Raw genomic sequence first — 226,621 nt, 5'->3', positions numbered from 1 at the left:
AGGTCGAGGGTGCGGGTGCCGGTCGTGAGATCGGCGCATCCGCCCTTCTTCATGTCACCGACCGCCACGACCGCCTCCTCCGCGTCGAGCGTGCGCTCCGACGCGGCGGGCATGGCCGGTGCGGAAGCCCCGAATCCGCTCATCCTCAGGGCGGCGCGCAGTCCGGTCGTTCCGGCGAGGGCGCTGTCCTTCCTGTCGAGCAGGCCCGAGAGATCGGCCTCCGCCGCGATGACGCGCCCCTTGGCATCCGCGGTGATGCTGAGCGACACGGGCGTCGCCGTACCGTTCGGGTCGATGTCGGCCGTGAGTTCGGAGCCGAGATCCTTGGGGAACATCCGCAGGGCGTTGAAGGCGGTGAGCTGTGCCTCGTAGGTGCGACCGCCCTTCTTCCCCGGCGCCTGCTTCACCTTCTGGGCCCCGCTGAGGACTTCCAGGAGTGTGCCGCCGAACGCCGCCTCCGATCCGCGCAGCGCGTCGACCGCGGCGCCGGTTCCGAACGCGTCGAAGGAGCCTTCGTAACGCAGCCAGTAGCCCGCTTCGCCCGCGCGCAGCCGGATGGTGTCCGGCTCGACCGCCACCCGGGTCCGCGCGGGGGCACGCCCGGTTCCCAGCCTGACGCCCAGCAGTACGTCCTTGGCCTCCTCCGGCAGGTCGCCGGCCAGCACCCAGTCACTCGAACCGACGGCCCTGCCGCCGGGGAAGTCGATCCGTCCCGAGGACGTCCGCACGGTGTCGCCCGACTCCGAGGTGAAGGTGAGGGTCTGGGTGAAGCTCGCCGTACGCGCGGCCTGAGTCGTCAGCAGCGCCTGGCGGGGCTGCTGTTCGACCGGTACGCCGAAGACCGGGTGGGCGGGCTTGTCGTCGGCCGCGCCACCGCTGCAGGCGGTCAGCAGCAGGGTCGCGGAGGCGGTGACGGCGCAGAGGGGGAGGAGGTGGCTTCTGGTCACGTCGGTTCGACCATGGAAACGGGTGATCGGTTGCCCTCCACCGGGTAACGGAACGATTCCCGGGCCCCCTGGCCGCCGGGCGGGCCCCCGAGGAAACGGAAAGGGCCTCCGCCCCGCCCCTGAAGGACGGAGGCGGCAGACGAGTCGGGCTGTACGCCGGGTTCTGTCGCCCGGTCGCCTCGCGGCGGCCGGGGAGACGGCCATCCATCTAGGACCGGCATTGCTGCCGGTCTCGTGCGGTCTACCCGCGAACTCGGGCGGGCAGCCCTCGGACGTTCGCGCAGGAGCACCGGGGTGCTCCCTCTTGACCTTGCTCCGGGTGGGGTTTACCTAGCCGTCCGAGTCGCCTCGGACGCTGGTGGTCTCTTACACCACCGTTTCACCCTTACCCGGGACCGGAGTCCCGGGCGGTCTGTTTTCTGTGGCACTGTCCCGCGGGTCACCCCGGGTGGCCGTTAGCCATCACCCTGCCCTGTGGAGCCCGGACGTTCCTCGGGAGGATCCGGAGATCCTCACGCGGCCGTCCGCCCGGCTCGTCTGCCGTGGTGGCCATGCTACCCGGCGGACCGGACGGTGAAAGCCGCGATCCCCGCCTCCCAGGCCGCCGAGAGGTCGGCGCCCGGAGGGAAGCGGCCGTTCAGCTCCAGGACCACCATCCCGTGGGCGAAGGCCCAGGCGGCCCGCGCGCGGTCGATGTCGCCGCCCGACGCACGGAGCAGCGGGGCCGCCGCCGCGTCCGCCGCGCCGGTCGCGGGGAGGGCGCGGCCCATGGTGAGGAGGTAGAGGTGCGGGTGGGCCAGGGCGTAGGCGCGGTAGGCGGTGGCGAGCGCGGAGAAGGAGCCCGGGGCGGCGGCCTCGGCGGCTGCCAGCACACCGGCGGTCTCCCGGAGCGTCTCCGTGGCCAGGGCGGTCACCACGGACGACTTGTCGGGGAAGTGCTTGTAGAGGGACGACGCCTTGACGCCGACCCGGTCGGCCAGCCTGCGCATGGTGAGCGCCTCCGGGCCCTCCGACTCCAGAAGGACGCGTGCGGCGGCGACGATCTGCCGGGGCCTGCCGGCCACGGGGACGGCTGCGAGGTCAGTCACGCAGGAGACCTTCCCTGGTACGGAGTCGGTACGCGGTCCGTAGCCGAGGACGTGATCGTACGAGAGGGGGACAAGCCGGTCGCCGGGGGACCTTCCCCTGGCCTCACGCGGGGGTGAACAGCAGGTTCTGCGCGCCGGGGGCGGCCCGGGCGAGGCGCACCCGCAGCCGTTCGCCCAGGGGGAGGCGGGTGCCGGACTCGATACGGGCGACGATCGCCGGGTCCTCGATGTGGACGGTGCCGACGGCCGGATCGTTGTCCTTGACGTCGATCACGAAGCCGTCGAAGACCTCGCCCACCCGGTCCGCGACCAGTGCCGCCTCGACCAGGTCGACGCACTCGCGCTCCACGGTGTTGGCGCGGCGGGTGCCCCCGGCCATCTCCTCGGGCACGGCGGGCAGCGTCCGGAGCACCCATTCCGGCGGTTCGCGCCCCGCGGTCGCGGCGAGGCACAGCTCGGCGGCGTAACGGTCGACGAGGCGGCGCAGCGGCGCGGTGCAGTGCGTGTAGAGCTCGGCGACGGCGGCGTGCACGGCGGGGGTGGGGAGGTCGCCGTGCTCGAAGACGCTGTAGCCGGCGCCGCGCAGGAGCGTCGTGCACTCCTGGAGGAACGCGGCGTGGCTGCCCCGGGCCGGGTCGAGGGAGCGGACGACCTCGGCGTACGGGACGTGGTGCGGCCAGTCGATGCGCAGGGCCTCGGCGCAGAGCCTGAGCCGGGCGACGGCTCCGTCGGGGGCCACCGGCAGCGTACGGAGGATGCCGGTGCCCGAGTCCCGCATGATGCGGGCGGCGGACATGCCGGTGAGCAGGGAGAGCTGGGCGTTCCAGCCGTCGGCGGGCAGGGGCACGCGGTAGCCGAGGCCGTAGCTGCCGCCGTGGTCGACGATCTCCTGCTCGGGGACGTTGAGCGAGATGCCGCCCCGGGCGATCTCCTGCTGTTCGCGCAGCGTGCCGATGACCTTCAGCAGGGCGAGCGGCTCCTCCGCGGTGCCGGCGTCGATCTGCCGCTGGACGCCCGCGTAGTCGAGCTTCGCGCGACTGCGTACGAGGGCCCGGCGCACCTCGACGGCGACGGTGCGGCCCTCGGGGTCGAGGTCGATCCGCCAGAGCGCGGCGGGACGGGTCACGCCGGGAAGGAGGCTCGCCGCGCCTTCGGAGAGCACGGCGGGGTGCAGGGGGATCCTGCCGTCGGGGAAGTACAGGGTCGTCACCCGGCGGTGGGCCTCGGCGTCCAGCGCACCGCCCGGCCGGACGAAGGCCGCGACGTCGGCGATGGCGTAGTTCACCCGGAAGCCGTGCGGGCGCCGCTCCAGGTGTACGGCCTGGTCGAGGTCCGTGGACGCGGGCGGGTCGATGGTGAGGAACGGCAGATCCGTGGCGTCCTCGTGGGCGGAGAGGTCCGGGGACTTCGCGGCCTCCTCCGCCTCGGCCAGGACGGCGGGCGGGAAGTCGGCGGGCAGTTCGAGCCGGGTACGCAGGGCACGCAGAGCCGCCCGCAGCGGGGTGCCGTCCGCACCGGTCACATGAAGCTGGCGACGGGGCATGCACCGAGCGTAGGCCGGGGCGGGGGCGTCGGCATCCCGGTCTGCGGGGACCGCTCCGGGGGCCGTGGCGCCCGCTCCCGGCCGGGCCTCCGCGCACCGGCCCGTACCCTGGCCGGAGGGCTTTCGCAGGTGCGGGGCCTGTGCCGCGTATGAAGGAGAACGCCCGTGCTCGTGCTGTTGCCGCCCTCCGAAGGTAAGGCCGCATCGGGGCGCGGGGCACCGCTGAAGCCGGAGTCCCTCTCGCTGCCGGGCCTCGCCGACGCACGGGCGGCGATCCTCGACGAGCTGGTCGAGCTGTGCCTGGCGGACGAGGAGAAGGCCCGCGAGGTCCTCGGGCTGAGCGAGGGGCTGCGCGGCGAGATCGCCAAGAACACGGAGCTGCGCACGGCCGGGACCCGGCCCGCCGGGAAGATCTACACCGGGGTGCTCTACGACGCCCTCGGCCTGGCCACCCTGGACGCCGCGGCCAAGCGGCGGGCCGGGAAGTCGCTGCTGGTCTTCTCCGGGCTGTGGGGCGCGGTGCGGGTCGGCGACCGGATTCCGTCCTACCGCTGTTCGATGGGGGTCAAGCTGCCGGGCCTGGGGGCGCTGAACGCGCACTGGCGCGCCCCGATGGCGTCGGTCATGCCGGAGGCGGCCGGGGACGGGCTGGTCCTGGACCTGCGCTCATCGGCGTACGCCGGTGCGTGGAAGCCCGCCGGCGAGGTCGCGGAGCGCACGGCGAGCGTGCGGGTGCTGCAGTCCCAGCTGGTGAACGGCGTGGAGAAGCGGTCCGTGGTCAGCCACTTCAACAAGGCGACCAAGGGCCGGATGGTCCGCGATCTGCTGCTGGCGGGGGCCGGGCCCAAGGGCCCGGCGGAGCTCGTCGAGGTGCTGCGCGATCTGGGTTACGTCGTGGAGGCGCAGGCCCCGGGACGGGCGGGCCGGCCCTGGGCCCTCGACGTGGTGGTCACCGAGATCCACTGACCCATCCCACCAGGGCGTTGCAGCATGCGCAACGCTCGTTGCGTGCTGTGCGGTCCTCGCGGCAGGATGAGCCCATGACCTCCTCCGCGCCAGCCGCCGTGTCCGCATCCGTACTGGACCTCGCCCCCGTCGTCCCCGTCGTCGTCCTGGAGGACGCGGCCGACGCGGTGCCGCTGGCCCGCGCGCTCGTCGCGGGCGGGCTGCCCGCGATCGAGGTCACGCTGCGCACGGCCGCCGCCCTCGACGCGATCCGCGCGATCGCGGCGCAGGTGCCGGATGCCGTGGTGGGCGCGGGCACGGTGATCTCCCCGGAGCATGTGACCGCGACCGTCACGGCCGGGGCCCGTTTCCTGGTCAGCCCGGGCTGGACGGACGCGCTGCTGGACGCGATGAAGGCTTCGGGGGTGCCGTTCCTGCCGGGGGTGTCGACGACGTCGGAGGTGGTGGCGCTGCTGGAGCGCGGGGTCACCGAGATGAAGTTCTTCCCGGCCGAGGCGGCGGGCGGCACCGCCTATCTGAAGGCGCTGGCCTCCCCCCTTCCGCAGGCACGGTTCTGCCCGACGGGCGGCATCTCGCTCGCCTCCGCGCCCTCGTATCTCGCACTGCCCAACGTCGGTTGCGTGGGCGGCAGCTGGATGGTGCCCGGCGACGCCGTCGCGGCGAAGGACTGGGCCCGCGTGGAGCGGCTGGCGGCGGAGGCCTCGGGGCTCGGCCGCGGCTGAACGCGGGATCGCGGCGCGGGCATCCGGCCGTGGCCGGACCCTGGTCCGTACGCCCGGCCGCGGCTGAACCCCCGGTCCGTCCCCGGCTCAGCTCAGGGTCTGGACCGCGTACAGCAGACCGATGCCGAGCGCCAGTGCGCCCAGCAGGAGGCGGAGCGCCGTTTCGGGGAGGCGGGGCTGAAGACGGGCCCCCAGATAGCCGCCGCAGAGGCCGCCCAGACCGCAGAGCAGGCCGAGGGACCAGTCGGGCGCGATGTCGCCCGTCGCCGTCAGGGACAGCAGTGCGTAGGCGCCCGCCCCGGCCAGGGACGTCACGAACGTGCAGGCCAGCGCGGCGGGCGCGACCTTGGCGACGGGGACCCCGCGCCCCACGAGTATCGGGCCGAGCAGCGAGCCGCCGCCGATCCCGTAGACACCTCCGGCGACTCCCACGGCCAGGGCGAGTCCGGTGGTGGCACGGGGCGACGGCGGCGGGACGGGCGGCCCGTGCCGTGCGGGGCGCAGCGTGCGGGCGCACAGCCACAGCCCGAGCGGGAGCAGCAGGACGGCGATGAACGCGCGGAACACCGTGGGGCCCGGCACGGCGAAGACCCGGACGACGGCGCCGACGAGCACGCCCGGCACGGCGCCCGCCACGAGCAGCCGGGTCAGCGGGCCTCGCAGCCGGCCGCTTCTGCGGTAGCGCAGCAGGGCCCCGGGGCACGACACCACGTTGTACAGCAGGTTGGTGGGGGTCACGGCCGGGCTGGGCACGCCGAGGACGCTGACCTGGATCGGCAGCAGGAACACCGCGCCGGACACCCCCACGGGCGCGGTCGCCACCGATATGAGGAGTCCGGCGACGAAGCCGAGCAGACCCTGCGACCACGTCACCGGCGGCGCCCTTACCGCAGGTGCGAGGTGTCGTTGAGGAGTCTCAGCGAGGGGTTGCCGTCCGCGTAGTACGCCACCGTCGAGACGGAGGCGGCCGAGAGCTCCATGCGGAACAGCGCTTCCGGCGGGGCACCCAGCGCGAGCCTGACCAGGGTCTTGATCGGCGTGACATGGGTGACCAGGAGCACCGTGCGGCCCTTGTAGCGGGCGATCAGCCGGTCCCGGGTGACCGTGACCCGCTCGGCGACCTCGGCGAAACTCTCGCCGCCCGCGGGTGCCGCGTCGGGCGATGCCAGCCAGGCGGTCAGGTCGGCGCCGTGGCGCTCGCGCACCTCGGCGAAGGTGAGGCCCTCCCAGACGCCGAAGTCCGTCTCGCGCAGGCCCTCTTCGACGTGGACCTCCAGGCCGAGCCGGTCGGCCACCGCCTGTGCCGTCTCACGGCAGCGACGCAGCGGGGAGCTGACGATCTCCTGGACCGTGCCCCGCGCGGCGAACGCCTCGGCCGCGCAGGCGGCCTGGTGGCGCCCGGTGGCGGAGAGCTCGGGGTCGCTGCCGCCGCTGCCGGAGAACCGCTTCTCGGGGGTGAGGGCCGTCTCGCCGTGCCGGAGCAGGATGAAGGTCGCGGGCGCGCCCAGGTCGGGTGCGCCCCAGCCCACCTGCCCGGTCGCGGCCGGGGCCGCCTGCGGCGCCGGCCGGGCGGCGGCCATGGCGGCGCGCACCCTCGCCGCGCCGGCCGCCGCGTCACCGGGCGGACCGGCGGGGGGCGGCGGCTCGGAGAGCACGGAGGCGCGTGTGGTCTCCAGGTCGGCCGTGGAGGACGCCGGCTCCCACTGCCCGCCGCGCTTGCCCGCGTCCATGGCCTCGTTGGCGAGCCGGTCGGCGTGCTTGTTCTCGGCGCGCGGGATCCACTCGTACGTGACCGAGGAGGCGGGCAGGACGCGCGCGGCCTCCTCGGCGAGCGGCTTCATGTCGGGATGCTTGATCTTCCAGCGGCCCGACATCTGCTCGACCACCAGCTTGGAGTCCATCCGGACACGCACCTGCACGGGGGTGTCCGGGAAGAGCTCCCTCACGGCCTTCAGACCGGCGATCAGGCCCTTGTACTCCGCGACGTTGTTCGTGGCGACGCCGATGTACTCGGCTGCCTCGGCGAGCGTCGCGGAGTCGGCCGGGTCGAGGACGACCGCGCCGTAGCCGGCGGGCCCCGGGTTGCCCCGGGAACCCCCGTCGGCCTCGACGACCAGCTGGCGGGGAGCGGACACTACAGGCCCGAGTCCGCGGTGCGGACCAGGATGCGGTGGCAGTTCTCGCAGCGCAGGACGGTGTCGGGGGACGCCGCCTTCACGTCGTTGACCTCGGTGATGTTGAGCTCCAGGCGGCAGCCCTCGCAGCGACGCTGGTAGAGCCTGGCCGCGCCGACGCCGCCCTGCTGGGTGCGCAGCTTGTCGTAGAGCTTCAGCAGGTCGGCGGGGACGGAACCCGCGACGACCTCGCGGTCCTTGCCCACGGTGGCGGCCTCGGCGTCGAGCTCCTGGGTGGCCGCGTCGCGGCGGGCGGTCGCGTCGTCCACCTTGCCCTGCACCGCGCCGACGCGCTCGGTCAGCTCGGCGACGCGCTCCTGGGCGGACTCGCGGCGCTCCATGATCTCGAGGACGACGTCCTCCAGGTCGCCCTGGCGCTTGGCGAGCGAGGCGATCTCGCGCTGGAGGCTCTCCAGGTCCTTCGGCGAGGAGACCGCGCCGGAGTCGAGCCGCTGCTGGTCGCGGACCGCGCGCTGACGCACCTGGTCGACGTCCTGCTCCGCCTTGGTCTGCTCACGGGTGGTGTCGCTCTCCTCGGTCTGCGAGGCGACGAGCAGGTCGCGCAGCTGCGCGAGGTCGCTGTTGAGCGAGTCGATCTCGGCGTGCTCGGGCAGCGAGGTGCGCTTGTGGGAGAGCTGGGACAGACGTACGTCGAGTGCCTGGACTTCGAGGAGTCGGATCTGGTCGGCGGGCGCGGCGTTCAGTTGGGGGCTCCAGAAGAGTGGTGGGTGGTCCAGGGGTCGGTGACCTGCTTCGAGACATGGACCCGCAGGCCCCATCCGTGGCGGTCGGAAATCGCTTCGAGCTGCCCGGCGGCCTGCTCGCACCAGGGCCACTCGGTGGCCCAGTGTGCGGCATCGACCAGGCCGAGCGGCGAGTGCTGGACGGCCTCGGAGGCCGGGTGGTGGCGCAGGTCCGCGGTGAGGAAGGCGTCCACGCCCGACGCGCGTACGGCGTCGAAGAGGCTGTCGCCCGAGCCGCCGCTGACCGCGACCCGCCGCACGACGGCGTCCGGGTCGCCCGCCAGCCGGATGCCCTGCGCGGTGGCGGGCAGCCGGGCGGCGGCGCGGGCCGCGAACTCGCGGAGGGTCTCGGGGTGGTCGAGCTCGCAGATCCGTCCCAGTCCCCGGCGGCCCCCGGCGTCGGGCACGAGCGGGCCGGTGATCCGCAGGTCCAGGGCGGCGGCGAGGGCGTCGGAGACCCCGGGATCGGCGGTGTCGGCGTTGGTGTGCGCGACGTGCAGGGCGATGTCGTGCTTGATGAGCCCGTGCACGACCCGGCCCTTGAAGGTGGTGGCCGCGACCGTCGTCGTACCGCGCAGATAGAGCGGGTGGTGGGTGACGATCAGCTGGGCGCCGAGGGTGCGGGCCTCTTCGGCGATCCGCTCGACGGGGTCCACGGCGAAGAGGACGCGGTCGATCTCCGCTCCGGGGTCACCGCAGACCGTGCCGACGGCGTCCCATCCTTCGGCCCGCTCGGGGGGCCAGAGGGCGTCGAGCTCGGCGATGACTTCAGACAGACGGGGCACGGAGGAAAGGCTACCTGTCCGCCGTGCCCCGCCGCCCCTGGCCGCCGGAGCCCGTGAGGGCGGACCGGCGGCCGGTGCGAATCGTTACGTGGGACGGTCCGGGCCGCTACTCGACGAGGTCGGCGCGCAGGTCGTCCAGGACCAGGTTCGCGGAGGTGACACCGAGGCCCAGGTACCAGGTCTCGTCGGACACGTCCTTGGCCCGGCCCGCCTTCACCGCGTCGAGGTTCTTCCACAGCGGGTTGGCCCGCGCGGTGTCGCGCTTGGTGGCCTTGGCGTCGCCGTAGACACCGGTGAAGATCCAGTCGGCGTCGGCCTGGTCGATGTTCTCGGGGCTGATCTCCGCGGCGAGGTCGTCGATCTGCTGGTTCTCGGGCCTCGGCAGGCCGACGTCCTGGAGGATCGTGCCGATGAAGGAGGCCTTGGCGTAGAGGCGGATCTTGTCCGGCAGGTAGCGGACCATGGAGATGGTCGGCTTGTCCGGGCCGATGTCCTCGCCGAGCTTCTCCGCCTTCTCCTCGTAGGCGGCCAGCTCGGACGTCGCCTTCGCCGTCCTGTCGAGCGCGGCGGCGTTGAGGAGGTAGTTCTCCTTCCAGGTGAAGCCCGGCCGGATGGAGAAGACCGTCGGCGCGATGGCGGAGAGCTCGTCGTACAGGTCGGCGGCGCGCAGCTGGCTGCCGAGGATCAGGTCCGGCTTCAGGCCCGCGATCGCCTCCAGGTTGAGGCTGTTGATCGTGCCCACGCTCACCGGGCTCCCCGCGTCCTTCTTCAGGTACGACGGGATCGCCTCGTCCCCCTCGGAGGGGGCGTAGCCGACGGGCTTCACACCGAGCGACACGACGTTGTCGAACTCACCGACGTCCAGCACGACCACGCGCTCGGGCGCGGACTCCAGCTTCGTGGTGCCCATGGCGTGGGTGAGCGTCCGGGGGAACTCGCCCGCCCCGGCGTCCGTGCCGTACGTCGCCGTCTTCTTCGCAGCGTCGGCGAAGTCCTTGCCGCCGGTGGCCACGGCGGCCTTCTTGTCGCCGCCGGAGTCACCGGCGGCCGAGCCGTCCGAGGCGTCACCGCCGCACGCGGACAGGGAGAGGGCGGCGGCGATCGCGAGGCCCATCGCGGCGGTTCCGCGGCGTCCGAGGGACATGTCTTGCTCCAGTTCGGGGCGTACACAGGAAATTCTTAGGAATGCCTAACCTTATGCAGGCCGGAAGGCGGCAGCACAGTCACCCCCTCCCCCGCAGGCGAATCCGGACATCGGCACCCTTATGTGTGAAGAGGCGTGGCTCGTGTTGTCCGGTGGGGAGCGCGAACCTAGCTTCGGTTGCCGGAGGTGACCGCACCATGACTGCCTGTGTCATCGAGAACAAACCCGCCGGGGTCGCCGGAAGCACCGAGACCACGGAACCCGCCGCCGATTCGGCCGATCCCACGGAGGCGGACGAGCCCGCCGAGCCGGAGAGACGTCGCACCGTGGACGCGTCCGAGGATGCCGTGGAGCAGCAAGGCACGGCGGCCGTCGCCGACGGCGACGGCCGTGGCGAGCGCGGGCCGTGGGTCGCACCTGACGGCGGCCCCGACCGCGGGAAGCAGGTCGCGCCGGAGGGCGGCGCCGGCCGCTGGACGCGGGTGACGCCCGAGGCCGGCGCGGGTCTCCGGACACCGGTCACCCCCGGCAGCGGTCCCCGTACACCCGCGCCCGGAGCGGGCCGCGGGATGACCGCGCCGGGCGCCGGCGAGGGCCTTGTCATGCCCGCAACGCCCGGCGGCGGTACGGAGCGCGGCGCGGCGGCGGTTCGCAGGGCCGCGGCCGCGCCGCCCGCCCCCGGCGTGGACCGGACGGCGACGACGGCCGTACCGATGGCACCCGGCGAGGACGCGGACCGGCCGGCGGCGGCCCCCGGAAGCGCGACGGGCACCCCGGCAGCCCCCCGGTCGTCCCCGGGAACCGCCCAGGCCCCCCGGGGAATCGCCCTGACGCGCCCCGGAGCCGCCCCCGCGCCCCCGAGAGCGGCCCTGAGGCCGCCCGGAGCCGCGGTGACGCATCCCGGCACGCACGGCGCGGAACGGCGGACCGTCGTGTTCCACGGTGTCGTCCCGTCCGCGGGCGCCGCCGCCACGACCGTGCCGTTCATCCCGCCCATGCCGTCCACCCCACCCCTGGTGCCCGGTCGCCCCGTGGCGCTCGGTGGAACCGGGGCGCTCGGTGGAACCGGGGTGTCCGGAGCGCCCGTGACGTCCGCCGCGCCCCTGGTCCCCACCGCGGCGGCGGCGCCCGCCGAGCCGATGGTCCCCGCCGAGCCCGCGGCACCCGCCGCTCCGGTCCGTCCCGCGCCGCCGGCGCTGACGATCGCCGCCGATCATTCGTACGCCGCGCGTCTCACCGCCGCCGACCGGGAAGCCGCCGATCCGGCCTGGTTCCCCGAGCGCTGGACGCTCGACGGTCCTGAGCCGTACGCCGTACCCCTCCCCCTCGACCAGCCGGAGACGGCGGACTCCGATGTGCTGCCGCTGTCCGACGGGCGGGTCCTGATCCGGCGTCTGGTGGCCGACCGGCACGCCTTCTCGCTGCTCTACCCGACGGGGCCCGGCACCGGTGAACTCCCCCTGGGTTCCCTCGTGTGCACGGATCTCACCCTGCTCCCCCCGACGCCGGACGGCATGAGCGCGTACGCCCTCGTGCCCGGCGAACGCTCCACCGGCATCTGGCTGGTGGCGGGCGGAGCCTTCGGGCCCGAGCAGGTCGCGGACGTACCCGGGCACTGTTCGGGCGGGGCGTGGCTGGACCGTGAGGGCCGGCTCCTCGCGCTGGACCGGCAGTTGCCCGGCGGCGGACCGGTGAAGGCCGTCGCCGTCGACCTGGGGCGGTGCGGCGAGGTGACGCCGCTGCTCCAGATCGCGCCGGGGAGCGACGACCGGCTGCTGCTGGCCGACCCCGACAGCGGGCTGCTGCTGATCCGCTCCGACGCACCGGGCCACGAGCGCCTCGGCTGGGGTGTGCTCGGCAGCTGCCTGCCGGTGCGGTTCCCTGAGTGCCTGCGCCCCGCGGACGTGACCGTGACCCCCATCGCCGTACAGCCGGGCCAGATGCTGATGCCGGAGAGCTGCGCGGTCGCCCTGCGCCTCGACGGGGAGGCGGGCAGCTGGGTGGGGCTCTGGCGTCCGTCGGGACGGCGGCTGCACCAGTACGCCGCACCGCAGGGATGGCTGACCGGGGCCGCGTTCTGGAGCCGGGAGGGCACGCTGCACCTGCCGTACGCGCAGCCCGGCGCGCCCTGCGCCCTGGCGGTCCTGGAGGCTCCGCCGGAGGCCGGGACCGGGTCCGGGGCCTGGGCCGAGGCGGAGTGCGGGGAGGCGCACGACCCCGCCACGAATGGAACGCAACCGTCCGCGGCGCCCGGGGCTCCTGGTGTGTGCAGGCCCGTACCGCTCGGTCAGGCGCCCCTCACGGGCAGCGCGGCGGCCGGCTGAGGGCCGTGGGCGAGGTCGTACACTCTGCCCCCGGGCTGCACGGCCGTTCGCGTGGATGCCGACGGCGACCGTGCCGGGCGGTGGTGGGGCTTGCGACGTACATGTAAGCGATTTATACGGGGTGAACTTCCCAGATGTCTGAAGCCCGAACCGACACGACCCAGACGCGAACGCCGGGAGCGGACGCGGACCGGGCCGAGGCCGGCGGCTCCGGCAAACACCGAGGGGGCGCGTCGGCGGAGAACGCGGCCGTGCAGTCGCACGGCCGCCACCGCCGTCCCGCCGAGGGGGGTGGCAGCGCGGCAGCCTGAACCGCTCCCCACGACACGAGGGCCGTCGCAGCCGAGGCTGTGGCGGCCCTCCGTCCGCTCCACCGGCTGCCGCGCCCGGCCCCGGCAGCGCGCGCACCCATGACATTTGTCCTCCCGGATTCCGTACACACGCCCCCTGCCGCGAGGTGCGCCTGATCCGTAGCGTCGTCGCCATGACGCGGACGACGGGGAAGACAGGGACGGCAGGACCCACGAGGACCGGGCCCGCGGTGGAATTCACCGCGGCGGTCAAGACGTTCGGGCGGGCGGGACGCACCGTGCGGGCGGTCGACGGGATCGATCTCACCGTCGGACGGGGCGAGACCGTCGCCCTGCTGGGGCGCAACGGGGCGGGCAAGTCCACGGCGATCAGCCTGCTGCTGGGGCTGGACACCCCGGACGCCGGCACGGTGAGCCTCTTCGGGGGCGCGCCCGACCGGGCGGTCCGTGCCGGGCTGGCCGGGGCGATGCTCCAGGACGGCCGCCCGATCCCCCGGGTGACGGTGAATGAGCTGGTCCGCTTCGTGGCGTCCCTCTACCCGCACCCGCTGCCCGTGGCGGAGGCGCTGTCCCTCGCCGGGGTCGCGGAGTGCGCGGACCGGCGCGTCGACAAGCTGTCGGGCGGTCAGATCCAGCGCGTACGGTTCGCCGTCGCGCTGGCCGGGGATCCCGCGCTGATCGTGCTGGACGAGCCGACGGCCTCACTGGACGTGGAGGCGCGGCGCGCGTTCTGGGTGTCGATCAGGGCCGTCGCGGAGCGCGGCGCCACCGTCCTGTTCTCCACCCACCATCTGGAGGAGGCCGACGGTTACGCCGACCGGATCGTCGTCCTGGACCGGGGCCGGATCGTCGCGGACGGCAGCGGCGACATGATCAGGCGGTCGGCGGGCGGTGGCCTGGTCTCCTTCGACCCGGCGGGCCGCTCCGTCGCGGAGCTGGAGTCGCTGCCCGGTGTCGTGGGCGTCGAGCTGCGCGGGGGCAGGGCTCTCCTGCGCACGGACGACTCGGACGCGACCGTCGTCGCGCTGGCCGGGCTCGGAGCCGTACGCGACCTCCGGGTCGGCAGGGCCACCCTGGAGGACGCGTTCCTGTCGCTCACCGCGTCCCCGGACGCGGTGTCCGCTCGCGGGACGGGGGCCGCGTGATGTTTCCCTACGTGGCGCTGGAGATCCGCCGGACCCTGCGCGACCCCGCGTTCCTGATCTTCGGGACGGGCATGCCGGTGATGATGTACCTGCTCTTCACCAACCTCGGAGGGGGCGACGACTACGACGAGTGGAAGGCCGCGTCGATGGTCGGCATGGCTGCCTACGGAGCGCTCGGCTCGGCCATGGCGATCGGGACCGGCATCGCGTCGGACAAGTCGCTCGGCTGGCTGCGGCAGTTGAGGATCACCCCGCTCGATCCGCGCCGGGCGGTGGCGGGCCGCGCGATCAGCGGTTCGGTGACCGTCCTGCCCACCGTCGTCACCGTCCTGCTGGCCGGGGCACTCGTCAACGGGGTCCGGCTGGCGCTCTGGCAGTGGGTGGCGCTGGTGCTGCTGCTGTGGATCGGCGCGCTGCCCTTCACCCTGCTCGGGATCGGCAACGGATACCGGCTGACCCCGCAGGGCACCGGTGTGGTCAACACGGCCTTCCTGATGGGCTTCGCGGTCGTCGGCGGGCTGTGGTTCCCGATCGACACGTTCCCCGACTGGCTGCGCAGGATCGGCGAGTTCACCCCCGCGTACGAGGCAGCCGACCTGGGCTGGTCGGTACTCGCCGGACACGCCCCGGCCGCCGGGTCCTCGGCCGTACTGGGCGCGTGGATGCTGCTGTTCGGCGGCCATGCCGTGATCTCCTACCGCCGGTCGGCGAGGACGCTGTGAGCGGGGGAGCGGCCGTGCTCGGGAGGAAGATCGCCCTGCGCCGAAGGACGGGGAGGAACAGGCGGCCGGGTCCGCCGGGTCCGTACGCCCTGCTGCCCACCCTGTTGCTGGGGCTCGGCTCGTTCTCCAACCTCTGGCAGGGCGAGACACCGAACCCCTGGGTCGGCGGCGTGGGACTGCTGGCCTTCAACTCCCTCTACGTCTCGGTGGTGTTCCGGGGTTTCGACAGGAAGCGGCGCAAGAGCGCCACCTCCTACGCGCTGCTGGCCGCGATGGGCGTCATCACCTTCGGTCTCGCCATCGGCTACGGCGGCAACTGGCTGCTGTTCTTCCCTCTGTTCTCGCTGGCCTGCGGCACGATCCTGCGCGGCAGGCAGCTCGGCGTCGGCCTGACCGCCCTGGCCGGGTTCGCGTGCGCGGTGGCGGTGTGGCGCGGTGACCATGTCTCGGAGCCGTGGACGATCGGCTACGGGACGTTCATCTCCGGGGCGGTGACCGCGGCGATCCTCACCCTGTCCGAGACGGTGACGGAGCTGCGCGCGACCCGGCAGGAGCTGGCCCGCAGCGCCGTCGAGCAGGAGCGGCTGCGCTTCTCGCGCGATCTGCACGATCTGCTCGGGCACACCCTGTCGGTGGTGGTGGTCAAGTCGGAGGCGGCGCGCAGGCTCGCCCCGCACGACATGGACGCCGCGATCGAGCAGGTCACCGACATCGAGTCCGTGGGACGGCAGGCCCTCACCGAGATCCGGGAGGCGGTGACGGGGTACCGCGAGGGGAGCCTCGGCACCGAGCTGGACCGGGCGTGTCCGGTGCTGGCCGCCGCCGGGATCGAGGCGGTCGTCCACCGCTCCGGCCCGCCTCCGGCCCCGCAGGCGGACGCGCTGCTGGGCTGGGTCGCGCGGGAGGCCGTCACCAACGCCGTACGCCACAGCGGCGCGACCCGCTGCGAGTTCGTCCTCGACTCCACATCCGAACGGGTCCGGCTGACGGTGACGGACGACGGAGCCGGACCGTCACGGCCCGGGGACGGGGCCGGCGGCACGGGGCTGAAGGGGCTGTCCGAGCGGCTGGCCGCCGCGGGAGGCTCCCTGGAGTCGGGCCCCGGGACGGACGGGGGCTTCGTCGTCGCGGCACAGCTGCCCGCGGGCGTACGGGGCGGATCGGGGCTGCGGGACTGCGGCTAGGACCCCTCGTGCGGTGCCGGCCCCCGATCCGTCGACCGGCGCCAGAACTGCCGGGGCGGTGGCGGCGTCCTGGGCAGGGGTGGTGGCGGGGCTCCCGCCGGCGGGTGCCCCGGAGGGCCGGATGGCGGCATCGGAGCCTCCGCGAGGCCCCGGGCGGCCTACTGTGAGCCAGGTGAACGAGATGCCGCAGGACCACCGGCCCACCGGTTCGGTACGCATCCTGCTCGCCGAGGACCAGGGCATGATGCGCAGCGCGCTCGCCCTGCTGCTCGGGATGGAGCCGGACTTCGATGTGGTCGCGCAGGTGGCCGCCGGGGACGAGATCGTGGACGCGGCGCTCCTGTCCCGTCCGGATGTGGCGCTGCTGGACATCGAGCTCCCGCACCGCAGTGGCCTGGACGCGGCGGCCGATCTGCGTACGGAGGTGCCGGACTGCCGGGTTCTGATCCTGACGACCTTCGGCAGGCCGGGCTATCTCCGGCGCGCCATGGAGGCCGGGGCCGCGGGTTTCCTGGTGAAGGACGGCCCGGTCGGGGATCTGGCGAAGGCGATCCGGCAGGTGCTGGGCGGCGAGACGGTGATCGATCCGGCGCTGGCCGCAGCCGCGCTGGGTGCCGGCCCGAGCCCGCTGACCCAGCGGGAGCGGGACGCGCTGAACGCCTCGGTGGACGGGGCGACGGTCGCCGACATCGCGGTGAAGCTGAGCCTGTCGGAGTCCACGGTCCGCAACTACCTCTCCTCGGCCATCGGCAAGACGGGCACCCGCAACCGCATGGAGGCGATGCGGGCGGCCCGTCAGCAGGGCTGGCTCTGACACGCCCCTTCGGGGGCCAGGTCTACGCGTCCGGGGAGCGAAGCGCCGTCGCGGGCTCGTCGCCGGGCCGTTTCGCTCCGCTCCCGGCCCGGGTGCCGAGGCGGCCGTCCGTGCTCCTGGCGCGGCTGCCCGGCAGCCAGAGCAGCATCATCAGCGCCCCGCCGAGCAGGACCGCCGACGCGGTGCGGAACGCCAGGGCGTATCCGGCGGTGATCTCGGCCGCGTCGCCGGAGCCCGCGGTGCGGGCCGCCGCGACCGTGGAGAGCACGGCGAGGCCCAGCGCGCCGCCCATCGTGCGGGAGGTGTTGACCAGCCCGGAGACCAGCCCCGCGTCACCGGGCGCGGCACCGGAGGTGGCCAGCGCGGCGAGCGGGGTGGACGCCAGTCCCGCCCCGGCCATCATCAGGACGCCGGGGAGGCAGACCGCCGTGAGGTAGGAACCGTCCACGCCCATGGTGGACTGCCAGCCGAAGCCCGCGGCGGCGACCAGGACACCCGCCACGGCCAGGGGTTTGGCGCCGGTCCGCGCCATGATTCCGGGGGCGGCCTTCGAGCCGGCGAAGACGGCGACGGACGTCGGCAGCAGGGCGAGGCCCGCCTGCAGCGGTGTGTAGCCCAGCACGTTCTGGGCGTAGACGGTCACGAAGTACCACATGCCGAACGTCGCCGACCCCAGCAGCATCATCGAGACGTTCCCCGCCGAGACGGCACGCACCCCGAGCACCCGCAGCGGCATCAGCGGGGCGGCGGCCCTCGACTCCACCAGGACGAACACACCGAGCAGCGCAGGGCCGGCGAGCAGGGGCACCAGGGTCGAGGCGGTGGTCCACCCCTCGGCCTCGGTCTGCACGATGCCGTACGCCGTCGTCGCCAGGCCCGCCGTGACGAGCACGGCCCCCGGCAGGTCCACCCGGCGCCGGTCGCCCGCCCGGCCCTCCGCCAGCCACACCGCGGCGCCCGCCAGGACGAGCGCGCCGACCGGCACGTTGATGAGCAGGACCCACCGCCAGGACAGGAGGTCGGTGAGCACTCCCCCGATCAGTCCGCCGGCCGCGCCGCCGCCCGCGCCGACCGCCATCCAGGTGCCGATCGCCCGGGTCCGCGCGGGGCCTTCGGGGACGGCCGAGGTGAGGATCGTGAGCGTCGCGGGGGACAGCACCGCAGCGCCGAGGCCCTGCCCGGCGCGGGCGGCGAGGAGCTGCCAGCCCTCCTGGGCGAGCCCTCCGGCGAGCGAGGCCGCCGTGAAGAGGCCGAGCCCGGTGAGGAACATGCGCTTGCGGCCGTAGATGTCCGCGGCCCGTCCCCCGAGGAGCATGAACCCGGCGAAGGCTATGGAGTAGGCGTTGACGACCCACTGGAGTCCGGGTGCGCTCAGGCCCAGGTCCGTGCGCATGGACGGCAGCGCCACATTGACGACGGACACGTCGAGGACGACCAGGAACTGGCCGGTACAGGCAGCCGCGACCACCGCCCATGTGCGGGTTCTCGATCGGGAGGTCGGTCTCGTGGGCGCGGAGTCGTGAGCCATGCGTGTCATACTCGCAGGCCGCCCGTGCCCCGTACATCGGTTTCGGGGCCGTCGCTGTCCCGGTCCTGAGGCGTAGGACTTTTTGCGGACTGCCCTGTTTTTACCCCCCGTTCACCGGAATACAGCGGCGGTACGGAAACGTTCAGCATGCACACACTTCGTGGCCGCGCTGTGCGCCGGCCCGCCCGCTCCACCCGCTCGGCTCCTTCACCTTCCCCTGCCCGGAGGCCACACGTATGCGACGGACGACGAACGAACAGCAAGCCGGGGAGACACCTCCCGACCCGCGCGAGGGCCGGAGCGGCGTCGTCCCCGTACTCGCGTTCGCGGGGATCACCGTCGCGGTGATGCAGACCCTGCTCGTCCCCGTCATCAAGGATCTGCCGTCCCTGCTCGGCACCGACCCGGCCGACGCGACCTGGGTGATGACCGCCACCCTGCTCGCCGGGGCCGTCGCGACCCCGATCATGGGGCGGCTCGGTGATCTGTACGGCAAGCGGCGGATGCTGCTGGCCAGCCTCGCCGTGATGGTGGTGGGCTCGCTGATCTGCGCGTCCACCGACGATCTCGTGGTCATGATCGTCGGCCGGGCGCTCCAGGGCTTCGCCATGGGTGCCATCCCGCTGGGCATCGGCATCATGCGCGATGTCCTGCCGCCCCGGAAGCTCGGCTCGGCGATGGCCCTGATGAGCTCCTCCATAGGCGTGGGCGGCGGTCTCGCGCTGCCCGCCGCGGCCGTCATCGCCCAGCACGCCGACTGGCACGCGCTCTTCCTCAGCTCCGCCGCGCTGGGGGTGCTGGCGATGACGCTCACCTTCCTCGTCGTGCCGGAGCCCCCGCTGCGCGCGCCGGGCCGTTTCGACCTCGTGGGTGCGCTGGGTCTCTCGCTCGGTCTGGTCTGCCTGCTGCTGCCCGTCACCAAGGGCGGCGACTGGGGCTGGACCTCTCCCCCGACGCTCGGGCTGATCGCCGCGTCCCTCGTGATCCTGGTGCTGTGGGGCCTGTTCGAGCTCCGCTCGCCGGCGCCGCTGGTCGACCTGCGGACCAGCGCCCGCCGTGAGGTGCTGCTCACCAACCTGGTCTCGATCATGGTCGGGGTCGCCTTCTACGCCGTCTCGCTGGTCCTCCCCCAGCTGCTCCAGCTGCCGGAGTCGACCGGGTACGGCCTGGGGCAGTCCATGGTGATGGCCGGGCTCTGCGTGGCGCCACTGGGTGTGACGATGATGTTCGTCGCCCCGCTGTACGCCCGGATCTCCGCCCGCCGTGGGCCGAAGACCACCCTGATGCTCGGGATGCTGGTCATCGCCGTCGGGTACGGGGCGGGGCTCGGACTGATGTCCGCCGCGTGGCAGACCGTGGTGATCGCGGTGGTGCTGGGGGCGGGCATCGGGCTCGCGTACTCCTCGCTGCCCGCCCTGATCATCGGTGCCGTCGACGCGTCCGAGACCGGCGCCGCGAACGGGCTGAACACCCTGATGCGTTCGATCGGCACCTCGCTGTCGAGCGCGGTCATCGGCATGGTCCTCGCGAACACCTCGGTGCGGATGGGCTCCGTGGACGTTCCCACCATGGAGGGCTTCCGGACCTCGTTCATGATCGCCACAGGGGCGGTGCTGGTCGGCCTGGCACTGGCCGCGTTCCTGCCCGCCCAGCGGCCCCGCCCGGTGCTGCTGGCCAGCAGCGCGGGCGACGAGCTCGCCGCCGGTGAGCCCGTCCCCGCGACGGTGCCGGTCAGCGCGACGGAGCGTCGAACCTCGGCTCCGTAGCCAGCAGCCACGACACGTCGGAACCCACCGCGAGCTCCCGCGGCAGGTCCCCGCGGGTGAACAGACGGGCGGGGCGGGCTCCCTGGACGCTCGCCACCCCCTCCCGCACGCGGAGCCAGGAGCCCTCGCGCAGCCCGAGCACCGGCACGTCGTTCTCCTCCAGGAATTCGGTGAGCCGCTCCTCGCGGGTCTCGCCCTTGTGGGTGCTGGCCGGGTCCGGGTCCAGGTAGTGCGGGTTGATCTGGAAGGGGACCAGGCCCAGCGCCTCGAAGGACGGGGGCTGCACGATGGGCATGTCGTTGGAGGTCCGCAGGGTCGGCGCGGCCATGTTGGTTCCCGCGCTGGCACCCATGTACGGCAGTCCGTTCCGCGCGGCGTCGCGCACCGCCTCGCGCAGGCCGGTGCGGTACAGGGCGTCCAGCAGCCGGAAGGAGTTGCCCCCGCCGATGAACACGGCGTCGGAGGCGGCGAGTTCGGCGACGGGGTCGGCGTTCTCGTGGATGCCGCGCACCCTGATCCCGGCCGGCTCCAGGGCGCCCCGGACGCGCGCGGTGTACGCGTCGTGGTCGGCCAGCGCGTACGGCACGAAGGCGAGCCGGGCGTTCTCCGGGAGGAACGCGGTGACGGTGTCCAGCGCGTGTTCCAGATAACCGCGGCCGTACTGGGTGGAGTTGGAGAGCAGCAGCAGATTCACGGGGGTTCCTCGTGCGATGGGGCGGAGAGCCGGCCGGGCGGCTCGCGGGCTGGGGTCAGGCCGTACGGGGGCGGCCCGCCCGGGACTTGGGGCGCTGGGGCGGGTGGGTGAGCCGCTGCTCCAGCAGCTGGGCAGCGTGCCGCAGCGCTTCGAGCCGGTCGTCGGGCGCTCCCCCGAAGCGGTCCTCGCCGCCGCCGAGGCTGAGGCTGCCGTAGGGCTCGCGCCCCAGGAACACCGGCACGGCGACGGTCGCGATCCCGGTGTCGTACTCGCCCACGGTCCACGCGTACCCCTGGGCACGGACCTTGAGGAACTCCTGCTCCAGCAGGTCGGGATCGGTGACGGTGCGGTCGGTGAAGCGCGCCATGGGACGGCCCCGGAAGAGCCGGTGGCGCTGGTCGTCGGGCAGGAACGCGTAGTACGACTTGCTGGTCGCCCCGGCGTGCGCCGGATAGAGCTCACCGACCAGCGGGTAGTAGCGCAGGGGCCCCGTCTCGCCCTCCTCGGCCGCAACGCACCGCATGTGGAAGCTGTCCGGGAGGCAGAACAGGACGGTGTCGCCGGTGGTCCGGCGCAGCTCCTCCAGCACCGGCGCGGCCAGCAGCTCCAGTGATCCCGAGCGCTCCCAGAGCCGGCCGAGCCGCAGCACGGCGGGGCCGATGCGATAGCGGCGGGTGGCCGGGTCGGAGACCAGGAAGCCGCGTCCGGCGAGGGTGGCCAGCAGGCGCTGGGCGACCGACGTGTCCCAGCCGAACTCCTCGGCGACCTCGGTGACACCCCAGTCGGGACGGGTGCGCTCGAAGGCGAGCAGCACCAGGAGCGCCCGGTCGACGGTCTGGAGGGCACCGGTGGGGGTGCGGCGGTCCAGCGGGAAGTCGGCCATCAGCATCTCACCATTCAGACCTGAATTGCAGATAACGGGAAAGGGTTGCGTTCCACGGTAGCGGATCCCGAATGTTGCTCCAGCACCCCGCCCCGCGCTTCCCCGCAGGAGCGCCGGGCGGGTGTCCCGCTCCGAGAAAGGCCCCCCATGCTCAAGTACGTACTGGACATCGTCGAGCTCCTGGACGACCCGCAGGTCTCCGGAAAGTCGGTGGTCGAGCACCTCGACTCCCTCGCCGGGCCCGAGGGCTCGTCGGCCCGGGTCACGACGGTCACCGGCGACCGGGGGTCGACGGACTTCGTGCTCGTCCGCATCCCCGGCTCCCGGGGGCGCACGGCGGGCGGCGGCGCCCGGACCCTGGGTGTGGTCGGCCGCCTCGGCGGCGTCGGCGCCCGCCCCGAGGTGACCGGACTCGTCTCCGACGCCGACGGCGCGGCTGCGGCGCTCGCCACGGCGGCCAAGCTGCTGGACATGCGCCGCAGGGGTGACGTGCTGCCCGGCGACGTGATCGTCGCCACGCACATCTGCCCGAGCGCCCCGACCGAGCCGCACGACCCCGTGCCGTTCATGGGGTCGCCGGTGGACATCGCCACGATGAACCGGCACGAGGTCACGGGCGAGATGGAGGCCGTGCTCTCCATCGACACCACCAAGGGCAACCGGATCATCAACCACAAGGGCCTGGCCCTCTCGCCCACCGTCAAGGAGGGCTGGGTGCTCCGGGTCTCCGAGCAGCTCGGCGAGCTCCTCGCGGTGGTGACCGGTGAGCCGTTGGTCACGTACCCGGTGACCACGCAGGACATCACCCCGTACGGTAACGGGGCACACCACATCAATTCGATCCTGCAGCCCTCCACCGCGACCGCCGCCCCGGTCGTCGGTCTGGCGGTCACCTCGGCCGCCGCGGTGCCGGGCTGCCAGACGGGCGCGAGTCACGAGAGCGACATCGCCTCCGCCGCCCGGTACGCCGTCGAGGTCGCCAAGGCCTTCGGCGCCGGAATCCTGGACTTCCACGACGCGGTGGAGTTCGACAACCTCGTCAACCGCTACGGGTCGCTGGCTCACCTGCAGACCTTCGGCCGCACCCCCCAGGAGTCCTGATGGCTTCCGACAACCGGGCCGCCGCCCCGGCCCCCGAGGCCAAGAGCATCGGCAGCGACGACTACTCGCTCTCGCGGGTGCCCCGCGACAAGCGCTTCGGCTTCTGGTCGATGCTCCTGCAGTGGCTGGCCCAGTCCGGCTCGATCTCGCAGTTCACCCTCGGCGCCACCATCGGTGTGGGGATGACCTTCGGGGACGCGTTCCTCGCCTTCACGCTCGGCGCGGTGATCCTGGAGATCGTGATCTTCGCCATCGGTCTGGCCGGGATGCGCGAGGGCCTCGCGACCCCGATGCTCACCCGCTGGGTGGGCTTCGGCCGCAACGGCTCGGCGCTGGTCAGCTTCGTCATCGCGGTCAGCCTGGTCGGCTGGTTCGGCGTCCAGAACACGATCTTCGGCAACAGCGTCTCGGCGCTCGTCGGCGGCCCGTCCTGGATGTGGTGCGTGATCGCGGGCGTCGCCATCACCGCCCTGGTGATCTTCGGCTTCCGTTACATGGCGCTCTTCGCGAAGATCGTCACCCCGCTCTTCTTCGGCATGGTCGCCTGGTCGGTGATCACCACGCTGAACGACCACTCGCTCGGCGACCTGGTCGGCTCGCCGCCGCCCGGCGAGGCCATACCCCTGGCGGTCGCCGCGACCGCCATCGCGGGCGGCTACATGACGGGCGCGATCGTCTCCCCGGAGATGACCCGCTACAACAGGAAGGGCTCACACGTCTTCGTGCAGAGCGCCTCCTCGATGATTCTCTCCGAGTACATCGTCGGCATGACCGGCGTGCTCCTTGGCCACCTGGTGAAGTCCAGCGAGGTCTCGCACATCGTTCTCTCCACCTCGGGCGCCTTCGGCGTGATCGTGGTCCTGATGTCCACCGCCAAGATCAACGACTGGAACCTGTACGGCTCCTCGCTCGGCGTCGTCAACTTCTTCCAGGTCGTCTTCGGCAAGCGCCTGCACCGCGGTGTGGTCACCGTCGCCCTGGGCGTCGCGGGAACGCTCCTGTCCGCGGTCGGCATCATGACCCACTTCACGGAGTTCCTCTCCCTGCTGGGTGTGATGATCCCGCCGATCGGCGGCATCATCGTCGCGGAGTACTGGGTCGTGAAGCGGATGCGCCGCCCCCTCGACGAGACCCGTGCGAGCGAGACCCTCCCCAGGACCTCGCCCACCTGGGTGCCGATGTCCCTGGCCATCTGGATCGTCGCCTTCTGCGTCGGCAAGTTCTACGACGGCGGCATCCCGGCCCTCAACTCGCTGGCCACCGCCTTCGTGCTGTACTGCGCGCTCGGCCTGCTCGGCTGGGTCAGGCCGTACGGCACCTCCGCCCTGGACGACGACGCGCACACCCCCACGCCCGCCGCCCGGACCACCACCACGGCAGGAGCGGCATGAGCATCGTCCCCGCGTCCGAGCGGGCGCAGGAGGAGGCCGTCGGCCTCTGCGCCGAGCTGATCCGCTTCGACACCTCGAACCCCACCAGCGACGAACGCGCCGCTGCCGACTGGGTGGTGGCCCGCCTCGCCGAGGAGGGCATCGACTCCGTCCTGGTCGAGTCCGCCCCCGGCCGGGCCAACGTCGTCGCGCGCATCCCCGGCTCCGACCCGTCCCGGGGCGCCCTGCTGGTCCACGGCCACCTCGACGTCGTACCCGCCGACCCCTCCGAGTGGCAGGTGCCGCCGTTCTCCGGCGAGATCCGCGACGGCTATCTCTGGGGGCGCGGCGCGATCGACATGAAGGACACGGTCGCGGTCGTGCTGGCCACCGCCCGGCACTTCGCCAGGACCGGCACGCGGCCCGCCCGCGATCTGGTCCTCGCCTTCCTCGCCGACGAGGAGGCGGGCGGGAAGTTCGGCGCGCACTGGCTGGTCGAGCACCGCCCCGAGCTGTTCGCCGGGGTCACCGAGGCGATCGGCGAGGGCGGCGGTTTCTCCTTCGCCATCGACGGCACCCGGCGGCTGTACCCGATCGAGAACGCCCAGCGCGGCATGGCGTGGATGGAGCTCACCGCCACCGGCCGGGCCGGCCACGGCTCGTCGCCCAACGACGAGAACGCGGTCACCGACCTCGCCGAGTCCCTCACCCGCATCGGCCGCGAGACCTTCCCGGTCCGGCTGATCGAGCCGGTCCGAGCCCTGCTCCAGGAGGCGGCCCGCCTCTACGGCGTCGCGTTCGACGAGGACGACATCGAGGGCACCCTGTCCCGGCTGGGACCGGTCGCGGACTTCATGCAGGTGGTGCTGCGCAACTCCGCCAACCCCACGATGTTCACCGCGGGTTACCAGACCAACGTGATCCCGGGGAAGGCCACCGCCCGGGTCGACGGCCGCTTCCTGCCGGGCCACGAGCAGGAGCTGATCGACACGATCGACCGGCTGCTGCTGCCCTCGGTCAGCCGCGAGTGGGTCAACCACGACATCGCGATGGAGACGACGTTCGACGGTCCGCTGGTCGACGCCATGTGCGACGCGGTCCGTGCCGAGGACCCGGACGGCCACCCCGTCCCGTACTGCAACCCCGGCGGAACCGACGCCAAGGCCTTCACCCACCTGGGCATCCGCTGCTTCGGGTTCAAGGGGCTGAAGCTCCCGCACGACCTGGACTACGGACGGCTGTTCCACGGCGTGGACGAACGCGTCCCGCTGGAGGGCCTGCGCTTCGGCGTCCGGGTCATGACCCGGCTCTGGCAGAGCTGCTGACCCGACCCCGCAGTCCTGCCAGGGGCCCCTGCCCCGACCCGGGCCCACCCCACCCGTACGCCCCCGCCGATCGGTATCGCGGGGGCGTACGGCACGATGGGACGCCGTCCGATCCACCGTCCCACCAGGAGGAACCCCGTGGCCGCCGAGTCCGCCGCCCGTCCCGAGCCGCAGGTTCTCGCCGCCTTCGAGGCCGCCAAGGGCTTCATGCCGGTCCACGAAGGGCTCGCCCTGTACGCCGCCGCCGTCGAGGCCGGCGCGCTGGGGCTGCCGCTCCTGGAGGTCGGTACCTACTGCGGGCGCTCCGCGATCCTGCTGGCGGACGCCGCGCGGGCGGCCGGTGTGACGGCTCTCACCGTCGACCACCACCGGGGCAGCGAGGAGCAGCAGCCCGGCTGGGAGTACCACGACCCCTCGGTGGTCGATCCGGAGATCGGCCTGATGGACACGCTGCCGACCTTCCGCCGCACCCTGCACCGGGCGGGCCTGGAGGAGCACGTGGTGGCGCTCGTGGGACGGTCCCCGCAGGTCGCGGCCGTCTGGGGCGGTTCGCTCGGCCTGGTCTTCATCGACGGCGGCCACACCGACGAGCACGCGAACGGGGACTACGAGGGCTGGGCCCCGAAGGTCGCCGACGGCGGGCTGCTGGTCATCCACGACGTGTTCCCCGACCCGGCCGACGGCGGCCAGGCCCCGTACCGCGTCCACCAACGCGCCCTGGGATCAAGGGCGTTCACCGAGATCTCGGTGACGGACTCACTGCGCGTCCTGCGGCGCACGGGGCCGGGGATCTGAGGGGGCACGGATAGCATCGCGGCGTGCGCTACGACGATTTCGTTCCCCCCACCTCGCGCAGGGGCCCGCGGCGCGGGCCCGTGTCCTCCGCTGTGGCGCTGGTCTGTGTCTGCCTGACCGCGGCGGGATGCGGCATGGCCGACGGCGGGCCGGCCCCCGGCGACGCCAAGGCCGACGCGCCCCGCCCCGCGGCGTCCCGGACCCCGTCTCCGGGGCCGGCCTCGCCCTCGGCCCTGGAGCCCTCGGCCACGAGCCCCTCCGCCGCGGCCACGTCCGCGAAGCCGAAGCCGCCGTCCAGGGGGCCGCTCTCGGGCCGCACCGTGGTGATCGACCCCGGACACAATCCCGGCAACCGCGATCACACCCGGGAGATCAACAGCCAGGTGGACATCGGCACGGGGCACAAGGAGTGCGACACCACGGGCACCGCCACGAACGCGGGATACGCGGAGGCCCTGTTCACCCTCGACGTCTCCCGGCGGCTGCGCAGCCTGCTGGAGGAGCAGGGCGCGAAGGTCGTACTCACCCAGGACGGCGAGCGCCCCTTCGGCCCATGCGTGGACGAGCGCGCCCGGATCGGCAACAAGGCCGGGGCGGACGCGGTCGTCTCGGTGCATGCCGACGGCTCCGCGACCGGCAACCGGGGTTTCCACGTCATTCTTCCCGCGGCGGTGAGCGGCGGCGCCGCGGACACCTCGAAGATCGTCGCCCCTTCGCGTGAACTGGGGGTACGGATTGCGGGGAATTTCGTACGCACCACCGGAAGCGCCCCTTCCAATTACATCGGCGGGGATACGGGGCTCGACACCCGCGGCGATCTGGGCGGCCTGAATCTGTCGACCGTGCCCAAAGTGTTCATCGAATGCGGCAATATGCGTGATCCTGAGGATGCCGCTCTGCTCAGCAGTGCGAGCTGGCGTCAGAAGGCCGCGCTCGGCATCGCGGAAGGCATCGGCAGCTATCTGAAGAGGTAGTTCTGCGGTGATGGTGGCGACATTGGGGGGATAGCCGGTCCGAGTTCCGGGCGGCAGCACAACCCGCCCGGGCAGACGATAGATTCATCCGTACGATGGGGAGCCGCCCCCGAGCTTCGCGCCGTACCCGCCGTTCAGGCGGCATCGACGACCGCCCCGACGAGACGACCGACTAAGGACCTTCACGTGAATATCCGCTCCCTCACTCGAGGCGACGGCGTGGTGATCGGAGCAGCGGTCGTGCTGTTCATCGCCTCTTTCCTCGACCTCTCCGGCTACGACTGCCCCTCGGGCGTGGACTGCTCGGGCTACAGCGCGAACGCCTGGGACTCGCTCTCCGTCCTGATGGGCATCTACCTCGCCGGCATCATCGGCGCGGCGCTGCTGATCGTCAGCCGCGCGATGCCGGGCCGCAAGGTGGTCGGCTTCGAACTCGGCCAGTTCGGCGCCGCGTTCACCGTGTACTCCCTGTGGACGATGTTCTGGACGATCATCGACGCGGGTGACGCGGGCGCCGGCCTGATCCTCGGCCTGCTGGCCACGATGGTGCTGGCCGGCGGTGCCGTGGCCACCCCGCTGGTTCCCGCGCTCAAGGCCCCGCTCGTCGGCGCCCCGCGCCCGGCACAGGGCGCGCAGCCGCCGTACGGCCAGCAGCCCGGCCAGGGTTACGGCTACCCCGGTGCCCAGCAGACCTTCGGCGCCCAGCCGGGCCAGCCCCAGCCGTACGGCGCCCAGCCCGGTCAGCCGGACCACCAGCAGACGGCGCAGCAGGCGCCCCAGGGCGGCGGAGCACCGGCCGGTGACTTCACGCCTTTCTGGTTCGCGGTGCCGGTGGCGCGTCCGCTGTACGGCGAGGACGGCGCCCCCAACCCCATCGCCGAACTGGCGCCGGGCACGTGGTACCTCGCGGTCGAGCAGCGTGGTCCCGGGCTCATCGCCCAGACCCAGGACGGCCGTCGCGGTGTGCTCCAGGACACCACGGGCATCCAGCGCGGCTGATTCCCCCGCACGACGAGCGGCCCCTGCCCGGACGGGCGGGGGCCGCTGTCGTGTGTGCGGGGAGGCGGGGGATGCCGCCGCTCAGCCGAAGGACGACCTGTCCAGCCAGAAGTCCAGCAGCTCCCGGTCCCCCAGGACCTCCAGAGAACCCTCGTCCGGCTTCTGCCTGCGGTTGAACGCCAGCATCAGCTCGGTCACAGGACCGCGCAGTGCCACGGTCGCCTTCTCGTGCGCGTGACGCCAGGTGAAGCCGTCGTCGCCGAACTCGATCAGCCACTCCGCCCCGGGCGCGTCCGTGGCGTGCAGGTGCAACGACCGTCCCCCGCCGCGCAGTTCGGCCGCCTCGGGGTCACCCTCCTCCTGGGCGTACGCGACGATCTGGAGCCACTCCGTGACGGTGTCGGCGGCGAGGTCCGCCGCGACCGTGAAGTCCGTCCCCGCGGCGAGGGCGGCGTCCGCGCGGTGGACGGCGGTCTCGTGGGCCATCCGCCGGGCCCAGAACGCGGTCCGGCGCTCCCATGCCCAGGTCCAGACCTCGGTGTCGGGCCCTGCCTCGCGCAGGGCTTCCACCGTCGCGCCGGCCCCCGCGAGCAGCCAGGCGCGCAGGGCGCCGGTGTCGTCGCCCTCCGGGCCCCCGGCGTCCGGCACCTGGTCCTCGGGGACGTCCTCGGCGGCCCGGCGGCGGACGATCTCACCGACCCAGCGGTGCGCGCCGCCGACATGGACGACGAGCTCGCGCAGGGTCCAGTCGGGGCACGTGGGGACCCTGCGGGTCAGGTCGGCGCTCGTCAGGAGCTCCCCCAACTCGGCGGTCTGGGCGAGGATCTCGTCGCAGTAGCGGGTGTGCGCAAGGAGAGTCATCCCGGCACCCTATGCGGCCCCGGGAGGAATCCTCAGCCGGTTATCCGGTGAGCTGGGAGGTGGAGGGCACCTTGTTCGTCACCTCGGCGCCCGCGCTCTTCCCGGCCTCCTTGACGCTGTTGATGACGCTCTCGAACGCCCCCACGTCCCCGGCGGCCAGATCGCCCTTGCCCATTCTGGCCGCCACGTCCTTGAGCGACTCGATCCCGGCGGTCAGCGGCGCGACGGCCTTCGACAGCAGGGGGTCGCCCTTGGCGTTGACCGTCGCGGCCTTGAGGCGGTTGTACGCGAAGGCGCCCGCCGCCCCCGCCTTGACCATCGCGAACGTCCGCCCGTCCGCGCCCTTCTTGAACTTCCCCGCGCGGTAGGGCTTCACGATCCACTGGTACGCCGCGCCGGCCGCGAGGCCCGCGTTGGCCACGAAACGGGTCTTGGCCCACTTCTGCTTCTGCGCCGACGTCGTGGGGCTCGGGCTCGCGGAGCTGCTCGCCGTGGACCCGTCGTCGCCGCCGCAGGCGGTGCCCGCCAGCACGGTGCAGGACAGCAGCAGTGCCACCAGGAGCCGGCGGAGCGGTACGGAACGGGGCACGACGGGCCTCCCAGACCGGGTTTCACGGTGCGTGACATGACGGGACATTCGCCGCCAGACTCACCCGTGCGGGAGCGGCCCGCCACCCGGCGCGCGCCGTACGGGTTTCACTCCCGGTAAAGCGGCAACCCGGAGAGCATGTCTCCCAGAACAGGCTCAGGAAGCAGTACCGCCGCACGTGTCATAGCCGTCGTCGCGGACATCATGGCCTTCATCATCATCCTGTGGATCCTGATGTACCTGCTCGACGCCAACCGGGGCAACGACCTGGTCCAGTGGGTCCAGGACTCCGCGCACTGGCTCGCCGGATGGTCGTACGACCTGTTCACCTTCGACGAGGCGTGGGCACGCGTCGTCACCGGTTACGGTCTGGCCGCCGTCGTCTATCTGTTCATCGGTCACGCCATCGCGGGCCGGGTCCGCCGCCATTAGGACCTGCCCGCGCTAGCGGGCCGGTTCCTCCCGGCAGCAGTCCGGTTCCAGTCCCGCCGGCAGCCGTTCGCCGCTGAAGACCGCGGTGGTCGCCTCGTCCCCCCCGAGCGCGGCCACCGCGAGCAGCAGGGAACCCGCCGTCCAGGTGGTGAGTTCCTCGGGCCATACGGCCTTCTCGCCCTCGAAGACGTACCCCGTCCAGTACAGGCCGCCCTCGGCTCGCAGATGCTGGACGGACTGCAGGATCTCCAGGGCCCGGTCCGACTCCCCCGTCACCCAGAGCGCGAGGGCCAGTTCGCAGCTCTCGCCGCCCGTGACCCAGGGGTTGGGGAGCACGCAGCGCACGCCGAGGCCGGGGACCACGAAGCTGTCCCAGCCCTCCTCGATCCGGCGGGTCGCTTCCGCGCCGGTGACCGCGCCGCCGAGGACCGGGTAGTACCAGTCCATCGAGTAGCGGCTCTTGTCCAGGAAGCGTTCGGGGTGGCTGCGGATCGCGTGGCCGAGCGCACCGGCCGCCAGTTCCCAGTCGGGCTGCGGTTCCTCGCGCTGTTCCGCCAGGGCGAGCGCGCAGCGCAGCGCCTGGTGGATCGAGGAGGAGCCGGTCAGCAGGGCGTCGGTGACGGGGGTGCCGTCGGGGTCGCGCTTCCAGCCGATCTGGCCGCCGGGCTGCTGGAGCCGCAGCACGAACTCGATCGCGGCGTAGACCGTGGGCCACATCCGGTCGACGAAGGCGTCGTCGCCCGTGGCGAGGTAGTGGTGCCAGACGCCGACGGCGACATAGGCGCAGAAGTTGGTCTCGCGCCCCAGGTCGGTGGGCCGGTCCGGGTCGCCGTCGTGGTAGGCGGCGTACCAGGAGCCGTCCTCGTTCTGGTGGCGGGCCAGCCAGGCGTAGGCACGGGCGGCGGCCTCGTGCTCCCCGGCCGCGTCCAGTGCCATCGCGGCCTCGGTGTGGTCCCACGGGTCGAGGTGGTGGCCCCGGAACCAGGGCAGCGCCCCGTCCTCGCACTGCACGGCGAGGAGCGCGGCCACGGTCTCGGCGGCCTGCTCGGCGGTGAGGACGCCCGGCAGGACGAGGTGTTCGGTCCGCTCGGGCGTGCTCACGCCTCGGCCTTGGGCAGGTGCGGCTTGGTCGCGTAGGCCACGAAGCTCTTGCCGACGACCGGGTTGAGCAGCTGCTCGGCGACCCGGGTGGCCATGGGCTTCTTCATGATGTCCCAGACCAGCAGCTTGTGGTACGCCCGCACGGGCAGCGCCTTGTCGTTGTCGACGCCGAACGCGCACTTCAGCCACCAGTAGGGGCTGTGCAGCGCGTGCGCGTGGTGGGTGCCGTAGGGCTTGAGCCCGGCCTCGCGGATCTTACCGAGGAGCTCGTCGGCCTTGTAGATGCGGATGTGGCCGCCCTCGACCTCGTGGTACGCGTCGGAGAGCGTCCAGCAGACCTTCTCGGGACCGTAGCGGGGCACGGTGATCGCGATCCGGCCGCCGGGCTTCAGCACGCGGACCATCTCGGCGAGCACGCCCTTGTCGTCCGGGATGTGCTCCATGACCTCGGAGATGATCACGACGTCGAAGGAGGCGTCGGGGAAGGGCAGGTTGAGCGCGTCGCCCTCCATCGCGGTGGCGGTCGCGCCCGCGGGTGCCTCACCGGCCTCCTTCATCGCGGCGAACCACTTGGCGACCTCGCGGATCTCCTCGCCGTTCTGGTCGAGGGCCACCACCTGGGCACCGCGCCGGTAGCACTCGAAGGCGTGCCGGCCGGCGCCGCAGCCCAGATCGAGCACTCGGTCGCCGGCGGCGAGCGGGAAGCGGGTGAAGTCGACGGTCAGCACGGGGGCCTGCCTTCGAGGTCGGAGGTACGGGTTCCGGTGGCTATGGGGGCGGTCACCTGCGGGCTGCCCGGGCGGCGATCGACCGGCGGTAGAGCTCGACGGTGCCGAGGGCCGCCCTGGCCCAGGTGAAGTTCGCCAGTACCCGGGCGCGGCCTGCCTCGCCGAGGCGGGCGCGGAGTCCGGGGTCGCCGAGGAGCCGGCCGAGGGCGGCGGCCAGGGCGCCCGCGTCGCCGGGCGGCACGGCGAGGCAGGTCTCGCCGTCGGGCCCCGCGACCTCGGGGATCGCGCCGCCGGTGGTGGCCACCAGCGGTGTCCCGGTGGCCATGGCCTCGGCGGCGGGGAGCGAGAAGCCCTCGTACAGCGAGGGGACGCAGGAGACCTGGGCGCTGCGGACCAGGTCGACGAGCTCGGCGTCGCTGATGCCCTTGACGAACTCGACGGCGTCCTGGAGTCCGTACCGCTCGATGGCCTGGGCGACGGGGCCGCGCTCGGCCCGCTTGCCGACGACCACGAGGTGGGCGGCGGGGTTCTCGGTGCGGAGCTTGGCGAGTGCCTCCACCAGGTGGACGAGGCCCTTGAGCGGGACGTCCGCGCTGGAGGTGGTGACTATCCGGCCGGGGACCTCGGCGACCGAGGGGTCCGGCGACCAGAGGTCGGTGTCGGCCCCGATGTGCACGACCTGGATACGGTCGCGGCGCACCCCGAGGTGCTCGGTGATCTCCTGCTGCGAGGAGCCGGAGACGGTGAGGACGGACGGCAGCCGGCGGGCGACGCGCCTCTGCATGCGGGTGAAGCCGTACCAGCGGCGCACGGAGAGCCGGCGGCGCCTCGACTCCGCTGCGTCCAGGTCGAGTTGACGGTCCACGGTGATCGGGTGGTGGATCGTGGTGACGAGCGGCGCGCCGAGGTCCCCGAGCAGGCCGTAGCCGAGCGTCTGGTTGTCGTGCACGACGTCGAAGTCACCGCGCCTGGCCAGGAGATGACGCCGGGCCCGCATGCTGAAGGTGAAGGGCTCGGGGAAGCCGCCGGTCCACATGGTGGCGACCTCGGCGAGGTCGATCCAGTCGCGGTACTCGCCGCGCTTCGGGGTGCGGAACGGGTCGGGCTGGCGGTAGAGGTCCAGGCTCGGCAGCTCGGTGAGCGGGACGCCCTCGTCGAGCACCGGGTAGGGCTGGGCGCCGATGACCTCGACGCTGTGGCCCAGCCGGGCCAGCTCGCGGCCCAGGTGGCGGACGTAGACGCCCTGGCCGCCGCAGAAGGGGTTGCCCTTGTAGGTCAGGAGTGCGATGCGCAACGGCCGGTCACCGTCGGTGCCCGACGCACTGCCGCCCGCGAAGGGGCCCGTCTCTATGGCCTCAGCGGTCACACTCGGCCCCCTTCTCACTGCGTTTTCGCCGGAGCGTAACCGGTCGCGCTAATCTAGAACAAGTTTCAGACTCGTTCGTTCAACACGGACCGAATCTACCGGCAGGTAGCGTCGGCGTGACGGCCGGATCAGGTGATTCGCGCCACGACGGACGCCCTGGCATGCTGTGCGCGCCCTGAGCCGGGCGCCCGGCCGGACAGGGAACCGGTTCTCCCTTCTTGAATGGGGACAGATGACAGCGGAAGCCAGGCCCGCGGTGCAGCCCCTGACGGAACGCCAGGAGGCCCGCCGCCGCCGCATCCTCCAGGCCGGCGTCCAGCTCGCCGGGCGGGGCGGCTTCGAGGCCGTGCAGATGCGCGAGGTGGCGGAAGCCGCCGGGGTCGCCCTGGGCACGCTGTACCGCTACTTCCCCTCCAAGATCCATCTGCTGGTCGCGGTCATGCACGACCAGCTTCAGCGGCTGCACGTCACGCTCCGCAGGAACCCTCCCGCCGGGGACGACCCCGCCCAGCGGGTCGCCGAGACCCTGATGCGGGCCTTCCGGGCGCTCCAGCGCGACCCTCATCTGGCGGACGCCATGGTGCGGGCCCTGACCTTCGCCGACCGGGGGGTGAGCGCCGAGGTGGACGCCGTGTCACGGCTGACCACGACGATCGTCCTGGAGGCGATGGGGGTGGAGGAGCCCACCCGGGAGCAGTTGTCCGTGGTCCGCGTCATCGAGCACACCTGGCACTCCGCGCTGGTCACCTGGCTGTCGGGGCGTGAGTCGATCGCACAGGTGAAGCGGGACATCGAGACGGTGTGCGGGCTGATCCGCCTCCCCGCGGGCGAGGCCTGACCCGCTCGCGGCGGGCACCCCCCGGCGTGCCCATGTGCGGCGCCCACACCGGCATCCGTCCAGGTGGGGTTTCCTGCACCATATCGACGGCGCCACGGTGTTCGTACGGTTCGGCCGACATCACCCGAACCACGCCGAGGAGCCGGTCACCATGCGTCGCAGAGCCGTAGGCACCGCCCGAAGAAGAATCCTGACCTCGACCGCGCTCGGCGCCACCGCCCTCCTGCTGGCCGGGTGCACCGCCGCCGGACAGGCGGGCAGCGGCTCCGACTCCGCCGAGGCCGGCGACGAGGCGGTGAAGGTGGGCCTCGTCTACTCCCGTACGGGACTGCTCGCCGCGTACGGGAAGCAGTACCGCGACGGGTTCATGGCCGGCCTCGACTACGCCACGAAGGGCACCGGCAAGGCGGGTGGCCACCCCGTCGAGGTCACCGAGCAGGACGACGCGGGCGACCCCGGCAAGGCGGTCTCCGCCGCGAAGAACCTGATCGGCAAGGGCTACAAGGTGCTGGCCGGCACCACCGACTCCGGGGTCGCCCTCCAGATGGCCCCGCTGGCCGCCCAGAACAAGGTGCTGTACGTCAGCGGCCCGGCCGCCACGGACGCGGTGACCGGGATCAACCCGTACACCTTCCGCTCCGGCAGGCAGTCCTACCAGGACATCCTCACGGCGGGCACCATGCTCGGCGACCCGAAGGGCAAGAAGGTCACCGTCCTCGCGCAGGACTCCACCTTCGGCCAGGCCAACGTCGCGGCCGTCGAGGCGGTCCTCGGCGCCGAGGGGGCGAAGGTGGGTTCCGTGCTGGCCCCGCCGAGCGCCACGGACCTGACGCCCTTCGCCCGACAGGTCAAGGCGGGCGGTCCCGATCTGGTCTTCGTCGCCTGGGCCGGCGCGACCGCCCCCGCCCTGTGGACCGCGCTGGACCAGCAGGGGGTGCTGAGCGCGGGCAAGGTCGTCACCGGGCTGGCGGGGACGGCCTCGTACCCGGTGTTCGGAGCGGCGGGCGCGAAGGTCTCCTTCCTCGCCCACTACTTCCCCGGGGCGGGCGGCGGCAACGCCGTGGAGAAGGCCATGATCGACGGTGTCGGGAAGGCGGGCGGCACGCCCGACCTGTTCAGCACCGACGGCTTCACCGCGGCGCAGATGATCGTGCGGGCCGTCGAGGAGGGCGGTACCACCGACACCGCCGCCATGGCGAAGGCCCTGGAGGGCTGGAGCTTCGACGGGGTGAAGGGCCGGCAGCAGGTCCGCGCCGGGGACCACGCGCTGGTGCAGCCGATGTTCGTGGCCAAGCTCAACGGCGCGGGCGCCACCGCGGAGCCCGAGCTGGTGAGCACGGAGCCCGGCGACACGGTCGCACCGCCCGAGAAGCCCTCGGCGGGCTGAACCATGACCGCATCCGGCACCACGACGGCACGGGGCGAGGGGGCGCTCACCGGCACCCCCGTGCTCCGGCTGGACGGACTGGGGTGGCGCGTCGGCGGGGCGGCCATCGTCGAGGACGTCACCGTCGATGTCCGCGAGGGCGAGTTCCTCGCCTTCATCGGGCCCAACGGGGCGGGCAAGACCTCCCTGTTCAATCTGATCAGCGGGATCGTCCGGCCCACCTCGGGCACCCTCGCGCTGGACGGCGCGGAGCTGACCGGCCTGCCCGTGCACACCCGTGCGCGGCGCGGGATCGGCCGGACGTTCCAGACCTCCAGCCTCTGGCCGGCGATGACCGTCGCCGAGCACGTACGGCTGGCCGCCCAGGCGCGGCACGGCGGCTCGCACCGGCTCTGGCGGCGGGCTTCCCCGTACGCCGCCGAGGTGGACGGCGTACTGGAGCGCACCGGGCTCGGACATCGCGCCGGAACCTGTGCGGCGGAGCTCTCGCACGGCGAGAAGCGCAAGCTGGAGCTCGCGGTGCTGCTGGTGGGCGAGCCCCGGCTGATGCTGCTCGACGAGCCGATGGCCGGAGTGAGCGCCGAGGAGGTCCCGGCCCTGACCGAGCTGATCCGCACCCTGCACCGGGACGAGGGCCGCACCGTGCTGATGGTCGAGCACCACATGGACGTCCTGCTGGGCCTCGCCGACCGGCTGGCCGTGATGCACCACGGCCGTCTCCTCGCCCTGGACACCCCGGGCGCGGTGACCGCCGACCCCGTCGTCCAGCAGGCCTATCTCGGGGAGGGGCTGTGACCGCGCCCGCCCTGCTCGTCGTACGGGACCTGCGCGTCCTGATCGGCGGGCGGCACATCCTGCACGGCGTGGACCTCGACGTGGCCCACCACGGCGTGACCGCGCTCCTCGGCCGCAACGGCGCGGGCAAGACCACGACCGTACGCGGCGTGCTCGGCCTCGTCCCGCGCGCCGGGAGCGTGCTGCTCGACGGCGAGGAGACCGTGGGCCTGCCCACGCACACCCTGGTCCGCCGGGGCATCGGGTACGCCCCCGAGGACCGGGGGATCTTCGCGGGCCTCACCGTCGCGGAGAACCTGCGCCTGGCCGAGCGCCGTGGCGCGGAGGGGCCCGCGTACGGCCTGGTCCATGAGCTGTTCCCCGAACTCAAACGCCGCGAGCGGCAGTTGGCCGGGACCCTGTCCGGCGGCCAGCAGCAGATGGTGGCCATCGGGCGCACCCTGCTCAACGGCAACCGGCTGATCATCGCCGACGAGCCCACCAAGGGCCTGGCCCCCAAGGTGGTCACCGAGGTGGCCCAGGTGCTGGAGCGCGCCGCCGAGGCGGTGCCCGTCCTGCTCGTCGAGCAGAATCTCGCCGTCGTCCGCCGGCTCGCGGAGCACTGCGTGGTGCTCGCCGACGGACGGACGGCCCACCAGGGCGACGCGGCCGGGCTGCTGGGCGACGCCGAGGCCACCCGCAGGCTGCTCGGCGTGGGCCGGGGCCCGCTCGCCCCACACACCGCGGAGGCGGATTCCTGATGTCCACCATCGTGCTGCTCACCATGACCGGACTCGGTCTGGGGGCGCTCTACTTCCTCATCGCGTCGGGGCTCTCGCTGATCTTCGGCCTGATGGACGTGCTCAACTTCGCCCACGGGGCGCTGCTCTCCATCGGCGCGTACGGCACCTGGTGGGCGGCCTCCGGCCATCTGCCGGGCGCCGGGCCGGGCGGCTGGGGCTTCGCTCTGGCCGTCCTGTTCGGTACGGCGGTGGGCACGCTGGCCGCCGTGGTGCTGGAACTGGCCGTCGTACGGCCCCTGTACACCCGGCCGCGCGAGCAGGTGCTCGCCACGGTCGGGGTGGGGCTGGCCGTGCCCGCGCTGCTGTCCGGCGTCTGGGGCTCGGACGCCCGGACCTTCCCCGGACCCGAGGCGCTGTCCGGCACCTTCGGGCTGCTGGGCGCTCAGGTGCCGGTCAACCGGCTGGTGCTGATCGCGGCGGCAGCCGTCGTCCTCGTCGCGCTGCGCGTGTTCCTCGGCAGGACCCGGCACGGCCTGGTCGTGCGGGCCGGGGTCGAGGACCGGGCGATGGTGACGGCGCTGGGCATCGACGTCCGCACGGCGTTCACGCTGGTCTTCGCGATCGGAGGCTGCGCCGCCGCGCTGGGCGGGGCGCTCGGCGGGCTGTACTTCGGCTCCGTCGACCCCCGGCAGGGCACCTCGCTGCTGATCTTCGCGTTCGTCGTCGTGGTCACCGGGGGCATGGGGTCGGTGACCGGCGCCGCGGTGGCGGCCGTCGTGATCGGCCTCGTCCAGCAGTTCGCCAACTACTACACCGCAGCGGGCCTCGGCGACCTGGCCGTCGTCGTCCTGCTCGCCGCGCTGCTGCTCGTCCGGCCGCGCGGACTGACCGGGAGGCTCGCGTGAGCACCGCCACCACACCCGCACCCACCGCGGTCACCACCCCGCCCGGGCCGGGCGGGCCCCGGCTGCTGCGCTGGTGGCCCGCCGCCGTCCTGCTGCTCCTGGTCGTCGCGCCGTTCAGCGCGCTGCCGGTTCCGGGGCTGCTCGACGGCCCGGTCGGGAGCCCGGGGAGCCTGCAACTGCTGGCCACCTGCCTGCTGTTCGGCGCGCTGGCCACCGGCTACGACCTGCTCCTGGGCCGTACGGGACTGCTCTCCTTCGGCCACGCCCTGTACTTCGCGGCGGGCAGCTACGCCACCAACACGCTCCTGCTGGAGGCGGGCCTGCCCTTCGCCGTGGCCGCGGTCCTCGGGCTGTGCTTCGGCACCGCGCTCGCCCTGGTGCTCGGCTCGGTGAGCCTGCGCGTCACCGGCATCGGCTTCTCCATGGTGACGCTGGCCTTCGCTCAGGCCGGCTCGATCCTGGTCTCCCGCAACCCGGGCGGCCTCACCGGCGGCGAGGAGGGCCGTGCGGCCCCCGCGGAACTGCTGCCCTCGTGGCTCGTGGGCATCGACCACACCGCCAACCTGTACTGGATCGCGCTCGCCTATCTGGTCCTCACCCTCGGCGTCGTCCACTGGGCGGTGCGCTCCCCCACCGGCCGGGTCTGGGAGGGCATCAAGGAGAACGAGCGCAGGGTCGAGGTGCTCGGCCTGAAGCCGTACGGGTTCAAGCTGACGGCCTTCGTCCTCGCCGGGGCGCTGGCGGCGGTCGGCGGCCTCGTCCATCTGCTGCTCACCGGCGGCTCGACCCCCCAGACGACCACCTCGGACTTCACCCTGTCGCTGCTGGTGATGGTGGTGCTCGGCGGATCGGGCACCCGCTGGGGCCCGATGGTCGGCGGCATCCTCTACACCTGGGCCGACCACCGGCTCGGCGACCTCGCCGGGTCGGGGGCGGTGGCCGATCTGCCCGCGGTGCTGCGCGTCCCGCTCTCGCAGCCGCTGTTCCTGCTCGGGGTGCTGTTCGTGGCCGTGGTCCACCTGCTGCCCGGCGGCCTGGCCCGGCTGCCGTCCCGACTGCGCGGCACCCGTGAGGAGAAGCGATGAACCCGTACGAGGAGATACGAGTCCCGGTCGCGGGAGGCGAGCTGGCGGCGCTGCGCTGGCCCGCCCGGGAGCCCGGCGCGCCGGTGGTCGTCGCCCTGCACGGCATCACGGCCAATGCGCTCTCCTGGGGCGCGGTGGCCCGGCTGCTGGACGGCCGGGTCACCCTGGTCGCCCCGGATCTGCGCGGCCGGGCCGGGAGTTCGGGGCTGCCCGGCCCGTACGGCATCGGTGTCCACGCCGACGACACGGCCGCGCTCGCCGAGGCGCTCGGCCAGGAGCGGGTGGTGCTGGCGGGCCACTCGATGGGCGCCTTCGTGGCGGCGCTCGCGGCCGTGCGCCGCCCGGGGCTCTTCGGCCCGCTGGTGCTGGTCGACGGCGGGTTCGGTTTCCCCGCTCCCACGCATCTGGCGGCCGACGAGCTGATCACCGCCGTGATCGGCCCGGCGATGGACCGGCTCTCGATGACCTTCACCGACCGGGACGCCTACCGCTCCTTCTGGCAGGCCCATCCCGCGTTCGGGGGCGACGCCTGGTCCCCGGAGGTGGACGCGTACATCCAGCGCGATCTGACGGGCGAGGAACCCCGGCTGCGCTCCGGCTGCCGGCTGGAGGCGGTCCGCACGGACGGAGTGGGCCTCTTCCAGGAGGAGGTGATCGGGGCCGTACGCGAACTCCCCGGTCCGGCGACGCTGTTGTGGGCGCCGCGGGGGCTGATGAACGAGGAGCAGGGGCTGTACGACGACGCCCGGCTCGCGGCGGCGGGGCAGCCCGGCACGAAGGTCCGGGCGGTCCGCGTCGATGACGTCAACCACTACACGGTGCTGACGGGCGAGAAGGGGGCCGGCGAGGTCGTCCGGGCGATGCTGGCGGCCGTGGACGAACGCTGAGGGCGGCGGGCGTCCGGCGGGCTCAGCCCTCCCGGCCGCCCGCCAGCAGGTGCAGGCGCAGGGCGAGCTGGAGTTCGAGGGCGCGGTCCGGCTCGTTCCAGTCGCGGCCCAGCAGCACCTGGATGCGGTCGAGCCGCTGCACGACGGTGTTGACATGGACGTGCAGCTCGTCCTTGGCCCGTATCAGGCTGCCGCCCGCGCCGAAGTACGCCCGCAGGGTCCGTACGAGATGGGTGCCGCGCCGCTCGTCGTAGCGGAGCAGCGGTCCCAGCGCGGCCGTCACGAAACCGTCCACGTCCTTGGCGTTGCCCAGGACGACGCCGAGGAAGCCCAGTTCGTCGACGCACGCCCCCTCGCCCTCGCGTCCCAGCACCCGCATGGCGCGCAGACAGCGCGCGGCCTCCGTGTAGGCGGCGGCCAGTTCGCGGGCGCCTCGCGCCGGCCCCGTACCGGCGACGGTGACGGGCGCCTGGACGAGGTGGCCGAGCTGCGCCGCCGCGGCGCGGGCGGCGTCCCCGGCCGAGGAGGCCGGGCCCGGGGCGCCGCAGTCGATCAGCAGCACGACGGTGCCCGCGTGTTCGGCGCTCACCCCGTGGATGTCGCCGCCGAAGAGATAGCGCAGGGCGGCGCCGCCGAGCTTCTCGCGGGCCGCCGCCTCCGCCACCAGCAGCAGATGCGGCCGGTCCAGGTCGATGCCGAGTCTGCGGCCCCGCTCGGCGAGCCCCGCCGGGTCGCGTTCCGGGTCGCCGAGGAGGTCGCTGATCAGCTCGCCCCGTATCCGGTTCTCGGTCTCGGCGACCGTGCGGCGCAGCAGCAGGAGCAGTCCGGTGACGACGGCGGCGCGTTCGAAGAGCCTGCGGTCGGAGTCGTCGAGCCGGTCCGGCCGGTGCAGGACGAGACTGGCGAGGAGCTCCTGACCGGCGAGGACGGCGCAGATCCACCGCCCGTCGCGGTGCACCGCGCGCGCCCCGTGCCGGGACTCCTCGGCGGTCCCCACGAGCCACCCGGCGTCCATGCTGTCGGCGGCGAAGGCGGAGCCGTCGGGCCGTACGGCGGCCAGCGGGCGCCCGCCGGGGTCGTGGATGGTCAGGGGGCTGTCGAGCAGCCCGGCGACGGACACGGCGACGTCCTTCACGTCGCCGCCGCGCAGCACCAGGTCGGTGAGCCGGTCGTGGGCCTCCTCCGCGCGCTGCATGGCGGCCGAGTGCGCGCGCACGGCTGCGTTGGCCTCGGCGAGTTCGGCGTTGGCACCGGCGAGTCCCGCGAGGGCGGTCCGGGTGTCGTCCAGGGCGCGGGCGGTGTCGATCGCGATGGCGGCGTGCGCGGCGAGGGAGCAGAGCAGGGCCACCTCGTCGGGGCTGAAGACCCGCGCGGCGCGGTCGGCGGCGAAGAGGACGCCGATGACCTTTCCGGCCCCGCCCCGGCTGGAGCCGAGCAGCAGGGGGACGCCCAGGATGGCGACGAGCCCCTCGTCCAGCACACCGGCGTTGATGTTGCGGGTGTGGTGGAAGCGTTCGTCGGTGCGGTAGTCGGGGGTCGCGTACGGGCTGGCGGTCTGCGCGACGAGTCCGCCGAGCCCTTCGCCCAGTTCGAGCCGGAGCCGCTGGAAGAGCACGGACACCGATCCGTCGGTGACCCGCATGTAGGTGTCCCCGGCCTCCTCGTCGGGGAGCGTCAGATAGGCGGTGTCGGTGCCCAGCAGCATTCTGGCCCGCCGCACGATCGCCTTCAGCACGTCGTCCAGGTCCCTGGAGGCCGCGAGGTCGCCCGCCGTGTCGAAGAGGGCGGTCAGCTGGAGTTCCCTGCGCCGGTGCTGGCGCAGGGCGCCCCTGATCCGCAGCGCGGTCGCGGTCGCCCGCTCCACCTCGGCCAGTTCGCCGGCGGGCACGCCCGCGGCCCTGGCCTCGGAGGTGACCGCGCCCAGCTCCTCGGCGGGGGCGTCGTCGGCCAGCAGGTCGAGGAGGCGGGCCAGGAGGGGCGCGGCGGAGGGGCACGGTTCAGACATGGGCGGCCATCGTTCTTCCAGGGGCGGTCGGTGGTCAGTTGGCGGTCCAGCCGCCGTCCATCGTGAGGGAGCTTCCGGTGATGTGCGCCGTGCCGGGCCCGCACAGCCACAGGACGGCACCGGCCACGTCACCGGGCTCGATCAGCGACTTCAGCGCGCTGCGCTCCAGCAGCACCCGGCCCACCACCTCCTGCTCGGAGATGCCGTGGCTGCGGGCCTGGTCCGCGATCTGGTCCTCGACCAGGGGCGTACGGACATAGCCGGGGCTGACGCAGTTGCTCGTCACGCCGTGCGGCGCCGCTTCGAGTGCGACCACTTTGCTGAGCCCCTCCAGTGCGTGCTTGGCCGACACGTAGGCCGACTTGTAGGGGCTGGCGCGCAGCCCGTGCACGGACGAGATGTTGACCACGCGGCCCCAGCCGCGTTCGTACATGCCGGGGAGCGTGCGGCGCAAGATGCGGAACGGCGCTTCCACCATGACGCGGTGGATCAGCGCGAAGCGGTCCGGCGGGAACTCGTGCACGGGCGCCACGTGCTGGAGGCCCGCGTTGTTGACCACGATGTCCGCGTCGGCGGGCAGCGAGTCGACCGCCTCGGCCACGGAGAGGTCGGCGACCCAGGCCGTTCCGCCGATCCGTTTCGCAAGGCTCTCGACGGCGTCGCCCGTCTTGTCCACCACGTGCACATGGGCGCCCGCGGCGGCGAGCGCCTCGGCGCAGGCCAGTCCGATGCCACTGGCCGCACCGGTGACCAGGGCGGTGCGTCCGGCGAGCGCGGAGGGGGCGAGGGGGTCGTGCCCGGGGGTCAGGGAAGTCTGCATGGGCGTCACCGTAAGGACGTCACCGCCCGCATCACACGGGGTCGGTGCACACACCCTGGGGCAGCCGCATGGTGCCGGCGTACATGGTGCGGGCCACGGCGCCGGGGGCGGGCGGGCGCGGGCCCGTCCCCGCCGGGGGCGGCCCCGGCGCCGTCGGCCGCCGCGCGCGGGCCCGGGGACCGGGGCGGGCGCAAGGGGAGCGCCGCACACAGCGGTGCGCGGCGGGTGTCCGCCTGCCACATGGGCGGCCCGGCCCCCCGCTCATAGGTTCCGGCAGCATCCGCACGTCCGATGAGGAGGCCCCACCGTGCGCCCACCGATCCCGCGACGCCTGTTCCGGCGCGTCGCCTCCGCCGCCGTCTGTGTGCTCGCCCTGCTGACCGCCCACCCGGTCTCCGCCGTCGCCGCCCCCGCGGCGCCGGCGGCGGCCGGGCTCGTGCAGGTCACCGGCTTCGGCTCGAACCCCGGCAATCTCCAGATGTTCGCCTACACCCCCGACACCGTGGCGGCGGGTGCCCCGCTCGTCGTCGCGCTGCACGGCTGCACCCAGACGGCCAGCGCCTACTACAGCGGCTCGGGCTGGCCCAAGTACGCCGATCTGTGGGGCTTCGACGTCGTCTTCCCGCAGACCACGTCGGCGAACAACGCGCTGTCCTGCTTCGGCTGGTTCGACCGGAACGAGAGCACCCGGGGCCAGGGCGAGGCCGCGTCGATCGTGCAGATGGTCGAGTACGCGAAGCAGACGTACGGCTCCGACGGCCGCCGGGTGTACGTCACCGGGCTCTCCGCAGGCGGCGGGATGACCGCCGATCTGCTGGCCGCCTATCCGGACGTCTTCGCCGGCGGGTCCGTGGCCTCCGGGCTGCCCGCCCAGTGCGCCACCAGCCAGGCCGCCGCGTCGGGCTGCCAGACGGGGCCGCAGAAGCTGACGCCCGCGCAGTGGGGCGACAAGGTCCGCGCCTCCCACCCGGGCTGGACCGGCCCCTGGCCCCGGGTCGCGATCTGGCAGGGCACCTCGGACTACACGGTCTACCCGGCCAACGCGACGGCGCTGCGCGACCAGTGGACCGATGTCTGGGGCATCGGCCAGACCCCGTCCGGCACCGAGAGCCTGCCGGGCAGCACCACCAGGAGCGTCTACGCCGACGCGTCGGGGAAGCCCGCGGTGGAGACGTTCTCGGTGGCGGGCATGGGGCACGGCCTGCCGGTGGGTCCCGGCTCGGGCGCCGACCAGTGCGGCGCGGCGGGCGCGTACTTCCTGAACACCATCTGCTCGACGTACCACACGGGTGTGTTCTGGGGACTGGACCAGGGCGCTCCGGGCGGCGGGGACGGGCTGCCCGCGCCCTCGGGCCTGACGGTCACCGGGGTCACGGACAGCACCGCGTCGCTGTCGTGGAGCGCGGTCTCGGGCGCCGCCTCGTACGCCGTGTACCGGAACGGCACGAAGGTGGCCACGCCGGCGTCGGCGTCCTTCACCGACACCGGGCTGACCGCCGGCACCGCCTACCGCTACACGGTGGCGGCCGTCGGCCCGTCGGGCACGGCGGGTGCGGCGTCGGCCGCCGTGCCCGCGACGACGTCGGGCGGTGCGGCCCCCGCGAAGTGCTTCACGGCGACGAACTACGCGCACGTCACGGCCGGCCGGGCGCACACCACGGGCGGCCGTACCTACGCGAACGGTTCGGAGCAGGACATGGGGCTGTACAACGTCTTCGTCACCCACACGCTCCGGGAGTCGCCGGCCGGCCACTTCGTGATCGCCGACTCCGGCTGTCAGGCCGGGTCCTCGTAACCGCCCCTGATGTCCTCGGGCAGCTCGCAGCCGTCCTCGACGGCGGTGAGGGACACGAGCTGCTCGGGGCCCGTGGTCCTCGTCGTGTAGTGGCGGGCGTAGAGCTTCCAGCCCCGCTTGGCGAGGGTGCGGTAGGTGACGTCCTGCTCGGCGTGGCTGGAGACGATCTCCCAGTCCTGCTGCCGCAGCTTGCGCACCGCCGTGTCGAAGGCGTCGGCGGCACCCGCCGCCGGCGCCTCGCCCCACCAGGGCGCGACGCAGGTGTGCCAGGCGCCCTTCGGCAGTCCGGCCGTGGAGGTGTCCCCGGCAGGGAGCCCTCCGTTGCGGGCGACGGCCTCTATCTCTCCGGCCACCGTGTCCCTGGTGAACGGCACGATGGGCTCCGGGGACGCCGTCGGCGCGCTCTCGCTCTCGTCCATGAGGCCGCAGCCCGCCGTCATCGTCATCAAACCGGCCACGACGGCGGCCGTACCTCGTCTGCTCCCGCGCACTGGATGCTTCCCACCCCGGTCGTTCCTCCCCCACGGGCGCGCGCCCGTGTGACCCCCGGGGCGGAGTCTCGCATGGGCTCTGACCTGCTGGGAAGGCCCTTCGCACATCCGGGGGCGGCACTCCGCCCGGAGGGGTTCCCGGGCACCCCGGTAGAGTGAGCTGGTCTTCATCACGCCCGTACAGGGGGAAGCCGGTGCGAATCCGGCGCCGACCCTTCCCCGCGTGCTCGGCTCCGCTCGGGCAGGGGAAACCCCATTCGAGAGGCCCAGCCCGTCATGTCCGTACGCCGCCGCGCGGCAGCGCTCGCGATCACCGCCGTGCTCTGTGGGACGGCCGCCCCGGTGGCGGTCGCCGCGCCGAGTCCGTCACCGTCCCCGTCCACGCCGGACCTTCCGGACGGGCTGTACGGCACCAAGGACCCGACGTACGACGGGGTGTGGCGCCAGTCGCTGGCCTTCCTCGCCCAGCGGGTCGAGCTGGTCACGCCCGCCACGAAGGCGGTCGACTGGCTCGTGGGCCAGCAGTGCACGAGCGGGGCCTTCGCCTCCTACCGCGACGCGTCCGTGCCCTGTGACGCGAAGACGGTGACCGACACCAACGCCACGGCGGCGGCGGTGCAGGCGCTGGTGGAACTGGCCGTGCACCGGGAGACCGTGGACAACGGGGTCAGCTGGCTGAAGTCCGTGCAGAACCCCGACGGCGGCTGGGGCTACAACCCGGGCAGCCCGAGCGACGCCAACTCCACCGCGGTGGTGACCGGCGCGCTGGCCCGGGCGGGCGTGCCGCTGGCCGATGTCACGACGAAGGACGACAAGACCCCGTACACCGCGCTGCAGAGCTTCGCGCTGCCCTGCGGCGGCGCGGACGGCGGGGCGTTCGCCTACCAGCCGGACAAGGACGGCAAGCTCGCCGCCAACGCGGACGCCACGGCCGCCGCCGTGATCGGCGCGATGGGCAAGGGCATGGCCGCGGGCAACTCCAACGCGGTGAAGGCCCCGGTCTGCCACGAGGGCACCGGCCTCACCGTCGAGCAGACCGCGCAGAACGGCGCCTCCTACCTGGCGAGGACGCTCGCGGCGAAGGGCTACCTGGAGCTGCCGCCGATGCCGGGCGCCGAGGAGTCCGACCCGCAGCCGGACTTCGGGAACACGGCGGACGCCGTCGTGGCGCTCGCGGCGTCCGGGCACAAGGACAAGGCGGCCGACGCGGTCGCGTATCTGGAGAAGCACGCGCAGGGCTGGGCGAAGGAGGGCGGCCCCGCCGCCACCGCCCAGCTGGTGCTGGCCGCCCACGCGACCGGTACCGACGCCCGTGACTTCGGCGGCACCGACCTGGTCGCGCAGCTCAACGCGACCGGCCCCGCGCCCGCCGCCACCGCCGTGCCCTCGCCGACCTCGACGGTCCCGGGGAAGCCCGCGGACACGAGCAGCGACGACGGGGGGCTCGGCCTCTGGTGGATCATCGGCATCGGGCTCGCCTTCGGCGCGGGCATCGGCTTCCTGCTCAGCGGACGCCGGAAGAACCAGCAGCTGTGAGGCGCCCGCTGGGCACGGCGGCGCTGCTGCTCCTCGTCGGCGCCGTCCTGTCCGTGCTCGGCGCGGGCAGCGCGCAGGCGGCGGGGTACCGCTACTGGTCGTTCTGGGAGGGCGACGGCGGCAAGGGCTGGACGTACGCCACCCAGGGGCCGTCCGTGGTCCGGCCCGACGACGGCGCGGTGCAGGGCTTCCGCTTCTCGGTGAGCGAGGACTCCCAGGACTCGGCGCAGCCGCGCCGCGCCCCGGACTTCGGGGCCGTCTGCGCGGACACCCCCGCGAAGGACGGCCGCAAGAGGGTCGCCCTGGTCATCGACCCGGGCACGGCGGCGGACGCGCCGGACGGCGAGAAGCCGCCCGCGCTGCGCACCGCCTGTGCCCAGGTGGCCCCTGACGCGAGCACGGCCGAGGCGCTGGCCGCGGTGGCGAAGCCCCTGCGGTACGACGGTTCCGCGATGCTCTGCGCGATCACGGGCTATCCGCGGTCGGGCTGCGGCGAGCAGACGGACGGCTCGTCCGGGTCCGCCGACGCCTCGGCCTCGTCCGAGGACGCGGCCGGCGCCTCCGCCGCCGGGGACGCGGGCCGGAGCGACGGTGGCGGCGGCCCCTCGGCCGGTGTGCTCACCGGCGTGGGCGCGGTCCTCGTCCTGGGCGCCGCCGCAGTGTTCCGGGCCCGCCGCCGCCGATGACCCGCTCCACCGGCCCGGCCCGGCCCGGCCATGCCCTGCGCGCCCCCGTGGCGACCCGCTCCAACGCGGTGCCGGCCGGGGCCTGGTGGCTGTGGGCCCTCGGGCTGGCGACCGCCGCGTCCCGGACCACCAACCCGCTGCTGCTCGGGCTGCTGGTCGGGGTGGCGGGCTATGTGGTCGCGGCGCGCCGCACGGACGCGCCGTGGGCCCGTTCGTACGGGGCGTTCGTCAAGCTGGGCCTGTTCGTCGTCGCCGTGCGCGTGGTGTTCTCCGTCCTCCTCGGCTCGTCCGTGCCCGGCACGCACACCCTGTTCGCCCTGCCCGAGGTGCCGTTGCCCGACTGGGCCCAGGGGGTCAGGATCGGCGGCCGGGTCACGGGCGAGCAGCTGGTCTTCGCCCTGTACGACGGCGCGAAGCTGGCCACCCTGCTGATCTGCGTGGGCGCGGCGAACTCGCTGGCCAACCCGGCCCGGCTGCTGAAGTCGCTGCCCGGCGCGCTGTACGAGGTCGGGGTGGCCGTGGTCGTCGCGATGACGTTCGCGCCGAACATGGTCGCCGACGTGGCGCGGCTGCGGACGGCCCGCCGGTTGCGCGGCCGGCCGTCCGGCGGGATCGGGGCGGTGCTCCAGATCGGGCTGCCGGTGCTGGAGGGTGCCCTGGAGCGCTCGGTGGCGGTGGCGGCGTCGATGGACGCCCGGGGGTACGGGCGCACCGCGCAGGTCCCGCCCGCCGTCCGCCGGACCACGCATCTGCTGACGCTCGGCGGGCTGCTCGGCGTGTGCGCGGGAACGTACGGGCTGCTGGCCGCGCAGGGCGCCGCGCACGGGCTGCCGCTGCTGCTGGCCGGGCTCGCCGCGGCCCTGGCCGGGCTCCGGCTCGGCGGGCGCCGCTCGGTGCGCACCCGCTACCGGCCGGACCACTGGGGCGTACGCGCCTGGCTCGTCGCGGCCTCGGGCCCGGCCGTCGCCGCGGCGATGATCTGGGCGGGCGCCGCCGATCCGGACGCCCTGCGCCCCGGTGTCGTCCCGCTCGTCGCCCCCGTACTGCCGCTGTGGCCGGCCGCCGCCGTGCTGATCGGACTGCTGCCCGCCGTGGTGGCGCCGCTGCCTGGCGTGGTGACCCCGCCCGCCTCCCCCTCGGACTCCAAGGAGCTCACATGATCCGGTTCGAGAACGTCTCGGTGCGGTACGAGGGTGCCGAGCACCCCACCCTGTCCGGGCTGGACCTCACGATCCCCGAGGGCGAGCTGGTGCTGGCCGTCGGCCCCTCCGGTGTCGGCAAGTCGACCCTGCTGGGCGCGGTGTCCGGTCTCGTGCCGCACTTCACGGGCGGGACGCTGACCGGGCGGGTCACCGTCGGTGGCCGTGACACCCGGACCCACAAGCCGCGTGAACTCGCCGACCTGGTCGGCACGGTGGGCCAGGACCCGCTCGCCCACTTCGTGACGGACACCGTGGAGGACGAGCTGGCGTACGGCATGGAGTCGCTGGGCCTCGCCCCGGACGTGATGCGGCGCCGCGTCGAGGAGACGCTGGACCTGCTGGGCCTGGCCGAGCTGCGCGACCGGCCGATCGCCACGCTCTCCGGCGGCCAGCGGCAGCGTGTCGCGATCGGCTCGGTCCTCACCCCGCATCCGAAGGTCCTGGTTCTCGACGAGCCGACGTCCGCTCTGGACCCGGCGGCGGCCGAGGACGTGCTCGCGGTGCTCCAGCGGCTGGTGCACGACCTGGGCACCACCGTGCTGATGGCCGAGCACCGGCTGGAGAGGGTCGTGCAGTACGCCGACCAGGTCCTCCTGCTGCCGGCCCCCGGCGCCGCCCCGGTGATGGGCGCGCCCGCCGACATCATGGCGCTCTCGCCCGTACGTCCGCCGGTGGTGGCCCTGGGACGGCTGGTCGGCTGGGACCCGCTGCCGCTGTCGGTGCGGGACGCCCGGCGCCGCGCCGTGGACCTGCGGGAGCGGCTGGCCGATGTGGAGCCGCCCGCGCGCCGGGCCCCGGCGGACACCGTGGTGGCCCCGCTCCCCGCTCCGGCCGGCCCGCGCCCCGGGTTCCTCGGGCGGCTGCTCGGCCGCCGGCGCGACACGGCCCCCGGCGAGCCCCCGGTCCCCGGTCCGGTCGCCCTGGTCGAGGGGCTGGGGGTGCGGCACGGGCGGGTCCAGGCGCTGCGCGGGGTGACGCTGTCCTTCGCGCCGGGCGAGACGGTGGCCCTGATGGGCCGTAACGGCGCGGGGAAGTCGACCCTGCTGACGACGCTCGTCGGGATGACCGCGCCCGCCACGGGGACCGTCCTCGTCGGCGGTCTGGTGCCGTCCCGTACGCCGCCGCACGCCATGGTGCGCCGGGTCGGGCTCGTCCCGCAGGAACCACGCGATCTGCTGTACGCCGACACGGTGGCCGCCGAGTGCGCGGCGGCCGACTCCGACGCGGGCGCACCCGCGGGCAGTTGTCGGGCGCTGGTCACCGAGCTGCTGCCCGGGGTGCCGGACGACGTCCACCCCCGTGACCTCTCGGAGGGCCAGCGCCTCGCCCTGGCCCTCGCCCTGGTGCTGACCGCCCGGCCCCCGCTGCTGCTCCTGGACGAGCCGACGCGTGGCCTGGACTACGCGGCGAAGGCGCGGCTCGTCGGCGTACTGCGGCGGCTGGCCGCGGAGGGCCACGCCATCGTCCTGGCCACGCACGATGTGGAGCTGGCGGCGGAACTGGCCGACCGGGTGGTGATCCTGGCGGACGGCGAGGCCGTCGCCGACGGTCCGACCCGGCAGGTCGTGGTGTCCTCGCCCGCCTTCGCCCCGCAGACCGCGAAGATCCTCGCGCCCCGGGAGTGGCTGACGGTGTCGCAGGTACGCACCGCGCTGGAGGCCCTCGCATGACGGCCCGGCCCCCGCGCCCCGTACGCCTCGGCCCGCACGCCGTCGCCGCGCTGGTCCTGGTCAGCGCGGTCGGGCTGGTCGGCTTCGGCTGGCCACTGCTGGCGGGCGCGGACTCCGGTCTCGCCCACGCCGAGGACGCGCCGTGGCTGTTCGCCGTGCTGCTGGTGCTGCTCGTCGGGGTGGTCCTGGCGACGATCGCGGACTCGGGCCTGGACGCGAAGGCCGTGGCGATGCTGGGCGTCCTGGCGGCGGTGGGGGCCGCGCTGCGCCCGCTGGGCGCGGGGACGGCGGGCCTGGAGCCGATGTTCTTCCTGATGGTCCTGAGCGGCCGGGTGCTGGGTCCCGGCTTCGGATTCGTGCTCGGCTCGGTCACGATGTTCGCCTCGGCCCTGCTGACGGGTGGGGTCGGGCCGTGGATGCCGTTCCAGATGCTGTCGATGGGCTGGTTCACCATGGGCGCCGGTCTGCTGCCGGGCCCCGAGCGGCTGCGCGGCCGTGGCGAGCTGCTGATGCTCGGGGCGTACGGCTTCGCGGCGGCCTTCGCGTACGGCACGGTGATGAACCTCTACGGGTGGACCATCGTGCCGGGGATGGCCTCCGGGATCTCCTTCGTGGCGGGGGATCCGCTGCACGAGAACCTGGTCCGCTTCCTCGCGTACTGCGTGACCACCTCGCTCGGCTGGGACCTGGGCCGTGCCGTCCTCACCGTGGCCCTGACCCTCTCCATCGGCCCCACCCTGCTGCGGGCGCTGCGCCGGGCCACCCGCCGCGCCGCGTTCGACGCGCGGGCGGCCTTCGAGGCCCGCGCGGACTGATCACTCGGCCAGCGCGTGCTGGGCGGCGAGCCTGACCGCGGCGTTCCGGGCGCCGTATCCGTCGTATCCGGCGACGCGCTCGACGAGTTCGAAGAAGAGGCGGCCGGTCGTCACGGTGTAGCAGTGCCTGAACTCCCCCTTCTCGTCGCGGTCGTAGAGGATGCCGAGCTCGCGGTAGGTCTCCAGCTCGCCGGGCGCGAACGTGTGGTGCGCGGCCAGGTCGTCGTAGTAGTTGGCGGGGACGGGCAGCAGTCTGGCCCCGGCCTCGCGGGCGCGGCGGACCGTGGTGACGAGATCCTCGGTGAGCAGCGCCACGTGCTGGGGGCGTCCCCCGCGCGCCGGGGGGTCGGTGGGGGAAGCGCCCACACCGAGCGCGATGCGCACGGTGCCCTCCTCGTTGCTGGCGGCACGGCTGCGCAGCAGGCCGTACGGGTCGGCCAGGTCGACGCTGGCGTGCGGGCGCAGTCCGAGGACGCCGCGGTGGAAGAGCGTCGCCTCGTCGAAGTGGTGCCAGGGCTGGGTCAGCGCGACATGGTCGACGCGGGTGATCCCGATGGGGCCGGGGGTGTGCGGCGCGGGCGCGAAGTCGCCGGTCCAGCCGGCCCGCCCCGAGCGGTCGGTGGCGCAGAAGAAGAACTCGGTGCCGTCGGGCGCCGCCACCGCGTCCAGCGGCGCGTCCTCGGGTGCGCGGCGCCTGGGCAGGACGGGGGCGAGCAGCGACTCGGCCCGCGCGGAGGCGCCCGCGGGGTCCGGGCTCTCCAGGCCCACGGCGGTGAGCGAGGGGTCGGGGCGGTGGCTGCCGGTGTCGGTGTTGACCAGGACGCGGGCCTCACCCTGCTCCCAGAGGTCGACCGGCTTGCCGGAGTGCCTGGCCGTACGGGAGAAGCCCAGTGCGGTCAGCAGCGGGGTGATCCTGGCGGTGTCGGCGGTGGCGATCTCGACGAAGGCGAAGCCGGTGGGGACCACGGGCGCCGGGGGCGCGCTCAGCCCCGCCGCTTCCTGGAGCAGCGTGAGCGAACGCCGGGCGTCCACCGCGGTGCGGCCGGCGTCCGCCTGGCGGAAGACGTCGTTGAACACCTCCAGGGAGAGCGGCCCGTCGTATCCGGCGCGGACGGCGGCCCGCACCAGTCCGGCGACGTCGAGGTCGCCCTGCCCCGGGAAGCAGCGGTGGTGGCGGCTCCACTGGAGGACGTCCAGGGCCATCTGCGGGGCGTCGGCGAGCTGGAGGAAGAAGATCTTCTCGCCGGGGATGTCCTCGATCCCCGCGACGTCGGAACCCCGGGCCAGGATGTGGAAGCTGTCCAGGCAGATCCCGAGCGCGGGGTGGTCCGCCGCCTCCACGATGCGCCAGGCGTGTTCGTAGGTGCTGACGTGGCGGCCCCACGCGAGCGCCTCGTACGCGACGCGGATGCCGTGCTCCTGCGCGAGGTCCGCGAGCCGGCGCAGCTGCTCGGCCGCGAGGGCGTCGTCGTCGACGGCGTACGGGGACACGCTGGAGCAGACCAGGACGGTGTCGGCGCCGAGCCGTCGCATCAGCCGGAACTTGTGCTCTGCGCGCCGCAGGTTGCGGGCGAACTCGTCGGCGGGAACGGCCTCGATGTCGCGCATCGGCTGGAACAGGTCGATCGTCAGACCGAGATCGCCGGCCCGCTCCCTGATCTCCTCCGGGCCGAGCGGGCTGCCGATCAGGTCGTTCTCGAAGATCTCGACGCCGTCGAAGCCCGCCCGCGCCGCGGCGGTGAGCTTCTCGGTGAGCGTTCCGCTGAGCGAGACGGTGGCGATGGACGTACGCATGTCGGTCCTCCTGCGGGGGGCTGGGCTTCGGGGCTCGGACGCTCCGGGGCGATGGCGCCTTCCGGGCGCGGACGCTCCGGGGTGCCGGCGGCCTTCCGGGCGCGGACGCTCCCGGGGCGCGGACGCTTCGTCAGCGCGCCGACGTGAGGTCGGCGATGTCGGCGAGCATGCGCGCGGTGTCGGGTTCGCGGCCGGTGAAGAGCCGGAAGGCGTCTGCGGCCTGGTAGGCGGCCATGCCCGCGCCGTCGAGGGTGGGGCAGCCGAGGGCACGGGCGGTGCGCACGAGCGTGGTCTCCAGCGGCCGGTAGACGATCTCGGCGACCCAGAGCCCCGGGTGCAGCAGGTCGGCGGGGAGCGGGAGTCCGGGGTGGTCGGCCATGCCGATGGGCGTGGCGTTGACCAGTCCGTCGGCCGCGGTGGTGTGCGCCGCGATGTCCAGGAGGTCCGCGGCGGCGGCCCGGCCCGGCCCGAAGTGCTGGTTCAGGGAGTCCGCGAGGGCGGCGGCCCGCTCGGGCCGGGCGTCGAGCACGGTGAGCCTCCCCGCGCCGAGGGCGAGGAGGGCGTGGGCGACGGCGGCTCCGGCCCCGCCCGCGCCGAGCTGCACGACCCGGTCGAGCGGCGCGTCGGGCAGACCGCGGGCGAAGGAGGCGGCGAAGCCGGTGGTGTCGGTGTTGTGGCCGATCGCCCGGTCCCCTTCGAAGACGACGGTGTTGACCGCGCCGAGCGCCTCGGCCTGCGGAGAGAGACCGTCGAGGTGGGCGAGCACCTGCTGCTTGCATGGGTGGGTGACGTTGAGCCCGTCGTACCCCATGTCCCGGGCGGAGCGGACAATGTCACCGGTCCGCTCGGGCGCGATGCCGAGCCTGCCGATGTCGATGAGGCGGTAGAGGTAGCGCAGGCCCTGCCGGTCCGCCTCGCGCTCGTGGAGCGCGGGGCTGAGCGAGGGGCCGATGCCGGTGCCGATGAGGCCGACGAGATACGAGTCGCTGCTCAACGGTTCTCCTCCAGGAGGCGGGCGAGATGGGTGAGGGCCATGGAGTATCCGTGGGCACCCGCGCCGCAGATGACGGTGTCGGCGACGCCCGAGACATAACTGTGGTGCCGGAACTCCTCCCGCCGGTGGATGTTCGAGAGGTGCACCTCCACGACGGGCAGCTCCACCGCGGCGAGCGCGTCCCTCAGGGCGACCGAGGTGTGGCTGTAGCCGGCGGGGTTGATCACGATGCCCCGGTGCGCGGTACGGGCCTCGTGGACGGCGTCGATGAGCACCCCCTCGTGGTTGCTCTGACGGCAGTCGGCCAGCAGCCCGTGGGCCGCCGCCGTGCTCCGGCAGAGCTCGTCGACGTCGGCCAGGGTGTCCTTGCCGTACACCGCGGGCTCGCGCAGTCCGAGCAGATCGAGGTTGGGTCCGTTGAGCACGAGGACGGGGACGCCTGGCGGCGGGGCTGCGGGGTTCGGCATCGGTCACTCCAAGGGTGCGCGGCCCGGGGGCCCGGCCGTGCACCGACGTTAATGTACGGACTGGTTAGTTAGTCATATCGAAAGACGGCCGCGCTGGGAAGACCCTGGACCGAATCGGCCGCCGCGGGGGCCGCTCTACAATCGCGAACACGCACCGACTCCCGCGAAGGATCCGGATGACCAGCACCGAAGGACCCGCACAGCCGGCCGTGCGCACCCGTGACGCGGCGCGCACCAAGGACGAGATCCTCACCGTGGCGACGCGGGAGTTCGCCCGTATCGGCTACGCGGGCGCCCGGGTCGACGAGATCGCCGCCCTCACCCGCACCACGAAGCGGATGATCTATTACTACTTCGGCGGCAAGGAGCAGCTGTTCACCGCGGTCCTGGAGCGGGCGTACACCAGGATCCGGGAGGCCGAACAGCTGCTGGACGTCGAGCACCTGGACCCCGTGGCCGCGGTCCGCCGGCTGGCCGAGGTGACCTTCGACCATCACGAGGAGCACCCGGACTTCATCCGCCTGGTGAGCATCGAGAACATACACGAGGCCGAACACATCGCGGCCTCGGCCGAGTTGAGCCGCATCAGTTCACCGGCGATCGAGGTGCTGCGGCGCATCCTGGACACGGGGCGCGCGTCGGGACTGTTCACGGCGGACGCCGACGCCGTGGACCTGCACGCGATGATCAGCTCCTTCTGCTTCTTCCGCATCGCGAACAGACACACCTTCGGCGCACTCTTCGGCCGCGACCTGGTGGACAACGACCGGCGCGAGCACTACCGGACCATGCTGGGCGACATGATCATCGCGTACCTCACGGCCGACCGGGCCGCCTAGGACCGTCCGGAGTCAAGGGCGCCCGGAACCACGGGCGTCCAGGATCAGGGCATACGCGATCACCGCGTCCGGCGACGCACCGTCCGGGACCGCGCCCCGCACCGGACCACCCGGGACCACATCCACCACCACACCGCCCGGAACCGCAACGTCCGGATCCACGGGCCCTTTTCGGGGGAAAAGTCCGGCAATCCACGCGAACCGGGGACTCCGGTCCTGCGCGGACTCTTGACAGGGACGACAACTGCTCGCAACATCCGTAGCCATCCGCAACTAACTACCTAGTGCGTTAATTAGCCGGGTCCGCTCGCCCCTCCCCCCGACGGACGTCCCCCGAAGGAGCCCGACGTGACCGCTCACGACCCTGCCGCCGGTCCCCCGCCGCAGGCCCAGCCCCGCAAAGCCGCGCTCGCAGCCTGGATCGGCAGTGCGCTGGAGTACTACGACTTCTTCATCTACGGCAGCGCGGCGGCGCTGATCTTCCCCAAGGTCTTCTTCGACGAGTCCGATCCGGCCAACGCGACCCTGCTGTCGCTGGCCACCTTCGGTGTCGCATACGCGGCCCGTCCGGTCGGCGCGCTCTTCCTCGGCCATGTCGGGGACCGGCTCGGCCGCAAGAAGATCATGGTCTTCACGCTGATGCTGATGGGCGTCTCGACGTTCCTCATCGGCTGTCTGCCCACCCGGGAACAGATCGGCGGCGCGGCGCCCGTGCTGCTCGTCCTCCTGCGCGTCCTCCAGGGCATATCCGCGGCCGGTGAGCAGGCGAGCGCCAACTCGATGAGTCTGGAACACGCGCCACAGCACAGGCGCGGCTACTTCACCAGCTTCACGATCAACGGCACACAGGCGGGCCAGCTCATCGCGACCCTGGCCTTCATCCCCGTCGCGGCCCTGCCCGAGGAGCAGTTGCTGTCCTGGGGCTGGCGCATCCCGTTCTGGCTGAGCGTCGCTGTCGCGGTCACCGGGTACGTCATCCGCCGCACGCTGGAGGAGACCCCGGTCTTCACCAAGCAGGCGGAGACCGAGGGCGTGGCGAAGATGCCGCTGGCCGTGCTGCTGCGCGACCACTGGGCCGATGTGCTGCGGGTCGTCGCGGCAGCCGTGATCGCCACGGTCAGCACGATCTTCACCGTCTGGGCCCTGTCGTACGCCACCAGCGACGCCGTGGGGCTGAGCCGGAGCGGCATGCTGTGGGTCGGCGCGCTGGCCAATGTGGTCGCCCTGTTCACCATCCCGCTGTGGGCGCGGCTCTCCGACCGCATCGGACGCCGCCCGGTCTTCCTGATCGGAGCCGCCGGCAGCGCCGTGGTGATGCCGGTGTACCTGTGGGCGATCTCCACCGGCAGCTACCCGCTGGTGCTGATGTCCGGCGTGCTGGTCTTCGGCGTGGTCTACAGCGCGGCGAACGGCATCTGGCCCGCCTTCTACGCCGAGATGTTCCCCACCCGCGTCAGGCTCTCGGGCATGGCGATCGGCACCCAGACCGGCTTCGCCATCGCCGGATTCGCCGTGGCCTTCGCCTCGCAGATCGCCGGTCCCGACGGGGACGACTGGGCCGGTGTCGCGATCTTCGCCGCCGCGCTCTGCCTCCCGCCGGTCGTCGCGGCCCTCACCGCCCGCGAGACGGCTCACGTGGACACGGAGCTGCTCGGGGAGCGGAGCGGCAGGAAGGCCGGGGCCGAGGTGCCGGTCGGCGCCTGATCCAGCGGTGCCCCCCGGCCGCTGAGCCGTTCGAGTGGCGGACCACCCGTCACGGGCGGATGCTGGATGACGCGGCGATCCGGGCCGAAGGGGTGCCGGAGCGGTTCTCAGGAACCGCTCCGGCACCCCTTCGGGCATGCACGGGGCCGGAGAGGCTCTACGCCTTGCTCCCGGCGGGTTCGGCGACCGGCTCCCCCGCCACGTCCTTTGCGTCCTTCATGTCCTCCGTGTCCCCCTCCGGCAGGTTCTGCCGCCGCTCACCCGTCCCGGCGGCCCGGAGCCTCCTCGGCCCGGCCAGGAGATACGTGAGCCCGAAGCCGGCGACCACGACCGCCCCGCCGCCGACCGCGTCCAGCACCCAGTGGTTGCCGGTGGCGACGATGCAGGAGACCGTGAACAGCGGGTGCAGCAGCCCCAGGGCCTTCATCCACATCCTCGGGGCGAGCAGCGCGATCACCACACCGCACCACAGCGACCAGCCGAAGTGCAGCGAGGGCATCGCCGCGTACTGGTTGGTCATCGCGGTCAGCGCCCCGAAGTCCGGGCTGTCGAGGTCCTGCACCCCGTGGACGGTGTCGATGAAGCCGAGGCCCGGCATCAGGCGCGGCGGCGCGAGCGGGTAGAGCCAGAAGCCGAGCAGGGCCAGGACCGTGGCGAAGCCGATGGAGGTGCGGGCCCAGCGGTAGTCCGGGGGCCTGCGCACGTACAGCACGCCGAGGATGGCGAGCGGGATGATGAAGTGGAACGTCGAGTAGTAGTAGTCGAAGAAGTCGCGCAGCCAGGGGATGCCGACGACGGTGTGGTTGGCCCAGTGCTCGATGTCGATGTGCAGCCACTGCTCGGCGGAGTGGATCTGCCGGCCGTGCTCCTCCGCGGTGGCGCGCCCCGCGGTCGCCGCCAGGCGGACCTGGGCGTACGCGGAGTAGACGACCCGGATGAGCAGAAGCTCCAGCAGCAGGTTGGGGCGGGTCAGCACCCGCTTCCAGAACGGCAGCAGGGGCACCCAGGAGAAGCGGGCCGGGACGGGACGGGCGTACTCCGTCGCGACCGGACGTTGCCAGTGGGGCGAGGTGCGGGACAGGAACGGCGCCACGCAGGCCGCGCCGAGCGCCGCGACGAGGAGCACGTTGTCGCGTACGGGCACGACCACCCCGACGTTCGGGAGCAGCATCTTCCCCGGCAGGGTGAGGACGAGCACCACGACAGCGGGCCAGACCAGCCGGTCGGATGCCTTGGTGCCCACCCGGCCGACGACGGCGAGCAGCACCCAGAGCAGCTGGTGCTGCCAGGCGGTGGGCGAGACGGCGACGGCCACGCAGCCCGTGACGGCGACGGCCAGGAGCAGCTGCCCGTCCCGGGCGTAGCGGACCGCGCGGCGCAGACCGAGGACGGTCACGAGGGCGGCCAGGGCGAGGAACAGGGCGATCTCCAGCGGCCCCTGGAGCCCGAACCGCAGCAGCGCGCCGTGCAGGGACTGGTTGGCCAGGCTGTCCGGACGGTCTCCGAGGCCGGCTCCCGCGAGGTGGTGCACCCAGTACGCCCAGGAGTCGCGCGGCATGACGGCCCAGGCCAGTGCCGTGCAGAGGGCGAACGTCGCCCCGGAGGCCGCGGCCGCCCTGCGTCTGCCGGTGAGCCAGAACAGGACGGCGAAGAGCAGCACGGCGGGCTGGAGGGCGGCGGCGATCCCGGTCAGCACTCCGGGGAGCCGCTCACCGCGCGCCACGAAGAAGGCGAGGAGCACCAGCAGGACCGGCAGGATGCTGGTCTGGCCCAGGAACAGGGTGTTGCGGACGGGCAGCGACACCATCAGCAGGGTGATCGCGAAGGGCGCCGCCAGGAACGCGGTGCGCCGGCTCACCGGTCGGGGCAGGGCGCGGACGGCGACGAACCCCAGCGCCACGACCAGCAGCAGGGTGCCGAAGGTCCACACGACACCGAGGGCCTGTTCCGCCGAGGTCGTGAGCGGCTTCAGCACCAGCCCGGCGAACGGCGTGCCGGTGAACCGGCCGGGCTCGTACAGGGACCCGGCGATGCGCAGGACCCCTTCCGCACCCGTCCAGGTCTCCAGATCGGTGAGACGTTCACCGGGCGGCCTGCCCAGGACCGCCGCCACCTGCCGTACGGCCAGGAAGGCGACGAGCAGCCAGAGGACGGCTCTGGCCGCTGCGGCCCTCGCCCCCGGGTCCGCCGCCACATTGCCCCGCACACTGCGCTCCGCATCTGTCACGCTGCGCCGACCCTCCCGTTTCACGCACTGTCCCCTCGGCCCGGGTTTGTGCGGATGTAGCCTCGCATTGCCCTGTGAGGTAGACCCAATCAACCCCCACTTCGCCTGACTGTCACCACTCATTTGCCGAAAGAATGACCGAATGACGGCTGTTTCCGTCGAGGTCGGAGCCCTGGTCTGTCCGTCATACGTGAGGTTCCGCGCCACCGGGGCCGGGGCCCGGCCCGGTCAGCCCCGTCAGCCCACCGAGTGGTCGCGGCGCGGGTCGGGCATGTGGGGGCGTTCCTTGCTCGATCCGCTCACCTCGGCCGTCAGCTCCGCGACGAGGCGGACCAGGTCGGTGGGCCGGTCGGGTCCCCACCAGTCGCCCAGCAGCTCGGCCAGTGACTCCTCGCGGGCCCCCGACAGCTTGACCACGGCCTCCGCGCCCCGCTCGGTGAGCACGAGCTGCATGCCCTCGCGCCTGGCCAGACCGCGTTCCTCCACCTGCCGGGCGGCCGAGGTGATCACCCGCAGCGGCACCGGGGCGACCTCGGCGAGCCGTCCGGGCTCGACGGTGCCGTGCCGTTTGATGCGCAGCAGCAGCCAGCTGGCGGCGGGCAGCAGGTCGTAGCCCGCCTTGGCGGTGATCTTCTCGTAGATCTCGCGGCGCCCCTCCCGGGTGGCGAGCACCGAGAGGGCGCGGGCGCACTCGTCGTACGAGGACCGCTGGACCGGGTTGGAGGCCAGCGTCTCGCTGGTGTCGGGTGCGGTCACCGAGCCGCGCAGGGGCTCCTCCTTGAGGAACCAGGCGAAGACGAAGGCGACGAGGACGACGGGGGCCGCGTAGAGGAAGACGTCGGTGATCGAGGTCGAGTAGGCGCTGAGGACCGAGGAGCGCAGATCCGCCGGGAGCTCGCCGATGGCCCGGGGATCGGCCGCCAGGGCACCGGCGTCGACGCCGGGCGGGAGCGGGCGGCCGCTGAGTGCGTCCTCCAGTTTGCCGCTCAGCCTGTTGGTGAAGATGGTGCCGAAGACGGCCACACCGAACGAGGCTCCGATGGACCTGAAGAAGGTCGCCCCCGAGGTGGCGACGCCGAGGTCCTCGTATCCGACGGAGTTCTGCACGATCAGCACGAGCACCTGCATCACGAGGCCGAGCCCTGCGCCGAAGACGAAGAAGCAGAGGCTCATCGTCCAGGTGGAGCTGTTCTCCGAGAGCGTGTGGAGCAGCAGCAGACCGACGACGGTGACCGCGGTGCCGGCGATCGGGAAGACCTTCCAGCGGCCCGTACGGCTGACGAGCTGGCCGGAGCCGGTCGAGGTGATCAGCATGCCGAAGACCATCGGCAGCATGTGCACGCCGGACATCGTCGGGGAGATGCCGTGCACGACCTGGAGGAAGGTCGGCAGATAGGTCATCGCGCCGAACATCGCGAAGCCGATGACGAAGCTGATCGCGGCGACGAGGCTGAAGGTCCTCATCCGGAACAGCTTCAGCGGCAGCACGGGTTCGGCGGCCCGGCGCTCGGCCGCGACGAACGCCACGAGCAGCACCACGGCGAGGACCGCGAGGGCGATGATCTGTACGGAGCTCCAGGCCCAGGTGGTGCCGCCGAGCGAGGCGACGAGGACCAGGCAGGTGGCGACCGAGGCGATGAGGAAGGTGCCGAGGTAGTCGATGGTGTGCTTGGTGCGGCGGACCGGGATGTGCAGGGCCGCGGCGATGACGAGCAGCGCGACGACGCCGATGGGCAGGTTGATGTAGAAGACCCAGCGCCAGCTGAGGTGCTCGGTGAAGAAGCCGCCGAGCAGCGGCCCCAGGACGCTGGTGACACCGAAGACGGCACCGAACAGGCCCTGGTACTTCCCTCGTTCGCGCGGGGTGACGATGTCGCCGACGATCGCCATGGAGAGCACCATCAGCCCGCCGCCGCCGAGCCCCTGGAGGGCGCGGAAGCCGATCAGCTGAGGCATGTTCTGGGCCATCCCGCAGAGCGCGGAGCCGACGAGGAAGATGACGATGGCCGTCTGGAAGAGCTTCTTGCGCCCGTACTGGTCGCCGAGCTTGCCCCAGAGCGGGGTGGCCGCGGTCGCCGCCAGCATGTAGGCGGTGACGACCCAGGACAGATGGTCCAGGCCGCCCAGCTCGCTGACGATCGTGGGAAGGGCGGTGGAGACGATGGTCTGATCGAGTGCGGCGAGCAGCATGCCGAGCAGCAGGGCACCGATGGACACCAGGACACTCCGCCTGGACCGCCCCTCACCCGACGCAAGGGGTGGCGGGCTCAACTGCTGGGCCATGAGCATCTCCTCGGGTCCGCTTCACCCCCATCCTGGCCGCTGTGTGCCGTTATGGCCTGCCGAGCAGCGGAAAGGCCGGTTGGGCTTCCCCGTGGCGGCCTGCATAATCGCAGCAGTTCAAAGGGGAGGGGAACCCACGATGACCGGACATATATGCCCGGAGTGCGGCGGCGGGCAGAGCGCGAGACCCGGGGCGGGGTGCGCCTGCGGAGCCGGTACGCCCGCACCGGGCGGATCGTCCGGCCGGGGCCAGGATGCCTGGACGGCGGGCCGGGACGCGCGCTCGGCCGAGATGGCGGCGGCCGAGGACTTCGACCCGCTGCGGATCCGGCCGTACGTGACGCTGGGCGGCGAGGACGCGCAGGACCGGGACGCCCCCGCGGCGGCCACCACGATGCCCCTGTTCATCGGTGGCGCCCCGGGCCCCGTACCGGGTGATCTGCCGGGGCCGCTGCCCGACGCCGTCGCCCCGGACGAGGCTCACCGGCGTACGGCCGCGGCCTATGCGGGCGGCGGGCCCGACCCGGTGCAGCCGCGCCGCCGCCGGCCCTTCACGGTCGCCGCGGTGGGCGCCGCCGTCGTCGCGGTGGTGGGCACGGCCGCCTTCGCCGGGGGTCTGTTCGACGGCGCCGAGCGGCGGGACACGGTCCTGCCCGAGATCACGACGACGAGCGTGCCGGATTCGACGGACGGCCCGGCCGCGTCCGTGTCGGAGTCCCCCTCGGCGTCCGCGTCGGCCACCCCGTCCCGGTCGGCGTCCGCGTCGGCATCGGCGTCGCCCACCCCGTCGCGGAGCCCCTCGGCGTCCCGTACGGCCACACCTTCCGCTTCACCGACGCCCACGGCGTCCGCGACGCAGGCGCCCACCACGACCCCGGCGGCTCCGCCCGCGCTCGCCGCCGGTCCCACCCTGAGGCGCGGGGACGAGGGCGCCGAGGTCGCCGAGCTCCAGCGCCGGCTTCAGGAGATCTGGATCTACCGGGGGCCGGAGGACGGCGAGTACGGGGACCGGGTGGAGGACGCCGTCGCCGAGTTCCAGCGATGGATCTCGGCACAGGACGACCCTTCGGGTGTGTACGGACCGGAGACCCGCCGCGCCCTGGAGGAGCGGACGACCGGCGCGGGGCGGCATTCCTGAGAGCCCGCCCGGCACCGGATTGGCGTTTCGGCGCCGGTTTTTGTACCGTGATGGAACAAAGTAGCCTCCGCCCGTTCTCCCTGACCGGCGGGCGGGGCTGCTTGTCTTCTTCACCGCAGCCGTGAGCTGTCCCCCCGCGCTCTGGAGCATGCCCATGCCGGCCACCGTCCTCGAAGCCCGCGCCCTCCTGCTCGACATGGACGGCACCCTCGTCAATTCCGACGCGGTGGTCGAGCGCTGCTGGCGCCGCTGGGCGCTCGCACAGGGGCTCGATCCCGAGGCGGCGCTCAAGGTGGTCCACGGCCGTCAGGGTTACGCCACGATGGCCGCCCTGCTGCCGGACCGCCCCATGGAGCAGAACTACGCGGAGAACCGCGTCATGCTCGCCGAGGAGACCGCGGACACCGAGGGCGTGGTCCCCATCGGCGGCGCCCCCGCCTTCATGGCCGCGATCGCGGACCTCCCGCACGCGCTGGTGACCTCGGCCGACGAGGCGCTCGCCCAGGCCCGCATGGGGGCCGCCGCGCTGCCGATGCCGGGGACCCGGGTGACCGCCGAGATGGTCGGCGCGAGCAAGCCCGACCCCGAGGGCTTCCTCAAGGGCGCGGCCGAGCTGGGCTTCGACGCGGCGGACTGCATCGTGTTCGAGGACTCCGAGGCGGGCATCGCGGCGGGCCGGGCGGCGGGCATGCGCGTCGTCGGCGTCGGCCCGCGCGCGGCGGCGCTCTCCCCCGACGCCCATGTCGAGGACCTGACGGCACTCCGCGTGGAGGCGGTCGCGGACGGCTCGATCCGCCTGCACGTCGACGCTCGCTGAGCCGCTTCCTCCCGACACCGGCGATCACCGCCCCGCCACAGCCCTGCCCGCACCGCGCGGCTCGCGCCCGCACCCACGCACGCCCCGCTCACTCCCGGTGCAGCAGCCCCCGCGCGATCAGCTCCAGTACCAGCGCGACGGCCACGGCCTGTACGGCCATCAGCGCGACCAGGACGAACAGTTGCACCGCACCCGCCTCCACCGGTGAGGCGCCGCCGAGCAGCATGCCCACGAAGGCGCCCGGGAGGGTGACGAGCCCCACCGTCCGGGTCTGGTCGAGTCCGGGCAGCAGCGCGTCCGACGCGGCGGGGCGGGCGATCTCCAGCCGCGCGTCCCGGTCGAGCAGGCCGAGCGCCATCCCGGCCTCCACCTCCCCGCGCCGGGTGGCGAGTTCGTCCAGCGCGCGCCGCCCGCCGAGCACCGTCGCGGTGAGCGCACCCCCGATGAGGATGCCCGTGACCGGGATCAGCGCGATGCCGCGCACCGGGATGAGCCCGGTGAGCAGCAGCGCCACGACCACGGGCACCACCCCCGCGCCGATCGGCAGTGCGGTCCACCACCAGGTGCGGTTGCCGGTGATCCGCCGCCCCGCGGTGCGCACCGCGACCGCGAACATCAGGACCAGGAAGCCCAGCAGCGGCCCCAGGGAACGCACCACCCAGCCGATGAGCAGTGAGACGGCGGCCAGTTGGACCGCCGCCCGCAGCCCGGCGACGGCGATCTCGCGGGACCTGCCGAGCGAGGCCCACGCCGCGACGGCGGCGGCGAAGACCAGCAGGACGGCGAGGACGACGCCGAGCGTGGGAGTGACCGGAAGCAGCACCCGGCCACCCTAGGACCTCGCACGGAGGCCGCGGACCCGCTCGCGGGCCGCCGAGCGCCACCGGCTCCCGGTGCGGCCGCCGGGCAGCCCGAGCGCCGCGAGCCCCCGTGCTGTCCGCCGAACCGGAGCGCGCCGCCGCTGCCCGTGAGCCCGCCGAACCGGAGCGCGCCGCCAGTCCCGTGCGGCCGGTCGAGCCGGAGCGAGCCGCCATTGCCCCGTACGCCCCGTCGGGTCGGCACACCGTCAGCACCCGTGCTCGAACACGCTTCGGACGGGACGTCAGACCTACCGTCCTACCCCTTGATGTGACGTGCGCATGTCGTCACTCTGTTACCTGGCGACCACCCCACCGAAACCCGGCGCCGCCACGATGGCCTGGCTCCACAGGTCGCCCGCCCGAAGCCCCCCACATCAAGGGAGTTCGCATGTCCGGTATCTACGCGCGTCGCATAGCCGTCGTCGCACTCGCCGCAACCACCGGTCTCCTCACGGCCCCGACCGCCCAGGCCGCGATGCCCACCCCGGTCGCCGCCTCGACGGCCCGCACGTATCTGAGCCAGCTCACCGTCTCCGCCGAGGGCTCGTCGAGCGGTTACAGCCGCGACAAGTTCCCGCACTGGATCACGCAGTCGGGCGCCTGCAACACCCGTGAGGTGGTGCTGAAGCGCGACGGCACCGGCGTCGTCCAGGACTCCTCCTGCGCCGCGACCAGCGGCAGCTGGTACTCGCAGTACGACGGCGCGACCTGGACCGCCGCGTCCGACCTGGACATCGACCACATGGTCCCGCTCGCCGAGGCCTGGCGCTCCGGGGCGAGCAGCTGGACCACCGCCCAGCGCCAGTCCTTCGCCAACGACCTGACCCGCCCTCAGCTCATCGCGGTCACCGACAACGTCAACCAGTCCAAGAGCGACCAGGACCCGGGCGAGTGGCTGCCGTCGCGCACGGCCTACCGCTGCACCTACGCACGCGCCTGGGTGCACGTGAAGCACTACTACGGCCTCAGCGTCGACTCGACCGAGAAGAGTGCCCTGCAGTCCGTCCTGAACGGCTGCTGAACCAGCCCGCCCGTCCGCGCCCCGGGCCCCTGGGCCCGGGGCACCCGGCGGAACCGGCCCACCCCCCTCGCTCGTTCCGTACCCTACGGAGCCATCGGTCACGGCGACACGAGGAGGGCACACATGGCCGGGCTACGCCTGGGACCACTGCTGAGGTACGTCGACTGGGAGACCGGTTCCCGGGCGACGGTCTGGGTGGAGGCGTCCAGGCCCTGCACCGCGGAGGTCCGCTGCGCGGACGGGGCGGCGGGCGTCTCCCCCACCTTCGCCGTCCAGGGTCACCACTACGCCCTGGTGGTGGTCACCGGCCTGACCCCGGGCTCCACCACGCCCTACGAGGTACTGCTCGACGGGCACAAGGTCTGGCCGCCAGAGGAGTCCCCCTTCCCGCCGAGCACCATTACGACCCCCGTGCTGCCGGTGCCGGAGGAGGCGGGCCCGGTCAGGATCGCCTTCGGCTCCTGCCGCTGGGCGGCCCCTCCGGCCCATGGGCACGACCCCATCGGCCCCGACGCGCTCGACGCCCTGGCCACCCGCCTCGCCGCGGACCCCGAGGCCGTACGCCCGGACGTCCTGCTGCTCCTCGGGGACCAGGTGTACGCGGACGAGACCTCGCAGGCCACCCAGCGCAGGCTCGCGACGCGCCGTGATCTCGACGAGGCCCCCGGAGCGGAGGTGGCGGACTACGAGGAGTACACCCACCTCTACGACGAGTCCTGGCGCGACCCGGACGTGCGCTGGCTGCTGTCCACGGTTCCCAGCTGCATGATCTTCGACGATCACGACGTGATCGACGACTGGAACACCAGCGATGCCTGGCTCCAGGACATGCGGGCCCTGCCCTGGTGGCACGAGCGGATCGTCAGCGGGCTCATGTCGTACTGGGTCTACCAGCACATCGGCAACCTCTCCCCCGACGCCCTGGAGACCGACCCGCTGTACGCGGCGGTGCGGGCCGTGCCCGACGCCACCGAGACCCTGCGCCGCCACGCGGCGGCGGCCGACGCCGACCCCACGCTCACCCGGTGGAGCTATCGGCGTGTTTTCGGCCGAGTACGGGTGATGATGGTCGACACCCGCGCGGCGCGGGTCCTGGACGAGCAGAGCCGGTCGATGCTCCGCGACAGCGAGGCCGCCTGGCTGCGCGACGAGATACTCGACGACCCCGCGTCCTACGACCATCTGCTGATCGGCACCTCGCTGCCCTGGCTGCTGCCGCCTCTCATACACGACGGGGAGACGTGGAACGCCTCGCTGTGCCGGGGCCGGCGCGGCGAGCGCTGGGCGCGCCTCGGCGAGAAGATCCGGCGGGCCGGTGACCTGGAGCATTGGGCCGCGTTCCCCGATTCCTTCCGCCGGCTGACGGAGCTCCTGAGGGAGGCGGGCCAGGGGCCGGACGCGCCCGCGACGGTATGCGTGCTCTCGGGCGATGTGCACCATGCGTACATCGCCGAGCCCCAGTGGACCACTCCGACCCCGGACGGCACTCCCGCCTCACGCGTACTGCAACTGACCTGCTCTCCCGTCCACAACTCCGTCCCCGGATACATGCGGGCGGGCTTCCGCTTCGGCTGGAGCCGGCCGGGCCGTTGGCTGGGGCGCGCGCTGGCACGCCACGGGCGGACCGGAGCCCCGCCGATGCGCTGGCGCAGGACCGGTGGACCTTGGTTCGGCAATCAGCTGATGACCCTCACACTGCGCGGCCGAAAAGCCTCACTGACATTGGTTCAGGCCAGAGCCAGGCCCGAAGGAGCACAGCTGGAGACCGTTATGGAGCGTTCACTCACCTCGAACGGCTGATCGATTTTCAGCCAGTCGACATAATGTTGAACTTGCAAGTAATAATGAGGCCAACCTAACCTTGAGGGCTCTCGATCGGTTCACGTCCCCAGACCGAAGGAGCCCCACTCTCCATGTCCATACGTCTGAACCGGGCCCAGCCGTACGCACTCGGACTCTTCCGGGTCGTCATCGGTTTCCTCTTCGCCTGCCACGGCGCCGCCTCGCTCTTCGGAGTCCTCGGCGGCGCCATGGGCGGCGGCACCGTCCCCGCCGGCACCTGGCCCGGCTGGTACGCGGCCGTGATCCAGCTCGTCGGCGGCGCCCTCGTCGCCCTCGGCCTGGGCACCCGCATCGCCGCCTTCGTCGCCTCCGGCTCCATGGCCTACGCGTACTTCAAGGTCCACCAGCCCGAGTCGCTGTTCCCCCTGCAGAACGGCGGCGAGGCCTCGGCCGTCTTCTGCTGGGCCTTCCTGCTCCTGGTCTTCACCGGCCCCGGCGCCCTGGCCCTCGACCGGCTGTTCTCCTCGCGCGACAGCGCCGTACGCGAGGACGAGCCCGCCCGCGAACAGGCCCGGACCGTCTCGGTCTGACCACCCCGCACCCCGCGCCCCGGCCCCCCTTCCCTACGAGGGGTGCCGGGGCGTACGTGACCTCCACAACATCCCCGGGTCGGCGGCGAATGCCGGGTGAACAGCAGGCGTACGCTGTACAGCTGGCCCTGCCGCTCCTGCCGCTCCCCTGCGACGTCGCGGCGTTGAGACGGAACACGGAACGGGGAGTAGAACGTGCTGGAGAGTGTGGGTGCGCTGACCGGCAGCCCATGGATCTACGCGGTGGTCGCCCTCTCCGTACTCCTGGACGTCTTCCTGCCCGTGCTGCCCAGCGGTGTACTGGTGATCACCGCCGCCACCGCCGCGGCCGCGAGCACGACGACGGTCACCGCGGCGGCCGGGGAGGCCACGCGGCACGTGCCCTCCCTGCTCGTCCTGACGCTCTGCGCGGCGACCGCCTCGGTCCTCGGCGACCTCGTCGCCTACCGCCTCGCCTGGCGCGGCGGCGACCGCCTCGACCGGGCCATCGCACGCTCCCGCCGCCTCACCACCGCGCAGGAACGTCTCGGCGCCGCGCTGAGCCGTGGCGGAGGCGCCCTCGTCGTTGTCGCGCGCTTCGCACCGGCAGGCCGCTCCGTCGTCTCCCTGGGCGCGGGCGCCGCTCACCGCAAGGTGAAGGAATTCCTGCCCTGGTCGGCCGTCGCGGGTGTGGCCTGGGCGGTCTACAGCGTGGGCCTCGGCTACTTCGGCGGCCAGTGGCTGGGCGCGAGCTGGCTGGGCACTGCGGTCTCGGTCCTGGCCCTGTTCCTGGCGGGCGCCCTCGCCGCGCTCGTCGTCCGCCGCCCGTCCCCGACGGCCACGGTGACGGGAGTGGCAGTGGCCGACGCCCCGGCCGGGCACTGAGACCGGACACCGGGCGACGTACCGGGCTCACGCCCGGGCGGCGGCGCCCCGTATCTCCAGGCCGTCCAGCAGCCGGTGGGTCGCGTCGGCGATCTCGGCCACGGCGCGGTCGAAGACCTCCTGGTTGTGCGCGGCGGGCGCGCGGAAGCCCGACACCTTGCGCACGTACTGCAGGGCGGCGGCTCGCATCTCCTCCTCGGTGGCCTCTTCGGGGATGGCTGGCGGACGAAGGGTCTTGATACTGCGGCACATGCCTCCAGTGTGCGACGCACCACTGACAACGCGCCCCGGAAACCTACGCGTCCAGCCGCTCGACCGGCGGAATGACGAAGCTGCCGTCGAGAACGGCCTGGTCAGGCAGGTGGAGCCGCATCACGGGCCGGAAGCGGCCGAGCGGCACGGGGACCCAGTTCGCCGCCCCCGCGGCGTCCCGCGGCCGTTCCGCGGACAGATGGAGCGTCAGCGAGCCGTCGGCGCCGTGGACGAGCCCGGGCGTACGGTCCCCGACCGCGTGACGGTCCTCCCCGTGCGCGACGAGATGGCCGCCGGGGACGTCGTACGCGGTCACGGACCAGAAGGCCCTGACCGGTGGCGGCTGCGCGAGGCGCAGGACGTAGCGGTGCGCCCCGTCCAGCGACCGCCCCCGGGAGTCGCGCGACGCGTGGGCGTACACCGCCTCGTATCCGTGCGGAAGCCAGTACCCCCTCCTCGCCGCCACCGCCCTGACCAGGTACGACGCATCCCGGTCCGGGATCTGCCACTCCGGCGAGCCGAGCGCGCCGACGCCGAAGTGGTCCAGGTTGTAGTCGCGCAGGTGCGGCTCGGCGTGCCAGGCGCCCGGGGTGCCTCCCACCGCCGCGCCGGGACGCCTGGCCGCCTCCTCCACCCGCAGCCTGCCCAGCGCGAGGCCCCGCGTCAGTGCGCGTACGAGACCGGGGCGGGGCGACACGTACGGCGAGAGCCCCTCCTCCAGCAGCCCCAGCGGCTGGAACCGGTCCTGGTACGCCCGATCGGCGGGGGCGGGCGGGAAGTCGCCCATCCACACCCGGAGCTCCTCGAAGAACCGCAGCTCACCCGGCACCCCGGACTCCGTCGCCGGCAGCCCGGTGCGGTGGGCCCGGTCGCCCAGATGCGTGAGCGTGAGCTCCTGCTGGAGCGCCCTGACGCGGGCCAGGTCCCCGGGCCCGTCGCACGCGATGCGGCCGAAGACGGAGACGACCGAGGTGGGCGCGTCGATCACACCCGACACCACGTCGGGCACGGTGCCCGACCAGCCGGGCGGAACGATCATCCAGTCGCCCTCGCCGGTGCCGGTGCCCCTCGGGCCGAGATAGGCGAAGGCGTTGCTCCACGCGTCGACGAACTGGAGCACGTAGTACGCCCCACCGGTGTCGGGCACGTGCAGCCTGACCGGTCCGCCGGAGAGATCGAGCTGCGCGAGCGCGTCCACGAGGTCGGCCGGGGCGAACGGGACGTGCGCGCCGGGTGCCGCCGGTCCCTCCGCGTGCGCGAAGTCGTTGAAGGGCGCCGGAGCCAGCGGCCCGAAGCCCTCCTGGAGGCAGGCCTGGACGCCCGACAGCCTGCGGACGAGCGGCGAGCCGTACACGTACGCGTCGGCGGCCAGCGCCGTCGCCGCGTCGGGCCCCGTGCCGCCTCGCCCCGGGCCCACGTCAGATGACCGGCTTCGCCCGGTGGGCGCACAGGGCCCAGATCACGAAGGTGTCGATCGCGATGGAGATGATCGCCCACACCGGCTGGTAGGGCAGCCAGACGAAGTTCGCGATCAGGTTCAGCGCCGCCAGCACGATGCCCACGCCCCAGGCCCAGGCCGCGCCCTTGAGGATGCCCCAGCCGACGAGCACCAGGATCACCCCGAGGACCAGGTGGATCCATCCCCAGGCGGTGACGTCGAACTTGAACGTGTAGTCGTTGATCCGCGTGTAGACCTCGTCGGAGGCGATGCCCGCGATCCCCTTGACGATGGCGAGGATGCCGTCGACGAGGAGCAGGACCCCCGCGAACATCACCCCGCCCGCGGCCCAGGGGCCGCCGGGGTCGGTGGCGGAGGGGCGCGAGGGGCGAGAGGGTCCGGGTGCGGGTGCTGACTGGGCCATGGGGTTCCTCCACTCGACGGACACGCGACGAACGCTCGACGGACGGCCCCGCACTGCTGCGGGCAGATCCGACCTTGTGCGACGGCCTCGCCGGCCACGACCCGGAGCTACCCGTTCGGGTGACTACACCCTGTTCAGGGCGCTCCGACGGTGACGACCTGCCCCTGTGCGTCGACGGTGAGGACGACGCGCTCCACCGTGTTGGTCAGCGCCAGGGCCGCCCACACCACGCCCCACGCGCAGCACGAGAAGACGGTGAGGAACGCATGCAGGACATGGTTCACCGGCTGCCCGCGCACCAGCACGGCCTGGCTCCCGGACCGGGACTCCACCCGCCATCCGGCCGCGACCCGCTGACTGACCACCCAGTCGAGGATCAGGCCCCGCTGGGCGGCATCGGGGGCGCTTCCGCTCGCCCCGTAGTAACCGGGGGGAGGTTCGAGTGACGCCTCGCGCCGGTGTGCTCGACGACGCTTCACGGAGCTCACCTCCAGGTGTCGAGGTCTCCGCCCCGCCACTCGATCAACTCCGGCCGGTCCAGATCGATCTCCTCGGCCCCGTCGGCGAGCCCGGCCCGCCGCAGGAACGAGGCCACGTCCCCGCGCCCGTGCGCGAGCCCGACGATCTGCCCTCGCACGGTCACCCTCCGGCCCCCGGTCGTCGAGGGCGGATACACGATCACAGGTGGATGTCCGGACATGCCTCCACGGTCCCCCGTGCCTCGCCGGACCGCATCCCGGAGCCCCGGAACGGCTGTCGGGGCCGCGATCAGCGGCAGGGCACCGTTCGTCCCCTTCTAGGGTGACGGCATGGAGATGGACGGAGTGCGCGCACGCGTGCCGCGGCACGGGACGGAGACACGATGAGTGCGGGCGGTCACAGGGTGCTGAGTGTGGTCGGAGCGGCGACGGACGGCATCGAGCAGCTGCGTACCGGCCTGGTCGGGCCGGCCATCGACCTGGGCTGGCAGGTGTCCGTGACGCTCACGCCCACCGCGGGCCGCTGGCTGAGGGCGAACGGTGAACTGGACCGCCTGGAGACCCTGACCGGCCTCCCCGTGCGGGACACGCCCCGCCTGCCGTCCGAGCCGCGCCCGCACCCCGTGGCCGACTGTCACGTCGTCGCCCCGGCAAGCGCCGACTACGTGGCGAAGCTCGCGACGGGCATCGCCGACAACCAGGCACTGACACAGGTGAGCGAAGCGCTGGGCACGACCGGCGTCCCGGTGGTGCTGTTCCCCCGTATCAACGCGGCCCACGCACGGCATCCGGCCTGGCCGGGCCACATCGAGGCGCTGCGCGCGGCGGACGTGAAGCTGGTGTACGGAGCCGATGTCTGGCCCCTGCTCGAACCCCGCCAGGGCCCGGCGGACCGTGAGCTCCCCTGGCCGGCGATCCTCGCGGAACTCGCCGCACTGGTGCTTCCCTAGGATTGCCGCGCGGATACGCGTACCAGCGGACGGGGTGGGACATGGCAGGCCGGATCACAGCGGTGAGCAGTAACGGGACGTACAGCTTCAGCAAGCCCACACGCGAGTCCATCACCCTGCTGGCCGGCCTGGGCGTCGAAGGCGACGTCCACGCGGGCGAGACGATCCGCCACCAGTTCCGCATGACCTACGAACCGGACCTGCCCAACCTGCGCCAGGTCCACCTGATGCACGAGGAGCTCTTCGACGAACTGGCCCTCAAGGGCTTCACGGTCTCCGCGGGCCGGCTCGGCGAGAACATCACCACCCGGGGCATCGACCTGCTCGGCCTTCCCACGGGCACGCTGCTGCACCTCGGCGACGAGGCGGTGGTGGAGGTGACGGGCCTCCGCAACCCGTGCGCGAAGATCAACGACTTCCAGCAGGGCCTGCTCGGCGAGGTCTTCGCGCTCGACCCGGTCTCGGGCGACTTCACCTTCAAGAGCGGCATCATGTCCGTGGTCCGCCACGGCGGCGAGGTCCGCCCGCACGACCCCATCGGCATCGAACTCCCGGCAGGCCCGCACCGACCGCTGGAACGGGTGTGAGGCGAGCATCACGAGCTCCCGCAGTCCGGGGGCATCCGGATCGGGCGGCACGGTCCGTGTCCACGCACAGCCGTGCGGGCCGACGCCCCCGCACCCGGTGCCGTACCCGAGGCGGCCCGCTGACGGCCCCGCCGTGTCGCCGACCGCACCTCCCCCGCGCCTCTTAACGTGGCAGGGCCCCTGGGGCCACGTCCGGGGCGCCCCGGCACGCGATCGACCGCACTCAGGGAGAGCACCATGGCTGCCACCTACACGTTCGACGTCTTCTCCAGCCTCGACGGCTTCGGCGCCGCCGGCGGTGACTGGACGGGCTACTGGGGCAAGCAGGGCCCCGAGCTCCTCGCCCACCGTCTCGCCCTGTACGCGGAGGCCCAGAGGATGGTCCTCGGGGCCAACACCTACCGGGCGTTCGCGGAGATGCTGGCGGCGAGCACGGAGGACTCGGATGTGCGCGACCCGTGGGTCACCCGCATGAGGAGCCTTCCGGCAACGGTGGTGTCGACCACCCTGGAAGGCGCTCTCGACTGGCCGGACGCGACGATCGCGAGCGGTGACGCCGTAGACGTCGTCGCCCGGCTGAAGCAGGAGTCGGAGGTGCCGTTGCGCTCGCACGGCAGCCTGTCGATGAACCGGGCACTGATGGCCGCCGGTCTGGTCGACCGTGTTCAGGTGACGCTCTTCCCGGTGATCACCGGCCGGACCGGACTGGACCCGGTCTTCCGGGGAGCGGCCGACTTCGACCTCGAACTGATCGAGTCGCGCACGCTGGACGACCACATCCAGGAGCTCGTCTACCGGCCCACGCTGCACGCCTGAGGTGAGGACACCACCGGCATCCTCACCCGGCTCCGGGGCGAGGACGCCGACCCGCTTCCGCCCCTCGGCGGGCCGGAGCCGGTGGCCGATCAGGCTTCGGGGCAGAGCGTCTTGCGCAGCCCGATGTTGATGTGGCTCCCGTCGTCATCGGTCAACGTGACGCCGTCGTAAGAGAACCGCTGCGCGGCGGAGTGGTTCGGGTCGGCCGCACCGCCGTCGAGGGCCGCGCACTGGTTGCGGGCGGCGTCGATGGCCTTGTCCTCGTCGCGGATGAGGTTGCCGTTGACATCGAGAATGGCCGCGAGGACGGCGGATCTCTTGTCACCGGTGGGCTCGTCCGGCAGCCCGGCGCCCTCGGCGGCATCACCACTGTCCGCGGACTTCGACGATTCGGGCGAGGTGACGTCGATGGTGTCGGGCTTGCTGTCGCTGCTGTTCCCACTGCTGCAGCCGACGACGGTGAAGGCGAGTACGGCGGCGACGGCCGCGGCAGTACGGATACGCATGGTTCCCCCCTGGAGTGACGCGAGTGAGGAAATGGTTCAGCCGATGGACTGCTGTGACATCACCGGTGACAGAGCCGTGACGGGCTGCGGACGCCTTTGAAGCGATCCACTCCGGACGACGGCGCCGCAACTCCCGGGCGGACCGCCACAGACGGGGCGAACGCAGTCAACACAGCTTGCCTGCACGGCTGTTGACGGACCAACGGCCAGCGGCAGCCCCTCCACCATGACGTCACCGACGTGGCCGAGTCCCCGAGTGATGGACGTGCTCGCGGCCCTCGTCGTCCTGGAACTCGACGGTGAACGGCATGCCCATTCCCTCCAAGGCCACCAGAAGGACGGCGATGCGGCCGGGGTCCACGAACCCACTGAAGACCACGGGGTCCAACGGCAGCAGTTCAAGCTCGGCAAAGGCGCATTCGACCTCGAACTCGGTCCAGCTCGACCGGCGGACACCCCAGCCGGCGGAGTGGAACACCTCGGCCGCGTTGCGCGTCGGCTACGGCTGTGAGGGATCCCCATACGTTGCTACCACGGTCAACCTGCGCCAAGGCGGCGGCGTCGAGGCGTGGCCCGCCTGTCCGTCCGGAGGTGAATTCCACGCTGGACGGTAACAGTCGGGGGTGCCCCCCTCCGATGACCCGCAGGACGGGCCTGGCCATCTTGCTCCTCGTCCGTTGTGCGCCGACCGTCGAGATGATCCTTCGGATCACCGGTGAGGCATCTGCTCGTCGGTCGCCCTGCGCGGGCATCCACGTCGCGTCGATCATGGTTCTCACAGGGCGAACGCTGAACGGAGGGCGGAGGGGCGCTCCGCCCCCTTGGCCCTCTGGGCAGGGAAGAGGCCCCCGCCGCGGCGAAGCGACGGAGGCACGTCTCTGGCTGTCGCCGGTCCGGTCAGGCCATCGCGTGACGGGTGGACTGCCAGGCGATCGCTCCGGACAGGCCGGTGACCTCCAGAGCCCCGTCCCCCGTCAGCCGGAGACGGTTGCCACGCCCGTCGACGCCCAGGCTCCACACCCGCTGCCCGTCGGCGTCGTCGATGGTGAGGTCGCCGTCCATCTGCATGACGCACATTCCGGGAGGCCTTCCCTGTGTCCGGGACGACCAGCGCGGAGTACGTTCGCCGTCCTGGTACAGGGCCAGGTTCCCGTCGCTCTCGTAGGCGAGCCGGTAGCGGCCGTCCCCCGAACTGATCGAGTCGCCGCTGCGCAGGGTGTCCCCGGGATACATGTGGTCGCCCTGGGCCGTGGGGTTCTCGGTGTCGTAGATGTAGCCCAGCTGACGGTGGTCGAGCACCGCGCTCACCCGCACACTGGACCACGGGGGCATCAGGTCGTCGACGTTCTGTCCCGGCGGACCGCCGCTCTGCGGGAGGTACGGCTGGTCCGGGTGCAGCTGCTGCCACCTGACCCAGAGCCGGTCGACGTTGCAGTGATGCAGCCAGAACAAGGGGTCGTTGGGCGAACTCGTGAGTTCCATGTTGCCACCGACCCACGTATGGACCAGGTTGTGGATCCCCGGTGGTATCGCACCTTCCAGGGCTTTACGGAAGCAGTCACTCACCCCGTCCCACGGCACGCCGTCGTACGGCGTCATGGCGAGGCAGCGGGACACCTCGTCTGCTGTCGGCAGGTGGCCGGTACCGAAGTCGCGCCTGAGGTACGAAGCGATCGGATGAGTGGGATCGACGCAGAACCATCCTCCGGACACGGCGAACGGACCGGTCATCACCTGGTGGTCGCCCGACCTGCCGTTGCCGCCCATGAAGGAGTCGGCCCAGATCGACGAGTTTGCGTCGGTGCCTACCCAGTCCCAGTACGGAACGGTGACCGCCTGCCCGCTGGGCAGGGTGGGCAGTGCCGCCTCGAAGAGCCGGACGAACTCCCTGTGCCAGGGCAGGAAGGAGGGAACGTAGTGGTAGAAGGACGCGCCCAGCGCGTGCATCTTGGTGAACTCGGTGTAGTCACCTCTGGAATTCACGCTCCACACCGCTTTGACGAAGGCCCGTTTCTGGGCCTCGTCCAGCAATGCCTGATTCCTGCGGACAAGTTGAGCCATGGTGCACCTCTCAACGGTAGGCCGAACGGGTGAACACCCCTCGACAAACGTCGACCCCCACCCGGCTCACTGCCACTCCGAAGCCACCATTCGGGTGACTATGCCCAGAGGCAAGGCGGCGGGGCGGCCTTGCTCACCGACGCGGCTGACGGGGCACACCTCGGCACGCGCGCTGATCGGCGGGCCCCAGGCGAACAGCCGAGATCACGCGATCACCGCCCACGTCGGCGAGCAGGCCAGGACGGGAGACCCGCCCGTGCGCGCCCGCGTGCACCACCACCGAGTCAGGGGTCACCCAAGTCGGCACGAACCGCGACGCCCCACCCGGGACGAGATGGCCAGTCGCCCGCCGCACCCCCTGCTCGGCCAAGCGCAACCTGGACCTCCTATCCAGCGCGGGCGGAGAACGACATGGGATTCGGGTTCATCAGCACCACCAGCGGGTGCCGGGGCGATCCGCCGCGGCCCATAGACAGTCCGCGAAGTCTGCACCTCTCCGCACCCCAAGTGACCGTCACTGACCGCACCATCTGGCACGCAACTGGCGCGACCACGCCAGCGGTTCGACCCGGCCCCTGGAACAGGAGAGCAACTCCCCCTCAGCGTGAGCTATTTTGAACGCGTTCAATTCCAGGGGGGAATGTGGAAGGCGATACCCGGGTCCTTCGGCTGCAGTCGGTGCTTGTCGTAGGGGCGGTGGCGGCCATGGCGCCAGCGCTCGCCGTCGGGGTGCCCAGTGGACTCGCCCCGCTCTTCATCCTGACCGCCTTGCGGTGGGAATACCGCTCTACTTGCGGCGCGAGCGGCAGGGCTTCGTCCGGGCCTGCCTGATTATCGGGAGTGCCTTGCTGGCCTGGGCGGCAGCGGGCTTCCTGCTGGGGATGTTCATGTTCATTCCGACGGCGATGCTGCTGGTGGTGGCCGCCTTCGTCGACCCTCGCACCCGGCCGGGCCTGAGGGATCGGGGCGTGCTCGACGCGCTCTTGGTGGCAGTTGCCATACTCGTCGCCTTCCTCACCAGACCCGCTCCGGCTGAACCGGAACCTGATAGCTACCAGGCGAGACTCGACTCCGGCAGCCGACTGCACGAGCAAGACTTTGCCACTCGGAAAGATCAGCTCATGGGGTTCGGAGCAACGACAGCCAGCGGGTACGAGAGCTGCCAGCACTTCTACCTCGAAGTCGAGTTCCCCGAAGGGCTTCCGGACGCTCGCCGCGCTGAGCTGAAGAAACAGATCGCGATGCTGCCGGGCGTCGTCGAGGTCGAGCTGCGCGCAATCGACGGGTGCTAACCGCTTCGTGTGCCATCTGAATCCCGCGGAGTTCGCCAAGGACCGAACGTGTTGGCGTCACCCACGACGCTTCTCCTCGCCTCCCTCAGCCGAGGAACGAGCAAGGTCCGGGCTCCCGGTTCGGTACCGGCGACCCGGGCCTTCGTCGCACTTCATCCTGGTGAGCGCGGACAGTTCGAACCGCCGACATCTGCTGTGCAAGTCCGAGATGCGATCCTCGCGAGCCTGCGGAATGTGGTCCGAGCAGGCCCCTTCGGGGCGGTACTCGACTGCCTCGCACCGCTGCTGTCCGCCGACGTCGATGTCATCCGGTGATGTCAGCCGCGAGGGAGACCCCGGGCCATCAGTGGCGGAAGCGCGCGGTGTCGCCCTCGACATGGATGAGGAAGTCTTCGATCGTCTCGGAACCAGGGACGGAGACCAGGGTCAGCTTGAGAGCATCGACAGCTTCCAGGGCCCTTGAGATCTCGTCCTCGTTGCTGTCGTCGCTCTCCACGGCCCTGGTCCACGCTTCCACGGTGGGCCGCAAAGCCTCCCAAGCAGAAGTCGGTCTGAAGCTACATTCGAACCACGGCTGGGCCACCTGACCGAGCACAAGAGTGCCCACGGGCACGTCTCCCTGCATCAACCACCATGATCGACCCACAGCCCTTCCCTCCCAACGACCGACAGCACTGTAGCCCTGAGCTGGGGAATCACTGATGATCCCGCCTCAACGGGCTGACGATCGATCCGGGACAACAGAACTGGCACCTCTCCGGGCCGGCCGGACGCAGCCCCTGCTGACCGCTGTTCACCACACGTGATGGCACGGTTCGGGGACGGCTATCGCTCTCGCGAACCCAGACGCCTGACGACAACAACGGCGAGAGCTGCGATGGCAACCATCGTGACAGCTACGACGATCATGGGTCCCACGCCCATCGTTGAAATCATCTGATCCCCCTTGGTCTTCTCAAGTCGCCGCAGTCAGCGACCCACGGTCCCGCTGCGGCATCACCATGACAGCCGGTCTTCGCACATGGAAGCCGAAGCCAGAATTCTTGATCACTATCTGAGCTTGGCAGTACCGGACCGCGTCCACCCTCCTCAATCCACCACTTACCCAGGCTCCCATCCCGTCCGCCTTCGACCCACAACACCGTGGAGCGGGCGTGGTTCAGGGCCGCGAGGCCTCCAAGGCAGCATGGAGGTCGAACCATGAAGGAGTGCCGCCCGTGCGACTCGTTTCCGATCCCGTCTTCGGCGAAGTGGATCTCACCGCGTCAGCAGAGGAGTTGGCCGACCTGGCAGAGGCAGTGGCCGAGGGCGACCGGTTCATCAGGTCCACATCATCGGAGGACTCAGCCCCCTTGGCCGGCGTCGCAGTCGAGAAGGCTTCCCGCCCCGGCGTGCGGATCGATCTCGACGCCTCGCGGCAGACCCTGGTGATCAGTGGCGATCCAGATGCCAGGGCGATCCTGGCCGACAACCTGCGGGCCATGGCTACCGCGAAGGACGGCGGTCACCTCCACGTCGACTACTTCCCCGAGCACCCCTACCTACTCGAAGGGTCTGTGCCGATCGTGGTCAACAGCCCCCACGGGGCATTCCGAGCCGATGAAAGGTCCGGCCGACAGGACCCCGCATCCGGCATGACGCCTCTCCCCTACTTCCGCAGCTGAGGAACGAACAAGGCCCAGGCTCCCGGTTCAGTACCGGTGACCTGGACCTTCGTCGCGCTTCGTACTGGTGGGCGCGGACGGTTTCGAACCGCCGACATCTGCTTTGTGAGCGAGGTTGGCCAATCACCGGCATGACCTGGGATTCCCCGCCTCGAGCAGCGTGGGGCGGGCCGCACCCCGGCGAACCTCGGTTCCCCGTGAGTCCCCGCCCGTTCTGGCACGGAAGCGGCACGCCCCGCGGCCCAGTAGGAAACGCAGGGGGCGAGGTTGCCGTCTCGATGGACGGCGTGGCTCGTTACCTCGACACCGGCAGCGGGGCCCACCGGTTGACCGGCCAACAACGACGAAGGCCCGACCGATGACTTGGTCCTCGCCGATCGTGCCACCGCCGGGCTGGTCCTGGTGGTACCGGGAGTTCTGAGAGTCCTGACGGTGGTCACCCATCACCCGCATCCTCCCTTTCGGCACCTTGACCGGCCCGAACGGCTCGTCCCCGCAGGGGGTGTTGCCAGGGTGGATGAACGAGTCGTCCATCGCCTCTCCGTTGACCTTCACCGGGCTGCTTCCCGAGCATCCCACGGTGTCGCCACCCACTGCGATCACTCGCTTGATCAGGTCATTCTCCTCTGAGGACGGGCTCAGGCCGACGAAACTGAGCACCTTCTGCAGCACGTTCGACTCCTCGGCCTCGGCTCTGCTTGGATCGGCCCATGATTTCTGTCGGCACACCGGACGAGGCACAAGAGAAAGCAGAGCTTGCCGTCTGGTTCGGCGGAGCGTCCGTGGCGTTCTGGTTCTGCTGTCCGTTCTGGATACTGGTCAGCTTCGTCGCGCTGCCTCTGGCGCTCGTCGGCCTGGTGCGGGCATTTGTCGAGTACCGCGCATCAGAGTCGGGGCAAGCGAACAGCACGCAAGCCGTGGCGGGTGCCGTGTTGTCCCTCCTGGGGGCGGCAGCGGCAATCGCCTACATGATCTTTCTGGCCACCCATCCTGATCTTCCCGTCCAGGGGTAGCCGCCTCATCGGTTTGATGCGGGTCAGGCGGACCAATAGACCCACCGGTCCAGGAGCGAAGTTAGGGAACCATAGGCGTGACCTGGGAACCCCTGCCTTGGGCAGCGTGGGATGGTGCACACCCTGACGAACGTCAATTCCTACTAAGTCCCCGTTGGTTCTGGCACGGAAGTGGCACGAGATCCTGGCGCCATGACTCGTGAGCAACTGTGCGCGGCCTTGGCCTCGGACAACGACGCCTGGGCTCATGAAGCCCGGACGATACTCCTGGCCGGCGCCGACTTCGCGTGGCTCACAGAAGGGCGTGAGACGGTGTCAGCACTGAAGCTCCGGGACCTGTGGTCTTGGCGTCTGGAAGGACTAAGGGAGGCAGGTGGCACGCCTCGGACAGGGATGCCCGAAGCGGTCGACCGCCTACGGGACGCAGGCGATGCGCAGATTCACCTAGTAGTGATCTACGGTTCCGATCGAGCGCGCACAGTGCTTCTCTCGGCTGACCTCGCCGTGTGTATTGCTTGCACTTGAGTGGATTTGCCAGCGAACGGGGTCGGCTCTCCCTCCCCCGCTTAGCCCACCGCGCTCGCCACGATGTGCCCGCAATCGGCGACGGCGCCCTCTCCATCCCGATGCCGGCCGATCCCCCGCCGGAGGCATCCTCCTGGCCCGTGGCCGTGCATACCTGGTGCTCGCCTCATGGCCATCGGCCCTGTCCATGCGTGGGCGCGCGTCGGCGGCAGCGCTCAGCTGGTCCAGCCGGTAGATCCCGACGCTGCATGTGGCATGTGAGCGGCACGACGCCTCTCCCCCTACTTCCGCAGCTGAGGAACGAACAAGGCCCAGGCTCCCGGTTCTGTACCGGTGACCTGGGCCTTCGTCGTGCTACCTACTGGTGGGCGCGGACGGTTTCGAACCGCCGACATCTGCTTTGTAAGTTCGGCCGGGCACCGCTGCGGCCCCCACCTCCCGCCACTGCGACGGCCGGACAGGAACGCCCATGTACGCCCCCGTCCAGCGTCGTTGATGTCAGCGGTAGATGTCAGAGACCTTCTGATCCGTAGCTCCAGCCGGATCGGTCAGGCACGGTCATACCGTCCGCTTCATGACCCAGGAAAGGCGTCCCTGGACGAGGACGGTTGCTGTGGTTGCGGTACTTCGGTGCTGTGTCCCCGCGCTCTCATGCGGCCTCGGCGCTGTCGAACCTGTCCGCTGGGGTAGACCGTCCATGTTCAAGCAGGATAGATCTGCGCAACAATCTCACTCAAGCTAGGGAAACCCTCCTCAGGATCGTAATCATCGAAAAGCTCCGCGATCGGCACGTGCAGGTGACTGCCAGCGAGCGGGATGCGCAACATATCTAGCTCCTCCAACTCAAGGTGAAGCTCACAAACCGAACATCGAAAGCTTTCGGGGCTGAGTACGACCGTCTGCCTCTCTTCATCGATGGAGAAGCTGCCAGTCAACAGGCCCTGCAGCGAGCACGCGGGGCAGGGGGCCGTATGTGCGTGCCGAACATTCCACGGTGCAGTGAGGCCAATACTGGTCGCGACAATGTAGTGCAGGTCTGTATCGCTGATGTGACCATAGCGCTGCTGGAAGATGCGGCGAGCCCTGGAGAGCTTCCGCTCGGATCGAACCCGAGCTGCTTCAATTCCCTCGATGAGCAGCTTGTCATGCAATTCCTTGTGCTGCCCCCAGTACTCAGGCCCAATCCCAAGTTCGGCAAGCAGCGGGTCGATCACCTTGATGCAGCTGGTGAAGACAGCAACGACCTCAGCTCGATCGTGGTACCCGGAGTGGGCGACCCCGTTGCGTGCGTCAGCAAGCGGCCAGGGCCCTTTGGGGCGAAGAGGAATCTTACCCTTCAAGATCTTTTGCGCCCGCTCGTAGGCCTCGCCGAGCTGAATGGTTTTGACCTGAGACCCTCGAACCTGGAGGAGACTCCCACGCCCCGCCGCGTAAAGCATCGAGTTGAAGTCCTTACCATCGACTATCAACGACGGATGAATCTTGGCCAGGAACGCCTTCAATAGATGCTCGGTGGCCACGCCTGCGTGATGGACCGCCATATCTTCCGACGATGGCCCATCAGCGAATGCCGCGAAGGCAGTGGCCATCCATTTGCCGGACGAGAGCGCCAACTGTTCAGCGTCAAGGTGCATGTCCAGACACTAGACGGCAACACCTCGTCCAGCACAGTCCTTTCGCGGCCTAGGGAACCTCCTCGACGCGTAGCAGCAAGAAGCCAAAGGGTGGCGCTTCACCCCTCAACGCACCACTCGCCCCAGCTCCCATCCCGTCCGCCTTCGACCCACACATCGTGGAGCGGTCGTGGTTCAGGGCGTCAAGGTGGAGCGCGCCACTGTACGAACGACCTTGACGCCCTGGGCCGCGACTGCTCGGCTCTGCCTGGGTCGAAGGCGGACGGGATGGGAGCCCTACGACGCTCGCCCCGCTCCGGCCGGCACCCGCGAACGGCGCCCCATCCATCCCGGAGTCTGAGCGCCCCCGCCGGAGGCATCGTCGTGAAGCCGCGGGCTTGGTTCTCGTCTCATGCCCCCGGGCCTATCCAGTTGTGGGCGCGCGTCGGCGGCGGCAGCGCCGAGCGGGCCGAAGGCAGGAGCGCGGGCGCGGCCAGAGCCGGGAAGCGCGCCCGGCGGAGCGGAGCGCAGCCGGGTGCCTTGATGAGGTAGAGAAACCTGTAACAGCTCTCGTTGGCCGGAAACGGCATCTTGGCACCTCCGCGGCCGCGTGATGCGGTGGACTCCCGAACCGAGGGGGTAGGTAGCCGTGCTGCAAGAAGACTTGGTGGGGAACCGGCCGGGAGATGCGATCCGGAGGAAGCTCGCAGAACTGGAACCCAACCGAGTGAAGAGGCCGTTCGCCCGCTGGTCGCCGGATCGGGAGATACGTAGCTGGGCGTTGGGGCTGGTCGGTGAGCGTACGACTGGTCGTCGCCTGAACACTCTCAGACGCCAGGGCTGGCGAGTTCTTCACTCCGTTCAATGGCCGAGTAAATCGGACATCGATCACTTGGTCATAGGGCCCGCAGGGGTCTTCACCATCAACTCGAAGTTCCACAGGGGCAAGACCGTCTGGTACGGCGATCACGCCATCACGGTCAACCGCGCCCCCACCAAGCACATCGTGGCCAGCGAGCATGAGGCACGACGCACTTCGCGCATCCTGTCAGGCCACTGCGGATTCCTTGTACCGGTCCGCCCGGTTATTGCGATCGTGGGCGCGGCCAGAGTCACCGTGAAGAACGCGGCGCCACCAGTGCTCGTAATAGATGGCGTCAAGGTGCACGCGGTTCTGGCCGGGCTGACCCCCGTGATTCCGGCAGAGCGGGTTGAGCAGATCTTCAGTGTTGCCCGCCGGCGCGAGACCTGGACTGGTCGCTGAGGAATCCTTACGCGTCAAAGGCGTATTCGAGGATGTACGAAGCGGAGTCAAGGGTCATCTCGTTGACCTCGACGGCACGCCCCTCGTCCGCAAACGCCGTCCGGCAGATCAGCATGACGGGCGTCCCCGTGGAGAGCTTTAGTTGCTCTGCCTCGTCCGTCGATGGCATGCGTGACCGAATCTCCTCGCGGAAGTGGACCGGCTTGGAGCCGAGTTCGGCGAGCCGGGCGTAGATGCCGCCAGGCCCTGTGTCCTCCTGCGTGATCGCAGACCCGGCTACCAGGCTTGCCGGCAGGTACGACGTAGCTATGAGCACTGGCTTGTCGTCCAGGACGAACCGTCGACTGCGTACGCACACGGGGTCGCCCTGCTCCACTCCCAGTACACGGGCCACCCTCTCCGGGGCACCCTGCTCGGTGACGCTCACCTGATCAACGACCAGAGTCCGGTCTTCTGTGTCGACGGCCCAGATGGACTGGCCCTCGCCCCACTGGGACTGGGCCAAGCGCTTGATGCCTTGGCGACGCAGCGGGCGAAACGAACGTACGAAGACCCCAGCGCCCTTGCGTGACTCGGCGATGCCCTCGCTTTGCAGAACGCCGAGGGCCTGGCGCGCGGTCATCCGGGCCACGCCGTGGCTGGCCATGAGGTCGTTCTCGCCTGGCAGTCGATCGCCTGGCTGGTACCGCCCGGACTGGATGGCGTCTCGCAGCTCATCGGCGATCCGTTGGTACTTCGGCTGCCGCTTGGCGCCCTCGGTGGACATGAGTGATCTCTTCCTCTCCTCTCTAGACAGCCTAGAGGTTTCTTTCACGAAAGAAACGTACGTCCCACGGGCGGAACGTGCTCGCCGCGAACCGATCGCATGCCCTGCGGCTACAGGACAACACATCTCTAGAGAAGCGTTGACGTCTCTAGAGATGAACTGCTTCACTGGTGATGTCTAGAGAGGTTGCCGGTTGGCGGTGACTTCCTGAACAAGGGATGCGCTCATGCCTTCTTTCAAGATCGACGTTTCGACAGCCGTCGTGTTCGTCGCGACGCCTCCGACTCCGAAGCTCGTGAGCAAGCAGACCGGCGAGGTCGCGATGGACCGGGAGACCGGTGCCCCGCTCGCCACGGTGGGCCTGCTGATCTCGGACGAGGGGGAGGGCAACCTCTACTAGGTGACGGTGCCGAGCACGGGGGTCCCGGAGAACCTGACGCCGGGTACACCGGTCACGGTCATCGGTCTCAAGGCCCGTGACTGGGAGAACACGTTCAACGGGCAGACCCGGCACGGGATCAGCTTCCGCGCGGTGGCCATCACGGCGGGTGCCTGACCATGTCGGACCTGACCACGGTGATCGAGGTGGCGGGGGCCTTATCGGCTGCCGGCGGTCTCGGCTATGCGAAGGTTCGCGCTCCTCGCGTGTTCTGGTCGCTGGCCGGCCTGCCGGTCGCCCGGGTCCGCTTCGCCGCCACGTACCGCTCGACGATGGATGTGTGCGGGCTGACGGTCCAGTCGTCCCGCCTGCGGGCGTTCATGGTCCGCAACGTGGCCCGCCGCCCTGACGTCCAGCCGGTCCCGCCGAAGGTGCGCCGGGTCCGCGGCTCCTCCACCGGGATGCGGGTCACCCTCCGCCTCCCCGCCGGCCTGGAGCCCGCCGACGTTGCCGCTGCCTCGGAACGGCTTCGGCACGCCTGGGGCGTCCACTCCGTGCACGTTGTGGAGATCAAGCCGGGCTTCGTCGAACTCCGCATGACCGGGTACGACGTGCTGCGTCGGGTGAAGATGCCCCGCCGCCTGCCCCGCAAGGTCACTGCTGGCCCGTTGGTGGTGCCGGTGGCGCTGCGGGAGGACGGGACCGCGTTCGTCCGCGACTACGCGAAGATCCCGCACAGCTTGACCCTGGGCGCGAACCAGTCGGGCAAGTCGATGTTTCAGCGCAACCTGATCACCGGTCTCGCGAAACTTCCGGTCGGCTTGGTCGGGATCGACTGCAAGCGCGGGGTTGAACAGCGCGGATACGCTCCCCGCCTATCCGCCCTCGCTATCACCCCGGACGAAGCCTCACAGCTGCTGGAAGCCCTGGTCCGGGAGATGGAGGACCGCTTCGACACCCTGAGCGCCCACGGCGTCTCGGACCTGTGGGACTTGCCGGTGAAGGTGCGGCCGGTGCCGTTGGTGGTGCTGTTGGATGAGGTGGCGGAACTCTTCCTCGTCGCCGTGAAGAAGGATGAGGAACGCCGGGACCGCATGGTCATGCACCTGGTGCGCCTGGCACAGATGGCCCGTGCGGTCGGGATCTATCTGGAGATCTGCGGGCAGCGCTTCGGCTCCGAGCTCGGCAAGGGCGCCACGATGCTCCGCGCCCAGCTCACCGGCCGAGTGGTGCACCGGGTCAACGACAAGCAGACCGCGGACATGGGGCTCGGCGACATCGCCCCGGATGCTGTCTTCGCGGTCACTACGATCCCGCCGGATCGTCCCGGTGTGGCTGTGGCCGGTGACGCCTCCGGCGGCTGGTCCCGTATCCGCACCCCCGAGCTGTCCGCTGCCGACGTGGTGGCCATCTGCCAGGAGTACGCGCACCTGACCCCCGACGTCCCGGCCCTGGCCCCGTTCCGCCCGGTCGTCCGCACCGCCCCGGCTCCGGCTTCGCCGCTGGTCGCCCCGGTGCCGGTCACCGAGTAACAGCCACTCCACCCCGGTTGGCGTGACCGTCTCGCGCCAGGTCCCTACCCCGCCCATGCCCGGAACCGAAAGGACCCCACGTCATGGCCACACGGACCACCAAGCCCTCCGAGCCGTCTGTCTGCAAGCCGTGCGGCGGGACCGGAAACGTCCCCGTCACGGTGCGCGTCGGTCGGAAGCGTCGCCTGGTCGGCCAGCAGGACGGCCTCTGCCTCAACTGCTTCGGCTCCGGCACCGACCCCAACGCCTGACCCCTTCGCCCCGGTGCTGGGCGGTGACCGCCACATCTCGCCCCGCCCCGGCCCACCTCGAAAGGAGGTGACCCCATGTCTCGTGTTCGCCTGGATGCCGTGCTGGTCCAAGCCGTCATCGCCGGCGCGCTGTCCTTCTCCCACCTGCACGACCTTGCCGAAGCGGCCGGACAGGACGGCTGGAAAGCCTGGGCCTACCCGATCAGCGTGGACCTGCTCCTCGTCGCGGCCTGGCGCCGCATGCGCACCCACGCGGACAACCGCGCCGCCTGGATCTGGTTCGTGATCGCGCTGGCCGCGTCCCTTGGCGCGAACATCGCGACCGCCGGACTCCTCGACCTCGAAGAGGTACCGGCCTGGTTGCGGATCCTCGTTGCCGGCTGGCCTGCCCTCGCCTTCCTCGGCGGCACCCTCCTCGCCCATGCACCCACCACGCCGGAACCCGCGGGCCCCGTCGCTGCACCACTTGCTACTCCGGATCCCGAAACGGACCCGGACTTCATGGTCGAGCGGGCTCCGGAGCCTGTCCCTGAACTTCCGCCGACCCCTGCTCCGGCTCCCGACTCGGCTCAGGTGGCAGCGCCGCCGACTGTCGCGGTTCCTCCGGCCTTGCTCGATCACGCCCGGAAGATCGCCGACTCGCATCACACGACGACCGGCGCCCGGATCGACTCGGCCACCCTCCGCGCTCGTCTCGGTGTTCCCGTACCGCTCGCCGACGCCATTGCCGCCCAACTCGCCTGACCAGAAGGAAGTTTCGTCATGCCGCGTCCGAACCGCTTCACCAACGTGATCCGCATAGGCCCCGTCCGGGTCGGCACGCACTACGACGGCCGGGGCCGCACCGAGCACACCGCCGCCTGCACTGCCCCCGGCTGCAACTTCTCCGCCGACTACCACGGCCGTGCCGCCGCCGAACTCGCCGCCCGCACCCACCGCTGCAACCCCTGACAGGAGGTGCCCTCGTGCGACACCCCGAGGAACAGCTCAACGCGGGACATATCCCGGCGGACCTGCTCGCGCAGCTCCCGGCCGGGACCGACCCCGCCCGGGTCGTCATCGTCCGGGCCGCCCCTCGCAACTACACCGGGCCCATCCTGCTCGCGCTCACGGTCACCGGCGGCCTCACTCTGCTCGTCGTGATGATCGCCGTGACGTTGCATGTTGCCGCTGCCGCGGCGGTCGCCGTTCTCTCGGCCACCGGCAGCGTGGGCCTCACGCTCAAGCGCCCCCCGCACCGCAGCAAGTAGCCCCCGGGGCGGCCTCGGTCGCCAAACTTCCGCCGCCCCGGGCGCCTTCCCACCTTCCAGATCTAGCTGACCCGAAAGGGAGACCCCATCATGCCCGAGAACCCCGCGCCCCGGCCCATTTGCGCCCACTGCGACGGCTTCCCCACCGTCGCCATCACCACCGGCCAGACCACCCCCACCGGGCACCGGGCACCGGCAGACCATCACCGCCGACTGCCCGGCCTGCCACGGCACCGGCCACACCCACCCCGCCCGCGCCCACGCCCGGATCGGGGCGTGATCACAGTGTCCGACCTGACCCCGACCCCGGACCGCCCCGGCCTGCACGTCAGCAAGCCGTCCCCCAACACCCCCGCCACCGGATCGGCCGTGTGCCACTGCGGCGCCTCTGCCACCGCCACCGGAGACGCCCAGGTCAAGGCTCTCGTCGAGGGCTGGACCGCCAATCACGGCCCCGCCCACAACCGAGGTCGCTGACCATGACCAACACCGCCACCGCGGCGGGCCTGGACCCGGCCACCCTCGCCGATGTGCTGAGGGTGGCCGGGTCCACCGGCTTCGACCGCTGGACCGAACAGATCCGCCGCACCGGAGGATGCGCACAGCCCATCCACCTCACCGGCGCCACCAAGACCACCGACCGGGCCACCGGCACCCTCCTGCACCACTACACGACCGACACCGAGCCCGGCGGACGCTTACGGATCGCCTGCGGCAACCGCCGCGCCTCCCGCTGCCCCGCCTGCGCCTGGACCTACGCGGGCGACACCTACCACCTCATCCGCGCCGGACTCACCGGAGACCCCGACAAAGGAACCCCGACGACGATTCGGGATCACCCGCGGGTCTTCGCGACCCTGACAGCCCCGTCGTTCGGCGCGGTCCACAACCGGCCCGGAAACCGGCCCTGCCGCTGCGGCGCCCACCACCCCGAGACCACCCCCGAACTCGGCACCCCGCTCGACCCCCACCGGTACGACTACGCCGGCGCCGTGCTCTGGAACAACCACGCATCCGACCTCTGGCGCTACTTCACGATCTACCTCCGCCGCGAAATCGCCCACCGAGCCGGCCTCACCCAGAAAGCCGCCCGCGAACAGTCCCGGCTCTCCTTCGGCAAGGTCGCCGAGTACCAGAAGCGCGGCGCGGTCCACTTCCACGCGGTGATCCGCTTCGACGGACCCGACGGCCCGGACTCACCGCCCCCGATCTGGGCCACCCTCGATCTGCTCGACGACGCCATCCGCGCGGCTGCCGCCCGAGTCGAAGTCACCGTCCCGGCCAACCCTGCTGCCGGGATCACCGAAGACTGGGTGCTCCGCTGGGGCGCTCAGCTCGACGTCCAGCCGATCGGCGCCTTCGGGAACGGTGAGGACCTCACCGAACAGGCCGTGGCCTCCTACGTCGCGAAGTACGCCACCAAAGCGGCCGAGACCACCGGCACCGTCGATCACCGCATCGGCAACAAGGAAGCCCTGATCCTCCTCGACGTGCCCGATCACCCGCGGCGGTTGATCGAAGCGTGCCTGGACCTTCACCACGCCTATCCGGACCGCAAGCTTCGCGACTGGGCTCACATGCTCGGCTTCCGCGGCCACTTCTCCACGAAGTCACGCCGGTACTCCACCACCCTCGGCGCTCTCCGACAGGTCCGGGCCGACTACCGCGCCGCACAGCAACGCGAAGCCCTCGGACTGCCCGACCCGGACGACCACCCCGAAGCCACCACGCTCACGCTCGCGCACTGGGCCTACGCCGGCCACGGCCACACCCCCGGCGAATCCTGGCTCGCCGCCAACATCCACCGCGACCTCCAACACAACCGCGACCACGCCCGCGAACACCGCGCCGAAACGCAAGATCAACTCGCTCTGGAAGGGGCCGACGCATGACCACCGCAACTGCCGAACTGCTCACCGTGCCCGAGGTCATGGCGCGGCTCAAGCTCGGACGCTCCACCGTCTACGACCTGATCCGCTCCCGCCGGCTGGTCTCCATCACCATCGGCCGGTCCCGGCGCATCCCCGCCGACGCCGTACGGGACTTCATCGTCACCGAGATCGAGGAGGCCGCCTGATGGCCACTCAGCGCAAGCGCAACCCGAACGGCGCGGGCACCATCACCAAGCGCAAGGACGGCCGCTACCAAGCCGCCGTCTACGTCCTCCAGCCGGACGGCACCCGCGCTCGCAAGTTCGCCTACGGCAAGACCTGGGCCGAGTGCGACACCAAGCGCCGCGACCTACTGTCCAAGGTGGACCAAGGCGTGCCCGTGCCCACGCGGTCGGCCAAGCTGTCCGAGTGGCTGCCGTACTGGCTGGAGAACATCGTCAAGCCGCGCCGCAAGCGCACGACGTACGCCAAATACGAGACGCACATCCGCCTCTACCTCGTGCCCATGCTCGGCTCGAAGCGCCTTGAATCGCTGAGCGTCGCTGATGTCCGGCGTTTCCTCGTCCGTCTGGAGCAGCAGACCACCGCAGCCACCGCCAAGGAGTCCCACCGCGTCCCGCGTACCGCGCTGACAGCAGCCTGCCGCGAGGAACTCGTCATGCGAAACGTGGCCACCCTCGTGGAACCGCCCTCGGCCGTAGCTCGTGACCTGTCGCCCTGGTCGCTCGACGAGACGCTGACCTTCCTCGCGGCTGCTCGAAAGGACCCGCTCTACGCGGCCTTCGTCCTCGCCATCGCGCTCGGCTTCCGTCGCGGTGAGATCGTCGGCCTGCGGTGGGAGAACGTAGACCTCGACAGGCGGGAGATCCGGGTCCGAACCCAGCGGCAACGTGTCCGCGGTGAGGCGTACGAGGACGATCCCAAGGGGCGGCGCAGGAAACAGACACTCCCCCTGCCTGCCCTGTGCGTGGCCCCGCTCCGCTGCGAACGGCTGCGGCAAGCCGCTCTGCGTAAAGCTGCCGGTGATCAGTGGGAGGAGACGGGCTATGTCTTCACCACCCGCACCGGCCGGCCGATCGAGCCCCGCAACCTGTATCGCTCCTTCACCCGCGTCGCCGCAACGGCCGGACTCCGCGTGATCCGGCTGCACGATGCCCGGCACGGCTGTGCGACTCTGCTGACAGCGGCCGGCGTCCCGCCCCGCGTCGTAATGGAGATCCTCGGGCACAGTCAGATCGCGGTCACGATGAACATCTACGCCCACGTCGTCCAGGACACGCAGCGCGAGGCCGTGAGTCACCTGGACCGCATGCTGAAGCGGCAGCGTCCCGACCGTGGATGACCACACCCGTTGATGTCAGAAGTAGATGTCAAAGGCCCCCAACCATGATCGGTTGGGGGCCTTTGTACTGGTGGGCGCGGACGGTTTCGAACCGCCGACATCTGCTTTGTAAGTTCGTCCGAAGGCCAACGCAAGCTGGGCCAAGGCAGCCTCGACCGCCCTGCACTGTGCGCGGATGTGCTCTCGGGTGCAGTGGTGTGCGCCCACGTTGCCGTCACGGATTGCCGTCAGGCGCCCTGCCGACGGCAAGCAGGTGCGAGCTGGCAGCGAGCAACTCTGGGTATGGCTCGGCCATCCGCGCTGCGGCCATGGCAGAGGCGATCAGGTCATCCGTGGGCCCGTCACCCGGCTGCTGTTCAACCGCCTTCACGAGAGACCATGCGGGTCCCTCGATGCCGAAGACCTGTACATCCTGGATGCCTGCCGCAGCCAGTTCCGCCACGAGTTCTTCGGCTCGGTGGAAGTACGACAGAGTGAACCCCCGCACACCGTCATAGACAGCCGTCTCCAAGATCTTGGAAACAGAGGCATGGATTCGGTCGGTGTGTAGGTGGGCGTAAGCCACGTGCTCGAACAACGAGGCGTACCGATTGATCGCAGCGGCGGCCACAATGCCCCCCGGCTTCACCACGCGCCGGGCTTCAGAGAGGGCCGAACGGCGGTCTTCCGGGGCGGGTAGGTGGTACAGCGGGCCAAGCACCTGCACTGCGTCGTAGGAAGCGTCTGCCTCATCGAGATGGCGAGCATCACCCAGCTCAGCTGAGCAGATCTTCGATGCCTGCTCCACATGTCGGGCGATCGGGTCGATGAGCTTGACCGCGTATCCGTCCTCCACCAGCCATTCGGCGTGAATCCCGGACCCGCCGCCGACGTCCAGAACGCGTGCGGGCGACGAAGGATAGAACCGGCGAAGGATCTCCTGCGTTCGGATCAGTTCGAGGCGTCCGTCTGCTGACGTTCGCAGTCGGGTGTCCTCATCAACCACCTGGGAGTAGAAGTGCTCGATCTCGGGCGCAAGCTCTGGTTTCGACATACCAGTAGTATCGTGTGTACCGGTGGACCAGTCCAGTGAGGCTGGCGAAAGGGGAGTCATGGGACTGCTGAAGTACGAGGAGATCGCGGAATCGCTGCGCTCTCGCATCGCGGCCGGCGAGTTCGCCCCCGGCACGACTCTCCCGTCGGGACGGGACCTAGCCGAGCAGTGGTCGGTATCCCGGGCGAGCGTGGTCAAGGCCATGGATGTCCTAAGGAACGACGGCATCGTGGAAGCCCGCCAAGGGACCGGTTTCATCGTCACCGAGACCCCCGTGGCTCGGCCGGCGGGCGGTCGTCGGGCTGGCTCGGCACGCGTTGCCGGCGGGATGCCGTTCTTGCGCGTAGGGGAACCGGAGTGGGTCACGCCCCCTGAGCATGTAGCGGCTGCCCTGGATCTGGAATCGGGAGCTCAAGCCCTTCTGCGGGTGCGCGTGTTGCAGCTTCCCGATGGCAGCCCGCACAGCTTCGTGACGGCCTATTTCCCGCCGGATGTGGCCGAGGCGGCCCCTCGCCTTGCCCAGACGGCACCCATCACGGAAGGGACGACTCGGTACGTGCGCAGGCAGACCGGCCGGTACCCCGTGGAGGGCGAGGACGTCACCACGGTGCGACTGGCGACGGACGAAGAAGCTCAGCACCTCGCCCTGACAGGGGCGCAGGCCGTGGCCGTGGTGCTGCACACCGCCTACGACCAGAATCGACGACCCCTGGTGTGCGAGGAAGGCGTCACTGCGGGCGCCCTCTTCGAGCAGGTGGACGCCTACGCCATGTAGTTCAGGGCGCAAACTCAAGCTGGACCGGTCCGCCGGTCCAGCTTTTTTTGTTGGCTCACAGGGCCTCTGAACTGCACAGGTTGCCCCACAGGTCCGGGAATCCGCTTCACATGACTTGACTGGACCGGTCCACCGGTCCAGTCTATGGATGTGGCCATCACCGGTCCGGGACTTTCGGTCCGGGCTGTTGCGCCATGCCGACAACTCAACAGCGTGATCCACCGCGTCAGTACGGCCGTGACCGTTCCGGCCGAGGCGAGTGGAGACCAGCCGATCGAGACCGGGCCCGCGCAGCAACGCGGGTCCCACACCCCAGATGGGGGACACGCCATCGGCTCTAAAGAACCGCACAGCACACCTTCGAAGCTGCGAAGACTTCCGGGATCTCGGACCTCCCCGGAACGAGCAGCGCTGTGCGAATCGGAGAACCGAATCTGACCCGCTCACCGCTTCGCGGCACTCATGACTGCTGCGGCCGGTTGCCTCCTCCGCCCGTCGCGTACGGGCGGGGCCGAGGGGAGCCGGAACACCTCCTCACCGCTTGGGAGTCCTAATGGACGTTGAGATCGTTTCGTTCGGCTACCTGCACAGTGCGCCGCCTGCCGCGCACCTGACGATCGACCTGCGCCACCACTTCCGTGACCCGCACGTCAGCCCCGCTCTGCGGAACATGACCGCCGATGACGAGCCGGTCCGCACCGCCGTACTGAACACCCCCGGCATCACGGCACTGGTCGAAGCCACGGCCGTGGCGGTGGCCGCGTTCGCGTCCGGCCCGAGCGCCGGGGCGGTGACCGTGGCCGACGGATGCGCCGGGGGCCGTCACCGCGCCCCCACCTTCGCCACGGTGCTCGCCGAGCGGCTGCGCGAGGACGGATACCGGGTCTCGGTCACCCACCGGGACCTGCACCGCCCCGTAGTCCAGCGCTGACCCACCCCAGCCCCGGAGCCCGCCTGTGCGGGTGCCGTGACGGCGCTGGATCGAATCCGGCCCGGGGTACGCACGGCCCACATCACTCCAAGAGGAGAACGACATGCGAATCCGCAGGAGCCCTTCCCCCGCCGCCGGCGAGATGACGAGCCGCACCAGCGACGACCTGCGCAATGAGTACCGGCTGATCAACCGGGAGCGGAGCGCAGGGACCAACATCGGGGCCCTGTCCGACCAGAACGACATCGCCCGTGAGCTGGAGCGACGCGGCGAGCTCTGACTCCGCCCCACAGCCCCGATGGTCGCAGGCCGGGTTCGACTCCCGGCCGGGGCACTGCCACCCCGTCCGGGTGGCTTCCACCAGAACGGCGCGCACCCCCGGAGCGGCTACTCCGGGGGTGCTGTTCGGGCCGTTCCACCGCAAGGAGAAAACGACCCATGCAGACCATCGTTGCACTTCAGCCCCTTGTTACGGCCGCGTCGCTCGACGTCGAGCCGTCGGCCGCTGAGCTGGACGCGATCGACCGGGAGATGCCGCTCATCCGGGCGGAGGTCGAGTTGCTGGACGCGCAGATCATGACCATCGACCGCCCGGCCAACGAGCTGGACACCCGCCGGGTCCGCCGGGCCCGCAACCGGGTCCTGGCCGCGCGCCGCGACCTGACGAACCGCGCCAGCACGGTGCAGTCCGGCGGTGCGGCGTGATGGTGCTGCCGCAGGCACGCATGGCCACGGGGGCGTCCGGCACGTGGGTGCTGTACGTCCTGACCGATGCCCCGTTCCTTCAGTGGCCGATGCACGACTTCGGCCGCGTGTCCCCGATGCCCACGGTGCAGGAGCGCGTGCGAGCGCTGACCGCCCTGGGCTACGCGATCGCGGGCGGGCCCGAGTGGGAGTGGAATACCACCCGCCCCTCCCCGGCCCCCCGCCACCTGTGGGCTGCCATCGCGGTCCGGCCGCTGGTCGAGGTTCCCGGGTCAAACGTTCCGGGGGTGGCGTGATGGGTTCGTTCGCTGAGGACCGGCGCGCCGATCGGGCAGCCGAGGCCGAGCAGCGCCGTATCGACCAGACTGCCGCCGAAGCGCTGCGCGTGGAGCGGGTGCGGGCGGCGGATGAGCGGGCGGCCTGGCTGCGCGAACAGCAGCGTGCCGAGAAGGATGCGGCCCGCAAAGAGCGGTCCGAGCGGCGTTCGGAGATGGGTGCCTCGCTGACGGCGGGCAACGTCTACCGCAAAGGCACCTTGGCCCTGGTCACCGCGTCCGCGCTCGGCTCCCTGCCGGCGCAGGTGCTGCACTTCGTGGGTATCTCGCCGATGCTGCTCCCGTTGCCGTTGGCGATCGAGGGTGCGGCGTGGGTCATGGCGGCCGGTGTCGCCTATGCCGACGAACGCGGCCTGCCCGGGTGGGTGCGCTGGTTCCTGCGCTTGCTGGTCATCGCGGCGGCCGGTTTCGCCGCGACCATCAACTACGACTACGGCTCGCACCTGTCGGGCCTGTCCCCGTCGGACGCCCGCGCGGCGGGCATCGGGCTCGCTGCGGTCACCCTGCTGGGGCCGGTCCTGTTCGAGATCCGGCAGTGGGTCACGAACCTGTCCGGACAGACCGGTGACGTCCATGACAAGGCCCGGCGGGTGCACGATCGCAAGCGGCGCCGCCAGCATCACGCGGTGGCACGCCTCGCGGACCGGCTCGTGTCGGCAGCCCCGTTCGGTGTGCTGTCCTTCGAGGACGCGTTCGCTCACGCGTGGGAGATCGAGACCGGCACGAGTACCCCCGGTATGAGTCCCAAGCTGCACCGGAGGGCCGCTCGATCGGTCGCCGAACTCGCCCAGGCCCAGCGTCCACCCGCGCCCCGGCGTTGGTGGCGCAAGGCCCTTCCGGTGCCCGTGGCGTCCGGTCGACCGATCGACACCACCCCCAACACCGAATCGACTGATACATCAACAAAACGGTCTATGGCTGACCTGGGGAAGTCGACCCCGCTCACGCTGCCCGCTCCGCTCCCGAAGCCGGTCGTGTTCGACCTGGCCAAGCCGGTCAAACCGATCGCTGTCCGGACGGCCGCCGCAGCGTCTCCCCGTCCGCGCCGCGTCACCGGACGTGTTCCGCAGGCGGCCCGATCGACTCGATCGACCCGCACCGCCGAACAGCTCCTGATCGAGGCGCGAACCGCTACGGCCAACTGGTCGATCGACGACCTGACTGCCGAAGGCATCCGCAAGGCGGTCCACACCTCACCCGCCAAGGCTCGCGTCCTGCGCGAGACCCTGCGGGCCGAGCGGACCACCACACCGGCCGAGGCGGCGGCCTGATGACCACGCTCCCCGTCTACCGGTGGCGCCTGGCCCCCGACGGATACGCCACCCACCGCCAACTCCGAGCCCTGGGGTTGCGGCCGGGTGGCCAGGAGGTGGCCGCGCAGTTGGAGCGGCCCCGGCGCCGTCGTGGGCCGTTGGTCGCCTACCTCTACCGGATCGACCGGGCCAAGCCCGTTCGCCCCATGACCCCGGCCCGGCGGGCCGCTCTCGCCAAGGCGATGGCGGCCCGCCGGACCTGCCCCAACTGCCACCGCGATGCCGGGTACTGCATCCCGCGTTCGCTCGGCATGTGCGTGCCCTGCTCGGACATCGAATCGGCCGCCTGAGCTGCGGCAACGAGACGGAGTTGTAGTGAAGCTGGACGTCAGCACACACAAGCTCTTCGGCTACGGGTCGACGCTGCGCACCGCGAAGCGGCTGACCGAGGAAGCCGTACGGGTCGTGGACCGGGCCGTTGCCGGCCGGATGCCCGACGTGAAGGTCGTCCTCACCGGCGAGCGGTACTTCGCTGAGGTGGCCACGGCTGCCGAGTGGGAGACCGCCGGATGCACCGACAAGCGGGTCCAGTCCCGTGCGCCGACGGCGGGGTCCTGGTCGTCATCAACGTTGACCAGCACCCCAACGAGGCCACGTTCGCCATCACGGTGGTGCACGAGCTGGTCCACGCGATGCAGACCAGCCGCAAGGACGTGCGCGAACGCCTCATCGCGGGTCTGCGTCACGACCTGGGTGTCGAGCGGTTGTCGCGCCGCGCGAGCCGTGAGCACGACCGGCTGTTGGAGGCCGAGGAGAGGGAGGCGTACGGCCGCGAGTACCTCGCCGGCCGCGTCGTCCCCTCGGCCGCAGCCTGACCCGCCCCTTCCCCTTCCTCGCCCCAACACCGGGGCAGTCAGGAGTCGTTCCGCCATGGGCGACAACGTCGTTCCCCTCTTCGAAAAGACCACCAACGCCCCCGTGGCACCCGCCCCGGCCGACGCGGTTGCTGTAGCAGCCCCGGCCGCTGAAACGGCGCCTGTGCCGCTGTGGGTGCGCTCCGCACGCGGTATCCGCACGGTGGCCACCCACGAGAACACCAAGACCGCCTGCCGTGCCACCGCCCGCCACGGCCTCTACGTCTGGGGCGGGACGCGGATCGTGGCCCGGCGCACGTGGGAGGGCCGCACCGCCTCCCGCTACGAACGTCTGCTGCGTGCGGCGGAAGCCGCGGGGAACATGGAGGCCGCCGCCGAGTGGGAGGAGCGCGGTCAGCGCTTCCGCCAGGAGCGCCACCGCCGCCGCATGGACCTGCTCACCGCCCCGATGGACGCGGCCAAGGGCCTCGCGGCCGGCGCCGGGATCGGCGCGGGTGGCCTCTTGCTCCTCGGCATCATGCTCGCCGTCGCCAACAAGGACTGGACCGACATCGGCGCCCCCACCATGGCGCTCATCGAGCTGGTCCGCTGGATCATCCTCATCATCACCGTGACCTGGGGCCCTCTGGTCACGATCGGCCCGTGGGCGGTCCTGCTCGGACTGTGGGCCGTGGGCAAGAACCAGCAGGCCGCACCCCAGTGGGCCCTGCCCGCGAACGTCCGCTCGGGTGCGGGTGAGCCGATCACCCCGTCCATCGTCGTCCTCGCGCTCCGCAACCTCGGTGTCGCTCCGCTGCGCAATGCCATCAAGGAGATGGGTGACGCCGGCGCCTCGATGCTGGGCCCGATCCGGATCGCCGGATGCGGGGTCGAAGTGGACGTGACCCTGCCGTCCGGTGTCTCAACGGACGAGGTGCAGAAGCGGCGCCGCAAGCTTGCCGAGAACCTGTCGCGGCATGAGCACGAGGTGTTCATCACGATCGCGGAAGCGGCCCGCACGGTCCGGCTGTGGGTCGCGGACAGTGGCGCGCTGGACGAGCCGATCGGCCCGTCCCCGCTGGTCACCGACCCCGACAGCAAGGCCGACTACAAGAGCGGCAAGGCCCCGTGGGGCCAGGACCTGCGCGGCGACGCCGCCACCCTGAGCCTCTATCAGCGCCACCTGCTCATCACCGGCCTGTCCAACCAGGGCAAGACCGCAGCCTTGCGGTCCCTGGCCCTGTGGCTCGCGCTCGACAAGACCGTGGAGTTCCGGATCGCGGACCTCAAGGGCATCGGTGACTGGGGCATGTTCGACGGCCTGGCCACCGTGCTCATCCAGGGCCCGACCGATGACCACGTCATCCAGGCAACCGAGATGGTTGAGGGCCTGGTCGCGGAGATGGAGCGCCGCTTGCAGGCGCCGCCCGGAACGAAGTTCACGCCGCTGGTCGGGATCGTGGACGAGGCGCAGCTCGCGTTCATGTGCCCGGTCGTCGACAGCGAGAAGCGCCCGTATGGCGGGTCGAAGGCGACGTCCCGGTACTTCATGGCGGTGCGCAAGGTCCACAACCAGGGGCGTGCGGTCGACGTGATCCTGTGGGAGGGCACACAGGACCCCACGGACCAGAACCTTCCCAAGCTGGTCCGCGAGGGCGCCCACACCCGCGCATCCCTCGTGCTCGGTACGGAGTCGCAGGCCCGGATGGCGCTTGGGGACAAGGCCGTCGACGGCGGTGCGGCGCCGCACCTGCTGCGGCAGGACCTGGACAAGGGAACGCTGGTCGTCGCGTCGGGTGGCATCACGATTCCCGCCGGCCAGGCATCGATCACCGTGCGCACCCACTACATCACCGACGACGAAGCGTTGGAGATCGCCAACCGGGCCCGCGCCCTGCGCGACGGGGTCACCACCCTCCACGTCATCGAGCAGGGCGAGGTGCGTGACCCGCTCGCGGACATCGCGGCCGTGATCGGGGACACGAACCGGGTCCTGACCCAGGACGTGTTGCAGCGCCTGTCGGTGCTGTCCGAGGACAGCTACGGAGCCTGGACACACGCCGACCTCAAGCGCGTGCTGGACGGCACGGCGGCCGAGCCCTACAAGTCCGACGGCCGGATGGTCATCGGCCGGGAGCGGATCGCCCGCGCCCTCGCCAACCGGGACGCCGACGGTTCCGCTTCCGCTTCCTGATCACAGGGAGCACACCCCGGGCGGGTCAGGGAGGCAGGGAGAACTCCCTAAACGCCTCCCTGACCCGACTCCCTGGATCTGACCTGCACAAATGATGTTCAGGGAGGCAGGGAGTCACCCCAGCTCAGCACCCCCGCACCCCCCTCACGGCGTCACCGGAGGGGGGTGGTTCCGCCTCCCTGGGTCAGCAGAGGGAGGCGTTCCGTTTCTGCCCGCCAAGGGCTTCACGCATCGCCGCATCCCACCGCTGGAGGTAGGAGCAGATGAGCGCGACGACCACCCGCACCACACCCCGGCCGCCGACCGTCGTCGAGCCGGTCATCGACATCGACGGCATGCTCCGCGACATCGAGCAGTACCTCACCGCCCGCGCCACCGCTCACCCCCTGGTCACCAAGACCACCGATCAGCTGATCGCCGAGGCGCTGGGAGCCCCCGCGCCGGCCGCCGCCCCTGCGCGGGTGCTGCCGGGGCGGCTGCTTCGGGTCCTGCCGGACTGGGTCCTGAGCGTCCCGGCCGTCCGGCACCGCCACGGCGGCGCCCGGCACGTCACGGTCACCGAGCACCTGGAACTCACCGCGCTCGTGATCGAGCGCTACGGCTGGACCCAGAACAAGCACCGCACCCGCTCGGGCCGCGTCTGCATCCTCGGCGCCCAGGCCGTCCTGTTCCGGCTCGGCATCGGCGACGAAACCACCGTCGACCGCGCCGGACAGCGGCTGCAAGCCGTCCTCCGCGACCGGGGCTGCACCTTGGCCTACCACCGCTGGAACGACATGCCCGACCGCACCGCCAGTGAAGTCATCGCCCTCGTACGGGCCGCAGCCCGGACGGAAGCCGCGCGATGAGCGACAACCGGCGGAAACCCGACAACACCGGGCCGGTGACGACCAGCGGTTCGGGGCCCGGCCGCTGGAATACCGAGAGCGGCAGCCGCCCCTCCACCGCGACCACCCGCACCCCCACCCGCCCGCGCGGCCCGAAAGCCTCATAGCCGAGGGCGGCCCCCGTCTCGCCAAAGCCGGGGCCGCCCTCATCTGCCAGCACTTCTCACAGAACTGGAGACACCCAGCATGACTCAACCTGCCCCGATCCGGCGAGTGCCCGGCTACCGGCCGCGCTTACTGGATCTCTACTGCTGCCAGGGCGGCGCGTCCAAGGGCTACGGCGATGCGGGCTTCGACGTGACCGGCGTCGACAAGGACCCGCAGCCCCGCTACCCGTTCCGGTTCATCCAGGGCGACGCCATCGCCTACGTCCTGGAGCACGGACACGAGTACGACGTGATCGCCGGATCGCCGCCGTGCCAGCACGACAGCGACTGCCAGCGCATCCAGGGCCGCGACCACCCCGACCTGATCGCACCCACCCGCGACGCACTGAACTCCACCGGCCGCCCCTGGGCCATGGAGAACGTGCGCGGTGCCCTGCCCAAGCTCCGGAACCCGGTGATGCTCTGCGGGGCCATGTTCGGGCTGGAGACCTACCGGCACCGGTACTTCGAGACCGGCGGCGGCTTCACCCTCCACCAGCCCCACCACCCGCAGCACACGGTGCCGCAGGCGAAGATGGGCCGCCCCGTCCCGCCCGGCCACTACGGGCAGTACGTCGGCAACTTCTCCGGCGTCCAGCAGGCACGCGACGTCCTGGGCGTGCCCTGGATGAACCGCGACGGCATCCGCGAGTGCGTCCCGCCCGCCTACACCCATTGGATCGGCACCGCCGCTCTCCAGGCCCTGCTGGAGGTGGCCGCGTGAGCGCGCTCGCTACCGCCCTGGACCTTGCCGTACGGGCGGTGCCTGTCCTTCCGCTGCGTGCGGGGAAGCTCCCGTTCGGCAACTGCACCCGATGCGCCGACAACGCCTGCGGCGGGCGGCCCACCATGAAGAGCGCGGGCACCTGCACCTGCCCGAACGTCTGCCACGGATGGGCCGCAGCCACGACCGACACAGCCACCCTCACGTCCGCGTTGTGGGCAGGCTACTGGCGGCAGGCGCAGGCGGTGGCCTACCACCCCGGCGGCGCCGGACTGACCGTGGTGGACCTGGACGACGCGGACGCTGTCGTCTGGGCCCGCCAGACCTTGGCAGCCACCCGGATCGTTCCCACCACCCGTGGGGAGCACTGGATCTACCTCGGTGCCATGAGGTCCGCGAACGCGGTCCGGCCCGGCGTCGACATCAAGTCCACGATGCAGTACGCCCGGTGGCTCGGCCCCGGTGCCGGGATCATGAGCCGTCTGCCGGATGCCGTCCGCGCGCTGGTGGAGAGGGAAGAGACCACCCCCGTCCGCGAGGAGGTGGTCTCTTCTGTCTCCGGCCGCACTGAGTGGGACCGGAGTGTGGCCACCGGGTGCCGTCACACCGAGCGATACGTCCGTACCGGCCTTGAACGCGGTCTGGCCCTCGTGCGGGCCCGTACCGAATCCGGGGCGGGATCGCAGGCGTTCGGTGTCGCGCAGTTCCTCGCCAAGCAGCACACCACCTGTCCCGGACCGTGCGGGCTGAACCTCCTCGGGCAACAGGTCATCGCCACCGCCGTGTCCGTGGGTGTCCCTGAGTCGTACGCGTCCAGGGCCGTCGCCAACGGGCTGGCAGGTGCCGCATGAGCACCAGCCCCGAGCCGACGCCGGTCGGTCAGCAGCTCGGTATCGACGGCCTTCCCGCCGCCCCTGAGACGGCACCCCGAACGGTGCGTGCGGCGGTTGGGCGTAAGTCGTCGGCCGCAGGCCGTCCGCTTCGTCTTGTCCGCCCTGCCCCGCACCCGCCCACCACTCCCGGCCCCCGGCAGGCGGTGCGGTGGCTGCACGTCGTTGCCCCGCCCTCCTTCGCCGCGATCCCGTCGGCCCGGTCGTGGTGCCGGTGCGGATACGAGCGCACCGCGAAGGGCCGGGCCGGTGTCCTGGCCCTGGTCGAAGCCCACAACGCCCACCCCGAACACTGCCCGCTGCTCAACCTGGAAGGGAGCAAGGCCGCATGAGTGCCGACCTGTGGGAGGGCTTCGAAGCCCTGGACCCCGAGACCATCACCGGCCCCGTGTGGGACGCCCCGATCCCGCTCAGTGCCCGCCGGACCTTGCCCGCCTTCCCCGTGCACACCCTGCCGCCGTGGCTGGGTGACATGGTCGCGGCCGTGGCCGAGGAGACCCAGACCCCGACCGACCTGGCCGGGTGCCTGGCCCTCGGTGTCATCGCCACCGCCGCCGGCGGCCGGGCCACCGTCTGCGTGCGCGGGCACTGGAGGGAACCGGTGAACCTCTACACCGCCGTCGCCCTGCCGCCCGGCAACCGCAAGAGCGCCGTGTTCGCCCTCATGACCGGCCCCCTGCTCGCCGTCGAAAAGATGCTGGTGGAACTGTCCGGGCCGAAGCGGGCCGAGGCGGAGACCACCTCCCGGCTCGCCAGAGCGGCGGCGGACAAGGCCGCGCAGAAAGCCGCGGCTGCCGAACCCGGGCTGCGCGACCAGCTCACCGCCGAAGCGGTCCACCTCGCCCAGCAGGCCGACGAACTGACCGTGCCCGCCAAGCCCCAGCTGGTGGCCGACGATGTGACACCGGAGAGCCTGGCCAGCCTGCTGGCCGAGCAGGACGGACGGATCAGCGTCATGTCCGCCGAGGGCGAGATCTTCGACATCATCGCCGGCCGCTACTCCGGCACCCCGAACATGGGCGTCTTCCTCAAGGGCCACGCCGGGGACATGGCCCGCGTCAACCGGCAGGGCCGAGAAGCCCAGCACGTCGAGAACCCCGCCGTCACCATGGCACTCGCCATCCAGCCCGAAGTCCTGGACGCCATCGGCCGCGTGAAGGGCGCCGACGGCCGGGGGCTGCTGGCACGGTTCCTGTACGCCAAGCCCGTCTCCTTGGTCGGCTCCCGCAACCTCACCCCGAACCTCATCACCGAGGACACCGCCACCACCTACGCACAGCGCCTGAGCGGCCTGACGATGGCACTCGCGGACTGGACCGACCCCGCCGTCCTCACCCTCACCCCCGAAGCGGACGCGGTGATGCTGGCCTACCAGAAGGTCACCGAATCCCGGCTCGGCAAGGGCGGCAGCCTCGCCTCGATCGTGAAGTGGGCGTCCAAGCGGGACGGGGCCGTGGCCCGCATCGCCGCACTCATCCACCTGGCCACCCACCCCGACAACGGCTGGGCCCTCCCGATCGAAGCGGCCACCATGGCCGCCGCGACCGAGCTGGGCGACTACTTCACCGCCCACGCCCTGGAAGTCTTCGACGACATGGGCGCCGACCCCGCACAGGAAGCCGCCCACCAACTCCTCACCCACCTCAAGGAACAGCGCCTGTCCGGCTTCACGAAGCGGGAGCTGTTCCGGGGCCTCTCGCGCGGCGACTTCCCCGTCATGAGCGACCTGGACCCCGCCTTGGTCCTACTCGAAGAGCACGGCTGGGTCCGCCAGCAGCCCGTGCCCCCGCGCACCGGACGCGGCGGCCGGCCCCCGTCCCCGCGCTTCGACACCCACCCCGGCATCACCCCGCCGCTCGCCGGCGCGTGACAGAACCCCGCATCCGCTGACAGAACTGACAGAACCCCCGCACTGGCCCGCTGACCTGCAAAAACAACCGTGATCATGGTTGTGACAAAACCTCCGAAAACTCTGACAGAACCTCCCCGCCCCGAACGGGGCGCTCTGACAGAACCTCCCTCCCGGAGGTTCTGTCAGAGTTTTTAGAGGTTTTGTCACGCGGCCAAAAACCGGCGAAATTGCAGGTCAGCGGGCTAGCGGCGAGGTTCTGTCAGTTCTGTCACGGAATCCCGGCCCATCGCCCCACTCGGACGATCCGAGGAGCCCCGGTGACCACCCCGCTGCCCACCACGCACAGAGCACTCACCGTTCCCGAAGTCATGGACGCCCTCAGACTCAGCCGCTTCAAGGTCTACGACCTCATCCGCTCGCGAGAGCTGGCGAGCATCACCATCGGCCGAGCCCGCCGCATCCCCGCCGAATCTCTCCGCACGTTCATGGAAACCAAGCTGGAGGAAGCCGCCTGATGGCACCGAAGAAGAGGAACCCCAACGGCGCCGGCAGCATCTGGCGGCGCAAGGACGGCCGCTACGAAGCCCGCGTCTACGTCCCCCAGCCCGACGGCACAAGCAAGCGCAAGACCGTCTACGGCAGCACCTGGGATGAGTGCGACACCAAGCGGCAGGAACTCGTCTTGCGTGACCGCCAGGGCGTCCCGACGCCCACCCGTTCGGCCAGGCTCTCCGAGTGGCTGCCGTACTGGCTGGAGCAGTTCGTCAAGGACGACCGCAAGAAGACGACGTACGCCAAGTACGAAACTCACGTCCGCCTCTACCTGATCCCGAACATCGGGACCAAGCGCCTGGAGAACCTGGGAGCGGCCGACGTACGCCGAATGCTCGCCATCGTCTCCACCCAGGCGTCGCCGGCCACGGCCAAGGAGTCGCACCGAGTCCTGCGCAGTGCTCTCAGCGCCGCATGCCGGGAGGAACTCATCAGCCGGAACGTGGCCAAACTCGTTCCCGCCCCCCGCGTGGAACAGCGGGAGTTGAAACCATGGGACTTGGAACAGACCATGACCTTCCTTGAGACGGCAAGGGGGGACGCGCTTTACGCCGCGTTCGTCCTTGCCGTCGCCCTCGGGTTGCGCCGCGGGGAGGTGCTCGGACTGCGCTGGTCGGACATCGACCTGGAGCGCCGCGCCCTCACCGTGCGGAACCAGATCCAGCGGGTGCAGAACGAGCTGTACGCGGACTCCACGAAAAACCGCCGTAGCCGCGTCATTCCCCTCCCCCTGATGTGCGTGCCGCCGCTGCGCTGGCAGCGTCTGCGACAGGCCGCGCAGCGGGACGCGGCGGGAGCGGACTGGCTCGGCATTGACTACGTCTTCACGACCCGTACGGGCCGCACAGTAGAGCCGATGAACCTGAGCCGCTCATTCCAGCGCATTACGGAGGTGGCCGGGCTCCCCCGGATCCGGCTGCACGACGCCCGGCACGGGTGTGCGACGCTCTTGTTCGCCGCGGGCGTGCCGGCGCGGGTCGTGATGGAAATCCTGGGGCACTCACAGATCGCCGTCACCATGAACATCTACACCCACGTCTCTGACGAACATCGGCGGGAGGCAATGGGCCACATGGACCGGCTCCTGAAGCGCACGAAGTGAGAGGAGCGCACGAAGCGAGAGGAGCGGAGTCGCCGACCTTCCAAGGAGGGAACGGCGACTCCCCTCGACTGGTGGAGTCGAGCAACGCAGAGACCTCGTCACCGGCTACGTGGTGATCTCTAGGTAATCCAGATCCTCTTCATCCTCGTCCGGAACCAGCGCATCAAGTTCCCGCAGCAGTGGAAAACCCACTTCCGGCTCGACGGCAGCGATATAACATGCCCAACCCATCAAACGACGACGAGTCATCCCCTCGCCAGAGCCGCCAAACTCCATCATGTAAGCGTCGTAACCGAACTTCGATATCACGTGCAAGACCCATCGCATCTTCCGCTTCACCCTGCGCGGAATTCGCGGCCCGTCTGATTCTCCGACGTATAGCCCAGTAACATACTGCGGGCCGCCGCGACGCATGAAAGCGGTCTTGCGCGTATTTACCGACCAACCAGCATCGTCTAGAATGCGAGCGACATCCACTGCGTGCCGGTCAGTGACATCACCAGAGAATGCGAGATCATCCACATAACGCGTGAACGATAGACCCTCTGACTTTGCGTATTCGGCAAGGGAGCGGTCCGTGTCCAGGAAGGCGAGGTTAGACAGGAATGGCGATGTACTGAGCCCAATTGGCAACTTGCCGCCGATAGTGACGAGATTGACAGCTACGCCCGCAGCCTTATCTTCGTAACCCTGCTCCATCAACGAGACCTTTACGGTTTCCGCTCTGATGGACGGAAAGAAATCCTCAAGGTCCATGCGCAACACGCATGCTTTTGCCAGGTGCTGCCTAGCATTACTGACGGCAGAACGCTCACGAACAAATCCGTGAACATGATCAGGAGCCTCGTAAGGGAGCAGCCCTATAAAGCTCCGATGCAAATTCTTATTGACGAACTGGAAATCCATCCTCGGCTTGAAAATTTCTCGTACTCCGCCGTGCCTCTTGCGGTGCACCCGCTGAACATAGAGGCGTCCTGCGCCTGCAGGGAGACTCGAAGACAGATGTTCCAGAAGTTCAACCGACACGCCGGCTTGCTCCGCCAGGTTGTCAATCGAGTACGGCATTACTCCCCCTACGATGGGGAGCCACGAGGTAGGGCCACACTCCCGTGCAAGAGCTATCATCCAACGCACGCGAACTCGCGCACAAAGTTGACCGCAGCCCTACCTCGCACGCGAGGATATCACACGTCAATGAAGGGGGTCCTTTCGACTGGAGATCCGACCACGCTCAAGTGAGTAGAGGATCGAGATGGATGCCTCAATCTCACGAAATGACCTATAGACATAATCTGATGGACTGGTGGTGCAGCCCGCTTTGAGCCACCTACTTACGGCCGCCATGACGTAGTCGATGATGGCCGTCGACATGTAATCCTGCTTAGTCACCATCACAATATTCAGATCCGGCAGTTGCGTCACTTTCCCGATCGTTTTACGGGATCGCTTGAGCACACCATCAGGGAGCCGCCGAATAATTGACCGCATATCCTCGCTCTGCTCTACATAGCAAAGCAATTCCGCCTCATGGCGATGCTTGATCGATAGATCACTCAACAACTTCACATACATAAGCTCAATTAGCTCGGGTTCCGCCCTGTCGGGAAAGCGCGTTCGATCGGTAGTAACCATATGCGACCGAAAAAATATGCTTCCCATCAATTCTACAAATCGACTGGACACCTCTCGCGGATCGGTTGAACTATGAAAGCCGTTCTCGCGAAATTTCTCGAAGCTATTAAAACCGAACATACTACTCTTCGCGCATAGACTTCTATGCAGGTCTCGAATTCTCTTCTCTACCGCATCCGCATCTTCGCTTAGCTCAACTGCACCAACGATCAACGGTTGAGAGGCGTTTCCGTTTCCTGACTCATCCATAAATAGCTTCACCGCAAGCAGCCTTCCGTGAGGCCTGCCGCAACGCCGTCAGCCCGTCCGCGTCGTCGCATGAGACGGGCTGGCCTTACGAAGGCACTTCGCGCTGTCACGCTACCCCCTGCGGCTGGCCTGGGTGGTGCGTTAAAGAGAACTGGTGTTGGGCCATTCTCGTACCGAAGGTGGCACTGCCGTCACCCTCAACCGTCAAAGGCCCCTCGCCGTGATCGGCGAGGGGCCTTTGTGCTGGTGGGCGCGGACGGTTTCGAACCGCCGACATCTGCTTTGTAAGAGCAGCGCTCTACCCCTGAGCTACGCACCCGTGGATGAGGCAACAGGTTACATGGCCCACGCCCCCCGGCGGCAATCCGGTTGTCCGGCCCGCTGCTCCCCCGGCCTCAGGGTGCCTCCGGGGTGCGTACGGGGGATAGCCCCACCCCGGAGACGGTAGCCGTCCGGATCGTTCCGGGGGTGGGGTCGTACATACGGTGGGGGCACATCGGCAGCGCACTCAGGGGGACTCGACATCATGGCCATCCGTACACGACGCACCGACGTACTCCTGGCGGCCAGTGGGGCCGTGGTTCTCGTCGCGGCGCTCAGTGGTTGTGGCAGTGCGGATGCGGAGGGTGCTCCCAGCGAGCAGAAGTCGTTCGCCTTCAGTGGGAAGACGCTCACCATCGACGCCGAGAACTCGTCCCTCGATCTCGTGCCCGCCGACATCGATCAGATCGAGGTCACCCGCCGTGTCGACGGGTGGGTGGTGCTGGGCAGCGGGCCGGACCCCGTGTGGAGGCTGGACGGGGACACCCTGAAGCTCGATGTGAAGTGCCGGGCCTTGATCAGCAACTGTGAGTCGCACCACGAGGTGAAGGTGCCCCGGGGGCTGGCTCTGAGCGTGCGGGGGGACAACGGGAGGGTCACCGCGGCCGGGTTCGCCGCGCCGTTGAAGATCTCCGCGGACAACGGCGGGGTCGTGGTGCGTGACGTCTCCGGGCCGCTGGAGCTGCACAGCGACAACGGCACCATCGAGGCCGAGCGGGTCTCCGGGAGCTCCGTGATCGCCCGTGCGAACAACGGGTCGGTCGAGCTCGGGTTCGAGACCGTGCCCGATCTGGTGGACACGGTCAGTGACAACGGGAGCATCACCATCGGCCTGCCGGCGGGCAGGAGCACGTACGCGGTGTCCGCCCATGCCGACAACGGTGACGTGCGCGTGGACGTGCCGCGCAGCGACTCCAGCGGGCACGTGGTGAAGGCACGCAGCGACAACGGGGAAGTCACTGTCCGAAGTGCGAACTAACCGGCCCGTGTGTTCGTCCTAACTGGTGGGAGAATGAACCGGGCAGGGCGAATCGGCACGGGAGAGGGATGTGACGGCGACACACACGCGGCCGCAGGCGAAAGCGAGTGTTGGTTCCGCCGTCAGGGACGTCCTGGTGCTGATGCTGCTGCCGGTGCCCGTGATGGCCGCCGTGCTTCCGTCCGCCTTCGCCGGCGGGGGTACGCGGCGGTGGTTCGGCGGTCGTGGGGAGAATCAGCGGGCCGACGCGCAGGCGGCGAAGGATGCCGCGGCTGCGGCGTTCTACGACCTGGACACCGCGCAGCGTGATCTGAAGATCTCGATCGAGACGATCACCGCGGTGGACAGTTCGCCCCGTGCCCGCAAGGCGGTCGACGACTTCGACGCGCTGGGCCGGCGCATCGACGAGGTCAGCCACGCCTACATCACCGCCGTCGACGCCCACGATCTCGACCGGGACGATCTGGAGCCCTCCGCCGCCGCCGGTGCGCGGACCCAGCTGACCCGGGCCAAGGACGACCTCGTACGGGTGAAGGGTGAGCTCGACCGGTTCGCCCAGGGTCTCGGGCCGCTGCTCGGCAGTGCGGAGACCCAGCTCGCGCGGCTCGCTCCCGCTGTGGAGCGCGCCCGGCAGGCGTTGCTCGCCGCGAGCAATGCCCTGGACGCCGTGCGCGCGTCGGGCATGCGGGCGGACGATCTCGCGGCACGGCTGGCGGCGCTCGCCCCCGAGCTGACCAAGCTCAACCAGGGCGCGGGGAAGCACGGCGTCGCCGAGACGCTGCAGCGTGCCGATCAGGTCCTGCGGGATGCGGAGGCGGTGCGGGCGGAGGCGGCCCGGCTTCCCGAGCGCGCCTCCGAGATCGACCGCCGACTGGTGTCGCTCCGCACCCGGGCCCAGGCGCTGACGACACGCGCCGGGCAGGTCGAGCCGGTGCTCAGCGAGCTCAGGCGACGTTTCTCGGCCGCGTGCTGGCAGGACCTCCAGCCGGTTCCCGAGCAGGCCGCGGCCAATGTCCGGCAGGCCGAGGCCAAGCTGGCGGAGGCCGCCGAGGCACGCGGTGAGCAGCGCTGGGCCGATGCCACGTCCCGGCTGAGCACGGTCCGCGCCTTGCTCAACACCACCGACGAGGCGGTGTCCGCCGCCGGTGACCGGCTGCGGCAGCTGGACGCGGTGGCCAAGAATCCGCAGGCGGAGATCGACCGCACGCGCTTCGCGATCAGGGACGCCCAGCGCCTCGCCATGGCGGGGCGGAACACGCCCGATCCGCGCCATGCCCGCCCGCTGGACGACGCCGTGGCGCGGCTCGACCGGGCGATCGAGGGGCTCGACGGGCGCCATCCCGACTACTGGCACTTCCTCACGGAGACCGAGGCGGTGCGGCAGACGGTGACCCGGGTGGTCTCCGCGATACGCGAGGAGCTCGGCGGAGGCCCTGCCTGAGCCGGCCCCGTAGCTCGGAGACGCACGCATCCGGGCCTGAGCCTGCTCGGCGGGTGGGCGGCGTCTGAAGTCCACCCCGTAGCTCGGAGACGCACCATCCGGGCCTGAGCCTGCTCGGCGATCGGGCGCGATCGGGCGGCACCTGAAGCCCGCACCGTAGCTCGGAGACGCCCCCCACCCGCGCCCGCACCCGGCGAGTGGGCGGCCCGTCCGAGGCAGCGCCCCGGCCCTCTCGTCACCGGCACCTCAGCAGTCCCATTTGTCCCCCGCGTCCCGTGGGCCGATCCTGGAGTTACGCAGCGGCTTCCGCTGAAGCGTCCGGAGGAGGCCGTCATGGCCGTACACGTTCTGCACCCCACGGGCCGACGTCGCAAGGACGCCCCGCGCAAGGTCCCCCTGCTCGACGAGCACCTGCCCGTCGACCACCGGCTCAGCAAGGTCTACCGCGTCGGCGCGGGCCTGATGGGCCTGCTGCTCGTCGTCTTCGGCATCCTGGGGCTCATCGACCGTATCGGCTTCTTCGACACCGGCGGTGACACCGTCGCGGGCCTCAACACCAACGGCGCGCTGAGCATCCTGTCCATCTGTGTCGGGCTGCTGCTCTTCGTCGGCATGGTCATCGGCGGGAACTTCGCCTCGACCCTGAACATGGTCCTCGGGGTCCTCTTCATCGCCAGTGGCTTCGTGAATCTGGCCCTGCTGGACACCGGTCTGAACTTCCTGGCCTTCCAGATGCAGAACGTGCTTTTCAGCTTCGTGGTCGGGCTCCTGCTGATGATGTTCGGCATGTACGGGAGGGTCACCGGCGGGCTGCCGCACGACAATCCGTACTGGCGGGCCCGCCACCCGGAAGAGGTCGCGAGGGAGGAGCGTCTCGCGCGCACTCCGATGCCCGAGGTCGTGCCCGGGGTCGTGAAGGGGAAGAGGCTCTAATCTGGGGCCATGCCTCGTTACGAGTACCGCTGCCGCTCCTGCGGCGAGACGTTCGAAGTCAGCCGTCCCATGGCCGAGTCCTCCGCTCCCGCCTCCTGCCCCGCCGGGCACGAGGACACCGTGAAGCTGCTCTCCGCCGTGGCCGTGGGCGGCTCGGCCTCGTCGGCCGCTCCTGCCCCGTCGTCGGGCGGCGGCGGGTGCTGCGGGGGCGGCTGCTGCGGCTGACCCGGCGGAGGCATCCGGAGGCATCACCACCCGCGCAGGACCTCCGGCGCGGGGCCTCCGGCATGGACATCACCGCCCGCCCCGCGAACCCCCGCCCGCGAGCCCTCGCGCGCGAGCCAGCCCGCGGGTCACTTCCGGCGCGAGAGCGTCAGGCCGTCCGCCACGGTCAGCAGCACGCTCTCCATCCGGCCGTCGGCGGCCACGTGCTCGTTGAACTCCTTGATGGCCGCACCGGCACCGGTGGCCTCCGGGTCGGTGACGCTCCCGTGGAAGAGGACGTTGTCGGTGACGACGAGCCCGCCCGGACGCATGCGCGGGACGAGCTCCTCCCAGTACGGGATGTAGTTCCCCTTGTCCGCGTCCAGGTAGGCCATGTCGATGTGCGGCTCGGCCGGCATCGCGCGCAGGGTGTCCAGCGCGGGCGCGATCCGCAGGTCGATCCGGTCGGCGACGCCCGCCTTCTCCCATGCGTCGCGGCCGTACGCCGTCCACTCCTCGGAGATGTCGCAGGCGATCAGCTGCCCGTCCAGGGGCAGCGCCTGGGCCATCGACAGTGCCGAGAAACCGGTGAAGGTGCCGACCTCCACAATGTGCCGGGCCCCCGTCAGCCGGACGAGGAAGGCCAGCAGCGGTCCCTGCTCCTGCGCGGACTGCATGCCCGCGCGGCCGGGGAGCTCCGCGTAGGTGGTCTCCACGAGCTCGCGCTGCACCGGGTCCAGCGGTGGGTTGTGGGCCAGCACGTAGGCGTACAGCTCGTCTGTGATCTTGGTGTCGTTGCCCTTGGTCATGCGGCTCTCCTCCGGTCGCTGCGGCCCGCCCAGCTTGCCGAAGATCGCTGCGGGGTGCTCAGTGACCCGCCGGACGCGCGTCGGCGGCGCGCAGGAAGCGGCGCAGGATCTCCTCGCCCGCCGCGACGCCCCGCTCCCGCAGCACCTCGGTGTTGGGCGCCCCCCAGCCGCTGTCCGCGAGCTCACCGTGTCCCGGGCGCCACGCCCGGTCGACGGCGAGCAGCAGGTCCGCGTCCAGGAGCGAGTCACCGGCGGCGAGCGTCCTCGTGGCGCCGGTGCGACGGGCCACCTCGGCCATCGCGGCGCTCTTCGTGAGCGGCTTGGGCACGGCGTAGATCTTTCGGCCCTGGAGGGAGACGGTCCAGCCCCTGGGGTCCGCCCAGGCCGCAAGCTCCTTCATCCAGCCCTCGGGAAGGGCCGCCCGGTCGACGACGAGGTAGGCGAAGAGCTCTTCGGCGACCCGTTCCTTCAGCAGCCAGGCAGGGTCGGACGTGGCCAGGATGTGGGCACGGACCTGGGCGAGGGAGACGCACTCGTCGGCGATCCTGCGGACCACCTGCGCCTGCCAGTCCGGGTCGGAGACGCCGTCGACCAGGATGTGTCCGCCGTTGGCGCAGATCGCGTAACGGGAGGCGGGGCCGGGCAGGTGGATGCGGCCGAACTGCTCGCGGGTCCGGGTGGTGGTCGGTACGAACACCGTGGTGCGGGCCAGCTCGTCGAGCAGGGCGGCGGCCGTCTCCGTCATGTAGCAGAGGGGCGCCCGGCCGTACACCTCCACACAGAGCAGGCGCGGGGCCCGCTCGTCCGGCATGGACAGCTCCATGGACGCGGCGGAGTAGATGAGGGTGCGGTCGAGATCGCTGGCCACCAGCGTCACGGGAGCGGCCGAGGACACGGCTACGGGAGCGGCCTCCGGAGCCGCCGCGAGGGCGACCGTGGGAGTGGTCTCCGGAGCCTCCGCGGGGACGGCGGCTGGCGCGGCCACCGAGGAAGCGGAGGAGCCATCGGCCGCACCGGTGTTCGCAGGGGTGCTCGTCGTCCCGCTCACTTCGACGTCACCGCCGTGCCGTCCACGCCCGTCGCGCCACGGGTGTACTTCGGGTGGATCAACCCGACGCACGTGTACGGGAGTTCGTCGACCTCCTCGACCGGTACCCCGCGCTGCTCGGCGAGCAGGCGTACGTGGTCGAGGTCCGCGCCCGCGCCCCGCTTGGCCAGGATCTTCCAGGGGACGCGGCGCAGCAGCACCCGGGTCGTCTCGCCGACGCCCGGCTTGACCAGGTTGACGTCGTGGATGCCGTACTCCTCGCTGATCCGTTCGACGGCGGCCCAGCCCTCCCAGGTGGGGGCGCGGTCCGCCGCGAGCAGTTCCTTGGCCTCGGCGTCCACCGCGTCGGCGACCTCGTCGAAGCGGGCGGCGACCTTGTCGAGGAACAGCCCGGAGACGTCGGAGCCTGCCAGCTCGCGGTAGAACTTCGCCCCGTGGAAGTCGTGCGGGCCGACCAGGTCGGAGCGCAGCACCGTACGGGAGATCAGCCCGGACACCGTGGAGTTGAGGCAGGCGGACGGGATGAGGAAGTCCTCGCGCGTCCCGTACGTCCGCACACAGCCGCCCGGGTCGGCCAGTACGGCGATCTCCGGACTGAAGCCCTCGAACTCCTCCAGCGCGGCGGCGAGTTCGCGGGTGATGGCGCCCTTGCCCGTCCATCCGTCGACGAAGACGACGTCCGCCGGATCGTGGTGGGCGGCCAGCCAGCGCAGGGCGTTGGCGTCGATGCCCCGGCCCCGGACGATGGAGACGGCGTAGTGCGGCAGGTCGAGCCCGTGGCGGTGCGTCGCCCAGCGGCGCATGAGGACCCCGACCGGGGTACCGGCGCGGGCGAGGGAGACCAGGACGGGGGGCCTGCCCTCCGAGCGGAGCCGGGAGGCGGGGTGTTCGGCGAGGATCGTCTCGGTGACCGTGCCGACGGCGCGGGCGATACGGGCCGCCGACGTCTCCAGGGCGGCCTTGAACAGCTCCTGGTACTGCGGGCTGGGCTGGTATTCGACGGGCAGCGACTCGGCGTAGTGGGCGCCGCCGCTCTGGATGGCCTCCTCCCGTTCCTCTGTCGGGGCCTCCAGGGCCGTGTCCGAGAGGTCCTGGAGCAGCCAGCCGACGTCTTCCGCGGCGTAGGAGGAGAAGGCGGGGCCCCTGAGGGGTTCGGGCAGCATGGCGGCTTCCTGCCTGTGGAAGGGCGGCGACGAGGCCGTGCGGGAGGTCTGCGACGAGGCCGTGCCGGAGGTCGACGGCGCATCCGTGCGGGAGGCGCGCGACGGGACGTACGACGGGACGACCGCGAGCAGCACCCGGTCGGTGTGCCCCGCGAGCCGGGCCAGCAGTCCGTCGGGGGCGTGCAGTGCGGGGGTGTCGGCCGCGGAGTCGACGACGGCGACGACGGCGTCGAAGCCCGCGCCCGCGACGTTGTAGGCGTAACGGTCGCCGGGCCCGTCGGCGGGGTCGTCGTGGGCGGGGAAGACGAGGCGGCTGCGTATGGCGTAGCCCGGGTCGTCGACGGCGAGGACCGGCGAGCGGGTGGTGGTGGAGTAGCGGACCTCGGCGGTGGTGGCGCCCTCCAGCGCGGTGCCGAGCCGCAGCGGCGCGTACATCAGCTCCTCGAAGCCGAGGACGAGCACCCTGCGGGCGTCGCCCAGGGCGTCGGCGATACGGGCGGCCATGTCCGGCAGCGCCGCTTCGAGGGCCGCGCGGTGGACGGGGGTGAAGCCGTGGCGTCCGCCGTCGGGCACTCCGGCCGGCCAGTCCACGGCGACCCGCACGGGGGCGGAGCGCGGGGCGGGAGGCTCGCTCTCCGAAGCGGCGGCCTCCTGCTCGGCGACCAGCTTCCGCCCCTTCTCCAGGACGCCGTCGGGCAGGACCACGGTGCCCCGGGCGCGGGCGACGAGGTCGACGCGGGCGCCGATCTCCTCGGCGAACTCGGCCAGGCGGCCCTGGTCGGCCTCGGACCGCATGTCCACCAGGGCGACGATGACGTACCGGTCACGGGGGTAGCGGGCGTGGAGGGCGCGGATGGTGTTGAGCACGGTGTTGCCGGTGGAGAACTCGTCGTCGACCAGGACCAGCGGTGCGCCGTCCCCGGTGCTCCGCAGCAGGTCCGGGTCCTCGGGCAGCAGGAGGTGCGAGGTGGCGTGCGAGTGCGCCTCCTCGAAGCCGCCGGCCTGGGCGACCCCGTCGACCGGCCGGCGGGTCGAGTGGAGGTAGGGGGCGACGCCGATGCCGTCCGCGACGGCGTGGCCGAGGCCCGTGGCGGTCTCCGCGTAACCGAGGACGACGGCGCGGCGGGCCTCGGCCTCGCCGAGCAGATGGCGCACCCGCTCCCCGAGCTCGAACCCCGCGCCGTGGACGACGGAGGGCCGCTGGGGCACGTGCTTGCCCAGGACGTTCGACACGAGCAGATGGGCCCGCTTCGGGTTGCGGCGCAGGGCGAGGCCCAGCAGCTCCCGGATCTCCCCGTCACCGGCGAGCTCGACCCCGAGCCGCCCCGCGACCCAGTTACCCGACCACTCCACGTCCACTGCCTCTTCTTCCCGTGTCCGCCCGGTCGTCCGGTCGGCCACCCTGTCGGTCATCCGGTCGGTCGTGCGCCCGGCGGGCTCACCCGTGGGGCGGCGGCCCCGTCCGCCCGTCGACGCGTTCAGTCCGTCACGCCCGCGGCCAGGAGCTCCACGAAGCCGACGTCCTCCTGTGCCACACCGAAGACCTCGGCCCTCTGGAGGGTCCGTTCGGCCCAGGCACGGTGCGGCTTCACCTCGTTCATCTTGTTCGTGTAGGCGGAACGCAGCACTCCGCCGCCGCCCCGCTCGGGCCGCAGGATGTCCTGCGCGTCGCTGTACTCCTCGTGGCTGACGACCGACAGCGCGTGCACGGGCAGGACGTGGGACGGGTGGATGCAGGTCTTGCCGAGCAGTCCGTTGGCCCGGTCGAGCTCGATCTCGCGCAGCAGTCCGTCGAGGTCGTGCTCGATGAGCGTGGTGCGCAGTTCCTCGGCCTGCCCCATGAAGGGGCTGCGGCGCAGCTGGGGCTTGAACATGCGCTCCTGGAGGCGGAAGTACTCCCAGACCGGTCCGGTGATGGTGAAGCCCGTGCCGTCCGCCCGGCCCAGCACGTTGACGACGTCCCCGATGACGGCGCCGACGATCTGGACGTCGTACGCCGTCATGTCGGGCGCCCTGCGCAGACCGTAGGCGGAGCAGAAGTCGGTGACGCCGAGCCGCAGCGCCAGGATCCGCTCGCGGTACTTGTCGACGGTGCGGGCGATTCCCTGGAGGGTCTCGCCCCTGGTCTCCAGGTGCAGCAGCTCGGGTGATTCGAGCACGGGCATCGCGAACAGCCGGTGTCCGCTGTCCGCTTCGGCCGCGGTGAGGGCTTCCAGGAACAGCTCTCCCCGCTCTTCGGTGAATTTGGGAAGTACGAATCCGGACAACAATCGGACGGAGCTTCCGAGCCGCCGCACGAGGTCGGAAATCTGATCCGGCTCACGGACCCTGATGAAGAGCAGCGGCAGATCGACGGCCCGCGTCTCCAGGTCGGCGAACTGCCGGACGAGATTGGCCTCGGCCCCGACCACTTCGGCGTCGTCGATGGAATCCTCCAGGCAGAGCACCATGGAGACGACTCCGAGCCCGGCCTGCTTGATCACGTCGTCGGCCAGCCTGGGCCGGGTCGCGGGGCTGTAGAGGGTGGCGCCGAGCGCCGCCGACAGCATGCGGGAGGGGGAGTCCGCGCTGAATTCGCACGGCTCCCTGAAGAACAGACCCTCCCGGACAGCGGGCGAGATGTGCCCGAAATGACGCATGTGATTCCCCCGTACTGCCTGATAGACCGGACAACGTGTGGCCGGTAATAGTACGTTCGGACAGGTGTCGGAGGTTCCCCACCCGTATGAACTTCGGGTAACCCCGACGTATCTCACAGCCCTCGCGGCGCCGCTGCGTGCCCTGCGGGCTGTGAGGTACGTCGGGTATCTCACAGCCCTCGCGGCGCCGCTGCGTGCCCTGCGGGCTGTGAGGTACGTCGGGTATCTCACAGCCCTCGCGGCGCGCCTGCGTGCCCCGCGCGAACACGTCCTGGCCTACTGGTTCGCACCCCCGCGTTGTCCGCGCGCCCCACCAGCAGGCAGGATGACCGCCATGACGCACGCGATGCTGAAGGGCTCGAACGTCCCTCTCGACGCCATGGCCGTACGGGCCGTGCTGCGCTGGACCCCGGGCGCCGGGGTCCCGGATGTGGACGCCTCCGCCCTGCTGCTCGGTTCCTCCGGACGGGTGCGTTCCGACGAGGACTTCGTCTTCTACAACCAGCCGCGCCATCCCTCGGGTCTCGTGCGGCGGCTTCCCAAGCGCAGTGCGCCCGAGGGCCTCACGGACACGATCGAGGCGGATCTCTCCGCGCTCGACCCGTCCGTGGACCAGGTGGTCATCGCCGCTTCCTGCGACGAGGCGCCGTTCGAGCAGGTGCGTGATCTGCGCATATCGCTGTACGACGCGGCGTCGGCCGACGGTGAGCCGCTCGCGGTCTTCGACGTGAGGGCGGAGACCGGCGAGGAGACCGCGGTCATCTGCGGCGAGCTGTACCGGCGGGGCGACGGCTGGAAGTTCCGCGCGGTGGGCCAGGGCTACCCGACGGGCCTCATCGGGCTGGCCACCGCCTTCGGGATCTCGGTGGACGAGGCGGAGGCGGCTTCCGAGCCCGGCCCCCCGGCCGAGCCCGCGCCCGACGCTCAGGCGTCCTTCCCGCCCGCTCCCGATGCCACCCAGGCGCACGCCCCGCAGACCGCGCCCGACAGCCAAGCCACGATCCAGCACCAGCAGCCCTCGTACGGCTACCCGCAGCCGTCCGTGGCGCCCCAGCCGGCCTACGGCTACCCGCAGCAGCCCACCGGGGCCCCTCAGCCCGCCTACGGCTACCCGCAGCCCTCGGCGGCGGCCCGGCCCGCCTACGGCTATCCCCAGCCCGCAGCGGCGGCGGCGCACGCCGCCGACCCGAATTTCGTGCTCCCCCCGCAGGGCCCGCAGTTCCTCCGGTCCTGAACCGGCGCTACGGCGGCCCTTCATGGCAGGCACTCAGGCCCGCGTCTTGTAGCCGCGTCCCCACTGCATGCCGAAGCCGTACATCCGGTCCAGCTCCGACTGGAAGCCGTACACGAATTTCACCTCGCGGCGCACGACGAGCTCGCCCTTGGTGTTGTCCACGGTGAACACCGCGCAGGAGCGTGCCTGCGGGGCGCGCTCGTCCAGCTCGATCTCGATGCGCGGGCCGTTGCCCGGATAGAGCGTCACCTTGGCGTGCGTACGGTCGAAGGCCGGGGTCTGGTCGTAGATGTAGACGAAGAAGAGCAGACGCTTGATCTCGTCGCGCTTGTCGAGGTTCACATAGACGGTCTCGCCGGACGGCGCACCGAAGCGGTCGTCCCCGCTGAGCCTGATGTAGGGCGCGCTGTTCAGATCGCCGATGAGGTTGCCCAGCGGCTGTACGACGCCCTTGGTGCCGTCCTTCAGCTCGTACATGCAGCCCAGGTCCAGGTCGACGTTGACCATGCCCTGGGTGTGGGCCTGGACGACGTCGGGCTGGAAGAGCTTCAGCGGGCGCAGCAGTCGGCCGCTCTGCCGCGACCTGCCCCCGATGTCCGACGTACGCATCCGCCACGACAGGTTGACGCGCAGATTGCCGGACAGCGCGCCCTGCTTGGTGAGCGAGACCGTCGCGTTGCGCCGGGAGAGCACGATGGAGTTCGTCGCGGAGTTACCCGACTCGAACTGTGCCGCCCGTCCCGCGAACAGGCCGTCCCAGAAGGCCATCCCAACCCCCACATGTGTCCCGGTAGTACCGCCCGACCCCACGTGCACGGCTCACACGCCGCACACGCCCCGCACGTCACTGCGGGGCGGCCACCGGGCCGGGTCCGGGTGTTCCCGGAGAACCGCCGCTGTGGGCCGCCCCGCAGAGAGAGCGTTCCTCAATCCCTACCGGGTCACACCCCGGAGGAGACTTCCGCCTTGGAATCGGAGCCGCCGGCGGCCTCGATGGCCTTGTTGCGGCGCACCGAGGACCAGAAGGACCAGCCGATGAGGATGACCCCGACGGAACCGGTGATGAGCTCGTTGATCTCGTACTGGATGGTGACGAGGAGGATGACCGCGAGGGCGCCGATCGCGTAGTGCGCGCCGTGCTCCAGGTAGACGTAGTCGTCCAGGGTGCCCTGGCGGACCAGGTACACGGTGAGCGAACGGACGTACATGGCGCCGATACCGAGGCCGAGGGCCATCAGCACGATCTCGTTGGTGATGGCGAAGGCGCCGATGACACCGTCGAAGGAGAAGGACGCGTCGAGGACCTCGAGGTAGAGGAACATGAAGAACGCGGCCTTGCCCGCGAGGAGCACCCCGGAGACCGGCTTGCCGGCCTTCTTGGCCTCTTCCTCGGCCTCCTGCTCGCGCTCCTCCTCCTCTTCGAGCTTGTTCTCGAAGAATCCGGAGAGACCGCCGACCACGAGGTAGGTGATCAGACCCGCGATGCCGGAGAGCATGACGGTCGACGCCTTGTCGGCGTGTCCGCCGCCGTGCTGGTGGGCGTGGGTCGCGAAGGTCATGGCCGAGACCAGCAGGACGATCAGGGCGACGCAGACCGACAGCATGTCGACCTTGCCGAGCTTGGCGAGCGGGCGCTCGATCCAGCGCAGCCACTGGATGTCCCGGTCCTCGAAAATGAAGTCCAGGAAGATCATGAGCAGGAACATGCCACCGAAGGCGGCGATCGACGGATGGGCGTCCGTCACGAGTTCCTTGTACCTGTCAGGGTCGTTGAACGAGAGGTCGATTGCCTCGATCGGACCCAGTTGCGCGCTGACGGCCACGATCACGACGGGGAAGACCAGCCGCATACCGAAGACGGCGATGAGCACACCGATGGTGAGGAAGATCTTCTGCCAGAAGGCATTCATCTTCTTCAGGATCCCGGCGTTGATCACCGCGTTGTCGAAGGACAGCGAGATCTCGAGGATCGACAGGATCGCGACGATGCCGAATGCCTGCCACCCCCCGTAGAACACCGCTGCGACCAGGCCGATCGCGGTGACCGCGAACGACCAGCCGAAGGTTTTCAGAAGCACTGGCTACCCCATCATGTATGTAACGGGTCTCCCCCGGTTGTGTACGGGGCTCCCCCGCGCCGTGCGCGGCTTTACGAAACGTTGACCCCGAAGTCTAGAGCGATGCCTCGGAGCCCTGACGCGTACCCCTGTCCGACTGCACGGAATTTCCACTCCCCGCCATAGCGGTACAGCTCACCGAAGATCATCGCCGTCTCCGTGGAGGCGTCCTCGCTGAGGTCGTAGCGCGCGAGCTCCTGTCCGTCCGCCTGGTTCACCACCCGGATGAAGGCATTGCTGACCTGACCGAATGTCTGCCCACGATTGTCGGCTTCATGGATCGAGACAGGGAAAAGAATCTTGTCGCAGTGAGCCGGGACCTGGGTGAGATTCACGATGACGGACTCGTCGTCGCCGTCGCCCTCACCCGTGAGGTTGTCACCGGTGTGCTCGACGGAACCGTCGGGGCTGGTGAGGTTGTTGTAGAACACGAACCACTCGTCGCCGAGGACCCGGCCCGACTGGCACAGCAGTGCGCTGGCGTCGAGGTCGAAGTCGGCTCCCGTCGTGGATCGTGCGTCCCAGCCGAGCCCGACCAGCACCTGAGTGAGATTGGGTGCGGCCTTGGAGAGGGAGACATTGCCTCCCTTGGCGAGCGTGACGCCCATGGTGTGTCCTCCCCGAGTCGATGGACGGTCTTTCTGGTGGCACGGCGCCTTCCGGACGCGGGGCGCTCTGCCGAGCGCGTCCGGCGCCGCACAGGGTGCGGCGCCGGACGCGATGGAGCTTGCTGTGTCCGGAGGTCCCCCCGGACCGGCTCAGACGTTGACGCCGAAGTCCTGCGCGATGCCGCGCAGACCCGAGGCATACCCCTGGCCGATGGCACGGAACTTCCACTCCGCGCCGTTGCGGTAGAGCTCGCCGAAGACCATGGCGGTCTCCGTGGACGCGTCCTCGCTGAGGTCGTAGCGCGCGAGCTCGCTGTTGTCCGCCTGGTTGACCACGCGGATGTACGCGTTGCGGACCTGGCCGAAGCTCTGCTGGCGGCTCTCGGCCTCGTAGATCGAGACCGGGAAGACGATCTTGTCGACGTCGGCCGGGACGCCGGCCAGGTTGACGTTGATGACCTCGTCGTCGCCCTCGCCCTCACCGGTGAGGTTGTCACCGGTGTGCTCGACCGAGCCGTCGGGGCTCTTGAGGTTGTTGAAGAAGACGAAATTCCCGTCGCTGGCGACCTTGCCCTCGGCGTTCGTCAGCAGAGCGCTGGCGTCGAGGTCGAAGTCTCCGCCGGTGGTCGTCCGGGCATCCCAGCCCAGACCGACGATGACCGCGGTGAGGTTCGGCGCGGCCTTGGTCAGCGAGACGTTGCCGCCCTTGCTGAGGCTGACTCCCACGAGTCCTCCAAAAGTTTGAGAGGGCCGGCAGACACCAGTCGCCCCCGTCGTGCGTTGGCATCGGATCAACGATTGGATCCTAGTGACCGGTTCCCTGCCAAAACAGGCTTTTGGCAGGCAACCGCGGGGTGATCCCCGGATCCGGAGGCCGCCGACCCCCGGAATCAGGGGTTCACCGGCTCCGGGAGGCCCGTCAGAGCGAGCCGAGCGCCTTGACGTAGTCGTTCAGGTCACGCGCGTCCGGCAGCCCGTTGACGACGGTCCAGCGGACCACGCCGTCCTTGTCGATGATGAACGTGCCGCGCACCGCGCAGCCCTTGTCCTCGTCGAAGACGCCGTACGCCCGCGAGGTCTCGCCGTGCGGCCAGAAGTCCGACAGCAGCGGGTACTCCAGGCCCTCCTGCTCGGCGAAGACGCGCAGGGTGTGGATGGAGTCGTTGGACACCGCGAGCAGCTGGGTGTCGTCGTTCTCGAACTGCGGCAGCTCGTCGCGGAGCGCGCAGAGCTCGCCCGTGCAGACCCCGGTGAAGGCGAAGGGGTAGAAGAGCAGCACCACGTTCTTCTCACCGCGGAAGTCGGACAGCTTCACGGTCCGCCCGTGGTTGTCCTTCAGTTCGAATTCCGGAGCCTGCGTGCCGACCTCGATCGCCATGTGAAACGCGTCCCTTCGCAAACGTCACCACTTCCCCGGCCTGGGCCGTCCGGGTGACACCCACCCTACGCAGCGTTCCGCGGGGAGCCCGGGCAGGTCCGCACCGGCGCGTACGAAGGCCCCCGGACGGCGTGATGCTGTCCGGGGGCCCCGGTGGTGTCGGAAGAGCTCAGCGCTTGGCCTTGGCCCCCTTGGGGGTGACCAGACGGCTGCCCGTCCAGTCCTTGCCCGCGTTGATGCTCTTGGTCTGGGCAAGACCAGCTGTCTGGGCAGCCTCGTTGATGTCGCTCGGCTCGACGTATCCGTCTCGGCCGGTCTTGGGCGTCAGCAGCCAGACCGCCCCGCCGTCCTCGATCAGACCAATGGCATCCACCAGCGCGTCCGTAAGGTCGCCGTCCTCGTCGCGGAACCACAGCAGGACGACGTCAGCGACGTCGTCGTAGTCCTCGTCGACGAGATCCTGGCCGATTGTGGCCTCAATGCCCTCACGGAGCTCCTGCTCGACGTCGTCGTCGTAGCCGATCTCCTGGACCACCTGTCCGGGTTCGAACCCAAGCCTCGCGGCCGTGTTGGTCCGTTCCTCCGCGTGGTCCGCGGTCGCGCTCACGGGTTGCCTCCTGATCATGTTTCGGAAAATGCTTCAGCCACGCGCGTGCGCGGGGCATTGGCCGTAGTCCACACGGGCTCGGCGAATCGCGCAAGTACCCGGCGTCCGAGACCGCCTAAACGGTGACGTTCCATGCCACGTCGCCGCAACTTCCGGCATGTCTCCTGCGGGGCCGGGAATGGTGTCCGGACCCTTTACGTCCTTCCTCAGCTTATGCCGTTTCGCTCCGCCATTCGGATTCGAACGGGCTTTGGGAACGCTTGGCCGGGTTGGGCGTATGGTTGCGGTTTGGGCAGGGGCGCCCGCACGCTGCTGACACTCGTGCCCAAACACGGCGTCCGGGAACCTTGTGTTACCCCACAGTAGAGATGACGTTTAGGTCCTCGCGGTACACGATGGTGGCGGCGTACGCGGCCACCACGGGGGTACGTTTCCCCGCAACCAGGCCCCGAAGTGCAGCACCGAACAGCGAAGGAACAGCGTGGCTTCCGGATCCGATCGCAACCCGATCATCATTGGCGGCCTTCCGAGCCAGGTCCCGGACTTCGATCCTGAAGAGACCCAGGAATGGCTCGACTCCCTCGACGCCGCCGTCGACGAGCGCGGCCGTGAGCGGGCCCGCTACCTGATGCTCCGGCTCATCGAGCGCGCGCGGGAGAAGCGCGTCGCCGTGCCGGAGATGCGCAGCACCGACTACGTGAACACGATCGCCACGAAGGACGAACCGTTCTTCCCCGGCGACGAGGAGATCGAGCGCAAGGTCCTCAACGCGACCCGGTGGAACGCCGCGGTGATGGTCTCCCGCGCCCAGCGCCCCGGGATCGGCGTCGGCGGCCACATCGCCACCTTCGCCTCCTCCGCCTCGCTGTACGACGTGGGCTTCAACCACTTCTTCCGGGGCAAGGACGACGGTCTGGGCGGCGACCAGATCTTCTTCCAGGGACACGCGTCCCCCGGCATCTACGCCCGCGCCTTCCTGCTCGACCGGCTCAGCGAGGCGCAGCTCGACGGCTTCCGCCAGGAGAAGTCGAAGGCCGGACACGCCCTGTCCAGCTATCCGCACCCGCGGTCGATGCCCGACTTCTGGGAGTTCCCGACCGTCTCGATGGGCCTCGGCCCGCTCGGCGCGATCTACCAGGCGCGGATGAACCGCTACATGGAGGCGCGCGGCATCGCCGACACCTCCAAGTCGCACGTCTGGGCGTATCTCGGTGACGGCGAGATGGACGAGCCGGAGTCGCTCGGCCAGCTCTCGATCGCCGCCCGTGAGGGTCTGGACAACCTCACCTTCGTGGTGAACTGCAACCTCCAGCGCCTGGACGGCCCGGTCCGGGGCAACGGCAAGATCATCCAGGAGCTGGAGTCCCAGTTCCGGGGCGCCGGCTGGAACGTCATCAAGCTGGTCTGGGACCGCACCTGGGACCCGCTGCTCGCGCAGGACCGCACGGGCATCCTGGTCAACAAGCTGAACACCACCCCGGACGGCCAGTTCCAGACGTACGCCACCGAGACCGGCGCGTACATCCGCGACCACTTCTTCGGTGACGACCCGCGGCTGCGCGAGATGGTCAAGGACATGTCCGACGACCAGATCCTGCACCTGGGGCGCGGCGGCCACGACCACCGCAAGGTCTACGCGGCGTACGCGGCGGCCAAGGCCCACAAGGGCCAGCCGACGGTCATCCTGGCGCAGACGGTCAAGGGCTGGACACTCGGCCCGAACTTCGAGGGCCGCAACGCGACCCACCAGATGAAGAAGCTCACGGCCGACGACCTCAAGCGCTTCCGGGACCGTCTGCACATCCCGATCGCGGACAAGCAGCTGGAGGACGGCAACCCGCCGTACTACCACCCGGGCCGCGACTCGGAAGAGATCCAGTACATGCACGACCGCCGCAAGGGTCTGGGCGGTTACGTCCCGACCCGTGTGGTGCGCGCGAAGCCGCTGCCCCTCCCGGACGAGAAGGCGTACGCGACCGCGAAGAAGGGTTCGGGTCAGCAGTCGATCGCCACGACCATGGCGTTCGTCCGCGTGCTGAAGGACCTCATGCGGGACAAGGAGATCGGCAAGCGTTTCGTGCTGATCGCGCCCGATGAGTACCGCACCTTCGGTATGGACGCGTTCTTCCCGAGTGCGAAGATCTACAACCCGCTCGGCCAGCAGTACGAGTCGGTGGACCGTGAGCTGCTGCTCGCTTACAAGGAGTCGCCGACGGGCCAGATGCTGCACGACGGCATCTCCGAGGCCGGCTGCACGGCCTCGCTGATCGCCGCGGGTTCGGCGTACGCCACGCACGGCGAGCCGCTGATCCCGGTGTACGTCTTCTACTCGATGTTCGGTTTCCAGCGCACCGGTGACCAGTTCTGGCAGATGGCCGACCAGCTCTCGCGCGGTTTCGTCCTGGGTGCGACCGCCGGGCGTACGACGCTGACCGGTGAGGGGCTCCAGCACGCGGACGGCCACTCGCAGCTGCTCGCCTCGACGAACCCGGCCTGCGTCTCCTACGACCCGGCGTTCGGCTACGAGATCGCGCACATCGTCAAGGACGGTCTGCGCCGTATGTACGGCGGGGCCCCCGACGAGAACGAGGACGTCTTCTACTACCTCACCGTCTACAACGAGCCGATCCAGCACCCGGCCGAGCCGGCCGACGTGGACGTCGAGGGCATCCTCAAGGGTGTCCACCGCTACCGCGCGGGCGAGAAGGGCCAGATCCCGGCCCAGATCCTGGCGTCGGGCGTGGCGGTCCCGTGGGCGGTCGAGGCCCAGCAGATCCTGGCCGACGAGTGGAACGTGAAGGCGGACGTCTGGTCGGCGACCTCCTGGAACGAGCTGCGCCGTGAGGCCGTGGAGGTGGAGCGCCACAACCTGCTCCACCCGGAGGAGGAGCAGCAGGTCCCGTACGTGACGCGGAAGCTGTCCGGCTCCGAGGGCCCGTTCGTGGCGGTCTCGGACTGGATGCGTTCCGTGCCGGACCAGATCTCGCGCTGGGTGCCGGGTGCCTACCAGTCGCTGGGTGCGGACGGCTTCGGCTTCGCCGACACCCGGGGCGCGGCGCGCCGCTTCTTCCACATCGACGCGCAGTCGATCGTGCTGGCGGTGCTGACCGAGCTGGCGAAGGAAGGCAGGATCGACCGCTCGGCGCTGAAGACCGCGCTGGACCGCTACGAGCTGCTGGACGTGGCCGCGGCGGGTCCCGGCCCGGCCGGCGGCGACGCGTAAGGAACACGCGGTCCCGCGGGAGAGCGGCGGGAGAGCGCCCGGAGGGCGGCAGGGCTTCACGGCCCTGCCGCCCTCCGGCGTTCCCGGCCCCGGGCCGGGCGGCGCGGCACCCGCAGGACGCTCGGCCCGGAGCCGGGCCTGCCTGGGGGCCCGGGGCGAGGCACGCACCCGCAGGACCGGCCCGGCGCCCTGCAAACCACTCAGCGCGCCGCACGCGCCCGCAGGACCGAACCGGCGCGCCGCCTGCCCGCAGGCGGGCCGGACGCGGTCCTACCCCCTCAGCTCTCCCAGATCTTGAATGCCCGCACCGTGTAGGGCGACCGGGGCACCCAGGTACCCCCGCCCGGGTACGTCTCGAATTCGCCGGTCTCGGCGCACTCGGCGGACTGGTAGGTGGTGACGGGCCGCCCGGTGCGGTTGACGAGTGCCTGGGCGTGGCGGCCGGCCGGCAGCGGGACGCAGCTCTCGATGTCGACGCCGGACAGCTCGTGGACCTGGGCGGCCCCGGTGAAGTCGGGTTCCGCCCAGAGGCAGAGCTGCCCCGCCCCGCACGGCGCGAGCCCCTTCGGAGGGGAGTGCGGCGCGCTGCGGGTGCGTTCCTGGCCCGTGTGCCGGTGGTCGGTGCCCGGCGCGGCGCCGGAGGCCGGGGCGGTGGCCGGGACGAGTGCGGTGGCCGCCAGGGCGGCGGCGAGAACGGTCGTACGCATGGTGATGAACCCCCGTGGTCGGGCGAGCCGGACGACTCGCCATGTCCGCACTCTGACCTGCGCCGGAGCGTACGGGGAAGGGGCCGGGGAGCGGACCACCCTGATAGGCGACAGCCCCGCCGGTACCGTCCGGCGGGGCTGTCGGGTGCGCTGTGTTGACGCGTTACTCCCGGCGGTGTGCCGGGGGCGGCCGAGGGGTCAGATGTGCCCTGCGCCCATCCCGGCCTCGGCGTTCGCGCCGCGCTTGGTGAGCGTGGCGACGAGGGCCGCGACCACGGCGACGATGCCCGCGACCATGAAGGCGGAGCTCATGCCCGACACGAACGTGTCATGGGCGACGTCCGTGATCTTCACCGCGAGCTCCGGCGGGGTCCCCGGCGCGATCGGCGGCATACCGACCTTGATGGCGGAGGACGCCTGGTCCAGCTGCGCCGCGTCGACCGGCGGGAGCTCCGCGGCCTTCCAGTTGTCGTCGAGCTTGGCGTCGACCTGGGCGGCCATGACGGCTCCCAGGACGGCCGTACCGAGGCTGCCGCCGACCTGCATGGCGGCCTGCTGGAGACCGCCCGCGACGCCGGAGAGCTCCATCGGGGCGTTGCCCACGATGACCTCGGTGGCGCCGACCATGACCGGCGCGAGGCCGAACCCGAGGAGCGCGAACCAGAGCGACATCGTCAGCGTCCCGGTGCCGATGGTCAGCTGCGACATGCCGAACATGGCGATCGCGACGGACACCATGCCGCCGACCAGCGGCACGCGCGGGCCGAACTTCGTGATGGCGGCGCCGGCGAGCGGCGAGCCGACGATCATCATCCCGGTCAGCGGCAGCAGGTGCAGACCGCTGTCCACCGGGCTCATGCCGTGCACGTTCTGGAGATAGAAGGTGACGAAGAACAGGCCGCCCATGAAGGCGAACGCCATCAGCACCATCAGGACCACACCGGCCGACAGCGGCAGGGAGCGGAACATCGTCAGCGGGATGAGCGGCTCGCGGACGTTCTTCTGGGAGAGCGCGAACACGAAGAACAGGACGAGCGCGGCACCGAGGAACCCGAGCGTCTTCCAGTCGCCCCAGCCCCACTCGGAGCCCTTGATCAGCGCCCAGATCAGGCAGAACATCGCCTGTGACAGCAGCACGATGCCGCCGATGTCGAAGGACTTCGGCGCGTTCTCGGCGCGGTGGTCCTTGAGGATCACGAGGCCGAAGAGGAGCGCGATCACACCGACCGGCACGTTGATGAAGAAGACGGACTGCCAGCTGACGTGCTCCACGAGCACACCGCCGAGGATCGGTCCGCCCGCGGTCGAGGCGCCGATCACCATGCCCCAGATGCCGATCGCCATGTTCAGCTTCTCGGCGGGGAAGGTGGCGCGCAGCAGTCCGAGCGCCGCAGGCATCAGCAGGGCGCCGAAGAGGCCCTGGAGCACGCGGAAGACGATCACCAGGGCGACGCTGTCGGAGAGGCCGATGGCCGCCGACGCGGCGGCGAAACCCGCGATCCCTATCAGGAAGGTCTGGCGGTGGCCGAAGCGGTCGCCGAGCTTGCCCGCGGTGATCAGGGAGACCGCGAGGGCGAGCATGTAGCCGTTGGTGATCCACTGGACGTCGGCGAGCGACGCCCCGAGGTCCTGCTGGATCGCGGGGTTGGCGATCGCGACGATCGTGCCGTCGAGCGCCACCATCATCACGCCGATGGCCACGGCGAAGAGCGTCAGCCACGGGTGGCCGCGCAGCCCCTTCGCCGGTGCGGGAACAAGGGTGTCTTCAGGCTCCCGCGGCGCCTTTTCGACAGTGGTCTGACTAGTCATGGACAGGACGTTATGACAGTCGCTGACAGTTGACTAACCAATTCACGCGACAGTAACTGTCACGTAGATCACAGGTAGGCTGGTCAGGTAAAAACCGCGAAAAGAGGTCCGGCACGTGACACGCAGGCAGACATCCGGGGCCCCCTTCGCAGGGACCCGGGTCGGATTGCGTGAGCGCAAGAAGCAACGCACCCGTGAGGCCCTGCTGCACGCCGCCCTCAGGCTCTTCACCACACAGGGGTACGACCGGACCACCGTCGACGAGATCGTCGAGGCCGTCGGGGTCTCCCAGCGCACCTTCTTCCGCTACTTCGTGAACAAGGAGGCCACCGCCTTCGCCGTACAGGACGCGGTGGACGCGCGGTTCCTCGCGGAGTTGCGTCAACGTCCCGCGGCAGAGGCCCCTTTCGAGGCAATGCGCAGGGCCGTCGCCGACGCCTGGGACGGGATGGCCGCGGAGATCGGCGACGAGGCCGTGATCGAGCTCCAGATCCGCACCTATCGCATGATCGAATCGACCCCGGCCCTGCTCTCCGCCCACATCCGGCGCAACATCGGACTGGAGCAGCAGATCGCCCTGCTGATCGCGGAGCGTGAGGGGCTGGACGTCGAGGCGGACCCGCGCCCCCGGGTCGCCGTGGCCGCCTTCTCCGGAGTGATGCGGCTGAGCGGACAGCTGTGGGGACGGCGCAAGGACGCGGGCGCGAAGGAGCTCAGGGCGATGACCGAACTCCACCTGGACCACCTCGGACCTGCGCTCTCGAGGAACTGGCGCGCCGCGTAGGCACGTTCTTACGTGAACCGCACAGGTGTGCCGCACCCCTCACGGCTCCCCCATGGCCGAACTCACAACGCCCGGGCCGATACGGTCATTTCGGACATCGAATCGGCGCCACGGACGCCTGAGTGTGGATCCGGCGCACACGGAGCGTAAGAGACGGGGGGTCAATTCCCCGCGGTCGAGTGATCCGTGTCACCCCTGCGACGACCTCAGGTTCGCGTCTCCTAGGGTGGGGCGCAGTGACTTCCTTCGACTCCTCCCCCACCCTCACCGCATGGCGCGCCCTGCTCGCCATCGCGGTCGTGTTCGTGATGCTGGCGACCACCGGCTGGACCGCCGTGCGCCACCAGCACTCCGCCGCGCCGCGCGAGGTCGCGCTCGCGTCCTGGGCGAAGGACCGGATAGCGGGTCACGCTCTCCCGGACGTGGGCGCCCCCGCCTCCCGGCTGGCCCACTTCTTCACGGCGCTCACGGCGGGCCAGCAGGTGGCGCTCGCCGACAAGTACCCGCTCGTGGTGGGGAATCTCAACGGCGCGCCGGTGGAGCTGCGTTACCGGGCCAACCGGCACGCCCTCGCGCAGGCCGAGACGGCCGAGGAGCAGCGGACCCAGGACACGCGGCTCTCACCGGACGGGCGCCATCAGGCCGCGCAGCGGCTGGCGCGCTTCCGGTCCCTGCTCGCCGGTGACCGGCAGATCCTCACCTTCGATCCCTCGGGCCGGGGCCGGGCCGCCGAGGTCTTCGGCGACCTCGACCGGGCCGACCGGATCTCCGTGGTCGTGCCGGGGGTCGACACGAATCTGCTGACGCTGGAGCGCACCGGCGCCAAGGAGAACGCGGCGCCGGTCGGCATGGCGCGGTCGCTGTACGAGGCGGAGCGCTCGGCGCGCCCCGCTTCGCACACGGCGGTCATCGCGTGGGCCGACTACACGACGCCGGTCGGCATCGGGATGGACGCCGTGCTGGGCGGACTGGCGTCGGAAGGAGCGGTGCGGCTGAACGCGCTTCTGGAGGCGCTGCCCGGCACCTCGGACGTCTCGCTGTTCTGCCACAGCTACGGCTCCGTGCTGTGCGGCGTGGCCGCGCACGACCTGCCGACGAGGGTGTCCGACATCGCGGTCGCGGGCAGCCCGGGGATGCGGGCGGACAGTGCCGGCGCCCTGCACACCAGGGCCAGGGTGTGGGCGATGCGGGACAGCGACGACTGGATCGCGGAGGTGCCGAACATGGAGGTCGGCGGGCTGGGCCACGGCGCCGATCCGGTCGATCCGTCCTTCGGGGCGCGGATCGTGTCGGCGAGCGGCGCCATCGGGCACAGCGGCTATTTCGAGCCGGGCACGGAGAGCCTGGACAACTTCGCCGCGATCGGCGTGGGTGCGTACGACTCGGTCACGTGCGCGAGCAGCGATCTCGCGTGCCACCGGGAGATTTCCGGGTAGCCGGAGACCTGACGCGCGTAGAGAGACGCCGGACGCGCGTAGAGAGCGGCGAACGGTCTGCCCGATTGCGCCTGTACCGAAGGGGGACGTGCGAGGCTGTGCCACATACGATGAGGCACATGGGTGATGTGCTGGCCGGAATTCATGCCACCTGGGAGTTCGACACCGACTCCGTGCTCATCCGCTTCGAACGGGGAATCCGCGCGCCGAGGCTCTTCCAGAGTCTGCGCGAACGCCGCATCCCGTATGCGGCGCTGTCGTCGGTGACGCTGACCCCCGGCAAGCGGGGCACGGTGGTCCTTCACGCGGTGCCGAGACCCGGGGCCGATCCGCTGCTGGAGGCCGCGGACGGACAGCTCAAGGAGAGCTGCGACCCCTACCGCCTGGTGCTTCCGGCCGAGAGCGAGACACTCGCCGACTACTACGCCGACGAGCTGCGCGCCCTCCTCGGGGACGAGGCGTCCCTGCCCGCCGAGCGCTTCCTGGTGACGGCCCCCGAGCCCCCGATGCACTTCAAGGCCTACGACGGCCGGGCGGGCTTCGACGGGCGGTTCGTCTCCTTCCGCTGGTTCTGGACGGGCGCCTCCAGCGCGAAGTGGAAGTCCGGCGACCAGTCGTTCCCCGTGGCGGAGCTCGGCGGGATCGAGTGGCGTTCGCCCGATGCCTTCGAGGGGTATCTCCGGCTCCTGCCGCGCGGCGCGGCAGCGGAGTCCCTTGAGGACTGTCCCGGTCAGGACCCGGCGCAGGGCGCCGTCCTTCCGGTCGCCCGGCGGGTCCAGCCGGACCAGGACCCCGCCGCCGTGGTGTTCGGCCTGGGGTACGGACCCGTGCACGAGTCGCTGCCCTTCGCGGCGGCCGTCCTGGAGACCGTCCGCAGGACCCAGTCCGTGCCCGTCGTGACCGCCGCCGTCCCGGTGGGCGGGGCGCGGCGCGATCCGGCGGACATCGCCGAGCGGATACGCCACCTCGGCGATCTGCACCAGGCGGGTCTGGTGACGGACGCGGAGTACAGCGCGAAGAAGGCGGAGCTGCTCGCCGAGCTGTGAGCACCGACCCGCACCGGAAAACCACCCGAGGCCCGCGGCCCACCGACCCGTACCGGAAAACCACGCAAGGCCCGCGGCCCACCGACCCGTACCGGAGTACGAGGCGGGTGCCCGTGGTCCACCCCCCCGGTATGACGCCACGGCGTGCGCTCCGTGCCTACCCTGGCCCGATCATGACCTCATCCCCCATCGGGCCACCGCCGCCCGCCGACGGTCTGCTGAGCGCCGCCCGCCGCAATCTGCGCGAGCTCGCCCACGGGCTGTCCCACCCGTCCCACCCGCCGACACCCCTGCTCGCGGAGTCCCCGAGGCTCTGGCTGCGCCTGCTGCCCTACGCCGCCGTGCTCGCGCTGACGGGCGTCTTCGTCCCCGTCACGATCCAGATCCTCACCAACGACTACGGGGTGCCCGGCGGGATCGCCGCGGCCCTGGCGGTCGGGCAGGCCGCGCCCCTGCTGATGCTGGCGCACCGGCCGCTCCAGGCCTGGTGGATCGTCTTCGCCGCGGACATCCTGGGCGCCGTGGTCCTGCTGGGCCGCCCCGAGCTGCCGGGCAACATCTGGCCGTGGCCCCCGCCGGTCATCACCGGCTATCTCTTCGTGCTGCTGGCTCTCGGGCTGCGGGAGACCCGGCGGACCGTGATCGGCGTATGGCTGGCGACGGGCGCGGCCGGGCTGGTGCTGCACCTCGTCGCCCCTTCCCGCAGCGACGGCGGCGCGCTCCTGCTCTGCGTCCTCGGCGCCGTGGTGCTGGTGATCGGGGCGGCCGTTCGGGAGCGGAGCGAGGCCCAGCGCATGCTGGTCGAGCAGGAGACGATCAGCGAGGCCGAGCGGGCGCAGCGGACGCTGCTGGAGGAGCGGACGCGGATCGCCCGTGAGCTGCACGACGTGGTCGCGCACCACATGTCGGTGATCACGGTGCAGGCCGATTCGGCTCCGTACCGGATCGGTGGGCTCTCCGAGGAGGCGAAGGCGGAGTTCGCGTCGATCGCGGCCGGTGCCCGGGAGTCGCTGACCGAGATGCGGAGGCTGCTGTCGGTGCTGCGCAGTGACGGCAGCCGGGGCGAACTGGCCCCGCAGCCCGGCCTCGACCGGGTGCAGCAGCTGGTGGAGGCGACGGTACGGGCGGGCCTCCCGGCCGAGCTGTCGATGGCGGCCGAGGTGCGGGACGCGGTGGAGCGGGGCGATGTGCCGCAGGCGGTGGACCTGTCCGCGTACCGCATCGTGCAGGAGGCGCTGGCCAATGTGGTGCGGCACGCGCCGGGCGCGCGGACCCGGGTGTCGGTCACGGCGGGTGGCGGTCATCTGACGGTGCTGGTGGTCAACGACGGGGCGCTGGAGCCGGTTTCACCGCTGGAGGCGTCGGGGACGGGACATGGGCTGGTCGGCATGCGTGAGCGCGTACGGTTGACCGGCGGCACGCTCGACACCGGGCCGCTGCCGGACGGGGGCTTCCGGGTCGCCGCGCGGCTCCCGCTCCCGCCGTCCGAACAGACCCAGCAGTCCGAACCGCCCGAGCCGTCCCCGGCTCCCCCCGCCCCGGAGGAACCGTGACCATCCGCGTGATCATCGTCGACGACCAGGCCATGGTGCGGGCCGGGTTCGCAGCGCTGCTGGCCGCGCAGAGCGACATCGACGTGGTGGGCGAGGCACCGGACGGGCGGCAGGGTGTCGAGGTCAGCAGGACGGTGCACCCGGATGTCGTCCTGATGGATGTGCGGATGCCGGAGATGGACGGACTGGCCGCCGCCCGCGCGCTGTTGAGCCCGCCGCCGGGGGTGGTGCACCGGCCGAAGGTCCTGATGCTCACCACCTTCGACGTCGACGACTACGTCTACGAGGCGCTGCGCGCCGGGGCGTCCGGATTCCTGCTGAAGGACGCTCCACCGGCGGACCTGATCTCCGCGGTGCGGGTCGTGGCGGCAGGCGACGCGCTGCTCGCGCCGTCCGTGACGCGGCGGCTCATCGCGGACTTCGCACGGCAGCGGCCGGCGCCCCCGTCGGGCGGACCGGCGCTGCGGCTGAACGGTCTGACGCCGCGTGAGACGGAGGTCCTGGAGCTGATCGCCCGAGGCCTGTCGAACCAGGAGATCGCGGCGCGGCTGGTGCTGGCCGAGCAGACGGTGAAGACCCACATCGGCCGGGTCCTGGCCAAGCTCGGCCTGCGGGACCGGGCGCAGGCCGTGATCTTCGCGTACGAGTCGGGGCTGGTGGCCCCCGGCGAGGGGTGAGCGGGCCTCAGGACGGCCCCCGCGCATGAACAGGGCCCCGCGAACGGTCCTCGAGGGCTGACCCGGACCCCAGGGGCACGGAAACCCAGCGGGAACCGCGCGCGGACCCGGCGGAATCTCCCGGCCGGGCCCCGGACGTGGGGCTGCCCCCCGGTGGCCGATGCGGCCGGGGCCCCGGACGTAGGGCTGTCCCCCGGTGGCCGATGCGGCAGGCCCCCGGACGTGGGGCTGTCCCCCGGTGGCCGATGCGGCAGGCCCCCCGTACACCCCCTACCCCGGTACCACCTCGGGGTTGGCCCCTCGGGGTGACGCCCTGTCATGCACCGTCCTCCTACTTTCCTCCCCGGCACACCGCCCGGTGTGCGCACGCCGTACGGGGAGGAAACGATGCGCCGATACGCGAGGACGATGGCCGCGCTGGCACTGGCGACCGCGGTGGTGACGGGAACGGCCGGCTGGGCGTCGGGGAACACCCAGCGGGCGGTGACCGGCCCGCCGCCCGGAAGCGCGGCCTGGCGCGCCGACGGGGTACTGGGGCGGGAACTGCCCGACCCGGCCCGTGCGACGCCGGAGCAGGTACGGCGGTTCTTCGCCGGGCTGAGCGCGACCCAACAGCAGGAGCTGTCGGACCGCCACCCGTCGGTCGTCGGCAATCTCGACGGGGCGCCCCTCGAACTCCGCTACCGCGCCAACTCCCTCGCCCTGCGCGCCTCCCACGATCCGCGCTACAGGAGCCTCGCCGCGCCCGGCCGGCAGATCCTGGCCTTCGACCCCCGGGGCCGCGGCCAGGTCGCCGAGGTGTTCGGGGACCTGCGCTCGGCCCGCCATGTCTCCGTCGTCGTGCCCGGTTCGGACATCGACGCCGGGACCTTCGACCGGCGCGGCGACGTGTACGGCACCCCGGCGGGCATGGCGAGGTCGCTGTACGCCGAGACCGGCGGGGACGGTGCCGTCGTCGCCTGGGCCGGATACACCACCCCCGTCGGCCTCGGCCTCGACGCGGCGACGGGCACGCTGGCCGAGGCGGGTGCGGAGCGGCTGACCCGCTTCACGGCGGGCCTGGCGGCGGACGGGCTGCCCGCACCCGTGGTGTTCTGCCACAGCTACGGCTCGGTGGTGTGCGGGCTCGCCGCCTCCCGGCTGGGCGCCACGGACCTGGTCGTGCTCGGCTCCCCCGGGATGCGCGCCGACGACGTGGCGGGGCTGCGCACCGGGGCCCGGGTCTGGGCGGCGAAGGACGACACCGACTGGATCGACGACGTGCCGCATGTGGAGGTGGCCGGGCTGGGGCACGGCGCCGACCCGGCCGACCCGGAGTTCGGGGCCCTGCGCGTGCCCGCCGAGGACGCAGAAGGCCACACCGGCTACTTCGCTCCCGGCACGGACTCGCTCCGCGCCTTCGCCGGCATCGCCGAGGGGGTCTCCCGATGAGCGTCCGGCAGTTGGTCTCCAGGATCGAGGAGCGGACCCCGGCCCACCGTGACCGCGCGGTCGACGGGCTGCGCGCCCTCGCCCTGCTGGCCGTGCCCACCGGCCACTGGCTGCTCGGCGGTTTCGATCTGGACGGCGGGGGCGCGCTGCACAACGCGAGCCCGCTCTCCACCTTCGCCGTGTTCTCCCCGGTGAGCTGGGTGCTCCAGATGCTGGGCGTCTTCTTCCTGGTCGGCGGCTACGCCTCCGTCCTCTCCTACCACCGCAGGCCGTCCACCACCGGCGCCTGGCTGCGCAGCCGGATGGTGAGGCTGGGCAGGCCGGTGCTCGGGGTGACCGCCGTGTGGGCGCTGATGATTCCGGTGCTGTACGCGGCCGGGGTGCCCGAGGCCACTCTGCGCACGGGCGCGAAGCTGGTGATCCAGCCGCTCTGGTTCGTCGGGGTCTACGCCGTCGTCACCGCGCTCACGCCGTACTGCGTGCGCCTCGCGGACCGGCTCGGCGGCTGGGCGGCGGCCCCGCTGATCGGCTCGGTCGCCGTGGTCGACTTCCTGCGCTACGGGCCGTACGCGGATGCCGTGCCGTCCTGGCTGGGGGTGCTGAACATCCTGCCCGGCTGGCTCTTCGCCTATCAGCTCGGCGTCTCCTGGGGGCAGGGGCGGCTGTCCCGGCGCGGGGCGCGGGTGCTGCTCGTCGGCGGCACGGTTCTGTTCGCCGCGCTGCTGCTCGCCTTCCACTACCCGGCGTCGATGGTCGGTGTGCCCGGCGAGGCGCGGACCAACTCGCATCCGCCGTCGCTGCTGGTCCTCGCGCTGGCCTCGGCGCAGAGCGGTGCGGCCGTCCTGCTGCACGGCCGGATCGCGACGGCGCTCCGCCGTCCCGCGCTGTGGGCACCGGTGGTGGTGATCAATCTGTCCGCGATGACGATCCTGTGCTGGCACCAGACGGCGATGCTGGCCGCCGCCGTCCCCGCGTCCTTCGCCGGCGCGGTGCCCGGTCTGACGACGAGCCCGGTCTCGGCCGGCTGGATTCTCGCGCGGCTGGCCTGGATGCCGCTGTTCGCCGCGCTGCTGGTCCTGATCGCCCGGGGCGCCCACCGCTTCGAGCAGCCCTGGGAGAAGGGCACCCGCGGCGCGAACGCCCGCCGGGCGGCGGCGGGGCTGCTCGCGGCGGGCTTCGCGGTGTTCGCGCTGCGGCTGGCGTGAGGCTACTCGCGGGCCAGGGACGTGCTGCTCATGTCCGGGTACCTGTCCCCCGCCACCTGACCGGCGATGGGCTCCAGCTGCTCCAGCTCCTGCTCGGACAGGGTCAGCCGGATCGCCCCGAGGTTCTCCAGCAGACGGCTGCGCTTGCGGGTGCCCGGGATCGGTACGACGGCGAGGCCGTGCACCTGCGCCCGCTGCTGCACCCAGGCCAGCGCGACCTGTGCGGCCGTCGCCCCGTGGGCCGCCGCGATCTTGTGCACGGGCTCCAGCAGAGCCGCGTTGGTCTTCGCGTTCTCGCCGGTGAAGCGCGGCTGGTGCGTGCGGAAGTCGCCGGCCTTCAGGTCCTTCGCCGCGTCCGCGAACGCCCCGGTCAGAAAGCCCCGGCCGAGCGGCGAGTACGGCACGAAGGTCACCCCGAGCTCCACCGCTGCGGGCACCGCGGTGCGCTCCACGTCACGGCTGAAGAGCGACCACTCGGACTGGAGAGCGGCGATCGGGTGCACGGCGTGCGCCTCACGCAGCTCGTCCCCCGTCACCTCGCTCAGCCCGAGCTGCCTGACCTTGCCCTCCCGCACCAGCTCGGCCATCGCGCCCACCGACTCGGCGAGCGGGACGAGCGGGTCACGGCGGTGCATGTAGTAGAGATCGATGACCTCAATGCCCAGCCGGCGCAGGCTGCCCTCGACGGCCGCCCGGATGTACGCGGGATCGTTGCGCACTCCCCTGTAGTGCGGGTCGTCGGTCCGCTCTATGGCGAACTTCGTGGCCACCGTGACCTCGTCGCGGTGCGCCCCGAAGAACGGCGCGAGGAACTCCTCGTTGGCTCCCCGGCCGTAGGCGTCGGCCGTGTCGAAGAGGGTGACGCCCGCCTCCAGCGCCGCTTCCAGGGTGTCCCTGGCCGCCGCCTCGTCGGTGTCCCCGTAGAACTCGCTGATCCCCATGCAGCCGAGCCCCTGCACGCCGACCTGCGGGCCTCCGTCGCCGAGCCGTGCCGTGCCGATCTTCGCTGTGTCGCTCATGTCCTCAGACCCTTTCCGATTCCGTCGCCGCGGTGGAGCCGCCGTAGAACTCGATCTTGAAGTCCAGTACGGCCAGGGTTCCCTGGAGCTCCGCGATCCGCGCCCTCACGTCGCGCCGGGTCGACTCCAGCAGTTCCTGCCGCTCGGCGAAGGTGTGTTCGCCCTCGCGGACCAGCTCCGCGTATCTGACCATGGCGGCGACCGGCATCCCGGTCAGCCTGAGCTTTCCGACGAAGGCCAGCCAGTCCAGGTCGCGGTTGCTGAACCGGCGCTGGCCCGTGTGCGAGCGGTCCACGTGCGGCATGAGCCCGATCCGCTCGTACCAGCGCAGCGTGTGGGCGGAGAGCCCGCTGAACGCGACGACCTCGCTGATGGTGTACCGGTCCTGGCCCTCGGGGCGCGGATGCACCTCGGGTGCCGAAGCGCAGGTGTCCGTGCGTGCGGAAATGCTTTCCATCACCGTCATGTCCTCCACGCTAGAACCTTGGAGTGCACTCCAGGCAAGCGATATCAGGGGCGATCTCGCTTTCGGGTTCCCGTTAGGCTCGTACGCATGCAGAGCCTGGCGATGATCGAGAACTGGCCCGTCCCCACCGCGGCAGCCGCCGTCGTCACCTCGGACGGCACGCTCCTGGGTACCCATGGTCCCACCGCACACCGCTTCCCGCTGGCCTCGGTCACCAAGCCGCTCGCGGCGTACGCGGCGCTGGTGGCCTACGAGGAGGGAGCCGTCGAGCTGGACGAACCGGCCGGCCCCGAGGGATCGACCGTCCGCCACCTCCTCGCGCACACCAGCGGCCTCGCCTTCGACGAACACCGGGTCACCGCGCCCGCCGGCACCCGCAGGCTCTACTCCAACGCGGGCTTCGAGGTGCTCGGCGACCACATCGCGAAGGCCACGGAGATCCCCTTCGCCGAGTACGTGCACCAGGCGGTCCTGGAGCCCCTGGGCATGACCTCCACGACCGTGGAGGGCTCCCCGGCCAAGGACGGCGTCTCGACCGTGGACGACCTGGTCCGCTTCGCCGCCGAGGTGCAGGCCCCGCGCCTCCTCGACCCGCGTACGGTGCTGGAGGCGCAGACCGTCGTCCACCCCGGCCTCAAGGGCGTGCTCCCCGGCTACGGCCATCAGAACCCCAACGACTGGGGGCTCGGCTTCGAGATCCGCGACTCCAAGTCGCCGCACTGGACCGGCCTGTCCTCCTCCCCCGCCACCTTCGGCCACTTCGGCCAGTCCGGCACGTTCCTGTGGATCGACCCGGCGGCGGGCGCGGCCTGCGTCGCACTGACGGACCGCGCGTTCGGCCCCTGGGCCGCCGAGGTCTGGACGCCCTTCACCGACGCGGTGCTCGCGGAGCTCGGCACCTCCCGCTGAGCACACTCGAACCAGACCGTCTTGCCCCTGTCGCCGTGCGTCTCGACGCCCCAGTCGTCCGTGACGGCGTCGACCAGCAACAGCCCTCGTCCGCCCTCGTCGAGCGCGTCGCCCACGACCGGGCGGGGCAGGCGGGGCGACGCATCGGCGACCTCGACCCGCACGCCCCTCCCGGGGAGCAGGAAGATCATGGTCTGGCAGCGGCGGCCGGGCACGTGCCGCACGACGTTGGCGATCAGCTCGGTCATGGCGAGTTCCGCCGCGTCCGCGACATCGAGCAGGCCCCAGCCGTTGAGGTACAGCCGGAGGATGCGGCGCAGATGGCGGGCGGAGTGCTCGCCGATCGCCAACTCGGCGCGGTAGACGGCGGCCTCCGCGTCACCGGTCCGGGTATCGGTTACGTGATTCATGTCACCAGCGTGCAGTGCGTTGATTACTCTCGGCTACGACCTGAAACGAACGCCGACAGGTGTTGACGCGAGAGGTGCCCCCGCCGTGGCCAACGTGCAGTCGCTCGACCCCAGCGCTTCACCCCTGGACTACTACGGCTGGGAACTGCGCCGCCAGCGGGAGGCCCACGGCCTGAAACAGGGCCAGTTGGGCGAGATCATCTTCTGCACGGGCTCGCTGATCGGCCAGATCGAGACGACCAGGAAGGTGCCGACCCGCGACTTCTCGGAGCGCCTGGACGCGGCGCTGGGCACGGACGGGGTGTTCTCGCGGCTGGTCGGTCTGGTCCTGCGGAGCCAACTGCCGAACTGGTTCCAGCCGTACGCGGAGATGGAGGCGCGGGCGACGTACATCTCCACGTATCAGGCGCAGTTGGTGTACGGGCTGTTGCAGACGGAGGAGTACGCGCGGGCGGTACTGGTCACGGGCATGCCGGACGACCTGGAGGGGCTGCTCGCGGCCCGCATGGAACGCCAGCGCATCCTGGAACGACAGCAACCACCCCTGGCCTGGGCCGTCCTGGACGAGGCGGTGCTGCACCGGCCGATCGGCGGTCGCGAGGTCATGCGGAACCAACTGGCCCGCTTGTTGGAGTTCACCAGGCACCGGTGGATGCGGGTCCAGGTGTTGCCATTTGCTGCTGGTGAACACTCAAGCCTCGCAGGGTCGTTCAACCTTCTGCGCTTCGACGAGGATCCTGATCTGATCTACACCGAAGACCTCATCTCCGGCCACATGACCGCCAGCCCCGAGACCATCAGGGAGGCCGCACGCCGTTACGCTCACTTGCAGGCCGCAGCCCTCTCCATCGAGGAATCCGCGGCACTGATCACCCGTGTGATGGAGGAGCGTTATGGCGACCGGCCCGAACCTGAAGAGCGCGGCGTGGCGTAAGTCCAGCTACAGCGGAAACACCGGCGGCGACTGCGTCGAGTGCACCGTCACCGGCGGCGCCGCCTGGCGGAAGTCCTCGTACAGCGGAAACACCGGCGGCGAATGCGTCGAGGTCGCCGACGGCTGCGCCGCCTCCGTCCCCGTCCGGGACAGCAAGAACCCGGCCGGTCCCGTCCTGATCGTGGGCACCGGCGCCTGGCAGGCCTTCGTGGACGGGCTGCGCTGACCGCTCCCAGTCAGGGACAGGAAGCCCGTCCGGCGCCTCCGTCCACCGGGCACGTGGGCGCCGGGGCACTCGCCTCAGCGTCGAAGTCCACTGACCTGCAAGGACGTTCGGGGTGGGACCGGCCCCTACGGGGCACATCCCCGGGTCGCGTGGGGGACGCCCCCGATAGGCCGGAGCGCTGTGGCCTGTGAGGCTTCCAGCATGACTTCCGGACTCAAGGGCGGCACCAGCCCCGCCCTCATCGCCCCGCTCCTGCTGGTCCTCTACGGCCTCCTGCGACTCGTCGACGGCCTGGACGGGGACCACGGCCCCGGGTTCGCGTGGAACCTCGGACACACCCTGTTCCTCTTCGGCTTCCTGCTCTTCGGCGTGGTGACGTTCGCACTGCGGGGACTCGTCCTCGGCACCGGGCCGGGCAGGCGGCTCGTGGCGAACGCGGCCACGGCGGTCAGCCTGTTGGGCATCGCCTGCTTCCTCTGGGTGATCCTCGGCGACCTGTTCTCGGACCTGGCCGCGTCGGCGCCGCTGCCCGAACCGCTGGAGATGATCGGCCCGCTCGCCTTCCAGGGCGGCTGGCTCACCCTGCTGGTCATGGCGGTGACCGCCACACCCCGTCTGCTGCCCGCCTGGAGTCCGTTGCTCGTACTCGCCGGCTTCCTGCTCTTCGCGGTAAACCTGGACCTGCTGCCGGTCGGCGGACTGCTCCTCATGGCCGGGCTGGCTCCGGTGGCCCGGGCGTCCCGTCCCGCGCTCTCCTCGGCACCGGGGACGGCCGGGTGAGGGCGGGCTGCGGCTGGGCGCGGCGATACCGCACCCCTGCGGGACCCTTCGCGGTGCACGGGCGGCCGGGCGTCGTTACGGTGCAGACGTGACCCCTTCAGCGCTGCCCCTGCTGTTCCTCGATGTCGACGGGCCGCTCCTTCCTTTCGGTGCGACCCCGGAACAGCGCCCGGACGGGTATCCGGCCCACGGCACGTTCTCCGGGGAGGCGGACGCGAATCCGCTGGTCACCCGGATCGATCCCGCCCACGGCCCCCGTCTGATGGCGCTTCCGTGCGAGCTGGTGTGGGCCACGACGTGGATGTCGGAAGCGAACGCCTGCGTCGCCCCGTGGCTCGGTCTGCCCGAACTGCCCCTGGTCGACTGGCCTGACCCGGCTCCCGAGGAGCCGCCGGGGCTGCACTGGAAGACCCCGGGGCTCGTGGGCTGGGCCGCCGGGCGCTCCTTCGCCTGGGTGGACGACGAGATCACGGAGATCGACCGGGTCTGGGTGGAGGCGCACCACCCGGGTCCCGCCCTCCTGCACCGCGTGGAGGCCTGGCGGGGGCTCACCGAGGCGGACTTCACCGCCCTGGACGCGTGGCTGCGGTGTCACACGGGCTGATCCCCCGGGCGTCCCGCGCAGCTGCGGGCTCGGCTAGATTCGGCGGCTATGCGATCACGTGATTTCGACCTCGACTTCCGCGACCGGGCCGGAAGGATACGTACGTGGGGACTGGTCCTGCTGTCCCTGGCCGCTGTCCTGTGGGTCTGGGTGGGCGTTCTTCTGCTGACGCCGTACACGGCGGACCGGAAGCCGGACGACAAGTATCCCGACGAGTGCGAGTCCCGGCTCTTCACCGAGTGGAGCACGGCCAACGAGGGCAAGGGGCACGGGGATTACTGCCAGCAGGAGCGCGACTGGCCGGAGGTCCTGGGGGTGCTCGGGCTGTCCGTACCGATCTCGGTGGCCGGCGGGTCCCTGTTCACCATCGGTACCGTGACCCGCCGGATGAGCGCGCACGCCCAGGCGATGCGCGAGCTGGACAGGCTGACGGACACCTCGAAGCCCTGAGCGCCCGCGCGGGTCAGAGCCAGACGGTGCCCAGCCAGGCGGTCACTGCGGCCAGCACCAGAAGGACGACGTTCAGCCCGATCACCCGCACCTCGCCACGGGACAGGTGCAGCGCCATGCCACCGATCTGCACCAGGACCAGGCCGACCGCGGCGGCGACGGCGAGCCCGACCGCGACGCCGGTGAGCGGCGGCAGCACGAGGCCGAGCGCACCGAGGATCTCCAGGACCCCGATCACCCTCACGAGGGCCATGGGCGTCTGATCGACCCAGCCCATCATGGGCCGCAGCTGCTCCTGGCTCCGCACGGCCTTCATGCCCCCGGAGTAGACGTAGAAGAGGGCCAGGAGCCCGGCGACGATCCAGTACGCGACCTGCATGAGGGATCTCCCGTTAGTTACGAACCGTAAGTTGCCTCATCATGGGTGACTGGTGGGAGGCCTGCAAAAGGCACACGGATGTGGGTTACGCACAAGGAGCTGTCGTGGAGCAGTACGAGCACACCTGCATGATCCGGGGGGACGGCGGCAAGGCGATCCGGGCGATCCTGGACCGGATCTGCGACAAGTGGACGATGCTGGTCGTCGCGACGCTGGACGAGGGGCGCATGCGCTTCTCCCATCTGCACCAGCACATCCCCGGCATCTCGCAGCGGATGCTCACGCTGACCCTGCGCAACCTCGAACGGGACGGGCTGGTCTCCCGCACCGCCTACGCGGAGGTCCCGCCCCGCGTCGAGTACGAGCTCACCACCCGGGGGAAGAGCCTCATCCCGCCCGCTCTGGCACTCGCCCGCTGGGCCATCGAGCACAACGGCGCCATCCAGGACAGCAGGACCACGTACGACGACAGCCGGAGCAAGTGAGCCCCCGGCACGGGGACGGACGGGTGTGCGGACGGTGCCGTGCGCGTGAAGAGGCTGCAACGCCCGCGATGTTCAAGGGCCGGCCGTCACGGGTGTGTCCCAGCCGCCGGGCAGCCCGGTAGTCCACGGCGAGATGCGCGGAACCCGGTGGTGCGGCGGGCCCGGGCGGTACGGGCGCACCCCGCACCCCGCAATCGCGTGTAACAGGCATGTATGAGCGGGTGGCCTGGCGCAACGCCGTACGGGCCGGGGCCGGTCCTAGTGATCAGTAACGCCGGCACCGACCGCAAAGGACCGAACGATGCGCGCCAAGAAGCTCACCCTCGCCGCCCTGGTACTCGCCACGGGCCTCTCGCTCACCGCCTGCCAGGGAAACGAGGACTCCGCCGCGGGCACGAACGACTCCGGGCCGTCCTCCTCCGCCGCGACCACGTCCTCCGGCGGCGGCACCGCGACCGACGAGGATGCCACGGCCGGCGGCGAGGGATCGACCGCGACGGAGCCGGAGAGCGCCCGGGGCAGCGGCGGCGGAATGATCACCACCGGCGCCTGCAAGACGTCGAACCTCGCCTTCGGCACCGCTCACGGCATGGCCGAGGGCGACCTCGTCGTCAGCCTCAGGAACACCGGCGATGCCTGCACCCTGAAGGGATTCCCCGGGGTCGACCTGAGGTCCCAGGACGCCTCGGGGCCGCTCAGCGCCAAGCGCAGCGAAGTCGCCGCCCCGGTCGTCGACCTCGCCAACGGTGAGACCACCCGCTTCACCCTCCACTACCCGCCTGCCGAGGGCACGGGCGTGTACGTCAGCGCCATCGAGGTCACCCCGCCCGACGAGACCCACTCCAAGGCCCTGTCGGTCTCCCTCCGCCTCCAGATCGCGGACGGCGCCGACCAGAACGTCGTGGTGGACCCGGTCGGCACCGGCAAGCAGTAGCCGGCCGGCCCCGCACCGCGCGGACGGGCCTCGGAGATCCGGGGTCGGTCACGCCCGGGGGCCCTCTCCACCGCCCTCCGCCCCGGTCCTCGCCTCCAGCCCCTTCCCCGCCCCGGATGCCTCCGCGTCACCGGAGCCGGACACGGTCGCGTCCGTCGGACGGCGGATGCTGGGAGCCCGCCCGCAATTCCCTCATCCGTCGTGTCCGGCCGGGCAATTCCTGGCAGCATCCGCACGACCGAACAAGGGGGCTACATGCGTATCCGTGTCCGTTTACTCGCCGTCGCCGTCGCCACCGGGGCGCTGCTCGTCGGCTGTGGCTCGAACCCGGGCGGGAATCTGGAGGACTGGTACTCCTCGGGGGCGAACAGAGCATCAAGGCACTCTCCGAATCGTCGAGCCGGGTCAACGAGGTGAGCGTGGGCCCGATCGACACCTGGGGCGCCGCCTGCGAGGAGCTGCTGACGAAGGTGGCCGAGGCCAAGGAGCTCGATGCCATCCCGAGCGAGAACGCCGAGGGCTTCTGGAAGGAAGCCCTGACGGCCTTCGAGCATGGAGGCGACGAGTGCGTCGCCGGAGCGGAAGCGGATGACCAGCCCCGGGCCTCCGCGGGCATACGCGAGGTGCAGAAGGGCATCGGGCGTCTGGCTTCCACCACGTCCATGATCGCGAATGACCTGAAGGCCGAGTGACCCGGCCGGGAAGGCCGTCGTCAGGCGGCCTTCCCGGCAGGAACTCCCGTCTTCCGAGCAGCCGTTCCACGATTCCGCAGCACTCCGCCATCCCCCGTGACCGCAGGCGCCCCCGCAGTCACCGCCGACATCGACGGCACCGCCAACACCGACATCGAAGGCACCGAAGCGCAGACGTGCCACCGGACGCCGTCGAGACCCGCGCCCCCGGGCCCGGAGCGCCCTCCACGAGCCCTACGCGAGGGCCAGGCGGGCGCAGCGGCGGCCGGCGCGGGCCGACGAGGCCACCACGGCGTGCGAGGCGGCCGAGAGGGCGCCCGCCAGGGCGAACAGCGGCCAGTCCGTGGCGAGTGCGGCGGCAAGGGCGAGCGTGAGCGTCGCGAACGCCATGGCGACGCTGGTCGTGGTACCGGCCCAGGCCACCATGAGGGGCAGCCGGGGCGGCGTGGGCAGCCGGCGGGCGAGTACGCCGGTGACTGCCGCCGCCGACGCGGCGAGCAGCGCGGCGACGACGGCCACTCCGGCCAGGCACACCGCGAACGACTGGGCCGCACGGGCCGGTTGCCAGGCGACGCCGACGGAACCGGACGTCCGGGCCAGGTACCAGCAGGCGATCAGGAAGGGCGCCGCGAGGACGACCGCCCGGGCCGTATGCCTGGCCTGGGCGATGGCCAGTTCGCGCTGGCAGACCGGCACGATCTCCTCGACGGTCCCGAACTCCCGCACCGCCAGGCGGGCCGCCTGCGCGTAGGGCTTCCCCTCGCCGACGTGGGCCTCGACCGTGTCCGCGAGGCCGTCGCGCAGCTCCTCGATCATGCGGGCCTTCTCGGCGACGGGCCCGTGCAGGGCGGCCGTCAGGGCCGCCGCGTAGTCCGCGACGGGGTCGGCCGGTCCGTCGGCGGCGTTCACGTCGTGATCCCGGGCGGGGCGGCCGGGTTGAGGACGGAGCCGATCGCCGTGGTGAATTCGTCCCAGGCCGTCCGCTCCCCCGCCAGGGTGCGCCGCCCCTCCTCGGTGAGCTCGTAGCAGCGCCGTCGCCGTTCGCCGACGGACTCCCAGCTGCTGCTGAGCAGCCCGGTCCGCTCCAGCCGGTTCAGTGCCGGATAGATGGTGCCCGTGCGCAGCTCGACCACTCCGCCGCTGCGGCGCTGCACAGCGGCGATGATCGCGTACCCGTGCAGCGGGCCCTGCTCCAGCACGGCGAGCAACAGTCCGTCGAGGTGCCCTCGCACCGCATCCGCCTTCATGAGTAGGCAGCCTACCCAAAAGAGCCGTAGGCAGTGTATGTATTGGCAGCCAACATATACATCTGAGCAGAAGGCGCCCGAAGTGACCAAGCTACTGCTGTCCATCCATGTCCTGGCGGCGATCGTGACCGTCGGGTCGATCACCGTCGCCGCCTCGATGTTCCCGCGCTACGCGCTGCGGGCACTGGACGGCGCGGAGGAGGCATCCCGGTCCTCGGGGGTCGCCGCGCTCCTGCACCGGATCTGTTACGGCTACGCACTCGGGGGCATCGTCGTACCCGTGTTCGGCATAGCGACCGGTGCCGCGCTCGGGGTGCTCACCGACGCCTGGCTGATCGCCTCGCTCGTCCTCACCGTGATCGCCGCGGCCCTGCTCGGGTTCGCCATCCTGCCCCGGCAGCGACTCCTGCTCGCCGAGGACGGGACCGCGCCCACCGAGGAGACCGCGCGCGCCACGGCGGCGCGGCTGACGATGCTCACCGGCATCTTCAACCTGATCTGGGCCGTGGTCGTCGTACTGATGATCGTCCGCCCGGGCTCCACCACGAGCGTGTGACCCGCGTCCCCACGTCCATTGCCACACCCGATCAGCGGGTGACGAGGACCTTGCTGAGCAGCGGCAGGTGGTCGGAGGCGGTTGGCTCGCTGTTCACGACGCGAGTGATCAGCGGCTTGACGTCCTTGGTCGTGTAGATGACGTCGATCCGCGCGGTGGGGGCCTCGGAGGGGTGGGTCGCCCCGTCGCCGCGCGGGTGCGGGGACCTGGCCCACGCGTCGGTGTAGGCCTTCTGCAGCGCCTGGGACTCCGGGGCGTCCGGCAGCGCGTTGAAGTCGCCCACCAGGATGCCGGGCTTCCTCGCGCCGATCAGGTCCACGACCTGAGCGGTCTGCTGGAGGCGGTCGGTCTGCGAACTGGCGGAGAGATGGGTGTTGTAGAACTCCACCTTCTTGCCGTGGACGTCGATCGTGGCGTGCAGCAGGCCGCGCTGCTCCTGCCCCGGCGACTTGAACAGCCAGGTGTTCTCCGAGGCGGTGATCGGGTAGCGGGAGAGGATCGCGGTGCCGTACTGCACGCGGTGCTCGCTCCCGGCCGGCGGGGCGTTGTCGATGTTCGCGCCGAACACGACGTGGTAGCCGAGCGCTGCGGCCAGCTCGGTGGACTGGTCGGCCCACTCGCTGCGTGCCGAGTAGTGGTTGTCGACCTCCTGGAGGCCCACGACGTCGGCACCGCTCCACCGGACCACGCGGGCGATCCGCTCGATGTCCAGCACGCCGTCGGTTCCCTGGGCGTGGTGGATGTTGAAGGACATCACGTCCAGCACACGGGCGCCAGGGCGGGAGGCGCCGTCGGCGGCCGAGGCCTGCACGGTGGAACCGGCCGTGGCGAGCGCGACGGCGGCGGCGAGGACGGACAGGGTCCGGCGGAACATGAGGGCCTCCAGGCAGGGGGTCGGGGACGGCCCGATCATGGCCGGGCCCACTGGCGCCCTCGTGTCCGCGAGATGAAGTCCCGGCCCCCGCCGGGTGCCGGGAAGGGGACGGACCCTCACACGGAGGCAAGCTCCCAGAGCAGCACCTCGGCCGGTTCCAGGGCCTCCAGCTCCAGCCCTTCCGCGTGCGTGATCCGGGCCGCGTCGCCGGGCTCCAGCTCCTCGCCCGCGAGCCGCACCCGGCCCCGTACGACATGGACGTAGACCCCCGCCGCGTCGGGCACGGCGGTCCGCTCGCCCTCGGACACGCGGCGCACGTGCAGCATCGCGCCCGCCTCGGGCAGGGCGTACGGGGTGGAGTCGGCTATCCCCGCGACATGGGTGTACGCCGGCTCGCCGCCCGGCTCCAGGGGCGCCAGCCACATCTGGACGAACGTCAGCGGGTGGGCGCCGTCGTTGCGCTCGACGTGCCGCACACCCGCGGCCGAGCTGAGGTGCTGGACGTCTCCGGCCCGTACGACCGTGGAGTGCCCGGCCGAGTCGCGGTGGGTGAGCTCGCCCTCCACCACCCAGGTGACGATCTCGGTGTGGCTGTGCGGGTGCTCCTCGAAGCCGGCGCCCGGGGCGAGACGCTCCTCGTTGCAGGCAAGGATCGGCCCGAAGCGCAGATTGTCCGGGTCGTAGAACCGCCCGAAGGAGAATGCGTGCAGCGTCTCGATGCCCGCGGAGTCACCCGTGGCCGGGTCCCCGCCGCGGAAGCGGTCGCCGGAGCGGCGTACGTCCATCACGCCTCCACGGTATCCCCGCTCGCCGACCTGACGCCCCACCCATCCGGACACCTGCCCCGATAAGGCAGTCTTGTGTGCGTGCCCCGACCCGATCCTGAACAGCCCGCCGCGCATGACCCCCATCTCCACGCCGCGACCCTGAAACGGCTGGAGCAGGCCTCCGGCCGGCTGGCCGCCAACGCGATCGCCCGCATGGACGAGACGCTGCCGTGGTACCGGGCCATGCCACCGGAGAACCGGTCCTGGATCGGCCTGGTCGCCCAGGCCGGTATCGCCGCGTTCACCGAGTGGTTCCGTCATCCGGAGACACCACAGGCGATCTCCACCGACGTCTTCGGCACGGCTCCGCGCGAGCTCACCCGGGCCATCACCCTGCGGCAGACCGTCGAGATGGTGCGTACGACGATCGAGGTCATGGAGACCGCGATCGAGGAGGTCGCGGCGCCCGGCGACGAGTCGGTGCTGCGCGAGGCACTGCTCGTCTACGCCCGCGAGATCGCCTTCGCGACCGCCCAGGTCTACGCCCAGGCCGCCGAGGCGCGCGGGGCGTGGGACGCCCGGCTGGAGTCCCTCGTGGTGAACGCCGTGCTCTCCGGCGAGGCGGACGAGGGCGCGGTGTCCCGGGCCGCCGCGCTCGGCTGGAACTCCCCCGAACATGTGTGCGTCGTCCTGGGAACCGCCCCCGACGGGGACAGCGAGCTCACCGTGGAGGCCATCCGGCGGGCGGCCAGGCACGCCAAGCTCCAGGTGCTCACCGGAGTGCTCGGACACCGCCTCGTGGTGATCGCGGGCGGCAGCGACAACCCCCTGAACGTCGCGAAGTCGCTGATCGGGCCCTATGCGGCCGGTCCCGTCGTCGCCGGTCCCGTGGTCCCGGACCTGCTCGCGGCCACCCGGTCCGCGCAGGCGGCCGCGGCCGGACTGAAGGCATGCTCGGCGTGGCAGGACGCTCCGCGGCCCGTCCTGTCGGACGATCTCCTTCCGGAGCGCGCGATGGCGGGAGACCCTGCCGCGCGCGATCAGTTGGTGGAGGAGATCTACAGACCGCTCGAAGAAGCGGGTTCGGCACTTCTGGAGACGCTGAGTGTGTATCTGGAGCAGGCGAGCAGCCTGGAGGGCGCGGCACGGATGCTGTTCGTGCACCCCAATACCGTGCGCTACCGGCTGAGACGTGTGACCGACGTCACCGGGTGGTCGCCCTCCGACGTCCGTTCCGCTTTCACTCTGCGGATCGCCCTCATCCTGGGGCGCTTGGCCGCCGGTGACGCCCAGCCCTAGACTTTTGTCGAAGTTCAACAATTCCCCTGACGGTTCTTCGTCCTTGTCCCCACGGGCGTCCGGGGCCGTCCACAAGAGAGAGTGTGAGGGTGCTCGTACTCGTCGCTCCCGGCCAAGGCGCTCAGACGCCCGGCTTCCTGACTCCCTGGCTCGAACTCCCCGGTGCCGCCGACCGCATCGCGGCCTGGTCCGACGCCATCGAGCTCGACCTTGCCCACTACGGCACGAAGGCCGACGCTGACCAGATCCGCGACACGGCGGTGGCTCAGCCGCTGCTGGTCGCCGCGGGCCTCATCTCGGCGGCCGCCCTGGACGCCTCGCCCGGCGTCGTCGCGGGCCACAGCGTCGGTGAGATCACCGCCGCCGCGCTCGCCGGTGTCATCGGTGACGACGCCGCGCTGAGTCTCGTACGCACCCGGGGGCTCGGCATGGCCGAGGCCGCCGCGGTCACCGAGACCGGCATGGCCGCGCTCCTCGGCGGGGACCCGGACGTCACGGTCCCCCACCTGGAGAAGCTGGGGCTCACCCCGGCCAACGTCAACGGGGGCGGCCAGATCGTCGCCGCCGGCACCGCGGCCCAGATCGCCGCGCTGACCGAGGACAAGCCCGAAGGCGTGCGCCGCGTGGTGCCGCTCCAGGTGGCCGGCGCCTTCCACACGCACCACATGGCCCCGGCCGTGGAGAAGCTGCGTGCCGCCGCCTCCGCCCTGACGGTCTCCGACCCGAAGGTGACGTACGTGTCGAACGCCGACGGGAAGACGGTCGCCTCCGGCGACGAGGTCGTCTCGCGGCTCGTCGGCCAGGTCGCCAACCCGGTCCGCTGGGACCTGTGCATGGAGACCTTCAAGGCGCTCGGCGTCACGGCCCTCATCGAGGCGGCGCCCGGCGGCACCCTGGTCGGGCTCGCCAAGCGCGCGCTGCCCGGTGTGCCGACCCTCGCGCTCAAGACCCCCGACGACCTCGACGCCGCCCGCGCGCTCATCTCCGAGCACGCGGGTGCCTAAGGAGCCCGCGAGCATGTCGAAGATCAAGCCCAGCAAGGGCGCCCCGTACGCACGGATCATGGGTGTCGGCGGCTACCGCCCCACCCGTGTCGTGCCGAACGAGGTGATCCTCGAGACGATCGACTCGTCCGACGAGTGGATCCGCTCCCGCTCCGGTATCGCCACCCGCCACTGGGCCTCCGACGAGGAGACCGTGTCGATGATGTCCGTGGAGGCCTCGGGCAAGGCGATCGCCGACGCCGGGATCACTCCCGAGCAGATCGGCGGAGTCATCGTCTCCACCGTCTCGCACTTCAAGCAGACCCCCGCCGTCGCGACCGACATCGCGCACAGGATCGGCGCGGGCAAGCCCGCCGCGTTCGACATCTCCGCCGGCTGCGCGGGCTTCGGCTACGGCCTCACGCTCGCCAAGGGCATGATCGTCGAGGGCTCGGCGGAGTACGTGCTCGTCATCGGCGTCGAGCGGCTCAGCGACCTCACCGACCTGGAGGACCGCGCGACGGCCTTCCTCTTCGGCGACGGTGCGGGCGCGGTCGTCGTGGGCCCGTCCCAGGAGCCGGCCATCGGCCCCACGGTCTGGGGCTCGGAGGGCGACAAGTCCGAGACGATCAAGCAGACCGTCGCGTGGAACGACTTCCACATCGGCGACGTCTCGAACCTGCCGCTCAACGAGCGGGGCGAGGTCAAGTTCCCCGCCATCACCCAGGAGGGCCAGGCGGTCTTCCGCTGGGCCGTCTTCGAGATGGCAAAGGTCGCCCAGCAGGCGCTGGAAGCGGCCGGGATCTCCCCGGAAGACCTGGATGTCTTCATTCCGCACCAGGCCAACATGCGGATCATCGACTCGATGGTGAAGACACTGAAGCTGCCGGAGCACGTCACGGTCGCCCGTGACGTGGAAACCACCGGCAACACGTCGGCCGCCTCGATTCCGCTCGCGATGGAGCGGCTTCTGGCGACCGGTCAGGCCAAGAGCGGCGACACGGCGCTCATCATCGGCTTCGGGGCGGGTCTCGTCTACGCCGCGTCGGTCGTTACCCTCCCCTAGGCACACCGGACCTTTCGGTCCGCACGCCCGAACCCTGCAGAAACACATCGAAGGAGCGCCAACATGGCCGCCACTCAGGAAGAGATCGTCACCGGTCTCGCCGAGATCGTCAACGAGATCGCCGGTATCCCGGTCGAGGACGTCCAGCTGGACAAGTCCTTCACCGACGACCTGGACGTCGACTCGCTGTCCATGGTCGAGGTCGTCGTCGCCGCCGAAGAGCGCTTCGACGTCAAGATCCCCGACGAGGACGTCAAGAACCTCAAGACGGTCGGCGACGCCGCCGACTACATCCTGAAGCACCAGGGCTGATCCCAGCCCGTCCCGTGTGTCGCCACCCGGCGGTGGCGCCGCTGATTCACGACCCTCTACACGTGGAGAAGATTTTCCAGTGAGCCCGACCAATCGCACCGTGGTCGTCACCGGTATCGGCGCAACCACTCCGCTGGGTGGCGACTCCGCATCGACCTGGGAAGGTCTGATGGCCGGCCGTTCCGGCGTCAAGCCTCTCGAGGGCGAACGTTTCGCCGAACTGCCTGTCCGGATCGCCGCCCTCGCGGCCGTCGACCCCGGCGATGTACTGCCCCGTCCGCTCGCCCGCAAGCTGGACCGCTCGGCGCAGTTCGCGCTGATCGCCGCCCGCGAGGCGTGGGCCGACGCCGGTTACACCGGCAAGGCCGGCGAGGACGAGAAGATCCAGCCCGAGCGTCTGGGCTCGGTCATCGCCTCCGGTATCGGCGGCGTGATCACCCTGCTCGACCAGTACGACGTGCTGAAGGAGAAGGGCGTACGCCGCGTCTCCCCGCACACCGTTCCGATGCTCATGCCCAACGGCCCGGCGGCCAACGTCGGCCTGGAGGTCAACGCCCAGGCCGGTGTCCACACCCCGGTCTCGGCCTGCGCGTCGGGTGCCGAGGCCATCGGTTACGCCGTCGAGATGATCCGCACCGGCCGTGCCGACGTGGTCGTCGCCGGTGGTACCGAGGCGGCCATCCACCCGCTGCCGATCGCGGCGTTCGCCAACATGATGGCGATGTCCAAGAGCAACGACGAGCCCGAGAAGGCCTCGCGTCCCTACGACACGGGCCGTGACGGCTTCGTGCTCGGCGAGGGCGCGGGCGTCGTCATCCTGGAGTCCGCCGAGCACGCCGCCGCGCGGGGCGCCAAGGTCTACTGCGAGGTGCTGGGCCAGGGCCTCTCGGCCGACGCCCACCACATCGCGCAGCCCGAGCCCACGGGGCGCGGCATCGCCGCGGCGATGCAGAACCTGCTGGACTCCACGGATCTGAAGCCGTCGGAGGTCGTGCACCTGAACGCGCACGCCACGTCCACGCCCCAGGGCGACGTCGCCGAGATCAAGGCGCTGCGCGCCGTGCTGGGCGACGACCTGGACCATGTCGCGATCTCCGCCACCAAGTCGATGACGGGTCACCTGCTGGGTGGCGCGGGCGGTATCGAGACCGTGGCGACGGTGCTGGCGCTGCACCACCGGACGGCTCCGCCGACCATCAACGTCGACGACCTCGACGAGGCCGTCGAGGCGGACATCGTCCGGGGCGAGCCGCGCGCGCTGCCGGAGGGGCCGATCGCCGCGATCAACAACTCGTTCGGCTTCGGTGGCCACAACGTGGTGCTGGCGTTCCGCTCGGTCTGACCCCGCGTCTCTGCTGAGGCCCGCTTCCCGCACCGGGGGGCGGGCCTCACGCATACCGAGAGCCGGTTCCCGGGGGCTCCGCCCCCGGACCCCAGCGCCTCAAACGCCGGCGGGGCTGAATTTCGCCCCCTGCGCCAGAAAGAGTGAGGCCAGGCCGAGCAGTGCCCTGCGGAGGAACGTTTCGGCTTGGTGGTGGTGCGGGTCCTTCACCGGAGGTCAGACCACCTGGTGCAGCCAGCGGACGGGCGCGCCCTCGCCCGCGTGGCGGAAAGACTCCAGCTCGTCGTCCCACGGCTTGCCCAGGAGCTTGGCGACCTCCACCTCCAGATCCGTCTCGCCGCGCACGGACCGCGCGAGCGCGGCCCGCAGACGGTCCTCGGGGATCAGGATGTCGCCGTGCATGCCGGTCACGGCGTGGAAGATGCCCAGGCCGGGCGTCGAGCTGTAGCGCTCGCCCTCGGCCGTCGGGCACGGCTCCGCCGTCACCTCGAAGCGCAGCATGTCCCAGCCGCGGAGGGCCGAGGCCAGCTCCGAGGCCGTGCCCGCGCGGCCCTTCCAGGAGAATTCGGACCGCCAGGTGCTGGGCGCGGCCGGCTGTCTGATCCAGTCGAGCTGGACTCTCACACCGAGTACACCCGCCACCGCCCATTCGACATGCGGGCACAGCGCGCGCGGTGCGGAGTGAACGTACAGGACTCCACGTGTCGTCACCGGGACCTCCAGTGTGGGACGAGGTTCGCCTTCCCCAGCGGCCTCGCGCCCGTACCGCCTCTTCCCGGCCGGCTCCCGAGGTTGTCAACAGTAAACAGCATCGGGAGTGAATCTCCTGAAAAGGGACAGTATGTGACGTGAGAGAACTTACCGGACCCGCCGATTCGTCCGCGGGCCGGCCGGGCGCCACTGGTTCGACGGGGAAAAGCTACCGTGCGCCGGGGCCGGTTGTGTGACGTACGGTCGGTCCCGGGCCCATGATTCGCGCGCCATTCACCCGCGAGGGGGTCGAGGGCCGCCACCTGGGGCTGTCGGTTGTGCCAGGGGCACAATCACTCGTGTGACCGGAGGGGAATCAGAGATGGCTGAGCATGTGTCACGCCGTCGCGTCCACAGGGCGTTCACCACTCTGACGGCGGTCGTGTCCGTCACCGCGGCCGTGCTCACGGGCTGCACCGCCGGCCAGGACGGGCCGGAGCGCGGCTCCGCCGCGTCGCGGGGCCCCTCTCCCTCGCCGACGCCCGTGTGGGACGTGCGCCCCGCCTCCATCGCCGCGGTCGGGGACTCCATCACCCGGGGCTTCGACGCCTGCTCCGTGCTGGCCGACTGCCCCGAGGTGTCCTGGGCGACCGGGACGGACGACGGGGTGCGGAGCCTCGCCGTACGCATCCTGGGGGCGTCGAGGACGGCCTCGCACAGCTGGAACCACGCCGTGTCGGGCGCCAGGATGGCTCAGCTGCCCGAGCAGATGGCGCTGGCCGCCAAGGACGAGCCGGAGATGGTCACGGTGATGATCGGCGCGAACGACGCCTGCCGGGACTCGGTGGAGCTGATGACCCCGGTGGCCGACTTCCGGGCCTCCTTCGAGGCGTCGATGCGGCAGCTGCGCGCGGCGGCACCCGAGGCGCAGGTGTACGTGTCGAGCGTCCCGGACCTCAAGCGGCTCTGGTCGACGGGGCGCGAGAACCCGCTGGGCAAGCAGATCTGGAAGCTGGGCATCTGCCGGTCGATGCTGGGCGACGCGGACGACATGGGCGCGGCGGCCGTCGCACGGCGCGACGCGGTGCGGGAGCGGGTCGTCGCCTACAACGAGGTGCTGCGGGACGTCTGCGCGCGGGACGAGCGCTGCCGTGACGACGGCGGGGCGGTGTTCGACTACCGGTTCACGGGTGAGCAGCTCAGCGAGTGGGACTGGTTCCATCCGGGGCGCGACGGCCAGGCCAGGCTGGCCGAAATCGCTTACCGCGCGGTCACGGCCGCCTCGCCCTCGGCGTAAAGTTCTTGATCGTGACAACGGGTACAGCGGTACAGAGCGAAGACTTCTCCACCCTCATGGACGGCACGCCGGTCAGGCGCTGGACCCTGGAGCGCGCGGGCACTCGGGTGCGCGTGCTGACGTACGGCGCCGTGGTGCAGTCGGTGGAGGTCCCCGGCAGGGACGGCACACGGGCCGAGGTGGCCCTCGGGCTGCCGGACGCCAAGGAGTACGAGGCGTACGCGAGCCCGTACTTCGGCGCCGTGGTCGGCCGGTACGCGAACAGGATCGGGGGTGCCTCCTTCGTCCTGGACGGGCGTACGCACCAGGTCACGGCCAACGAGGGCCGCAACGCGCTGCACGGCGGGGAGCGCGGCTTCGACAAGCGCGTGTGGGACGCCGAGGAGCTGCCGGACGGCGTGCGGCTCTCCCTGGTCTCCGAGGACGGCGAGGAGGGCTTCCCGGGGCGTCTCGCGCTCTCCGTGGCCTACACCCTGGACGAGGACGGCGCGCTGCGGGTCGGCTACCGGGCGACGACGGACGCGCCGACCGTGGTGAACCTGACGAATCACACGTACTGGAATCTGGCCGGGGCGCACAGTGGGAGCGCTCTCGGGCACGAACTGCGGCTGGCCGCCGGGCGGATCACCCCCTCGGACGACCAGGCGATCCCGACGGGCGTGTTCGCACCGGTGGACGGGACCAGGTACGACTTCCGCGAGGCGAAGCCGGTGGGCCCCGGCTACGACACCAACTACGTCCTGGACGAGACCGGCGGGGAGCCGGTCGCCGAGCTCCACGACCCGGCGTCCGGGCGCCTGCTGACGGTCCGTACGACGGAGCCCGGCCTCCAGCTGTACACGGCCGACCACCTCGGCGGCCCCTTCGAGCCGTGCGCCGGGATCGCGCTGGAGACCCAGCACTTCCCGGACTCGCCGAACCGCCCCGAGTTCCCGTCGACCGTGCTGCGGCCGGGCGAGGAGTTCGTCTCCGAGACGGTGTACGGCTTCTCGGTGCGCTGAGCCCTTCAGTCCTCCACGGCCCCGCCCCGCCGCAGGGCCTCGGCGACGATCTGCACCAGGTGCCGGCCGTCGAGGCCCGCGAGGTCGCGGATCTGGGTGCGGCAGGAGAACCCGTCGGCGAGGACGCTCCGGTCCGGGGCGGCGGACGCCTCGGCGAGGACGCCCTCCCGCGCGATCCGCTCGGAGAGCTCGTAATGCCCCTTCTCCATGCCGAAGTTCCCGGCGAGGCCGCAGCATCCCGCGGAGATCTCCACGTCGCAGCCCATGGCTTCCAGGAGGGCCCTGTCCGGGCCGTATCCCATGACCGCGTGGTGGTGGCAGTGGGGCTGGACGAGGAGCTTCTCCGCCGACCGCGGCGGGGTCCAGCCGATGGAGGCGAGGAACTCGGCGACGGTCACGACCGAGCGGGCCAGCTCGGCGGCGCGGGGGTCTTCGGGCAGGAGCTCCAGGAGGTCCGAGCGGAGTGTCGCGGTGCAGCTGGGCTCCAGGCCGACGACGGTCCTCCCCTCGCGGACCCGGGGGTGGAGGAGGTCGAGCGTCCTGGTGAGCGTGGCCTTGGCGGCGGTGAGCTGTCCGGTGGAGACGAGGGTGAGGCCGCAGCAGGCCCCGGGGCCCGCGATCTCGATGTCGCACCCGGCGGCGGTGAGGACCTCGACGGCGTCCCGGGGGATGCCCGGGTCCAGGGCGTCCGAGAAGGAGTCCACCCAGAGGAGTACCTGCGGGGCACTGGGCATCCCGCCGCGGTGCCTGCCCGGCCTGTTCTGTCTGCTCTGCTTGCTCTGCTTGCTCTGCTTGCTCCAGCGGAACGGTCTGAGGGGCAGCCGGGGCAGTGACCGGCGGGTGTCCGCTCCCATCATGTGCAGCATCGCCTTGCGCAGCGGGGGGACGCGGCCCGCGAGGTTGACGAGCGGGGCCACGGGCGCGGCGAGCCTGAGCCACTGCGGAAGACGGCCGAGCGTGTAGTGGCTGCGGGGGCGCAGGCGCCCCTTCCACGTCTGGTGGAGGGCTTCCGACTTGTACGTGGCCATGTCGATGCCCGTGGGGCAGTCGCTCGCGCAGGCCTTGCAGCTCAGGCACAGGTCGAGGGCCTCGTGGACCTCCGGGGAGCTCCAGCCGCGCGTGACGACTCCGCCGTCGAGCATCTCCTGGAGGGTGCGCGCACGGCCTCGGGTGGAGTCCTTCTCGTCCCGGGTGGCGATGTAGGAGGGGCACATGAACCCGCCCTCCCCACGCAGGTCGGCCCGGCACTTGCCCACCCCGACGCAGCGGTGGACCGAGTCGGTGACGCTGCCCGCGTCGTGCGGGAAGGCGAAGCCGTCGGTGGCCAGCAGCCGGAGTGCCCGGGGCCGGCGGAGACCGGCGTCGAGCGGTGCGGGGCGGACGACGACGCCCGGGTTCATGAGGTCGTCGGGGTCCAGGAGGGCCTTGAACTCCTCCATCGCGCGCAGGGCTTGCGGGCTGTACATGACGGGCAGCAGCTCGGAGCGGGCCCGCCCGTCGCCGTGTTCTCCGGAGAGGGAGCCGCCGTGCCCGGCGGCGAGGGCGGCGGCGCGTTCGAGGAACCGTCGCATGAGGGCTCCCCCGGCTTCGAGCGGGAAGTCGATGCGCAGGTGGACGCACCCGTCGCCGAAGTGGCCGTAGGCGAGCCCGGAGAGGCCCTCCTCGGCCATCAGGGCTTCGAGCCCGCGCAGGTAGTCCCCGAGCCTCTCCGGGGGGACCGCCGAGTCCTCCCAGCCCGGCCAGGCCTGCGCGCCGGTGGCGGTGCGTCCGGCCAGCCCGGCGCCGTCGGCGCGGATCTGCCAGAGCCGGGTCGCGTCGGGGCCGGTGGGCAGGACGACGGCGTCGGCCGAGCCGGACGCGGCGACGAGCCGGTGCCCGGCCTCGACGGCCTCCTCCGAGGTGGCTCCGCCGATCTCCGCCATGAGCCATCCACCGCCCGAGGGCAGGTCAGGGACGCCGACGCCGCCGTGCGCCCGGCGGACGACCTCGACGAGCTGTGCGTCCAGCCCTTCCAGGGCCAGCGGGCGGAAGGGGAGCAGATGAGGGACGTCGTCCGCGGCGGCGGCCATGTCGGGGTAGCCGAGGACGGCCAGGGCGGGCGCCGGTGCCTGCGGGACGAGCCGGATCGTGGCTTCGAGGAGGATGCCGCAGCTGCCCTCGGTACCGGTCAGGGCCGCCGCGAGGTTCCGTCCGTTCTCGGGCAGCAGGTGCTCAAGCGAGTAGCCGGAGATCTGGCGTCCGAAGCGTCCGAACTCGGTGCGCAGCACGGCCAGATGCTCCGAGACGAAGGAGTCGAGGCCGGGCACCGCGTCGAGCGCGTCGCTCCCCGCGCCGGCTGTGATGATCTCGCCGCGGCCGGTCAGCCAGGTCATCGACACGACGTTGTCGGCCGTACGCCCGTAGGAGAGGCCGTGCGGCCCGCAGGCGTTGTTGCCGATCATGCCCCCGATCGTGCAGCGGGTGGCGGTGGAGGGGTCGGGGCCGAAGCGCAGTCCGAAGGGCAGGGCCGCCTTCTGCAGCGTGCTCAGGACGGTGCCGGGCTCGACGACGGCCGTCGAGGACTCCGGATCGACGGAGAGGATCCTGTTCATGGATCGGGAGAAGTCGATGACGAGCCCCGGGCCCACCGCGTTGCCGGCGCAGGAGGTGCCCCCGCCCCTGACGGTGACGGGAACCCGGTGGGCGCGGGCGACACCGGCCGCCGCGATCACGTCCTCCTTCGTCCGGGGCACGACCACGGCCCGGGGGACGACGCGGTAGTTCGAGGCGTCGGCGGAGTAGAGCGCTCTGGTCAGGGAGGAGGCGTCGACGAGGTCGCCGAGGCGCTCGCGGAGGTCGTCGAGGAACATCTCGGCGGAGGCTTTCGGGGAACCTGTCACGTGCGACGCCATGTTCGGGCTGCTCCTGGTGTGCCGTTCGTCTGCCGGGGGGGGCGGGTACCCACCCGAGCAGTGTCCGTGCCCCCAGGCCTCGGGACGCGTGTCCCTCGCGGCGCGTCCGCCCCCGCTCGTCAGTCCTTGCGCAGGGAGTGCGGCTCGCGGACCGGCTCCGGGTCCTCGGGCGTGGCCGTGAGGTCGCGGGCCAGGAGTGTGGCGCCGGCGACCGCGCCCGGCATCAGCAGCACGGCGACGAAGGGTACGAGGAAGGCGAGCGTGAGCGGGACGCCGAAGCCGAGCACCAGGGCGCGGCGTCCGCGCAGCAGCCGGAGACGGTCCTTGAGGACCATGCCGCGGCGCTGGAGGGCCACGGCGGTGAGCTCCTCGGCGAGGAAGTAGCCGGAGACGCAGAAGCCGAGCGCGGGGATCACCGTCTGCCCCACGACGGGGATGAACCCGAGGGCGAAGAGCAGCACGCCGTAGAACGCGACGCGCAGCAGGATGCGGACGGAGTCACGGGCGGAGATCCAGAGTTCGCGCCAGAGCGGCAGGCCCGACTCCGGTACCTCGCCGCCCTCGCTGCGGTCGACCGCCTCGGACAGCGACTCGTAGAACGGCTGGCCGACGAGCAGGGTCACCGCGGTGAAGGTGATGACCGCGAGGAATATCCCGAAGGCGAAGACCAGGACGGTCAGGGTGTTGCGCAGGAGCCCCAGCCAGGGCGAGGACCAGTCGTCGGCGAAGGGGGTGGCCCAGCCGACGAAGTCGTCGGCGCCGTAACCGAGTCCGACGAGCGCGCCCGCGTAGACGACGAGGGTGATGAGCGCGGGCAGCAGGCCCAGACCGAGCTGGCGGCCGTGCCCGAAAGCCCAGCGCTGGCCCTTGATCAAGTATCCGAAACCCGCCCCGAGATCACTCATGACGTCAGCGTACTTGCGCGAACCATTGACACCTGCCCTGGCCCGTCATTACCGTCACGCCAGCATTTCGAACGAGCGACGAAATACCGAACACGTGGAGAGGCAACACCCGTGCGCATCACCGGAATCAGCACGCATGTCGTCGGCACGCCGTGGCGCAACCTCACCTACGTCCAGGTCCACACCGACGAGGGTCTCACCGGAGTCGGCGAGACCCGGATGCTGGGCCGCACGGACGCGCTGCTCGGCTACCTGCGCGAGGCGTCGGCCAACCACATCACCGGCTCCGACCCGTTCGCCGTCGAGGACCTCGTCAAGCGGATGAAGTACGGCGACTACGGGCGGGCGGGGGAGATCGTGATGTCCGGCATCGCGGTCATCGAGATGGCCTGCTGGGACATCAAGGGCAAGGCGCTGGGCGTCCCCGTCTGGCAGCTGCTCGGCGGGAAGGTGACCGACCGGGTCAAGGCGTACGCCAACGGCTGGTACACCACCGAGCGCACCCCGGAGGCGTACCACAAGGCGGCGCAGGGGGTCGTCGAGCGCGGCTACCGCGCCCTGAAGATCGACCCCTTCGGCACCGGCCACTTCGAGCTGGGCCAGGAGGAGACCCGTTACGCCGTCTCCCTCATCGAGGCCGTGCGGGACGCCATCGGCCCCGACACCGAGCTGATGCTGGAGATGCACGGCCGGTTCAGCCCGTCGACCGCGGTGCGGATCGCCCGCGAGATGGCACCCTTCAGGCCTGCGTGGCTGGAGGAGCCGGTGCCGCCGGAGAACCTGAAGGCGCTGAGCAAGGTCGCGGAGAAGGTCGACCTGCCGATCGCGACGGGTGAGCGCATCCACGACCGGATCGAGTTCCGCGAGCTCTTCGAGTCGCAGGCCGTCGACATCATCCAGCCGGACGTCGGCCACATCGGCGGCATCCTGGAGACCCGCAAGCTGGCGGCGACCGCGGAGACCCACTACACGCTGATCGCCCCGCACAATGTGGGCGGCTCGGTGCTGACCGCGGCCAGCCTCCAGGTCGCCGGCTGCACCCCGAACTTCAAGATCCTGGAACACTTCAACGACTTCGCGGACGCCGACATCAAGAAGGTCGTCAAGGGCGCCCCGTACGTCGATCCCGAGACCGGTTGCTTCGAGCTCTCCGACGCCCCGGGGCTCGGCGTGGAGCTGGACGTGGACGCGGCGGCCGAATTCCCGCAGCAGCAGGCGCGGTTCGACCTGTGGGCGGACGGCTGGGAGAAGAGGCAGCCCAAGTGACGTCCCTGTCCCGCTCGTTGACGGTGGAGCGGCCCGGCAGCCACCGGCTGACCGAGGGGCCGCTCCCGGAACCCGGCCCCGGCGAGGTCCGGGTGCGCGTAGCCGCCGCCGGGATCTGCATGAGCGACCGCGAGGTGTACGACGGTCACCGCGACCCGGCCTATGTGCGCTACCCCGTGGTCCCGGGTCACGAGTGGTCGGGGACCGTCGACGCCGTGGGCGAGGGTGTCGATCCCGCGCTGACCGGCCGGCGCACGGTCGCCGAGGGCTTCCGGGCCTGCGGGCGCTGCGAGCGGTGCAGGGAGGGCGAGACCTCCCTGTGCGGCGCGGGTTACGACGAGACGGGCTTCACCAGGCCCGGCGCCTTCGCCGACCATCTGGTGGTCCCGGCACGGCTGCTGCACCCGCTGGCCGACGACGCCGATCTGCGGGCGGCGGCCCTGCTGGAGCCGGCCGCGGTGATCGCTGCGGCGGTGCGGGCCGGGGCACCCGAGCCCGGCGAGCGGATCGCCGTACTCGGGGCGGGCACGCTGGGACTGCTCGCGGTGCAACTGCTGGCGGCGGTGTCGCCCGCGGAGCTCACCGTGATCGACCCGCGGAAGGAACGGGCCGCCCTGGCCCTGGACTTCGGGGCGAGCGAGGCGCGGGTCCCCGAGGAGGCCGAGGAGGTACGGGGCCGCTACGACCTGGTCGTGGAGACGGCCGGAGCGCCGTCCACCGCGGCCGACGCGTGCCTGCTGGCGCGGCGCGGCGGGCGTGTCGTGCTGACCGGGATGTTCACCCCGGGCGCCCTGGGCATCGACCCGGTGCACCTGTCGCTGAGCCAGCTCACCGTGCGCAGCGTCTTCGGCGCGCCGTCGTCGGCCTGGTCCTACGCGGTGCGGGCGTTCACGGCCGGGCTGCTCGACCCCGCGCCCCTGATCACCCACGAGTTCCCGCTGGAGCGGTTCGCCGAGGCCGTGGCGCTGGTGGGGTCCGGGGACCCGGGGACCGGGAAGGTGCTGCTGCGGCCGTGACGGGCCCGCCCCGATCCGTACGCCGGTACGGCGGCGTCCTGACCGCCTCCGTACCGGCGTACACCCAATGATCCGAATGTCGTCCGAAATACCGAACGTGAAGGACCTGTCGTGAAAGACGCCCCTGTCTCTTCCCCCGGTGCAGCCGGCCCCCGCCGACCCGGCGATGACGCGCTCACCGCGCTCGGCCTCGGCCCGGCACCCCTGTCCTCGGCCGACGCCTCCACGCACTCCTTCCCCGACGGCGGGAGCTGGCGCACCGAGGTGCCGTCCGTGGAGGGTCCGGAGGCCCTCGGCGTCGTACTGAAGGAGTCGGCCCGGCTCGACGTCCCCGTCCACCGCATCAGCCAGGGCAGCGGCATCTGGATGCTGACGGACGCCGAGATCACCGAGATGGTGGAGGGCTGCGCCGAACGCGACATCGAGCTCTGCCTGTTCACCGGGCCGCGCGGCACCTGGGACACCGGGGCGTCGGTCCGCACGGACTCGGGCGGCGCGGGGCTGCGCGCCCGCGGCCACGACGCGCTGGCCGGCTGCGTGGAGGACGCCCTGCGTGCGGCGTCCCTGGGTGTGAAGTGCCTGCTGGTGGCCGACGAGGGCGTGCTGTGGACGCTGCACCGCCTGCGGGCGCAGGGGGTCCTGCCCGCGGACACCACCTTCAAGGTGTCGGCGCTCATCGGACCGGTCAATCCGGCCTCCTACGCCGTGTTCGAGCAGCTCGGCGCCGACTCGATCAACATCCCCTCGGACCTGACGCTCGCCCAGTTCACGGAGATCCGGAGGGTGTCCGCAGCCCCGATGGATCTCTACATCGAGGCTCCCGACGACCTCGGCGGCTATGTGCGGATGTACGAGATCGCCGAACTGATCCGGCGCGGCTCGCCGCTGTACCTGAAGTTCGGCCTCTCCAAGTCGCCCGGGATCTACCCCTACGGCCAGCACCTGCGGGATCTGGCGCTGTCCTCCGCCAAGGAGCGGGTGCGGCGCGGCCGTCTCGCGCTCGACCTGCTCGCGCGCCACGGGGCCGACGGCGGGATGTCGCCGCTCGGGTCCCGGCTCCCGGGGTCGCTCAACCGGTTCGGGATCTCGTCATAACGTTCCGGAAACGCGCTCCCCAAAAGAAGACACAGCCGCGCACAATCCCACACACCTGTTCTCGGTCGAGCCGCCCTCATCCCTTCGGGCACCACCGGACCGAGCCAAGACCCACATCAAGGATGATGACTATGCGCAACCGCCGAGCCGCACTCGCCGCCATAGCCTCCACCGCCTCCCTCGCCCTCGCTCTGACCGCCTGCGGCCAGAACAGCGAAGGCGGCAGCGAGGAGAAGAAGGGTGGCGCCGAGGGCGCCACCATCGGTATCGCGATGCCGACCAAGTCCTCCGAGCGCTGGATCGCCGACGGCGCCAACGTCGAGAAGGAACTGAAGGGCAAGGGCTACAAGACCAAGCTGGTGTACGGGGAGGACGACCCGGACCAGCAGGTCTCGCAGATCGAGAACATGATCACCCAGGGTGTGGACGCCCTGATCGTCGCCGCGATCGACAACAAGTCCCTCGGCAACGTGCTCCAGCAGGCCAAGGACGCCGACATCCCGGTGATCTCCTACGACCGGCTGATCCTGGGCACGGAGAACGTCGACTACTACGCCTCGTTCGACAACGAGAAGGTCGGCGAGCTCCAGGGCTCGTACATCGTGGACAAGCTCGGCCTGGAGGACGGCGAGAAGGGCCCCTTCAGCATCGAGCTGTTCGCCGGCTCCAACGACGACAACAACACCAAGTACTTCTTCCAGGGCGCGATGAACGTCCTGAAGCCGTACGTGGACAAGGGCGACCTCGTCGTCAGGTCCAAGCAGACCGCCCTCAACCAGGTCACCACCCTGCGCTGGGACGGCGGCACCGCGCAGAAGCGCATGGACGACCTGCTGACGTCCAGCTACCGCAGCGCCCGGGTCGACGCCGTGCTCTCCCCGTACGACGGCATCTCCATCGGCATCCTCTCCGCCCTGAAGTCGGACGGCTACGGCACCAAGTCCAAGCCGATGCCGGTCGTCACGGGCCAGGACGCCGAGGTCGCCTCGGTGAAGTCGATCATCACGGGTGAGCAGACGCAGACCGTCTACAAGGACCTGCGCGAGCTCGCCAAGGTCGCGTCAAACATGGTCGACGCGGTCCTGAAGGACAAGAAGCCCGAGGTCAACGACACCAAGTCCTACGACAACGGCTCCAAGGTCGTCCCCGCCTTCCTGCTCCAGCCGGTCAGCGTCGACAAGGCCAACTACAAGGAGGTCCTCGTCGACGGCGGCTACTACACCGAGAACGACCTCAAGTAACCGGGACCCCCTCAAGGATTGGAAGGCAAGACCATGGCGGGACCCGTCCTGGAAATGCGCTCGATCGTCAAGACCTTTCCCGGTGTCAAAGCGCTGTCGGACGTCACACTGACCGTCCGCCAGGGCGAGGTCCACGCCATCTGCGGTGAGAACGGCGCCGGGAAGTCGACTCTGATGAAGGTGCTCTCCGGCGTCCATCCGCACGGCAGCTACGAAGGGGACATCCTCTTCGACGGCGAGACCTGCCGGTTCAAGGACATCCGGGCGAGCGAACAGCACGGCATCGTGATCATCCACCAGGAGCTCGCGCTGGTGCCGTACCTCTCCATCGCGGAGAACATCTTCCTCGGCAACGAGCACGCCAAGCGCGGACTGATCAACTGGAACGACACCCTCAGGCACGCCGGCGAACTGCTGCGCAGGGTCGGCCTCGACGAGCACCCCGAGACCCGCGTCGCCGACATCGGCGTGGGCAAGCAGCAGCTGGTGGAGATCGCCAAGGCGCTCTCCAAAAAGGTGAAGCTGCTCATTCTCGACGAGCCGACGGCGGCGCTCAACGACGAGGACAGCGGCAAACTCCTCGACCTGATCCTCTCGCTGAAGGAACAGGGCATGACCTCGATCATCATCTCGCACAAGCTGAACGAGATCCGCCGGGTCGCCGACTCGGTCACGATCATCCGCGACGGGCGCTCCATCGAGACGCTCGACGTGAAGGCGGAGGAGACGACCGAGGACCGGATCATCAGCGGGATGGTCGGCCGGGACCTGGAGCACCGCTTCCCCGAGCGGACCCCGCACCACCCGGAGGAGGGCACCGCGCCCGCCCTGGAGATCCGCAACTGGACGGTGCACCACCCCATCGACCAGCAGCGCAAGGTCGTCGACGACGTGTCGATCGAGGTGCGGCGCGGCGAGATCGTCGGCATCGCCGGGCTCATGGGCGCCGGCCGCACCGAGCTGGCGATGAGCGTCTTCGGCCGCTCCTACGGCCGGTACGCGGGCGGCACCGTCCTCAGGGACGGCGCGGAGATCCGCACGAAGACCGTGCCCGAGGCGGTCGGGCACGGCATCGCGTACGCCACCGAGGACCGCAAGCACTACGGCCTCAACCTCATCGACACCATCAACCGGAACATCTCGCTGACCGCGCTGGGCAAGGTCGCCAAGCGGGGTGTGGTCGACGAGCACGGGGAACGGCAGGTCGCCGAGGGCTTCCGGAAGTCGATGAACATCAAGGCACCGACCGTCTTCGAGCCGGTGGGCAAGCTGTCCGGCGGCAACCAGCAGAAGGTCGTCCTCAGCAAGTGGATCTTCGCCGGTCCCGAGGTGCTGATCCTGGACGAGCCCACGCGCGGCATCGACGTGGGCGCCAAGTACGAGATCTACACGGTCATCGACCAGCTGGCCGCCCAGGGCAAGGCGGTCGTCTTCATTTCCTCCGAACTGCCGGAGCTGCTCGGCATGTGCGACCGCATCTACACGATGGCCGCGGGACGGCTGACGGGTGAGTTCTCGCGGGCCGAGGCCTCGCAGGAAGCGCTGATGCGTCAGATGACGAAGGACAAAGAGGTAACCCGATGAGCACGGACGTGACCGCGAAGAACCCGGCCCCCGCGCCGCCCGGCAAAGGCGGCGCGGCCACCGGTGAGGGCCTGCTCCAGCTGATGCTGGGCGGCATGCGCCGCAACATGCGCCAGTACGGCATGCTGATGGCCCTCGGCCTGATCGTGGTGCTGTTCGCGGTGTGGACCGACGGCGACCTGCTGCTCCCGCGCAACGTCTCCAACCTGGTGCTGCAGAACAGCTACATCCTGATCCTCGCGATCGGCATGATGCTCGTCATCATCGCGGGCCACATCGACCTCTCGGTCGGCTCGCTGACCGCGTTCATCGGGGCGATGGCCGCCGTGCTGATGGTCGAACACCATCTGGCCTGGCCGCTCGCGGTGGTGCTCTGCCTGGCCATCGGCGCCGTCGCCGGCGCGGTGCAGGGCTTCTTCATCGCCTATCTCGGCATACCGTCGTTCATCGTGACCCTCGCGGGCATGCTGCTCTTCCGCGGTCTGACGGAGATCTTCCTGAAGGGCCAGACCCTCGGCCCCTTCCCGAAGGACCTCCAGAAGATAGCCAACGGCTTCCTGCCCGAGGTCGGTCCCAACACCAACTACCACAACCTCACCCTGCTGCTGGGCTTCGCCCTGATCGCCTTCGTGGTCCTCCAGGAGGTCCGCGACCGCAAGCGCCAGCAGGAGTTCGCCCTCGACGTGCTGCCGGTCAAGCTGTTCCTGCTGAAGCTGGTCGCACTGGTCTCGGCCGTCCTGGTCGTCACGCTGCTGCTCGCCAGCTACAAGGGCGCCCCGGTCGTGCTGCTCATCCTCGGCGTGCTCGTCGTCGGGTTCGGCTATCTGATGCGCAACGCGATCATCGGCCGCCACATCTACGCCATCGGCGGCAACCTGCCCGCGGCCAAGCTGTCGGGCGTGAAGGACAAGAAGGTCACCTTCCTGGTCTTCCTGAACATGGGCATGCTCGCGGCCCTGGCGGGTCTGGTCTTCGCCGCCCGCTTCAACGCGGCCTCGCCCAAGGCCGGCCTCAACTTCGAGCTGGAGGCCATCGCCGCCTCGTTCATCGGCGGCGCGTCGATGAGCGGCGGTGTCGGCACGGTCCTCGGCGCGATCATCGGTGGCCTGGTCCTGGGCGTGCTGAACAACGGTATGAACCTCGTCGGTATCGGCACCGACTGGCAGCAGGTCATCAAGGGAGCGGTGCTGCTGGCCGCCGTCGGCTTCGACGTCTGGAACAAGCGCAAGGTCGGTTCGTAACACCCCTTCTCGCGACAGGAGTTGTTTCATGACCTTCACCACCGGAACCAGCAGACGCACCGTCCTGGCGGCCACGGCCGCCGCAGGGGTGGCCGTGGCGGCGGGCGCCCCGGCCGCGCACGCCTCATCCTCGGGGCGTACCCCGTCCAAGGAGCTCTTCGGCACACTCGCCGACGGCACGAAGGTGCACCGCTGGACGCTCGCCAACGGCGGCACCCGGCTGAAGGTCCTCTCCTGGGGCGGTGTCGTCCAGTCCCTGGAAACGCCCGACCGCAGGGGCCGGACCACGAACGTCGCGCTCGGTTTCGACAACCTCGCCGACTACGTGGCGAAGTCCCCGTACTTCGGCGGTCTGATCGGGCGCTACGGCAACCGCATAGCCGAGGGGCGCTTCACCCTCGACGGGACCACCCACCAACTGCCGCTCAACGACGGCCCCAACAGCCTGCACGGCGGCGACAAGGGCTTCGACAAGCGGGTCTGGCAGGTGGAGCCGTTCACCGAGCACGGCGACGTCGGGCTGGTCCTGACCCGGACCAGCCCGGACGGCGAGGCCGGCTACCCGGGCACGCTCGCCGTCCGTGTCGTCTACACCCTCACCTCCCGGGGCGAGTGGCGCATCGACTACACGGCGACGACGGACCGTGCCACCGTCCTCAACCTGACCAGCCACGCCTACTTCAACCTGGCGGGCGAGGGCAGCGGCAGCATCGACGGGCATCTGCTGGAGCTGGCCGCCGCGCGCTACACCCCGGTCGGCTCGACGCTCATCCCGACGGGCGAGCTCGCCCCCGTGGCGCGCACGCCCTTCGACTTCCGGCGCTCCCGGGCCATCGGCGAGGCGGTGCGCACCCCGCACCAGCAGATCGGCTACGGGCAGGGCATCGACCACAACTACGTCCTGGACAAGGGGATCACGGTCCGCCCGGAGTACGCGCTGACCGTGACGGAGCCCGGCTCGGGCCGGGTCATGAAGATGTACACGACGGAGCCCGGCATGCAGGTCTACACCGGGAACTTCCTCAACGGCACACTGACGGGCACGTCCGGACGGGTCTACCGCCAGGGCGACGCGTTCTGCCTGGAGTCCCAGCACTTCCCGGACTCCCCCAACCAGCCGTCGTTCCCCTCGACGGTGCTCCGCCCCGGCGACACCTACCGGTCGACGACGGTGCACTCCTTCTCCACGCGCTGAACCGCTCCACGACGACGGCGCCCTTCCCCGCGCGGGGAAGGGCGCCGTCGTCGTGGGTCAGGCCAGCCGGATCACGTTCCAGGAGAGCGGCTCCAGGGCGGCCTTCAGCGTGCCGCCGTCGAGCACGGTGCCCTCGGCCGCGTGCGGGAGCACCCGCTCGGGCTCCGCGAGGGTGTTGCGGGCCTCGGGGTCGGCGTCCGCGAGGACCTGGTGCTCGACGACCTCGGCCAGCTCCAGCCCCTCCAGGGCGACTTCGAGGGGCAGCACGGCGTCCTGGCTGCGGTTGACCGCGAAGACCGTGACGGCGCCCGTCTCCGGGTCGCGTACGGCGGTGGCGTGCAGCAGGTCCGTCTCGCCGTACTTCGCCGTCCCGTAGGTGGGCGAGTCCACCCGTACGTCCAGGACCTGGCCCCTGCCGTGGCGCGCGGCCTGGGCGAAGGGGAAGAAGGTCGTCTGACGCCAGGCGGGGCCGCCGGGCTCGGTCATGATCGGCGCGATCACGTTGACCAGCTGGGCGAGACAGGCCACGGTCACCCGGTCGGCGTGGCGCAGCAGCGCGATGAGCAGGCTGCCGAAGACGACGGCGTCGGTGACGCTGTAATTGTCCTCCAGCAGCCTCGGCGCCTCGGGCCAGTCGAGCGGGTTCTCCTCCGCGTCCTTCTGGAAGCGGCTCATGTACCAGACGTTCCACTCGTCGAAGGAGAGGTTGATCTTCTTCGTCGACTTGAGGCGCGCCCCGACGTGGTCGCAGGTCGCGACGACGCTCTCGATGAAGGACTCCATGTCCACGGCCGAGGCCAGGAAGGAGTCGCGGTCGCCGTCGGTCTCCTCGTAGTAGGCGTGCAGCGAGACGTAGTCGACGAGGTCGTAGGTCTCGGCGAGGACCGTCGCCTCCCAGGCGGCGAAGGTCGGCATGGCGCGGCTGGACGAACCGCAGGCGACGAGCTCGACGGACGGGTCGATCTGGCGCATCGCGCGCGCGGTCTCGGCCGCGATCCTGCCGTACTCCTCGGCGGTCTTGTGGCCGGTCTGCCAGGGGCCGTCCATCTCGTTGCCCAGGCACCACAGCTTGATGCCGAAGGGGTCCTTGTCGCCGTGGCCGATGCGGCGGTCGGAGAGCTCGGTGCCGGAGGGGTGGTTGGCGTACTCCTGGAGCTGGATGGCCTCCTGGACGCCGCGGGTGCCGAGGTTGACCGCGAGCATGGGCTCGGCCTGGGGGCCGACCTTCCGGAGGAAGTCGATGTACTCGGAGAGGCCGAAACGATTCGTCTCGGTGGAGCGCCAGGCGAGGTCGAGACGGCGGGGGCGCTCGTCGGCGGGGCCGACGCTGTCCTCCCAGCGATAGCCGGAGACGAAGTTGCCGCCGGGGTAGCGGATGGCGGTGACACCGAGTTCGCGGACGAGATCCAGGACGTCGGTGCGCAGTCCGGCCTCGTCCGCCGCCGGGTGGCCCGGCTCGAAGATGCCGTCGTAGACGCAGCGGCCGAGGTGCTCGACGAAGGATCCGAAGAGCCGGGGATCGACGTCCCCGACGGTGAAGGCGGGGTCGAGGGTGAAGCGCGCGGTGCGGGTCATGGCTTCCTTACTCGTTCGAAATTTCGAATGCTGCTCGTAACCTCGAACGGACCGTAGAGTTCAACCTCCGCGGCAGTCAATGCCTTTGCACGCTCTTACGGATACGGACCGGCGGCACACGACCGAGGGCCGCACCCCGGTGACGGGATGCGGCCCTCGGACGTACGTGATCGGGCGGGGTCAGCCGGCCGACAGCTCCACCTTGATGTTGCCGCGGGTGGCGTTCGAGTACGGGCACACCTGGTGCGCCTTCTCGACGAGCGCCTGGGCGGTGGCCCTGTCGACGTTCGGGATGGAGGCGCTGATCGCCACCTCCAGGCCGAAGCCGCCGGCCTCGGTCTTGCCGATGGAGACCGACGCGGTCACCGTCGAACCGGTGATGTCGGCCTTCTCCTGACGGGCGACCACACCGAGAGCGCCCTGGAAGCAGGCGCTGTAGCCCGCCGCGAACAGCTGCTCGGGGTTGGTACCCGCGCCGCTGCCGCCCATCGCCTTCGGCGGGTTGACGACGACGTCGAGCTGTCCGTCGTCGGAGGAGACCCGGCCGTCACGGCCGTTCTCGGCGGTGGCGACGGCGGTGTAGGCCACGTCTATGTGCTGGATCGTCATACGGTGATTCCTCCTGCTGATGCGCCGCGACTCGCGCCCACGACCGCGACGGCCTGGGCCGAGCCTAGCGGGTGGCCGTCGGGGCACTCCGATCGCCCGCCGCCCGGATCTCCGACAGGCATGAGCCATGCACCTTCCCGCCGTACGCCGGCTTGCGGCGGAGCGCCCTCGCGCTGGACCCGCGCAGGCCGGGCGAGCAGCGGGAGGGCGATCCGGTCAGGCGTCCAGCGAGACGATCATCTTGCCGGTGTTCTCGCCGCGCAGCAGACCGAGGAAGGCGTCGTAGGCGTTCTCGATGCCCTGGACCTTGGTCTCGTTGTACTTGAGCTCGCCGGAGGCGAGCCAGCCGGCCACGTCCTGGACGAACTGCGGCTGGAGCGCGGCGTGGTCGCCGACGAGCATGCCCTGCAGACGCAGCCGCTTGCCGATGACGAGGGCGAGGTTGCGCGGGCCCGGGGTGGGCTCCGTGGCGTTGTACTGGGCGATCATTCCGCAGATGGTCGCGCGGCCGTGCACGTTGAGCGAGGAGATCGCGGCCTCCAGGTGCTCACCGCCGACGTTGTCGAAGTACACGTCGATGCCGTCGGGGGCGGCGGCGGCGAGCTGCTCGCGGACGGGACCGTTCTTGTAGTTGAAGGCCGCGTCGAAGCCGTACTCCTCGACCAGGAGCTTGACCTTCTCGTCGGAACCGGCGGAGCCGATGACCCGCGAGGCCCCCCTGAGCTTGGCCAGCTGGCCGACCTGGCTGCCGACCGCACCGGCCGCGCCGGAAACGAAGACGGCGTCGCCCTCCTTGAAGGAGGCGACCTCGAACAGGCCCGCGTAGGCGGTGAGGCCCGGCATGCCGAGCACGCCGAGGTAGGCGGAGAGCGGGGCGATGGAGCCGTCGACCTTGACCGCGTGCTTGGCGGGGACGTCGGCGTACTCGCGCCAGCCGAGGCCGTGCAGGACGTGGTCGCCGACGGCGAAGCCCTCGGCGTTCGACGCGACGATCTCGCCGACCGCGCCGCCGTCCATCGGGTGGTCGAGCTTGAAGGGCGGGGTGTACGACTTCACGTCGTTCATCCGGCCCCGCATGTAGGGGTCGACCGAGAAGTGGAGGTTGCGGACGAGGACACGGCCCTCGCCGGGTGCGGTCACCGGCGCCTCACGCAGCGCGAAGTCCGTGGCCTCGGGCCAGCCGTGCGGACGGGCTACGAGGTGCCACTCACGGCTGGTCGTGGGAAGTGCTGCAGACATGGGCTCGGGTTCTCCTCGATGTCGTACGGGTGCGGGAAGCGAAAAAGCTTCAGGACATGAAACAACCATGCGTCCAGATATTTCACCTTGTCAAGTAATTCGGTACCCTGGGTGTCATGGCCACCTCGCGCACCGACCCGCTCACCCTCGACGTCATCCAGCTCATCGCCGACGTCGTGGCGCGCTACCACGAGGAGTACGACCGTGCGGCGGCCACGCACGCGCTGACCGGTGCGCAGGCCCGTGTGCTGGGACTCCTGTCCCTGGAGCCGATGCCCATGCGCAAGGTCGCCCGGAAGCTGAAGTGCGAGCCGTCCAACATCACCGGAATAGTCGACCGGCTGGAGCTCCGCGGCCTGGTCGAACGCCGCCCCGACCCTGCCGACCGGCGGGTGAAGCTGGCCGCCCCGACCGAGGAGGGCCTCAGGACGGCCCGGCAGCTCCGGGACGCCCTGGACTTCGCCCGCGAGCCGCTCGCCGAGCTGTCGGAGAGCGAGCGGACGGTGCTGCGCGACCTCCTCCGCAGGATGCTCGGCGAGGGCGCCCCCGAGGCGTCCTAGAGGCCCTGGCGTCCCGTCCGGCCCGATCCGGACCGAGGGCCCCGGCCCGGCCGTCGGCGGGCGGGCCCCGTCAGACGCAGAACCACAGCCACTTCTCGCACGTCTCGGACGGCGAAGGGGTGGGGGCGGGCTCCTGGGAGGGCTCCGGGTCGGCCGGGGCCGTCGTCGGCCCGTCCGAGGGCGGGGGCCCGTCCGGCTCCTCGCTCCCCTCCGGATCCGCCGAGGCCGACGTGGAGGGTCCGGCGTCCCCCGGGGCGGAGGCCGACGGGGACACCTGGGGTGCCCCGGTGGGGACGGGAGCGTCCGTGGCCTCCTCCGTACGGGCATCGGTGACGGGTACGACGGTGGGCACGTCCACCGGCTCGTCGTCGGGCGCGGTGCTCCGTGAGGCGGAGGGGACGGCCTCGTCGGCTGACGCCGTCGCCTCGGTCACATAGTCCGCCGCACCGCTGTCGCCCTCGGGCTCCGTCGCCAGCTCGGCGAGGCTCAGCGCCCCCAGCGCCAGCACCACACCCACGCCGGTCAGCAGCAGCGCGCGGCCCCTGCGCCGGTGCGCACGGCGCCCGCGCCGTGCAGAGCGGACGCGCCGCCCTTCGGCGCCCCGGGCGCGGCGGCGCCCGGCGGTGGCCCCGGACGAATCCGGGGTCCCGCCCGCCGGTTCGGGCTCGCCGCGGGCACCGTCCGCGACGGCATAGGGGCTCAGCGCGTCGGCGGGGGTTCCGCAACCGGCGCACGCCAGCGCCCCGTTGAGGTGCCGTTGGCACGGGTGGCAGTAGTCCATGGCGCCCGAAGAGTAGACGCGCGCGGAACAACACAGGAAGCCGCACAGGTGAGGATCCTGTGTGGAATCCCGGACTCCGATGCGCCCCGTCCGATACGTTCGGTAAGGGGCAGGATGGGTTCCATGACCGCTCCCGCCCCGTTCGGGCCGCTCCAGTTCCAGCTCGTCCTGCTGCGCCGGATGGCCGACCACCAGCCGGATCTCGTCGAGGATGCCCGGCATGAACTGAGCGCCTCCCTCGCCGACATGCGTGAGGCGAACCGCCGCTGGCAGGCCATGCTGCGCGCCCCGCGCGGCCGGGGCGCGCTCCGCCGCTACCGCTCGGTGCTGGGCGAGCCCGAGAGCTCCGTACGCCGCACGGTCGGGGACCTGGAGTGCGACGCGCTGCTGTGGCCGCTCCCGCTCTGGCCGGACCTGCGGTTCGAGGTGATGGCGGGGCCCGGCGGGGCCGTCTGGAACGAATGGCTGGTCCGCGCACCGGGCGCTCCGGGCCCCGGGCTGAGCACCACCGCCGATCTCCACCCCTGGTCCTGCACCGTGGACGAGGTGGCCAGGGCCTTCGCGCCCGCCCGCCCGATGGAGGGCAGCGCGCCGACCCGCTGGGCCCTGGCCTTCACCGATCCGGCGGGCGGCGAGCCGCGCGTGGCCGAGTTCACCTGGGGACTCTTCCAGCGGCTGCTGCCCGGCTAGGGGCCTCTCGTTCGGATCAGGCCGGGCTCGCGTGCCCTGGCACCGCACTTCGCGGCGTTGTCGTCGGTCTCCATGGCTCCTTCCTCAAGCTCTCGGCTCCGCTCGAGCAGGGGAGACCCCACTGGCTCCCTCCTCCGCCTTGCGATGCACGGCACCGGACCCCGCTCCGTGATCCGGCCTGATCCAAACGGAAGACCCGGGACTGAGATCTGTCGCGCCGTCAGCTCCGGTTCCCCCCTACGGCTCACCCAGCGCGCGCCGCTCCCGCCCCGGCGCGACGATGCCAGGAGAGCCGGCTGCCGCCGGTGTCCGCCGCCAGCGCTCTCGGGAGAACCTGCCGTGACCGTCAGTCTCGATCAGTTGCGCCGTTGCCATGTCGCCGTCGATCTCGGGGCCGCGAGGACCCGTGTCTACATCAAGGGCGTGGGGCTCGTCGTCGACGAGCCCAGTGTCGCCGCCGTGAACACGCGTACCGGCTCGCTCATCGCCGTGGGCGCGCTCGCCGAGCAGATGACCGGGCGCACGCCCGCCTACATCCGGGTGGCCCGCCCGGTCTCCGGCGGAACCGTCGTCGACATCGACATGGCGCAGCGCATGCTGCGCCATCTGCTCGGCGAGAAGCTCCGCCGCCAGCTGCGCCGCAAGCCCCGGCTGCGGGCCGCCGCCTGCACCCCGCACGACGCCGATCCGCTGGCCCAGCGGGCGGCCGTCGAGACGCTCGTGGGCCTCGGCGCGCGGCGGGTGGAGCTGGTCGACACCCTGATCGCGGCGGCCATCGGCTGCGGGCTCCCCGTCGAGCAGCCGACCGCCACCATGATCATGGTGTGCGGGGCGGCCACCACGCAGATCGCGGTGCTCTCGCTCGGATCGATCGTGACCGCCGTGCGCATCCCGATCGGCGGCGAGGCCATCGACCACGCGGTGATCCAGCACCTGCGCCAGCACCACGAGCTGATGCTCCCCAGCCAGTCGGTGCGCCCCCTCCAGCTGGCGCTGCGGGGCAACGGCCTGATGCTGAACGGCCCCGCGGTGACGGAGATCCACGGCCGTGACGTGGCCACCGGGCTGGCCCGCTCGGTGCAGGTCGACACCGCCGCCGTGCGCCAGGCGATCCACACCCCGCTCACCGCCGTGCTCGACGGGCTCGGCAAGGTGCTGCGCGACTGCCCGCCCGACCTGGTGGCCGACATCGCGGACTCCGGGATCATGATGGTCGGCGGCAGCGCCCTGCTGCCCGGTCTCGACCAGATGCTGCGCGACGCGACCGGAGTGCCCGTGCACATCGCCGAGCGGCCCGACGTGTGCTCGGTGCTGGGCCTCGGCGCGATGCTGGACGGCACGGTCCAGCCGCTGGTCCTCGCCCCGATCGCCGGCTGAGCCGCGGGGCTCGCCCGTGGCCTGGCCCGGACTCGACCTGCGGACCACCCTCCAGCACATCGTGGACACCGCCACGACGCTGGCCGGGGCGTGCCACGGTGCCCTGGCCCTCCTGGACAGCGCGGACCGCCATGTCACCGACCTGTTCACCTCGGGCCTGGGCGAGGACGAGCGCCGCGACGCCGGACCGCTCCTCCATGGGCGTACGGGGGTGCTCGGCGCGCTGGTGGACGACGCGCAGGCGGTGCGCGTCGACGATCTGACCGACCGTCCGCACGCCGGTCCCCTGGCCGTGCGTTCCTTCATCGGCGCCCCCGTCCGGGTGCGCGACGAGGTGCTGGGCAGCCTCTGCCTCACCGCGGAGGAGCCCGGCCGCTTCGACGACACCGATCTGGCGCTGCTGCGGCTGCTCGCGTCCCAGGCCGCCGCGGCGATCGGCGGCGCCCATCTGTACGAGGCGGCGCGGCAGCGGGAGCACTGGATCGAAGGGGCCGCCGCGGTCACCCGGGCGCTGCTGAGCGGCGCGGGGACCACGGACGCCCTGACGACCGTGGCCGAGCGGGCGCGGATGCTGGCCGGTGCCGCGGCCGGGGTGATCCTTCAGCCGACCGCCGACGGCGGGATGGAGATCGTCGCCGCCGCCACGCGCGACGACCCGGCGGGCCTCGTCGGCACCGCCATCCGGCCGGGCGCCCCCGTCCTCGTCCAGCTGCTGGGCGGTGAGGAGGTCTTCATCGACGACTCCTCGACGGACCCCCGCATGACGACCCATGTCCGGTCCCGCTTCGGCCCCAGCATGATGCTGCCCCTGGAGAGCGGGGGGCGGCTCATCGGCACGCTCGCCCTGCCCAGGCGGCGCGGCGGGAAGCCCTACACGGACCTGGACCGGCAGCTGGCCTCGCAGTTCGCCTCCCAGGCCGCGCTGGCCCTGGTGATGGCCGACGCGCAGCACTACAGGGAGCAGCTCGCCGTCTACGAGGACCGCGACCGCATCGCCCGCGATCTGCACGACCTCGTCGTCCAGCGTCTGTTCGCGACGGAGATGATGCTGGAGTCGACCCGCCGCAAGGACACCGCGGGCGGCAGCGGGACCGCCGAGCTGCTGGCGAAGGCGGTCGACGAGCTGGACTCCACCATCCAGGAGGTCAGGACGGCCATCTTCGCGCTCCAGCAGCCGCCCGCCGAGGCGCCCACGACCTTCAGGGGCCGGGTGCTGCGCGAGACGGGGGGCGCGGCAGCGGTGCTCGGCTTCCAGCCCTCGGTGCACTTCACCGGCGCGGTGGACGCCCTGGTGCCGGAAACGGTGGACGCTCAGCTGCTGGACGTGCTGCGCGGGGCACTGGCGACCGCGCACCGCAGGACCGGCGTCTCGGCGGTCGAGGTGGAGGTGGACGCGACGGCCCGGCTGCCCGACGGGCGCCCCGCGGTGCGTCTGGTGGTCGCGGACGACGGGCGGGCCGAGGACGGCAGCCGGTCGCCGACGGTCATCTGGCAGGCGCCGCTCTGAGTGCGATCCGGGTGTTGGAGTGGGCGACGCCCGCGTCCTTCTTCAGCCGTCGCAGCAGCGCGTCCAGGGAGCCGGGGTCGGCGGCAGTGGCCCGTACGAGATAGTCGTGGCCGCCCGTCACGTGCACCACCTCGGTGATGCCGGGCAGGGTGAGCACCGCGCGTTCGAACTCCTCGTTCGTCGTGTCGAGGCGCAGGGAGACGTCGATGAAGACGACCAGGCCGGAACGGGTGTCGGCGGCCGGGTCGACGATGACCGTGAAGCCGCGGATCACCCCGTCACGGCGCATACGGCGCACACGGTCGCCCGCCGCGTTGGCACTGAGACCCACGCGCACGCCCAGATCGCGGTACGAGATCCGGGCGTCCTCCTGGAGGATGCCGAGGATCTCTCTGTCCAGCCGGTCCATAACGGCGATTGTGGCAGCCCCCGGCCGGAAAGGGCGGGCGAGCGACGTCCGCGGGGGCCCCGGGGAGGGCCCGTGCCCATGGGGCGTCTGCGGTGCGAGGGCCTTACCCGGATGGCGCAGTCCGCCGTGCCCCGCCCGGCCGTCCGCCCTTGACTTGCGCTGTGGACACAACCGTCGAGAAGGCCCCAGCCCCGGACCGGAAGCAGTCCTCCGCCGCCTACCGGAATCTGATCATGGCCACGATCGGGTTCACGCTCACCTTCTGGGCGTGGAACCTGATCTCCCCGCTGTCGGGTGACTTCAAGGACCGGCTGGACCTGAGCTCCTTCCAGCAGTCGCTCCTGGTCGCGGTGCCCGTGCTGGTGGGCTCGCTCGGCCGTATCCCGGCGGGCGCCCTGACCGACAAGTACGGCGCGAAGCTGATGTTCCCCGTCGTCTCGGCACTGACGATCGTCCCGGTGCTGCTGCTGATCCCGGCGAAGAACTCCTACGGGGCGATGCTGGCGGTGGGGTTCCTGCTCGGCCTCGGCGGCACGACGTTCGCGATCGGCATCCCGCTGGTCAACTCGTGGTTCCCGCCCGCGAAGAGGGGCCTGGCGCTCGGTGTGTTCGGGATGGGCATGGGCGGTGTCGCGCTGTCCGGCTACTTCACGCCGAGGATCGCCAAGCACAGCGAGAACCTGCCGTTCTGGATCGTCGCCGGCGCTCTCGTCGTGTACTCGCTGCTCGCCGCGGTCCTGATCACCGACCATCCGGACCGGAAGATCCCGGCGGACTCGCTGGGCCACCGGCTGGGCGAGGCGGGCCGGCTGCGGGTCACCTGGGAGCTGTCCGCGCTGTACGCGATCGGCTTCGGCGGCATCGTGGCCTTCGGGGTGTATCTGCCGACGTATCTGAAGACCTGGTACGAGATGTCGCCGACCGAGGCGGGCACCAAGGCGGCGGGGTTCGCGCTGGTCACCGTCATCTTCCGGCCGATCGGCGGCTGGCTCTCGGACCGTGCCCACCCCGCCCTGGTCACCGCGGGGGCGCTGCTGCTCGCCGCCCTGATGGCCATCGTCCAGGCCTTCGACCCGCCGCTGAACCCGCTGGGCACGATCGCGCTGCTCTGCATGGCGGCAGGGCTCGGCACCGCGAGCGGCAGCGTCTTCGCCCTGGTCTCGCAGGTGACACCGCAGGCCAAGGTGGGCAGCGTGACCGGGATCGTCGGCGCGATGGGCGGCCTCGGCGGCTTCGTACCGCCGCTGGTGATGGGCGCGATCTACAGTGCGAAGGGCTCGTACTCGATCGGCTTCATGCTGCTCTCCGACCTGGCGCTGGCGGGCTGCGTGTACGCGTACGGCCGGATGCGGACGATCCGGCGGGAGGGCTGACCGGCCACCCGGGCCGGCGCGTACGAGCGTGCGCGGGCCGGTGCCGCCGGCCGCGCTTCCCGGCCGGCGGGACGCTGTGGCCGACCTCGTTCCCGGCCCGGTCCAGACGACAGCCCTTAGGGTTCACCGGGTGACCTCACTTCTGCCCGCGCTGAGCGGAGCGTCCGGCCGGACGGACTCCCCGGAGGCCGTCCGGTTCGGCGAACACGTCCTGACCTACGCCCAGTTGGACGAGGCGTCCGCCTCGCTCGCGGCCCGGATCGCGGGAGCCGGACGGGTCGCCGTCTGGGCGACGTCCACACCCGGGACGGTGGTCGCCGTCGTGGCGGCGCTGCGGGCGGGAGTGCCCGCCGTGCCCCTCAACCCGAAGACGGGCGAGCGCGAACTCGCGCACATCGTCGCCGACAGCGCGCCCTCCGCGGTGCTGGCCGGCGCGGGTGACGCCCTGCCGTCCGCGCTCGGCGGCCTGGAGCGGCTGGACGTCGGCACGGCCGTCACCGGACGGGCGCCCGCAGCGGACTTTCCCGAGCCGCCCGCCGAGTCCCCCGCCCTGGTCGTCTACACCTCCGGCACGACGGGCCCTCCCAAGGGCGCGGTGCTCCCTCGCCGGGCGGTCGCCGCCTCGCTGGACGCGCTGGAGGACGCCTGGCAGTGGACCGGCCGGGACGTCCTGGTCCACGCGCTGCCGCTGTTCCATGTCCACGGACTGATCCTGGGCGTCCTGGGCCCGCTGCGCCGGGGCGGCTCCGTGCGCCACCTCGGAAGGTTCTCGGCCGAGGGGGTCGCGCGCGAGCTGCTGTCCGGGGGCACGATGCTGTTCGGCGTGCCCACGATGTACCACCGGCTGGCGGGCGCGCTGGACGATCCGGCGACCGCCGGGAAGCTCACCGAGGCCCTGGCGGGTGCCCGCCTCCTGGTCTCCGGCTCGGCGGCGCTGCCGGTCCACGACCACGAGCGGATCGCGGCGGCCACCGGACGCCGGGTCATCGAGCGGTACGGGATGACGGAGACCCTGATGAACACGGGCGTACGTGCCGACGGCGCCCCGCGCGCCGGGACGGTCGGCCCGCCGCTGGCGGGCGTGGAGCTCAGGCTCGTCGAGGAGGACGGTTCCGTGCTCCGGGACACCGCGTCCATCGGCGAGATCCAGGTGCGCGGCCCGAACCTCTTCACCGGCTATCTGAACCGGCCGGACGCCACGTCGGCGGCCTTCACCGAGGACGGCTTCTTCCGCACGGGCGACATGGCGACGATCGACGCCGACGGCTATGTGCGGATCGTCGGGCGCAAGGCCACCGATCTGATCAAGAGCGGTGGTTACAAGATCGGCGCCGGCGAGATCGAGAACGCGCTGCTGGACCATCCCGGTGTGCGCGAGGCCGCCGTGACCGGCGAGCCCGACGCGGATCTCGGTGAGCGGATCGTCGCCTGGGTGGTGCCCGCGGACCCCGGATCGCCGCCCTCCGACGGGGAGTTGGCGGACCATGTGGCGGTTCTGCTGGCCCCGCACAAGCGCCCGCGCGTGGTGCGCCTCCTCGACGCGCTGCCCCGCAACGAGCTGGGCAAGATCATGAAGCGGTCGCTCGGTGCCTGAGTCCCGCGGCGGCCGGATGTCCGCGAGGGAGGCCGTCGCCGCCGTCACCGGGCGCTTCACCGCCCACCGTCCGGCCGCGCGCCCGGCTCCCCCTGACGGGCCGCTCGGCTGGAGCGGTTACGCGGAGTCCAGGGCGCGCGCCGCCGCACGGACCGGCGAGGAGGAGTCCGTCCTGTACGGGACGGCCGTCGTGGGAGACCGGGAGTGCGTGCTGGTCTCCTTCGAGTTCGGCTTCCTCGGCGGCTCGCTGGGCGGGCGCACCGGGGACCTGCTGGAGGCCGCCTACGCGCTGGCGCGTGAGCGGAGGCTGCCGCTCGTCTCGCTCGTCGCCACCGGGGGCAGCCGCATGCAGGAGGGCATGATCGCGCTGATACAGCTCCAGCGGGTGGCCCGCGCCTCCGCGCTGCTGAGGGCGGAGGGGCTGGCGCAGATCGCGGTCCTGCGCGATCCGACGACCGGGGGCGGCTGGGCCACCCTGGGCGCGGGCGCCGATGTGGTGCTGGCCCTGCCCGGCGCACAGGTCGGCTTCGCGGGCTCCCGGGTGCGGCCGGCCGGCGCCGATCCGGGCGCCTACACCGCCGAGGGGCAGTGGGCGGCGGGCCAGATCGACGCGGTCGTCCCGCCGGACGAACTGGCCGGGACGCTGGGCCGCTGGCTGACCGTGCTGGGGGACACGGGCCCGGCCACGGCCGCCCCGGTGCCGGGCGCGCTGTCGGACACGGGGCTGCCGGCGACCGGCTGGGACGCGGTGGAGCAGGCCCGTGCGGCGGCTCGGCCCAGGGCCGCCGCCTATCTGGACGCCTATTTCACGTACCGGCTGCCGCTGAACGGCGACCGCTGCGGGGGCACCGATCCGGGGCTGCTCTGCGGTGTGGGCCTGCGCGACGGGCGTCCCGTGGCGTACGCCGCCCAGTGCGGCACCGCGACCCGCCCCGCGGGCTACCGCACGGCGGCCCGGGTGCTCCGGCTCGCGGACCGGCTCGGCATCCCCGTACTGACGCTGATCGACACACCGGGCGCCGCCAACGACGCGGCGGCCGAACGGGCGGGAGCGGGCGCCGCCATCGCCGAGGTGTTCGCGGCGGTCGCCGCCGCGCGGGTCCCCGTGACCACCCTGGTGATCGGCGAGGGCGGCTCGGGCGGCGCGCTGGCGCTGGCGGCTCCGGACAACACCCATGTCACGGCGGACAGCTATTTCTCGGTGATCGCACCGGAACTGGCGGCGGCCATCCTGAAACGCGGCCCCGACGAGGTACGGGCCACCGCCGGCCAGCTGCGGCTGCGCCCCCAGGACCTGGTGGAGCTGGGGGTGGCCCGCTCGGTCGTGGGACCGGAGGCACCGGCGGACTGAGCGCGGCTCGGCGCGCCGCCGGGGCGCCGGTTGGCTAGCGTGACAGAAGGGACCGACCGTCGAGTGGAGAAGGGTCCGAGTCATGGCCGCACAAACCGAGGGAACCCCGTGCTGGGCCGACGGGACGTTCGGCGACCTGGAGGGCGCGAAGCGCTTCTACGGCGAGCTCCTGGGCTGGACGTTCGGTGCGTCGATGCCCGAGTACGGCGAGTACACGCAGGCCCATGTGGACGGCAAGGCGGTCGCCGCGCTCTCGCCTCCCGCGCCCGGCCAGGACGCGCCGAACGCCTGGTGCCTGTATCTCGCGTCGCCGGACGCCGCCGCGACGGCCGCGAAGATCCGCGCGAACGGCGGTGAGGTGCTGGTCGAGCCCATGCGGGTCGGCGACTTCGGGACGATGGTGCTGGCCGCCGACCCCGGCGGGACCGCCTTCGGGGTCTGGCAGTCCGGCAGCCACAAGGGCTTCGAGGCGCAGACGGTGCCCGGCGCCTACACCTGGGCGGAGGTCTACACACGGGAGGCGGAGAAGGCGGACCACTTCTTCGCGGCCGTCTTCGGCTACGGGGTGAAGCACCTGGACGATGACGCGATCGACTTCTCCCTCTACGACCTCGGTGCGGAGCCGGTGCTCGGCCGGATGAAGATGGGGGCCGAATTCTCCCCCCAGGTACCGGCCCATATGAACGTGTACTTCGCCGTCGCGGACTGCGACGCGGCGGTGGAGAAGGCGAAGTCGCTCGGGGCGGAGCTCCGCTTCGGCCCGATGACCATCCCGTTCGGGCGGTTCGCCACCCTGACGGACCCGCAGGGCGCGGTGTTCTCGCTCTTCGATCCCACGACGACCGCGGGCGAGATGCCGAAGGTCACGCAGGCTCCCTGACCGGCTGTCCGGCCGCCGCCCCGACCACCGGGTCCTGGGGCGGCGGCCGGGGCGGCGGCCCGTCAGCCCGCCGGGGCCAGCGCCGCCTCGCGCATCACCGCGGCCAGTTCCCCGCGCAGCCGGGAGAACGCGGGGGTGCCGCGCAGGGCGGCCACGTCGGTGTCCGGGGCGCGCTCCAGCCCGACGTCCAGCTCGGAGACGACCCTGCCGGGGCCCGCCGCCATGACCAGGACCCGGGAGCCGAGGAGCACGGCCTCCTCCGCCGAATGCGTCACGAAGAGCACCGTGGTCCCGGAGGTGACGGCCAGGGTGCGCACCTCCTCCTGGAGGCGTTCCCTGGTGAGCGCGTCCAGTGCGGCGAACGGTTCGTCCATCAGGAGCACCCGGGGCTCCCCGGCCAGCGCCCGCGCGATGGCCACGCGCTGCTGCTGACCGCCGGAGAGTTCCCAGGTGCGGCGGCCCGCCATGCCGCCGAGCCCGACCCGCGCGAGGAGTTCCTCCGTACGCTCCGCCCTGAGCTCACGCGGCACACCGTGCCGGGCCAGGGCGAACGCGATGTTGCCACCGGCCGTGCGCCACGGGAACAGCCTCGGCTGCTGGAAGACGACGCCCGTCGCGCGGCCGGGCACGGGGGCCTCTCCGCGTACCGTCGCCGTGCCCTCGGCGGCCGTGACGAAGCCGGCCGCGATCCGCAGGAGGGTCGTCTTGCCGCAGCCCGAGGGGCCGACGAGCACGACGAACTCCCCCGGTGCCGCCGTCAGTGACACGTTCTCCACGGCGGTGACGGCCGCCTTGGCCTTCCCGTAGCGCACGGTGATCCCGTGCAGGGCGATGTCGGCGGTGTCAGCCTGCGGCACGGGCCAGCTCCTCCACGGCGAGGGCCTTCTCGAAGACGGCGGCGTCCGGGACCGCGTCCACGGCCTTCTGCCCCTCGAGGAAGACGGCCGCCTCGTGCAGATGGCTCGCGAACTTCCCGGGAGCGCCCGCCGTGCCGAGGTAGTCCGGTCCCCGCTGCTCCTCCACCGTCAGCAGCACGAGCTGCGCGAGCTGCTTCTTCGCCTCGGCCGGCGTGATGTTGAGCTCGGCGCCGATGGACGCGGCGGCCTTCTCCGGGTCGGACCTGGTCTGCTGGACAGCCTGGTCCTGGGTCTTCAGCCAGGTGGTGACGATGTCGGGGTACTTCTTCGCGAAGGAGTCCGTGACGATGCCGAGGTCGGCGGTGACCTTGCCCTGTTCGGCGAGTTCGCGGCTGGTGATCAGCGTCGTCCCGGTCTTCTGGATCTCGCTGAGCGTCGGCGTCCAGACGTACGCGGCGTCGATGTCGCCCCGGGTCCAGGCGGCGAGCGCGTCCTGCGGCTGGAGGTCGACGATGTTCACGTCCGCCGGCTCCACCCCGGCCCCTTCGAGCGCGGCGAGCAGCGAGAAGTGGGTGGTGGAGCCGAAGGGGGCGGCGACCTTCTTCCCCTTCAGCTCCGCGACGGAGCCGATGCCCTTCTTCGCGACCAGCGCCTCGTTGTCTCCGATGACGTCGTGGATCCAGAGGACCTTGTACGGGATGTTCAGCGGCGCGGAGAGCCCTTTGGTGACGGGGCTCGAACCCGCGAGTCCCAGGTCGACGGAGCCGGAGATCACCGCGGTGTTGACGTCGCCGCCGGAGTCGAACTTCACCCAGCTGATGTCGGCGTCCGGGAGCGCCTTCTCCAGCAGCTTCTGGTTCTTCACGACGAGGTCGGCGTTGGGTATCGCCTGGTACGCGATGCGCACGGCTGTCCTGCCGCTTCCGCTGTCGGACGATCCGCCGTCGCCGCAGCCCGCGAGGGTGAGCACGGTGAGGGCGGCGGTCAGCAGGGCGGCGCGGCGGCGGATGGCCACGGTCATGAGGGGCTCCAGGGAGGACGGGAGGGGGTGCGGAGGGAAGGACATGGGGATCAGGACCGGCCGCGCCAGGGCACGAGACCCCGCTCCGCGCCCTTGAGAAGGGCGTCGAGGAGGATGCCGGAGAGGCCGATGGCGATCAGCCCGGCGATGACGACGGCGGTCTGGTTGTAGCGCTGGGCGTCGCGGATCATGCCGCCGATGCCGGGGACACCGTTGATGGTCTCGGCGGCCACGACGCAGGTGTAGGCGACGCCGACGGCGATGCGTACGCCGGTGAGGATCTCCGGCAGCGCGGCGGGCAGCCGCACCGAGAGCAGCAGCGACACGGGGCCCGCGCCCAGCGCCCGCGCGGCCTCGACGAGGTCGCCCGGCACCGTGCGGACGGCCGCCGCGGTGGCGGCGGCGATCGGGGGCAGGGCCGCGATGACGAGGAGCCAGATCTTCGGCGACTCGTCGATGCCGAACCAGATGACGAGCAGCGAGAAGTAGGCGAGCGGCGGCAGGGTGCGCAGGAAGGTGACGGCCGGTTCCAGGACGACGGCGAGCGGTTTGACGACGCCGATGAGGAGGCCCAGCGGAATGCCGGCGAGGATCGCGTAGCCCGCGCCGATCCCGATGCGGCGGAGGCTGACGCCGAGGTGCTCGATCAGCAGGTGTCCGCTGTAGCCGCGCACCCCGTCGTGGACGGTGGAGGCGAGGACGAACTGGTGCCAGACCTCCCCCGGCGACGGCACGAGGACCCGTGGCCAGACCTCGGCGGAGACGACGGCCTGCCAGGCGGCGAGCAGGACGAGGAGGGCGACGGCGCGCAGCCCCGTCCAGCGCAGGGCGGCGATCCTCGGCGGGACGCGTCGTGCCCGTACGGGATCGGCGACGGCCGGTGCGGGCGCGGTCTTCCCGGCGGCGAGGGTCACGCTCCCGCCCCCGCGACGAGCGCGCGCAGCCGGGGGGCGACTTCCTCGCCCACCCGGTAGGCCTCCTCCAGGTGCGGATAGCCGGAGAGGATGAACTCGCCGATCCCCAGGCGCTGGTACTCGTACAGCCGCTGGGCGACCTCGTCGTGCGAGCCGACGAGCGCGGTGCCGGCCCCTTCCCGTACGAGTCCGATGCCCGCCCAGAGGTTCGGGGCGACCTCCAGCTTCGCGGCGTCGGCGGAGCCGCCGTGCAGCGCGGCCATCCGGGCCTGGCCCGTGGAGTCCATGCGCGCGAAGCGCTCCTGGCTGGCCCTGACCGCCTCCGGGTCGATGCCCGCGAGGATGCGGTCCGCCTCGGCCCACGCCTCGGCGGACGTGTCCCGGCTGATGATGTGCAGCCGCAGACCGTAGCGGAGCGCGGGGGCCGCGGCGCGGAGCCGTCCGATGCGCTCGGCGAGGGCGGCGGGCGGCTCGCCCCAGAGCAGCTGTACGTCGGCGCGGCGGGCGGCGACGGCCTCGGCGGCCGGGGACGCGCCGCCGAAGTAGAGGGGCACGGGGTGCTGGAGGGCGGGTTCGTGGAGCTGGGCGCCCTCGATGCGCAGATGTTCCCCGCTGTGGTCGACGCGCTTGCCCTCCAGGAGGTCGCGCAGTACGGCCATCACCTCGTCGGTGCGCGCGTAGCGCTGGTCGTGGGCCAAGTGGTCGCCGTACGCCCGCTGTTCGGCGGGGTCGCCGCCGGTGACGACATTGAGCCGGAGCCTTCCGCCCGCGAACCGCCGGAAGGCGTCGGCCTGCTGGGCCAGCAGGACCGGGCTGGCGAACCCGGAGCGGAAGGCGACCAGAAACCCGATGCGGTCGGTGTGCTGGGTGAGGGCCGCGGTGAGGATCCAGGGGTCGACGCAACCGAGCCCGACGGGAGTCAGCAGCGAGTGGAATCCGGCCTGTTCGGCGGCGCGCGCCACCTGGGCCAGATAGCCGATGTCGGCGGGACGGCGGGTGGCGGCGCCGGTCCTCCCCTGCACGGCGGTGACCCCGCCGGGATCGCGGCCGTCGCCGCCCGTGGGCAGGAACCAGTGGAGCAGGAGCGGGTTTTCGGGCATGGCGGATCCTCGTGGGACGGCAGCGGGGAACGCACCGCGGGCGTACGGATGCACGGGTGCACCGGCGGGCCGGGGTGTCCGGGGAGATCAGGGACGCGAAGGCGTCGGAAGGCCGGCCCGTGGGCCGGCGGGCGTCACGTCAGCAACAGCGGGACGGACAGCGGGATTCGGCCCGACAGAGCATGGTCGAGACACGCAGGAGATCCACGTGACGACGCGACACAAGAGCGGGGGCCATGCGGGCATCCTGGCGGCGGCATGGGCACGGCGACAAGCGCCGCCCGCATGCCGGACAACGTCGTATCAAGGAATGGACAGGCCGGTTCTCCGGCAGCTCGCTACGGCTGCGGATCCCGCGCGTCGTACCGGACGAAACCGCGCCAACGCAGCCCCATCAGGCACACCAGCAGCACACATGCGACGCCACCGCCGGTCACCGCCACGACCGGGGACGTCAGGTCGGCGACGGAGCCGGCCACGAGGTCGCCGAGCCGGGGCCCGCCCGCGACGACGACGATGAACACGCCCTGGAGCCGCCCGCGCATGTCGTCGGGGACCGCCGCCTGGAGCATGGTGTTGCGGAAGACCATCGATATGGAGTCCGCGCACCCGGCGAGCGCGAGCAGGATCAGCCCGAGCCAGAGCTGCCGGCTGAGCCCGAACACGGCGATGGCCGCGCCCCAGCAGGCGACCGCGATCACCACGGCGAGCCCGTGCCGCCGGATGCGGCCCAGCCACCCGGAGAAGACGCTGCCGAGCAGGGAGCCCAGCGCCGGGGCGGCGACCAGCAGCCCGGTGGTGCGGGCGTCGCCGCCGAACCAGACCACGGCGACCACCGGGAACAGCGCGCGCGGGTGGGCGAGCACCATGGCGCACAGGTCGCTGAAGAAGGTCATCCGCAGATTGGGCCGGGTGCCCAGGAAGCGCAGACCGTCCAGGACCGACGCCCGCCGGGCCCCCTTCGCTCCCTCCGCCCGGTCGGGCAGCATCGACGGCAGCCGCCACATCGCGTAGAGCGAGGCGGTGAAGGTGACGGCGTCCACGGTGTACGCCGCCCGGTAGCCCCACCAGCCGACGATCAGCCCGCCGAGCATCGGCCCCACCAGCCCGCCGGTGGTGGACGTCATGGCGTTGAGCGCGTTGGCGGCGGGCAGCTGTTCGGCCGGGAGCAGCCGGGCGATCATCGAGCTGCGCGCCGGGGAGTTGAGCGCGAAGCACACGGCCTGGAGGGCGACGACGGCGTAGAGCAGCCCGACGTTCTCGACCCCGGCGAAGGTCACGGCGGCCAGCACGAGGGAGAGCAGGAAGGACCCGGACGCGCTGAAGAGCCCCAGCCTGCGCCGGCCGAAGGTGTCCGCGACGGCCCCGCCGTACAGCCCGAGGAGCACCAGCGGGACGAGCGAGCAGAGACCGATGAGCCCCACGGAGAACGCGGACCCGGTGATGTCGTAGACCTGGAGGGAGACGGCCAGCGCCGTCATGCCCTGCCCGATCCAGGAGACGGTGTTCCCGAACCAGAGCCGCCGGTAGTCGGGGGAGGAACGCAGCGGCGTCAGGTCGGCGAGTATGCGTGTGCGGGGTACACCTTGTTCGGCTGTTTCGGTCACACGGGATGGTACGACCTCGCCCGGAGGCGCCTGCGACCGCCGTCACGCAGGCTGTGCGCCGCACCCTCCTCCACTCCTGGCGCCCGCCTTCGCCGCACCCCCGCGCCTTGCTTTCGCGGCCCCCGGCGCCACCTTCACGCCACATGTGGCGTGAAGGTGGCGCAATCACGCGTTGCCGCCTCGTGCCGCGACGCGCAGCCTGGTGCGGGAGCGCTCCCACGTGGCTGATGCGGCGTGGCCCCGCTCGTTCTCCATGGAACCGCGAACCGCCACGTGCAAGCGTCCCCCCATTCCTGGAGCCACCATGTCACGACGCCGCTGGACCGGGTCCCTTCTGCTGGCCCTCCTGCTGACCGCCCCCCTGTCGTTACCCGCCGCCGCCGCGCCCGAGCCCGGCGCGACGGTTCCCACGGCCACGGCGGACACCTCGTCCGTACCGCTGCCTTCGCTCAGCGCCACCACCACCCAGGTCGCCTCCGGACTGAAACGGCCCGTGGCGCTCGCCGCGTCCGGCGACGGCACGGACCGGCTGTTCATCGTGGAGAAGTCCGGCAGGGTCCGGGTCTACCACCCGGACACCGGCCTGGCCGCCGCGCCGCTCGTCGACATCAGATCCGCCGTGGACGAATCGGGCAACGAGCGCGGCCTGCTCGGCATCGCCGTACCGCCCGGCTTCGCCGAGAGCCAGGATCTGTACCTCGCGTACACCGCACTGCCCGACGGCGCGGTCACTCTCGCCCGCTACCACCTCGACGAATCGCGCCTGGAGGTCCTGCTCTCCCAGGAGCACGCCCAGTACAGCAACCACAACGGCGGCCAGCTCGCGTTCGGCCCGGACGGCAACCTGTACTGGAGCATCGGCGACGGCGGCGGCTCCGCCGACCCCTTCCGCTCCGCGCAGCGGCTGGACACCCTGCTCGGCAAGATCCTGCGCGTCGACGTGAGCCGGAGCTGCGGCACGCTCGCGTACTGCGTCCCCGGCGACAACCCCTTCGTGGGCACGTCCGGCGCCCGCGAGGAGATCTGGCTGTACGGGCTGCGCAACCCGTGGCGGTTCTCCTTCGACAGCGCCGACGGCTCGATGTGGATCGGCGACGTCGGCCAGGGCCGGTGGGAGGAGGTCGACCATCTCGCCCCCGGCCGGGGAGGGCTGAACCTCGGCTGGTCCTGCTACGAGGGCCTGGAGAAGTTCGACGGCGGCGACTGCTTGCCCGGAGAGACGTACACCGAGCCGGTCTTCACGTACTCCCCGTACACCGGCGGCTGTTCGGTGATCGGCGGTCATGTCTACCGGGGTCAGAAGTACGCCGGACTGCTGGCCGGCACGTACATCGCCACCGACTACTGCTCGTCCACGGTCTGGGCGCTGCGCCCCGACGGCGACGGCGGATACGAACAGGCCGAGATCGGGCAGATGCCGACCCAGGTGACGTCGATCGGGGTGGCCGACGACGGCGACTTCTACGTGATCAACGATCTGCCCGGCGGCCTGCACCGGGTCTCGTTCGCCCAGCAGGAACCCACCTGCCGCGTGGACCGCACCGTGAACGCCTGGGGTACGGGCGCGACGGTCGACCTCACCGTCACCAACACGGGCAGCACCCCGGTGAACGGCTGGAGGCTCCAGTTCCCGCTGGCGCTCGGCCAGACCGTCGTCTCCGACTGGAACACCGACCTGACCCAGGGCAGCAACACGGTCACGGCGGCGAACGCCTCGCACAACGCCACGATCGCTCCGGGCGCGAGCATCACCCTCGGCTACCTCGTCGGACACACCGGTGACGCGTCGTCACCCACCCGCTTCATGCTCAACGGGGACGCCTGCGCAGTCGGCGACTGACGCTCCCCGGGCCGCCGCCGCCCCGCTTCCTTCCGAGGAGGGGCGGCGGCGCGGCCGGGCCGTGGCTGCCCCCGTCCGCACATGAAGTGGCACAACGGGCAGCGCGGACCGCTCCCCGGAGGCGTGAGGCCTTGCCACCCTTCAGGGCGTACGGAAGGCCGTGCAGCCGCAGTTCACCTGGTCCCAGGTCATCTCGCCATGGACGAACCTCTGCCTGGTCCCGGCGACCTGGTATCTGCACATCCCCTGTAGTGATGGCTCATCCCATGGCCGCAGCCGGCGCACCTGGGCTCGGGCGGTGGCGACGGGTACCTCCGGGCGTGCCGGAGACCGTTGCGGACGATGACCACGGCCCAGCAGAGCCGTCGCCAGGAGAGCGATCCCGGCCGGACCGACCATGGTGTACGCGCTCATCTGCTTCCCCCTGGGGGCAGTTCGACGTGCGGGTGGAGCCGAACGACAGGACGCCGCCCGGCATCGCGGGGTTCCAGGAGCCCGCGTTGCTGTCCTGCGCGATGGCCGAGTATGGAGTCATGGCAGGGGAAGCGAGCGGGATCGCTCTGAGCAAGCAGGATCTCCGTGAGGTCGCCGCGTTCGCCGCGGCCTGCGCGGAGGTGGTCCTCGACGTGTTCGAGAGCGATCAGCCGGACGACTCACGGCCTCGGGACGCCATCGGCGCCGCGTGGGAGTTCGCGCGGGGCGGCGAGCGGGGAAAGGCTCTGCGCGACACGGCGTGGGCCGCGCTCAAGGCGGCCAAGAGCGCGGACGGCGAGGCCGCGCGCGAGGCGGCTCGGGCAGCGATGGCCGCGGCGGGCTCCGCCTACCTGCATCCGCTGGCCAAGGCCACCCAGGTCAAGCACATCCTCGGAGCCGGCGCTCACGCGGCCCGAGCGGCCGAACTCGTCGCCGACGACGACCGGAGCGTCGGTGCCGAACACATCGAGCGGATGCTGCGCCGTGCGACACCGGCCGTCGTCGACGTGCTCGCACGCTTCCCGGCGGCGCCGGGCGGCGGCGGCCGGGTCGGTGAGCTGATCCGCGCGCTGGACAGCGGCCTTCGTCCACCGACCCGCGCCGGGTGACGTGAACGCTCGGCCGGTGTGCCCCGACTGTGCGAGGACCCGCGTCCACCGCACCTCGGTGCGGCGTCCGTCGCGCGCGAGCGCCGCCCGGACAACGCAAATCCCCAGGTCAGAACGATTCTGCCTGGGGACGCTGGTGGGGCGGGTGGGACTCGAACCCACGGCCGACGGATTATGAGTCCGCTGCTCTAACCGGCTGAGCTACCGCCCCGTTACGGCGTGGCGCGTACATGTGTGCGCGCCGTCTGCCGCAGCATAGCCGGTCATACGATCTCCTGCTCCGGATGCCCGGCTTCCCGTTGACCATGAAGACCGCGCTGCGTGCTGCCCGGTTCCAGAGGCCACGGAATCACCCCGAAAGAGTCACGGACGGGTCGGTCCGGGCACACGAAAAAGGACCCCGAAGGGCCCTCTTCCGCATCGCTCCCCCGACTGGACTCGAACCAGTAACCCTCCGGTTAACAGCCGAATGCTCTGCCAATTGAGCTACAGGGGATCGCGCTCCCCCGACTGGACTCGAACCAGTAACCTGCCGGTTAACAGCCGGCTGCTCTGCCAATTGAGCTACAGGGGATTGCTGCGGTGCCTCGAATCGTACCTGCCTGGCGGATGCCGAGCGGCGCGCGTTCGCTGCGACACATACATTAGCGCAAGCAGGGGGGTGCTCCGCCAATCGGTATCCCCCGGGGTGATCTCGGGTGTCTGCGGGTAGGCGGGCAGCACACGTCGCACGGAGCGAAGGAAGGGTGGCAGCCATGCGGTACCGGCTCACGTTCATCGCCGGAGTGGCCCTCGGTTACGTGCTCGGCACGCGAGCCGGGCGCGAGCGTTACGAGCAGCTGAAGAAGGCCGCGCAGCAGCTGGCCGAGAATCCCGCCGTGCGGAACGCGGCGGAGTCCGCCGCGCACGGCAGCCGGGACTTCGCCGGCAAGGCGTACCACTCGGTGAGCGAGAAGGTCGGGGACAAGGTTCCCGTCTCCGTCACCGACCGGGTGCGCTCGCTGCGTGAGCGCAGCGGCCACAACGGCAGCAGTGACGACTGGGGTACGACCAACACCTGAGGCAGGCCCCAGGGGCCCGCGTCCGAGGCCCGTTCCCGTACCGGGTACCGCCCGGTAGGGGAACGGGTCTCCGGTGCGGCAGAATCGTGTCCATGGGCATAGTCGCCGGCTTGGACAGTTCATCCGCCTTCACGCACATCGTCGTCTGCGACACGGACACCGGTGCGGTGCTGCGGCAGGGGTATGCCGCGCATCCCATCGAGGCCAAGGCCTCCGAGGTGGATCCGCAGGCGTGGCTGCTCTCACTCGGTGAGGCGGCCTCCGGAGGGCTGCTCGAAGGCGTGCAGGCGATCGGTGTGTCGGCGCAGCAGCACGGTCTGGTGCCGCTGGACCACCAGGGCAATCTCGTACGTCCCGCGCTGCTCGGCAACGACCGGCGGGCGCAGGCGCCCGCCGCCGATCTGGTCGACGGGCTCGGCGGTCGGCAGGCGTGGGCGGAGGCCGTCGGGGCCGTGCCGCAGGCCGCTCAGCCGGTGGCGAAGCTGCGCTGGCTGGCGCGGAGCGAGCCGGAGAACGCGCAGCGGGTCGCCGCCGTCCTCCAGCCGCACGACTGGCTGGTGTGGCAGCTGCTCGGCCGGCCCGCCCGGCGCACGACGGACCGCGGTGCCGCGTCCGGCACCGGTTACTGGTCGGCGGGTTCCGGGTCCTACCGGCCCGATCTCGTGGAGCTCGCGCTCGGCCACCAGGCCGCGCTGCCCGAGGTGCTCGGCCCCGCCGACGCCGCCGGGACGACACCGGAGGGTCTGCTGATCTCGGCCGGCACCGGCGAGACGATGGCCGCCGCCTTCGGGCTGGGTGTCGCCGTCGGGGACGCCGTCGTGTCACTGGGGGCCTCGGGCTCGGTCATGGCCGTGCACCACGAGGCGCTGGCCGATCCCACGGGGATGATCACCTCGTTCGCCGACGCGACCGGGATGCATCTGCCGGTGGTCCACACGTCCAACGCGGTGCGAGCGCTGCGCGGTACGGCGGAGATGCTGGGCCTGGAGGGCCTGGACGAGCTGTCAGCGCTGGCGCTGAAGTCGACGCCGGGCTCCTCCGGCCTCGTCCTGCTGCCGTATCTGGAAGGGGAGCGCACCCCGCGTCTGCCGCACACCGCGGGCACGCTGAGCGGGCTGCGGCGCGAGTCGATGAAGCCCGAGCATCTGGCGCGGGCCTCCTTCGAGGGGATGCTCTGCTCGCTGGCCGACGCGCTGGACGTGCTGCGCGGCCGGGGCGTGGAGGTGCGGCGGGTGTTCCTGCTGGGCGCGGCGGCCGAGCTGCCCGCCGTGCAGGCGCTGGCGCCCTCGTTGTTCGGCACCCAGGTCGTCGTGCCCCAGCCCGCGCAGTACGCGGCGCTGGGTGCGGCCCGGCAGGCGGCGTGGGCGCTCGGGGTCTCGCAGGGCAGCCTCGACCCCCGTACTCCCCCGGCCTGGCGGGGCGCGGCGGCGCAGGTGCTGGAGCCCGGTGAGGAGCTCGCGGTGGGCCGTGCGGTCCGGCAGCAGTACGGGGCGACGCGGGATCAGATCCACCCGGGAGCCTTCGGCGCGGAGAGCTGAGGATCGCGGGAAGCTGAGGGTCGCGGGAAGCTGAGGGTCGAAGGAAGCCGAGGACTGCGGAGAGCCGAGGGGCCGCGGAGAGCTGAGGGCGCCGGACAGCTCCGGGCCGCGCCGAGGGCTGAGGGCGCGCAGCGGGCCGGGGCGCACGGCGAACAGCGGCCGAGGGGCGGCCCGGGAGTTTTGACCCCGGCTTGAGTAAAAGCGGTCGCCACCGTGGTGCGGCGTACCGCAGGATGGATCGGCTTCTGCCCTTCGCCGACTCCGAGAGACGCGTGTGCTCATAAAACTTCTGCGGACCTATCTGGGTCCGTACAGACAGTCCATCGTCCTGCTGGTGTTCCTCCAGCTTCTGCAGACCTGCGCCAGCCTGTATCTGCCCAGCCTCAACGCCGACATCATCGACAACGGTGTCGTGACGGGTGACACGGGCTACATCCTGCAGTTCGGCGCCCTGATGATCGCCGTCAGCGTCATCCAGATCGTCTGCAACATCGGAGCCGTCTACTACGGTGCCCGGACCGCGTCCGCGCTCGGCCGTGACGTACGGGCGTCGGTCTTCGGGCGGGTGCAGTCCTTCTCCGCGCGCGAGGTCGGGCGGTTCGGGGCTCCCTCTCTGATCACCCGTACGACCAACGACGTCCAGCAGGTCCAGATGCTGGTCCTGATGGCGTTCACCCTGATGGTGTCGGCGCCCATCATGTGCGTCGGCGGCGTGATCATGGCGCTGGGCCAGGACGTCCCGCTCTCCGCGGTGCTGCTGGCCGTGCTGCCCGTCCTCGGTGTCACGGTCGGGCTCATCGTGAGGCGGATGCGCCCCCTGTTCCGCACGATGCAGGAGCGGCTCGACACGGTGAACCGGGTGCTGCGCGAGCAGATCACCGGCAACCGCGTCATCCGTGCCTTCATCCGTGACGACTACGAGGAGCGGCGCTTCCGCAGCGCCAACACCGAGCTCACGGACATCGCGCTGTCGACGGGCCGGCTGATGGCGCTCATGTTCCCGACCGTGATGACGGTGGTGAGCGTGTCGTCCGTCGCCGTCGTCTGGTTCGGCGCGCACCGCATCGACAGCGGCGGGATGGAGATCGGCGCGCTGACCGCGTTCCTCGCGTATCTGATGCAGATCGTGATGTCGGTGATGATGGCCACCTTCATGTTCATCATGATCCCGCGCGCGGAGGTCTGTGCCGAGCGCATCCAGGAGGTCCTGGAGACCGATTCGAGCGTGGTGCCCCCCACCGCGCCGGTCACGAAGCTGCCGGCCCACGGCCATCTGGAGATACGGGGCGCGGAGTTCCGCTACCCGGGCGCCGAGGAGCCGGTGCTGCGCTCGGTCGACCTCGTGGCGCGGCCCGGGGAGACCACCGCGATCATCGGATCGACGGGCAGCGGGAAGTCGACGCTGCTCGGGCTGGTGCCCCGGCTGTTCGACGCGACGGACGGCGAGGTGCTCGTCGACGGTACGGACGTGCGGACGCTGGACCCGGTGCTGCTGGCGAGGACGGTGAGCCTCGTACCGCAGAAGCCGTACCTGTTCTCCGGGACGGTCGCGACGAATCTGCGGTACGGCAATCCGGACGCGACCGACGAGGAGCTGTGGCACGCGCTGGAGGTGGCGCAGGCCAAGGACTTCGTGGAGGGACTGGAGCACGGTCTCGACGCGCCGATCGCGCAGGGCGGCACCAATGTCTCCGGCGGTCAGCGGCAGCGCCTCGCGATCGCGCGGACGCTGGTGCGGAAGCCGGAGATCTATCTGTTCGACGACTCGTTCTCGGCGCTGGACTACGCGACGGACGCCGCGCTGCGCGCCGCCCTGTCCCACGAGACGGCCGGGGCGACCGTGGTGATCGTGGCGCAGCGGGTCTCCACGATCCGTGACGCCGACCGGATCCTGGTGCTGGACGAGGGCCGGCTGGTCGGGACGGGCAGCCATCGCGAGCTGATGGACGGCAATGAAACCTATCGGGAGATCGTGCTCTCCCAGCTGACGGAAGCGGAGGCCGCCTGATGGCAGGGCCGGGCGGACGGATGATGGCCGGAGGGCCCACCGAGCGGTCCATGGACTTCAAGGGGTCCGGGAAGCGGCTGCTGAGGCGGTTCAGCCAGGAGAAGTCCTCGCTGTATCTGATGCTGGGCGCCGGAACGCTGAGCGTGGCGCTCTCCGTGGTGGGGCCGAAGATCCTCGGCATGGCGACGGACCTGGTCTTCGCCGGTGTCGTGGGCCGGCGGATGCCGGAGGGCGCGACGAAGGACCAGACCATCGACGGCCTGCGGGAGCAGGGCGACGACGGGCTCGCCGACATGCTGTCCGGGGTGGACTTCACCCCCGGCAGCGGCATCGACTTCGACGCGGTGGGCCAAGTCCTGCTCGTGGCGCTGGCGGTGTACGTCGGCGCGGGTCTGCTGATGCTGGTGTCGACGCGGCTGTCGATCCGGGTGATCAACCGGGTCGTCTTCCAGCTGCGCGAGGACCTCCAGACGAAGCTGTCGCGGCTGCCGCTGTCGTACTTCGACCGGCAGCAGCGGGGCGAGGTGCTGAGCCGGGCGACGAACGACATCGACAACATCTCGCAGACGATGCAGCAGACGATGGGCCAGCTCATCAACTCCCTGCTGACCATCGTCGGCGTACTGATCATGATGTTCTGGGTCTCGCCGCTGCTGGCCCTGGTGGCGCTGGTCACGGTGCCGCTGTCGGTCGTCGTCGCGGCGCGGGTCGGCAAGCGCTCGCAGCCGCACTTCGTGGCGCAGTGGAAGGTGACGGGCAAGCTCAACGCCCACATCGAGGAGATGTACACCGGTCACGCCCTCGTGAAGGTCTTCGGCCGGCAGGAGGAGTCCGCGAAGGACTTCGCCGAGCAGAACGACGCTCTCTACGAGGCGGGCTTCAGGGCGCAGTTCAACAGCGGGATCATGCAGCCGCTGATGATGTTCGTCTCCAATCTGAACTATGTGCTGGTCGCCGTCGTCGGCGGGCTGCGGGTGGCGTCCGGTTCGCTGTCGATCGGTGATGTGCAGGCGTTCATCCAGTACTCGCGGCAGTTCTCGATGCCTCTGACGCAGGTCGCCTCGATGGCGAACCTCGTGCAGTCGGGCATCGCGTCCGCCGAGCGGGTCTTCACCCTGCTGGACGCGGAGGAGCAGGGGCCCGACCCCGATCCGGCCGAGCGTCCGAAGGAGCTGCGCGGCAGTGTCGCGCTGGAGCACGTGTCGTTCCGGTACGACCCGGAGAAGCCGCTCATCGAGGACTTCTCGCTGAGCGTCGAGCCCGGCCACACCGTCGCGATCGTCGGCCCGACCGGTGCCGGCAAGACGACCCTGGTGAATCTGCTGATGCGGTTCTACGAGGTGACGGGCGGCCGGATCCTCCTCGACGGCGTGGACGCGGCGAAGATGTCGCGGGACGAACTCCGCTCGGGCATAGGCATGGTGCTCCAGGACACCTGGCTGTTCGGGGGCACGATCGCGGAGAACATCGCCTACGGCGCCTCGCGCGAGGTGACCCGGGAGGAGATCGAGGAGGCGGCGCGGGCGGCCCACGCCGACCGCTTCGTGCGTACGCTGCCCGACGGTTACGACACGGTGATCGACGACGAGGGCTCCGGGGTCAGCGCGGGTGAGAAGCAGCTGATCACCATCGCCCGGGCGTTCCTGTCCGACCCGGTGATCCTGGTCCTCGACGAGGCCACCAGCTCGGTGGACACCCGGACCGAGGTGCTGATCCAGAAGGCGATGGCACGGCTCGCCCACGGGCGTACGAGCTTCGTGATCGCGCACCGGCTCTCCACCATCCGGGACGCGGACGTGATCCTGGTGATGGAGAACGGCTCGCTCGTCGAACAGGGCACGCACGACGAGTTGCTGGCGGCCGAGGGCGCCTATGCCCGGCTGTACGCGGCGCAGTTCGCGCAGGCGCTGTCGGAGGTCGACTGACCGGCCGCCGGTTCGGCTGACCGGCCGGCCGGCCGGTTCAGTCGAGGTAGCCGCGCAGCTGGTCCGCGAAGGCGTGGTCCCGCAGCTTGTTGAGGGTCTTGGACTCGATCTGGCGGATGCGTTCGCGCGTCACGCCGAAGATCCTTCCGATCTCCTCCAGGGTGCGGGGCCGCCCGTCGTCCAGTCCGTAGCGCAGCTGCACGACCTTTCTCTCCCGCTCCCCGAGCGTGGAGAGGACGGTCTCCAGGTGTTCGCGCAGCAGCAGGAAGGCCGCGGACTCCACGGGTGAGGCGGCGTCGCCGTCCTCGATGAGGTCACCGAAGGCGACGTCGTCCTCCTCGCCGACGGGGGCGTGCAGGGAGACGGGTTCCTGGGCGAGCCGCAGGACCTCGCCGACGCGTTCGGGTGTGAGGTCGAGCTGTGCGCCGACCTCTTCGGGCGTCGGTTCGTAGCCGTGTTCCTGGAGCATCCGGCGCTGGACGCGGACGACCCGGTTGATCAGCTCGACGACGTGCACCGGGACTCTTATGGTCCTGGCCTGGTCGGCCAGTGCGCGGGACATCGCCTGGCGGATCCACCACGTCGCGTACGTCGAGAACTTGTAGCCCCGGGCGTAGTCGAACTTCTCGACCGCCCTGATCAGTCCGAGGTTCCCCTCCTGGACCAGGTCGAGCATGGTCAGTCCCCGGCCGACGTACCGCTTGGCCACGGAGACCACGAGGCGGAGGTTGGCCTCGATGAGCCGGCGCTTCGCCATCCGCCCCATGACCACGAGCCGGTCGAGGTCATGGGCGAGCCCCGAGTCGGGGTCGGGGGTGCGGGCGAGCCGTTCCTCCGCGAAGAGCCCGGCCTCGACGCGTCGGGCGAGCTCCACCTCCTCCGCCGCGCTGAGCAGCGGAATCCGTCCGATCTCGCGTAAGTACTGGCGGAAGAGGTCGGAGGACGGGCCGCCCGCCTCCGGCCGGCTCCGGGGCTCGGGGGGCTCCGGGGGCTCCACCGGTTCCTCCAGCACCGCTTCCGGTGTGCCCGCCGTCTCCGGGTGACGCGTGACCCGGTTCTGTGCGGGAATGGCCGGGACATGCTCGCTCGTGATCGTCACGGTCCGGGTCTGCACGGGGGCGACCTCCAGGTGATCGCTGCCGGATCGCGGGGGATGGAGGTCCGCCCCGGGCGGACCGGCCGCGCTCCGATGACTCAGGCACCGCCACCCAGTGTGGGGTACGACACATCGCTGCCACGAGGGGCGTGCGGTGACTTTTTGCGTCCGGAGCGTGACCGGTTGCTGATCAGGTCCTGACCCGGCCCCGGGGCGCGCCGGACCGGGGAGCCGGGGGCCGATGAGCCGGGGAGGCGGGATCAGAGCGCGTCGGCGCCGTGGCTCCGCAGCGACTGCGCGTACTGCTGGAGGACCCAGACCTCGTTCTGCGCGGCGGCCAGATGGTCGGGGGCGACGTTGCTGCCGAGGCGCGCGAGGCTGCTCTGGACGTCGTCGATCCTGCGGTCGACCGCGCGCAGGCGGACGTTGACCAGGTGCTGGCCGGCGTACGTCTCGTCGATGGACTTGCCGTGGAAGACCTCGACCGCCAGCTCGGTGACGAGCTTGCGCACCGTGTCGTCGGGGGTCGCGTCGAGCACCTGGACGAGATACTCGCGGGTCTCGGCGACGCCCAGCTCCGCGCCGCCCGCCTCGGCGATGCACTGGCGCACGGCCGCGTAGGGCGGGGCGGTGAACTCGTCGACCCCGTAGGCGTCGAAGGCGGGCGAGACCAGGGCGGGCTTCTGCAGGGCGAGCTTGAGCAGCTCGCGCTCGGTGCGGTGGGCGGGGCTGCGGAGGTTGAGCGCGGGGCCCGGCGGTGCCTTGGGGGCCTGGACCTGCTGGTGCTGCGCACCGCCGCGCGAGGAGGCCGGTGCGGGGCCCCGCTGGTCGCCGCGTCCCCGGGCCCACTGGGCGAGCTGGTTGACCCGGTGGACGACGAATTCCTGGTCGAGGATGCCGACGAAGCCGGCCAGCTGGACGGCCACCTCACGCTGCACGCTGCTCGTCTTGATCTTGGCGACCACGGGTGCGGCCTCGTCCAGGGCGGCAGCGCGCCCGGCCGGGGTCTCCAGGTCGTACCGGCCGACGATCTGGCGGAGCGCGAACTCGAAGAGCGGGGTGCGGGGTTCGACCAGGTCGCGGACGGCGTCGTCACCCTTGGCCAGCCGCAGGTCGCACGGGTCCATGCTGTCCGGGGCGATCGCGATGTACGTCTCGGCCGCGAACTTCTGGTCGTCCTCGAAGGCGCGCAGGGCGGCCTTCTGGCCGGCCGCGTCACCGTCGAAGGTGAAGATCACGCGGGCGCTGCCGTTGTCCATCAGGAGCCGACGGAGGATCTTGATGTGGTCGTTGCCGAACGCCGTGCCGCAGGTGGCGATGGCGGTGGTGACCCCGGCGAGGTGGCAGGCCATGACGTCGGTGTAGCCCTCGACGACGACGGCCCTGCTCGCCTTGGCGATGTCCTTCTTGGCCAGGTCGATGCCGTACAGCACCTGGGACTTCTTGTAGATCGAGGTCTCGGGGGTGTTGAGGTACTTCGGGCCGTTGTCGTCGTCCCGGAGCTTGCGGGCGCCGAAGCCGACGATCTCCCCCGAGGTGTCGCTGATCGGCCACATCAGCCGGCCGCGGAACCGGTCGATCGGGCCCCGGCGGCCGTCCTGGGAGAGGCCGGAGCTGATGAGCTCCTTGTCGCTGAAGCCCTTGCCGCGCAGGAAGCGGGTGAGGTGGTCCCAGCCCGCGGGGCTGTAGCCCACGCCGAAGTGGGCCGCCGCGTCCTGGTCGAAGCCGCGTTCGGCGAGGAACTTCCGGCCGATCTCGGCCTCCGGGCCGTTCAGCTGCTCGCGGTAGAAGTCGGCGGCGATCTTGTGCGCCTCGACCAGCCTGATCCGCTCGCCGCGCTGGTGGGAGGGGTTGTACCCGCCCTCCTCGTACCGCAGGGTGATGCCCGCCTTGGCGGCGAGGCGCTCGACCGTCTCGGAGAAGGTGAGGTGATCGATCTTCATCACGAAGGCGATCGTGTCGCCGCCCTCCTGGCAGCCGAAGCAGTGGAACAGGCCCTTGCCCGGGCTGACCTGGAAGGAGGGGGACTTCTCGTCGTGGAAGGGGCAGAGTCCCTTGAGGTTTCCGCCGCCCGCGTTGCGCAGCTGGAGGTACTCGGACACGACGGCGTCGATCGGGACCGCGTCCCGTACCGCCTTCACGTCGTCGTCATTGATCCTGCCTGCCACGAGTGAAGTCTAGGGCCTTTCGTTTGGAACAGGCCGGATCGGGGATCGGGGCCTGGTGCCGTGCATCGCAAGGCGGAGGATTGAGGCAACGCGGAGCGGTTGGGGCCTCCCCTGCTCGAGCGAAGCCGAGAGCTCGGGGAAGATTGACGACAACGCCGCGAGGTGCGGTGCCAGGGCACGCGAGCCCGGCCTGATCCAAACGAAAGGCCCTGCGGGTGGGGCCGGGGAACCGGGACCCGGCGGCGGCGCCCGCCGCCGGGTCCCGGCCGGTCGCGGTTGCCCGGCCCCACCGCTCAGAGCAGGGAGTCCAGGGGCACCGAGGGGTCGCCCAGGGCGTCCGGGTCGACCGGCCCGGCGGCCTTGATCAGCTTCTGGATGTCCTCGGTGACGTCCCACACATTCACGTTCATCCCGGCGAGGACCCGGTGGTCCTTGAGCCAGAAGGCGATGAACTCACGCTTTCCGGCATCGCCCCGGATGACGACCTGGTCGTACGAGCCGGGCGGCGCCCAGCCGGAGTACTCCAGGCCCAGGTCGTACTGGTCGGAGAAGAAGTACGGCACCCGGTCGTACGTCACGTCCTGGCCCAGCATGGCCTTCGCGGCGGCGGGGCCGCTGTTCAGGGCGTTCGCCCAGTGCTCCACCCGCAGCCGGCCGCCGAAGAGCGGGTGGTCCACGGAGGCGATGTCCCCGGCGGCGTAGATGTGCGGGTCGGAGGTGCGCAGGGAGGCGTCGACGGCGACGCCGCCGCCCTGGGAGCGGTCCGCCATGTCGAGCCCGGCGGCCTCCGCGAGCGAGGTGCGCGGTGCGGCGCCGATCGCGGCGAGCACGTCGTGGGCCGGGTGCTCCTCGCCGTCGTCGGTGCGGGCGGCGAGGACCAGGCCGTCCTGGCCGGTGATCTCGGTGAGGCGGGCGCCGAAGTGGAAGCGGACGCCGTGCTCGGCGTGCAGATCGGTGAAGATCTGGCCGAGCTCCGGGCCGATCACGTGGTGCAGCGGGGTCGCGGAGGGCTCGACGACGGTGACCTCCGCGCCGTATCCACGGGCCGCAGCGGCGACCTCCAGGCCGATCCAGCCGCCTCCGGCGATCACCAGGTGGCCGTTGTCGCGGCCGAGGGCGGCGAGGACGCCCCGCAGCCGGTCGGCGTGGGCGAGTCGGCGCAGGTGGTGCACGCCGACCAGGTCGGTACCCGGGATGTCGAGGCGGCGCGGCTCGGCTCCGGTGGCGAGCAGGAGCTTGTCGTAGTGGACGACGGTGTTGTCACCGAGCTGCACCGAGCGGCCGGCCCGGTCGATGGAGGTCACCACCTGGCCGAGGTGGAGCTCGATGTCGGCGCCGGCGTACCAGGCGGTCTTGTGGACGAAGACGGTCTCCCGCTCGTCCTTGCCCGCCAGGTATCCCTTGGACAGCGGTGGCCGCTCGTACGGATGGTCGCGCTCGTCGCCGATGAGGATCACCCGGCCGCTGAAGCCCTCCGCCCGGAGTGTCTCGGCTGCCTTCGCTCCGGCCAGTCCCCCGCCGATGATGACGAACGTCCGATGTGCGTCGACCACTTGGTGCCTCCTCGGTACTGTGCTGCGCGGCGCCGCCAGCTGCGAGCGTCCCGCACGCAGCGTGATGGCGAAAGAGGGTGTGCCTCGATCGGGACACGGCCGCTGGCATGTGGCCCGGTCATGGTCCAGTCTGCCGAACGCCCGTCAGAGTCCTGTGGAGGGACCGTGCGGAGGCGTCGGTGAGTGCGGCGATCTGGTCGACGAGGACCCGCTTGCGCGCCCTGTCGTCGGGGGCCGCGGCGTGCAGCGCGCGGAACTGGGGCTCCAGTCCCTCGGGGGCGCGGGCGGTCAGCGCGGCGGCGAGCTCGGCGATGACGATCCGCTGGTCCGCGCGGATGGCCTCCTGCTCGGCGCGCTGCATGACGTAACGGTCGGCGACGGCCTTGAGCACGGCGCATTCGTTGCGCACCTCGCGCGGGACGATGAGCTCGGCGCCGTACCTCCCGAGCCTCCCGGGGCCGTACGCGGCGTGGGTGGCGGACTCCGCCGCGAGGCAGAACCTGCCGATGAGCTGGCTCGTCGCGTCCTTCAGCCGGGCCTGGGCGACCGCCGAGCCGTCGTAGCCGCGCGGCCACCACTCCTGGGCGGTGAGCCGGTCCAGGGCGTCGGAGAGCTCCTGGGGACCGGTGTCCGCCGGGACGTACCGGCCGATGGCGACGGCCCAGATCTCCGCCCGCTCGGGCTCGGAGAAGAGGCAGCCGGCGTCGATGTGTCCGGCGTGCAGGCCGTCCTCGAAGTCGTGCACGGAGTAGGCGACGTCGTCGGACCAGTCCATGACCTGGGCCTCGAAGCAGGTGCCGTCCTGCGGCGCGCCCTTGCGGATCCACGCGAAGACCGGCAGGTCGTCCTCGTACACCCCGAATTTCGGGGAGGCCGGGTCCCTGGGGTGCGCGCCCCTGGGCCAGGGGTACTTGGTGGCGGCGTCCAGGGCGGCCCGGGTCAGGTTGAGGCCCACACTGACGAGCTCGCCGCTGCGCGGGTCGCGGACGAAGCGCTTGGGTTCGATGCGGGTCAGCAGGCGCAGCGACTGGGCGTTGCCCTCGAAACCGCCGCAGTCCGAGGCGAAGTCGTTGAGCGCCTGCTCGCCGTTGTGCCCGAAGGGCGGGTGGCCCATGTCGTGGGAGAGGCAGGCCGTCTCGACGAGGTCGGGGTCGCAGCCCAGGGCGGCTCCGAGCTCGCGGCCGACCTGGGCGCACTCCAGGGAGTGGGTGAGCCGGGTGCGGGGACTGGCGTCCCAGGCACGGCCCCGGGTGCCGGGCGTGACGACCTGGGTCTTGCCGGCGAGCCTGCGCAGGGCGGCGGAGTGCAGCACACGCGCCCGGTCGCGCTGGAAGGCGGTGCGGCCGGGGCGTTTGTCCGGCTCGGTGTCCCAGCGCTCGGTGTCAGCGGCGCCGTAGGGCGTGTCCCGGGGGTCGTACGTACCGTCCATGCCCTCGACAGTAAACGTCCGGGCCGACAGGAAGGGTCAGGCGGAGGCGAGGAGATGGGGGTGCGTCAGGGCGCCGTAGGAGGGCGCGGTGCGGGTCACGGCCTGGTCGTACCGGTGCAGCAGGAGGCGGGCCATCGCCGGGTGGGCGCCGAGCGGCGCGGCGGCGATGCCCGGTGCGGCGGCGGCCGAGACGGTGGCGAAGCGGCCGGGTGCCGTGAAGTACGAGGCGAGGGCGACCCGGTGGCGGCCCCTGGCGGCCAGGGCGCGCAGGGCGGCCGGGACGGTCGGCGTGGCGGCGGAGGCGTACGCCGGTACGACGGGTACGCCGCCGAGTCGGTCGCTGAGCATGGCGGCGGTGCGGCGGGCGTCGACGTCGGAGTCGGGGTCGCGTGATCCGGCGGCGGCGAGGACCACGGCGGCGCTGCGGCTCGTGCCGTCCTCGTCGCGCCAGCCGGCCTCGACGAGCCGCTCGTACAGCGCCTCGACGAGCAGGGGGTGCGGTCCGAGCGGCGCAGCGACCCGGGTCCGCAGTCCGCTCGCGGCCTCCGCGGCACGGGGCAGGTCGTGGCGTACGTGGTGGCCGCGGCCGAGCAGCAGCGGGACGAGGACGGCGTCGCCGCCGTGCCCGATGCCGTCCAGCGTGTCCGGCAGCAGGGGTTCGTTGAGCTCGATGTGCCCGAGCCGGACGTCGAGACCCGGCCGGAGCTCCCGCACCCGGTCCAGGAGCTCCAGGACGGTGCGCAGGGCCTGCGGGTCCCGGCTGCCGTGCGCGACGGCGACCAGGGTGGGGGCTGTGCTCCGGGTGAGGTGCATGGGCCTGCGGGTTCCGTTCAGGGAGACGAGGCTGAGCTGGCTTCCGAGCTGGGAGGTGATGCGGGTCAGGAGTTGCGCCGTGCTGTCGAGGGGCAGGGACTCACTGAGGTGTTCCGATGCCGTCTCCGTCATGAACCGATGGTGCAGGGCCGAGGTTGCCGGGCCGTTTCGCACCGGTGACGGGTGTTTGCGGCTGCCTCACGGGGAGGGCGTCGGCGGTGTCAGTACCTGTTCACACCGGCGCGGACCTTTTCCGCTCGTCACCTGTTCACACCGGCGAACCTTTTCCGCTCGTCGTTCGTCCCTCATTCAGGACCGCGCATCGGCGGACCGGGACCGAGCGCGGGGGGCGCGGCATGCGGCTGATGGGGGCACTGGGACGGCTCGCGTCCGCGCGGCCGGGGCTGCCGCGGACCAGGCGGGGGCAGCGCCGGCTGGTGCAGGCGCTGATGGTGGCCTCCGTGGTGGCGCTGTCGCCCGCGGCATGGCTGCACACCACGGCCGACGCCCGGGTGCGCACGACGGCCGACGCCCCGGCGCGGGACGTCGCCGTGGTGTTCGGGGCGGGGCTGTGGCAGGGCAGGCCGTCTCCGTATCTCGCGCACCGGCTGGACGCCGCCGCCGAGCTGTACAGGGCGGGGAAGGTGCGGGTCGTGCTCGTCACCGGGGACAACAGCCGCGTGGAGTACGACGAGCCGGACGCCATGCGCGCCTATCTCACCGGGCGCGGGGTGCCGGACGGCCGGATCGTCAGCGACTACGCCGGCTTCGACACCTGGGACTCCTGCGTCCGGGCCAAGAAGATATTCGGGGTCGACCGGGCCGTCCTGGTGAGCCAGGGCTTCCACATACGCAGGGCGATCGCCCTGTGCCGGTCCGCCGGGATCGACGCGTACGGGGTGGGGGTCGACGCCGTACACGATGTGACCTGGTACTACGGCGGGACGCGGGAGGTCTTCGCGGCGGGCAAGGCGCTCCTGGACACGGTGTTCGAGCCTGATCCGCACTTCCTGGGTCCCCGGGAGACGGGCGTGACGGAGGCGCTCACGGCGGACCTCACGGCGGAGGGCGCGGCGGGCTGAGGTGCGCGTACCCGGTGCGTAACCGGACGCACCGGTCCCCGTAATACCGGGCTCGCACGCTGGGTGTATGGCCAGCACCGAGACGTCCACCCACTGCCCGTACTGCGCCCTCCAGTGCGGGATGAAGCTGCGACCGGTCACCGATGGCGCGGTGGCCGAGGTCGTGGAGCGTACCGACTTCCCGGTCAACCGGGGAGCCCTCTGCGGCAAGGGGCGCACCGCTCCCGCCGTGCTCGCCGCCGGGGTCCGGCTGACCGGTCCGCTCGTGCGCGACGCGGGCGGCGAGCTGGCGCCCGCGAGCTGGGACGAGGCACTGGAGCGGATCGCCGACGGGCTGCGCGGCACCCGGGCGGAGCACGGCGCGGATGCCGTCGGGGTGTTCGGCGGCGGCGGGCTCACCAACGAGAAGGCGTACGCCCTCGGGAAGTTCGCCCGGGTGGTGCTCGGCACCTCGCAGATCGACTACAACGGCCGCTTCTGCATGTCGTCGGCCGCCGCGGCGCACCAGCGGGCCTTCGGGCTGGACCGGGGGCTGCCGTTCCCGCTGGAGGACGTCCCGAGGACCGGGTGCGTCATCCTGGTCGGCTCGAATCTCGCCGAGACCATGCCGCCGGCGCTGCGCTATCTGACCGAGCTGAAGGAGAACGGCGGCCGGCTGATCGTCATCGACCCGCGCCGGACCAGGACGGCGGAGCAGGCGGATCTGCATCTGGCGCCCCGCCCCGGCACCGACCTGGCCCTCGCGCTCGGCATGCTGCATCTGGTCGTGGCGGACGGGCGGGTGGACGAGGAGTTCGTCGCTGCGCGTACGAGCGGCTGGGACGAGGCCAGGGCGGGTGCGATGGCGCACTGGCCGGAGCTGGTGGAGCGCCTCACGGGGGTGCCCGTGCCTCAGCTGCGCGAGGCCGTGGAGATGTTCTGCGGCGCGGAGGCCGGGATGGTGCTCACCGCGCGGGGCCCCGAGCAGCAGGCCAAGGGCACGGACACGGTGGGGGCCTGGATCAACTTCTGCCTGGCGACGGGCCGGGCGGGTCGCCCGCTGTCCGGCTACGGCTGCCTGACCGGCCAGGGCAACGGCCAGGGCGGCAGGGAGCACGGGCAGAAGGCCGACCAGCTGCCCGGCTACCGCAAGCTCACCGATCCGGCGGCGCGCCGCCATGTGGCCGGGGTGTGGGGCGTCGACCCCGACTCGCTGCCGGGTCCGGGGCGCAGCGCGTACGAGCTGCTGGACGCGCTGGGGCGGGATGTGCGGTCCCTGCTGGTCATGGGGTCCAACCCGGTCGTCTCGGCGCCGCACGCCGGGCACGTCGAGGAGCGGCTGCGCTCGCTGGACTTCCTGGCGGTGGCGGACGTGGTGCTGTCGGAGACGGCGGCGCTGGCCGATGTGGTGCTGCCGGTGACGCAGTGGGCGGAGGAGACCGGGACGACGACGAACCTGGAGGGCCGGGTGCTGCTGCGGCAGCGGGCGGTCACACCGCCGGACGGGGTCCGCAGCGACCTGGAGGTGCTGAACGCGCTGGCCGGTCTCCTGGGGCACGGCAAGGGCTTCCCGGCCGACCCGGAGGAGGTCTTCGACGAGCTGCGGCGGGCGTCCGCGGGCGGTCCCGCCGACTACGCGGGCATCTCGTACGAACGGATCGCGGCGGAGGACGGGGTGTTCTGGCCCTGCCCCGACGAGGAGCACGCGGGGACGCCCCGGCTGTTCCTGGAGCGGTTCGCGACGGACGACGGGCGGGCCAGGTTCGTGCCGGTCACGCACCGGGCCGCCGCGGAGGAGACGGACGCGGAGTATCCGGTGGTGCTGACGACGGGGCGGGTCGTGTCCCAGTACCAGTCGGGGGCGCAGACCCGCCGGGTGGCCGAGCTGAACGCCGCGGCGCCGGGCCCGTTCGTGGAGCTGCACCCCCGGCTCGCCGAGCGGATCGGGGTGGCCGAGGGCGAGAGCGTCGCGGTGACCTCGCGGCGCGGGCGGGCGGTGGCGCCGGCCAGGATCACGGTGGCGATCCGGCAGGACACCGTGTTCATGCCCTTCCACTGGCCGGGCGAGGGCCGGGCCAACTCGCTGACCAACCCCGCGCTCGACCCCGTCTCGCGGATGCCCGAGTTCAAGGTGTGCGCGGTGCGGGTGGAGGCCGCCGGCTGAGCCAGTCCCCGCCAGGCAGGGGCGTGCCGCCGGTGCGCAGGGAGCGGGCGACGGCGGTGGCGGCGAGGTAGACCCAGGCGCGGACGGGCCCGGGTGTCCCGGCTCCCGTGGCGGGAGCGGTCCGCACCGGGAGCACGGGGCGGGCCACCCGTTCGTACAGATTGCGCGGGTGGTCCGGCCCGAGGTACTGCTCCAGGTCGTCCAGGAGCCCCAGCAGTCCGTCGTACGCACCGGGCTCGGCGGTGACCAGCGAGCCGTGGACCGTGCCGTGGCCCTCGACGGCGTACGGATAGCCGGGGCCCTCGTAGAGGAGGGCGCCCGGCAGCACCGCGGGCAGCTCCTCGCGGGTGCGGCCGCGCAGGAACCGGTCGTGGTTGTGCTCGCCCGGGAGCAGCGTGCCGTAGACGAAGAACGGCAGCCGCTCCTCGGTCACAGGGCCACCGAGGGGGCCGTCTCGGCCGACACCCAGGCCAGGTAGCGGTCGTTGCCGCGCACGACGGGCGTCGCGATGATCTCGGGCGTCTCGTAGTCGTGCGCGGCGAGGAGGTGCGCCTCCAGCTCGTCGTAGCGCTGGGCCGTCGTCTTGAACAGCACCTGCCACTCCTCGGTGGTCTCGATCGCGTCCTGCCACCGGTAGACCGAGGTGACGGGCGCGGAGATCTGGGCGCAGGCGGCGAGCCTCGACTCCACCGCGTCCCTGGCCAGGGTGCGGGCCTTCTCCTCGCTGTCCGTCGTGGTCAGTACGGTCAGCCATGCGGGCTCGGTCATCCCCGGGTCTCCTCGCGCTCTCGGTGCTCGGTGTCTCGACGTGCGGCCCCCCGATTGTCGGCCCCGGAGGTGTCAGGCGCCGTACGGGTGGCGGTTCCTGGCGTCGCGCAGCGCGCGGCCCCACCAGACGAGCTGGTCGAGCATCCTCTTGGCCGCGCCGTCGGCCTGGGCCGGGTCCCTGTGCCTGCCCCGGTCGTCGAAGAGGGCGCCCGCGTTGTGGAAGGAGACGGTGTCGCGGACCGAGACGGCGTGCAGCTCGGCGAAGACCTGGCGCAGGTGCTCGACGGCCCGCAGGCCGCCGGAGATCCCGCCGTACGAGACGAACGCGACGGGCTTGGCCTGCCATTCGGAGAAGTGCCGGTCGATGAGGTTCTTCAGCGGGGCGGGGTACGAGTGGTTGTACTCGGGGGTCAGGACGACGAAGGCGTCGGCCCCCGCCAGCCGTGGGGAGATCCGGGTGGCGGGGGCGGCCGGCGGTTCGGTCTCGGCCACGTCGATCAGTTCGGTCTCGATGTCCGGGTGTTCCGCCGCCCGGCCGAGGAACCAGTCGGCGACGACGGGCCCGAAGCGGCCCTCGCGGTTGCTGCCGAGGATGACGGCCACCTTCAGCGGGGCGGCGGACTGGGCGGGCGTGTTGCTGGTGAGGTCCATGCACGGCAGCCTCCGGCCTCAACCAAGGTTGAGGTCAAGCGCGGCGCTCTACCGTGGTGCCATGACGACTTCCGCGCCCTCCCCGTACGTCGAGTTCGACGGCAGTCCCGCCACCGGGGAGGATCTGCGCATCCCCGCCTTCGCCGGTTACGGCCACTTCACCGCGATGCAGGTCAGGGACCGTACGGTGCGCGGCCTCCCGCTTCATCTGGGGCGGCTGGACGCGGCGAACCAGGAGCTGTTCGGGCTGCCCCTGGACGGGGAACGCGTGCGGGAGCTGATCGGGCACGCGCTCGACGGCGCCGGGACGCGGGACGCGTCGGTCCGGGTGCACGGCTTCCTGCCGCCGGGCCGCGCGGAGACGGTGACGATGGTGACCGTGCGCGAGCCCGCGTGGACGACCGGTGCGCCGCGGAGCCTGATGTCGGTGCCGTACGCCCGCGCGGTGCCGCACATCAAGCGCCCCGGCGAGTTCGGCCAGATGTACTACGGGCGGCTGGCCGAGCGCGCGGGGTTCGACGAGGCACTGCTGACCGCGCCCGGCGGTGTGGTGACCGAGGGTTCGATCACCAATGTCGGTTTCTGGGACGGCGCTTCGGTGGTCTGGCCGGACGCCCCGGCCCTGACCGGCATCACCATGGCGCTGCTGGAGCGCGGACTGGCGGAGGCCGGCCGCCCCTCGGTGCGCCGGGCGGTGACGCTGGCCGGGCTGGGCGCGTACGGCGCGGCGTTCGTCACCAACTCGCAGGGCATCGCACCGGTGCACCGGATCGACGGGACGCCCTTCCCCGTCGACGAGGAGCTGATGAAGCTGCTGGGCCAGGTCCACGAGGACGCCCCCCGCGAGACCGTCTGAGCGACTGCGGCCCTGCGGGCCCCCACGCGGACGGGCGGGCCCCACGCCCGTGTACGGGACCATGGGCCTCATGCGGATCCATATCGAGGCCACCGAACTCCCGGGCCGCGCCTGCGGCCCCGACACCGGCTTCGCCGGTTTCGAGAACATCCACGTCGGCGTGCAGCGCAAGGACCGGCCGGGCGAGCTGCTCGGTCTGCACCCCGGCGACGCGGCGCGCGCCGGCTGGGCCCTGGACTGCACCGCCGCGCCCACCGCGGAGGGCGTCGAGGTCTCGGGTCCGTACATCCAGGACCGGCTCGGCGGGCGCTTCGTCTATCTGTCCTGGGGCACGGTGGACGGCTCAGGCGCCTTCACGATGTTCCGGCGCGCCAAGCTGATGATGAGCGACATCGCCCCCGAGGTCCTGGAGGCCGCCGCGAGGACCGGGCACCTCACCGCTCGGCTGCGCCTGACCGACGGCAGGGGCGGACCCCGGTGTGGGCGCGTACGGCCGCCGGACATCACCTGGTCCGCGACGGACGGGCGTGGCGGGCGCGGGATCTGAGGCGGAGGAGACATGACACCGCCCTCACGGGCCCCAGGGGGGGTTGGGCCCGTGAGGGCGGTTGCCATGGGGCCGGCGGGGGGCCGTCCCGTGGGGGGATACCGAGCGTGTGCCCGGCCGCTCCGGGTCCATACATGTGACCTGAGTCACACCCGGGCGGCAGGGGGGTCACCCGATCGGCACCGAGCGGGCCCCACGGCCGCCCGCACCGCCTCGACCTGCACCGGACGGAGAGGACGGGTGCGCTCCCCGGGGCCGTACGGGTGAAAGCTGACCCGGCGTCAGCATGCAGCGTCCCGGCACGGCCCGTTACCTCGGAGGCAGGACACATCCGTCTGCCCGGAGGATTCCCATGCGCAGCCCTGCCCGCCTCGTGACCGGTACAGCCGCCGCGGCCCTCACCGCCGCCGCGCTCGGCCTCGCCGCCGCCCCGTCCGCCCACGCGGGCACGGACGCCATCGGCAGACCGGAGCTCACCTCGGTGACGGCCGTCGCCGACGCGGAGTGCGGGCCCGGCGCACCGGACGCCTCGGCCCCCTGCGGGGGAGGCACCCGGGCGGCGAACGGCCCGGACCCGGCCGACGGCTCCGGGACGCCCGGGGACCCGACGGCCCAGGACGGCCCGACGGCGGACGACCCGGCCGCCCCCGACGGCTCCACGGTCCCGGAGGACTCCGCGGCCCTCGACGACCTGACGTCCACCGAGGACCCCGCCGCTCCCGACGGCCTGGCCCCGGAGGAGCCGGCCGCCGACGACCCCGCCGCGGCCGACGGCCTCGCGGGGCTCTCCGGCTCCCTGTGGCCGGAGACCGGCGAGGAGGGCGAGGACCCCCTGGTCGGGACGGAGCCCGGGGACGAGGCCGGTGCGCCGACGGTGCCCGGGACCCGCCCCGCGCCCGTGAGCCCGCCCGGCACCGACCCCGGGTCCGCGAAGCCGCCCGTCCCCCCGCCGGGCACCAGGCCGACGACCCCGCCCGGCGACAGGCCCAGCCGCCCGTCCGGCCATGTCGACACGGGCGTCGGCGGCACCGCCGCCCCCGACACCGCACAGCTCGCGGCGGGCGCGGGCCTCGTGGCGGCCGCCGCCGTCTGCGGCGCCCTGCTCCTGCGCAGGCGCCGCGCGGACGGCACCCGGCGCTGAGGGCGGACCGCGGAGGACGGCGACGTGGACAGGACGACCCTGAGGGCCAGGGCCTGGCTGGTGGGCATCGTCGCGCTGTGCGGCGTCTGGCTGGTGCAGAGCGGCGCGGCCGACCGGCTCGTGGCGCCCCAGCCGTCCACCGCCGAGGCGTTCACCGCGGGCCCCGAGCCGCGGCGGGGCTCCCAGGTCGCCGCACCGCTGCGCCCCGCCGCCCCGGTGCGCATCCGCATCCCGGGCATCGGTGTGGACGCGCCCCTGACGGGCCTCGGCCTGGGTGCGGACGGCAGCCTCGACGCGCCGCCCGCCGGCGACCGCAATCTCGCGGGCTGGTTCGAGGACGGCACTCCCCCGGGTACCAAGGGGACGGCCGTCGTCGCCGGACATGTCGACAACGCCGACGGGCCGTCCGTCTTCTACTCCCTCGGGTCGGTGAAGAAGGGCGCCCGGATCGAGATCGACCGCCGGGACGGCCGTACGGCGGTCTTCTCGGTCGACGCGGTCGAGGTGTACGAGAACGACGCCTTCCCGGACAAGCGCGTCTACGGCGCCACGCCCCACGCCTCGCTGCGGCTGATCACCTGCGGTGGCGGCTTCACCCGCGAGACGGGCTATCTGGGCAATGTGGTGGCGTTCGCCCATCTCACCGACGTGCGCTGATCAGGCGGTCCACTGGTCGAAGCCGAGCTTGGCGACGAGCGAGAACACCACGACCAGCAGGACCCCCCGTACGAAGTCGCTGCCCTTGCGCAGCGCCATCCGCGCCCCGAGCGTGGCGCCCGCCAGATTGAATACGGCCATCAGTGCGGCCAGTTGCCACAGGACGGTGCCCTGGTAGGCGAACATCGCCAGCGCGCCCGCGTTGGTGCACACGTTCACGATCTTGGCCGTGGCGGACGCGGTGACCAGGTCGAGGTGGAGCACGGCGGTCAGCGCCAGCACCAGGAAGGTGCCCGTGCCCGGCCCGAACAGCCCGTCGTAGAAGCCGATACCGCCTCCGACCAGCACGATCGCCGTGACGGTGCGGGCCCGGGTGACGCTCCTGCCGGTCCCGTCGCCCGCCGCGGCGGTGCCGAAGGACGGCCGCAGCATCACGAAGGCCGCGACGCCGAGCAGCACCACCATGATCACCGGGCGCAGCACGTCGCTGCTGATGCCCGCGGCGAAGAAGGCGCCGGTCATCGACCCGGCGAGCGCCATCAGCCCGATCCGTACGGCCATCCCCACCTGGACCGGCGCCTTGCGCACATAGGTGACGGCGGCCCCGGAGGTGCCGACGATGGCCACCGCCTTGTTGGTGCCGAGGATGTGCGCGGCCGGTACGTGGGGCAGACCCAGCAGCAGGGCGGGAAGGAGGAGCAGCCCGCCGCCGCCCACGACCGCGTCGATCCAGCCGGCCGCGGCGGCGGCCAGGCAGAGCAGGACCAGGGTGGTGAGCGTGATCTCGGGCATGACCGAGACCTTAAACACGTGGTACCTACACCGTCCAACCGGCCGTCCCGCGCCCTCACAGAGGGGGTGACGACGTGCTGAGCGCAAGGTTCCTCCCGGGAAACAGGAGGGATGCGGTCGGGTAACACCCGCCGCGCACTCTCATTGGCATGAGGACACAGACGGAGAACGCGGCGCGGGTGGTGGTGATCGGCGCCGGGATGGCGGGCGCGCGGCTCGCCTCCCGGGTACCCGGTGTCACCGTCATCGGCGAGGAGGAGCACGCACCGTACAACAGGGTGCTGCTGGCCGAGGTGCTCGCCGGCCGGTACGAGCCGGACGTGATCGCGCTGCCGCCCGCCGAGGTGCGGCGCGGGGTGCGGGTCGTGCGGATCGACCGGGTGGAGCGTCAGGTGCTCTGCGACGACGGAAGCGTCATCGCCTACGAGCGCCTGGTGCTGGCCACCGGCTCCAACCCGGTGCTGCCGCCGCTGCGGGGCCTGAACCACCGGCTGCCCGACGGGGTGCATCCCTTCCGCACCCTCGACGACTGCCTGGCCCTGCGTGCGGCCGTACGTCCCGGAGTGCGCGCCGTCGTCATCGGCGGCGGGCTCCTCGGGGTGTCGGCCGCCCGGGCGCTGGCCGAGTGCGGTGCCCAGGTGGTGCTGGCCCAGCAGGGCGAGCACCTCATGGAGCGCCAGCTCGACGCCGAGGCGGCGGGGATGCTGCGCCGCCACCTGGAGGCCCTCGGGGTCGAGGTGCACACCGAGTGCCGGGTGCGCGGACTGCGCTGCACGGACGGCGACGCACCCGCGGTGCGCGCCGTGGAGCTCGCCGACGGCTACGAGCTGGAGGCCGAGATCACCGTCCTGGCCTGCGGTGTCCGTCCCCGGACGGGCCTCGCGCAGGCCGCGGGGCTCGACGTCCGCAAGGGCATCGTCGTCGACGACGAGCTGCGCACCTCGGACCCGTACATCCACGCGGTCGGCGACTGCGCGGAGCACGACGGGACGGTCTACGGGCTGGCCGGTGCCGCGCTCGAACAGGCCGATGTGCTGGCCGACGTGCTGAACGGCCGCTCAGCGAGCTACGGGGGCACCCGGGCGCTGACCCGGCTCACCCTGCGCTCCCCCTCCGCCGCCCCCGTCGCCGACGGCGCCGCCGGGAGCCTCGACCTCGCCGCCTTCGGCGACTCCCGTCCGATGCCCGGCGACGACGTGATCCGGCTGGCCGACGCCACCCGGGGCGCGTACCGCACGGTCGTCGTCCGGGGCGACCGGCTGGCGGGCGGGGTGCTGTTCGGCGATCTCGCCGCGGTCGGCACCCTCGCCCGGACCTGGCAGGACGACGAACCCCTCCCCGCCGACATGTCCCTGCTCCACCTGCTCACCAACGACGGAGGCTTCTGATGCCGGTGTCCACTCCCCCGACCGCCCCCAACGCAGGCGTGCCGACGATCGTGGTCGTCGGGCACGGCATGGTCGGGCAGCGGTTCCTGGAAGCGCTCGCCGACCGCGGCCTGACCGCCGCCGCGGGCACCGCCAGGGTCGTCGTGCTCTGCGAGGAGCCCCGCCCCGCGTACGACCGCGTCCAGCTGACCTCGTACTTCTCCGGGAAGACGCCGGAGGACCTCTCGCTCGTCGAGGCCGGTTTCATGGAGCGCCACGGCATCGAACTCCGCGTCGGCGACCCCGCCGAGAGCGTCGACCGTGAGGCGCGCACCGTGACCGCGCGCTCCGGGGAGACGTTCTCCTACGACACGCTGGTGCTGGCCACCGGTTCGTACCCCTTCGTGCCGCCGGTTCCCGGCAAGGACGCCGAGGGCTGCTTCGTCTACCGCACCATCGAGGACCTCCTCGCGATCGAGGAGTACGCGAAGAACGCGAAGACCGGCGCGGTCGTCGGCGGCGGGCTGCTCGGCCTGGAGGCCGCGGGCGCGCTGAAGGGCCTCGGACTCGACACGCACGTCGTGGAGTTCGCGCCCCGGCTGATGCCCGTCCAGGTCGACGAGGGCGGCGGCGCGGCGCTGCTGCGCACCATCGAGAACATGGGCCTGACCGTCCACACCGGTGTCGGCACCCAGGAGGTCACCGCGGGCGAGGACGGCCGGGTCGACGGCATGTCCCTGTCGGACGGTTCCTCCCTGGAGACCGACCTGGTCGTCTTCTCCGCCGGCGTACGCCCCCGGGACCAGCTGGCCCGCGACTGCGGTCTGGCGGTCGGCCCGCGCGGCGGCATCATCGTCGACGAGGAGTGCCGCACCTCCGACAGCGACGTCTTCGCGATCGGCGAGTGCGCGCTCGCGTCGGACGGCCGGGTCTACGGGCTGGTGGCGCCCGGTTACGAGATGGCGCTCGCGGTCGCCGACGTGATCGCGGGCGACACGGCCTCCTTCACCGGCGCCGACCTCTCCACGAAGCTGAAGCTGCTCGGCGTGGACGTCGCCTCCTTCGGTGACGCGCACGGCGCGGCCGAGGGCTGCCTCGACGTCGTCTACGCGGACTCCCGCTCGGGTGTCTACAAGAAGCTGGTGATCGGCCAGGACGGCACGCTGCTCGGCGGTGTCCTGGTGGGCGACGCCGACCAGTACGGCACGCTGCGGCCGATGACCGGCACGGTCCTGCCCGTCGCCCCGGAGCAGCTGGTGCTCCCGGCCGGTGCGGGCGGCCCGGTCACCCTCGGCCCGTCCTCGCTGCCCGACGAGGCCGTGATCTGCTCCTGCCACAACGTCACCAAGGGCGCGATCTGCGAGCACACCACGCTCCCCGAGGTGAAGAAGTGCACCAAGGCGGGCACGGGCTGCGGAAGCTGTGTCAAGGTCATCGGCCAGCTGCTGCCGCAGCCCGAGGACCAGGGGCTCTGCGGCTGCTTCGAGTACACCCGCAGCGAGCTGTACGAGATCGTCCGCACCCTCGGCGTCACGACGTACGCCGCGCTCCTCGACTCGCACGGCCGTGAGTCGGCGCGCGGCGGTGACGGCTGCGAGGTCTGCAAGCCCACGGTCGGTTCGATCATCGCCTCGCTGGCCCCGACCGTCGGCGCCAGCGGCTATGTCCTGGACGGCGAGCAGGCGGCCCTCCAGGACACCAACGACCACTTCCTGGCCAACCTCCAGCGCAACGGCTCGTACTCGATCGTGCCGCGCATCCCCGGCGGTGAGATCACCCCGGAGAAGCTGATCGTGATCGGCGAGGTGGCCCGGGACTTCGGCCTCTACACGAAGATCACGGGTGGTCAGCGCATCGACCTCTTCGGTGCCCGCGTGGACCAGCTGCCGCTGATCTGGACCCGTCTGGTGGACGCCGGCTTCGAGTCCGGCCACGCCTACGGGAAGTCGCTGCGGACGGTCAAGTCCTGTGTGGGGCAGACCTGGTGCCGCTACGGCGTGCAGGACTCGGTGAAGATGGCCATCGATCTGGAGCTGCGCTACCGGGGCCTGCGCTCCCCGCACAAGCTGAAGTCGGCGGTCTCGGGCTGTGCCCGCGAGTGCGCGGAGGCCCGCGGCAAGGACTTCGGGATCATCGCCACGGCGCAGGGCTGGAACCTCTACGTCGGCGGCAACGGCGGTGCCACCCCGCGCCACGCGGACCTGCTCGCCCAGGACCTCTCCGACGCCGAACTGGTCCGCCTCATCGACCGGTTCCTGATGTTCTACATCCGCACGGCGGACCGGCTGGAGCGCACCTCGACCTGGCTGGACCGGATCGAGGGCGGCCTGGACCACGTGCGCGACGTCGTCGTCCACGACTCGCTGGGCCTCTGCGACGAGCTGGAGCGGCTGATGGCCGACCACGTCGCCGGCTACCGCGACGAGTGGGCCGAGACCATCAACGACCCCGAGCGGCTGCGGCGCTTCGTGACCTTCGTGAACGCCCCCGACGCCCCCGACCCCTCGGTCAAGTTCGTCCCGGAGCGCGACCAGGTCAAGCCCGACCTGGACATCCTCGCGGGCCCGGTGCTCGCCATCCGTACTCTTGAAGGGACCTCTTCCTGATGACGATCCGGACGATGGAAACGGCGCAGGACACCCGGTCGATCCAGCTCGCGGACGGGGACGGCTGGCTGACGGTCTGCGACCGCTCGCTGCTGACCCCGGGGCGGGGAGTGGCGGCCCTGCTCCCGGACGGCCGGCAGGTCGCACTCTTCGTGGACCGGGCGGGGCGCGCGTACGCGATCGACAACCGCGACCCGTTCACCGGTGCGTACGTCCTCTCCCGGGGCCTGATCGGCTCCGTGGCGGGCCGGCCGTTCGTCGCGTCGCCGCTGCTGAAGCAGCGCTTCGACCTGGAGACGGGCGCCTGCCTGGACGACGACGAGGTCACCGTGCCGGTCTACGCGGTCCGCGCGGAGTGAACCCGTCCCGTTCATGACACGTTGGAGATCCGGCAACCGGGCGCCTCTACTGTCCTGACGTTCGACCCGCCGGGCCGACCGGGCCGGCGGGCCAGCACGTCACCCGTGGAGTGATCGTGGAACGTCGGACCTTCTTGCGCACAGCCGTGATCGGCAGCTCGGCAGCGGCATTCGGCGGCACCCTGTGGAGGGGTGCCGCCTTCGCCGATCCGGCCCAGCCGGCCACCGGACCCTACGGGGCTCTCCAGGCGGCCGACAGCAACGGCATCCTGCTTCCGAGCGGTTTCACCAGCAGGATCATCGCCCGTTCGGGACAGACCGTCCCCGGCACCTCGTACGCCTGGCACAGCGCCCCCGACGGCGGCGCCACCTTCGCCGACGGCAGCGGCTGGATCTACGTCTCCAACGCCGAGGTGTCCTCGTCCGCCGGGGGCGGGGCGAGCGCGGTGCGCTTCAACTCCTCGGGGACGGTCACGTCCGCGTACCGCATCCTGTCCGGCACGAACACCAACTGCGCGGGCGGGCGCACCCCGTGGAACACCTGGCTCTCCTGCGAGGAGGTCACCCGCGGCTTCGTGTACGAGACCGACCCGTGGGGTGTGAACGCGGCGGTGCAGCGCCCGGCGCTGGGCCGGTTCAAGCACGAGGCGGCGGCCGCCGACCCCGACCACGGCTACATCTACCTGACCGAGGACGAGACGGACGGCCGCTTCTACCGCTTCCGTCCCACCACCTGGGGCACCCTCACCAGCGGCACCCTCCAGGTGCTGGTGGCGGGGACCGGCACCAGCGGCCCGGTGACCTGGACGACGGTGCCCGACCCCGACGGGTCGCCCACCCAGACCCGCTACCAGGTCTCCGGCGCCAAGGTGTTCAACGGCGGTGAGGGCTGCTTCTACGCGGCGGGCACCTGCTGGTTCACCACCAAGGGCGACAACCGGGTGTGGGCGTACGACGCGAACGCCTCCTCGCTCTCGCTCGTCTACGACGACTCGCTCGTCACGAGCGGCAGCGCCCCGCTGACCGGCGTCGACAACGTCACGCGTGCCGGCTCGGGCGACCTGTACGTCGCGGAGGACGGCGGGAACATGGAGATCTGCCTGATCACCCCGGACGACACCGTCGCCCCGTTCCTGAGGATCAGCGGGCAGTCGGGGTCGGAGATCACCGGTCCCGCCTTCTCCCCCGACGGCAGGCGGCTCTACTTCTCCTCGCAGCGCGGGACGAGCGGAAGCTCGACCGGCGGCATCACCTACGAGGTCACGGGGCCGTTCCGCTCCTGACCGTACGCCCGGCGGCTGTCGCGGAGCCGGGCTCCGCGACAGCACGCCGCGCACGGGTGCACCGGGCCGCGCGCCGGCCGCACGGGCCGCCGGTCGTGCGGCTGGTCGTGCCGGGCGTGCCGGGTCCAGCAGCACGGCTGTGCCGGCGTGTCAGGCCTGGCCGCCCTCGACCGCCGCCGGGTCCATCCAGACGACCTCCCAGATGTGGCCGTCCGGGTCCTGGAAGGACCGGCCGTACATGAAGCCCTCGTCCATGGGGTCGTTGGCGGGCGACCCACCGTTGGCCAGCGCGGCGTCCGCCAGTTCGTCGACCTTCTCGCGGCTCTCGGCGCTCAGCGCGAGAAGGACCTCGGTCGTCCTGCCCGCGTCGGCGATCTCCTTCTTGGTGAACTCCTTGAAGCGCGGTTCGGTGATGAGCATCGAGAAGATCGTGTCGCTGATGACCAGACACGCCGTCGTCTCGTCGCTGAACTGCGGGTTGAAACCGTAGCCGAGCTTCCCGAAGAAGTTCTTCGACCTCTCCAGGTCCTTGACCGGCAGGTTCACGAAGATCATCTGAGGCTGGGTCATGATGGTTCCACTCTTCCGTCCGGCACCCTGCGGTGCTCCCCCGCGCCCTGTCGAGCGCTTACGAGAGGTAGACGGCGGCGGCGCGCGGAACTCATCGCCCGGGGCGCCCGGAGATGCCGCGGGCGTCAGGACACGGCGAGCGGGGCCCCGCCCCTGAGCAGGGCCGCCCCCAGCGGGGTGAGCGTGTGCAGGACGGAGCCGCCGTGGCGCAGGGTGCGGACCAGGCCGGCCTCCCGCAGCACACAGGCGTGCTGGCTCGCCGAAGCCAGGGAGACCCCGGTCCTGCGGGCCAGCTCGCTCGTCGTACAGCCGTGGCCTATGGAGCGCAGGACCGTGGAGCGGGTGTGGCCGACCAGCCGGCCGAGCCAGGGGCCCGGCTCGGCGAAGGCCGGAGCGCCGGGGTGGGTGACGGGATAGACGAGCACCGGCGGGAGGTCCGGGTCGCGGTAGACGACCGGGGTTCCCCGGCAGAAGAACGAGGGCTGGAGGAGCAGGCCCCGCCCGTCCAGGCGCAGCTCCCTGTCGACGGGGTAGTCCGCCTCCAGCACGGGAGCGCGCCAGCGGATCATGGAGGGCAGGGTGGCCAGCAGCTCGTCGGCGCCGCCGTCCAGCAGGGCACGGCCCCGGACGGCCCGGTCGGCCTCGACGCAGGCCCGGATGTGCGGCCAGTAGGGCTCGACGGCCGCGCGGTGGTAGGCGCGCAGGGTGGTGATCAGCCGGCCCAGCGGCTCCGTACGCCCCTCGGCGAGGGCCTCGGGCAGCGCCGCGTCGGACGGGGGCCGGGCGGACGCACGCCGCGCGAGGGGGACGGGTCCGGCCAGCAGTCCCAGTTCCCTGTGGATGCGGTCCGCCGGGGTGTCGCGCAGCGCCTCCATTCCGGCGTCGAGCCCGTAAGGCTCCGGACCCCCCTGAGAAGGCGTCAGGAAGTCCGGGAAATAGCCGCGCGGTGGAACGACCGTGGACAGCAGACGTGCTTCACCATTCAACCTGGTTCGGGATTCCGCCCGCCATTTCCCGAACACGGTGGAACCCCGCCGGTCCCTCAGCCGGTGAAAGCTGAGAATGGTCTCCCACATCGCGTCCGGCCGCGTGGCCATCCGCACACGCGAAAGGTCCACCCCGGACACATGGATACGCAGCACCGAACCCCCCTGTTGCACCCGCAATTGCCCCCACCGAAGCGTATGCGGGGCGTCACAGGAGGTCACCACGGGGTTTCGGCCACAGTTGAAATGTCTCGCCCGCATCCGCGTCAGCCGAAAAGCTGTACGACGTCGGGTACGCATCCGGCGTCACCGAAAGAGCGGGTGGGGGCCGTGGGGGGCTTTGCCCGTTCGGCGGCGGTGAACGACGGTGCGGCTCCGTACCCGGCAGGGGTAAGCGGGTGCGGTCCGGGGATGGGGATCTCCGGACCGCACCCGGCGAGCGGCCGGCCCTTTATTTGCGCATCGAACGGTGAAAAGAAACAACGTTGAACGGTTCGCCATTCAAATGATGAAGCGGCGGCACCCCCGCACAGGGTGCCGCCGCTTCCTGGTAATCCGGCTCCGCCCGCGGACCGATGAGGGTCGATGTGATCCGCGGGCGGCACCGGAGTCGTGCCGAGGGCCCTCAGCCCGGTCTCAGCGGCTGTCGCTGCCCCTGGATTCGGCTGCCGCCCGGCCCGCTTCCAGCCGTGCGACCGGAATGCGGAACGGCGAGCAGGAGACGTAGTCGAGGCCCACCTCGTGGAAGAAGTGCACCGACTCCGGGTCTCCGCCGTGCTCACCGCAGACGCCGAGCTTGAGGTCCGGGCGGGTGACCCGGCCGGCCTCCACGGCGCTGCGCACGAGGGCGCCGACGCCGTCCTTGTCGATGGTCTCGAACGGCGACACCCCGAAGATGCCCTTCTCCAGGTACGCGGTGAAGAACGAGGCCTCCACGTCGTCGCGGGAGAAGCCCCACACCGTCTGGGTGAGGTCGTTCGTGCCGAAGGAGAAGAACTGCGCGGCCTCGGCGATCTGACCGGCGGTCAGCGCGGCGCGCGGGAGCTCGATCATCGTGCCGATGGTCAGCTTCAGCTGCGTGCCGGTGGCCTCCTCGACCTCCGCGATGACCCGGTCGGCCTCCTCGCGGACGATCTCCAGCTCCTGGACGGTGCCGACGAGCGGGATCATGATCTCGGCGCGCGGGTCGCCCTTCGCGTTCTTGCGGTGCGCCGCCGCCTCCGCGATGGCGCGCACCTGCATCGCGAAGAGACCCGGGATGACCAGGCCGAGGCGGACTCCGCGCAGGCCCAGCATCGGGTTCTGCTCGTGGAGCTTGTGCACGGCCTGGAGAAGGCGCAGATCGTTCTCGTTGGCGTCCTTGCGGGACTCGGCGAGCGCGACCCGCACGGAGAGCTCGGTGATGTCCGGCAGGAACTCGTGGAGCGGCGGGTCGAGCAGCCGGACGGTGACGGGCAGCCCGTCCATCGACTCGAACAGCTCGATGAAGTCGGCCTTCTGGAGCGGCAGCAGCGCGGCGAGCGCCGTCTCCCGCTCGTCGTCGGTGTCCGCGAGGATCAGCTTCTCGACCATCTCGCGGCGCTCGCCGAGGAACATGTGCTCGGTGCGGCACAGACCGATGCCCTGGGCGCCGAAGCGGCGGGCCCGCAGGGCGTCCTCGGCGTTGTCCGCGTTGGCCCGCACGCGCAGCCGGCGGACCCGGTCCGCGTACGCCATGATCCGGTGCACGGCCGCGACGAGCTCGTCGGCGTCGTCGGCGCCCGCGTGCATGCGGCCCTCGAAGTACTCGACGACCGGGGACGGTACGACGGGTACCTCACCGAGGTACACCTTGCCGGTGGAGCCGTCGACGGAGACGAGGTCGCCCTCCTCCACCACGGTGTTCCCGACGGTCAGCCGGCGGCGCTTGGTGTCGACCTCGATCTCCTCGGCGCCGCAGACACAGGTCTTGCCCATGCCCCGTGCGACGACCGCGGCGTGCGAGGTCTTGCCGCCGCGCGAGGTCAGGATGCCCTCGGCGGCGATCATGCCGTCGAGATCGTCGGGGTTGGTCTCGCGGCGGATGAGGATGACCTTCTCGCCCGACCGCGACCACTTGACGGCGGTGTACGAGTCGAAGACCGCCTTGCCCACGGCCGCGCCGGGGGACGCGGCGATGCCCCGGCCGAGGAGCACGGTGGCGGCATCGTGGTCGAAGCGCGGGAACATCAGCTGCGCGAGCTGGGCGCCGTTGACCCGCTGGAGCGCCTCGGCCTCGTCGATGAGGCCCTGGTCGACGAGCTGGGTCGCGATGCGGAAGGCGGCACCGGCGGTGCGCTTGCCGACACGGGTCTGGAGCATCCAGAGCTGGCCGCGCTCGATGGTGAACTCGATGTCGCAGAGATCCTTGTAGTGGGTCTCCAGCGTCTCCATGATCTTCATCAGCTGGTCGTACGACGCCTTGTCGATCGACTCCAGCTCGGCGAGCGGCACCGTGTTGCGGATACCGGCGACGACGTCCTCGCCCTGCGCGTTCTGCAGGTAGTCGCCGTAGACGCCCTGGTGGCCGCTGGCGGGGTCACGGGTGAAGGCGACGCCCGTGCCGGAGTCGGGGCCGAGGTTGCCGAAGACCATCGAACAGACGTTGACGGCCGTGCCGAGGTCGCCGGGGATGCGCTCCTGGCGGCGGTAGAGCTTGGCCCGGTCGGTGTTCCACGAGTCGAAGACCGCCTTTATGGCCAGGTCCATCTGCTCGCGCGGGTCCTGCGGGAAGTCGCGTCCGGCATCCCGGGTGACGATCTTCTTGAACTGCTTGACCAGCTTCTTCAGGTCGGCCGCGTCGAGGTCCACGTCGACGGTGACGCCCTTGGCCTCCTTCGCGGCCTCCAGCGCCTCCTCGAAGAGATCGCCGTCGACCCCGAGCACGGTCTTGCCGAACATCTGGATGAGCCGGCGGTAGGAGTCCCAGGCGAAGCGCTCGTCGCCGGCCTGCGCGGCGAGTCCGACGACCGAGGCGTCGGAGAGGCCGATGTTGAGGACCGTGTCCATCATGCCGGGCATCGAGAACTTCGCGCCGGACCGCACGGAGACCAGCAGCGGGTCGTCGGCCTGGCCCAGCGTCTTGCCCATCCTCTGTTCGAGGGCGGCGAGGTGCGCACTCACCTCGTCGCGCAGCTCGACGGGCTCGTCACCGCTGTCGAGGTAGACCTTGCAGGCCTCGGTCGTGATGGTGAAGCCGGGAGGGACGGGCAGCCCGAGATTGGTCATCTCGGCGAGGTTGGCGCCCTTGCCGCCCAGAAGATCCTTCAGATCCTTGTTGCCCTCGGTGAAGTCGTAGACGAACTTCTGGGGGTCTTTGTTTTCCGACACGGGTCTCGACTCCTCGAGGACGCGGTGGCTGCCCTGACGGCGAGGAACATACCCAGATCGAAGGTGTCTGGGTACGGCCACTTGCGCGTCATGAGGTCTCAACCACCCGTCCGCCAGCAGATCGAAAGTGATGCCCTCGTGCCCCTCGGCGGTGACAATCGTTCATCTCTTGAAGAGATGATTACGAAGAGTCCGACCATCTCCCCGATTCAGCCACGCATGGTGACGGATGGTTTGATCGATCAAAGTAAAGCGGACTGGCACCCAGTGCCACCATTTGAGAAGTACAGCAAGCAAAAGAGCGCTCATCTGAGCCAGAAGTCCCTCAGGGGTGGCGAGAATCACGCCCTGCCGTCCGCTCAGATGTCACCATCCGGACGCCTCGTGGACCACAGCGGGTCACATGACCCTCACGGCTCGTAGACAAGGACGGAGATGCGCCCACTCAAGGGGAGCGGACAGGCACGCGCTTCGGCCATTCACGGGGGAACAGGCCGTGACATACGACAGAAGCCCGCTCATGTGAGCGGGCTTCTGTTCGGGGCACTCGGTGCCCCCGGTCCTGGGGGCGCTCAGCCGCCCGAGGTGTCCAGCTCGGCGTCGGCTCCGACGCCCGCGCAGTCGTACGGGTCCTTGAGCCAGCCGTCCGGCAGCGCGACCCGGTTGTTGCCGGAGGTACGCCCCCGGGGGCCGTCCGCCCCGTCCGGCCAGGGCTGGTCGAGGTCGAGCTCCTGGAGCTGTCCGCCGAGCTCCTCCAGGGACGAGGTGACCGCGAGCCGCCTGCGCATGTCCGAGCCGACCGCGAAGCCCTTGAGGTACCAGGCGACGTGCTTGCGGAAGTCGATCACGCCCCGGCTCTCGTCACCGATCCACTCCCCCAGCAGCGTCGCGTGGCGCAGCATGACGTCCGCGACCTGGCGCAGGGTGGGCGCCTGCCTCGTCCCCGTGCCCTCGAAGGCGCTGACCAGGTCGCCGAAGAGCCAGGGGCGGCCGAGGCAGCCGCGGCCCACGACCACGCCGTCGCAGCCGGTCTCGCGCATCATCCGCAGGGCGTCGTCGGCGCACCAGATGTCGCCGTTGCCGAGGACGGGGATCTCCGGCACGTGCTCCTTGAGGCGCGCGATGGCGTCCCAGTCGGCGGTGCCGCCGTAGTGCTGGGCGGTGGTCCTGCCGTGCAGGGCGACGGCCGTGATGCCCTCCTCGACGGCGATGCGGCCGGCGTCGAGGTAGGTCATGTGGTCGTCGTCGATACCCTTGCGCATCTTGATGGTGACGGGGAGCTCGCCCGCCTGTGCCACGGCCTCACGGAGGATCGCGCGGAGCAGGGGCCGCTTGTACGGGAGCGCGGAGCCGCCCCCCTTGCGGGTGACCTTGGGGACCGGGCAGCCGAAGTTCAGGTCGATGTGGTCGGCGAGGTTCTCGTCGACGATCATCCGGACCGCCTTGCCGACGGTGACCGGGTCCACTCCGTACAGCTGGATGGAGCGCGGGGTCTCGCTCGCGTCGAAGTGGATGAGCTGCATGGTCTTCTCGTTGCGCTCGACCAGCGCCCGCGTGGTGATCATCTCGCTGACGAACAGCCCCTTGCCGCCGGAGAACTCACGGCACAGGGTGCGGAAGGGGGCGTTGGTGATCCCGGCCATGGGGGCCAGCACCACCGGCGGCTGCACGGTGTGCGGGCCGATCCGGAGCAGCGGGAGGGCGGGGGCGAGCGTGGTCATGGCACCCATTGTCCCGCACGCCGGGCGCGGCACGGATCCGCCCGCCGGAGGTCCGCCGCAGGACCGCCCGAGGGCCGCCTCAGCCCGGCCATAGCCGCGGCCCGGAGCCGCCCCAGGCACGCCTCAAACCGGCCTCGGTCCCGCCTCAGGCCCAGGAGGGCTCCTCCTCGGCGAGCGCCGATTGCAGCAGCCTCTCCAGCCCCTGCCCGGCCTCCTCGTCCGAGGGGACGTACGTCACCAGGCGCGGGCCCACCGAGGGGCCCAGCCACAGATCGGTGTGGTCGAGCCGGAGGAGTCCCACCCGGGAGTTGCGGAAGATCTTGGTCCGGTTCGACGGGCCGACGACCTCGTGCCGCGCCCAGACCTCGCCGAATTCGGGCGAGGCCTCCATCAGCCGTGCCAGCAGTGCCTTCCAGGCGGGCTCGGCCAGATGCTCCGCCATCGCCGCGCGGAACTTGGCGGCCATCAGCCGTCGCGCGCCGGGCAGGTCGACGACGGCGGAGCGCCAGTCCTCGTTCGTGTAGGCGAGCAGCATGCAGTTGCGGTCCTCGGGGGCCACGTCGTCCAGGTCGCACAGCAGCCGGCCGTAGGTGCGGTTGTAGGCGAGGATGTCGTACCGGCTGTTCTGGACGCAGGCCGGGAAGGGCTCCAGCCGCGTGAGCATCTCGTGCATGGCCGGGGTGATGCCCGTGCAGTCCGAGCCCGGGGCCGGGTCGACGGCACCGGCGAGGGCGAAGAGGTGGGTGCGTTCGCTGCGGTCGAGCAGCAGGGCACGGGCCAGCGAGTCGAGGACCTGGGGCGAGACATGGATGTCGCGCGCCTGCTCCAGCCAGGTGTACCAGGTGACGCCGACGGCCGAGAGCTGCGCCACCTCCTCGCGGCGCAGCCCGGGGGTGCGCCTGCGCCGGCCGCGGGGCAGCCCGACCTGCTCGGGAGTGATCCGCTCGCGGCGGCTGCGCAGGAAGTCCGCGAGCTCGTGCCGCCTGACGGCGGTCGCGGCCTCGGTCTCGGTCTCGGTCGCGCGGGGGGCCACAGTCGTCATGCGTCCAGCGTGCCGGACTCCCCAGCGCATTGCCAGGTGCTTCCGGTACCAGGACAAGAAGACTCTGGTACCAGTCTGCGTACCGGTCCAGTCTCGGTGGCGTGAGTGATTCCTCTGTACTGACGAACGCACCCGCCACCGGCACCCCGGTGGCGCGGTACGACCACCCGGCACCCGTGCTCGGCGGGCTCGGTCTCTTCACCGTGCTGCTCGGCGCGGCACTGCCCCTCATCGACTTCTTCATCGTCAACGTCGCCCTTCCCACCATCGACCACGACCTGGCCGCGGGCCCCGCCCTCCTGGAGCTGGTCGTGGCGGGCTACGGACTCGCCTACGCCGTGCTGCTCGTGCTCGGCGGGCGCCTGGGCGACATGGCCGGACGGCGCAGGCTCTTCCTCATCGGGATGGCCGGGTTCGGCCTCACCTCCCTCGCCTGCGGACTGGCTCCGGACGCCTGGACCCTGGTGGGGGCCAGGGTGGCGCAGGGCGCCGCCGCCGCGCTGATGCTGCCGCAGGTGCTCGCCACCATCCAGGCGGCCACGGCCGGACACCGCAGGGCGCGGGCCATGAGCCTGTACGGGGCGACGGCCGGGCTGTCCATGGTCGCCGGGCAGGTCCTCGGCGGGGTTCTGGTCGCCGCCGCCCCGCTGTCCTCGGTGTTCGGCGAGAGCGCGGGGTGGCGTT

At 71.5% G+C, this 226,621-nt stretch carries 216 protein-coding genes, 4 tRNA genes, 1 other RNA gene and 3 pseudogenes (2 of these 224 only partly in view); 131 read left to right on the top strand and 93 right to left on the bottom strand.

Features of this window, described 5'->3' with window-relative positions:
• The 4 genes from AMK10_RS11060 to AMK10_RS11045 all read right to left on the bottom strand — a co-directional run.
• Positions 1–947, bottom strand: partial view of a hypothetical protein gene (locus tag AMK10_RS11060; protein ID WP_073747458.1) — the 5' portion only. The gene continues 256 nt to the left of window position 1, outside the view; the window shows 947 of its 1,203 coding nt (coding positions 1–947); its start codon is at positions 945–947; the stop codon falls past the left edge of the window.
• Positions 948–1,083: 136 nt separating this feature from the next.
• Positions 1,084–1,483: RNase P RNA component class A (gene rnpB, locus AMK10_RS11055), an RNA gene on the bottom strand.
• A gap of 18 nt (positions 1,484–1,501) precedes the next feature.
• Complete coding sequence (locus AMK10_RS11050) at positions 1,502–2,035, bottom strand: TetR/AcrR family transcriptional regulator (RefSeq protein WP_073747456.1); 534 nt, start codon at positions 2,033–2,035, stop codon at positions 1,502–1,504.
• 103 nt (positions 2,036–2,138) lie between these two features.
• Positions 2,139–3,578, bottom strand: coding sequence for an RNB domain-containing ribonuclease (locus AMK10_RS11045; protein ID WP_073747454.1), 1,440 nt, complete (start codon positions 3,576–3,578; stop codon positions 2,139–2,141).
• Positions 3,579–3,743: 165 nt separating this feature from the next.
• Between AMK10_RS11045 and yaaA the strand changes: the two genes are divergently transcribed.
• Together yaaA and eda are read left to right on the top strand one after the other, a co-directional pair.
• Positions 3,744–4,544 carry a peroxide stress protein YaaA gene (gene yaaA / locus AMK10_RS11040; RefSeq protein WP_073747452.1) on the top strand — a complete coding sequence of 267 codons (801 nt, stop codon included), beginning with the start codon at positions 3,744–3,746 and terminating at the stop codon, positions 4,542–4,544.
• Between the two features lie 74 nt (positions 4,545–4,618).
• A complete protein-coding gene (gene eda / locus AMK10_RS11035; protein ID WP_073747450.1) occupies positions 4,619–5,266 on the top strand; it encodes a bifunctional 4-hydroxy-2-oxoglutarate aldolase/2-dehydro-3-deoxy-phosphogluconate aldolase in 648 nt (215 codons plus the stop codon).
• 87 nt (positions 5,267–5,353) lie between these two features.
• Here eda and AMK10_RS11030 read toward each other — a convergent pair whose 3' ends face one another.
• The 5 genes from AMK10_RS11030 to AMK10_RS11010 form a co-directional block, all read right to left on the bottom strand.
• Complete coding sequence (locus tag AMK10_RS11030; RefSeq protein WP_073747448.1) at positions 5,354–6,139, bottom strand: sulfite exporter TauE/SafE family protein; 786 nt, start codon at positions 6,137–6,139, stop codon at positions 5,354–5,356.
• 11 nt (positions 6,140–6,150) lie between these two features.
• Positions 6,151–7,401 (bottom strand): bifunctional RNase H/acid phosphatase, encoded by a 1,251-nt coding sequence (locus tag AMK10_RS11025; protein ID WP_073747446.1) that lies wholly within the window; start codon positions 7,399–7,401, stop codon positions 6,151–6,153.
• Entirely contained in the window at positions 7,401–8,144 is a 744-nt protein-coding gene (locus AMK10_RS11020; protein WP_198959695.1) for a zinc ribbon domain-containing protein, read from the bottom strand. The genes AMK10_RS11025 and AMK10_RS11020 overlap by 1 nt, the downstream gene beginning before the upstream one ends.
• Complete coding sequence (locus tag AMK10_RS11015; RefSeq protein ID WP_073747443.1) at positions 8,141–8,968, bottom strand: Nif3-like dinuclear metal center hexameric protein; 828 nt, start codon at positions 8,966–8,968, stop codon at positions 8,141–8,143. The genes AMK10_RS11020 and AMK10_RS11015 overlap by 4 nt, the downstream gene beginning before the upstream one ends.
• A gap of 106 nt (positions 8,969–9,074) precedes the next feature.
• On the bottom strand, positions 9,075–10,112 hold the full coding sequence (locus AMK10_RS11010) for an ABC transporter substrate-binding protein (protein ID WP_073747441.1): 1,038 nt from the start codon (positions 10,110–10,112) through the stop codon (positions 9,075–9,077).
• Between the two features lie 995 nt (positions 10,113–11,107).
• Here AMK10_RS11010 and AMK10_RS11005 point away from each other — a divergent pair.
• The 5 genes from AMK10_RS11005 to AMK10_RS10985 all read left to right on the top strand — a co-directional run bounded on the left by AMK10_RS11005 (position 11,108) and on the right by AMK10_RS10985 (position 16,612).
• Positions 11,108–12,436: a hypothetical protein gene (locus AMK10_RS11005; RefSeq protein WP_382564223.1), complete on the top strand. Its 1,329-nt coding sequence runs from the start codon at positions 11,108–11,110 to the stop codon at positions 12,434–12,436.
• 484 nt (positions 12,437–12,920) lie between these two features.
• The gene (locus AMK10_RS11000; protein WP_198959675.1) at positions 12,921–13,892 is read left to right on the top strand and encodes an ABC transporter ATP-binding protein; all 972 of its coding nucleotides are present in this window, start codon (positions 12,921–12,923) and stop codon (positions 13,890–13,892) included.
• A complete protein-coding gene (locus tag AMK10_RS10995) occupies positions 13,892–14,614 on the top strand; it encodes an ABC transporter permease (RefSeq protein WP_073747437.1) in 723 nt (240 codons plus the stop codon). Before AMK10_RS11000 ends, AMK10_RS10995 begins: the two co-directional genes overlap by 1 nt.
• 14 nt (positions 14,615–14,628) lie before the next feature.
• Entirely contained in the window at positions 14,629–15,798 is a 1,170-nt protein-coding gene (locus tag AMK10_RS10990) for a sensor histidine kinase (RefSeq protein WP_079180664.1), read from the top strand.
• Positions 15,799–15,979: 181 nt separating this feature from the next.
• A complete protein-coding gene (locus AMK10_RS10985; RefSeq protein ID WP_073748029.1) occupies positions 15,980–16,612 on the top strand; it encodes a response regulator transcription factor in 633 nt (210 codons plus the stop codon).
• Between the two features lie 22 nt (positions 16,613–16,634).
• On the opposite strand, the gene AMK10_RS10980 is transcribed toward AMK10_RS10985, so the two are convergent.
• Positions 16,635–18,149, bottom strand: a complete 1,515-nt coding sequence (locus tag AMK10_RS10980) for an MFS transporter (protein ID WP_107428398.1) — start codon at positions 18,147–18,149, stop codon at positions 16,635–16,637.
• A gap of 227 nt (positions 18,150–18,376) precedes the next feature.
• Here AMK10_RS10980 and AMK10_RS10975 point away from each other — a divergent pair, with 227 nt between their 5' ends.
• Positions 18,377–19,906 carry an MFS transporter gene (locus AMK10_RS10975; RefSeq protein WP_073747433.1) on the top strand — a complete coding sequence of 510 codons (1,530 nt, stop codon included), beginning with the start codon at positions 18,377–18,379 and terminating at the stop codon, positions 19,904–19,906.
• On the opposite strand, the gene pepE is transcribed toward AMK10_RS10975, so the two are convergent.
• Complete coding sequence (gene pepE, locus AMK10_RS10970; RefSeq protein ID WP_073747431.1) at positions 19,872–20,600, bottom strand: dipeptidase PepE; 729 nt, start codon at positions 20,598–20,600, stop codon at positions 19,872–19,874. The two genes, AMK10_RS10975 and pepE, sit on opposite strands and share 35 nt — an antisense overlap.
• Before the next feature lie 55 nt (positions 20,601–20,655).
• Positions 20,656–21,483 (bottom strand): IclR family transcriptional regulator, encoded by an 828-nt coding sequence (locus tag AMK10_RS10965; RefSeq protein WP_073748028.1) that lies wholly within the window; start codon positions 21,481–21,483, stop codon positions 20,656–20,658.
• Positions 21,484–21,630: 147 nt separating this feature from the next.
• Between AMK10_RS10965 and AMK10_RS10960 the strand changes: the two genes are divergently transcribed.
• The 6 genes from AMK10_RS10960 to AMK10_RS10935 all read left to right on the top strand — a co-directional run bounded on the left by AMK10_RS10960 (position 21,631) and on the right by AMK10_RS10935 (position 28,047).
• On the top strand, positions 21,631–22,584 hold the full coding sequence (locus tag AMK10_RS10960; protein ID WP_073747429.1) for a DUF1177 domain-containing protein: 954 nt from the start codon (positions 21,631–21,633) through the stop codon (positions 22,582–22,584).
• Entirely contained in the window at positions 22,584–23,975 is a 1,392-nt protein-coding gene (locus AMK10_RS10955; RefSeq protein WP_073747427.1) for a cytosine permease, read from the top strand. The genes AMK10_RS10960 and AMK10_RS10955 overlap by 1 nt, the downstream gene beginning before the upstream one ends.
• A complete protein-coding gene (locus AMK10_RS10950; protein ID WP_073747425.1) occupies positions 23,972–25,279 on the top strand; it encodes a M20/M25/M40 family metallo-hydrolase in 1,308 nt (435 codons plus the stop codon). The genes AMK10_RS10955 and AMK10_RS10950 overlap by 4 nt, the downstream gene beginning before the upstream one ends.
• A gap of 138 nt (positions 25,280–25,417) precedes the next feature.
• Positions 25,418–26,074: a class I SAM-dependent methyltransferase gene (locus tag AMK10_RS10945; RefSeq protein WP_073747423.1), complete on the top strand. Its 657-nt coding sequence runs from the start codon at positions 25,418–25,420 to the stop codon at positions 26,072–26,074.
• Positions 26,075–26,097: 23 nt separating this feature from the next.
• Positions 26,098–27,048, top strand: a complete 951-nt coding sequence (locus AMK10_RS10940; protein WP_073747421.1) for an N-acetylmuramoyl-L-alanine amidase — start codon at positions 26,098–26,100, stop codon at positions 27,046–27,048.
• Between the two features lie 186 nt (positions 27,049–27,234).
• Entirely contained in the window at positions 27,235–28,047 is an 813-nt protein-coding gene (locus AMK10_RS10935; RefSeq protein WP_073747419.1) for a DUF5336 domain-containing protein, read from the top strand.
• 81 nt (positions 28,048–28,128) lie between these two features.
• Here the strand turns inward: AMK10_RS10935 and AMK10_RS10930 are convergent, their stop codons facing one another.
• Both AMK10_RS10930 and AMK10_RS10925 read right to left on the bottom strand, forming a co-directional pair.
• Positions 28,129–28,908, bottom strand: coding sequence for a maleylpyruvate isomerase family mycothiol-dependent enzyme (locus AMK10_RS10930; RefSeq protein WP_073747417.1), 780 nt, complete (start codon positions 28,906–28,908; stop codon positions 28,129–28,131).
• Between the two features lie 40 nt (positions 28,909–28,948).
• Complete coding sequence (locus tag AMK10_RS10925; RefSeq protein ID WP_073747415.1) at positions 28,949–29,497, bottom strand: hypothetical protein; 549 nt, start codon at positions 29,495–29,497, stop codon at positions 28,949–28,951.
• A 138-nt stretch (positions 29,498–29,635) separates the two neighbouring features.
• Here AMK10_RS10925 and AMK10_RS10920 point away from each other — a divergent pair, with 138 nt between their 5' ends.
• Positions 29,636–29,929 (top strand): hypothetical protein, encoded by a 294-nt coding sequence (locus tag AMK10_RS10920; protein ID WP_073747413.1) that lies wholly within the window; start codon positions 29,636–29,638, stop codon positions 29,927–29,929.
• Positions 29,930–29,941: 12 nt separating this feature from the next.
• Here AMK10_RS10920 and AMK10_RS10915 read toward each other — a convergent pair whose 3' ends face one another.
• The 3 genes from AMK10_RS10915 to AMK10_RS10905 are packed head-to-tail and all read right to left on the bottom strand — an operon-like array spanning position 29,942 to position 33,124.
• Entirely contained in the window at positions 29,942–31,030 is a 1,089-nt protein-coding gene (locus tag AMK10_RS10915) for a prenyltransferase (protein WP_073747410.1), read from the bottom strand.
• Positions 31,027–31,758, bottom strand: a complete 732-nt coding sequence (locus tag AMK10_RS10910) for a class I SAM-dependent methyltransferase (protein WP_073747407.1) — start codon at positions 31,756–31,758, stop codon at positions 31,027–31,029. The genes AMK10_RS10915 and AMK10_RS10910 overlap by 4 nt, the downstream gene beginning before the upstream one ends.
• A 52-nt stretch (positions 31,759–31,810) precedes the next feature.
• A complete protein-coding gene (locus AMK10_RS10905; protein ID WP_073747405.1) occupies positions 31,811–33,124 on the bottom strand; it encodes a glycosyltransferase family 4 protein in 1,314 nt (437 codons plus the stop codon).
• Positions 33,125–33,356: 232 nt separating this feature from the next.
• Here AMK10_RS10905 and AMK10_RS10900 point away from each other — a divergent pair, with 232 nt between their 5' ends.
• From AMK10_RS10900 to AMK10_RS10870, 7 genes are all read left to right on the top strand, one after another.
• The gene (locus tag AMK10_RS10900; protein ID WP_073747403.1) at positions 33,357–33,962 is read left to right on the top strand and encodes a TetR family transcriptional regulator; all 606 of its coding nucleotides are present in this window, start codon (positions 33,357–33,359) and stop codon (positions 33,960–33,962) included.
• Between the two features lie 151 nt (positions 33,963–34,113).
• Positions 34,114–35,349, top strand: coding sequence for a substrate-binding domain-containing protein (locus AMK10_RS10895; RefSeq protein ID WP_073748027.1), 1,236 nt, complete (start codon positions 34,114–34,116; stop codon positions 35,347–35,349).
• Between the two features lie 3 nt (positions 35,350–35,352).
• A complete protein-coding gene (locus AMK10_RS10890; protein WP_073747401.1) occupies positions 35,353–36,144 on the top strand; it encodes an ABC transporter ATP-binding protein in 792 nt (263 codons plus the stop codon).
• On the top strand, positions 36,141–36,884 hold the full coding sequence (locus tag AMK10_RS10885; RefSeq protein WP_073747399.1) for an ABC transporter ATP-binding protein: 744 nt from the start codon (positions 36,141–36,143) through the stop codon (positions 36,882–36,884). The genes AMK10_RS10890 and AMK10_RS10885 overlap by 4 nt, the downstream gene beginning before the upstream one ends.
• A complete protein-coding gene (locus AMK10_RS10880) occupies positions 36,884–37,771 on the top strand; it encodes a branched-chain amino acid ABC transporter permease (RefSeq protein WP_073747397.1) in 888 nt (295 codons plus the stop codon). Before AMK10_RS10885 ends, AMK10_RS10880 begins: the two co-directional genes overlap by 1 nt.
• Positions 37,768–38,856, top strand: coding sequence for a branched-chain amino acid ABC transporter permease (locus tag AMK10_RS10875; RefSeq protein WP_073747395.1), 1,089 nt, complete (start codon positions 37,768–37,770; stop codon positions 38,854–38,856). The genes AMK10_RS10880 and AMK10_RS10875 overlap by 4 nt, the downstream gene beginning before the upstream one ends.
• A complete protein-coding gene (locus AMK10_RS10870) occupies positions 38,853–39,743 on the top strand; it encodes an alpha/beta fold hydrolase (RefSeq protein ID WP_073747393.1) in 891 nt (296 codons plus the stop codon). Before AMK10_RS10875 ends, AMK10_RS10870 begins: the two co-directional genes overlap by 4 nt.
• A gap of 22 nt (positions 39,744–39,765) precedes the next feature.
• On the opposite strand, the gene AMK10_RS10865 is transcribed toward AMK10_RS10870, so the two are convergent.
• Positions 39,766–41,748 (bottom strand): helix-turn-helix domain-containing protein, encoded by a 1,983-nt coding sequence (locus AMK10_RS10865; RefSeq protein ID WP_073747391.1) that lies wholly within the window; start codon positions 41,746–41,748, stop codon positions 39,766–39,768.
• 34 nt (positions 41,749–41,782) lie between these two features.
• Positions 41,783–42,568 carry a 3-hydroxybutyrate dehydrogenase gene (locus AMK10_RS10860; RefSeq protein WP_073747389.1) on the bottom strand — a complete coding sequence of 262 codons (786 nt, stop codon included), beginning with the start codon at positions 42,566–42,568 and terminating at the stop codon, positions 41,783–41,785.
• A 307-nt stretch (positions 42,569–42,875) separates the two neighbouring features.
• Here AMK10_RS10860 and AMK10_RS10855 point away from each other — a divergent pair, with 307 nt between their 5' ends.
• Positions 42,876–44,363: an extracellular catalytic domain type 1 short-chain-length polyhydroxyalkanoate depolymerase gene (locus AMK10_RS10855; protein ID WP_073747387.1), complete on the top strand. Its 1,488-nt coding sequence runs from the start codon at positions 42,876–42,878 to the stop codon at positions 44,361–44,363.
• On the opposite strand, the gene AMK10_RS10850 is transcribed toward AMK10_RS10855, so the two are convergent.
• Positions 44,345–44,821: a hypothetical protein gene (locus AMK10_RS10850; RefSeq protein ID WP_241839517.1), complete on the bottom strand. Its 477-nt coding sequence runs from the start codon at positions 44,819–44,821 to the stop codon at positions 44,345–44,347. The two genes, AMK10_RS10855 and AMK10_RS10850, sit on opposite strands and share 19 nt — an antisense overlap.
• A gap of 309 nt (positions 44,822–45,130) precedes the next feature.
• Between AMK10_RS10850 and AMK10_RS10845 the strand changes: the two genes are divergently transcribed.
• From AMK10_RS10845 to AMK10_RS10825, 5 genes are read left to right on the top strand one after another with little or no spacing between them, the layout of a single operon-like run.
• Complete coding sequence (locus AMK10_RS10845; protein ID WP_073747383.1) at positions 45,131–46,390, top strand: prenyltransferase/squalene oxidase repeat-containing protein; 1,260 nt, start codon at positions 45,131–45,133, stop codon at positions 46,388–46,390.
• A complete protein-coding gene (locus AMK10_RS10840; protein ID WP_073747381.1) occupies positions 46,387–47,076 on the top strand; it encodes an SCO2322 family protein in 690 nt (229 codons plus the stop codon). The genes AMK10_RS10845 and AMK10_RS10840 overlap by 4 nt, the downstream gene beginning before the upstream one ends.
• Entirely contained in the window at positions 47,073–48,236 is a 1,164-nt protein-coding gene (locus AMK10_RS10835) for a cobalt ABC transporter permease (protein ID WP_073747379.1), read from the top strand. Before AMK10_RS10840 ends, AMK10_RS10835 begins: the two co-directional genes overlap by 4 nt.
• On the top strand, positions 48,233–49,948 hold the full coding sequence (locus AMK10_RS10830; protein ID WP_073747377.1) for an ABC transporter ATP-binding protein: 1,716 nt from the start codon (positions 48,233–48,235) through the stop codon (positions 49,946–49,948). The genes AMK10_RS10835 and AMK10_RS10830 overlap by 4 nt, the downstream gene beginning before the upstream one ends.
• Positions 49,945–50,763: an ECF transporter S component gene (locus AMK10_RS10825; protein WP_073747375.1), complete on the top strand. Its 819-nt coding sequence runs from the start codon at positions 49,945–49,947 to the stop codon at positions 50,761–50,763. The genes AMK10_RS10830 and AMK10_RS10825 overlap by 4 nt, the downstream gene beginning before the upstream one ends.
• Here AMK10_RS10825 and AMK10_RS10820 read toward each other — a convergent pair whose 3' ends face one another.
• The 3 genes from AMK10_RS10820 to aroQ all read right to left on the bottom strand — a co-directional run bounded on the left by AMK10_RS10820 (position 50,764) and on the right by aroQ (position 54,018).
• On the bottom strand, positions 50,764–52,557 hold the full coding sequence (locus tag AMK10_RS10820) for a bifunctional sugar phosphate isomerase/epimerase/4-hydroxyphenylpyruvate dioxygenase family protein (protein ID WP_073747373.1): 1,794 nt from the start codon (positions 52,555–52,557) through the stop codon (positions 50,764–50,766). It abuts the gene before it with no gap.
• Between the two features lie 130 nt (positions 52,558–52,687).
• Positions 52,688–53,551 carry a shikimate dehydrogenase gene (locus AMK10_RS10815; protein WP_073747371.1) on the bottom strand — a complete coding sequence of 288 codons (864 nt, stop codon included), beginning with the start codon at positions 53,549–53,551 and terminating at the stop codon, positions 52,688–52,690.
• Entirely contained in the window at positions 53,548–54,018 is a 471-nt protein-coding gene (aroQ, locus tag AMK10_RS10810; protein ID WP_073747369.1) for a type II 3-dehydroquinate dehydratase, read from the bottom strand. The genes AMK10_RS10815 and aroQ overlap by 4 nt, the downstream gene beginning before the upstream one ends.
• Before the next feature lie 176 nt (positions 54,019–54,194).
• On the opposite strand from aroQ, the gene AMK10_RS10805 reads away from it, so the two are divergent.
• Both AMK10_RS10805 and AMK10_RS10800 read left to right on the top strand, forming a co-directional pair.
• Positions 54,195–54,857, top strand: a complete 663-nt coding sequence (locus AMK10_RS10805) for a TetR/AcrR family transcriptional regulator (RefSeq protein ID WP_073747366.1) — start codon at positions 54,195–54,197, stop codon at positions 54,855–54,857.
• A gap of 348 nt (positions 54,858–55,205) precedes the next feature.
• Positions 55,206–56,561 carry an MFS transporter gene (locus AMK10_RS10800; protein ID WP_073747364.1) on the top strand — a complete coding sequence of 452 codons (1,356 nt, stop codon included), beginning with the start codon at positions 55,206–55,208 and terminating at the stop codon, positions 56,559–56,561.
• Positions 56,562–56,718: 157 nt separating this feature from the next.
• Here AMK10_RS10800 and AMK10_RS10795 read toward each other — a convergent pair whose 3' ends face one another.
• Together AMK10_RS10795 and AMK10_RS10790 are read right to left on the bottom strand one after the other, a co-directional pair.
• Positions 56,719–58,767, bottom strand: a complete 2,049-nt coding sequence (locus tag AMK10_RS10795) for a bifunctional glycosyltransferase 87/phosphatase PAP2 family protein (RefSeq protein WP_073747362.1) — start codon at positions 58,765–58,767, stop codon at positions 56,719–56,721.
• 258 nt (positions 58,768–59,025) lie between these two features.
• Complete coding sequence (locus AMK10_RS10790) at positions 59,026–61,071, bottom strand: MDR family MFS transporter (protein ID WP_073747360.1); 2,046 nt, start codon at positions 61,069–61,071, stop codon at positions 59,026–59,028.
• 139 nt (positions 61,072–61,210) lie between these two features.
• Here AMK10_RS10790 and AMK10_RS10785 point away from each other — a divergent pair, with 139 nt between their 5' ends.
• Both AMK10_RS10785 and AMK10_RS10780 read left to right on the top strand, forming a co-directional pair.
• Positions 61,211–62,209 carry a peptidoglycan-binding domain-containing protein gene (locus tag AMK10_RS10785; protein WP_073747358.1) on the top strand — a complete coding sequence of 333 codons (999 nt, stop codon included), beginning with the start codon at positions 61,211–61,213 and terminating at the stop codon, positions 62,207–62,209.
• A 154-nt stretch (positions 62,210–62,363) separates the two neighbouring features.
• Positions 62,364–63,026 carry an HAD-IA family hydrolase gene (locus tag AMK10_RS10780; protein ID WP_073747356.1) on the top strand — a complete coding sequence of 221 codons (663 nt, stop codon included), beginning with the start codon at positions 62,364–62,366 and terminating at the stop codon, positions 63,024–63,026.
• Between the two features lie 88 nt (positions 63,027–63,114).
• Here the strand turns inward: AMK10_RS10780 and AMK10_RS10775 are convergent, their stop codons facing one another.
• Positions 63,115–63,849: an ABC transporter permease gene (locus AMK10_RS10775; protein ID WP_073747354.1), complete on the bottom strand. Its 735-nt coding sequence runs from the start codon at positions 63,847–63,849 to the stop codon at positions 63,115–63,117.
• A 425-nt stretch (positions 63,850–64,274) separates the two neighbouring features.
• On the opposite strand from AMK10_RS10775, the gene AMK10_RS10770 reads away from it, so the two are divergent.
• The 4 genes from AMK10_RS10770 to AMK10_RS10755 all read left to right on the top strand — a co-directional run bounded on the left by AMK10_RS10770 (position 64,275) and on the right by AMK10_RS10755 (position 68,143).
• Positions 64,275–64,907 (top strand): HNH endonuclease family protein, encoded by a 633-nt coding sequence (locus tag AMK10_RS10770; protein WP_073747351.1) that lies wholly within the window; start codon positions 64,275–64,277, stop codon positions 64,905–64,907.
• Positions 64,908–65,030: 123 nt separating this feature from the next.
• A complete protein-coding gene (locus AMK10_RS10765) occupies positions 65,031–66,707 on the top strand; it encodes an alkaline phosphatase D family protein (protein WP_073747349.1) in 1,677 nt (558 codons plus the stop codon).
• A gap of 113 nt (positions 66,708–66,820) precedes the next feature.
• Positions 66,821–67,279 carry a DoxX family protein gene (locus AMK10_RS10760; RefSeq protein WP_073747347.1) on the top strand — a complete coding sequence of 153 codons (459 nt, stop codon included), beginning with the start codon at positions 66,821–66,823 and terminating at the stop codon, positions 67,277–67,279.
• A gap of 195 nt (positions 67,280–67,474) precedes the next feature.
• The gene (locus AMK10_RS10755) at positions 67,475–68,143 is read left to right on the top strand and encodes a DedA family protein (RefSeq protein ID WP_073747345.1); all 669 of its coding nucleotides are present in this window, start codon (positions 67,475–67,477) and stop codon (positions 68,141–68,143) included.
• Positions 68,144–68,170: 27 nt separating this feature from the next.
• Here the strand turns inward: AMK10_RS10755 and AMK10_RS10750 are convergent, their stop codons facing one another.
• From AMK10_RS10750 to AMK10_RS10730, 5 genes are all read right to left on the bottom strand, one after another.
• Complete coding sequence (locus AMK10_RS10750) at positions 68,171–68,395, bottom strand: DUF2277 domain-containing protein (RefSeq protein ID WP_073747343.1); 225 nt, start codon at positions 68,393–68,395, stop codon at positions 68,171–68,173.
• Between the two features lie 43 nt (positions 68,396–68,438).
• On the bottom strand, positions 68,439–69,812 hold the full coding sequence (locus AMK10_RS10745; protein WP_073747341.1) for a DUF1254 domain-containing protein: 1,374 nt from the start codon (positions 69,810–69,812) through the stop codon (positions 68,439–68,441).
• Position 69,813: 1 nt separating this feature from the next.
• On the bottom strand, positions 69,814–70,257 hold the full coding sequence (locus AMK10_RS10740; protein ID WP_073747339.1) for a DUF7144 family membrane protein: 444 nt from the start codon (positions 70,255–70,257) through the stop codon (positions 69,814–69,816).
• 134 nt (positions 70,258–70,391) lie between these two features.
• Positions 70,392–70,736, bottom strand: a complete 345-nt coding sequence (locus AMK10_RS10735) for a hypothetical protein (RefSeq protein WP_073748026.1) — start codon at positions 70,734–70,736, stop codon at positions 70,392–70,394.
• A 5-nt stretch (positions 70,737–70,741) separates the two neighbouring features.
• Positions 70,742–70,957 carry a hypothetical protein gene (locus AMK10_RS10730; RefSeq protein ID WP_073747337.1) on the bottom strand — a complete coding sequence of 72 codons (216 nt, stop codon included), beginning with the start codon at positions 70,955–70,957 and terminating at the stop codon, positions 70,742–70,744.
• A gap of 162 nt (positions 70,958–71,119) precedes the next feature.
• Between AMK10_RS10730 and AMK10_RS10725 the strand changes: the two genes are divergently transcribed.
• The 3 genes from AMK10_RS10725 (at position 71,120) to AMK10_RS10715 (ending at position 73,089) form a co-directional block, all read left to right on the top strand.
• A complete protein-coding gene (locus AMK10_RS10725; protein ID WP_198959673.1) occupies positions 71,120–71,686 on the top strand; it encodes a flavoprotein in 567 nt (188 codons plus the stop codon).
• 41 nt (positions 71,687–71,727) lie between these two features.
• Positions 71,728–72,273, top strand: coding sequence for an MOSC domain-containing protein (locus tag AMK10_RS10720; protein ID WP_073748024.1), 546 nt, complete (start codon positions 71,728–71,730; stop codon positions 72,271–72,273).
• A gap of 237 nt (positions 72,274–72,510) precedes the next feature.
• Positions 72,511–73,089 (top strand): dihydrofolate reductase family protein, encoded by a 579-nt coding sequence (locus AMK10_RS10715; protein ID WP_073747335.1) that lies wholly within the window; start codon positions 72,511–72,513, stop codon positions 73,087–73,089.
• A gap of 89 nt (positions 73,090–73,178) precedes the next feature.
• On the opposite strand, the gene AMK10_RS10710 is transcribed toward AMK10_RS10715, so the two are convergent.
• The 3 genes from AMK10_RS10710 to AMK10_RS10700 all read right to left on the bottom strand — a co-directional run bounded on the left by AMK10_RS10710 (position 73,179) and on the right by AMK10_RS10700 (position 75,656).
• The gene (locus AMK10_RS10710) at positions 73,179–73,595 is read right to left on the bottom strand and encodes a hypothetical protein (RefSeq protein WP_073747333.1); all 417 of its coding nucleotides are present in this window, start codon (positions 73,593–73,595) and stop codon (positions 73,179–73,181) included.
• A gap of 232 nt (positions 73,596–73,827) precedes the next feature.
• Positions 73,828–74,073, bottom strand: coding sequence for a hypothetical protein (locus AMK10_RS10705; RefSeq protein ID WP_073747331.1), 246 nt, complete (start codon positions 74,071–74,073; stop codon positions 73,828–73,830).
• 419 nt (positions 74,074–74,492) lie between these two features.
• Positions 74,493–75,656, bottom strand: a complete 1,164-nt coding sequence (locus AMK10_RS10700) for a tyrosinase family protein (protein ID WP_079180662.1) — start codon at positions 75,654–75,656, stop codon at positions 74,493–74,495.
• A 773-nt stretch (positions 75,657–76,429) separates the two neighbouring features.
• Between AMK10_RS10700 and AMK10_RS10695 the strand changes: the two genes are divergently transcribed.
• Complete coding sequence (locus tag AMK10_RS10695) at positions 76,430–76,948, top strand: hypothetical protein (RefSeq protein WP_073747327.1); 519 nt, start codon at positions 76,430–76,432, stop codon at positions 76,946–76,948.
• Positions 76,949–77,291: 343 nt separating this feature from the next.
• Here AMK10_RS10695 and AMK10_RS37670 read toward each other — a convergent pair whose 3' ends face one another.
• On the bottom strand, positions 77,292–77,444 hold the full coding sequence (locus tag AMK10_RS37670; RefSeq protein WP_206745295.1) for a hypothetical protein: 153 nt from the start codon (positions 77,442–77,444) through the stop codon (positions 77,292–77,294).
• 721 nt (positions 77,445–78,165) lie between these two features.
• Here AMK10_RS37670 and AMK10_RS10685 point away from each other — a divergent pair.
• Positions 78,166–78,612: an Imm32 family immunity protein gene (locus AMK10_RS10685; RefSeq protein ID WP_073747322.1), complete on the top strand. Its 447-nt coding sequence runs from the start codon at positions 78,166–78,168 to the stop codon at positions 78,610–78,612.
• Positions 78,613–78,916: 304 nt separating this feature from the next.
• Here the strand turns inward: AMK10_RS10685 and lepB are convergent.
• Positions 78,917–79,293 (bottom strand): annotated as a pseudogene (gene lepB, locus AMK10_RS10680) (signal peptidase I); the annotation flags it as partial.
• 29 nt (positions 79,294–79,322) lie between these two features.
• Between lepB and AMK10_RS10675 the strand changes: the two are divergent.
• Complete coding sequence (locus AMK10_RS10675; protein ID WP_073747318.1) at positions 79,323–79,625, top strand: hypothetical protein; 303 nt, start codon at positions 79,323–79,325, stop codon at positions 79,623–79,625.
• A 1,226-nt stretch (positions 79,626–80,851) separates the two neighbouring features.
• Here AMK10_RS10675 and AMK10_RS10670 read toward each other — a convergent pair.
• On the bottom strand, positions 80,852–81,784 hold the full coding sequence (locus AMK10_RS10670) for a hypothetical protein (protein ID WP_073747316.1): 933 nt from the start codon (positions 81,782–81,784) through the stop codon (positions 80,852–80,854).
• A gap of 628 nt (positions 81,785–82,412) precedes the next feature.
• On the opposite strand from AMK10_RS10670, the gene AMK10_RS10665 reads away from it, so the two are divergent.
• Positions 82,413–83,027, top strand: coding sequence for a nuclease-related domain-containing protein (locus AMK10_RS10665; RefSeq protein ID WP_241839516.1), 615 nt, complete (start codon positions 82,413–82,415; stop codon positions 83,025–83,027).
• A 7-nt stretch (positions 83,028–83,034) separates the two neighbouring features.
• Here AMK10_RS10665 and AMK10_RS10660 read toward each other — a convergent pair whose 3' ends face one another.
• Entirely contained in the window at positions 83,035–83,793 is a 759-nt protein-coding gene (locus AMK10_RS10660) for a GntR family transcriptional regulator (RefSeq protein WP_073747312.1), read from the bottom strand.
• Positions 83,794–84,019: 226 nt separating this feature from the next.
• On the opposite strand from AMK10_RS10660, the pseudogene AMK10_RS10655 reads away from it, so the two are divergent.
• From AMK10_RS10655 to AMK10_RS10610, 10 genes and pseudogenes are all read left to right on the top strand, one after another.
• Positions 84,020–84,349: pseudogene (locus AMK10_RS10655) on the top strand (SCO3933 family regulatory protein).
• Between the two features lie 2 nt (positions 84,350–84,351).
• Positions 84,352–85,704, top strand: coding sequence for an FtsK/SpoIIIE domain-containing protein (locus AMK10_RS10650; RefSeq protein ID WP_073747310.1), 1,353 nt, complete (start codon positions 84,352–84,354; stop codon positions 85,702–85,704).
• Between the two features lie 83 nt (positions 85,705–85,787).
• Complete coding sequence (locus tag AMK10_RS37665; protein WP_198959671.1) at positions 85,788–85,955, top strand: hypothetical protein; 168 nt, start codon at positions 85,788–85,790, stop codon at positions 85,953–85,955.
• 75 nt (positions 85,956–86,030) lie between these two features.
• Positions 86,031–86,699 (top strand): DUF2637 domain-containing protein, encoded by a 669-nt coding sequence (locus AMK10_RS10645; protein WP_073747308.1) that lies wholly within the window; start codon positions 86,031–86,033, stop codon positions 86,697–86,699.
• 18 nt (positions 86,700–86,717) lie between these two features.
• Positions 86,718–86,906, top strand: a complete 189-nt coding sequence (locus AMK10_RS10640) for a mobile element transfer protein (RefSeq protein ID WP_073747306.1) — start codon at positions 86,718–86,720, stop codon at positions 86,904–86,906.
• A gap of 14 nt (positions 86,907–86,920) precedes the next feature.
• Positions 86,921–87,205: a hypothetical protein gene (locus AMK10_RS10635; protein WP_073747304.1), complete on the top strand. Its 285-nt coding sequence runs from the start codon at positions 86,921–86,923 to the stop codon at positions 87,203–87,205.
• Between the two features lie 285 nt (positions 87,206–87,490).
• Positions 87,491–87,682, top strand: coding sequence for a hypothetical protein (locus tag AMK10_RS10625; protein ID WP_073748023.1), 192 nt, complete (start codon positions 87,491–87,493; stop codon positions 87,680–87,682).
• A gap of 2 nt (positions 87,683–87,684) precedes the next feature.
• On the top strand, positions 87,685–89,097 hold the full coding sequence (gene repSA / locus AMK10_RS10620) for a replication initiator protein RepSA (RefSeq protein WP_073747302.1): 1,413 nt from the start codon (positions 87,685–87,687) through the stop codon (positions 89,095–89,097).
• A complete protein-coding gene (locus tag AMK10_RS10615) occupies positions 89,094–89,282 on the top strand; it encodes a helix-turn-helix domain-containing protein (protein ID WP_073747300.1) in 189 nt (62 codons plus the stop codon). Before repSA ends, AMK10_RS10615 begins: the two co-directional genes overlap by 4 nt.
• Positions 89,282–90,439 carry a tyrosine-type recombinase/integrase gene (locus AMK10_RS10610; RefSeq protein ID WP_073747297.1) on the top strand — a complete coding sequence of 386 codons (1,158 nt, stop codon included), beginning with the start codon at positions 89,282–89,284 and terminating at the stop codon, positions 90,437–90,439. Before AMK10_RS10615 ends, AMK10_RS10610 begins: the two co-directional genes overlap by 1 nt.
• Before the next feature lie 214 nt (positions 90,440–90,653).
• On the opposite strand, the gene AMK10_RS10605 is transcribed toward AMK10_RS10610, so the two are convergent.
• Positions 90,654–91,472: a class I SAM-dependent methyltransferase gene (locus AMK10_RS10605; protein ID WP_073747295.1), complete on the bottom strand. Its 819-nt coding sequence runs from the start codon at positions 91,470–91,472 to the stop codon at positions 90,654–90,656.
• A 58-nt stretch (positions 91,473–91,530) separates the two neighbouring features.
• Here AMK10_RS10605 and AMK10_RS10600 point away from each other — a divergent pair, with 58 nt between their 5' ends.
• The 7 genes from AMK10_RS10600 to AMK10_RS10575 all read left to right on the top strand — a co-directional run bounded on the left by AMK10_RS10600 (position 91,531) and on the right by AMK10_RS10575 (position 95,821).
• Positions 91,531–92,247 (top strand): GntR family transcriptional regulator, encoded by a 717-nt coding sequence (locus tag AMK10_RS10600; protein WP_073747293.1) that lies wholly within the window; start codon positions 91,531–91,533, stop codon positions 92,245–92,247.
• A 553-nt stretch (positions 92,248–92,800) separates the two neighbouring features.
• Positions 92,801–93,178: a RapZ C-terminal domain-containing protein gene (locus tag AMK10_RS10595; protein WP_073747291.1), complete on the top strand. Its 378-nt coding sequence runs from the start codon at positions 92,801–92,803 to the stop codon at positions 93,176–93,178.
• Between the two features lie 103 nt (positions 93,179–93,281).
• On the top strand, positions 93,282–93,458 hold the full coding sequence (locus AMK10_RS37415) for a hypothetical protein (RefSeq protein ID WP_158070870.1): 177 nt from the start codon (positions 93,282–93,284) through the stop codon (positions 93,456–93,458).
• A 158-nt stretch (positions 93,459–93,616) separates the two neighbouring features.
• The gene (locus AMK10_RS10590) at positions 93,617–93,883 is read left to right on the top strand and encodes a DUF6284 family protein (RefSeq protein WP_073747289.1); all 267 of its coding nucleotides are present in this window, start codon (positions 93,617–93,619) and stop codon (positions 93,881–93,883) included.
• Positions 93,883–94,179, top strand: coding sequence for a DUF6303 family protein (locus AMK10_RS10585; RefSeq protein WP_143194950.1), 297 nt, complete (start codon positions 93,883–93,885; stop codon positions 94,177–94,179). Before AMK10_RS10590 ends, AMK10_RS10585 begins: the two co-directional genes overlap by 1 nt.
• Positions 94,179–95,489 carry a hypothetical protein gene (locus AMK10_RS38605; protein ID WP_073747287.1) on the top strand — a complete coding sequence of 437 codons (1,311 nt, stop codon included), beginning with the start codon at positions 94,179–94,181 and terminating at the stop codon, positions 95,487–95,489. The genes AMK10_RS10585 and AMK10_RS38605 overlap by 1 nt, the downstream gene beginning before the upstream one ends.
• On the top strand, positions 95,489–95,821 hold the full coding sequence (locus tag AMK10_RS10575) for an RRQRL motif-containing zinc-binding protein (RefSeq protein ID WP_073747285.1): 333 nt from the start codon (positions 95,489–95,491) through the stop codon (positions 95,819–95,821). Before AMK10_RS38605 ends, AMK10_RS10575 begins: the two co-directional genes overlap by 1 nt.
• A 60-nt stretch (positions 95,822–95,881) precedes the next feature.
• On the opposite strand, the gene AMK10_RS38485 is transcribed toward AMK10_RS10575, so the two are convergent.
• A complete protein-coding gene (locus tag AMK10_RS38485) occupies positions 95,882–96,016 on the bottom strand; it encodes a hypothetical protein (protein WP_274535331.1) in 135 nt (44 codons plus the stop codon).
• A 24-nt stretch (positions 96,017–96,040) separates the two neighbouring features.
• Between AMK10_RS38485 and AMK10_RS37960 the strand changes: the two genes are divergently transcribed.
• The 9 genes from AMK10_RS37960 to AMK10_RS10530 all read left to right on the top strand — a co-directional run bounded on the left by AMK10_RS37960 (position 96,041) and on the right by AMK10_RS10530 (position 104,672).
• Positions 96,041–96,346, top strand: coding sequence for a hypothetical protein (locus AMK10_RS37960; protein ID WP_241839515.1), 306 nt, complete (start codon positions 96,041–96,043; stop codon positions 96,344–96,346).
• A 55-nt stretch (positions 96,347–96,401) separates the two neighbouring features.
• The gene (locus AMK10_RS10565) at positions 96,402–98,519 is read left to right on the top strand and encodes an FtsK/SpoIIIE domain-containing protein (protein WP_073747283.1); all 2,118 of its coding nucleotides are present in this window, start codon (positions 96,402–96,404) and stop codon (positions 98,517–98,519) included.
• Between the two features lie 263 nt (positions 98,520–98,782).
• Positions 98,783–99,367, top strand: a complete 585-nt coding sequence (locus AMK10_RS10560) for a DUF6197 family protein (protein ID WP_073747281.1) — start codon at positions 98,783–98,785, stop codon at positions 99,365–99,367.
• A gap of 225 nt (positions 99,368–99,592) precedes the next feature.
• Positions 99,593–100,276, top strand: a complete 684-nt coding sequence (locus AMK10_RS10555; RefSeq protein WP_073747279.1) for a DNA cytosine methyltransferase — start codon at positions 99,593–99,595, stop codon at positions 100,274–100,276.
• On the top strand, positions 100,273–101,127 hold the full coding sequence (locus AMK10_RS10550) for a bifunctional DNA primase/polymerase (protein WP_073747277.1): 855 nt from the start codon (positions 100,273–100,275) through the stop codon (positions 101,125–101,127). The genes AMK10_RS10555 and AMK10_RS10550 overlap by 4 nt, the downstream gene beginning before the upstream one ends.
• Complete coding sequence (locus AMK10_RS37305) at positions 101,124–101,498, top strand: hypothetical protein (protein WP_143194949.1); 375 nt, start codon at positions 101,124–101,126, stop codon at positions 101,496–101,498. Before AMK10_RS10550 ends, AMK10_RS37305 begins: the two co-directional genes overlap by 4 nt.
• Positions 101,495–103,036 carry a YfjI family protein gene (locus AMK10_RS10540; protein WP_073747273.1) on the top strand — a complete coding sequence of 514 codons (1,542 nt, stop codon included), beginning with the start codon at positions 101,495–101,497 and terminating at the stop codon, positions 103,034–103,036. The genes AMK10_RS37305 and AMK10_RS10540 overlap by 4 nt, the downstream gene beginning before the upstream one ends.
• Before the next feature lie 299 nt (positions 103,037–103,335).
• On the top strand, positions 103,336–103,533 hold the full coding sequence (locus AMK10_RS10535; protein WP_073747271.1) for a helix-turn-helix domain-containing protein: 198 nt from the start codon (positions 103,336–103,338) through the stop codon (positions 103,531–103,533).
• On the top strand, positions 103,533–104,672 hold the full coding sequence (locus tag AMK10_RS10530; protein ID WP_073747269.1) for a tyrosine-type recombinase/integrase: 1,140 nt from the start codon (positions 103,533–103,535) through the stop codon (positions 104,670–104,672). The genes AMK10_RS10535 and AMK10_RS10530 overlap by 1 nt, the downstream gene beginning before the upstream one ends.
• 105 nt (positions 104,673–104,777) lie before the next feature.
• Here AMK10_RS10530 and AMK10_RS10525 read toward each other — a convergent pair whose 3' ends face one another.
• The 3 genes from AMK10_RS10525 to AMK10_RS10520 form a co-directional block, all read right to left on the bottom strand.
• A complete protein-coding gene (locus AMK10_RS10525) occupies positions 104,778–105,737 on the bottom strand; it encodes a reverse transcriptase family protein (RefSeq protein ID WP_158070869.1) in 960 nt (319 codons plus the stop codon).
• Positions 105,738–105,863: 126 nt separating this feature from the next.
• Positions 105,864–106,565, bottom strand: a complete 702-nt coding sequence (locus AMK10_RS37300) for a DUF3800 domain-containing protein (RefSeq protein ID WP_143194947.1) — start codon at positions 106,563–106,565, stop codon at positions 105,864–105,866.
• A gap of 232 nt (positions 106,566–106,797) precedes the next feature.
• A tRNA-Val gene (locus AMK10_RS10520) sits at positions 106,798–106,872 on the bottom strand.
• A 207-nt stretch (positions 106,873–107,079) separates the two neighbouring features.
• On the opposite strand from AMK10_RS10520, the gene AMK10_RS10515 reads away from it, so the two are divergent.
• The 4 genes from AMK10_RS10515 (at position 107,080) to AMK10_RS10500 (ending at position 110,452) form a co-directional block, all read left to right on the top strand.
• On the top strand, positions 107,080–107,853 hold the full coding sequence (locus AMK10_RS10515; protein ID WP_073747265.1) for a DUF4097 family beta strand repeat-containing protein: 774 nt from the start codon (positions 107,080–107,082) through the stop codon (positions 107,851–107,853).
• 70 nt (positions 107,854–107,923) lie between these two features.
• Entirely contained in the window at positions 107,924–109,294 is a 1,371-nt protein-coding gene (locus AMK10_RS10510) for a hypothetical protein (protein WP_073747263.1), read from the top strand.
• A 333-nt stretch (positions 109,295–109,627) separates the two neighbouring features.
• Positions 109,628–110,227, top strand: a complete 600-nt coding sequence (locus tag AMK10_RS10505; protein WP_073747261.1) for a DUF4383 domain-containing protein — start codon at positions 109,628–109,630, stop codon at positions 110,225–110,227.
• A 9-nt stretch (positions 110,228–110,236) separates the two neighbouring features.
• Positions 110,237–110,452: an FmdB family zinc ribbon protein gene (locus AMK10_RS10500; RefSeq protein ID WP_073747259.1), complete on the top strand. Its 216-nt coding sequence runs from the start codon at positions 110,237–110,239 to the stop codon at positions 110,450–110,452.
• A 128-nt stretch (positions 110,453–110,580) separates the two neighbouring features.
• Here the strand turns inward: AMK10_RS10500 and AMK10_RS10495 are convergent, their stop codons facing one another.
• From AMK10_RS10495 to AMK10_RS10480, 4 genes are all read right to left on the bottom strand, one after another.
• Complete coding sequence (locus AMK10_RS10495; protein WP_073747257.1) at positions 110,581–111,240, bottom strand: O-methyltransferase; 660 nt, start codon at positions 111,238–111,240, stop codon at positions 110,581–110,583.
• Between the two features lie 58 nt (positions 111,241–111,298).
• A complete protein-coding gene (locus AMK10_RS10490; RefSeq protein WP_382564215.1) occupies positions 111,299–112,063 on the bottom strand; it encodes an HAD family hydrolase in 765 nt (254 codons plus the stop codon).
• 221 nt (positions 112,064–112,284) lie between these two features.
• Entirely contained in the window at positions 112,285–114,864 is a 2,580-nt protein-coding gene (locus tag AMK10_RS10485) for a phosphoribosyltransferase (protein WP_241839514.1), read from the bottom strand.
• A 65-nt stretch (positions 114,865–114,929) separates the two neighbouring features.
• On the bottom strand, positions 114,930–116,090 hold the full coding sequence (locus tag AMK10_RS10480; RefSeq protein ID WP_073747253.1) for an HpcH/HpaI aldolase/citrate lyase family protein: 1,161 nt from the start codon (positions 116,088–116,090) through the stop codon (positions 114,930–114,932).
• A gap of 325 nt (positions 116,091–116,415) precedes the next feature.
• On the opposite strand from AMK10_RS10480, the gene AMK10_RS10475 reads away from it, so the two are divergent.
• Entirely contained in the window at positions 116,416–117,324 is a 909-nt protein-coding gene (locus AMK10_RS10475) for a TerD family protein (protein WP_073747251.1), read from the top strand.
• A 33-nt stretch (positions 117,325–117,357) separates the two neighbouring features.
• Here AMK10_RS10475 and AMK10_RS10470 read toward each other — a convergent pair whose 3' ends face one another.
• The 6 genes from AMK10_RS10470 to AMK10_RS10445 all read right to left on the bottom strand — a co-directional run bounded on the left by AMK10_RS10470 (position 117,358) and on the right by AMK10_RS10445 (position 122,034).
• Entirely contained in the window at positions 117,358–118,092 is a 735-nt protein-coding gene (locus AMK10_RS10470; protein ID WP_073747249.1) for a TerD family protein, read from the bottom strand.
• A gap of 173 nt (positions 118,093–118,265) precedes the next feature.
• The gene (locus AMK10_RS10465; protein WP_073747247.1) at positions 118,266–119,402 is read right to left on the bottom strand and encodes a DUF475 domain-containing protein; all 1,137 of its coding nucleotides are present in this window, start codon (positions 119,400–119,402) and stop codon (positions 118,266–118,268) included.
• Between the two features lie 71 nt (positions 119,403–119,473).
• On the bottom strand, positions 119,474–120,049 hold the full coding sequence (locus AMK10_RS10460) for a TerD family protein (protein ID WP_073747245.1): 576 nt from the start codon (positions 120,047–120,049) through the stop codon (positions 119,474–119,476).
• A gap of 150 nt (positions 120,050–120,199) precedes the next feature.
• Positions 120,200–120,775: a TerD family protein gene (locus tag AMK10_RS10455; RefSeq protein WP_073747243.1), complete on the bottom strand. Its 576-nt coding sequence runs from the start codon at positions 120,773–120,775 to the stop codon at positions 120,200–120,202.
• A gap of 193 nt (positions 120,776–120,968) precedes the next feature.
• Complete coding sequence (locus tag AMK10_RS10450) at positions 120,969–121,427, bottom strand: peroxiredoxin (protein WP_073747241.1); 459 nt, start codon at positions 121,425–121,427, stop codon at positions 120,969–120,971.
• A 169-nt stretch (positions 121,428–121,596) separates the two neighbouring features.
• A complete protein-coding gene (locus AMK10_RS10445; protein WP_073747239.1) occupies positions 121,597–122,034 on the bottom strand; it encodes a DUF3052 domain-containing protein in 438 nt (145 codons plus the stop codon).
• 481 nt (positions 122,035–122,515) lie between these two features.
• Here AMK10_RS10445 and aceE point away from each other — a divergent pair, with 481 nt between their 5' ends.
• Positions 122,516–125,257, top strand: a complete 2,742-nt coding sequence (aceE, locus tag AMK10_RS10440) for a pyruvate dehydrogenase (acetyl-transferring), homodimeric type (RefSeq protein ID WP_073747237.1) — start codon at positions 122,516–122,518, stop codon at positions 125,255–125,257.
• A gap of 278 nt (positions 125,258–125,535) precedes the next feature.
• Here the strand turns inward: aceE and AMK10_RS10435 are convergent, their stop codons facing one another.
• Together AMK10_RS10435 and AMK10_RS10430 are read right to left on the bottom strand one after the other, a co-directional pair.
• A complete protein-coding gene (locus tag AMK10_RS10435; protein WP_073747235.1) occupies positions 125,536–125,964 on the bottom strand; it encodes a peptidase inhibitor family I36 protein in 429 nt (142 codons plus the stop codon).
• Between the two features lie 198 nt (positions 125,965–126,162).
• Positions 126,163–127,650, bottom strand: a complete 1,488-nt coding sequence (locus AMK10_RS10430; RefSeq protein WP_382564211.1) for an MFS transporter — start codon at positions 127,648–127,650, stop codon at positions 126,163–126,165.
• Between the two features lie 238 nt (positions 127,651–127,888).
• On the opposite strand from AMK10_RS10430, the gene AMK10_RS10425 reads away from it, so the two are divergent.
• The 7 genes from AMK10_RS10425 to AMK10_RS10395 all read left to right on the top strand — a co-directional run bounded on the left by AMK10_RS10425 (position 127,889) and on the right by AMK10_RS10395 (position 135,905).
• A complete protein-coding gene (locus AMK10_RS10425; protein WP_073747231.1) occupies positions 127,889–128,557 on the top strand; it encodes a TetR family transcriptional regulator in 669 nt (222 codons plus the stop codon).
• Positions 128,558–128,793: 236 nt separating this feature from the next.
• Positions 128,794–129,993 carry an alpha/beta hydrolase gene (locus AMK10_RS10420; protein ID WP_073747229.1) on the top strand — a complete coding sequence of 400 codons (1,200 nt, stop codon included), beginning with the start codon at positions 128,794–128,796 and terminating at the stop codon, positions 129,991–129,993.
• A gap of 119 nt (positions 129,994–130,112) precedes the next feature.
• Positions 130,113–131,039, top strand: coding sequence for a DUF4429 domain-containing protein (locus AMK10_RS10415; RefSeq protein ID WP_073747227.1), 927 nt, complete (start codon positions 130,113–130,115; stop codon positions 131,037–131,039).
• Positions 131,040–131,212: 173 nt separating this feature from the next.
• Complete coding sequence (locus tag AMK10_RS10410; RefSeq protein WP_198959670.1) at positions 131,213–132,592, top strand: sensor histidine kinase; 1,380 nt, start codon at positions 131,213–131,215, stop codon at positions 132,590–132,592.
• Complete coding sequence (locus tag AMK10_RS10405) at positions 132,589–133,269, top strand: response regulator (protein WP_073747223.1); 681 nt, start codon at positions 132,589–132,591, stop codon at positions 133,267–133,269. The genes AMK10_RS10410 and AMK10_RS10405 overlap by 4 nt, the downstream gene beginning before the upstream one ends.
• 387 nt (positions 133,270–133,656) lie before the next feature.
• The gene (locus AMK10_RS10400; protein ID WP_073747221.1) at positions 133,657–134,700 is read left to right on the top strand and encodes an alpha/beta hydrolase; all 1,044 of its coding nucleotides are present in this window, start codon (positions 133,657–133,659) and stop codon (positions 134,698–134,700) included.
• Positions 134,697–135,905 (top strand): acyltransferase family protein, encoded by a 1,209-nt coding sequence (locus tag AMK10_RS10395; protein ID WP_073747219.1) that lies wholly within the window; start codon positions 134,697–134,699, stop codon positions 135,903–135,905. Before AMK10_RS10400 ends, AMK10_RS10395 begins: the two co-directional genes overlap by 4 nt.
• Before the next feature lie 2 nt (positions 135,906–135,907).
• Here the strand turns inward: AMK10_RS10395 and AMK10_RS10390 are convergent, their stop codons facing one another.
• Both AMK10_RS10390 and AMK10_RS10385 read right to left on the bottom strand, forming a co-directional pair.
• Complete coding sequence (locus AMK10_RS10390; protein WP_073747217.1) at positions 135,908–136,924, bottom strand: aldo/keto reductase; 1,017 nt, start codon at positions 136,922–136,924, stop codon at positions 135,908–135,910.
• A gap of 4 nt (positions 136,925–136,928) precedes the next feature.
• Entirely contained in the window at positions 136,929–137,390 is a 462-nt protein-coding gene (locus AMK10_RS10385; protein WP_073748021.1) for a MerR family transcriptional regulator, read from the bottom strand.
• Between the two features lie 87 nt (positions 137,391–137,477).
• Here AMK10_RS10385 and AMK10_RS10380 point away from each other — a divergent pair, with 87 nt between their 5' ends.
• Positions 137,478–138,299, top strand: a complete 822-nt coding sequence (locus AMK10_RS10380) for a serine hydrolase domain-containing protein (protein ID WP_073747215.1) — start codon at positions 137,478–137,480, stop codon at positions 138,297–138,299.
• A gap of 68 nt (positions 138,300–138,367) precedes the next feature.
• Here the strand turns inward: AMK10_RS10380 and AMK10_RS10375 are convergent.
• Positions 138,368–138,709 (bottom strand): annotated as a pseudogene (locus AMK10_RS10375) (ATP-binding protein); the annotation flags it as partial.
• An 85-nt stretch (positions 138,710–138,794) separates the two neighbouring features.
• Between AMK10_RS10375 and AMK10_RS10370 the strand changes: the two are divergent.
• The 5 genes from AMK10_RS10370 to AMK10_RS10350 all read left to right on the top strand — a co-directional run bounded on the left by AMK10_RS10370 (position 138,795) and on the right by AMK10_RS10350 (position 141,703).
• On the top strand, positions 138,795–139,643 hold the full coding sequence (locus tag AMK10_RS10370; protein WP_073747213.1) for a helix-turn-helix domain-containing protein: 849 nt from the start codon (positions 138,795–138,797) through the stop codon (positions 139,641–139,643).
• Positions 139,603–139,869 (top strand): DUF397 domain-containing protein, encoded by a 267-nt coding sequence (locus AMK10_RS10365; RefSeq protein ID WP_073747211.1) that lies wholly within the window; start codon positions 139,603–139,605, stop codon positions 139,867–139,869. Before AMK10_RS10370 ends, AMK10_RS10365 begins: the two co-directional genes overlap by 41 nt.
• Positions 139,870–140,070: 201 nt before the next feature.
• Positions 140,071–140,649, top strand: a complete 579-nt coding sequence (locus AMK10_RS10360) for a hypothetical protein (protein WP_073747209.1) — start codon at positions 140,071–140,073, stop codon at positions 140,647–140,649.
• An 88-nt stretch (positions 140,650–140,737) separates the two neighbouring features.
• Positions 140,738–141,253, top strand: coding sequence for a hypothetical protein (locus AMK10_RS10355; protein WP_073747207.1), 516 nt, complete (start codon positions 140,738–140,740; stop codon positions 141,251–141,253).
• Between the two features lie 48 nt (positions 141,254–141,301).
• Complete coding sequence (locus AMK10_RS10350) at positions 141,302–141,703, top strand: hypothetical protein (protein ID WP_073747205.1); 402 nt, start codon at positions 141,302–141,304, stop codon at positions 141,701–141,703.
• A 13-nt stretch (positions 141,704–141,716) separates the two neighbouring features.
• Here the strand turns inward: AMK10_RS10350 and AMK10_RS10345 are convergent, their stop codons facing one another.
• Complete coding sequence (locus AMK10_RS10345; protein WP_073747202.1) at positions 141,717–142,082, bottom strand: DoxX family protein; 366 nt, start codon at positions 142,080–142,082, stop codon at positions 141,717–141,719.
• 104 nt (positions 142,083–142,186) lie between these two features.
• Between AMK10_RS10345 and AMK10_RS10340 the strand changes: the two genes are divergently transcribed.
• The 3 genes from AMK10_RS10340 (at position 142,187) to AMK10_RS10330 (ending at position 144,193) form a co-directional block, all read left to right on the top strand.
• Positions 142,187–142,567, top strand: a complete 381-nt coding sequence (locus tag AMK10_RS10340) for a winged helix-turn-helix transcriptional regulator (protein WP_073747200.1) — start codon at positions 142,187–142,189, stop codon at positions 142,565–142,567.
• A gap of 301 nt (positions 142,568–142,868) precedes the next feature.
• Positions 142,869–143,501: a DUF4232 domain-containing protein gene (locus AMK10_RS10335; protein WP_073747198.1), complete on the top strand. Its 633-nt coding sequence runs from the start codon at positions 142,869–142,871 to the stop codon at positions 143,499–143,501.
• A gap of 419 nt (positions 143,502–143,920) precedes the next feature.
• Complete coding sequence (locus AMK10_RS10330; protein ID WP_073747196.1) at positions 143,921–144,193, top strand: hypothetical protein; 273 nt, start codon at positions 143,921–143,923, stop codon at positions 144,191–144,193.
• 234 nt (positions 144,194–144,427) lie between these two features.
• On the opposite strand, the gene AMK10_RS10325 is transcribed toward AMK10_RS10330, so the two are convergent.
• Positions 144,428–145,102 carry a permease prefix domain 1-containing protein gene (locus AMK10_RS10325; RefSeq protein WP_073747194.1) on the bottom strand — a complete coding sequence of 225 codons (675 nt, stop codon included), beginning with the start codon at positions 145,100–145,102 and terminating at the stop codon, positions 144,428–144,430.
• A complete protein-coding gene (locus tag AMK10_RS10320; protein WP_073747192.1) occupies positions 145,099–145,440 on the bottom strand; it encodes a PadR family transcriptional regulator in 342 nt (113 codons plus the stop codon). Before AMK10_RS10320 ends, AMK10_RS10325 begins: the two co-directional genes overlap by 4 nt.
• Positions 145,441–145,522: 82 nt before the next feature.
• Between AMK10_RS10320 and AMK10_RS10315 the strand changes: the two genes are divergently transcribed.
• Positions 145,523–145,996 carry a DUF2269 family protein gene (locus AMK10_RS10315; RefSeq protein ID WP_073747190.1) on the top strand — a complete coding sequence of 158 codons (474 nt, stop codon included), beginning with the start codon at positions 145,523–145,525 and terminating at the stop codon, positions 145,994–145,996.
• A 31-nt stretch (positions 145,997–146,027) separates the two neighbouring features.
• Here AMK10_RS10315 and AMK10_RS10310 read toward each other — a convergent pair whose 3' ends face one another.
• Both AMK10_RS10310 and AMK10_RS10305 read right to left on the bottom strand, forming a co-directional pair.
• Positions 146,028–146,870, bottom strand: a complete 843-nt coding sequence (locus AMK10_RS10310; RefSeq protein WP_073748020.1) for an endonuclease/exonuclease/phosphatase family protein — start codon at positions 146,868–146,870, stop codon at positions 146,028–146,030.
• Positions 146,871–146,986: 116 nt separating this feature from the next.
• Positions 146,987–147,658, bottom strand: a complete 672-nt coding sequence (locus AMK10_RS10305; protein WP_073747188.1) for a pirin family protein — start codon at positions 147,656–147,658, stop codon at positions 146,987–146,989.
• A 78-nt stretch (positions 147,659–147,736) separates the two neighbouring features.
• Between AMK10_RS10305 and AMK10_RS10300 the strand changes: the two genes are divergently transcribed.
• From AMK10_RS10300 to fabF, 5 genes are all read left to right on the top strand, one after another.
• Positions 147,737–148,936: a PucR family transcriptional regulator gene (locus AMK10_RS10300; RefSeq protein WP_198959669.1), complete on the top strand. Its 1,200-nt coding sequence runs from the start codon at positions 147,737–147,739 to the stop codon at positions 148,934–148,936.
• Positions 148,937–149,025: 89 nt separating this feature from the next.
• Entirely contained in the window at positions 149,026–149,940 is a 915-nt protein-coding gene (locus AMK10_RS10295) for an ACP S-malonyltransferase (protein WP_073748019.1), read from the top strand.
• 13 nt (positions 149,941–149,953) lie between these two features.
• Positions 149,954–150,985: a ketoacyl-ACP synthase III gene (locus AMK10_RS10290; RefSeq protein ID WP_073747184.1), complete on the top strand. Its 1,032-nt coding sequence runs from the start codon at positions 149,954–149,956 to the stop codon at positions 150,983–150,985.
• A gap of 63 nt (positions 150,986–151,048) precedes the next feature.
• A complete protein-coding gene (locus AMK10_RS10285; protein ID WP_014045780.1) occupies positions 151,049–151,297 on the top strand; it encodes an acyl carrier protein in 249 nt (82 codons plus the stop codon).
• 79 nt (positions 151,298–151,376) lie between these two features.
• Positions 151,377–152,639, top strand: a complete 1,263-nt coding sequence (gene fabF, locus AMK10_RS10280; RefSeq protein ID WP_073747182.1) for a beta-ketoacyl-ACP synthase II — start codon at positions 151,377–151,379, stop codon at positions 152,637–152,639.
• Positions 152,640–152,855: 216 nt separating this feature from the next.
• Here the strand turns inward: fabF and AMK10_RS10275 are convergent, their stop codons facing one another.
• On the bottom strand, positions 152,856–153,350 hold the full coding sequence (locus AMK10_RS10275; RefSeq protein WP_073747180.1) for a DUF3145 domain-containing protein: 495 nt from the start codon (positions 153,348–153,350) through the stop codon (positions 152,856–152,858).
• Between the two features lie 361 nt (positions 153,351–153,711).
• On the opposite strand from AMK10_RS10275, the gene AMK10_RS10270 reads away from it, so the two are divergent.
• Both AMK10_RS10270 and AMK10_RS10265 read left to right on the top strand, forming a co-directional pair.
• Entirely contained in the window at positions 153,712–154,626 is a 915-nt protein-coding gene (locus AMK10_RS10270; protein WP_073747178.1) for an SGNH/GDSL hydrolase family protein, read from the top strand.
• A gap of 56 nt (positions 154,627–154,682) precedes the next feature.
• On the top strand, positions 154,683–155,627 hold the full coding sequence (locus tag AMK10_RS10265; protein ID WP_073747176.1) for an aldose epimerase family protein: 945 nt from the start codon (positions 154,683–154,685) through the stop codon (positions 155,625–155,627).
• Between the two features lie 5 nt (positions 155,628–155,632).
• Here AMK10_RS10265 and AMK10_RS10260 read toward each other — a convergent pair whose 3' ends face one another.
• Together AMK10_RS10260 and AMK10_RS10255 are read right to left on the bottom strand one after the other, a co-directional pair.
• Positions 155,633–158,518: an FAD-binding and (Fe-S)-binding domain-containing protein gene (locus AMK10_RS10260; protein ID WP_073747174.1), complete on the bottom strand. Its 2,886-nt coding sequence runs from the start codon at positions 158,516–158,518 to the stop codon at positions 155,633–155,635.
• Between the two features lie 119 nt (positions 158,519–158,637).
• Complete coding sequence (locus AMK10_RS10255; protein WP_073747172.1) at positions 158,638–159,423, bottom strand: EI24 domain-containing protein; 786 nt, start codon at positions 159,421–159,423, stop codon at positions 158,638–158,640.
• Between the two features lie 111 nt (positions 159,424–159,534).
• Between AMK10_RS10255 and AMK10_RS10250 the strand changes: the two genes are divergently transcribed.
• The 7 genes from AMK10_RS10250 (at position 159,535) to AMK10_RS10220 (ending at position 168,061) form a co-directional block, all read left to right on the top strand.
• A complete protein-coding gene (locus tag AMK10_RS10250; RefSeq protein WP_073747170.1) occupies positions 159,535–160,689 on the top strand; it encodes a mandelate racemase/muconate lactonizing enzyme family protein in 1,155 nt (384 codons plus the stop codon).
• Entirely contained in the window at positions 160,686–161,705 is a 1,020-nt protein-coding gene (locus AMK10_RS10245) for a zinc-dependent alcohol dehydrogenase (protein WP_073747168.1), read from the top strand. The genes AMK10_RS10250 and AMK10_RS10245 overlap by 4 nt, the downstream gene beginning before the upstream one ends.
• 111 nt (positions 161,706–161,816) lie before the next feature.
• Positions 161,817–162,800: a hypothetical protein gene (locus AMK10_RS10240; RefSeq protein ID WP_073747166.1), complete on the top strand. Its 984-nt coding sequence runs from the start codon at positions 161,817–161,819 to the stop codon at positions 162,798–162,800.
• Between the two features lie 131 nt (positions 162,801–162,931).
• Positions 162,932–164,041 (top strand): multiple monosaccharide ABC transporter substrate-binding protein, encoded by a 1,110-nt coding sequence (chvE, locus tag AMK10_RS10235; RefSeq protein ID WP_073747164.1) that lies wholly within the window; start codon positions 162,932–162,934, stop codon positions 164,039–164,041.
• Positions 164,042–164,074: 33 nt separating this feature from the next.
• Positions 164,075–165,625 (top strand): multiple monosaccharide ABC transporter ATP-binding protein, encoded by a 1,551-nt coding sequence (mmsA, locus tag AMK10_RS10230; RefSeq protein ID WP_073747162.1) that lies wholly within the window; start codon positions 164,075–164,077, stop codon positions 165,623–165,625.
• Positions 165,622–166,866 carry a multiple monosaccharide ABC transporter permease gene (gene mmsB / locus AMK10_RS10225; RefSeq protein ID WP_073747160.1) on the top strand — a complete coding sequence of 415 codons (1,245 nt, stop codon included), beginning with the start codon at positions 165,622–165,624 and terminating at the stop codon, positions 166,864–166,866. Before mmsA ends, mmsB begins: the two co-directional genes overlap by 4 nt.
• A gap of 28 nt (positions 166,867–166,894) precedes the next feature.
• Entirely contained in the window at positions 166,895–168,061 is a 1,167-nt protein-coding gene (locus tag AMK10_RS10220) for an aldose epimerase family protein (protein WP_073747158.1), read from the top strand.
• 57 nt (positions 168,062–168,118) lie between these two features.
• Here AMK10_RS10220 and arfA read toward each other — a convergent pair whose 3' ends face one another.
• The 3 genes from arfA to AMK10_RS10205 all read right to left on the bottom strand — a co-directional run bounded on the left by arfA (position 168,119) and on the right by AMK10_RS10205 (position 171,484).
• Positions 168,119–169,636 carry an arabinosylfuranosidase ArfA gene (gene arfA / locus AMK10_RS10215; RefSeq protein WP_073747156.1) on the bottom strand — a complete coding sequence of 506 codons (1,518 nt, stop codon included), beginning with the start codon at positions 169,634–169,636 and terminating at the stop codon, positions 168,119–168,121.
• A gap of 180 nt (positions 169,637–169,816) precedes the next feature.
• The gene (locus AMK10_RS10210; protein WP_073747154.1) at positions 169,817–170,245 is read right to left on the bottom strand and encodes an organic hydroperoxide resistance protein; all 429 of its coding nucleotides are present in this window, start codon (positions 170,243–170,245) and stop codon (positions 169,817–169,819) included.
• A 216-nt stretch (positions 170,246–170,461) separates the two neighbouring features.
• Positions 170,462–171,484, bottom strand: coding sequence for an NADP-dependent oxidoreductase (locus tag AMK10_RS10205; protein WP_073747152.1), 1,023 nt, complete (start codon positions 171,482–171,484; stop codon positions 170,462–170,464).
• 116 nt (positions 171,485–171,600) lie between these two features.
• On the opposite strand from AMK10_RS10205, the gene AMK10_RS10200 reads away from it, so the two are divergent.
• Positions 171,601–172,044: a MarR family winged helix-turn-helix transcriptional regulator gene (locus AMK10_RS10200; protein WP_073747149.1), complete on the top strand. Its 444-nt coding sequence runs from the start codon at positions 171,601–171,603 to the stop codon at positions 172,042–172,044.
• A gap of 70 nt (positions 172,045–172,114) precedes the next feature.
• Here AMK10_RS10200 and AMK10_RS37660 read toward each other — a convergent pair whose 3' ends face one another.
• Positions 172,115–172,825, bottom strand: coding sequence for an SCO2400 family protein (locus tag AMK10_RS37660; RefSeq protein ID WP_198959668.1), 711 nt, complete (start codon positions 172,823–172,825; stop codon positions 172,115–172,117).
• A gap of 123 nt (positions 172,826–172,948) precedes the next feature.
• Here AMK10_RS37660 and AMK10_RS10190 point away from each other — a divergent pair, with 123 nt between their 5' ends.
• The 3 genes from AMK10_RS10190 (at position 172,949) to AMK10_RS10180 (ending at position 176,399) form a co-directional block, all read left to right on the top strand.
• Positions 172,949–173,515 carry a hypothetical protein gene (locus AMK10_RS10190; RefSeq protein WP_073747147.1) on the top strand — a complete coding sequence of 189 codons (567 nt, stop codon included), beginning with the start codon at positions 172,949–172,951 and terminating at the stop codon, positions 173,513–173,515.
• A gap of 339 nt (positions 173,516–173,854) precedes the next feature.
• Entirely contained in the window at positions 173,855–174,892 is a 1,038-nt protein-coding gene (locus tag AMK10_RS10185) for a rod shape-determining protein (protein WP_073747145.1), read from the top strand.
• A 16-nt stretch (positions 174,893–174,908) separates the two neighbouring features.
• Entirely contained in the window at positions 174,909–176,399 is a 1,491-nt protein-coding gene (locus AMK10_RS10180) for a sensor histidine kinase (RefSeq protein WP_073747143.1), read from the top strand.
• Here the strand turns inward: AMK10_RS10180 and AMK10_RS10175 are convergent.
• Positions 176,377–176,808, bottom strand: a complete 432-nt coding sequence (locus AMK10_RS10175) for an Lrp/AsnC family transcriptional regulator (RefSeq protein WP_073747141.1) — start codon at positions 176,806–176,808, stop codon at positions 176,377–176,379. The genes AMK10_RS10180 and AMK10_RS10175 overlap by 23 nt on opposite strands.
• Before the next feature lie 233 nt (positions 176,809–177,041).
• On the opposite strand from AMK10_RS10175, the gene AMK10_RS10170 reads away from it, so the two are divergent.
• From AMK10_RS10170 to AMK10_RS10155, 4 genes are all read left to right on the top strand, one after another.
• Complete coding sequence (locus tag AMK10_RS10170) at positions 177,042–178,181, top strand: MFS transporter (protein ID WP_382566157.1); 1,140 nt, start codon at positions 177,042–177,044, stop codon at positions 178,179–178,181.
• 130 nt (positions 178,182–178,311) lie between these two features.
• Positions 178,312–179,775, top strand: a complete 1,464-nt coding sequence (locus AMK10_RS10165; RefSeq protein ID WP_073747137.1) for an acyl-CoA synthetase — start codon at positions 178,312–178,314, stop codon at positions 179,773–179,775.
• Positions 179,776–179,791: 16 nt separating this feature from the next.
• Positions 179,792–181,126: a carboxyl transferase domain-containing protein gene (locus tag AMK10_RS10160; RefSeq protein ID WP_073748017.1), complete on the top strand. Its 1,335-nt coding sequence runs from the start codon at positions 179,792–179,794 to the stop codon at positions 181,124–181,126.
• Positions 181,127–181,208: 82 nt separating this feature from the next.
• On the top strand, positions 181,209–182,006 hold the full coding sequence (locus AMK10_RS10155) for a VOC family protein (protein WP_073747135.1): 798 nt from the start codon (positions 181,209–181,211) through the stop codon (positions 182,004–182,006).
• 62 nt (positions 182,007–182,068) lie between these two features.
• On the opposite strand, the gene AMK10_RS10150 is transcribed toward AMK10_RS10155, so the two are convergent.
• The 5 genes from AMK10_RS10150 to AMK10_RS10130 all read right to left on the bottom strand — a co-directional run bounded on the left by AMK10_RS10150 (position 182,069) and on the right by AMK10_RS10130 (position 187,505).
• Positions 182,069–182,863, bottom strand: a complete 795-nt coding sequence (locus tag AMK10_RS10150) for an ABC transporter ATP-binding protein (RefSeq protein WP_073747134.1) — start codon at positions 182,861–182,863, stop codon at positions 182,069–182,071.
• Positions 182,850–183,884: a taurine ABC transporter substrate-binding protein gene (locus AMK10_RS10145; RefSeq protein ID WP_073747133.1), complete on the bottom strand. Its 1,035-nt coding sequence runs from the start codon at positions 183,882–183,884 to the stop codon at positions 182,850–182,852. Before AMK10_RS10145 ends, AMK10_RS10150 begins: the two co-directional genes overlap by 14 nt.
• Before the next feature lie 50 nt (positions 183,885–183,934).
• Positions 183,935–184,798, bottom strand: coding sequence for an ABC transporter permease (locus tag AMK10_RS10140; RefSeq protein ID WP_073747131.1), 864 nt, complete (start codon positions 184,796–184,798; stop codon positions 183,935–183,937).
• Positions 184,795–185,898, bottom strand: a complete 1,104-nt coding sequence (locus AMK10_RS10135; protein WP_073747129.1) for an LLM class flavin-dependent oxidoreductase — start codon at positions 185,896–185,898, stop codon at positions 184,795–184,797. The genes AMK10_RS10140 and AMK10_RS10135 overlap by 4 nt, the downstream gene beginning before the upstream one ends.
• 338 nt (positions 185,899–186,236) lie before the next feature.
• On the bottom strand, positions 186,237–187,505 hold the full coding sequence (locus AMK10_RS10130; protein ID WP_073747127.1) for an MFS transporter: 1,269 nt from the start codon (positions 187,503–187,505) through the stop codon (positions 186,237–186,239).
• 304 nt (positions 187,506–187,809) lie between these two features.
• Between AMK10_RS10130 and AMK10_RS10125 the strand changes: the two genes are divergently transcribed.
• Positions 187,810–189,345, top strand: a complete 1,536-nt coding sequence (locus AMK10_RS10125; protein ID WP_073747125.1) for a PQQ-dependent sugar dehydrogenase — start codon at positions 187,810–187,812, stop codon at positions 189,343–189,345.
• A gap of 533 nt (positions 189,346–189,878) precedes the next feature.
• Positions 189,879–190,427 carry a putative immunity protein gene (locus AMK10_RS10120; protein WP_073748016.1) on the top strand — a complete coding sequence of 183 codons (549 nt, stop codon included), beginning with the start codon at positions 189,879–189,881 and terminating at the stop codon, positions 190,425–190,427.
• A gap of 134 nt (positions 190,428–190,561) precedes the next feature.
• On the opposite strand, the gene AMK10_RS10115 is transcribed toward AMK10_RS10120, so the two are convergent.
• The 3 genes from AMK10_RS10115 to AMK10_RS10105 all read right to left on the bottom strand — a co-directional run bounded on the left by AMK10_RS10115 (position 190,562) and on the right by AMK10_RS10105 (position 191,001).
• Positions 190,562–190,638, bottom strand: a tRNA-Ile gene (locus AMK10_RS10115).
• Positions 190,639–190,850: 212 nt separating this feature from the next.
• Positions 190,851–190,923: transfer RNA gene (locus tag AMK10_RS10110), tRNA-Asn, on the bottom strand.
• A gap of 5 nt (positions 190,924–190,928) precedes the next feature.
• Positions 190,929–191,001 (bottom strand) — tRNA-Asn (locus tag AMK10_RS10105).
• A 181-nt stretch (positions 191,002–191,182) separates the two neighbouring features.
• On the opposite strand from AMK10_RS10105, the gene AMK10_RS10100 reads away from it, so the two are divergent.
• The 4 genes from AMK10_RS10100 to AMK10_RS10085 all read left to right on the top strand — a co-directional run bounded on the left by AMK10_RS10100 (position 191,183) and on the right by AMK10_RS10085 (position 196,959).
• Positions 191,183–191,488 carry a hypothetical protein gene (locus AMK10_RS10100; RefSeq protein WP_073747123.1) on the top strand — a complete coding sequence of 102 codons (306 nt, stop codon included), beginning with the start codon at positions 191,183–191,185 and terminating at the stop codon, positions 191,486–191,488.
• 92 nt (positions 191,489–191,580) lie between these two features.
• On the top strand, positions 191,581–193,026 hold the full coding sequence (locus AMK10_RS10095; RefSeq protein WP_073747121.1) for an FGGY family carbohydrate kinase: 1,446 nt from the start codon (positions 191,581–191,583) through the stop codon (positions 193,024–193,026).
• 274 nt (positions 193,027–193,300) lie between these two features.
• Positions 193,301–195,034, top strand: coding sequence for an ABC transporter ATP-binding protein (locus tag AMK10_RS10090; protein ID WP_073747118.1), 1,734 nt, complete (start codon positions 193,301–193,303; stop codon positions 195,032–195,034).
• On the top strand, positions 195,034–196,959 hold the full coding sequence (locus AMK10_RS10085; RefSeq protein ID WP_073747116.1) for an ABC transporter ATP-binding protein: 1,926 nt from the start codon (positions 195,034–195,036) through the stop codon (positions 196,957–196,959). Before AMK10_RS10090 ends, AMK10_RS10085 begins: the two co-directional genes overlap by 1 nt.
• A 37-nt stretch (positions 196,960–196,996) precedes the next feature.
• Here AMK10_RS10085 and AMK10_RS10080 read toward each other — a convergent pair whose 3' ends face one another.
• The 5 genes from AMK10_RS10080 to AMK10_RS10060 form a co-directional block, all read right to left on the bottom strand.
• A complete protein-coding gene (locus AMK10_RS10080; protein ID WP_073747114.1) occupies positions 196,997–198,073 on the bottom strand; it encodes an RNA polymerase sigma factor in 1,077 nt (358 codons plus the stop codon).
• Between the two features lie 242 nt (positions 198,074–198,315).
• Positions 198,316–200,223, bottom strand: coding sequence for a DNA primase (gene dnaG / locus AMK10_RS10075; RefSeq protein ID WP_073747112.1), 1,908 nt, complete (start codon positions 200,221–200,223; stop codon positions 198,316–198,318).
• Positions 200,224–200,516: 293 nt separating this feature from the next.
• On the bottom strand, positions 200,517–201,776 hold the full coding sequence (locus AMK10_RS10070; RefSeq protein ID WP_073747110.1) for an NAD(P)/FAD-dependent oxidoreductase: 1,260 nt from the start codon (positions 201,774–201,776) through the stop codon (positions 200,517–200,519).
• A gap of 118 nt (positions 201,777–201,894) precedes the next feature.
• Positions 201,895–203,205 (bottom strand): deoxyguanosinetriphosphate triphosphohydrolase, encoded by a 1,311-nt coding sequence (locus AMK10_RS10065; RefSeq protein WP_073747108.1) that lies wholly within the window; start codon positions 203,203–203,205, stop codon positions 201,895–201,897.
• A gap of 36 nt (positions 203,206–203,241) precedes the next feature.
• On the bottom strand, positions 203,242–204,150 hold the full coding sequence (locus AMK10_RS10060; RefSeq protein ID WP_073747106.1) for a sirohydrochlorin chelatase: 909 nt from the start codon (positions 204,148–204,150) through the stop codon (positions 203,242–203,244).
• Positions 204,151–204,374: 224 nt separating this feature from the next.
• On the opposite strand from AMK10_RS10060, the gene AMK10_RS10055 reads away from it, so the two are divergent.
• Entirely contained in the window at positions 204,375–205,100 is a 726-nt protein-coding gene (locus AMK10_RS10055; protein ID WP_073747104.1) for a SanA/YdcF family protein, read from the top strand.
• A 67-nt stretch (positions 205,101–205,167) separates the two neighbouring features.
• Entirely contained in the window at positions 205,168–207,243 is a 2,076-nt protein-coding gene (locus tag AMK10_RS10050) for a molybdopterin oxidoreductase family protein (RefSeq protein ID WP_073747102.1), read from the top strand.
• Here the strand turns inward: AMK10_RS10050 and AMK10_RS10045 are convergent.
• The 3 genes from AMK10_RS10045 to AMK10_RS10035 form a co-directional block, all read right to left on the bottom strand.
• Entirely contained in the window at positions 207,206–207,676 is a 471-nt protein-coding gene (locus AMK10_RS10045; protein WP_073747100.1) for a gamma-glutamylcyclotransferase family protein, read from the bottom strand. The genes AMK10_RS10050 and AMK10_RS10045 overlap by 38 nt on opposite strands.
• Complete coding sequence (gene cutA / locus AMK10_RS10040) at positions 207,673–208,011, bottom strand: divalent-cation tolerance protein CutA (RefSeq protein WP_073747098.1); 339 nt, start codon at positions 208,009–208,011, stop codon at positions 207,673–207,675. The genes AMK10_RS10045 and cutA overlap by 4 nt, the downstream gene beginning before the upstream one ends.
• A gap of 72 nt (positions 208,012–208,083) precedes the next feature.
• Positions 208,084–208,662: an NADPH-dependent FMN reductase gene (locus AMK10_RS10035; protein ID WP_073747096.1), complete on the bottom strand. Its 579-nt coding sequence runs from the start codon at positions 208,660–208,662 to the stop codon at positions 208,084–208,086.
• Between the two features lie 61 nt (positions 208,663–208,723).
• On the opposite strand from AMK10_RS10035, the gene AMK10_RS10030 reads away from it, so the two are divergent.
• From AMK10_RS10030 to AMK10_RS10015, 4 genes are all read left to right on the top strand, one after another.
• Positions 208,724–209,518 (top strand): aminotransferase class IV family protein, encoded by a 795-nt coding sequence (locus tag AMK10_RS10030; protein ID WP_073747094.1) that lies wholly within the window; start codon positions 208,724–208,726, stop codon positions 209,516–209,518.
• A gap of 70 nt (positions 209,519–209,588) precedes the next feature.
• Entirely contained in the window at positions 209,589–210,065 is a 477-nt protein-coding gene (locus AMK10_RS10025; RefSeq protein ID WP_073748015.1) for a DUF5990 family protein, read from the top strand.
• Between the two features lie 352 nt (positions 210,066–210,417).
• Complete coding sequence (locus AMK10_RS10020) at positions 210,418–211,206, top strand: hypothetical protein (RefSeq protein ID WP_073747092.1); 789 nt, start codon at positions 210,418–210,420, stop codon at positions 211,204–211,206.
• Between the two features lie 24 nt (positions 211,207–211,230).
• Entirely contained in the window at positions 211,231–211,863 is a 633-nt protein-coding gene (locus tag AMK10_RS10015; protein WP_073747090.1) for a class F sortase, read from the top strand.
• Here AMK10_RS10015 and AMK10_RS10010 read toward each other — a convergent pair whose 3' ends face one another.
• Complete coding sequence (locus AMK10_RS10010; RefSeq protein WP_073747088.1) at positions 211,864–212,655, bottom strand: sulfite exporter TauE/SafE family protein; 792 nt, start codon at positions 212,653–212,655, stop codon at positions 211,864–211,866.
• Between the two features lie 149 nt (positions 212,656–212,804).
• Between AMK10_RS10010 and AMK10_RS10005 the strand changes: the two genes are divergently transcribed.
• The 4 genes from AMK10_RS10005 (at position 212,805) to AMK10_RS09990 (ending at position 218,270) form a co-directional block, all read left to right on the top strand.
• The gene (locus AMK10_RS10005; RefSeq protein ID WP_073747086.1) at positions 212,805–214,043 is read left to right on the top strand and encodes an NAD(P)/FAD-dependent oxidoreductase; all 1,239 of its coding nucleotides are present in this window, start codon (positions 212,805–212,807) and stop codon (positions 214,041–214,043) included.
• Complete coding sequence (nirB, locus tag AMK10_RS10000; RefSeq protein ID WP_073747084.1) at positions 214,043–216,628, top strand: nitrite reductase large subunit NirB; 2,586 nt, start codon at positions 214,043–214,045, stop codon at positions 216,626–216,628. Before AMK10_RS10005 ends, nirB begins: the two co-directional genes overlap by 1 nt.
• Positions 216,628–216,987, top strand: a complete 360-nt coding sequence (gene nirD / locus AMK10_RS09995; RefSeq protein WP_073747082.1) for a nitrite reductase small subunit NirD — start codon at positions 216,628–216,630, stop codon at positions 216,985–216,987. The genes nirB and nirD overlap by 1 nt, the downstream gene beginning before the upstream one ends.
• Positions 216,988–217,103: 116 nt before the next feature.
• Entirely contained in the window at positions 217,104–218,270 is a 1,167-nt protein-coding gene (locus AMK10_RS09990; RefSeq protein WP_073747080.1) for an alkaline phosphatase PhoX, read from the top strand.
• A 150-nt stretch (positions 218,271–218,420) separates the two neighbouring features.
• Here the strand turns inward: AMK10_RS09990 and AMK10_RS09985 are convergent, their stop codons facing one another.
• From AMK10_RS09985 to AMK10_RS09965, 5 genes are all read right to left on the bottom strand, one after another.
• On the bottom strand, positions 218,421–218,840 hold the full coding sequence (locus AMK10_RS09985; protein ID WP_073747078.1) for a VOC family protein: 420 nt from the start codon (positions 218,838–218,840) through the stop codon (positions 218,421–218,423).
• Positions 218,841–218,965: 125 nt separating this feature from the next.
• Complete coding sequence (locus tag AMK10_RS09980; RefSeq protein WP_073747076.1) at positions 218,966–219,982, bottom strand: ArsR/SmtB family transcription factor; 1,017 nt, start codon at positions 219,980–219,982, stop codon at positions 218,966–218,968.
• A gap of 480 nt (positions 219,983–220,462) precedes the next feature.
• The gene (gene ppdK, locus AMK10_RS09975) at positions 220,463–223,174 is read right to left on the bottom strand and encodes a pyruvate, phosphate dikinase (protein ID WP_073747074.1); all 2,712 of its coding nucleotides are present in this window, start codon (positions 223,172–223,174) and stop codon (positions 220,463–220,465) included.
• 572 nt (positions 223,175–223,746) lie between these two features.
• Positions 223,747–224,895, bottom strand: a complete 1,149-nt coding sequence (gene dusB, locus AMK10_RS09970) for a tRNA dihydrouridine synthase DusB (RefSeq protein WP_073747072.1) — start codon at positions 224,893–224,895, stop codon at positions 223,747–223,749.
• A 145-nt stretch (positions 224,896–225,040) separates the two neighbouring features.
• Positions 225,041–225,937 (bottom strand): helix-turn-helix transcriptional regulator, encoded by an 897-nt coding sequence (locus tag AMK10_RS09965; protein WP_073747070.1) that lies wholly within the window; start codon positions 225,935–225,937, stop codon positions 225,041–225,043.
• A 101-nt stretch (positions 225,938–226,038) separates the two neighbouring features.
• Here AMK10_RS09965 and AMK10_RS09960 point away from each other — a divergent pair, with 101 nt between their 5' ends.
• Positions 226,039–226,621: the 5' end (the start) of an MFS transporter gene (locus tag AMK10_RS09960; protein ID WP_382566128.1), read on the top strand. It continues 887 nt past the right edge of the window; only the first 583 of its 1,470 coding nucleotides appear in the window; the start codon lies at positions 226,039–226,041; its stop codon lies off the right edge, out of view.

The organism is Streptomyces sp. CB02058, from assembly GCF_001905505.1.
Lineage (GTDB): Bacteria > Actinomycetota > Actinomycetes > Streptomycetales > Streptomycetaceae > Streptomyces.
Note: the sequence above shows the minus strand (reverse complement) of the source record. Positions and strands in the feature narration are given on the sequence as shown.

Coding starts and splice junctions, on each gene's coding strand:
- AMK10_RS10410 (WP_198959670.1), top strand. CDS start 131,213: ATGACCTCATCCCCCATCGGGCCACCGCCGCCCGCCGACGGTCTGCTG.
- AMK10_RS10785 (WP_073747358.1), top strand. CDS start 61,211: ATGACCGGACATATATGCCCGGAGTGCGGCGGCGGGCAGAGCGCGAGA.
- AMK10_RS10270 (WP_073747178.1), top strand. CDS start 153,712: ATGGCTGAGCATGTGTCACGCCGTCGCGTCCACAGGGCGTTCACCACT.
- AMK10_RS10290 (WP_073747184.1), top strand. CDS start 149,954: ATGTCGAAGATCAAGCCCAGCAAGGGCGCCCCGTACGCACGGATCATG.
- AMK10_RS10730 (WP_073747337.1), bottom strand. CDS start 70,957: ATGTCCGGACATCCACCTGTGATCGTGTATCCGCCCTCGACGACCGGG.
- AMK10_RS10120 (WP_073748016.1), top strand. CDS start 189,879: ATGGCAGGGGAAGCGAGCGGGATCGCTCTGAGCAAGCAGGATCTCCGT.
- AMK10_RS37660 (WP_198959668.1), bottom strand. CDS start 172,825: ATGGACTACTGCCACCCGTGCCAACGGCACCTCAACGGGGCGCTGGCG.
- AMK10_RS10210 (WP_073747154.1), bottom strand. CDS start 170,245: ATGACGATCCAGCACATAGACGTGGCCTACACCGCCGTCGCCACCGCC.
- AMK10_RS10780 (WP_073747356.1), top strand. CDS start 62,364: ATGCCGGCCACCGTCCTCGAAGCCCGCGCCCTCCTGCTCGACATGGAC.
- AMK10_RS10650 (WP_073747310.1), top strand. CDS start 84,352: ATGTCGGACCTGACCACGGTGATCGAGGTGGCGGGGGCCTTATCGGCT.
- AMK10_RS10920 (WP_073747413.1), top strand. CDS start 29,636: ATGTCTCCCAGAACAGGCTCAGGAAGCAGTACCGCCGCACGTGTCATA.
- AMK10_RS10985 (WP_073748029.1), top strand. CDS start 15,980: ATGCCGCAGGACCACCGGCCCACCGGTTCGGTACGCATCCTGCTCGCC.
- AMK10_RS10590 (WP_073747289.1), top strand. CDS start 93,617: ATGCAGACCATCGTTGCACTTCAGCCCCTTGTTACGGCCGCGTCGCTC.
- AMK10_RS10050 (WP_073747102.1), top strand. CDS start 205,168: ATGGCCAGCACCGAGACGTCCACCCACTGCCCGTACTGCGCCCTCCAG.
- AMK10_RS10320 (WP_073747192.1), bottom strand. CDS start 145,440: ATGAAGGCGGATGCGGTGCGAGGGCACCTCGACGGACTGTTGCTCGCC.
- AMK10_RS10670 (WP_073747316.1), bottom strand. CDS start 81,784: ATGCACCTTGACGCTGAACAGTTGGCGCTCTCGTCCGGCAAATGGATG.
- AMK10_RS37415 (WP_158070870.1), top strand. CDS start 93,282: ATGCGAATCCGCAGGAGCCCTTCCCCCGCCGCCGGCGAGATGACGAGC.
- AMK10_RS10860 (WP_073747389.1), bottom strand. CDS start 42,568: ATGCAGACTTCCCTGACCCCCGGGCACGACCCCCTCGCCCCCTCCGCG.
- AMK10_RS10975 (WP_073747433.1), top strand. CDS start 18,377: ATGCGACGGACGACGAACGAACAGCAAGCCGGGGAGACACCTCCCGAC.
- AMK10_RS10600 (WP_073747293.1), top strand. CDS start 91,531: ATGGGACTGCTGAAGTACGAGGAGATCGCGGAATCGCTGCGCTCTCGC.
- AMK10_RS10470 (WP_073747249.1), bottom strand. CDS start 118,092: ATGGCCTTCTGGGACGGCCTGTTCGCGGGACGGGCGGCACAGTTCGAG.
- AMK10_RS10260 (WP_073747174.1), bottom strand. CDS start 158,518: ATGGCGTCGCACGTGACAGGTTCCCCGAAAGCCTCCGCCGAGATGTTC.
- AMK10_RS10890 (WP_073747401.1), top strand. CDS start 35,353: ATGACCGCATCCGGCACCACGACGGCACGGGGCGAGGGGGCGCTCACC.
- AMK10_RS10995 (WP_073747437.1), top strand. CDS start 13,892: ATGTTTCCCTACGTGGCGCTGGAGATCCGCCGGACCCTGCGCGACCCC.
- AMK10_RS10055 (WP_073747104.1), top strand. CDS start 204,375: ATGCGGCTGATGGGGGCACTGGGACGGCTCGCGTCCGCGCGGCCGGGG.
- cutA (WP_073747098.1), bottom strand. CDS start 208,011: ATGACCGAGCCCGCATGGCTGACCGTACTGACCACGACGGACAGCGAG.
- AMK10_RS10170 (WP_382566157.1), top strand. CDS start 177,042: ATGGCCACGATCGGGTTCACGCTCACCTTCTGGGCGTGGAACCTGATC.
- AMK10_RS09965 (WP_073747070.1), bottom strand. CDS start 225,937: ATGACGACTGTGGCCCCCCGCGCGACCGAGACCGAGACCGAGGCCGCG.
- AMK10_RS10760 (WP_073747347.1), top strand. CDS start 66,821: ATGTCCATACGTCTGAACCGGGCCCAGCCGTACGCACTCGGACTCTTC.
- AMK10_RS10595 (WP_073747291.1), top strand. CDS start 92,801: ATGGACGTTGAGATCGTTTCGTTCGGCTACCTGCACAGTGCGCCGCCT.
- AMK10_RS10395 (WP_073747219.1), top strand. CDS start 134,697: ATGAGCGTCCGGCAGTTGGTCTCCAGGATCGAGGAGCGGACCCCGGCC.
- AMK10_RS10930 (WP_073747417.1), bottom strand. CDS start 28,908: ATGACTCTCCTTGCGCACACCCGCTACTGCGACGAGATCCTCGCCCAG.
- AMK10_RS10100 (WP_073747123.1), top strand. CDS start 191,183: ATGCGGTACCGGCTCACGTTCATCGCCGGAGTGGCCCTCGGTTACGTG.
- AMK10_RS10980 (WP_107428398.1), bottom strand. CDS start 18,149: ATGACACGCATGGCTCACGACTCCGCGCCCACGAGACCGACCTCCCGA.
- AMK10_RS09985 (WP_073747078.1), bottom strand. CDS start 218,840: ATGACCCAGCCTCAGATGATCTTCGTGAACCTGCCGGTCAAGGACCTG.
- repSA (WP_073747302.1), top strand. CDS start 87,685: ATGACCAACACCGCCACCGCGGCGGGCCTGGACCCGGCCACCCTCGCC.
- AMK10_RS10365 (WP_073747211.1), top strand. CDS start 139,603: ATGGCGACCGGCCCGAACCTGAAGAGCGCGGCGTGGCGTAAGTCCAGC.
- AMK10_RS11010 (WP_073747441.1), bottom strand. CDS start 10,112: ATGTCCCTCGGACGCCGCGGAACCGCCGCGATGGGCCTCGCGATCGCC.
- AMK10_RS10865 (WP_073747391.1), bottom strand. CDS start 41,748: ATGTCTGAACCGTGCCCCTCCGCCGCGCCCCTCCTGGCCCGCCTCCTC.
- AMK10_RS10895 (WP_073748027.1), top strand. CDS start 34,114: ATGCGTCGCAGAGCCGTAGGCACCGCCCGAAGAAGAATCCTGACCTCG.
- AMK10_RS10265 (WP_073747176.1), top strand. CDS start 154,683: ATGGACGGCACGCCGGTCAGGCGCTGGACCCTGGAGCGCGCGGGCACT.
- AMK10_RS10010 (WP_073747088.1), bottom strand. CDS start 212,655: ATGCCCGAGATCACGCTCACCACCCTGGTCCTGCTCTGCCTGGCCGCC.
- AMK10_RS10205 (WP_073747152.1), bottom strand. CDS start 171,484: ATGTCTGCAGCACTTCCCACGACCAGCCGTGAGTGGCACCTCGTAGCC.
- AMK10_RS10400 (WP_073747221.1), top strand. CDS start 133,657: ATGCGCCGATACGCGAGGACGATGGCCGCGCTGGCACTGGCGACCGCG.
- AMK10_RS10540 (WP_073747273.1), top strand. CDS start 101,495: ATGAGTGCCGACCTGTGGGAGGGCTTCGAAGCCCTGGACCCCGAGACC.
- AMK10_RS38605 (WP_073747287.1), top strand. CDS start 94,179: ATGGGTTCGTTCGCTGAGGACCGGCGCGCCGATCGGGCAGCCGAGGCC.
- AMK10_RS10675 (WP_073747318.1), top strand. CDS start 79,323: ATGATTTCTGTCGGCACACCGGACGAGGCACAAGAGAAAGCAGAGCTT.
- AMK10_RS10255 (WP_073747172.1), bottom strand. CDS start 159,423: ATGAGTGATCTCGGGGCGGGTTTCGGATACTTGATCAAGGGCCAGCGC.
- AMK10_RS10830 (WP_073747377.1), top strand. CDS start 48,233: ATGATCCGGTTCGAGAACGTCTCGGTGCGGTACGAGGGTGCCGAGCAC.
- AMK10_RS10585 (WP_143194950.1), top strand. CDS start 93,883: ATGGTGCTGCCGCAGGCACGCATGGCCACGGGGGCGTCCGGCACGTGG.
- AMK10_RS10575 (WP_073747285.1), top strand. CDS start 95,489: ATGACCACGCTCCCCGTCTACCGGTGGCGCCTGGCCCCCGACGGATAC.
- AMK10_RS10725 (WP_198959673.1), top strand. CDS start 71,120: ATGAGTGCGGGCGGTCACAGGGTGCTGAGTGTGGTCGGAGCGGCGACG.
- arfA (WP_073747156.1), bottom strand. CDS start 169,636: ATGACCCGCACCGCGCGCTTCACCCTCGACCCCGCCTTCACCGTCGGG.
- AMK10_RS10495 (WP_073747257.1), bottom strand. CDS start 111,240: ATGACCAAGGGCAACGACACCAAGATCACAGACGAGCTGTACGCCTAC.
- AMK10_RS10200 (WP_073747149.1), top strand. CDS start 171,601: ATGGCCACCTCGCGCACCGACCCGCTCACCCTCGACGTCATCCAGCTC.
- AMK10_RS10870 (WP_073747393.1), top strand. CDS start 38,853: ATGAACCCGTACGAGGAGATACGAGTCCCGGTCGCGGGAGGCGAGCTG.
- AMK10_RS10030 (WP_073747094.1), top strand. CDS start 208,724: ATGACGACTTCCGCGCCCTCCCCGTACGTCGAGTTCGACGGCAGTCCC.
- AMK10_RS10555 (WP_073747279.1), top strand. CDS start 99,593: ATGACTCAACCTGCCCCGATCCGGCGAGTGCCCGGCTACCGGCCGCGC.
- AMK10_RS10310 (WP_073748020.1), bottom strand. CDS start 146,870: ATGTTCCGCCGGACCCTGTCCGTCCTCGCCGCCGCCGTCGCGCTCGCC.
- AMK10_RS10025 (WP_073748015.1), top strand. CDS start 209,589: ATGCGGATCCATATCGAGGCCACCGAACTCCCGGGCCGCGCCTGCGGC.
- AMK10_RS10005 (WP_073747086.1), top strand. CDS start 212,805: ATGAGGACACAGACGGAGAACGCGGCGCGGGTGGTGGTGATCGGCGCC.
- AMK10_RS10715 (WP_073747335.1), top strand. CDS start 72,511: ATGGCTGCCACCTACACGTTCGACGTCTTCTCCAGCCTCGACGGCTTC.
- AMK10_RS10740 (WP_073747339.1), bottom strand. CDS start 70,257: ATGGCCCAGTCAGCACCCGCACCCGGACCCTCTCGCCCCTCGCGCCCC.
- AMK10_RS37960 (WP_241839515.1), top strand. CDS start 96,041: ATGCACCGACAAGCGGGTCCAGTCCCGTGCGCCGACGGCGGGGTCCTG.
- AMK10_RS10660 (WP_073747312.1), bottom strand. CDS start 83,793: ATGTCCACCGAGGGCGCCAAGCGGCAGCCGAAGTACCAACGGATCGCC.
- AMK10_RS10460 (WP_073747245.1), bottom strand. CDS start 120,049: ATGGGCGTCACGCTCGCCAAGGGAGGCAATGTCTCCCTCTCCAAGGCC.
- AMK10_RS10060 (WP_073747106.1), bottom strand. CDS start 204,150: ATGACGGAGACGGCATCGGAACACCTCAGTGAGTCCCTGCCCCTCGAC.
- AMK10_RS10955 (WP_073747427.1), top strand. CDS start 22,584: ATGGCTTCCGACAACCGGGCCGCCGCCCCGGCCCCCGAGGCCAAGAGC.
- AMK10_RS11000 (WP_198959675.1), top strand. CDS start 12,921: ATGACGCGGACGACGGGGAAGACAGGGACGGCAGGACCCACGAGGACC.
- AMK10_RS11005 (WP_382564223.1), top strand. CDS start 11,108: ATGCCGTCCACCCCACCCCTGGTGCCCGGTCGCCCCGTGGCGCTCGGT.
- AMK10_RS10220 (WP_073747158.1), top strand. CDS start 166,895: ATGACCTTCACCACCGGAACCAGCAGACGCACCGTCCTGGCGGCCACG.
- AMK10_RS10790 (WP_073747360.1), bottom strand. CDS start 61,071: ATGGCCCAGCAGTTGAGCCCGCCACCCCTTGCGTCGGGTGAGGGGCGG.
- AMK10_RS10700 (WP_079180662.1), bottom strand. CDS start 75,656: ATGGCTCAACTTGTCCGCAGGAATCAGGCATTGCTGGACGAGGCCCAG.
- nirB (WP_073747084.1), top strand. CDS start 214,043: ATGCCGGTGTCCACTCCCCCGACCGCCCCCAACGCAGGCGTGCCGACG.
- AMK10_RS10415 (WP_073747227.1), top strand. CDS start 130,113: ATGGGTGATGTGCTGGCCGGAATTCATGCCACCTGGGAGTTCGACACC.
- AMK10_RS10155 (WP_073747135.1), top strand. CDS start 181,209: ATGGCCGCACAAACCGAGGGAACCCCGTGCTGGGCCGACGGGACGTTC.
- mmsA (WP_073747162.1), top strand. CDS start 164,075: ATGGCGGGACCCGTCCTGGAAATGCGCTCGATCGTCAAGACCTTTCCC.
- AMK10_RS10335 (WP_073747198.1), top strand. CDS start 142,869: ATGCGCGCCAAGAAGCTCACCCTCGCCGCCCTGGTACTCGCCACGGGC.
- AMK10_RS10880 (WP_073747397.1), top strand. CDS start 36,884: ATGTCCACCATCGTGCTGCTCACCATGACCGGACTCGGTCTGGGGGCG.
- AMK10_RS10825 (WP_073747375.1), top strand. CDS start 49,945: ATGACGGCCCGGCCCCCGCGCCCCGTACGCCTCGGCCCGCACGCCGTC.
- AMK10_RS10430 (WP_382564211.1), bottom strand. CDS start 127,650: ATGATGGTGGCGCTCGACGGCACGATCGTCGCGATCGCCAACCCCGCG.
- AMK10_RS10805 (WP_073747366.1), top strand. CDS start 54,195: ATGACCAGCACCGAAGGACCCGCACAGCCGGCCGTGCGCACCCGTGAC.
- AMK10_RS10605 (WP_073747295.1), bottom strand. CDS start 91,472: ATGTCGAAACCAGAGCTTGCGCCCGAGATCGAGCACTTCTACTCCCAG.
- aroQ (WP_073747369.1), bottom strand. CDS start 54,018: ATGCCGAACCCCGCAGCCCCGCCGCCAGGCGTCCCCGTCCTCGTGCTC.
- AMK10_RS10095 (WP_073747121.1), top strand. CDS start 191,581: ATGGGCATAGTCGCCGGCTTGGACAGTTCATCCGCCTTCACGCACATC.
- AMK10_RS37305 (WP_143194949.1), top strand. CDS start 101,124: ATGAGCACCAGCCCCGAGCCGACGCCGGTCGGTCAGCAGCTCGGTATC.
- eda (WP_073747450.1), top strand. CDS start 4,619: ATGACCTCCTCCGCGCCAGCCGCCGTGTCCGCATCCGTACTGGACCTC.
- AMK10_RS10485 (WP_241839514.1), bottom strand. CDS start 114,864: ATGACCGACAGGGTGGCCGACCGGACGACCGGGCGGACACGGGAAGAA.
- AMK10_RS10965 (WP_073748028.1), bottom strand. CDS start 21,483: ATGGCCGACTTCCCGCTGGACCGCCGCACCCCCACCGGTGCCCTCCAG.
- AMK10_RS11045 (WP_073747454.1), bottom strand. CDS start 3,578: ATGCCCCGTCGCCAGCTTCATGTGACCGGTGCGGACGGCACCCCGCTG.
- AMK10_RS10615 (WP_073747300.1), top strand. CDS start 89,094: ATGACCACCGCAACTGCCGAACTGCTCACCGTGCCCGAGGTCATGGCG.
- AMK10_RS10720 (WP_073748024.1), top strand. CDS start 71,728: ATGGCAGGCCGGATCACAGCGGTGAGCAGTAACGGGACGTACAGCTTC.
- AMK10_RS10490 (WP_382564215.1), bottom strand. CDS start 112,063: ATGGAGCTGTCCATGCCGGACGAGCGGGCCCCGCGCCTGCTCTGTGTG.
- AMK10_RS10475 (WP_073747251.1), top strand. CDS start 116,416: ATGACCGCCATGACGCACGCGATGCTGAAGGGCTCGAACGTCCCTCTC.
- AMK10_RS10175 (WP_073747141.1), bottom strand. CDS start 176,808: ATGGACCGGCTGGACAGAGAGATCCTCGGCATCCTCCAGGAGGACGCC.
- AMK10_RS10845 (WP_073747383.1), top strand. CDS start 45,131: ATGTCCGTACGCCGCCGCGCGGCAGCGCTCGCGATCACCGCCGTGCTC.
- AMK10_RS10135 (WP_073747129.1), bottom strand. CDS start 185,898: ATGCCCGAAAACCCGCTCCTGCTCCACTGGTTCCTGCCCACGGGCGGC.
- AMK10_RS10125 (WP_073747125.1), top strand. CDS start 187,810: ATGTCACGACGCCGCTGGACCGGGTCCCTTCTGCTGGCCCTCCTGCTG.
- AMK10_RS10645 (WP_073747308.1), top strand. CDS start 86,031: ATGTCTCGTGTTCGCCTGGATGCCGTGCTGGTCCAAGCCGTCATCGCC.
- AMK10_RS10345 (WP_073747202.1), bottom strand. CDS start 142,082: ATGCAGGTCGCGTACTGGATCGTCGCCGGGCTCCTGGCCCTCTTCTAC.
- AMK10_RS10765 (WP_073747349.1), top strand. CDS start 65,031: ATGGCCGGGCTACGCCTGGGACCACTGCTGAGGTACGTCGACTGGGAG.
- AMK10_RS10640 (WP_073747306.1), top strand. CDS start 86,718: ATGCCGCGTCCGAACCGCTTCACCAACGTGATCCGCATAGGCCCCGTC.
- dusB (WP_073747072.1), bottom strand. CDS start 224,895: ATGACCACGCTCGCCCCCGCCCTCCCGCTGCTCCGGATCGGCCCGCAC.
- nirD (WP_073747082.1), top strand. CDS start 216,628: ATGACGATCCGGACGATGGAAACGGCGCAGGACACCCGGTCGATCCAG.
- AMK10_RS10450 (WP_073747241.1), bottom strand. CDS start 121,427: ATGGCGATCGAGGTCGGCACGCAGGCTCCGGAATTCGAACTGAAGGAC.
- mmsB (WP_073747160.1), top strand. CDS start 165,622: ATGAGCACGGACGTGACCGCGAAGAACCCGGCCCCCGCGCCGCCCGGC.
- AMK10_RS10145 (WP_073747133.1), bottom strand. CDS start 183,884: ATGACCGTGGCCATCCGCCGCCGCGCCGCCCTGCTGACCGCCGCCCTC.
- AMK10_RS10960 (WP_073747429.1), top strand. CDS start 21,631: ATGCTCAAGTACGTACTGGACATCGTCGAGCTCCTGGACGACCCGCAG.
- AMK10_RS10480 (WP_073747253.1), bottom strand. CDS start 116,090: ATGCGTCATTTCGGGCACATCTCGCCCGCTGTCCGGGAGGGTCTGTTC.
- AMK10_RS10035 (WP_073747096.1), bottom strand. CDS start 208,662: ATGGACCTCACCAGCAACACGCCCGCCCAGTCCGCCGCCCCGCTGAAG.
- AMK10_RS10515 (WP_073747265.1), top strand. CDS start 107,080: ATGGCCATCCGTACACGACGCACCGACGTACTCCTGGCGGCCAGTGGG.
- AMK10_RS10380 (WP_073747215.1), top strand. CDS start 137,478: ATGCAGAGCCTGGCGATGATCGAGAACTGGCCCGTCCCCACCGCGGCA.
- AMK10_RS10065 (WP_073747108.1), bottom strand. CDS start 203,205: ATGGACGGTACGTACGACCCCCGGGACACGCCCTACGGCGCCGCTGAC.
- AMK10_RS10530 (WP_073747269.1), top strand. CDS start 103,533: ATGGCACCGAAGAAGAGGAACCCCAACGGCGCCGGCAGCATCTGGCGG.
- AMK10_RS10770 (WP_073747351.1), top strand. CDS start 64,275: ATGTCCGGTATCTACGCGCGTCGCATAGCCGTCGTCGCACTCGCCGCA.
- AMK10_RS10360 (WP_073747209.1), top strand. CDS start 140,071: ATGACTTCCGGACTCAAGGGCGGCACCAGCCCCGCCCTCATCGCCCCG.
- AMK10_RS10500 (WP_073747259.1), top strand. CDS start 110,237: ATGCCTCGTTACGAGTACCGCTGCCGCTCCTGCGGCGAGACGTTCGAA.
- AMK10_RS10560 (WP_073747281.1), top strand. CDS start 98,783: ATGAGCGCGACGACCACCCGCACCACACCCCGGCCGCCGACCGTCGTC.
- AMK10_RS10435 (WP_073747235.1), bottom strand. CDS start 125,964: ATGCGTACGACCGTTCTCGCCGCCGCCCTGGCGGCCACCGCACTCGTC.
- AMK10_RS10835 (WP_073747379.1), top strand. CDS start 47,073: ATGACCCGCTCCACCGGCCCGGCCCGGCCCGGCCATGCCCTGCGCGCC.
- AMK10_RS10710 (WP_073747333.1), bottom strand. CDS start 73,595: ATGCGTATCCGTACTGCCGCGGCCGTCGCCGCCGTACTCGCCTTCACC.
- AMK10_RS10385 (WP_073748021.1), bottom strand. CDS start 137,390: ATGACGGTGATGGAAAGCATTTCCGCACGCACGGACACCTGCGCTTCG.
- AMK10_RS10750 (WP_073747343.1), bottom strand. CDS start 68,395: ATGTGCCGCAGTATCAAGACCCTTCGTCCGCCAGCCATCCCCGAAGAG.
- AMK10_RS10160 (WP_073748017.1), top strand. CDS start 179,792: ATGTCCGCGAGGGAGGCCGTCGCCGCCGTCACCGGGCGCTTCACCGCC.
- AMK10_RS10505 (WP_073747261.1), top strand. CDS start 109,628: ATGGCCGTACACGTTCTGCACCCCACGGGCCGACGTCGCAAGGACGCC.
- AMK10_RS10190 (WP_073747147.1), top strand. CDS start 172,949: ATGACCGCTCCCGCCCCGTTCGGGCCGCTCCAGTTCCAGCTCGTCCTG.
- AMK10_RS10525 (WP_158070869.1), bottom strand. CDS start 105,737: ATGCCGTACTCGATTGACAACCTGGCGGAGCAAGCCGGCGTGTCGGTT.
- AMK10_RS10285 (WP_014045780.1), top strand. CDS start 151,049: ATGGCCGCCACTCAGGAAGAGATCGTCACCGGTCTCGCCGAGATCGTC.
- AMK10_RS10390 (WP_073747217.1), bottom strand. CDS start 136,924: ATGAGCGACACAGCGAAGATCGGCACGGCACGGCTCGGCGACGGAGGC.
- chvE (WP_073747164.1), top strand. CDS start 162,932: ATGCGCAACCGCCGAGCCGCACTCGCCGCCATAGCCTCCACCGCCTCC.
- AMK10_RS10085 (WP_073747116.1), top strand. CDS start 195,034: ATGGCAGGGCCGGGCGGACGGATGATGGCCGGAGGGCCCACCGAGCGG.
- AMK10_RS10950 (WP_073747425.1), top strand. CDS start 23,972: ATGAGCATCGTCCCCGCGTCCGAGCGGGCGCAGGAGGAGGCCGTCGGC.
- AMK10_RS10020 (WP_073747092.1), top strand. CDS start 210,418: ATGCGCAGCCCTGCCCGCCTCGTGACCGGTACAGCCGCCGCGGCCCTC.
- AMK10_RS10610 (WP_073747297.1), top strand. CDS start 89,282: ATGGCCACTCAGCGCAAGCGCAACCCGAACGGCGCGGGCACCATCACC.
- AMK10_RS10820 (WP_073747373.1), bottom strand. CDS start 52,557: ATGCGTACGTCCATCGCCACCGTCTCGCTCAGCGGAACGCTCACCGAG.
- AMK10_RS37665 (WP_198959671.1), top strand. CDS start 85,788: ATGGCCACACGGACCACCAAGCCCTCCGAGCCGTCTGTCTGCAAGCCG.
- AMK10_RS10900 (WP_073747403.1), top strand. CDS start 33,357: ATGACAGCGGAAGCCAGGCCCGCGGTGCAGCCCCTGACGGAACGCCAG.
- AMK10_RS10350 (WP_073747205.1), top strand. CDS start 141,302: ATGCGATCACGTGATTTCGACCTCGACTTCCGCGACCGGGCCGGAAGG.
- AMK10_RS10565 (WP_073747283.1), top strand. CDS start 96,402: ATGGGCGACAACGTCGTTCCCCTCTTCGAAAAGACCACCAACGCCCCC.